Below are 230,686 nucleotides of genomic sequence, written 5' to 3'. Positions count from 1 at the left end.
TTCCTTCTGCCCGAAAGCATCTTTAAGATTTGCTTTAACAACCAGAACATCGTTTGAGCCAGTTTCTAGCATGTCAGTAACGACACCTAGATCGTAACCTTTAGTAGTTACAACTTGCATCCCAAACAATTCGCGCCAGTAGAACTCATCTTCTGACAATTCAGGAAGTACCGCAGGGTCAATAGCAATTTCAAAGTTCGTCATTAGATGCGCGTCTTCACGAACATCCATGCCTTCCAGCTTAGCCACCATACCTTTGTTATGGCGCTTCCAGCTTTCTACTTTGTACTCAACCCACTTGCCCTTTTGGTTAATGTACCAAGGGCTGTAATCGAAAATGCTTTCAGCATTGTCTGTGTAGGAAAAAACCTTAAGCCAACCACGAATGCCGTAAGTAGCACCAAACTTGCCTACAACAATCTTTTCGTTGCTCATTGTTTCTTTACCTTTCATCGACATAAACTAGTTTCTACTTTTCAAGTAAAAAATTAAGCCGCTTTTTGAGCGTCTTTAACTAGCTTAGCAACACGGTCAGATACTGACGCGCCTTGACCAACCCAGTGGTTAACGCGGTCTAGGTCTAGACGTAGACCTTCTTCTTGACCTTTAGCAGTTGGGTTGAAGAAACCAACTTTCTCGATGAAACGGCCAGTTGCAGCGTTGCGGCTGTCCGCTACTACGATTTGATAAAATGGACGCTTTTTAGCGCCGTGACGTGCCAAACGAATGGTTACCATGTCGTCCTCTTTGCTTTCTCAAAAATAAAATTAACCCCAAAAACCATTCAAGAAATTAAACAGTTTGGGGTCTCGTGCCAAAATAAAGCTCCGGAATTTTACTCTTCTCCCGGAGCAATGCAAGGAGTTTAGTTACTTTTTCACCAACATAAATTGAATTTAAAGTTTGTGACGTACCTAACACCCTGAATCTATGCGTGATCGATTAATTAACGACCAAATGGGTTGAAGCCACCGCCACCCCCCATGCCGCCCATCATGCCTTGCATATTGCGCATCATGCCTTTCATGCCACCTTTTTGCATCTTTTTCATCATTTTCTGCATTTGGGTGAACTGTTTTAGTAAGCGGTTTACATCTTGAACCTGCACACCAGAACCAGCCGCGATACGCTTCTTGCGCGAGCCCTTGATAATTTCTGGGCGTTGACGTTCTTTCATTGTCATGGAGCTGATGATCGCTTCCATCTGTTTGAACATCTTGTCATCGACTTTATCTTTCACATTGTCTGGTAGCTGGGACATTCCTGGAAGCTTATCCATCATCCCCATCATGCCGCCCATGTTTTGCATCTGGCCTAGCTGTTCACGGAAATCTTCAAGGTCGAAACCTTTCTTCTCTTTGAACTTCTTCGCTAACTTTTCTGCCTTTTCTTGGTCAACGTTGCGTTGTAGGTCTTCAATCAAAGACAGAACGTCACCCATGCCAAGAATACGTGAAGCAACACGATCTGGGTGGAACGGTTCTAGCGCGTCAGTTTTTTCACCGACACCCAAGAATTTGATTGGTTTGCCCGTGACATGGCGTACTGAAAGTGCCGCACCACCACGAGCATCACCATCAACCTTAGTTAGAACTACACCGGTAAGAGGTAGCGCATCGCCAAAGGCTTTTGCTGTATTTGCTGCGTCTTGACCCGTCATGGCGTCAACAACAAATAGCGTTTCTACTGGGTTGATAGCTGCGTGAAGATCTTTAATCTCCCCCATCATCTCTTCATCAATTGCCAAACGACCTGCGGTATCGACAATAAGTACGTCGTAGAACTTTTTCTTCGCATGGTCAATCGCTGCATTGGCGATATCAATAGGCTTTTGGTCTGGTGATGATGGGAAGAAGTCAACACCGATGTCTGATGCCAGTGTTTCAAGCTGCTTGATTGCCGCAGGACGGTAAACGTCGGCAGACACAACCAAGACTTTCTTCTTGTCACGTTCTTTTAGAAGCTTAGATAACTTACCTACCGATGTGGTTTTACCCGCACCTTGTAGACCAGCCATAAGAAGCACAGCAGGTGGTTGAGCAGCAAGGTTTAGCGCCTCATTCGACTCACCCATTACGGCTTCAAGTTCTGTTTGAACGATCTTGATAAATTCCTGACCTGGAGTCAGAGATTTAGAAACTTCTACGCCCACCGCTTTTTCTTTAACGCGGTTCACAAATTCACGAACGACCGGAAGCGCAACGTCAGCTTCAAGTAGAGCCATTCGGACTTCACGTAGGGTTTCTTTAATGTTGTCTTCGGTCAGACGACCTTTACCACTGATATTTTTCAGCGTTTTGGATAATCGATCCGTTAAATTCTCAAACATCTTTGTCTCTTCGCTAAAATGGCGATTAATTAGTGTGAGTATACATTAGCCAAGGTCTGAGTCATACCCGTACCGCTGTCCTATTCTTGTCTCTATTTATATATGGTGGGGTAACTTATTAATTTCAATATCTCATCTCTCACGATTGATGTCGGATATAACGTAGCCCCAAAGTGTAATGCAAGGTATAATTTCTCCATCGTGCACAATAATATTTAGGATTCATGGATAGCTTAATAGCCATCGCGGCCGCCATACTTTATGTCTTGGCGATTGCGACCATCATACCCGGACTCTCACAACAGTCAGGAATCAAAGCAAAAACAGTGTTTGCTAGTGCTGCCTGTGCGCTTGTTTTTCATGCGTGGATTTTGAGTGATCTGATTTTTGATGGTTCAGGTCAAAACCTGAGTATTCTCAACGTGGCTTCTTTGATCAGTTTTATTATTTCTCTGGTCATGAGCCTTGCTATGTTGAAAAACCGACTGTGGTTTTTATTGCCTGTCGTTTATAGCTTTGCTGCCATCAATTTATCTGCTGCCACATTTTTGCCAAGCACGTTTATAAAGCACCTAGAGAATGACCCTAAGCTACTCATTCATATTTCATTTGCGCTCTTCTCATACGCGACTTTAACTATCGGGGCACTCTATGCGCTTCAGTTGGCTTGGCTGGATCACAAACTGAAAGCAAAAAAATCTTTGGCGATTAACCCAAACCTGCCGCCTCTATTAATGGTGGAGCGTCAACTCTTCAAAATTATTTTGATCGGTAACTTATTGTTAACTGCCACGCTCATTACTGGCTTTGTCTTTGTGCAGGATATGTTTGCCCAAGGTAAGGCACATAAGGGCATTCTTTCTTTCATCGCTTGGGTGGTGTACTCAATACTGCTTTGGGGTCACTATCAAAAAGGCTGGCGTGGTAGAAAAGTCACATGGTTCGCTGTTGCAGGAGCAACACTGTTAACTCTGGCATATTTTGGCAGTCGCTTTGTAAAAGAAATCATCTTGAATTAAGGAGCTCTAGGGCTCCTATCCTTTATATTTTAGGCTAGATAAAATACAGTACGCCTTAACTCTTTGACTTAACGGACTTACTCAACCGTTATATAACCCAATACTTACAAGGAACAGCAACGTTTTGGACGACATCTCTACGGGTATCTTGTTTGCGCTACTCGCGTGTCTTATCGTCATATCAGGTTACTTTTCCGGTTCAGAAACAGGGATGATGTCTCTGAATCGTTATCGCTTAAAACACTTAGCCAAAAACGGGCATAAGGGTGCTAAGCGAGTCGAAAGACTATTAGACCGTCCAGATCGTTTGATTGGTCTTATTCTTATCGGCAACAACCTCGTTAATATTCTCGCGTCCGCGATCGCGACCATTATTGGTATGCGTTTGTATGGTGATTTAGGTGTCGCTATCGCAACCGGTGCACTAACTATGGTTGTATTGGTTTTTGCCGAGGTTACCCCTAAAACAATTGCAGCGCTTTACCCTGAACGTGTGTCCTACGCGAGCAGTATATTATTGACCATACTGATGAAGTTACTGTCGCCTTTAGTGATGCTTGTTAACTTTATTACGAATGGCTTTATCCGCTTACTTGGTGTAAGAGCGGATCACTCAGCAGAAGATCATCTTAGCTCCGATGAGCTGCGTACGGTGGTAAATGAAGCTGGCGGTTTGATCCCTCGCCGACACCAAGACATGCTAGTGTCTATTTTAGATCTTGAGCACGTCACCGTGAACGACATTATGGTCCCACGCAATGAAATTACCGGTATTGATATTAACGACGACTGGAAATCCATTGTTCGCCAGCTAACACACTCACCACATGGACGCATAGTTTTCTATCGTGACCAAATTGATGAAGTGGTTGGCATGCTGCGCTTGCGTGAAGCTTATCGTCTGATGTTGGAAAAGAACGAATTCAACAAAGAAACGCTATTACGTGCTGCTGATGAGGTCTATTACATCCCAGAAGGCACACCACTGAACGTGCAAATGTTGAAATTCCAACGCAACAAGCAACGTATCGGTCTGATCGTGGATGAGTACGGTGATATCATCGGTCTAATCACTCTTGAAGATATTCTGGAAGAGATCATTGGTGAGTTCACGACGTCAATTTCTCCAAGCCTCTCTGATGAAATCAGTCCTCAAGGTGACGGAAGCTTTCTTATTGAAGGCAGCACCAATATTCGAGATATTAACAAAGGCCTGAAATGGGATTTACCAACGGATGGCCCAAGAACGTTAAACGGTCTTATTTTGGAGCACCTGGAAGATATTCCAGAGAGCCATTTAAGCGTGAGAGTAGCGGGTCACCCAATGGAACTTGTTGAGATTGAAGAGAACCGAATCAAGCTCGTTCGTGTTTATCCGAAGAAGAAAAAATCGACATCCAAATAACCAAAAGAAAAGCCTGACTCATGTCAGGCTTTTTTACTTATTGGGGCAATATGCTTCTTAATGAGCACCTAGTCGATGCGCAACTCTTTTAACATCGACTCAGGCAAAGCAAGTTCATCATTTTTGTTCACCGAAACACCAGCATCCAAAATGTTCTTTGCGATCTGTTGTGCTTCTTTTAAAGAGTGCATTGCTGCCGTGCCGCATTGGTATTCGTTAAGTTCAGGGATCTTATTCTGACTTTCTACCTTCAGCACGTCTTCCATTGCTGCAATCCAAGCATCTGCGACTTGCTGCTCTGATGGTGTGCCAATCAGACTCATGTAAAAACCTGTGCGGCAACCCATAGGCGAAATATCGATGATCTCAACAGAATCACCGTTTAGGTGATTACGCATAAAGCCTGCATAAAGGTGCTCTAGGGTGTGAATACCTTTTTCAGAAAGAATGTCTTTGTTTGGCGCAGTAAAGCGTAAGTCGAAAACAGTAATCGTATCCCCTTTTGGGGTCTGCATGGTTTTCGCCACTCGCACTGCCGGTGCATTCATACGAGTGTGGTCCACGGTAAAACTATCGAGTAAAGGCATTACATCTCTCCTGATTGTAACTCCAGTACCTTTCGGTAATGGATAAATGTCATTCATCCCTACAGCACATGAACTGACTGTGGGCTAAAAGAACCAGCTGCTGTTGTCTTCTAATTCCTGACGACATTGCTTCAGCTGCCAGCCATAAGTTTTCGCTGTTTGTTCAACACGTCGAGCGACTTTGATTAAACTAGGCTTTCGATTATAAGTACCTCGCTTATACCCACCTCGCCCTTCATGATAAGCCAGATACTGGTTATAGGGATCCCATAATGAAATCCCTAGCTGACGCCGTGTTTCATGAGTATACCAACCGACAAACATCATAGAATCATCGAAGTTGGTACGAGAGCCACCCTGACCTGTGGCATCTTGGAAGTCTTCCCAAGCAGGGTCTTGAGCTTGAGCGTAACCATACGCACTGCTGACTCGTCCCCAAGGAATAAACCCTAGCAAATAATCTTTAGGTGGTTTTGCATCGTGCCGAAAGCTGCTTTCTTGTTTAATGATGGCCATAGCGACATGAATAGGGGTCCCCCATTCATCTTCCATATCTTTGGCATCATCGTACCAACCGGATTTCTCTCGGAATATCTCGCATAAGTTATTCTGCTGCTTTGGCGGTGCCGTAGCACAACCTGCAAGTAACACGCTTCCAAGTACCGCTACTACTGACGACTTAATGTTCAACCGCACCAATCCTTAGTTAGTCATTACTGCTTCAGGTAAGCAAAGTAATCTTCCAAAAAATCATCAAAAGAAAGCGTGTCACTCTGCTCTGCTTGCTTTTGTTTTTCCACGGACGACGCTACTTCCGTTTCCATCGTATCTTGTGAATAGTACTGATAACCGTGAGCTAGGTTTTCATCACGGTACTTCATACCAAGAGTACAACCAACTTTACCTAGCCCACCCAGCTCTTTCGTTAGCTCTAATAGTTGACCAGAGATCGTTAGTTCTGGGTTATCAATCCATGTCTCGAGTTGATTACACACATCTTGGTATGCACTGCCACCAGCGGTCATATCCATTTGCTGTGCTATTTGACGTAACTCGACGAAAACTCGGTGTGCCCAATCTTGTAGAGATAGACGCTCACCTTGGCAACCAATTTGCAGCATTAGACCTTTTTCACGGCCAGAAACAATGACTTTATTCCAGTTATCGCGCCAACACTCTAATTCACAGTTATCCATAGGGTCTGAGTCTGACAAGGCCGCCCAGGTAAGGAAGAGATCCAAGAATCGTACTTGCTCTTCATTTAAGCCCACTGCGCTGAATGGGTTAACATCTAGAGAACGAACTTCAATGTATTCGACACCACCGCGTCGTAACGCATCTGAAGGCTTCTCACCACTTTTCGATACACGTTTTGGACGAATCGGAGCGTACAGTTCATTCTCAATTTGTAAGATATTGGAATTAAGCTGGCGGTATTCACCATCCACTTTTACCCCAATTTTCGCAAACTCTTCTGATGGGTGGCGAATCGCATCACTCAAACCATCGAGGTATTGGTCAATGCTGTTAAAACCAATTTTCAGCACACTTTGAGCACTATTGGTATAGCCAAGATCGCTCAAACGCAAAGACGTCGACTTCGGCAAATATAATGTCCCGCCAATCTTCTCGAATGGCAGATCGGTTTCACGACCTTGAATAAAAGAGCCACATAACGCTGGTGATGCACCAAAGAAGTAGGGAATCATCCAGCCAAAGCGGTAGTAATTACGGATCAACGCAAAGTACGCATCAGACTTAGCATCTTGGCGGGCTTGTTCATCTTGCTCGCCATAGAGCGCATCCCAAAATGTTTCAGGAAACGAGAAGTTAAAATGGACACCTGAAATAATTTGCATCAGGCTGCCATAGCGACGCTTTAGGCCTTCTCGGTACAGCGTTTTCATTTTCGCTGCATTCGAAGAGCCATACTGGGCTAACTGAATATCATCCTCTGAGCCTACGTAGCAAGGCATTGATAGTGGCCACATTTTCTCTTCACCCATTTTGGTTTGAGTGAAATGATGGATATCTTTCAGCTGTGCCATCAGTTCTGGAATTTCATGTGACACAGGCGTAATGAACTCTAACAATGATTCCGAAAAATCCGTTGTGATCCATTGATTTGTGAACGCAGAGCCTAATCCTTCAGGATGAGGAGTTGTAGCTAGATGTCCATCCTGACGATAGCGCAAAGTTTCTCGCTCAACACCGCGTCCAAACTGCTTAAATACTTCGGGGTTTGATGCAACTTTTTTTAGTCGCGCAGCAAAATCAGTCAAAATGAGGTTCGCTTATATTGGGAGCAGGACACTTGTTACATAACACAAGTGTAAGCTAAGTTATTGATAGTTAATGCATCTAGATAAATAACCCACGAAAAGTTGCTTATCTAGATGAATAGCGGAGAAACGTTTCTCCGCTATTAAATGTGTACTCTATCGAATGATTTCAAGCTCTTCTACGTCTTTCCCCAACTTTTCTAATTGAGGACGCAACGATTTAGCATCACCAACGACGATAATTTGATAGTCATTTGGATCAAACCATTTCTGAGCCAGCGCATTCAACGTCTGCTTATCGACTTTTTCTACGATAGCGTTTCTTTGCTGCAAGTAATCATGATCGAGGTTGTACTTAAGAATATCACTGATGAGCTCCGCTTTTTGTGTTGGCGTTTCATATTTCAGTGCATCTTTTTGACCGACCGCTTGACGCATAAATTTCATCTCTTCATCAGTAATACCTGACTGCGAGTATTCATTTAGCTCATTTTCCATCTCAATGATCGAAGCAACCGTTGCATCCGCTCGTACTTGCGCGGTGAAAACCACCGAGCCTGTTTCTGGATTACCAGAGAAATAGCCGTAAGCACCGTATGTGTAACCCTTGTCTTCACGTAGATTTTGGTTAATGCGGCTATTGAAGTTCCCAGCTAAGTTGAAGTTTGCCAGTTGGCTTAGGTAAAAATCGCCCGTTGCGTCGTAAGGCATACCTTGACGAACCATCATGACCACACTTTGCGGCGCTCCTGGTTTATCAACAAGATGGATCTTTTGCTCACCTAATGCAGCAATGCTTTGCGGTGCATACAATGGCGCAGCTTCATCTTGCCAGTTTTTCCAGAACGTCAGTTGCTGCTCAATTTCCTGTTTATTGATGTCACCAACAACGACGATTTGCGCACTTTGTGGCGTGTAATGCTTCGAGTAGAATTCACGGACATCATCCAACGTTAATGCACTGACACCTGCTTGCGTGCCGTCTTTTGGTCGAGCAAAAACCGAATCCCCATAGAGCACCTGGCGACTCGCTTGTGACGCCATCCAACTTGGATTTTGGTGCTCATATACCAGGCCTTCTAGCGCTTGCATTTTTACACGCTCGAAATCATCTTGATTAAATGCAGGAGACAGCAACATCTCTTCGACAATTTTTAACGTCGGCTCTAAGTTCTTTTCTAGAGCAGAAACACTGATGTTTGTTGTATAACCTGTGGCATTAACAGAGATAACACTACCCAGTTTATCAAGCTCAGCTTGAATCTCTTCGACACTGCGTTTCGTTGTACCTTCTTGCAACATCGCAGCGGTCAATTGGGCAAGACCTTCTTTACCCTTTTCAACAAAACGTGTCCCTGCAGGTAGACTAAATTGCATCATCACCGTCGGCGTTTCATCGCTAACTGCACCAAGCAGCTCTGAGCCATTCTTGAAATGTAACTCGTACAGCTCTGGCATCGTCGCTTTCACTGGTTCTCCTACTGGCGGTTGCACTGAGCGATCGAAGTTATCGGTCGCACGACGATACGCCAATTGGTCATCGGAAATCTTCTCATATTCTGGCAACGTACGCTTTGGTGTCACAAAGGTCGCAGGTTTTACGACAAGGTCTGTTTTTCCTTTTGGGACCACGCTTAGGGTCACTTTGTTCTTACCTTGGATAAAGTCCGTATACGCTTTTTCTACCGAAGTCGGCGTAACTGCACGGATTTGTTCAAGCTGTTGCTCAAGACGATCAGGATCGCCGAAAAATGTCTCGTTGGAAGCCAACTGAGTCACTTTACCTTTAACGCTTTCTAGCGCAAAAATAGCATCCGCTTCCGCTTTACCCTTCAACTGCTCAAGGCGATCTTCTGTCACGCCTTTTTCCGCAAACTGATTCAGTGATTGTAAAAGCTCGTCGTACAGTTTTGATAGGTCGCCTTTGTCTCCAGAATCGCCCATTGCGTAAACGTAAAAGTTACACGCCAGTTCAGCACAGTCATGGAATGAACCAGCATCGACCGCTTTTTGAGTCTTCACTAGGTCTTGATAGAGCACGCTGTTGGTACCGCCACCCAATACTTCTGATAACGTGTCGAGAGACGCTTGGCTTTCTTCGCCGTTGTAGGTTGTTGGCCACGCGATCATCACCATAGGTTGTTGAATACGATCTTCTAGAGTGATGTATTTATCTTCTTGCAGTTTTGCAGGTTGTTTCGGCGCATTTTCAACCTCAGGACCACGAGGAATCGAACCGAAGTACTTATTTACCCACTCTAGAGTTTGTTCAACGTCTAAGTCACCACCGATCGTGATAGTCGCATTGTTTGGGCCATACCAACGCAAGAAAAACGCTTTGAGGTCGTTCACATCAACACGATCAAGATCTTCAACATAACCAATGGTTTGCCACGAATACGGATGACCTTCAGGATATAGCGCTTCGGACATGCGCTCCCAAATTAAGCCATAAGGACGATTATCGTAACGCTGAGCTCGCTCATTTTTTACAGTAGAACGTTGAATTTCAAATTTGCGTTGAGAAACCGCATCCAACAAAAAGCCCATACGGTCAGACTCTAACCACAGCATTTTCTCGAGCTGGTTAGCAGGGACAGTTTCAAAGTAGTTAGTACGATCGCGGTTTGTTGTACCATTTAACGTGCCGCCAGCCTCTGTGATGATTCTGAAGTGCTCTTGGTCACCAACGTTCTCTGAACCTTGGAACATCATGTGCTCAAAAAAATGCGCAAAACCAGACTTACCCACTTCTTCACGAGCTGAACCAACATGGTAAGTCACATCCACATGGACCAATGGGTCAGAATCTTCAGGAGCTAAGATCACCGTTAAACCATTATCGAGTTTATACTTTTGGTATGGAATCTTAACTTTGCCTTCTTCAGCTTTCGATGACTCAACGAAAGTTACCCCTTTCGGCAGTGATGAAACTGGCGTATTTGATGCACAGCCCGTGATCACCAACAGTGAACACGCGCCAACCCAAAACATCTTCATGTACTTTCCTTAAAATAATCCGAGATAGATGGCCGCAAGTAAGCTATACCTAGCAGCCTTTCCTAAAAATATTAAAATCACGCAAGGCAGAAACTTCATTCTTAGCCACCCTGCGGCTAAACACAGCGGGTCTCCTATTACAGGTAACCAGCTAAAAAATAATCCCCAATAGCCATACTTAGAGAGCCACTTTAATGCGGTATGACCGTGCTTTTCCTCTTGTGCTTTGTTGGGAATCCACAAGCCAAGCCAATAATTTGTTAAGCCACCAAGCGTATTACCGATAGTAGCGACCATAACAATTGAAGAAACGGAGTATTGATTTAATGAGAGAGTGGCAACTAAGCCCGCTTCAGAACCACCAGGCAACAACGTGGCACTGAGAAAACCGGTCATGAAAAGCACCCATAATGCTGAATCTGAAAACCAAAGCGCTAAACTTTCAAAACTCGTGTTAAATGCTTCTAGCATGTCATATCAAGCAACACCTTGCCTCTGGTTCTTCCTGATTCGACCTGCTGGTGAGCACCAATGACATCACTCATAGGATAAACCTGTTGAATTTCAGTCTTCAGTAAGCCAACGCCGACCATATACAACAAGGTATCTAACTGCGCAGGGTCTGGTTCAACCAACATGCCACTAGCCTCAAAGCCTAGGAGTTTGGCTTTTTCACAAATCAGCTCAGCTGTGATGGTTGGAACGGTGATGACTCTCGCATTGTCTTTCAAGCATTTAAGCGCATCTAACGCAGCATCTCCGCCTACTAAATCAATCAAAACATCAACATCTTCCACACGTTCTGACACTGGTGCAAATTGATAGTTCACTGCATGAGCACCGAGCGTCGCAAGGTAGTCTAGATTTCGTTCACTGCAGGTTGTAAAGACTTCCGCTTTCGTCGCGATCGCAATTTGTACCGCGAGGTGTCCAACACCACCGGCTCCAGCGAGGATAAGTACGCGATCGTTTTCCGTCACATTAGCCTTACTGAGAGCTTGTGCCGCAGTTTGTCCCGCCAACGGTAATGCAGCAGCTGCCTCTAAAGTGACAGAGCTAGGAACATGACTTAACTCAGTTTCTGGAACACATATGTATTGGCTGTAACCACCGCCTCGAACTGGGAAACCAATAAATCCAGCCACCTCATCACCTTCATTAAAACGTGATGCCCCCTCTCCACAAGACATCACTTTTCCTGAGATGTCGTAACCTGGCACCCAAGGTAAATTATCCTTATTCTGCGCTGCCGCCCAACCGAGCCCAGCTCGAGTTTTGACATCAATAGGATTTACGCCTGAAAAAGCGACTTTTACTAAGACTTCACCAGGCTGTGGTGATGGTGTAGAAGCATGTTGAATCGCGAGTACGTTGGCATCACCAAACTCAGTGATAACGATCTGTTTGTGTTCCATAAACCATTCCCTGCAAGAAAACAAAAAGGGATGCGAAAGCATCCCTTTGACTATAAACCATTTTGTTAACCTAAGTTAATCGTGATTTTGTAAATTGGTTGATCATTCCATTTTCAATAATGTCTAACCAACAAGTGCTAACAATATACCAGCCGCAACGGCTGAACCCAGCACACCAGCAACGTTTGGTCCCATCGCATGCATTAACAAAAAGTTTTGCGGGTTAGCTTGTAAACCAACTTTGTTTACGACTCGCGCGGCCATTGGTACCGCAGAAACGCCAGCCGCACCAATAAGTGGGTTGATGTCTTCTTTCGAGAACTTGTTAAGCAGTTTCGCCATCAGGACGCCCGCACCAGTACCGATACTAAATGCAACTGCGCCTAACCCCAAGATACCTAACGTTTCTAGGTTCAAGAACTGCTCAGCTTGCAGCTTAGAACCAACACCAAGACCTAAAAAGATAGTCACTATGTTGATCAATTCATTTTGAGCAGTTTTCGATAAACGATCGACCACACCAGCTTCACGCATCAAGTTACCCAAACAGAACATACCAACCAATGGCGTAGCTGAAGGTAAGAACAGAATCGTCATCAGTAATACAGCAAGCGGGAAGATGACTTTCTCCCATTTACCAACATGACGAAGCTGAGCCATCTTGATTTGACGCTCTTCCTTGGTTGTCAGTGCTTTCATGATTGGTGGCTGGATGATCGGCACCAATGCCATATAGCTGTATGCCGCGACTGCAATCGCACCTAGCAGATCTGGAGAGAGCTTACTCGCTAAGAAAATCGCTGTTGGCCCATCAGCACCACCGATGATCGCGATAGACGATGCATCCGCCATGGAAAACTCCATGCCAGGTACATAGTTGAGTAAAATAGCGCCAAACAGTGTTGCAAAAATACCAAACTGCGCAGCCGCACCTAACCACAACGTTTTTGGGTTTGCGATCAAAGCACCAAAGTCGGTCATCGCGCCCACACCCATGAAGATCAATAGCGGGAACACACCCGATTCAATCCCAATGTAGTAAACGTAGTAGAGCAAGCCACCAGGCTCAGTAAAGCCAGCATTTGGAATATTCGCCAAAATAGCACCGAAACCAATCGGCAATAACAGTAAAGGTTCAAATCCTTTTTTAATTGCCAAAAACAGCAAAGTACAACCAACCAGCATCATACAGATTTGGCCGAACTCGAAGTTAGCGATCCCTGTTTCTGCCCAAAGGGTTAACAATCCGTCCATGATACTCCCTTACGCTAGGCTCAACAGAGGCGCACCTACTGTGACAGCATCGCCTTCTTTAACGTTCAGCTCTTGAACCACACCACCACGCGCCGCTCGTACTTCAGTTTCCATTTTCATCGCTTCAAGGATGAGCAATACATCGCCTTCAGCTACCTCAGCACCAGGCTGAACATTCACTTTGAAGATGTTACCTGCAAGAGGAGCAGGCACCGCTTCAGCTGAAGCATTAGAAGGTGTGCTAGGTGTAGCCGATTTTGCCGGTGCATTAGAAGGAGCAACAGATGTCAGTTCACCTTGAGGGCCAACTTCCACCTCATACACCTGCCCGTCAACACGTACACTATAAGTTTCTACACCACCAGTTGCTGGTTGAGCTGCAGGTACAGCAGGCTTCGCAGCTTCTAGCGTTGGTGCTGGCTCAAATGCTTCTGGGTTTTCACGATTCTTAAGGAACTTAAGCCCAACTTGAGGGAAAAGTGCATAAGTGAGTACGTCATCAACACGCTCACTTGCTAGCTTAATGCCTTCTGATTTCGCTTTCTCCATCAGATCAACCGTAAGCGTCTCCATTTCAGGTTCAAGTAAATCGGCAGGACGACAGCTAATTGGCTCTTTACCATCAAGCACTTTCGCTTGCAGTTCTGCATTTAACTCGGCTGGCGCTTGACCGTACTCACCTTTCAATAGGCCAGCGGTTTCCTTGGTAATACTCTTATAGCGCTCGCCAGTAAGAACGTTAATCACCGCTTGCGTACCGACGATCTGTGAAGTTGGAGTCACCAATGGAATGAAACCAAGATCTTTACGTACACGAGGGATCTCTTCTAATACTTCATCAATGCGATCCGCAGCGCCCTGCTCTTTCAACTGGCCTTCCATATTGGTCAACATACCACCAGGCACTTGGGCAATCAGGATGCGTGAATCGACTCCTTTTAACTGGCCTTCCCACTTCGCATACTTCTTACGTACCTCACGGAAATATGCGGCGATAGGTTCCAGTTGCTCGAGTTTCAAATTGGTATCTCGCTCGGTGCCTTCTAGCATAGCGACTACCGTTTCAGTCGGTGTATGGCCGTAGGTACAACTCATTGAAGAAATCGCAGTATCAAGAATATCAATACCGGCTTCTACTGCTTTTACCGCTGTTGCTGTAGACAGCCCCGTTGTTGCATGACAATGAAGTGCCAATGGCACATCACAAGACGCTTTGATACGCGTGATAAGCTCTTCCGCTTCATAAGGCTTAAGTAAGCCAGACATATCTTTAATACACAGCGAATGACAACCTAAATCCTCTAGGCGTTTTGCCAAGTCAACCCAAGTGTCTGCGTTATGCACTGGGCTCGTTGTGTAAGACAACGTACCTTGAGCATGCGCACCAACATCAACCGTTGCTTTCACGGCTTTCTGGAAGTTTCGCACGTCATTCATTGCATCAAAAATACGGAATACATCCATGCCGTTAGCATGCGCGCGTTCAACAAACTTTTCTACTACGTCGTCGGCATAATGGCGGTATCCTAAAAGGTTTTGACCACGCAGTAGCATTTGCATTGGTGTATTAGGCATCGCTTTTTTTAGTTCACGTAAACGCTCCCAAGGGTCTTCCCCTAAGAATCGAATACAAGAATCAAATGTTGCACCACCCCAAGTCTCTAGAGACCAGTAACCAACCTTATCCAACTCAGCTGCGATAGGCAGCATATCCTCAATACGCATACGCGTAGCAAATAGTGATTGATGGGCATCACGAAGGACCACATCAGTAATAGCTAGTGGTTTAGACATGCTCTTAAACTCCTTTTTAATCCTAGTTCGGCTACTTCGCGAATGAGGCGCGATGTTTATGAATCGCAGCCGAGATCGCCGCCACTACTTGTGGACTAACAGCTGAAGAGGTTGATTGAATATTAGTGTTTGTTTTTGGTGCTGCGATCGGCTCTGGTACTTCTTCTGGTACCAATTTCGACATTAACCGAACGAGATAAACAAGAATAGTGAGGAAAATAAATACGACCGCCATCCCCGTTAGCATCAGGGTGGCCGCATCTACTAGCAGGCTTCCTATATTAGTCATGTTGCTTCCTTTCTTTGTCATCCTGACAACGTGCAGGACTTTAATAGTGTCAAATCCCGACCCATGGATTATCTCGATTGGTTAAATTTTGTCAATTTTGTTTAAGGAAGGTTTGTAGTAATCCTGATAAATGATTATTTATTCACTACCCAGATCACAGTTCATGACAAAATAATCACTTCAAATCGCTATCACCTTACGAACAGAGTAAAGGAGGACATAAATAAAAACTGCGATTTAGATTTCAAAATCAAATCGGGACTCACGCAGTAAAAACCAACAAAAACAAAAAGATGAACAAGATTAACAATAAATAAACAAATAACAAACAAAGTGACTACATGAGAGTGATTGAAATGAAAAATGGAAGTCAGTGTATAGGAGGGATAATCAGGATGATTTCACACGATGCGACAGAAGCTTGATAGCAAATTGCTTAGATACGCACATATTCGCTTTTAAAAAAGAGGAACATAGGCTCTAGTGATCCTACGCCATATTTCAGATGTCTAGATACAAAAAAGCCTCGCAATTGCGAGGCTTTTTCAATGAGTGGCGCGTCCTGGAGGATTCGAACCTCCGACCGCCTGGTTCGTAGCCAGGTACTCTATCCAGCTGAGCTAAGGACGCGCAAGTTTTCGATATCGACTTTCATCAATATCAGGGCATTACCCTTTAATAAGTGGCGCGTCCTGGAGGATTCGAACCTCCGACCGCCTGGTTCGTAGCCAGGTACTCTATCCAGCTGAGCTAAGGACGCGCAGTTTTCGATATCGGCTTTCGTCAACATCAGGGCATTACCCTTTAATAAGTGGCGCGTCCTGGAGGATTCGAACCTCCGACCGCCTGGTTCGTAGCCAGGTACTCTATCCAGCTGAGCTAAGGACGCGCAAGTTTTCGATATCGACTTTCGTCAACATCAGGGCATTACCCTTTAATAAGTGGCGCGTCCTGGAGGATTCGAACCTCCGACCGCCTGGTTCGTAGCCAGGTACTCTATCCAGCTGAGCTAAGGACGCGCAAGTTTTCGATATCGACTTTCGTCAACATCAGGGCATTACCCTTTAATAAGTGGCGCGTCCTGGAGGATTCGAACCTCCGACCGCCTGGTTCGTAGCCAGGTACTCTATCCAGCTGAGCTAAGGACGCGCAATTTTCGACATCGACTTTCGTCAACATCAGGGCATTACCCTTTAATAAGTGGCGCGTCCTGGAGGATTCGAACCTCCGACCGCCTGGTTCGTAGCCAGGTACTCTATCCAGCTGAGCTAAGGACGCGCAATAATCTTATTTTACTTTGTATAACCCGTTTATCAAACGAATTATTAAATAGTGGCGCGTCCTGGAGGATTCGAACCTCCGACCGCCTGGTTCGTAGCCAGGTACTCTATCCAGCTGAGCTAAGGACGCGCAGATCTTCTTGCTAAGAAGTTGTGAAGTAAATCACATTCATTTCTTACGAAACAAAAAAAAGGCCATCGGGCCAGTCAATGAATGGCGGTGAAGGAGGGATTCGAACCCTCGATACGGGATAAACCGTATACTCCCTTAGCAGGGGAGCGCCTTCAGCCTCTCGGCCACCTCACCGTTTTCATTGTTATATCTCAAAAGAGATATGGCGCGTCCTGGAGGATTCGAACCTCCGACCGCCTGGTTCGTAGCCAGGTACTCTATCCAGCTGAGCTAAGGACGCACTTTTTGTTGATAAATCAACGTTGCAAGAATGGCGGTGAAGGAGGGATTCGAACCCTCGATACGGGATAAACCGTATACTCCCTTAGCAGGGGAGCGCCTTCAGCCTCTCGGCCACCTCACCGTCTTGCGGAGGCACATATTACGTTTTACCGAAAATATGTCAAACACTTTCTTTGAAAAAATCTACGAAACTGGCTTAACCGTTGCTGATTTAATCAAAGTGACTATTAAACGAACTTTATCACTCTATTATGATGAAAAAAAGAGAGTCTTCTCTGAAAAAAAGACATTTATTTTCAAATAACTTTCTGAAGTTCGAATCAACATTATTGATGAATTCACAGCCATACTCAACACAATAGTTTCTGCAAATTTTCAAAAACAGTAAAAACTAAAAAGGCCAACCCTTCGGTTAGCCTTTTTCATTCAAACTAAGCTCTGTAAACAGGAGCGACTTAGTAGTTACCTGAAGCAACGTTGCCATTGCCTTTTTCAGCTTGAATGCGCATGTAGATTTCTTCACGGTGAACTGAAACCTCTTTCGGAGCGTTAACGCCGATACGCACTTGGTTACCTTTAACACCTAGTACAGTTACAGTCACTTCATCACCAATCATCAGTGTTTCGCCTACGCGGCGAGTCAAAATTAGCATTCTTTGCTCCTTGAGTAATCTCTAAATTTTCTTGCTACAAAGCTATTATCCAACAAAAGTTATATTTTCGTAAACTACCTTGTTAGCGAAAATCAGCCTAAAAAGGCATGTTTTTGTTGAATGTTTAATGCTTCACTAGACGTAATGTAAGCATCATGCAGAATGTTTGCTGCTGTATCCACACATTCGGGTGCTAAAACTAGCATCATAGTGAGTGCATTCGTTGCGCTGAAATTGATCTCAATATCTCGCTTTGCCAACAAATCGCATGCGTGCTCTACCATTCCATTGGCCTCAAGCCCCACTGCGGTCAACAGGCTTACCACTTCACTATTACGGATTTTGTCGCTGAACACCAGATCGAACTTGGCACATGCATCTTGTTTTATCATGATACCTGCCCGTTCTGTTTCCTCGATCACATTCCAAATGTCGATACCCAACATCTGACATTGTTTTGTAGCACTAGATAAATGTTCTTTATCGACTTCGATTATGGCAAGGTCACGTTGAATGGCTATACCAGAGACGGCTTGATTGCCTAACTCCCCCTTTACCAGACTGCCTTCATTAACATCAAATGTCGAAAGCACGCGCAGTGGCACATTATTCTTCCATGCAAATTGCACTGAAGGTAAATGTAATACTTTCGCGCCTCGGCTTGCCATCGCTTCCATGGAAGGAAAATCGATAACCGCCAATTTTCGCGCGTTTTTCACTACACGTGGGTCACAAGTATAAATACCATCAACGTCGGTAAAGATTTGACACTCATCAGCGCGCAATGCGCCTGCCAGTGCCACTGCGCTCGTATCTGAGCCACCTCGACCTAATGTGGTGATATCCCCGTTCTCATTCACACCTTGAAAGCCTGCAACAATCACGATTTGGTCTTGCTCAAGCAATCCCAGAATTGTCTTAGTATCAATGTGTTTAATCGTTGCGTCATTGTGTTGATTATCCGTCACAATATTCGCCTGTGCTCCGGTAAGCGAGCGTGCAGCATGACCCAATTTATTGAGTGTCATTGCTAACAGTGCCATTGACACTTGCTCACCAGCAGAGAGCAAAACATCAAGTTCTCGAGCTGTAGGCACGCTATCTATCTGTTTAGCGAGGTCCATCAGTCTGTTTGTTTCGCCTGACATTGCAGACACGACAACAACAACTTGATTGCCATCATTTTTCGCCTTAATGATGTGTTCAGCAACTTGGTGGATTCTTTCAATTGAACCCACTGAGGTTCCGCCAAACTTTTGCACGATAAGGGGCTTTTTCACCAGTCTTCACCTTCCCAAGACCGAAGTCTCTTTAGAACTGCTTACATCGTCAGTATTTCCTATTAGAAAAATTATATAAGCAGTAGTTACAACAAAAACCAAATAGCCTAAATGACTCGGTTAACTTTTGGTCAATTAAACCACTTGGCTGCTAAAAAAAATTACGCTCAATCAAAGAAACTTGATTGAGCGTAATTTTAGTAGTTAAAAGCTTATAAGCGCTCTTCTAACCAAGGCTGAACTGTTTTAATTGCCTCTGGTAGTGCGGCTACATCAGTACCACCAGCTTGAGCCATGTCAGGACGACCACCGCCCTTACCACCGACTTGCTCAGCAATCATCTTAACTAGATCACCAGCTTTTACTTTACCAGTTAGATCTTTAGTCACACCAGCAATCAGGCCAACCTTGTCACCTGTTACGTTGGCAAGCAGTACGACACCAGACCCCATTTGGTTCTTGATGTCATCAACCATAGTACGTAGGTTCTTGCTGTCAGCGCCTTCAAGAGCTGCGACTAGAACTTTTGTACCATTGACTTCAACCGCTTTGCCCATGATGTTAGCGCTTTCTGCTGCCGCCATCTTATCTTTTAGCTTCTGCACTTCTTTCTCTAGCGCTTTTGCTTTCTGTGCAGATTCTGCCAGTTTCTCTTCATACTTCGCGTTTTGAGCTTCAATCGCGTCTAATGCAGCCTCGCCTGTTACCGCCTCAATACGTCGAATACCTGCAGCAATGCCGCTTTCTGAAGTGATTTTGAATAGGCCAATATCACCTGTGCTTGATGCGTGAATACCACCGCAAAGCTCTGTCGAGAAGTCACCCATAGACAGTACGCGTACTTCGTCATCGTACTTCTCGCCGAATAGAGCCATTGCGCCTTTCTTCTTAGCTGACTCAATGTCCATCACGTTGGTTTCAATCGTGTGGTTGCGACGAATTTGCGCGTTAACTAGACGCTCAACTTCTTTCAGTTCTGCTGCAGTTACGGCTTCTAGATGCGAGAAGTCGAAACGTAGGTTGTCTGCCTTCACCAATGAGCCTTTCTGCGTTACGTGCTCACCTAAAACTTGGCGTAGTGCTGCGTGTAGCAAGTGCGTTGCTGAGTGGTTTAGAGAGATAGCTGCGCGACGCTCTGCGTCAACGATAGTTGCTACTTCATCACCTTTCGCTAGAACGCCTTCTGCCATTACACCGTGGTGCGCGATTGCGTTACCTAGTTTTTGAGTGTCCTCAACGTGGAATACACCAGACTCAGTACGGATTTCACCAGCGTCACCACACTGACCGCCTGACTCTGCGTAGAATGGCGTTTCACCAAGTACGATGATTGCTTTGTCGCCCGCAGATAGTGAATCTACTTCGTTGCCTTCAACGAACATCGCAGCTACAGAGCTAGAGCCTTTAGTACCTGTGTAACCACAGAATTCTGTTTGCGTATCAACTTTGATTGCTGCGTTGTAGTCAGTACCAAAGTTACCCGCTTCACGCGCACGTTGACGCTGCTCTTCCATCGCTTTCTCGAAACCTTCTTCGTCGATTGCGAATTCACGCTCACGTGCTACGTCGTTAGTTAAGTCAGCTGGGAAGCCGTAAGTATCGTAAAGTTTAAATACGGTTTCGCCGTCTAGTACTTTACCGTCTAGGTTATCTAGTGCTTCGTTTAGAATCGCCATACCGCGCTCAAGTGTACGACCGAAGTTTTCTTCTTCGATACGCAGTACTTTTTCAACCACAGCTTGTTGACGCTTCAGCTCTTCACCAGCCGTACCCATGATTTCCGCTAGTACACCAACCAGTTTGTGGAAGAATGCACCTTGTGCGCCCAGCTTGTTACCGTGACGAACTGCGCGACGGATAATACGACGTAGAACGTAACCGCGGCCTTCGTTTGAAGGCATAACGCCATCCACGATCAGGAATGAACATGAACGGATGTGGTCAGCGATAACACGTAGTGATTGGTTTGATAGGTCTTCGTAACCGATAACTTCTGCTGCTGCTTTGATAAGAGCTTGGAATACATCGATTTCGTAGTTTGAGTGAACGCCCTGCATGATTGCAGAGATACGCTCGATACCCATACCAGTATCTACCGATGGTTTTGGTAGCGGTTCCATAGTGCCGTCTGCGTGACGGTTGAACTGCATGAATACGTTGTTCCAGATCTCGATGAAACGGTCACCATCTTCTTCAGGCGTGCCAGGACGGCCACCCCAGATGTGCTCACCGTGATCGTAGAAGATTTCAGTACATGGACCACAAGGGCCAGTGTCGCCCATTTGCCAGAAGTTATCAGACTCATACGGCTTGCCGCCTTCTTTATCACCAATGCGAACAATACGATCAGCGGGCACGCCAACTTTCTTGTTCCAGATGTCAAACGCTTCGTCATCGGTTTCGTAAACAGTTACCAATAAACGATCCGCTGGCAGTTTAAGAACTTCGGTTAGGAATTCCCAAGCAAAGGAGATCGCATCTTCTTTGAAGTAATCGCCAAAGCTGAAGTTGCCTAACATTTCAAAGAATGTGTGGTGACGAGCAGTAAAGCCAACATTTTCTAGGTCGTTATGTTTACCACCAGCACGTACGCAACGCTGAGCCGTAGTCGCTCGAGTGTAGGCTCGTTTTTCTAAGCCTAAGAAACAATCTTTAAATTGGTTCATACCTGCGTTTGTGAACAGCAGGGTTGGGTCGTTATGTGGAACTAACGATGAACTTTCTACGATTTGGTGTCCTTTGCTCTCAAAGAACTTGAGGAACGCGTTACGAACCTCATCAGTGCTCATGTACATGCAGCTCTTCCTGAAAATAGTCGAGTTAGAATTTTGCCGTATTGTAGATCATGCAAACAGCTGAGACTAGTTTTCTTGAGGAAAAGAGGGAGTAGGAGAAAAAATTTGAAGCAAAACAAAAATCAGTGCGGACGACTGACCGTTAATCTTCGTCCTCAAAGTTCAGCGCGTAGCTGATTTGGTCAAAACTGTAGCCACGATATTGCAGAAATCGCACCTGTTTAGCGTACTCTTTCTGGTCTTTGGCTTTAATACCTTTGAATTTCTTTTCTGCCGCCTGTTTAGCCAGTTCAAACCAATCTTGCGGCTCTTCAGCCATAGCTTGCTCAATCACCGATTCCGCAACACGCTTCTGGTTTAACTCTTGACGAATTCGACGCTCTCCATGTCCTTTGTATACATGCTGTCTAATTTGACTCTTCGCGTAACGTAAATCATCTAGATAATTATGGTCTAGGCAAAAATTAATTGCGATGTCGATGTCTGATTCTTCATAGCCCTTCATCGATAATTTTTGGTAAAGCTCATACTGACCATGATCGCGACGGCTAAGCAATTGGATAGCTGCCTCTTTGCTCGATAATGTTGGCGCCTGGCGTTTTTGGTACATGATGATCCTAAAAGTATTTTTGCTGTACAGGCTCTCAATGGCCTTTGTGATAATTCGATTTTTGATTTCAATAGATACAACAAAGCCCCGCATTGCAGGGCTTTGTCATTTATTAATCTATGAGAGATTAAAACTCTTCAGCTTGCTCTGGCGCTTCACCAGCTTCAGGCGCTTCCGCAAGTGCTGACGCTAGCAACATTTCACGCAGTTTTGTATCGATAGTTTTAGCCACTTCAGGGTGCTCACGCAGGTAGTTACACGCATTCGCTTTACCTTGACCAATCTTATCGCCATTGTAGCTATACCAAGCACCGGCTTTTTCAACTAACTTGTGCTTCACACCTAGATCGACAAGTTCACCTTCGCGGTTAAAGCCTTGGCCGTACATGATTTGTGTGTTTGCTTCTTTAAATGGTGCTGCAATCTTATTCTTAACAACTTTGATGCGCGTTTCGTTACCTACGACTTCGTCACCTTCTTTGATTGCGCCAGTACGACGGATATCTAGACGAACAGAAGCGTAGAACTTAAGTGCGTTACCACCTGTTGTTGTTTCTGGGTTACCAAACATCACACCAATCTTCATACGGATTTGGTTGATGAAGATACACATACAGTTAGACTGCTTTAGGTTACCCGTTAGCTTACGCATTGCTTGAGAAAGCATACGTGCTTGCAGACCCATGTGGCTATCGCCCATTTCGCCTTCGATTTCTGCTTTCGGTGTTAGTGCTGCGACAGAGTCGACAACCATAACATCGATAGCACCAGAACGTGCAAGTGCGTCACAGATCTCTAGCGCTTGCTCACCTGTGTCTGGCTGAGAAACTAGCAATGCATCGATATCAACGCCAAGTTTCTTCGCGTATACAGGATCTAGAGCGTGCTCTGCATCGATAAACGCACACGTTTTGCCTTCACGTTGTGCAGCAGCAATAAGCTCAAGGGTTAGCGTTGTTTTACCTGAAGATTCTGGACCGTAGATTTCTACGATACGACCCATTGGTAGACCACCAGCACCCAAAGCGATATCAAGAGAAAGAGAACCCGTTGAGATGGTTTCTACGTCCATTGCGCGGTTATCACCAAGGCGCATGATAGAGCCTTTACCGAATTGCTTTTCAATTTGACCTAGCGCAGCGGCGAGCGCTTTCTGTTTGTTCTCGTCCATTACTTTCTCCGATTTATTCATCTTCTTTGGGCGACGAATAGTAATTCATTTTTCTTAAGCAGAAGAACTGCTCAGCAATGAAAGTTATTATACTGTTGATTCATACAGTGTCCATACCTGTATGAAAAAAATTTGGCTGACCTAAAGTCATGATTTGCTCTAGCCCTTATCAATGCTGGGCTAAAACAATTTAAGAAATTCTAGAGTAGATGTTGATACAATTGAGTCAGCGCATGCTCGACCGCTTTTTTGCGAACTTCTGCACGGTCACCAGTAAAATGCATGGTTTCGACTTGCTGCCAACTTTGGTTATCAGCAAAAGCAAAGCAGACCATGCCGACTGGTTTCTCTTCACTGCCACCACCCGGCCCTGCAATACCACTGATGGACACACCGATGGTCGCATTGGAGTTTTTAATTGCACCCTGTACCATTTCAATCACAACTGGCTCACTCACTGCACCATGCGCTTCTAACGTTGAAGCTTGCACACCAAGCATCTCCATTTTCGCTTCATTACTGTAGGTGACAAACGCACGGTCAAGCCACGCTGAACTACCAGCAATGTCAGTAATGGCGGTTGCAACACCACCACCTGTGCATGATTCTGCGGTCGTTAAAAGATGCCCGTGTTTAGCCAATAATGCGCCTAAATCGGCACTCAATTTTGTTGTTTTTTCCATAGCCAAAATGCCCTTTGTCTCTTTTTACTTGATAGGGATTCACGTATCCTAAGCCGCTACGGAAATAAACAAAAGAACTTACCTGTGAAAGCTGAACAAAAACACACTCCGATGATGCAGCAATACCTCAAGCTAAAAGCTGAGAACCCAGAGATTTTGCTGTTCTACCGCATGGGCGATTTCTACGAACTCTTTTACGATGATGCCAAGCGAGCTTCTCAGCTTCTTGATATTTCATTGACCAAACGTGGTGCGTCTGCAGGTGAACCTATCCCAATGGCGGGTGTGCCATTTCACGCCGTAGAGGGCTACCTGGCAAAACTTGTTCAGCTTGGTGAGTCTGTGGCGATCTGTGAACAGATTGGCGATCCGGCCACCAGCAAGGGCCCAGTAGAACGTAAAGTTGTGCGTATCGTGACACCAGGTACAGTGACGGATGAGGCGCTGCTTTCTGAGCGTGTCGATAACTTAATCGCAGCAATTTACCATCACAACGGTAAGTTCGGTTATGCGACGCTGGATGTCACCTCTGGTCGCTTCCAACTGACAGAACCAGAAACTGAAGAAGCGATGACAGCCGAGCTTCAACGTACCGCACCACGTGAGCTACTGTTCCCAGAAGATTTTGAACCTGTACATTTAATGGCGAGCCGCAATGGTAACCGTCGTCGCCCAGTCTGGGAGTTTGAGCTTGATACGGCTAAGCAACAACTCAATCAACAATTTGGCACAAAAGATCTGGTTGGTTTTGGTGTAGAACATGCGTCCTTAGGGCTGTGTGCTGCTGGTTGTTTGATCCAGTACGTAAAAGATACTCAACGTACGGCTTTACCTCATATTCGCTCTTTAACGTTTGATCATCAGGATCAATCCGTCATCCTTGATGCTGCTACCCGACGTAATCTGGAAATTACTCAAAATCTAGCAGGCGGAACCGATAACACGCTCGCTGCAGTACTCGACCATTGTGCAACACCGATGGGCAGCCGAATGCTGAAGCGTTGGTTGCATCAGCCTATGCGTTGCATTGAAACGTTAAACAATCGTCTTGATGCGATTGGTGAGATTAAAGAACAAGCTCTGTTTGCCGATCTTCAACCAACGTTAAAGCAAATTGGTGATATTGAACGTATCTTAGCGCGCCTTGCATTACGCTCTGCTCGCCCTCGCGATATGGCTAGACTTCGCAATGCCATGCAACAGCTACCAGAGCTAGAATCTGTCACCGCTTCTTTGACCCATCCGTACCTAACGAAATTGGCGAAGTATGCAGCTCCGATTGACGAAGTATGTGACCTGTTAGAACGCGCGATTAAAGAAAATCCGCCGGTTGTTATTCGTGATGGTGGCGTCATCGCTGAAGGCTACAATGCGGAGCTCGATGAATGGCGAAAATTGGCAGACGGTGCAACAGAATATCTTGAGCAGCTTGAGCGAGATGAGCGTGAACGACACGGTATCGATACGCTTAAAGTAGGCTATAACAACGTTCATGGCTTCTTTATCCAAGTGAGCCGTGGCCAGAGCCATTTGGTTCCACCGCATTATGTACGTCGCCAAACACTCAAAAACGCTGAACGCTACATCATCCCAGAGCTTAAGGAACACGAAGACAAAGTACTTAACTCGAAATCTAAAGCGTTAGCACTTGAGAAACAGTTGTGGGAAGAACTGTTTGATCTATTGATGCCAAACCTTGAGAAGCTGCAAAACCTAGCTTCTGCTCTGTCTCAACTGGATGTATTACAAAACCTAGCAGAGCGTGCAGATTCGTTAGATTACTGCCGCCCAACGCTTGTGAAAGACGCAGGAATTCACATTCAAGCTGGCCGTCATCCAGTCGTAGAACAAGTAACAACAGAGCCGTTCATCGCGAACCCAATTGAGCTTAACACAGCCCGTAAGATGTTGATCATCACCGGTCCAAACATGGGTGGTAAATCAACCTACATGCGTCAAACTGCGCTGATTGCATTGATGGCACATATCGGCTCTTATGTACCGGCAGAATCCGCACATATTGGTTCTTTAGATCGTATATTTACTCGTATTGGTGCATCAGATGATCTTGCATCTGGCCGCTCGACCTTCATGGTAGAAATGACCGAAACAGCCAATATTCTTCACAACGCAACTAAGAACAGTTTGGTGCTAATGGATGAAATCGGACGCGGTACTAGCACTTACGACGGTCTGTCTTTAGCTTGGGCAAGTGCGGAATGGCTCGCAACACAAATTGGTGCGATGACCCTATTTGCAACTCACTACTTCGAATTAACAGAGTTACCGAACCAACTGCCAAACTTAGCGAACGTTCACTTGGATGCCGTAGAGCATGGAGACAGCATTGCCTTTATGCACGCAGTTCAAGAAGGTGCGGCAAGTAAGTCTTACGGCTTGGCTGTTGCGGGCTTAGCAGGCGTACCAAAAACGGTCATCAAAAATGCGCGTAACAAGCTATCTCAGCTAGAGCAACTGGGGCAAAACAGTGACACACCACGTCCAAGTGCAGTAGATGTGGCCAACCAGTTGAGCCTGATTCCAGAGCCTAGCGAGGTCGAACAAGCTCTGTCAGGTATTGATCCTGACGACTTAACGCCACGCCAAGCTCTTGAAGAGCTGTATCGCTTGAAGAAGATGCTGTAAACAGACTCACACCGACGAGCAAAAAAGAAAAAAGGCTATGGGGAACCATAGCCTTTTGTGTATCTAGTGAAATACGGATTACTTAATCGTCTTCTACGTTAAACAAGTTTTCCATATTCAAACCTTGTTTGATTAGGACTTCACGAAGACGACGTAAACCTTCCACTTGTATTTGACGTACTCGCTCACGTGTCAGACCAATCTCTCGACCAACTTCTTCCAGCGTCGAAGGCTCGTAGCCTAGTAGGCCGAAGCGACGTGCAAGTACTTCTTTCTGTTTCGGATTCAACTCTTCTAACCAATGAATCAACGATGATTTGATGTCGTCATCTTGAGTCGAAACTTCTGGATCAGAGTTGTTTGCATCAGGAATAATATCCAGCAGCGCTTTCTCACCGTCACCACCGATTGGCGTGTCGACAGAGCTAATACGCTCATTAAGGCGTAGCATTTTGCTTACGTCTTCGACTGGAATATCTAATTGAGCAGCAATTTCTTCTGCGGTCGGTTCGTGATCGAGCTTTTGAGAAAGTTCACGCGCAGTACGCAGATAAATGTTCAGCTCTTTCACTACATGGATAGGTAGACGGATCGTGCGAGTTTGGTTCATCAACGCTCGCTCTATCGTTTGTCTGATCCACCATGTTGCGTAAGTAGAGAAACGGAAACCACGTTCTGGGTCGAATTTTTCGACCGCTCGGATCAAGCCGAGGTTACCTTCTTCAATCAGATCGAGTAGTGCTAGACCACGGTTACTGTATCGACGAGAAATCTTAACAACCAAACGTAGGTTACTTTCGATCATACGTTTGCGTGCCGCTTCGTCGCCACGTAGGGCGCGTCTTGCGTAAAGCACTTCTTCTTCGGCAGTAAGTAAAGGTGAGAAGCCAATTTCGCCCAAATACAACTGAGTTGCATCTAAGCTTTTACTGCTCGCGTCAAATTCTTCACGCGCAGTCGCTTTGCTTTCTGTGGATGATGATCTTTCGAGTTCGTTATCAATAGTCTTCACTGACGCATTATCAAATGCAAACTCTTCAACTTTGGTTACTGTGTTGCTGATACTCATAACGCCTCCCCCTGGCGAGTTAGCAAGACATGACAACTCAATATGTCGCTAAATGATGTCGCAAGTTGTTTTTCAAAGTTTTAAGGCAAATAGCGCTTTGGATTCACTGATTTACCTTGATAGCGAATTTCAAAGTGTAGTTTGACCGACTTTGCACCTGAACTACCCATGGTGGCGATTTTTTGTCCGCTTTTTACGCTTTGTCCTTCTGTGACCAGCAGTTTGTCATTGTGTGCGTATGCGCTTAAATAATTGTCGTTATGCTTTACTATAATTAAGTTGCCATAACCTCGTAGCGCATTGCCTGAATAAACGACTGTGCCGGCTGCGGTTGAAACGATAGGTTGACCACGCTGTCCTGCGATGTCGATACCTTTATTTCCCTGTTCTCCCGCCGAAAAGTTCTTGATTACTCTCCCTTTTGTTGGCCACAACCACTTTGAGACTTTATCACTCTTTGCTGTGGTAGTTGGCGCTTTTTGCTTCACTTTTTGGTTACCTTTTGAACCAACATACTCCTTTGTTTTCGATTGTTCAACCTTCTTTGGAGGCTGTTTTTGTACGACTTTAGGCTTAGTCTCTGTAGGTTTTTGACTAGAGTTTTTACTCGAAGGTTTAGGTTTAGAGGCTGTTGATGTTTTCGTCACTGGAGCTGGGGGTGTCGTAACAACAGGAGCCACAACGGGTTCAACTTTTTGACCATATTTAGGGGCGACATATTTCGGAGCCCAAAGTTTTAGCCTCTGTCCTGGGTAGATAGTGTAAGGCTGAGTTAACTCATTGTAACGAACAAGATCATTTACATCTTTATCTGTGACATAAGCTATGAAGTAAAGTGTATCGCCTTTTTTTACCTCATAATAACTCCCTCTGTAACTCCCTCTTTCAAGGCTTGAATAGTCTTTTTTTAGGCTAGAGACAGGTGCAGGGGAATGCGCTGCACAACCAACTAGTCCTGCAGCAAACACAAAGCTAATACCAATATGACGTAGTAACTTATTCACCTATCCCTAACCCTTAAGCTAAATCACCCGCAACCAGAGGTACGAACCGAACCATTTCTACAACGGTAGAGAGATATTCGTCTCCCTTACGCTCTATTTTTAATAACTGTTGTTCCGTATCTCCAACAGGAATGACCATTTTGCCGCCATCTCTTAATTGTGAGAGAAGAGCTTGGGGAATCACTTCAGCGGCAGCGGTAACAATGATAGCATCGAAAGGACCTCTCGCTTCCCAGCCCTGCCACCCATCAGCATGCTTAGTTGAAACATTGTAAATATCCAATTGCTTCAGGCGACGCTTTGCTTCCCATTGCAACGATTTAATTCGCTCAACGGAGTATACATGATCAACAATTTGCGCCAGTACCGCAGTTTGATAACCCGATCCCGTTCCGATTTCCAGAACACGACTCGCCGGTTCTAGCTCAAGCAACTCGGTCATACGAGCAACGATATAAGGCTGAGAAATAGTTTGTCCCTGACCAATTGGTAACGCATTGTTATCATAGGCTTGGTGCATCATCGCTTGAGAAACAAAGCTTTCTCGTGGCAAGCGTTGGATAGCATCCAGAACTCTTTGGTCTTTGATGCCACTGGAGATAAGAAACGCTATCAACCTGTCAGCATGTGGGTTACTCATTACTTCTCTTCCTTTAACCAACTATCCATAGCACGCAGCGACTCGTGAGCGGTGAGATCAACTTGCAGAGGCGTCATTGAAACTCGGCCATGCTCAATTGCATAAAAGTCCGTGCCCTCTCCTGCATCTTGCTCCTTTCCTGGTGGCCCTAACCAATAAATGTCATGGCCTCTCGGATCTTTCTGCTTGATCATATTCTCTGCGTGATGACGTGCACCTAAACGCGTAACTTCAATTTCACCTAAATTCTCTGATGGTAAGTCAGGCACGTTTACGTTCAGTAGACGATTCGTTGGAATCGGCGACGCTAAATGCTGTTGTACAATTTGACGTGCAATTTTAGCGGCGGATTCGAAATGTCGCTTACCCACTAGTGAAAAAGCCACCGACTGAACGCCAAGGAAATGACCTTCCATGGCGGCTGCTACTGTTCCAGAATAAAGAACATCATCACCCAAATTAGCGCCATGGTTGATTCCTGACAGAACAAGATCAGGCAAATCATCTTTCATTAGCTCATTCAGCGCGAAATGCACACAATCCGTGGGCGTGCCTTGCACTGAGTAGATATTTGGGGCAATTTCAGTCACGCGTAATGGTTGTTCTAATGTGAGTGAATTCGAAGCACCTGAACGATTTCGATCAGGTGCGACAATGGTCACTTCGGCGATATCTCTCAACTCATCAGCGAGGGCATGAATCCCTTGTGCATGAACACCATCATCATTGCTGACTAAGACTCTTAAGGGCTTCGGGTTTCGTGAATCCTGTTCCATTAGTATTCTCTTTCTACTTCAACCTCATTAACTAACTCACGAACAATAGAGGTCGCAAAAGATCCCGCATCCAGTGAGAAAGTCAGCGTAATGTTGTTACCTTCAACCGTCCAAGCTAAATCTTTTGGCTTCAGCGCAATATCGCGACGATCGTGGCGCATGCGATTACCACGAATCAGCGCCATGAGGTCAGGCTCTTCGTCTAAAAACGGTTGCTCTAATGCCAGAGCCTCGGCTTGAGTAGGCAGTGCATTATCGCCAGCAAGCGCAGCGGTAATTGCCGCTTCACCTTGTGCAAATTGCACTTGCAAATCAGTGATGTTGTTTGCATCAATCAACTGAGTGCCAGAATTCGTCTGTGCAATGTCACCATCAATGAACTTATCAAACACACAATTCTCTAGACGAGCTGAAACGATGCGGTTGAAAATCCACGAACGAGCCGCTGATAAATACATGCTTCGCTTGTTTTGATTGCGGGTACGAACGTTTTCGCGTCCCCATCGACGTGCTTCTTCAAGGTTGTTGCCATCGTTACCAAAACGCTGACTACCAAAGTAGTTTGGCACGCCAACTTGTTTCACTTTTTCAAGACGTTGCTCTACATCCGCTATATCTGTCACTTCAGACAAAGTAACCACGAACTCGTTCCCTACTAGGTCACCAGGACGCAGTTTTTTATTGTGACGATCTGTTGCAAGGATTTCGATACTTGGGTATTGAGCCAAAAACGCTGAAAAATCTGGCGTTTCACCTTTTGGTAAATGGACACTTAACCACTGTTCCGTCACCGCATGACGGTCTTTAAGACCCGCCCAGCTAACGTCTTTCGACTTAACACCACAGGCTTTTGCTAACTCGTTAGCAACGAAGCTGGTGTTCTCGCCCGTTTTACGGATACGAACCATTAAGTGCTCGCCTTCGCCCGTAAAGGCAAAACCTAAATCTTCGCGAACCTGAAAATGCTCTGGCTGCGCTTTAATTTTTGCCGATGCAACTGGCTTACCCGTTAGGTAAGCCAATGAAGATAAAATGTCTGACATGATGTGTTTCCGCTGATATCACAGCTTAGAGGAGCAAATTGCTAGTTATTGCTTAAACAGAAGTACAACGGCTTCCGTTGCAATGCCTTCTTTGCGTCCAGTAAAACCGAGACGTTCTGTCGTCGTCGCTTTTACGTTAATGTTACTAATGTCGGTTTCTAGGTCTTCGGCTATCGCCGCACACATTGCGTCAATGTGTGGTGCCATTTTAGGCGCTTGTGCCATGATGGTTACATCAGCATTGCCAAGGCGGTAGCCTTGCTCTTTAACTCGACGGTAAACGTCTTTCAGTAGTTCACGACTGTTTGCGCCTTTCCATTTATCATCCGTATCTGGGAAATGACGACCAATATCGCCGGCAGCAATCGCGCCCAGCAGAGCATCCGTTAACGCATGCAACGCTACATCGCCGTCTGAGTGTGCAATCAAACCTTGCTCATAAGGGATTGCTACACCACCAATAATGACAGGGCCTTCACCACCGAATTTATGTACATCGAAACCATGACCAATTCGAATCATTTTCTATCCTTTCTTTATTCGCCGCGCTCACGGCTTAGATAAAACTCGGCTAACGCAAGGTCTTCTGGCTGAGTGATTTTTATATTGTTCGCATTCCCTTGAACTAAGGCTGGCTTCTCGCCTAACCACTCCAAAGCCGAGGCTTCATCAGTAATAGTTACACCCTGTTCTAATGCGTCAGCCAGTGCTTGAGTAAGCTGCTGAGTTTTAAACATTTGTGGAGTCAGTGCATGCCACAATGCTTCTCTATCTACCGTATGATCGATATCTTGCACTGCGTTTGCTCGCTTCATTGTATCTCTCACAGGAGATGCGAGAATGCCACCCGTTGAGTGGGCGCAGCAAACATCAATCAAACGGTCAATGTCGGATGTTAATACACATGGCCTTGCAGCGTCGTGAACTAATACCCACTCGCTTTCCAGATGCTCATTGACATAGTTTAGCCCTGATAACACAGAGTCTGCTCTTTCTTTACCACCAGCTACACGAATCACATCTGGGTGCTTAGCAACGGACAATTCTGGGTAATATGGGTCGCCGTCAGTAACGGCAACGACAACCTTAGAAATATTTGGGTGAGAAAGCAGTTTCTCTACGGTATGTTCCAGTACCGCTTTACCTTCGATCAATAAATATTGCTTAGGGCGATCTGCCTTCATTCTGCTACCCACACCAGCAGCAGGCACAATTGCGATATGCGATGAGTTCATATCCAACATTTTAATGGTTTTCCTCACCTATAATGCGGTAAAAAGTCTCGCCATCTTTAACTAAACCGAGCTCATGACGCGCACGTTCTTCAATCGCATCAAGACCTTGCCTTAAGTCATCAATCTCAGCGAACATTTCATTGTTGCGAGCTTGTAGCTTGCTGTTCACTTGTTGCTGAACTTCAATTTCATCTTTTACTGTGTAGTAGTCAGACACTCCGTTTTTACCAAACCATAGAGTGTATTGAAGCAAGCCAAACAGTAGCGTAAGGGCTATAACAAAGATTCGCATATCACTGCTAACATTCTGTACCGGAAGGAATTAGATAAGGTGACATATATAGCATAAATGCGAGGTTGCCTCTAGGGGAGAAAGGGAGACTCACACGCTCCTTACAAGAAATAAGCAGCAAAATGAAACAAGCTCATAGGAAGCGCTCCTTACCCATGACCAAAGTAAGAGCCAAAAATACAAACTTATAAATACAAAAAAACCGCCGTAGCGATGGTTTCAAAAAGCTATTTAGCGAAACTTTACTCAATAAGAATTAAGCTTGACCTCTAACTTCTTTAAGACAGCTTCCTTGAAACATGGAGGAGCGCGCTCACCTAGAGCTTCCGTTATATAAAGAAACACCCCGCCAAGGCAGGGTGTTTTTAAAAGCTTTAAGATAAGCCGTTAACTCAGTTAAGAATTAAGCCTGACCTTTAACTTCTTTGAGACCGCTTCCTTGAAACATGGAGGAGCGCGCTCACTTAGAGCTTCCGTCATATAAAAAACGCCCCGCAAGTGCGAGGCGTTTTCAAAAGCTTTAAGTTAAGCGGTTAATTCAATTAAGAATTAAGCTTGACCTTTAACTTCTTTAAGACCGTTGAAAGGAGCGCGCTCACCTAGAGCTTCCTCGATACGGATTAGCTGGTTGTACTTAGCAACACGGTCAGAACGGCTCATAGAACCAGTTTTGATTTGACCTGCAGCTGTACCTACCGCTAGGTCAGCGATAGTTGCATCTTCAGTTTCGCCAGAACGGTGAGAGATTACTGCTGTGTAACCTGCGTCTTTAGCCATCTTGATTGCAGCTAGAGTCTCAGTTAGAGAACCGATTTGGTTGAACTTGATAAGGATAGAGTTAGCTACGCCTTTCTCGATACCTTCAGCAAGGATCTTAGTGTTAGTAACGAATAGATCGTCACCTACTAGTTGAAGCTTGTCACCTAGTAGTTCAGTTTGGTGCTTGAAGCCATCCCAGTCAGACTCGTCTAGACCGTCTTCGATAGAAACGATTGGGAATTGGTTAGCTAGCTCAGCTAGGTAGTGGTTGAACTCTTCAGAAGTGAAAGTTTTACCTTCGCCTTTCATGTTGTAGATGCCAGCTTCTTTGTCGAAGAACTCAGATGCAGCACAGTCCATAGCTAGAGTAACGTCTTTACCTAGTTCGTAACCAGCAGCTGCAACAGCTTCTGCGATAACTTCTAGAGCTTCAGCGTTAGATTTAAGGTTAGGAGCGAAACCACCTTCATCACCAACTGCAGTGCTGTAGCCTTTAGACTTAAGAACTTTAGCTAGGTTGTGGAATACTTCTGCACCGATACGTAGACCTTCTTTAAGAGTCTTAGCGCCAACTGGTTGGATCATGAACTCTTGGATGTCAACGTTGTTGTCTGCGTGCTCGCCACCGTTGATGATGTTCATCATTGGTAGAGGCATAGAGAACTGACCTGCAGTGCCGTTTAGCTCAGCGATGTGCTCGTATAGAGGCATGCCTTTCGCAGCAGCAGCAGCTTTAGCGTTTGCTAGAGAAACAGCTAGGATAGCGTTAGCACCGAATTTAGATTTGTTTTCAGTGCCGTCTAGTTCGATCATTACTGCGTCGATTGCAGCTTGGTCTTTAGCGTCTTTGCCAACTAGAGCTTCAGCGATTGGGCCGTTTACAGCTTCAACTGCTTTAAGAACACCTTTACCTAGGAAACGTGCTTTGTCACCGTCACGTAGCTCAAGAGCTTCGCGAGAACCAGTAGATGCGCCAGATGGAGCTGCCGCCATACCTACGAAACCGCCTTCTAGGTGTACTTCAGCTTCTACAGTTGGGTTACCACGTGAGTCGATGATTTCACGACCTAGAACTTTAACGATCTTAGACATTAATGTTTCCTCTCGTTTCAAATATAAATGTCAATCTTAAAGGGCAGCAGCACAACCTTCGCCGCCGCCCGTATCCTTTTACTTCTCGAATTCGCCGCGTGCGTTTTGGCCCGCAGCCTTAACAAAACCTGCAAACAATGGATGTCCATCGCGAGGAGTCGAGGTGAATTCTGGGTGGAACTGAGCCGCTACAAACCATGGGTGAGCTGGGTTCTCAATCATTTCCACTAACTTCTTGTCCGCAGATAGACCTGATACTTTTAGGCCTGCTTTTTCGATTTGCGGACGAAGCACGTTATTCACTTCGTAACGGTGACGGTGACGTTCATGGATCGTCGCGCTACCGTACAGTTCACGAGCTTTAGTCCCTTTCTCTAGGTGACACAGCTGTGAACCAAGACGCATCGTACCGCCTAGGTCAGACTTTTCAGTACGCTCTTCTACGCTACCTGATTCGTCTACCCACTCTGTGATCAAACCTACCACAGGGTACTTAGTCTCTTTGTTAAATTCTGTTGAATGTGCACCTTCCATACCCGCAACGTTACGCGCGTATTCGATTAGTGCAACTTGCATACCCAAACAAATACCTAGGTAAGGCACGTTATTTTCACGTGCATATTGAGCCGCACGGATCTTGCCTTCAATACCACGATCGCCGAAGCCACCTGGTACTAGGATTGCGTCCAAACCTTCTAGAAGTTCAACGCCTTTTGTTTCGATATCTTGTGAGTCTACATACTTAATTGTGACGCTTAGGCGGTTTTTCAAGCCAGCGTGTTTAAGCGCTTCGTTCACAGATTTGTATGCATCTGGTAATTCAATGTATTTACCAACCATACCGATGGTTACTTCACCAGTAGGATTTGCTTCTTCGTAGATAACCTGTTCCCATTCAGAAAGGTCTGCTTCAGGAGCTGTAATACCAAAGCGAGCACACACAAGGTCATCTAGACCTTGAGATTTAATCAACTGAGGGATCTTGTAGATAGAGTCTACATCCTTCATTGAAATTACTGCTTTTTCTGGAACATTACAGAACAGTGCGATTTTTTTACGCTCATTCGCAGGAATAACGCGATCGCTACGGCAAACTAGGATATCTGGCTGAATACCGATAGATAGAAGTTCTTTTACAGAGTGTTGCGTCGGCTTAGTTTTCACTTCGCCCGCTGCCGCTAGGTAAGGAACAAGTGTTAGGTGCATGAACATTGCGCGCTCACGGCCTAGCTCAACAGCTAGCTGACGAATCGCTTCCATAAATGGTAGTGATTCGATATCACCAACAGTACCGCCAACTTCAACGATAGCCACATCATGGCCTTCAGAACCTGCAATAACGCGATCTTTGATTGCGTTAGTGATATGAGGGATAACTTGAATAGTTGCGCCTAGGTAGTCACCACGACGTTCTTTACGAAGTACGTCGGCATAAACACGACCTGCAGTGAAGTTGTTACGCTTGGTCATCTTGGTACGGATGAAACGCTCGTAGTGACCAAGGTCAAGGTCAGTCTCTGCGCCATCTTCTGTAACGAACACTTCACCGTGCTGAGTAGGGCTCATTGTGCCCGGGTCAACGTTGATGTAAGGGTCAAGCTTCATCATAGTCACTTTAAGACCACGAGCTTCTAGAATAGCCGCAAGAGATGCTGCTGCAATACCTTTACCTAGAGAGGATACAACCCCGCCAGTAACAAAAATGTAATTTGTCGTCATGTTTAACCTGAAATTGGTTGAATGAGGGAAATGGAGTGCTTCTGGACGGGAGATAAATATACCAGAAGCTCCTTACCGCCACAACGTGAAATCTATCACACCGTAATTTTTTATTTTTTGCTTCAAATCAAAGTGAGCAAAGACAAACCAAAGTCCGTTTTCGTGTAACCAAACAAGCTGACCTTATATTATGTATTCTGCCAGTTTACCTCTGCCTCGATTCTTCTTGTTTTACTTCATCCCAAAAATGGTCAAGTTCTGATAAAGAACAATCTGTAAGTACTTTGCCTGACTGCTGGACCTTGCCTTCAACTTGTTTAAAACGTCGCGCAAACTTTACGTTTGCTTTTCCTAGCGCGACTTCTGGGTTTTTATCAAGGTGGCGAGCCAAATTGACAGTCGCAAATAGCAAATCACCGAGCTCCAATTCAACTTTCTCTTCATCGGGCTGAACTTGCAGTGCCTCTTCCATGACTTCGTCAATTTCTTCTCGTACTTTATCGACAACCGGGCCAAGTGAATCCCAATCAAACCCAAATTTTGCACATTTTTTCTGAATTTTTGTAGCACGAGAAAGTGCCGGTAAAGAGTTTGGTATTGAGTCTAGGATACTTTCTTCCGCTTTGCCTACTAGGGCTTTTTCTTTTGCTTTTTCCGCTTCCCAGTTCGCGTTAATTTCCTCGTCAGATTCAAACTCAACATCTGAAAAAACATGCGGGTGGCGACGAGTCAGTTTTTCGTTCACGGTTTCAACGACATCCGAAAAGTCAAACAGCTCTTGCTCTTTCGCTAGCTGACTGTAAAAAATCACCTGAAACAACAAATCCCCTAGCTCTTCTTTTAGATTGGGCCAATCTCGATTTTGAATCGCGTCCACCACTTCGTAGGTTTCTTCTATAGTATGCGGAACGATGGTGTCAAAGGTTTGTTTTAAGTCCCAAGGGCAACCGTTTTCTGGGTCACGCAGCTTCGCCATGATTTGTTCTAACTGTTCAATTGGATGACTCATTTTTTGTTCCTTTAAACCTTTCTATTAAAGAAAAAGGTGAGCAGCCAAAACCACTCACCTTCTACATTATATTTTCTCAGCAGCTTTCACTAAGTAATTGTTACTTTGACAAGGCAACAAATTTTCGCGACTCCTGAGCATAGCTCGCCTATGTGATGAGCCTGGGCCGGCACTCCGGAGTGAGCGCAGGCAACAACGCTACAACGATAACTATGACGAGAGTTTTAGCCGAGGCGTTTCACCGTCATGACATCCTTGATCTGTTCCACACGCTTCGAAACCCGCGAAAGCACCTCAATATTGGTGACTTCTAGGTCAAAGTCCATGATGGCAAGTTGACGTCTGTAGTCGACTCGGTTCTTCATACTGGTCACTTTGATCTTTTCGTTGGCGAACAGTGTCGTAATGTCTTTGAGTAGACCACCTCGCTCCATCGCTTCAACACGCACGGTGAGGATGTATGACCCCACAAAGCCGCTGCCCCAGACTGTATCGATGATGCGCTCTGGCGCATGATGGCGCAGTTCTTCTAGCTGTTCACAGTCACTACGGTGTACTGAAATCCCACGACCTTGCGTTATGTAACCAGAGATATCGTCACCTGGAATTGGCTGACAGCAACGTGCTAGATGTGTCATTAGGTTATCGACGCCTTCTACTACAACTGCGTCTTTTTTCGGTCGGCTTTGCGCGGGTGATTTATGCTCAGCTTCTTGCAGTTTTTCCAGTGCTTGCTGGTCTTCTTCCTCTGCCGTTGGCTTGTTAACTAACGCGTTGATATGGTTAATGATTTGGTTGATGCGCAAATCACCACTACCTACACCAACATACAATTCATCTGGTGTTTTGACGTTAAACCGCTTGAGGGCGTAATGCTCTGCATCTTTTAACGTTGCGCCAATTTTGGCTAACTCATGCTCAAGGATTTCACGACCTGCTTCGAGGTTCTTCTCACGGCTTTGTTTTCGGAACCAGGCGTTAATTTTGGCACGCGCACGACCAGAATGAACGAAGCCTAATGATGGGTTTAACCAGTCACGTGATGGGTTAGGTTCTTTCTGAGTGATAATCTCGACTTGGTCACCCATATGTAATTTATGCGTGAACGGCACAATACGACCTCCGACTTTGGCACCGATACAACGGTGTCCCACTTCGGAGTGAATGTGATAGGCAAAATCTAGCGGCGTTGCCCCCATTGGCAAATCGACAACATCACCACGTGGTGTAAAGGCATAAACACGGTCATCAAAGACTTGGCTACGCAGTTCATCGAGCATTTCGCCAGAGTCAGACATTTCTTCTTGCCAATCCAATAGCTTACGCAGCCACGTGATCTTCTCATCATAACCGCTTCGGCTGCTTGCCCCTTCTTTATATTTCCAGTGCGCTGCAACACCCAGCTCCGACTCTTCATGCATTTGCTTGGTACGAATCTGGATCTCGATGGTTTTGCCTTCTGGCCCTAGAATTACTGTATGGATCGATTGATAACCGTTTGGTTTAGGGTTAGCAACGTAGTCATCAAACTCGCTCGGCAGGTGCTTGTATTTGGTGTGAACTACGCCTAAAGCCGCGTAACAATCTTGCAGTTTGTCTGCGATGATACGCACTGCTCGCACATCAAACAGCTCATCAAAGGCCAAACTCTTTTTCTGCATTTTTCGCCAAATGCTGTAGATGTGCTTAGGTCGACCACTCACTTCGGCATTGATGCCCGATACTTCCATTTCGTGCGTGAGGTCTTCAACAAAGTCTTTGATGTACTGTTCACGAACGATGCGCCTCTCAGAAAGCTGCTTGGCAATTTGTTTGTAAGTTTCCGGCTGTTGGTAGCGGAAAGCGTAATCTTCAATTTCCCATTTCAGCTGACCGATGCCTAATCGGTTTGCTAGCGGCGCATAGATGTTGGCACACTCTTTTGCCGCCGCACGTCGAACTTCATCTGGCGCTTTTTTAACTTCAATAAGGTTACAAATTCGTTCCGCGAGCTTGATAACTACGCAGCGGAAGTCATCCACCATGGCAAGCAGCATGCGGCGTACGTTATCTACCTGAGATGACGCGGCACTGCCTTCCATGTTGACGTTGAGTTGCCCAATAGCAGCCATTTCTTCAACGCCGTCGATTAATTTTATGATTTCTTTGCTGTATTTCTCTTCCAGAATTTCTCTGTTAAAAGCACCACTTGAAACCAAAGGAAACAGTTGAGCAGCCACTAAAGTGGCTTGATCCATAGACAAGGTGATCAAAATTTCGATCATTTCTCGTCCACGCCACAACAACAGCTCCGCTTGCTCGTTATCAGCTAATACCGTCTGGCAATCTCGATATACTTCGATTAAGCGTGAGGCTGTGTTTTTCTCTTGTCCTAGGCTAGCCACCCAGTTTTCGAGTTCAAACTGTTCATCTTGGTTTAAATGCGCGCTTCTTACCGCAACCATCTCATCATCCTAATTATTATATTCGTGTGGTTTGACTAACACCGTCCAGGTTAGTTCTTTTTACCGCGCGTACACGCTGGCTTTATGACCACCCACCACAAATAAGGGGTCAAAGTCCTAAAGTTAGGACTTTTCAAACAATGCCATCGATTCTAGATGACTGGTATGAGGGAACATGTCCAGCATACCTAATTTAGTTAATTTATAGCCTTGCTCTATCAAGCTTTGACTATCCCTAGCAAGGGTAGCAGGATTACAAGAAACATAAACTACACGCTGTGCGCCAAGCTCAGAAACTTGATCGATGATCCCACTCGCTCCCGCGCGTGCCGGGTCTAATAATACTTTATCAAACCGCTCTGCGGCCCAGGCTTGGCCTTCAAAATCTTGCTCAAGGTTAGCGTGATAAAATTGCGCGTTATTGATTTGGTTCAAAGATGCATTGTTTGTGGCTTTTTCTACCATCTCTGCAACACCCTCTACTCCAACCACGTGCTTAGCTAATTTCGCAACTGGTAAACTAAAGTTGCCTAAACCACAGAACAAATCTAACACTCGGTCACTCTTTTGTGGGTCTAACCACTCAACCGCTTGCTTGACCATTTGTTGGTTTACACCTTGGTTTACTTGAATAAAGTTATTTGGTGCAAAAGGGATTTTCACTCCAACTTCTTGATAAAAAGGCATATCGCCTTCGATAAGGTCTAATTGTTCTGTCGATGGCATCAAGTACAACGATGCGCCATGACGTTTTGCCAACTCCGTTAGAGATTGAGTTTCACTCGTTGTCAGAGCGCTCAAGTGGCGCAGCGTAATACACGGTCCATTATCACCAAGTACCAGCTCTACATGACCCAATTGTTCCGGCTTTTTGAACGCTTTTAGGGCTGAGTAAATCTCTGGCAGCAAAACATTCAGTTCCGGTGCCAGCACTGGGCAATCGGTCACTTGCGCAATTTGCTTACTCTGCTTTTTACGGAAACCAAAATGTAGCTGACGTGTTTTTTTATCAACAAACAAGCTCACTCTCGCACGGCGACGGTAGGCCTGCGAATCTCCCAATAACGGGGCATCTAGTTCAATGTCACTGCCTGAGAATTTTCGCATTAGCTGACGCAACGTTTGCTGTTTGTACGTCAATTGTTGGCCATAATCTAGATGCTGCAAATCACAGCCACCGCACTCATGATAATGTGGGCAAAATGGCTCCACACGAGCTTCACTCGGCTTAAGGATTTTAATCAACTTACCGCGAGCGTATTTGCTCTTTTCTTCCACCAATTGAGTGACCACCTCCTCACCCGGCAGTGCTCCATCAATAAACAATGGCTTCTTTTTGAGGTAAGCAATGCCTGCGCCGTGGTGATCTAAACGCTCTACTTGCACTGCTTGGTGCCGAGTATTGAGTTGGGTTTTCTTTTTCGGTTGAAAGATGCGTGCCATGCTCTATGCCTGATTTATATGTAATTGCTCTTCGGCTTCACTATTCTTGATTGCAGCCGTTGTGTGATTCGAGTGACTTGATTATGCTTACCGTTTATTCGGTGACGTCACTTCTTTGCTCAAGGCTTTATCGTGCGCTTGAGAAATAATGCGTTATTTTCCCATATCCAGACTCCGATGTAATTAGATAACATGACCAGATATGGCTTACGAGCACGTGTAATTACACTAACTCTCGCTCCCACTCTCATTATTGGTTTATTACTGAGCGGCTTTTTCTCATTTAACCGCTACCAAGACCTTGAGAAACAAGTTATCACCACTGGTAACAGCATTATTGAGCCGCTGGCGATTGCCAGTGAAACTCATCTACTATCAGAAAGCCGTGAGGCGGTACGTCGCTTGATAAGCTACGCGCACCGCAAAAACTCCAAACTGGTTCGTAGTATCGCGGTATTTGATGAACATCATGAGCTCTTTGTGACCTCTAACTTTCATCCTAATTTTGAAGCCTTGATGTTTCCCAAAGATAAACCGATCCCGCAACTGGGTAATTCGGAAATCTACGAAAACTCACTGATATTGCGTGTCCCCATTTTGTCAGAAGGTCACTACTTAGCGGAGTTGTCGAACGAAAGCCAAGGAACCAAAGCGATTGGTTACATCGCCGTCGAGTTAGATCTCTCCTCCTTGAGGCTGCAACAGTATCAAGAAGTCTTCTCTGCGTTTTTAGTTCTGGTTCTCGGTCTTGGCTTAGCAAGTGTGTTTGCTTCACGTCTAATGCACGATGTGACCCAACCTATCACCCACATGAAGAATGTCGTTGACCGCATTCGCCGCGGTCATCTTGATGTGCGTATCGAAGGCAAAATGCACGGGGAGTTAGACCAGCTAAAAAATGGCATCAACGCCATGGCGGTATCGTTATCAGAATATCACGTGGAGATGCAGCACAGTATAGACCAAGCCACGTCCGACTTACGTGAAACGCTTGAGCAGCTAGAAATTCAGAACGTTGAGCTGGATATCGCGAAGAAACGCGCGCAAGAAGCGGCCAGGGTTAAGTCAGAGTTCTTGGCAAACATGTCGCACGAGCTGCGTACTCCGCTCAATGGGGTGATTGGCTTTACTCGTCAAATGCTTAAAACGCAGCTTTCTAACAGCCAAACGGATTACCTACAGACGATTGAGAAATCGGCGAACAACTTGCTGAATATCATCAATGACATTCTCGACTTCTCGAAACTTGAAGCGGGTAAGCTGGCGCTGGAAAACATTCCTTTTGATTTCCGAGAAAGTTTAGAAGAGGTAATTAACCTACAAGCCACAAGTGCACATGAGAAAGGGTTAGAAATCACCCTAAAAGTGGACCCTAAAATTCCACCAGGTTTAGTTGGGGATCCACTACGTATCCAGCAAATTTTGACGAACTTAGTAGGTAACTCAATCAAGTTTACCGAGCGAGGCAACATTGATGTTAGCGTAGAAATGCGCTCTCAATCAGGAGACTCCGTCGAACTGCAATTCATGGTGCGTGATACCGGTATTGGTATCTCTGAGCGTCAGCAAGCGCAGTTGTTCCAAGCCTTTAGCCAAGCAGATGCAAGTATTTCACGTCGTTACGGCGGTACTGGCCTTGGTCTGGTTATCACTCAGAAACTGGTGAGCCAGATGGGCGGCGAAATCAGTTTAACCAGCCGTCTACACCAAGGTTCAACCTTCTGGTTTACGGTGCGCTTGCACTCAACCGAGATGCCAATGAGCGAACTGATTGAAGTGGAACTTCTGACTGGGAAGCAGTTACTGCTGATTGAACCAAACATGCAAGCCGCATCCGTAACCCAACAGATTCTAAGTCAGGAGGGTATTTTAGTAACCTACCGCTCTTCGCTACCAAACAACGAAGAACAATATGATTATGTACTGTTGAATTTAGCGGCCAACCAGACTCACGATGCGGAAGTTATTACACCTTGGATAGAACAAGCGAAACGTATGGCTCCGAGTGTTCTCCTAGGGACACCGAGTACCGAATTGGCGCTTGCGGACCAAATAATGACAGAGCATCACGTCCAGTGCCTGACGAAGCCATTGTCTCGCCGTAAGTTGCTACAAAGCCTGATTAGCGAACATGTAGAATCGCCACCGGTATTAAGCGCTCCAATTACGCCAAGCGAAGGGGACCGTTTACCTCTCACTGTACTAGCAGTGGATGACAACCCTGCAAACTTGAAGCTGATCTCTGCACTGCTCCGCGAACGAGTAGAAACCGTCACCGCCTGTAGCAATGGCCAGCAAGCGGTGAACCTGGCGACAGAGAAAAAGTACGATTTAATCTTCATGGATATTCAAATGCCTCAAATGGATGGGGTGACCGCTTGTAAGCACATTAAAGAGTTGGAGCTAAATAAAGACACGCCAGTGATTGCGGTAACGGCGCATGCCATGGCAGGGGAACGAGACCGCTTGCTCTCGGCAGGAATGGATGACTACTTGACCAAACCTATTGAAGAGCATGTGCTACAACAGGTTTTGGTTCACTGGAACCCAAATGCTTGTACAGAGAGCATTGGCAAAGTCGCCCCTTCATACGTTGATGAACCTGAAGGAAGCGCACCACAACCCGTTTCTTCGCCTCAGCAGGATGTGATTATTGATTGGCAAGCAGCCTTAAAACAGAGCGCGAATAAAGAGGATCTCGCTAAAGACATGCTGCGCATGTTGATTGAGTTCATCCCTGAAGTAGAAGCAGTCGTTGACCAAGCTCTGGAGCAAGAAGATATCTCCCGTGATGACCTAATTCATGTCATCCATAAGCTGCACGGCAGTAGTTCATATTGTGGCGTTCCAAGACTGAAGTCACTCTGTGCGACGCTTGAGCAAGCACTGCGCTCAGGGGTCAGTCTTGAGGAAGTTGAGCCTGAAATGTTCGAGCTGCAAGATGAAATGATTAAAGTAACAACAACCGCAAAGTTATACCTTGAACAGTGATCTATTGAAGAGAAACAAAAGCCAGAGCAAATGCTCTGGCTTTTTAGTATTTTGTTTAAGACTTACAAGCTAGGATTCAAAAATGACCGTCGCCACAGCGTAATGACGCTCATCGGAAATGGACAGGTGAATGTGGTTAACGCCCATCGCATCCGCTATTTGCTTGGCTGTGCCCGTCAATGCGAGCACTGGTTTTCCAAGCTCATCGTTCGAGATGGAAAAGTCGTGAAACGTGACCCCTTTTGCGATCCCTGTTCCCAATGCTTTTGAGGCCGCTTCTTTAACTGCAAAGCGCTTAGCAAGATAACGACCTTGCAGCTTAAGCTGTGAGAATTTGGCCATTTCTTCTTCTGAAAGAATCCGCTGAGCAAAAGGTTCACCACTACGAGCTAACGCTTTTTCAATACGCTCAATTTCTGCAATGTCGGTCCCTAACCCTATAATCGCCATCTAGATAGCCCTATGACTGGCGAGCCTCAATCATCAGTGCTTTCATGTCAGCAACCGCTTTATTTAAACCATCAAATACTGCGCGACCAATGATTGAGTGACCAATGTTGAGTTCGTAAATTTCTGGTAATGCAGCAATTGGTGCGACATTGTGATAAGTCAGGCCATGCCCGGCATTAACAATAATACCTAGGTCATGTGCATAACTCGCACCAGCAGCAATCTTCTTCAGTTCAGCTTGCTGTTCGTCTTCTGTCGTCGCATCTGCATAGTGGCCAGTATGTAGCTCAATAAACGGAGCGCCACACTTTTTCGCAGCTTCAATCTGTTGACGGTCAGCATCAATAAAGAGCGAAACTTTAATGCCGGCATCTGTCAGCTTTTTCGTCGCAGCTTTAATTTTTTCAAGCTGCCCTACAACATCTAAGCCACCTTCCGTCGTCAGTTCTTCACGCTTTTCAGGCACTAGACACACAAACTCTGGTTTAGTTTGCAGCGCAATCTCAACCATTTCGTCCGTCACTGCCATCTCTAGATTCATACGCGTTTGAATGGTTTCACGCAGAATACGTACATCACGATCCAAAATATGGCGACGGTCTTCACGTAAGTGGATAGTGATACCGTCCGCGCCTGCACGCTCTGCAATTTCAGCAGCGTGAACAGGATCTGGGTATTTTGTACCACGTGCATTACGTAGAGTGGCAATATGGTCGATATTGACGCCTAAATAAATTGAGCTCATTTTCCGTTACTCCGTGCTCTGGGGGTCTGAATGAAAAATTCACGACTTTTTAAAGGTTTGCCGCCAAGATACGGCTTTAAGGCTATACGTGTAAAGCGTTTTGCCGCTTTTAGCTGCTCTTTAGTGACGAACCGCCGCTCACTGATAGCAATCAGTTCATTCCCTAAAAACGTGAGGTTATCGCGCCTAACCGAAGCAATAAACCCTTTCTGTTCCCGGTAACGATAGGTCATTTCTGGATCGACGGGCTCGCCGGTACCTGCACAATGCAAAAAATCCACGCCATACCCCATCGCAGACAGCAAGGCTAACTCAAAACGACGCAGTGCAGGCTCAGGGTTCTCGTTGTGCGCCAACTCGGTTAACGCATGCAAATAATCATGAAATAGTGCTGGCATCGGCACTTCAGCCATCAAAATACGGCCAATCAGTTCATTGACGTACATGGCTGAGTAGAGATTAATGCCCGTTAACGGCAAACCTAGACTTATCGGCTCGGCTTGACGCAAAGTTTTCATTGAGCCTTTCCCCGACCATTTAAGTAATAGCGGGGTAAAAGGTTGCAATGCGCCTTTTAAGTTCGAACGCTTACTGCGCGCGCCTTTGGCCATTAAAGTCATTCGGCCATATTCCTCACTAAATACATCAAGGATTAAGCTCGATTCACTGTAAGGGCGTCGGTGCAATACAAAACAGCGCTGTAAACCTTCGGAAGACAGATTACTCATCTAAGTCATTGTGCCTAAAAAGTGTGAAATAAAAAATAAGGAGCCGAGCGGCTCCTTATTTTAATCGATACTGATTTTTCATCGATGTTGGAGCGAAGCACCTTCGCAGCCAAGATTATAAATCGTCTATATAACCCAACGATCGCAACGCTCGTTCGTCGTCTGCCCAGCCAGATTTCACTTTTACCCAAGTTTCTAGGTAAACCTTACGACCGAACAATTCTTCCATATCTAAACGCGCTTCGCGACCAATGGTTTTAATCTTCTCGCCGCCTTTGCCAATCACCATTTTCTTCTGGCCATTACGCTCAACAAGAATCAATGCATTGATGTGGAAACCGTCGGTTTCTGGGTTGTAATCAAAACGTTCAATCTCAACCGTTACTGAGTATGGCAGCTCTTCACCAGTAAAGCGCATCAGCTTTTCACGCACAATCTCAGACGCCATAAAACGCTGAGAACGGTCAGTCACGTATTCTTCTGGGAAGTGATGCGTTGCTTTAGGTAAGTGATTACGCACGTGCTTACGCAGTACGTCAATGTTCTTACCTTGCTTGGCAGAGATTGGCACAACATCCACGAAGTCCATCTTCTTCGACATCTCCGCCATGTGTAGCATCACGTCGTTACGATCTTGTACGTTGTCGACCTTGTTTACACAAAGCACAACTGGGAAGTTCGATTTTTGAAGTTTGGTCAGCACCATCTCATCGTCTTTAGTCCAATGCGTACCATCGACTAAGAAGAACACAAGGTTTACATCACTCAATGACGAGTTAGCTGCACGGTTCATCAAACGGTTGATCGCACGCTTTTCTTCAATGTGAAGTCCAGGCGTGTCGACGTAAATCGCTTGGTAATCGCCGTCCGTATCCACACCCATAATACGGTGGCGTGTCGTTTGCGGCTTACGAGAGGTGATCGAAATCTTCTGACCCAAAATCTTGTTCAAAAGTGTCGACTTACCTACGTTTGGACGACCAACAATAGCAATAAAGCCACAGTGTTGGTTTTCTGGCGAGCTTGGCTCACCTTGTGATGCGAAAAACGCATCGATATCGAATTCGTTATCAGCCATTTGTTAATTGCTCAAGTGCTGTTTCAGCAGCCGCTTGTTCTGCCTTGCGGCGGCTGGTGCCTTTACCGATTACAGGCTTATCCACACCTGCTACTTCACACTCAACCGTAAACTCTTGGTTGTGCGCTTCACCTTTAATATTAGTCACTGTGTACACAGGCAGCGGTTTTCTTCTGCCTTGTAGGAACTCTTGTAGGCGAGTTTTCGGATCTTTTTGTGAGACGCCAGGTTTAATGGCTTCAAGGCGTGACTGATACCAACTCAGTACAATGCCTCGCACAACTTCAAGATCACTGTCTAGGTAAATTGCGCCAATAATGGCTTCAACCGCATCGGCTAAAATAGAGTCTCGGCGAAAACCGCCACTCTTCAATTCACCTGGACCTAATTTTAAATAATCTCCTAGATCGAATTCACGACCCAGTTCCGCCAATGTATGTCCGCGAACCAAAGTAGCACGCATGCGGCTCATGTCACCTTCGTTCACTTTTGGGAAACGATGGTACAGATCATCAGCGATGACAAAACTTAAAATTGAATCGCCCAGAAACTCAAGACGTTCATTGTGCTTACTGTTGGCGCTGCGGTGCGTCAGCGCCAAATTGATAAGCCCGGCATCTTGAAACTGGTAGCCGAGCTTTCTCTCTAGTTTATCAATTGGAGAATTCATACTCTCTCGATATTTGAATGGTTAGTGAATGCCACCGATGCGGTTAAAACGCACACCAGTTGGAATCCATGAAGGTAGAACACTATCTGCGCCACGATCAAACTCGAAGCTGATCCAGATCGCGACAGCTTTACCGACTAAGTTTGCTTCTGGAACAAAGCCCCAGTAACGGCTGTCAGCACTGTTGTCACGGTTATCACCCATCACAAAATACTGACCTTGTGGTACAACCCACTCTGTCGTTCCGCTGCGTGGGAAATATTGCTCCACGCGGTTACGCACAAGAGGGTTAACCAAAATATTGTGCTCAGCGTTACCCAATTTTTCATCCAGTTGGATCATTGGAATACCGTTCGAGCTAAACTGACTTTCTTCAACATTGCTCAGTTTAACTGGCTTACATGCCGATTCGCCTTGGCTTTGCACGCAAAGCTGCTTATCACTTGAATAACGCACGATATCACCAGGTAAACCAACTACACGCTTAATGTAGTCCACACTTGGTTGTGGTGGGTATTTGAAGACCACGATATCACCACGCTCAGGCTTACCAGTTTCCACTAGCTGAGTACGCCATACTGGGTCTTTTAGACCGTACGCGTACTTCTCAACTAAAATGAAATCGCCAACCAGCAAGGTAGGCATCATTGAGCCTGATGGGATTTGAAATGGTTCGTAGATAAAAGAACGTAATACTAAAACGAACGCGATCACAGGAAAAATAGAGACGCTATTTTCAACCCACCAAGGCTGACGCTCAACTTTTTGCAAGGTCACTGCATCCAAACCATTAGACGTCTGAGCTTGAATCTCAGCCAGTTTTTCCTGACGCTTTTTCGCGAAAACCAGCTTTTCCAATAGCCAAACAACGCCAGTTACCAAAGTCGCAATAACCAACATCAGTGAGAATGTATTCGCCATTAAATTCCCTTATCTAAAAATACGAAAGTGAAAGAGCCGAAACCCTTTCACTTATTTTAATATCTAACGTCTTAAGACCGACAAGTGTGAGACAAAGTTCAACTTTAGTCTTTACCTACGTGAAGGATGGCTAGGAACGCTTCTTGAGGCAGCTCAACGTTACCGATCTGCTTCATGCGTTTCTTACCTTCTTTCTGTTTCTTCAGAAGTTTCTTCTTACGACTTACGTCACCACCGTAACATTTCGCGATAACGTTCTTACGCAACTGTTTTACCGTTGAACGAGCGATAATGTGGTTACCAATTGCCGCTTGGATTGCGATATCAAACATTTGGCGAGGGATGAATTCTTTCATCTTCTCTACCAACTGACGACCGCGAGTCTGAGACTGATCTTTGTGTGTGATCATCGCCAATGCATCAACAGTGTCACCGTTAAGAAGAACGTCTACACGTACCATGTTCGAAGCTTCAAAACGCTGGAAGTTGTAATCCAAAGATGCGTAACCGCGTGATGTTGATTTCAGACGATCGAAGAAATCCAGTACCACTTCGGCCATTGGAATATCGTAAGTCACAGCGACTTGGTTACCGTGGTAAACCATATCAACTTGACTGCCTCGCTTTTCAACACACAGAGTGATTACGTTACCTAGGTACTCTGAAGGCACAAGGATATTACAACGCGCAATCGGTTCACGAATTTCTTCAATGTCATTGATCGCTGGTAGTTTTGCTGGGCTATCAACATACAGCAGATCGCCATCCGTCTTCTCAACTTCGTAAACTACCGTTGGTGCTGTGGTGATAAGATCCAAGTCGTATTCACGCTCTAGACGCTCTTGGATGATTTCCATATGCAGCATGCCAAGGAAACCACAACGGAAACCAAAGCCAAGTGCCGCAGAGTTTTCTGGCTCGTAGAATAGCGATGCGTCGTTTAGGCTTAGTTTGCCTAGTGCGTCACGGAAGTTTTCGTAATCGTCAGAAGATACAGGGAACAGACCTGCGTAAACCTGAGGTTTAACTTTCTTAAAGCCAGGTAGCGGTTTATCACAACCATTCTTCGCTAGAGTCAGCGTATCACCAACAGGGGCACCAAGAATGTCTTTGATACCACAAACAACCCAACCTACTTCACCAGTACGAAGGATATCGGTATCCACTTGTTTTGGCGTAAAGATACCAAGACGATCTACACCCCAAACTTGGCCCGTACTCATCACTTTGATCTTATCGTTCTTCTTCAGTTCGCCGTTTTTAATACGCACTAAAGAAACAACGCCAAGGTAGTTATCAAACCATGAGTCAATGATCAGCGCTTGTAGTGGCGCATCTGGATCACCTTCCGGTGCTGGAATCGCTGACACAATGTTCTCTAGAACGTCATCAACACCGATGCCTGTCTTCGCAGAACAGCGGGTTGCTTCCATTGCATCGATACCAACGATTTCTTCAATTTCTTCCGCTACACGCTCAGGATCAGCTGCAGGTAGGTCAATCTTGTTTAAGATTGGCACAACCTCTAGATCCATTTCGATCGCGGTGTAACAGTTAGCCAGTGTTTGAGCCTCAACACCTTGACCCGCATCCACAACCAATAGCGCACCTTCACAAGCCGCTAGAGAACGTGATACTTCATATGCAAAGTCAACGTGCCCCGGAGTATCGATGAAGTTCAGCTGATACGTCTCACCGTCTTTAGCGGTGTAGTTTAGCGTCACACTCTGAGATTTGATGGTGATGCCACGCTCACGTTCAAGATCCATTGAATCCAGAACCTGTGCGGCCATTTCACGATCGGTTAACCCGCCACAAACTTGGATTAGACGGTCTGATAGGGTCGACTTACCATGGTCGATGTGGGCGATAATCGAAAAGTTACGAATGTGCTTCATAGATTTAGGGTGACTAACTCTTTACAAATAGGGACAGTAAGAAACGCCATCTACTGACGGCATTTCAATCAAGTTGGCAGATTCTACCGAATTTCGTTAACGGGCGCACGTAATTTAAAGTACATACCCAAATAACCTTTAGTGGAGGGGGACAGCACTTACTGGATTGGCTCTCCAAGTACCCGAACGAGGGTAACTTGGCGCTTAGATTCATCTTCTAACGGACGAGAAACACGTTTTGCGATCCACATTCCACCAGCGGCAAACAATACCGATGCCAATATGATGATGCCTTCCCCGCCGGCTGTCAGCGGCGCTAATAGGAAGTGACCAAACATCGCACCGATAATCAAACCAAACAATGGCAGTAAATAAACCGCCATTGCTGATTTTATTAGGCTCGACTCAGGAAAACCAATCTCGACGACTTGACCTATTTTCACCGATTTATCCGTGCGCAGGTGCCAAGATAAACTCTTGTTACCAATGGCTTTAGTAACAACGCCCGTTCCACAGCTTTTCTGTGAAGAGCAACTACTGCAACTGGTCTGCTGTTCGCAACTTAAATCAATTTCGTATTGCTTGCCGCGACGATGCACGTCTGTCACGGTAGCCAACGCGGTCATCATTGTTATTTACTCTTTGTTACATTAAATGTGACAGATTGGGCTATACGCTGTGCTGTGGTCGGTGGAATGTCTCCTACAACAGAGATTTCATGTTGACCGCTCACAAAACTGTGTAGCGTTCTTCTGCCTTGGCGAACCAACTGCCCTTTTAACGAATGCTCATCTTTGTTTGCTACGTAAACAGAGAAGCTAAACAGACCATCAGAATACAGCTGGCTCTCCACCATTTGATTAGTAACGGCCATTCGATAGCGGTTGAGCTCGTTCGGCTCGAAACCCTCAGGGATCCAACCAACCTGCCAATTACTGGTCCCAATATCGCCTTTTGGCATGGTGAGAACAGCAGGTAATTGAACATCTTGCAGGCCACTCATTAACTCTGCGATTTTTGGGTTTACCGTGTAAGAAATAGTGCGATATTGTTCAAGCATCTCACCATCGCGGTCCACAAGGTCGGCACGTAACGGCAATTTACTCTTCTCATCGATCCATAGTACGTATGAATAGCGCAGACCGTCTTTAGGAACAATACGCAGCACTTGTGTTGCCACACCAGCTTCACGAGCTCTACCCACTTTTACATAGTCGTAATACAAGTTTAGCTCATCGATATTGGTGTTGAGCATAGGCATAGTCGGAGCGACCATTTTACCTGACTCGATGGTGAATGGTTCTAAACCCGTTTCGATATAACTTACTTCAGTTCCGCGACGAATCACTTCACGCACAGGGCCACTTAAGTAGACAAGATGAGCATATTGATCGTCACCATGCGTGGCATGACGATACAGCAACGGCTCAATGCTGTTCTTTTTGATAAGGATATAAGAGAGTTCGTAACTTAAATTCTTACTCGCCTCGCTCATTTGATGCAATAAAGCCTCCGCTGGCTTATCACCAGCAAAGGCTTGAGAAGACATCATACTGAACAGAGCGCAAGCGCTGATCAGAAATTTTTTCATTCAATATCCGGATTCAGATTTGCATCTTGTTGAGATGCATCACTGTTAATTCGTAACTGCAATTCGTAGTCTCGCAGCATAGCATGAACACGCTTGCGCTGCTCTTGCATATTTGCCTCGCCTACAGAACGTTCTACAGACTCACGAGTCAAACTCACTGGTTCTGCGCTGCCAGCAAACGGAACCGTCTGCAATACAGGTAATTGATCTGTTTGCGGCGACATTGAATCGCTACCACCGTACTGCTGTACACCTAAAATAACAACAAGCGATACACATGCAGCAACAGCAACTTGACCAAACTGCGTCAACCAACCTGGCAACTGACGTTTTGCTTTTTGCGGTTCTGGTTGCGACTCTTTTGGCGTATCCGCAATTGAGATAACATTTGCACTGTGCGAATCAAACGCACGGTGTGCAGGTTCATCTTCTAACGCTAACGCCACGCTTTCAGCAATATTCCACTCAGGTTTTGCTGGCGCTTCGCCTCGCATCACATCACCAATCAGGTGATAGTTCTGCCAAGCATCACGGCTCTCTTGGTCTTGCTCTAACTCTTGAATTAAAGCCTTATCGACCAATTCTCCATCCATGAGAGCTGAAAGTTTTTCTTTGTCAGCCATTATTTTCACCATAGTTATTACTTGTACTAGCGTTGCAAAAGAGGTCTGATTTTCTTTTCCACCGCCTCACGAGCACGGAAGATACGCGATCGTACCGTTCCTACCGGGCAATCCATCACTTCTGCAATTTCTTCATAACTCAAGCCATCGAGCTCTCGTAATGTCATTGCGGTTTTTAAATCTTCAGGTAAAGCTTCGATTGCACTGAACACCACCCGTTGCAATTCTTTGGACAACGTTAAGTTCTCAGGGTTCGATATTTCTTTAAGTGCACTACCTGTTTCGTAAAATTCAGCATCTTCAGCATCGACATCTGTCGCTGGAGGTCTACGCCCTTGAGCAACAATGTGATTTTTCGCAGTATTCACTGCAATGCGATACAGCCACGTATAAAACGCACTTTCCCCACGAAAGCTAGGGATAGCTCGGTAAGCTTTAATAAACGCTTCTTGTGCTACATCTGGTACATCGCCAGGATTACTAACGTATCTGGAAATAAGATTACATACCTTATTCTGGTACTTTGTTACCAACAGGTTGAATGCTTGCTTATCGCCATTCTGAACTCGCTCAATCAATACTTGATCGGTCAGCTGCTCGTTCATTCGAGCGGATACTCCTATTTGTTATGCCCCTACTCTTCTCAGATATGGGTACTAATTATGCAAAACGTAGTATTGACACCACTGCTTACTTGAGCACTATTGTGACCCTAACGTGAATGAGAAAGTTCCATGGTTTCTCAAGTTTTTTGTCATTGTTTTTTCACAGTGTGATGTCTGTACCCAAATGACCACCGCTGCCTGACTTTAGTCTAAGTTTGACAAGCGAGCATCTTGGAGGGAAATGGGTATAATGAATGATCTCTGTCCCAGATTGTGCTGGGTCGAGCATGGAAAAGCAATGGCATTGACAAACTATTACTTTTCATTTGCATGGCTAATGGCTATCTGAACACCGCGTTACAAATTATAACTTAGGAAGCATGCTCATGCTCTGCATGAAAAAGAAGAGTGGCTCAGTCACCGCCGTAACACGGACGTCGATAGGTCTCCCAACTTAGCCCTTAGCGACAGATGTCGCGATAATGGAATGCACATGGTGTGCAAATAATACACAAGGTAACTTTGTTACCTTAGCTTGGGATTATAAAAGTTATATGAACACAAATCGTGAACATGAGTGTGATGTATTAGTGGTAGGGAGTGGCGCGGCAGGTTTGTCGTTGGCTTTGCGCGTTGCTAACCACTGTAAGGTGATGGTGCTGAGTAAAGGACCACGCAGCGAAGGGGCGACCTACTATGCTCAAGGCGGTATCGCTGCCGTATTTGATGAGTCAGACACCATTGATTCACACGTTGAAGACACGCAAATCGCCGGGGATGGTATTTGCGATGAGGAGACCGTAAGGTTCATTGCTGAGCATTCAAAAGAGTGTGTACAGTGGTTGATTGACGGTGGTGTCCCATTTGATCGTGAAGAAGATGACTCTGACGATGAACCTCGCTACCACTTAACTCGTGAAGGTGGTCATAGCCGTCGTCGTATTCTTCACGCGGCAGATGCGACAGGTATGGCGATGCAAACCTCCCTGCAAGATAACGCTCACAACCATCCAAACATTCATGTTCTCGAACGTCACAACGCTCTGGACTTAATCACCGAAGACAAAATTGGCGGTGATAAAAACAAAGTTATCGGTGCTTATATTTGGAACCGCAACGAAGAGCATGTCGAAACCGTGCGAGCCAAATTTGTGGTTCTCGCTACAGGTGGTGCTTCAAAGGTTTATCAATACACCTCTAACCCAGATGTGTCGTCTGGTGATGGTATTGCGATTGCTTGGCGTGCAGGGTGTCGTGTGGCGAATATGGAATTTAACCAGTTCCATCCGACGTGTTTATATCACCCAGAAGCACGTAACTTCTTGCTGACTGAAGCGTTGCGTGGCGAAGGTGCTTACCTGCGTCGTCCAGATGGCTCTCGCTTTATGCCAGATTTCGATGAACGTAAAGAGCTTGCTCCGCGTGACGTCGTGGCTCGTGCTATCGACTTCGAAATGAAGCGTTTAGGCGCCGACTGTATGTATCTCGACATCAGTCATAAGCCTGCTGACTTTATTACGAAACACTTCCCAACCATTTATTCACGTTTGATGGACTTGGGCATTGACATGACTAAAGAGCCAATCCCAATCGTACCTGCTGCACACTACACTTGTGGCGGTGTCATGGTGGATAGAAATGGCTGCACCGATCTGAAAAATTTGTATGCGATTGGTGAAGTTAGCTACACCGGGCTGCATGGTGCTAACCGCATGGCATCAAACTCACTTCTCGAATGCGTGGTTTATGCTTGGTCTGCGGCAAAAGATATTCTAAAACATCACACTAACGTTGAGCTACCTTCACAGGTGCCATGTTGGGATGAAAGCAAAGTAACCAATAGTGATGAAGAAGTGATCATTCAGCACAACTGGCACGAGCTTCGTCTGTTTATGTGGGACTACATGGGCATTGTGCGAACTGATAAGCGTTTAGAGCGCGCCTTACGCCGTATCCAACTGTTGCAACAAGAAACACACGAGTACTACAGCAATTTCCGAGTGTCGAACAACTTATTAGAACTGCGTAACCTTTTACAAGTAGCAGAGTTGATGGTTCGTTGTGCGATGCAGCGTAAAGAGAGTCGAGGTTTGCACTACACGCTTGATTATCCGAACCAACTGGAAAACAGCGGACCAACAATTTTGGTTCCAGCTAAACAGCTTTAACTTTACCAATTAAACTATTACATCAACAGGGAGCATCAGCTCCCTGTTTCATTTCCCATTGGCGTAATACCAAAGATAGTTGACGATACTGCTCATCGTCACAGCTATCACGCCAAATCGTAACACTACGGCCAGATTGCAATTGGAATGTTATCTTGAATGGTGATGCCGATCTATCAACTCGCTGTAAATGACCCTTTTCGGACTCAATATCTTCCGAGTATTCGCCACACTCAAGGGCATCAAACCTAACCGAGCCATCGCAGTGCACATACCAATGCCCATGACTTGTAGGTTGAACAAGACTTTGGTTTGAGAAAGCCTTCACAATCAGTAATAACAAATAAGTCGATAATACGAGCGGAATGCTAGAGAGGATAACAGCCCAAGTCATCAATAAGAAAAGTACAACATTGAAGACTCGGGCAGTCAGAGAGGGAGAAGCAGTAAAATTAACGAACTTTGCTGAGGTTATGGGCGACAATTTTATCAACCATTGCTGCATGACCTAAATTTTCGCTACGGCCATGCCCCATTACCCAAGTAAACAGATCAGGATCATCGCATTCAAGTAAAGAAACAAAGTCACGCTGCTCTTGTTCACTCAGAGTATCAAAGCACTCTTCAAAAAACGGCATAATTACTACGTCAAGCTCAAGCATGCCTCGACGACAAGCCCATTTAATACGCGCTTTTTCTTCCGGAGTGTACATTCACTATTCCTTCATAGATGTCTTGTTGTTAGTGCGGAGTGTAACAAGGGATGTGCTACGTCACTAGTGTGCGGGTCACAATACGATAGTGAAAGCAGACAAATGTTGATTCGTAAATCGCTCCCCTAGTATCTCAAGGTTATTTGGGTATAACATAGCGGAAAAATATCTTCAAAAGGCATTGTAATTATGGAATGGCAAACTCGTTTTTCAGCATTACCTCTCTCAACTCAAGACGCGCTTCCAGAGTTATCTATCTCACTGCTGGATAACTTCGGCATGATCACCATGATCGGTGATGATAAAAAATCATACTTACAAGGTCAGGTTACCTGCGATGTTGTTTCTTTAGAACAAGACCAATCAACACTGGGCGCACATTGTGATGCGAAAGGCAAAGTGTGGAGCGTGTTCCGCCTTTTCCATCATCATGATGGCTACGGCATGATCCAACCAAAATCGGCGATTGACGTAGAACTTAGTGAAATAAAGAAATACGCCATTTTCTCTAAAGTAACGATTGAAGCTTCTGATGACGTTATCTTAGGTGTTGCTGGCGTCAAAGCCGACGAATTCATTTCAACAATGAGCGAGACAACTGGCAGCGTTCGCCCAGTTGACGGTGGCACAGCAGTGCAAGTTGCACAAGATCGCTGGTTACTGATATTAAGTGCGCCAGAAGCACAGCAAATCGTTGAAACTACCGACGCTGTCTTTACGACAAATGAGCTTTGGAATCGTTTCGATATTGAAGCAGGTTTACCATTTGTCTCTGCATCCGCGCAGAATGCTCACATTCCACAAGCACTTAACGTGCAAGCTTTAGGAGGCATAAGCTTCACAAAGGGCTGCTACACGGGACAAGAAACGGTAGCACGAGCGAAGTATCGCGGTACCAATAAACGTGCGATGTATATCGTAAAAGGTGCAACTTCTGCTCCATTCAGTGACGAACCAATTGAGCTCGAACGCAGCGTAGGTGAAAACTGGCGTTCAGTAGGTGCTTTATTAAATCACTACCAGTTCAGTGACAATCACGCGATTGGCCTGATCGTGCTGCCTAATAATCTCGATGAGGACACTCGTCTTCGTTTGGTTGCGCAACCAGAATGTGAATGGACAATCGAATCACTGCCTTACAGTCTTGATGATGAGTAATACAATCAATACTCCTTTGATGCAATTTCTCACAGACCAACACATTCCGTTTCGTCTGCTACCGCATCAAAGACCAGCAACGACCATTGAGGATGCCGCGCACCAACGCGGCATTCGCCCCTCTCAAATGGTGAAAGCAATCTTGCTACGAGACATGGGTAATCAATATGCACTCGCCTGTGCACCAGGTGATCGTAGCGTTGATCCCAAAAAAGTGCGCTCGTTACTGAAATGTCGCCGGATGACTTGTGTTGATCAAGCCGATGTTGAGTCCATCACTGGTTACAAAATTGGTACTGTCACTCCTCTGCTACTCAAACGTCATATGCCAATCGTGTTCGACCCCAGCTTACTAGAAGAACAGGAAGTCACGATCAGCAGTGGCGATCGCATGGCTGGACTGGCGCTTTCTATTCAAGATCTTATCCAATTGTGCCAGCCGACCGTAGCTGAGATCTGTCGTTAATCGTCTAAAAACAATGTAATGACATGTAGTGTTTCTATCACTGCGTGATCTCGCTCATATCTACAAAAATAGATATGAGAATTTTTAATCACATATAAAACATAAATAGTCACAAAGATAAAACTCGTATATGCTGAATTTGTTGGTTAAGTTTCAAACAAGCACTTAACCGATATAAAGTGAGTCAGCTAGCTGAGTGACAGCATTCATGCAGTTAGTTATCCACTTTTGTGTAATGCATCTGTGACTATTCGCCCGCTGAAGCGGGCTTTTTTTTACGTGGAACTTTTTCTCTTTCATTTCCTCTAATCGTTAGAACGTAAAGTGTGTTGCGCGAGGCACGACCTTAATAGAAACAACTAGCAAACAACCGTTTTCGTTCTATTCTTAATTCTGTAACAAAACTATTGCTTAATGCGTCACGTAAAAAGGAGTGTATTGGCGTAAGGGTTCCTTTAGAGAGGTTATTTTTGGGGTAATCCTCACGCTATTTAAGAGATGACACTGTCAAATTGTCTAAGACAACACAATTCTCTGACGCAACACCCTACATCTGTATTTAATACTATTGCTGTCACAATAATTTTCGCGTCCAGAACGTAGAATACCTAGGCTAGGTTAGATAAAAGGAAAGTAAATATGAGACTGTTTAAGCGCTATACACCAAGTATGATTGCTAAACATATAAGTCGTCTTTTTAAAGGAAGAATTTATATTTACGGGGTCGGTAGATTCGAGTTTGATAACGGTAAGTTAATACTGCCGGAGAAAGCAGAGCAACGCCATTTCCGAGCGGTCAAAGAGATCAATCAAGAAATAATGAAACTCCGATGCGCATATGCTTAGCAAAATGTTGATAAAACAAAGGCTGGATTAACCAGCCTTTTGTGTATTTGAAGTTTGCTTTGCACTTACTGACGCGCCAGATCCGGCAAGTGTCCCTTTAAACCAAGCGCGCGCTTCATGATCTCATCTTTCGCTCCCGGCAGTTGCCCCGCTAAACTCAAGCCAATGCCACGAACAAGCTTTTTAGCAGGGTTCTCGCCAGAGAACAAATCTCGAAACCCTTGCATAGTAGCGATCATCTTTGCCGCTTCCGCTTTTCGCCAACGCTCGTAGCTTCTTAGGTTGCGTTTACTGCCGATATCTTGCCCCTGCTTCCAAAGTGCTAATACTTCTTGAGCAAGACTGGCCGCATCTAATAAACCTAAATTCACACCCTGCCCCGCTAATGGGTGAATGGTATGGGCCGCATCACCAACCAGCGCGACTCGCTCGACAACAAAATCTCGCGCATAGCGCATTTTCAAAGGAAACGCAGCACGCTCTCCCACTACTTCACATAGACCAAGTCGAGCATCAAACTCACTCGTCAACGCTTTATTGAAATCATGTTCACTCATCGCCACTAACTGCTCTGCTCGATTTGGCTCCGTGGACCAAACAATAGAGCACATATCTGGTTGCGACATTGGCAAAAATGCCAACGGTCCGTGAGGAGTAAATATCTGGCGCGCAATGCTGTTGTGTGGCATAGCAGTTTTGACATTCGCGACCAAAGCATGATGACCATAGTCCCAATGCGTTAATGGAATATCCATTTGATGGCGAAGCCACGAATTCGCCCCATCGGCTCCGACCACTAATTTAGCGGTCATGGCTTGGCCATTATCGAGCGTCAGCCAGCTTTCTTGCTCACCGACCGCGAGAGTCGCGCAACGTGCAGGCATAAACATAGTGACGTTATCGAGCTTTTGGACTTGTTCAAGCAGCGCAAGTTGAATCACACGATTCTCAACAATATGCCCTAAATCAGGTTGTGCCATACTTTGTGCATTAAATTCAATGCTGGCAAAGCTATCTTGTTCCCATACTTCCATGCCATGGTAAGGTGAAGCTCGGCGCTGTTCTATGCCCTGCCAAGCACCAAGTTTACGCAAAATCGTCTCACTAGAGCGGCTCAGCGCAGACACACGAACATCGGGTAATTCTTTCAACGAATCATCTGGCACTTTACCTTCAATAACGGCGACACGCAGATCACTGTCTTTGAACGCGGCAGCAAGTGCCAACCCAACCATCCCTCCGCCGATGATGGCGATATCTACACTTTGCATCATTGCTTTTTATTACCTAATTCAGTGCGGCCGTTCATCGTTTTACCAAGCCAAGTGTATGGCGTAGTAGCGGCTGCTTAAAAATAGAAAGGTTATCCATCGCTGCTAAGGCAGTATTTCGGCCAATTCGCATCGCGGGTAAATCATTTGAAAAAACATGCACTAAGGCACTGGTTAGCCAAATAGTTTCGCTTCGATCTGCTTCTCTACGTTGACTAAAGCGCATCAGGCCTTGATAAAGACCCACATCCTCACTTTGCTGCACAATTTCTTCTGCTAGTGAGACTACATCGCGAATACCGAGATTAAAACCTTGTCCAGCTATCGGGTGCAGCGTTTGCGCCGCATTTCCAACAATCGCAAAGCGATGTGAAATATTTTGCTTTCGATGGCGAAGAAGCAATGGGTAACTTGCACGACGCCCCACTTTTTTCATCGCGCCTAAACGCCAACCAAAATCGTTCTGTAAACGCTGGAGAAATGCTTGATCAGATAACTCAAGAACGGCTTGGGCTTCTTCAGGGTGCAAACACCAAACTAAGGACATTCGATTGTCACTCATTGGCAATAAAGCAACAGGGCCATTTTCAGTAAAACGTTCAAAGGCTCTACCTTGATGAGGTTCTTGAGTCACAATATTGGCAATGACAGCCACTTGTTCAAAATCTTGCTCAGAAAGTTCTAGACCAATTTTCTGACAACAGGTCGAAACAGCACCATCTGCAGCCACCAGCAGTTTTGCTTCAAGTTGCTCACCACTTTTCAACGTCACATGGGTACAGTTTTGCTCGCGCTCGATATCGGTAACGGAGTCAGGACAAAACAGCGTAATTGACTCGCTACTGTCTAATAATTCTTGATATACACGCCCAACATCGGCTAATTCTACAACATACCCTAGAGCTTCAACCCCAACCTCTTGCTTGGTAATCTCCGTCATCCCAGCATGAGAGCGGTCAGAAACGTGGATATGTTCAATAGGTGTGACAAACGGTTCTAACGAAGTCCAGAGCTGTAGTTGACGCAACAGATTGACAGTACCGTAAGACAATGCGATTGAGCGAGAGTCAAAACCAGGGTGCATATCTGATTGTGCTTTAAAAGGCTCAACAACGGCAATGCGGAGCTTTCCCTGAGACAAATGGTCAATCGCCAATGCTAACGTTGCACCAGCCATGGCACCACCAGCAATGACTACATCATATTGCTTCATACTAACCTCTGGACAGTCTACGATTAGTGAATAGTAGGTTTTTTGTCGCTGCTTTCAGGGCGAACACCAAATTCAGCATGAATCGTTAGTACACAAGCTTTGATGTGCTCAATCACTTGCTCTAGCAATTGCGCTTGTTCACCAAGATCGTCATCTTCATCGATGCCTAATTTGGCAATCTCTTCTAGGTCAGCCAGTGCTTCTTTAGCGTCATCAGATGCTTTATTAAGCGCAACGCCTGCTAGACCTAACCCAGAAATAAAGTGGTTTACAAAGTCGGACACACTGTCGGCTAATGCGAATAAGCCTTCTTCGCCCGGCTCATCTGGCAATAGTAAAGACAGCTCCATTGATGTGCCAGTAAGCTCATTAACAGTAACGTTGAATATGCTCTGAGCAAAAGTGAGTGCTGTCGAGGGCCACCCCATCCCATCATTGGTGTAGTCAAAAAGAATCGGCTGCCAAGTTTGATCATTGATCGCCAATCCACCACTTAACATGCCAACAAATAAGCCATGTAACTCCGCCGGTGTCACTGCTAGGCTTGCCGATTGCAGTTCAGCAGCAATAGATTGGTATTCAGGAAGGGTGATTTCACTCATAACTTGGCTCATTCTTACGTAATAATGTATTGGTATATCCTACCATCAAGGTTAGTGGTCTGAAACGGCTATCAAATTCAATTTTGGACAGCATTTGTTCAATTTGCCCAATTCCTGTGTGATCTCGTCATCATTTCTCTTTCTGTGATGGGAAATGCTTGAATCTTAATAGCGGTTTTCCTATAGTTTGCTCCTCGGTAGTTGTATGAAGCAACACCTTAGATAGCGCGAATATAGAGTTTATTCATCATGAGCAATCAAGCGATCGACGTTGAAATATTAGGCAAACTTACACGAGTGAATTGTCCGACAGGACAAGAAGAGTCTCTTGTTGCAGCGGCAAAAGATCTGGATCGCCGATTGAAAGAAATGAGCGAACGTACTAAGGTAACCAATGAAATCCAACTGCTGACCTTTGCTGCATTGAATATTTGCTATGAGTTGCACACCAAGTCATACGAATCCAATGGTCAACAGCAAGAAATTACTGAGCGAATGGAAAAGCTCACCGCGTCTTTAGAGAACGCACTAAGCAAAGTTACGCAAGGACAGCAGTAAATACAAAATTTACCCTGGGGTGTGCGTCAGCAGGATTTAAGTCCCTGAGCCGATAAGCAATACCTAAGGGTTAGTATTTGGTAACTATTGAGCAAGCTCGGCATGCACCGAGAAGCCTACGGTTGTCATTGCTGATCCGCCTTGAACCAGCTGGTTCAAGGGCCACAATCCTCAACGGCACCCTGGGGTATTCTCTCTATGTCAGACCTCTCTCGACAAGACTTCCGCAAACTGATTCGTGAAAAGCGCAACGCTCTGTGCAGTGATACACAATACCAAGCGGGAATCGACCTTATTACTCAATTTTCCCAACTTCCTGAAATCGATCAGGCGCAACATATTGCCATCTACCTTTCTGCAGACGGTGAGCTTGATACTAAACCGCTCATTGAATGGTTATGGCAACAGGGAAAATCGGTTTATCTGCCCGTCATCCACCCCTTTTCTAAAGGTCAGTTACTGTTTCTTCAGTATATAAGTGATGAACAGCTCGTCTACAACAAGTACGGCATCTTAGAGCCCAAGCTCGATATCAGACACCTCAAACCCGTTCGCCAGCTTGATTTAATCTGCACGCCTTTAGTTGGGTTCGACAGTATCGGACACCGCTTAGGCATGGGCGGAGGGTACTACGATCGTACTCTGTCACGTTGGTTTATAACTGGAGAGGGAGCTAAACCTGTTGGTATCGCTCATGACTGCCAACATGTAGAACGCTTACCAATTGAAAGCTGGGACATTCCATTACCTAAGATCGTGACCCCAAGCCAAATATGGCAATGGGAAAGTGACAAGTAAGCCGCTATAATCACGCCCGCAAACGTTAACGAACATCTATTCAGGAGATTGGCATGACTCAAGATGAAATGAAAAAAGCGGCTGGTTGGGCAGCACTAAAATATGTTGAGAAAGGCAGCATTGTCGGTGTTGGTACTGGCTCTACCGTGAATCACTTCATCGATGCACTAGGCACTATCAAAGATGATATTAAAGGTGCAGTGTCTAGCTCTGTCGCTTCAACTGAGCGCCTTAAAGAGCTTGGTATTGAAGTATACGAGTGTAACGATGTAATGAAGCTGGATGTGTATGTTGATGGCGCAGATGAGATCAACCCAGCACGTGAAATGATCAAAGGCGGCGGCGCGGCTCTGACTCGTGAGAAAATTGTCGCAGCAATCTCTGATAAGTTCGTATGTATCGTTGACGGCACTAAAGCAGTTGACGTACTTGGCCAGTTCCCATTGCCTGTTGAAGTAATCCCAATGGCACGCTCTTACGTGGCTCGTGAATTGGTAAAACTAGGTGGTGATCCAGCTTACCGTGAAGGCGTTGTGACTGACAACGGCAACGTGATTCTGGATGTGCACAATATGCAAATTACCAACCCGAAAGAAATGGAAGACAAAATAAACGGCATCGCTGGTGTGGTGACTGTGGGTCTTTTCGCTCATCGTGGTGCAGACGTAGTGATCACTGGCACACCAGAAGGTGCAAAAATTGAAGAATAAGTAACAGCCCAAAATGAACCTATCTGGTTCACTTTTCTGTTATTTCATTACATACGGTGCTGCAAGGCACCGTTTTTTATTCCTTTCTATAAGAAAATTATCTCTTATTCCGTAATTTTCTTACCCAAAGCAATTTTTTTTTGTTACTTTATTGAACAGAAGACGCACAGGGAAACGTTTGTCTTCCTACAAAACTGTTAATTATCCCCTTTTTAATAGTTTTGTCCAATGTGCGCCACATTAGCCCACCTTTCCATTTTAAGGACGAGAAAAAATGGCCAAAGTTTCACTGGAAAAAGAAAAGATTAAGATCCTCTTGTTAGAGGGACTCCACCCTTCTTCAGTTGAAGTTCTTCAAGCAGCTGGTTATACCAACATTGAATACCATAAAGGTTCCCTTCCGGAAGAAGAACTAATTGAAGCGGTAAAAGACGTACACTTCATTGGTATCCGCTCCCGTACGAACCTATCCGAAGAGGTAATCAATGCGGCGAACAAGCTGGTTGCAATTGGCTGTTTTTGTATTGGTACTAACCAAGTAAACCTAGACGCAGCAGCAAAACGCGGTATTCCTGTCTTTAATGCACCATTCTCTAACACTCGAAGCGTGGCAGAGCTTGTACTTGGGCAAATCCTTTTACTAGTGCGTGGTATTCCTGAAAAGAATGCACTTGCACATCGCGGTATTTGGAAGAAAAGTGCAGACAACTCTTACGAAGCTCGTGGTAAGTACCTTGGCATTATCGGATACGGTCACATTGGTACTCAGCTTGGTATTATTGCCGAAAACTTAGGTATGCGCGTTTACTACTACGATATTGAGAACAAACTGTCCCTTGGTAATGCGACGCAAGTACATACCATGAGTGAACTACTGAACAAATGTGATGTGATTTCTTTGCACGTTCCCGAAACACCGGAAACGAAAAACATGATGGGTGAAGCTGAATTTGCTCGAATGAAACCAGGTTCCATCTTTATCAACGCGGCACGTGGCACCGTTGTGGATATTCCTGCACTTTGCCATAGCTTAGAAGCTGGTCACCTTGCCGGCGCTGCAATTGATGTATTCCCAACTGAACCAAAAACGAATGCTGACCCGTTCGAGTCTCCTTTACAAAAATTCGATAACGTCATCCTCACTCCACACGTTGGTGGTTCAACGCAAGAAGCGCAAGAGAATATCGGCTTAGAAGTGGCGGGTAAACTGGCTAAGTACTCTGATAACGGCTCGACACTTTCAAGCGTAAACTTCCCTGAAGTGTCATTACCAGAACACAGTGGTGAGTGTTCTCGTCTGCTTCATATCCACAAGAACCGTCCTGGTATCCTAACTCAGATCAACACCATCTTTGCTGAAGAAGGCATTAACATTGCCGCGCAGTACCTACAAACAGCCGCTGAAATAGGCTACGTAGTGATCGACGTTGAAACTGAGCGCTCAGAAGAAGCTCTAACAAAGCTCAAAAACATTGAAGGCACAATCCGTGCCCGTATCCTTCACTAAACAGTGAAACAGAAACGACAAAGGCAGGGGTTATGACTCCCTGCCTTTTGCTTTTTACTGTTTGCTAAGCCTTACTTTAGCTTATAAATGACATCGACTTGATCGCGAATGATCATAGTTGAATCTTGGTAGCTATTCGCTCCTTCTTTACTATCCATCGCCATTGAACGCATTAACACAGGCTGAACGTGCATCTGTCTGTAATTGATCTGCCATACATCGCCCAACTTTTTCTCAAAACCAGTCGCTAATGACCCTGCTTTTTCTCTTGCGTCCTTAATCGCAGCCATTCGTGCCTTTTGCTGATACTCGGCTTGGTTGCTTACCTTAAGTTGAATATTATCAACCTGATTAATTCCCGCTTCTAACGCCATATCTAGGTATTGGTTAAGGTTTTTCAGATCCGTCACCGTGACATCAATACTGCGAGATGCTCGATACCCAACAAGTTCTGCTTTCCCTGATTTAGGGTAATGGTACTGAGGAGCAAGGTATAAATTCGAGCTAGTAATATTGTCTTTTGACAAGCCGGCATCCGATAAGCTTTTTAGAAACTCTTCAACGGTTTTATCTACGGACAATTTCGCTTGTTCAGCCGTCATTGTCGTATCGACTACTTTTACAGAAAACGTAGCCATATCAGGTGTGGCCGTCACTTCGCCATACCCCGTTGTCGTAACATGAGCAAACTCTGGCGTATTCGCCAAAACTGAAGCACTGGTAAGGCTGAGTGCTGAAGCCAGCAAAAATGAATACAATTTCATTCAATAAATCCATCCATACAAAATTAAGTACTTAATCTCAGATTCCAACATCACTATCATGGCTGAGAAAGCGTGTGGTTTCATAATAGAAACTTCCGCCGATTATCCAAGCACCCATAGTGACTTCTAACACAACTTTGACTATGTAACATTGGCGTAATCTTTAAATAAAACACACTTAAGTTAACGATATGCAGCTCTGACAAACTTATTGAGGTAGATGCTGCTGCGCATACCCCACTATCGCATGTGAGATTTCTTGTAGTACCCCAGTTTCTAACTGCCAGTGGTGCCAATAAATCCGATGGGACATTAAAAAACCTGGAGTCACATCAACCAACACACCTCTGTCTAATTCGTCGGTAATTTGCAAGCGAGGGATCAAGCAATAAGCAACACCAGCTAACGCCACTTTTAGAAACGCTTCAGAACTACTGATGTTGTGATGAATAACGCTGTCAGGATTGACGTTAAAATGCTCGGTAAGAAATGTTTTATGTAGATCATCATATTGGTCATATGAAACGGCCGGTGCTTTTGTCAATGTCTGATTATTTACACCTTTAGAAAAATAACGCTGATAGAACTCTGGGCTCGCGACACAAACATAATCGATGCGACCTAAATAGTCTGCTCTGCATCCGGGGATTGGCTGGGACTCCAAGCTGATCGCTCCTGTCACTTCGCCACTTTTGAGTTTTTCAATAGAGCGGTATTCACCATAGATAGTCAGTTTTAGTTCAACTTGACGCTGCTTCATAACATTTTGCAGCGCTGGCAGTAGCCATGTTGCAAGGCTATCTGCATTAGTCGCTAAAGAGAGTTGCACAGGTCGCGTACTGGTATCATTCTTTAGTTCGGGGAGAATTTCATGCTCTAGCAAGCGTACTCGCCGATAAAGACCCAACAATTTTTTACCAATTGGCGTTGGCTTAGGTGGCTGGCTTCGAATTAAAACAGGCTGCGCGAGAAACTTCTCTAACTGCTTGATACGTTGAGAAATGGCGGATTGAGAAACAAATAAATGCTCAGCAGCACGCTCAAAGCTACCCTGATAAACTATAGCGTCTAATGCCTCAATCCATTTGTAATCTAACCCTCGCATACCTTCCCTCTCACTCCAGATCAAACGCCTCCCGTTAAATTAGTCTATCTAATGTAAGATTAAAATCATTAATTATACTTATTTAGATAAACGCTTTATCTTTCCCCTCTATGTAAATGTATTTGTTATTTTGAAGTGAGGTGAAGTGTGAGCTTGTGGGTTCTATTGCAAGGTTTTGGTTTAGGAGCATCAATGATCATTCCGATCGGCGCGCAAAATGCGTATGTTTTGAATCAAGGCATAAAGCGTAACCACCACCTAACAACCGCCACTATTTGTAGCGTGCTAGATATGATTTTCATCTCTCTAGGTATCTTTGGTGGTGGTGCAATTCTGTCTCAAAATGAAATCTTACTGACGTCGGTGACACTTGGTGGTATTGCTTTCTTGAGCTTCTATGGACTGCTCTCGCTAAAAAGTGCTTTTAAGCCAGAGAGTGAATCGGAATCAAAAGGGGAGATCGTAGCTCGAGGTCGTCGAACAGTTATTCTAGGTGCGTTAGCTGTCACTGTGCTTAATCCGCACTTATATTTAGATACAGTCGTTATTCTAGGTTCGATCGGTGGACAATTTGAAGGCCATGATCGCATTGCTTTTGCACTAGGTACGATTATGGCTTCCTTTGTTTGGTTCTACACTTTATCGATAGGAGCAGCCAAACTAGGTCCAACACTCTCTCAACCAAAAGTGAAAAAAACCATCGACATTGCAATCGCAATGATGATGTTCACAATAGCGTATATCTTAGCGAGTGAGCTTATTGATAAGTATTGGTAATCGCCAGGTAGTAAGGCAGCAAAGACATGGAGTCACTAAAACGTATTTATAACAACAATAGAAAGCGATTCAACGCGCTCTCTATTCCTTTTCGGGAATGGCAGCACGAAGCCATCTTAGACTTTGAGACAGATATACGCATTGCGAGAGAGCTTGGTTGGACGGGTACGCATACCAAAAGCCTCTTTTTAACACTCAAAGGACAAGGTTACGCGGTTTATCTGACAGATAAGGACTCGCGCCTCGATGCCAAGCAGATTAAAGCGATTACAGGTAAACGTCCCTCTATTTGTAATGACGATGAAATGGTCGAAGTGTTAGGTTGCGTACCCGGCGCGGTTTGCCCAATAGGCTTACCGGAATACATCACTATCATTGTTGATACCAATCTCTATCAACATCAAGAGTTGCTCTATACGCCTGGCTTACCTGAGTTCACATTTGGATTTGCAGGTAAACATCTAAAACGCCTCTTACTTGCTGGTCATCACACCCTTTACGAAGTATAAAAAAGCGAGGCCTATTGGCCTCGCTTTTGAATATCGACTGCTTTTGATTAAGCGTCGACTTTGTTCAGGTGAACATCCATTTGTGGGAATGGAATCTCGATACCATTTTCATCCAATGCTTCTTTAATACCTTGCATTGCATCAAAGTATACGCCCCAGTAATCTGCAGTTTTCACCCATGGACGAACCACAAAGTTAACTGAAGAGTCTGCTAACGTAAGTACACCAATTGTGATATCTGGGTCTTTCAAGATACGTGGATCTTTCTCTAGCGTCTCACGAATCACTTTCTTCGTTAGTTTAAGGTCTGCTTTGTATGAAACACCAATCACTAGGTCGACACGTCGTGTCGCATGGCGAGAGTAGTTAGTAATGGCACCGCCGATAACTGAAGAGTTAGGCACAACAACCATTTTGTTGTCTGGTGTTTTTAGAACGGTTTGGAAGATTTGAATTGCTTCAACACTACCCGCTACACCACCGATTTCTACGTAGTCGCCTGATTTGAATGGACGGAACGCAACAATAAGTACGCCTGCTGCAAAGTTTGATAGTGAACCTTGTAGTGCAAGACCAACAGCAAGACCTGCCGCACCAATCACAGCAACAACAGAAGCGGTTTGAACTCCTAATCGACCAAGAGCCGCGATTAGCACGATTACAAATAGCAAGTAACGAACAAGACCGTGAATAAATTCAACGACGGCCTTATCCATGTTTTTCTTTTCTAGTACTTTAGAAACACTACCAGCGACTGCCTTAACGATAAGATTACCGATAAACAGAATAAGCAGCGCAGAGATAATGTTCACACCGTACTGAACCAGTAGATCTGAATTGTTTGTCAGCCAAGTTTCAGCCTGAGTTAGACCATCCGTTAAAGTGGTATCGATACCCACCGATTCACCTGCCATAATTCTTATCCTCAAAAATAAAGAGATATAAATCCAATTGCCGTTAATTTATGAACCTTGTTTTTTAAAGGCTCTTTTCTAAAACAACATCCCTATTGCTCCACTGAACAGTGTCAGATTTTTGGCACAATATCCCAACTCTGACTTTTTTCAAAGTCAGAGTTTCGCAAAGATATGCAAAACAAGACTTTATCAGAGCTTTCTGACACTGACTTGTTACAGGTTACGCAATGCACTCTGATTTCGCCACTCTTAAGACTGATATTCCCATGTTTTCTTTAAAAAAACGTTAAAGGTGAGATATCTCACTAGCAAATACAACCTAACGCATAAAAATATCGGGAGAAAGCAGCGGGGAAGAAAGTGATAGACATAAAAAAACCCGCTCAAAGAGCGGGTTTTTAAGTAACTTAATCAGTAACGATTATAGTACGTCAACTGCGTTAAGGTCAGCAAATGCTTGCTCTAGACGAGTAACCATTGAAGCTTGGCCTGCACGTAGCCATACGCGTGGATCGTAGTACTTCTTGTTTGGTGCATCTTCACCAGTTGGGTTACCGATCTGGCCTTGTAGGTAATCGTGGTTTTCAGCTTCGAACTTACGGATACCATCCCAAGTAGCCCACTGTGTATCAGTATCGATGTTCATTTTGATTACACCGTAGCCGATAGATTCACGGATTTCTTCTAGAGAAGAACCTGAACCGCCGTGGAATACGAAGTTTAGAGAGTTCGCTGGAAGACCGAATTTCTCAGAAACGTGCGCTTGAGAATCACGTAGGATAGTTGGAGTTAGTACAACGTTACCTGGCTTGTATACGCCGTGTACGTTACCGAAAGATGCTGCGATAGTGAAACGGTGGCTGATTGCGCTTAGTTTCTCGTATGCGTATGCAACGTCTTCTGGAGAAGTGTATAGCTCAGACGCATCCATATCAGAGTTGTCAACGCCGTCTTCTTCACCACCAGTACAACCTAGTTCGATTTCTAGAGTCATGTTCATTTTAGCCATGCGCTCTAGGTACTTAGCAGAAATTTCGATGTTCTCTTCTAGAGACTCTTCAGAAAGGTCGATCATGTGAGAAGAGAACAGTGGCTTACCAGTTTGCGCGAAGTACTCTTCACCAGCGTCTAGTAGACCGTCGATCCAAGGAAGTAGTTTCTTAGCTGCATGGTCAGTGTGTAGGATTACTGGAACACCGTAAGCTTCAGCTACAGCGTGAACGTATTTCGCACCAGCAACAGCACCTAGGATTTGAGCTTCTTGACCTTCAAGTTTTAGACCTTTACCAGCAAAGAAAGCAGCGCCACCGTTAGAGAACTGAACGATAACCGGAGCTTTAACTTTTGCAGCTGCTTCAAGTACTGCGTTTACAGAGTCAGTACCCACACAGTTTACTGCTGGAAGTGCAAAGCTGTTTTCTTTTGCAACTTCAAATACTTTCTGAACGTCATCGCCAGAGATAACACCTGGTTTTACGAAGTCGAAGATCTTAGACATGGATGTAATCCTATTTATCTGTCGTTTTTAAACAAAACTTGTTAAGTTGAAAATCTTGCAAACGTTTGCTCACAACTGAGGCTATTCTAGCAGAGTTCCTCACACGTTGCAGCAAACAAGAAAGCGGGAGAATCACTCCCCCGCTTTGCTTTAATTACTTAGCGCGTGCTTCTAGCATTTCTACTGCTGGAAGAACTTTACCTTCTACGAACTCAAGGAAAGCGCCACCGCCAGTAGAGATGTAAGATACATCCGCTTTGATACCGAACTTGTCGATAGCTGCTAGCGTGTCACCACCGCCTGCAACAGAGAAGCCTTCAGAAGCTGCGATAGCTTCAGAGATACCTTTAGTACCTGCTTCGAAGTTCTTGAATTCGAATACGCCTACTGGACCATTCCATAGGATAGTCTTAGCGTTTTTAAGGATTTCAGCTAGTTCAGCTGTTGAATCTGGACCAAGGTCGAAGATCATGTCGTCGTCTTGTACTTCAGAAACGTGCTTAATTTCAGCTTCTGCGTTCTCGTCGAATGCTTTCGCACATGCAACGTCAGTTGCTACTGGAATTGCACACTCGTCCATTAGCTTCTTAGCTGTTTCAACTAGGTCTGCTTCGTATAGAGACTTACCAACGTTGTGGCCAGCAGCTGCGATGAATGTGTTAGCAATACCACCACCAACAACGAGTTGGTCAGCGATTTTAGATAGAGACTCAAGAACCGTTAGCTTAGTAGAAACTTTTGAACCACCTACGATAGCAACCATTGGACGAGCTGGCTTGTCCATTGCTTTGCCTAGCGCTTCTAGTTCGTTCGCTAGTAGAGGACCAGCACATGCTACGTCTGCGTGCATACCAACGCCGTGAGTAGATGCTTGAGCACGGTGAGCCGTACCGAATGCGTCCATTACGAATACGTCACATAGTGCTGCGTATTTCTTAGATAGCTCTTCGTCGTTTTTCTTTTCGCCTTTGTTGAAGCGAACGTTTTCAAGAACAACAAGTTCACCCGCATTTAGCTCTAGGCCATCTAGGTAGTCTTTTGCTAGCTTCACTTCGCAATCTAGTGCGTCGTTTAGGTAGTTAACAACTGGTTGTAGAGAGAACTCTTCAGCGTATTCACCTTCAGTTGGGCGACCTAGGTGAGACGTAACCATTACTTTAGCGCCTGCTTCTAGGCAGTGCTTAATAGTTGGAAGAGATGCGATGATACGTGCATCCGAAGTTACTTTACCGTCTTTTACTGGCACGTTTAGGTCAGCACGGATAAATACACGTTTACCTGCAAGATCCAGGTCAGTCATCTTGATTACAGACATGATGTGTCCTCTCAAATATTTAATAATTAAAGTTTTTGAAAACTCGGCAACCCTGCCAAGCCTGTTAATTCTTCAAACTGGTTATAGATATGGAGATATTATGGATTTATTTCAAGGCTTGAAATAAAAATTCTCCATCACTTCTTCGTCATTACTGTTCCACTTGCGAAGAAGCTTGCATTGCTAAGGCAGTATCCAGCATCCGGTTAGCAAAGCCCCATTCGTTGTCGCACCAAACGAGCATTTTTACGAGTTGCCCGTTACTCACTCTAGTCTGGCTTCCATCCACAATCGCACTATGGGGGTCGTGGTTAAAGTCGATGGAAACGAGTGGCGATTCAGTATAGTCAACAATGTTACGTAATGTACACTGAGATGCGTTAACAATGGTTTGATTTACGTCATTAACTTTCACATTTGTACTAATTGTGACACTTAAATCCATTGCAGTGACGTTAACCGTTGGAACACGAACAGAAATTGCTTCGAATTTGTTGGAAAATTTCGGGAAGATTCTTTCAATCCCCTTATGCAACTTAGTGTCCACCGGAATAATAGATTGGCTTGCAGCGCGGGTACGGCGTAAGTCGTTATGATACGCATCAATTACTTGTTGATCGTTCATGGACGAATGAATTGTCGTAATGGTGCCAGACTCTATGCCGAAGGCTTCGTCTAATACTTTAATGATGGGAACAATACAGTTGGTGGTGCAAGAGCCATTGGAGACAACACGGTGCTCGTCTTTCAGAGTTTCGTGGTTCACGCCATAGATAATCGTATTATCTAGGTCGTTTGCGCCCGGGTGCGAAAACAGTACTTTCTTCGCGCCTGCTTCTATATGCGCTTGCCCATCCGCTTGCGAACCAAATACGCCAGTGCAATCCAAGACGATATCAACTTCTAAATCACGCCAAGGAAGTAATTCGATTTCGGAGAGGTGGAGAATGCGAATGGAATCATATTCACCGCTGTCATGATGAACATGCAAATGTTCTTGGTCATGGGAAATTTTTTTACCAAAGCGACCATGACTGGTGTCATATTGCAGTAGGTGTGCCATCGCCTCTGGCTGTGCTAGTTCGTTTACCGCCACAACCTTGATCTGCTGGTGTTTTCCGCTTTCATACACCGCTCGCAGAACATTACGACCTATACGTCCAAATCCATTGATCGCAACCTTTAGCATTTATCCTTCGCCCTACCAAAAATTTCGTGTCACAGATACTACCTGATCAGGCTGACAAACGCACCTGTTGAATCAAAGTAAAGCAGGATTAAAAAAGGTCGAGACTATGCTCGACCTTATTACAACGATAGATAATTAAAATGCGACGTCTAAACCTAACCAGTAGCGACGACCATCTTCAATATATCCATATTCTTCGTAACTGATTTCCTCGTCCAGCAAGTTATAGATAGCGCCTTTAATACGAGTATTGTCGGTTAACTGGTATGTCACACCGGCGTCCACAAAGGTATAAGCTGGTTCTACAATACTGTTTCTTGATGGGCCAGTAACCGGATCCATTTCTTTACCTCGGTACGTGACTTTCGCCCAGCTCTCTAGATCTGTTGTCGTTTGCCAAGTCACATCCACATTAAACAGATGCTTTGGTAACTGCTGCAGCGGCATGCCTTTGTATTCACCTGTTTTTTGCTCTGAGTCGGTAAATGTGTAGCTCGAGCTAAGGTAAATGGTTTCCGTTAACGGCGATGCTAAGGTCGCTTCAATACCTTGTGTGACGGCTTCATCCACGTTAATACGGTACGTTGGATCTGCGCCCCATTGGTTTGGACCATCAGTACAGATAGTGTCTGGACAAACAACACGTGTGATCTTGTCTTTGAATTCGTTATGGAACGCTGTCAAAGAGACATCTAAGCCAGAATCACCTTGATACAAGACGCTGATTTCTTTGTTTAGCGACGTTTCAGGGTCAAGATCTGGGTTACCGTAGATATTACCGCCACCACTGACTTGCGCCCAGCCAGGAGTAATTTCACGTAATTGTGGAGAACGGAAACCTGTTGCCACACCGCCTTTCACCGTCCAAGACGGATCAACTCGCCATACACCGTAAACACGCGGACTAAAATGCGCGCCATAGTTTTCGTCATGATCTAGACGGCCGCCAAGCGTAACGCTAAACGGATCAGCAATTCTCCATTCATCTTCAATGAAAACAGCCCACTGCGTATTCGATGTTTCAGTCTTCGATGACGCTTTGTTGGAGGTGAAATCCTCAAGCTCTGCATGAGTGGCGTCCACACCCGTCGTCAACGTATGGTTTCCGATACCAGTCACCAAGCTCGATTTGAACGTGGTGTTGGTGATCGTCATCTCACGAGATTTGTTCTCGCTCTCTTCTCGCTGTAAGTAAGTATCTGAAATGCCAATCGAATCCCAATCACCGTTGTGGCTTACCGTTACGTAATTACGACGATATTCATTCAGTGAATCTTCACACCCTCCACGACACCCAGTGGTCGGCACTGAAAGGCCCACATTTCCACGACGACTTTGTGCCGACGTGCCACCTTCTAATTGTACCGAGTGGCGCTCATTAATCTGGTAAGTCAGTTTTGAAGAGATACTCTGCATATCTTTATCTTCATAACCGTATTCGATGTCATCTTCTTCTCTGGTTGTGTACTGACCATATACTTGGAGAGATAAATTTTCAGCCAACGGACCATTAACGAAAAAGTTCGCGCTCTGCTCTCCACCTGAGCGGCTATTCTCTTGTAGTACCGTGCCCAGTTGAACATTACCCGTCCACTCTAGCGCATCTTTTCGTGTGATGACGTTAATCACACCACCAATCGCATCAGAACCGTAAAGCGTCGACATTGGGCCACGAATAACTTCTATTCGCTCAATCGCTTGAAGAGGAGGTAACCAACCTTGTTCGATACCAGGACCGTCACTATTTGGACGAGTTTCACGCGTGCTTTGACGCTTACCATCGACCAGTATCAAAGTGTATTTAGAACCCATACCACGGATACTAATGTCGGTGGTATCACCACCACCTGTCACGACAACACCTGGTACACTTTTTAGTGCATCAGTCACATCGCGGTAATAACGAGAGTCCAACTCCTCACGTGAAATCACACTAATACTTGCAGGCGCGTCCGCTTGAGATTGCTCGTAGCTTGATGCAGTTACAACCACTGTTTCCATTTTAGAAACTGCATCATTGGCAAAAACATGAGGGACACTGACGAAGGCTAAAATACCAGTTGCGGTAATAACTGGCAGTCTAAGAGTAGACATCTACATCTCCATAATTGATAATGATTATTATTTTCGAAAGTGAATTATTCACAAATAGAATGAGATGCATAGTGAGAGTTATGGAACGGTTCTTTCCATTTATGGAACTCGTACATAACGCAGTAAGGAGTAAAAGAAATATGCACGACTTAGCATCAATTAGAGCCTTTGATGCGCTCAATCATCATAAAAGTTTGACAGCAGCTGCTAAAGCCCTTAATCAGCCAAAATCAACGCTAAGTCGTCGCTTGGCACAATTAGAAGAAGACTTCGGTCAGGCTCTAACCGCCAGACAAGGTAATAGATTAGTTCTGACAAGAGCTGGAGAAATCTTTGCCCACTACAGCCGCCAGATTCTTGAGTTAAGTGAAGAGAGTTATGATGCACTCCAAGGTTTAACGAACCAAGTTTCAGGGCCACTGCATATTGTTTGTCACACTGCCTTAGTTAGAAGCTGGCTCGGCGGCGTACTCAATCGTTTTCTTGCTGATAATCCCGATGTTAGAGTTCAACTTACCAGTGACTTTTCTGAAGCGCACCATGACCCAGATTTGTTCATCTGGCTCGGTGAACGTAAAGAGCTAGACTGGCGAAAAGAAGTGCTGGGGGTATTTCGCTATACGCCTTTTGCCTCTCCAAATTATCTAAAACAACATGGGCCTATACCGCACCCCAAAGAACTTGAAGCACATCCATGGATCGATTTTGGTTCAGTGCAAGAAAATGGATTGATGCTAGCACACCCTCAACACGGTGAGTTCTTTTTAGAACCCTTTGTTAGTCGGTTATACAGCGACAACATAGCAATGCAAATAGACAGTATCGCGAATGGTCATGGTATTGGACTGCTGCCGACTTGGACAGCATGCGGCTATGAGAAACATCACCCAGGGCGAATCACACCTTGCTTAGAAGGTTGGCTTTCTGAGCCTATTTCCATTAACTGCTATACACCAGCAGGACGACCACCACTGCGCTTATCCGTACTTTTAGACTGCATTCACCAAAGCATTCCACAAGGTTGGAAAACCTGACAAAAATAAAAAGGCCATCATAATGATGGCCTTTCTAACTTTAGCATCTAACAGTTGTCGTTTACGTTCGACTGTTTAGATGGTCCTGCAATTACGCTAGCAATTCTTTAGCTGTGTTCACTACGTTTTCAGTCGTGAAGCCAAACATCTCGAATAGCTGACCAGCAGGTGCTGATTCACCGAATGTTGTCATACCGATGATGCGACCGTCGAAGCCTACGTACTTGTACCAGAAATCCGCAATGCCCGCTTCAATAGCGATACGTGCCGTTACGTCTGATGGCAGTACAGATTCACGGTAAGCAGCGTCTTGTTTGTCGAATGCGTCTGTTGATGGCATTGAAACAACGCGTACTTTCTTGCCTTCTGAAGTTAGTTGCTCAGCGGCTTTCACTGCAAGCTCAACCTCAGAACCTGTTGCGATAAGGATTAGCTCAGGCTTACCTTCGCTATCTTTCAGGATGTAAGCACCTTTCGCGATGTCTGCGACTTGTTCAGCAGTACGCTCTTGTTGCGCTAGGTTTTGACGAGAGAAGATAAGTGCAGTTGGTGCGTCTTTACGTTCAATCGCTAGTTTCCATGCAACTGCAGACTCAACTTGGTCACATGGGCGCCATGTGCTCATGTTTGGAGTCACACGTAGAGACGCCATTTGCTCAACAGGTTGGTGAGTTGGGCCATCTTCGCCAAGACCGATCGAATCATGCGTGTAAACTTGGATGTTCTGAATTTTCATCAGCGCAGCCATACGCATTGCGTTACGAGCGTATTCCATGAACATTAGGAATGTTGCGCCGTAAGGAACGAAACCACCGTGCAATGCGATACCGTTGATGATAGCAGTCATACCGAATTCGCGTACACCGTAGTGGATGTAGTTGCCAGAGAAGTCCTCCGTTTCTAGAGACTTAGAACCAGACCACATGGTCAGGTTAGAAGGCGCTAGGTCAGCAGAACCACCCATAAACTCAGGAAGCATTTGACCAAACGCTTCTAGTGCATTTTGCGATGCTTTACGTGATGCAATGTTCGCTGGGTTTGCTTGAAGATCAGCAATGATTTGGTTCGCTTTTTCTTCCCACTGTGCAGGAAGTTCGCCGTTTAGACGACGTTTAAGCTCTGCCGCTTCAGCAGGGTAAGCTGCAGCGTATGCTTCGAATTTTTCATTCCAAGCTGCTTCTTTCGCGGCGCCCGCTTCTTTTGCATCCCACTCAGCGTAAACATCTGCCGGGATCTCAAATGGGCCGTACTCCCAACCTAGGTATTCGCGAGCCGCTTGGATTTCATCGTGACCTAGTGGTGCACCGTGACAGTCGTGTGAGCCAGACTTGTTAGGAGAACCGAAACCGATAATTGTTTTGGTACAGATAAGCGTAGGACGTGGGTCCGCTTTTGCTGCTTCAATTGCTGCGTTGATCGCGTCTGAGTCGTGACCATCGACCGCTGGGATTACATGCCAGCCGTACGCTTCAAAACGCTTAGGTGTATCGTCAGAGAACCAGCCTTCAACATGACCGTCGATAGAAATGCCGTTGTCATCCCAGAACGCGATCAGTTTGCCTAGACCTAACGTCCCAGCAAGAGAGCATGCTTCATGCGAGATGCCTTCCATTAGACAGCCGTCACCCATGAACACATACGTAAAGTGGTCAACGATATCGTGACCTTCTTTGTTGAACTGTGCCGCTAGTGCTTTCTCTGCGATCGCCATACCAACAGCGTTAGTGATGCCTTGACCTAGAGGACCCGTTGTTGTCTCGATACCAGGCGCGTAGCCGTACTCTGGGTGACCTGGGGTTTTTGAGTGCAATTGACGGAAGTTTTTCAGATCGTCAATAGATAGCTCGTAACCGCTTAAGTGCAGTAGAGAGTAAATAAGCATTGACCCATGACCGTTTGACAGCACAAAGCGATCGCGGTCGGCCCACTCTGGGTTTGAAGGGTTATGGTTTAGGTGAGAGCGCCAAAGAACTTCAGCGATATCAGCCATACCCATTGGTGCGCCTGGGTGGCCTGAGTTAGCTTGTTGAACACCATCCATGCTTAGAGCACGAATTGCATTGGCAAGATGTTTACGAGACGACATGTCTGCTCCTGAGTACATTAAGCGAAACGAAAAGTAGGTCATAATTCTCTCAAAGCCCTGTTGGGTGTGCAAACGTTTTCCAGTCCAAAACCTCACAAATATTGCACCTTTCGCGCCAAATCGTTCGAAGTTCTTAAAATTATCAATAAATCAGGCAAACGTTTGGTTATAACAAAAACCAAAAAAGAGCTTGTAATTCGAGCAATCAAATTTAGAATAGACGTCTAGATGTAGATACACCTACAAAAATTAGTATTAATTTGCGCTGGAGAGTTTATCATTCCCCAGTTTTAAACCAGATATAGTGGAGCTAACATGGCTAAGCACCTGTTTACTTCTGAGTCAGTATCAGAAGGTCATCCAGATAAAATTGCAGACCAGATTTCTGATGCGGTTCTTGACGCGATTCTAGAGCAAGATCCAAAGGCTCGTGTTGCATGTGAGACTTACGTTAAAACCGGTATGGTAATGGTGGGTGGTGAAATCACGACTTCAGCATGGGTAGACATCGAAGAGTTAACTCGTGAAACCGTTCGTGAAATCGGCTACGTACATTCAGATATGGGCTTTGACGCAGATTCTTGTGCGGTACTAAACACAATCGGTAAACAGTCGCCAGATATCAACCAAGGTGTTGATAAAGCTGACCCTAAAGAACAAGGTGCAGGCGACCAAGGCATCATGTTTGGTTACGCTTGTAACGAAACTGAAGTACTAATGCCAGCGCCAATTACTTACTCTCACCGTCTTGTTCAAAAGCAAGCAGAAGTTCGTAAAAACGGCACACTACCTTGGTTGCGTCCTGATGCAAAATCTCAGGTAACATTCCAATACGATCAAGGTAACATCGTTGGTATCGACGCGGTTGTTCTTTCAACTCAACACTGTGATTCAATCTCAACTTCAGACCTGCGTGAAGCGGTAATGGAAGAGATCATTAAGCCAGTGCTACCTTCTGAGTGGATCAACAAAGAAACAAACTTCTTCATTAATCCAACCGGTCGCTTCGTAATCGGTGGTCCTATGGGTGACTGTGGTCTAACTGGTCGTAAGATCATCGTAGATACCTACGGCGGCGCAGCTCGTCACGGTGGCGGTGCGTTTTCTGGTAAAGATCCATCAAAAGTTGACCGTAGTGCAGCATACGCAGCACGCTACGTAGCGAAAAACATCGTAGCGGCAGGCATGGCTGACCGTTGTGAGATCCAACTTTCTTACGCAATCGGTGTTGCTGATCCAACGTCTATCATGGTGGAAACGTTCGGTACTGAGAAAGTACCTCACGACATCATCATTGAAGCGGTTCGTCAATTCTTCGACCTACGTCCATACGGTCTACAAGAAATGCTTAACCTTCTTCAACCTATCTACAAGAAGACAGCGGCATACGGTCACTTCGGTCGTGAAGAATTCCCGTGGGAAGCGACAGACAAAGCTGCACTTCTACGCGATTTCGCTGGCATCAAATAATCAAGCCAAGCAAGAATCAATCAAGCCCTCGCCTATGGCGGGGGCTTTTTATTTTCAGCAACTTTTATCCAGCTATTTCGGCTCATACCGCCCTGACCCACAAAGCAGTCCTGTTTCTCCCTCATTTTTTATACCGAATAAATTTTAAGCAATTATTTGTAAATTATCCCATCTCCGCCAATAGTTAAAATATTGTTAACTCCAATTTAAATAGAGACGTCGGATGCTGGCGACTGTGGAAGCACACTTAAGTAAAGACATGAGTCAGGCATCTTTATGGCCGATACCAAACTAAGCCAATGCTCAGATGTAAACTTGAAAAAGTCGCTTCAAGTTTGACTGAACAAAAACCGCTGTCAGTTGGTATAAGCGGATAATGTGGGAATAAATCAAGGAGGAGTTATGCCTCGAACTGTTAATCCATCGGACTTCCACAACAAGCGAAAGGAAGTGCCAGACAACGAATACGCCAGAACCATACCGTGCAATACGGTCAATCTTTCTGCACCTTTTCATTGGCTCGCATTAGGTCTGCATGATTTCGTGCGAATGCCGCTTATTAGTGCTTTCTATGGCATCTGTTTTATGGCTGCTGCGATAGGCATTGTTTTGCTCGTACAGTGGCAAGGCACACACTTAGTCGTCATGCCCAGTTTGATTGTTTACATGTTAATCGGTCCGTTTCTCGCGCTGGGCTTGTATGATGCCAGTTGGGAGAGAGAGCGCGGACACAAAGCAAGCTTGTTCCATTCAATGAAAGCGATCGGTCGTAACTCAACATCTCAATGGGCGTTCGCCGTGTTACTCGCAGTGTGTATGATATTTTGGATGCGCATTGCCGCTCTACTTCATGCACTCTACCCTTCTGTTCAAGGGGCACCTTTAAGTGAGTTCCTACCCTTCCTTGTCATCGGCTCTTTAGTTGGCTTTGTTTTGGCTTGTGTGGTGTTTAGCATTTCAGCCTTTTCTATTCCTCTCATGATGGAGCGTCGCGTAGACATGATGACCGCTGTATTTACCAGCTTTAATGCAGTGAAATCCAACATTCCAGCAATGATTGTTTGGGCAGCGATCATCTGTGGCGGTATTCTTATCGGCTTTGCGACCTACGGGATCGGAATGTTGTTTACCATGCCAATTCTAGGCTACGGTACATGGCACGCTTACCATGCCACCATCAAGAAAAAACACACACCATAATTAACTGATGCTATGATCTGGCCCTCGCAAATGCGGGGGCTTTTTTATTTGATTTATCGAGGTGAATTGTGGATATAGAACTCAGCTATAAAGCCAAGCAAGTGATGGCGGGCTGTATCGCGATGGCAGAACAAGCTTTCAAACGTTCTTTCCCGATTCCAACAATCACCTTCGACGTCCGTGGGAAAGCGGCAGGAAAGGCCTACCTTCAATTAAATCAAGTACGCCTAAACCCTGTTTTATTTCGCGAAAACACCCAAGCATTCTTAGATGAAGTCATTCCTCATGAAGTAGCACACCTGATTACTTATCAGGTTTACGGGCGAGTTAGGCCTCACGGCAAAGAATGGAAAGGCGTCATGGAAGCCGTATTTAACGTACCAGCCAAAACCACTCACAACTTTGAAGTAAAATCCGTTCAAGGTAAAACCTTTGAGTATCGTTGTGGTTGTATGACCTACCCTCTATCGATTCGCCGTCATAATAAAGTACTGCGCAAAGAGGCGACGTACTCTTGTCAAAAATGCCGCCAACCACTTAACTTCACCGGCATTCAGTTATCGTAGCCCTTACCTCATAGTGTTACTTGCGTTCCCAAAATAAAGATCGAGTTGATCAAAACCTTCCCTTCGCCACTTATTGTTAACTTACTCATCACTAAAGCTATTTTATGCGTGTTATCATGAATAAAGTCATACTTTATAAAGACTTTTATCATGAAATACTTATTCTCTCTGTTGCTTATCGCGCTTTCTAGCACTGCGATTGCCGCGCCACCGAGCTCATTCTCTGCAGCCAAACGTGAGGCGGTCAAAATTTATCAAGACCACCCAACAAGCTTCTACTGTGGCTGTAACATTCAATGGCAAGGCAAGAAAGGCTTACCCGATTTAGCCTCTTGCGGTTACCAAGTCCGTAAACAAGAAAAACGGGCTGCACGAATCGAATGGGAGCACGTTGTTCCTGCGTGGCAATTTGGCCACCAGCGTCAATGCTGGCAAGATGGCGGACGTAAAAACTGTAAGAAAAAAGACAAAACTTTTCGTTTGATGGAAGCAGACTTACACAACCTAACTCCTGCTATTGGTGAAGTAAACGGTGACCGTTCGAACTACAACTTCAGCCAATGGAACGGTATGGATGGCGTGAGTTATGGTCGCTGTGAGATGCAAGTGAACTTTAAGCAGCGTAAAGTCATGCCACCAGACCGTGCGCGTGGCTCAATTGCTCGCACCTATCTATACATGAGCAAAGAGTACGGTTTCAAACTGTCGAAGCAGCAAACGCAATTAATGAGTGCTTGGAACAAAACCTATCCTGTCGATAAATGGGAATGTGAGCGTGACGAGCGCATTGCAAAAGTACAGGGCAATCACAACCCATTTGTTCAAGAAGCCTGCCGCGCACTGTAACCTCCGACCTCGAAGCGTTTCAATTACTGATATTGAAACGCTTCTTGCCCCTTGTTTTTTCGGTGCAAAGCATCCATGTTAGGGTTTAAGTTTATTCTCTTGCTGGAAATCTCATGCGTACCCCTCGAATTTATCATCCAGAAACCATTCATCAACTTGGCTCACTTGCTTTAAGTGACGACGCAGCAGGCCATATCGGTCGTGTTTTGCGCATGAAAGAAGGCCAAGACGTTCTCCTTTTTGACGGCAGTGGCGCAGAGTTCCCAGCGGTTATCAGTGAAGTCAGCAAGAAATCAGTTTTGGTTAACATCACCGAGCGTGTAGAAAGCAGTATTGAATCCCCTTTAGATCTGCACCTTGGTCAAGTCATTTCACGTGGCGATAAGATGGAGTTCACCATCCAAAAGTCTGTTGAACTTGGCGTCAATACCATCACTCCTCTGATTTCTGAACGTTGTGGCGTCAAGCTTGACCAAAAGCGTTTTGAGAAAAAACTCGCGCAATGGCAGAAAATCGCCATCAGTGCCTGTGAGCAATGTGGGCGTAATGTCGTGCCCGAAATTCGTCCAATTATGAGCTTGGAAGAGTGGTGTCAAGAAGAGTACGATGGTTTAAAGCTTAACCTTCACCCTCGTGCTAAATACTCAATCAACACTTTGCCAACCCCGGTTGAAAAAGTGCGCCTACTGATCGGTCCTGAAGGCGGTTTATCGTCTGAAGAGATCGAGATGACTCGAGAATACCAATTTGAAGAAACGCTACTCGGCCCTCGCGTTCTGCGCACCGAAACAGCGGCTCTGACAGCAATTACAGCCTTACAAGTTCGTTTCGGCGATCTTGGTTAAACGGAGAAAAATAATGATCAAACTCGGTATCGTAATGGACCCAATCTCGTCCATTAACATCAAAAAAGACTCTAGCTTTGCCATGATGCTTGAAGCGCAACGACGCGGCTATGAAATCCACTACATGGAAATGAATGATCTGCATCTCGATCAAGGCGTTGCCATTGCAGATACTAAAGTGGTGGAACTAAAAGAAGATCCAAACGGTTGGTACGAGTTCAAATCAGAGCAAACTATCGAACTGTCTGAGCTAGACGCGGTGCTAATGCGTAAAGATCCTCCGTTTGATACTGAATACATCTACGCGACTTACATCCTTGAGCGTGCAGAAGAACAAGGTGCACTGATCGTTAACAAGCCTCAAAGCTTACGTGATTGTAACGAAAAGCTGTTTACAGCATGGTTCCCAGAGCTGACACCTACAACGATCGTGACGCGAAAAGCAGAAAAAATTAAAGAATTTCGTGAAAAACATGGTGATGTCATCCTGAAACCGCTTGATGGTATGGGTGGCGCGTCCATCTTCCGTGTGAAAGAAAACGATCCAAACGTCTCTGTGATCATCGAGACATTGACTAACCACGGTCAAAACTACGCAATGGCGCAAACCTTCGTGCCAGATATCAGCAACGGTGACAAACGTATCTTAGTGGTAGATGGCGAACCTATGCCTTACTGTCTAGCACGCATTCCTGCTAAAGGCGAAACGCGCGGCAACCTAGCCGCTGGTGGTACTGGTGAAGCTCGTCCGCTAAGCGAAACCGACCTCAAAATTGCGCAAACCGTTGCTCCGACATTGAAAGAAAAAGGCCTTATCTTTGTTGGCCTTGACGTAATTGGCGACAAGCTAACAGAAATCAACGTCACCAGCCCAACCTGTATTCGCGAAATTGAAGCAGCTTTTGATATCTCAATCACAGGCAAGCTGATGGATGCGATTGAGCGTCGAGTAAAAGGCGAATAACTCAAACTGTATTACAGTTAATAGAGAGCGTAGTACATTAACTTAAGCAAACTCATGCACATACCTAGATGGTAAACTGTATGATGTTTGCTTAAGGGCATTTACGAGAGTTAAGGGTCAGTATGAGTATGAATCTCACAAATCACTTTTTGGTTGCCATGCCTGGGATGAAAGATCCGTACTTTCAAAACAGCGTGATCTACGTTTGTGAGCACAACGAAGACGGCGCTATGGGGCTGATGATCAATGCTCCTGTTGATATCACCGTCGGCAACATGCTCAAGCAGGTGGAAGTTCAGCCAGTACACCCGCGCCTATTTGAAGCCAGTCTAGATAGACCAGTCTACAATGGCGGCCCAATCTCGGAAGATCGTGGTTTTATTTTGCATAAACCCAAAGATTACTACGAGTCCAGCGTCCAAATGACCGACGACCTCGCGGTAACCACTTCGCGAGATATTCTTTCGGTGTTAGGAACAGAAGCAGAACCAAGTGATTACCTAGTGGCACTTGGCTACTCCGGTTGGAGTGCAGGCCAATTAGAAAGTGAGCTGGTCGAAAACTCTTGGCTCACCATTGAAGCGACGCCTGAAATTATCTTTAATACACCAATCAACGAGCGTTGGAAGAAAGCGGTCGAAAAGCTGGGCATCGACCCAAGTCACCTTTCAGCAGACTCTGGACATGCTTAGTCCAAATATACAGTTACATTAGATAGAGACACCTTATGTCACGCACAATTATGGCTTTTGACTTTGGAACCAAAAGCATTGGTAGCGCTATTGGCCAAGAAATTACTGGTACAGCTTCCCCATTAAAAGCCTTTAAAGCCAATGACGGTATTCCAAACTGGGACGATATAGAAAAGCAAATCAAAGAGTGGCAACCAGATTTGCTAGTGGTCGGTTTACCGACCGATCTGCATGGTAAAGACCTTGAGACCATAACCCCTCGTGCACGAAAATTTGCTAAGCGTCTGCAAGGCCGATACGGATTGCCTGTTGAACTGCATGATGAGCGTTTATCTACAGCAGAAGCTCGTGCGGAGTTGTTCAGCATGGGCGGCTATAAAGCCCTATCGAAAGGTAATGTTGACTGCCAGTCAGCAGTGGTGATTCTAGAAAGCTGGTTTGAAGCCCTTTGGGATGAGTAAACACTTCAAGCACAATGAAAAAAGGTTGGCTCCTGCCAACCTTTTTTGTTTCTGGATTGGATTAATCCATATCGATCTTAACGTTCGCCAAACTGCCCGTAGAGAATGCTTCACCACGCTGCGTTTTCAACATCAAGCGCAGATCATTTGCCGAGTCGGCACTATGTAGTGCATCCTCTTCGCTGATCTTACCTTGCATCACTAACTTATAGAGAGATTGATCGAACGTCAGCATACCAAACTCATTTGAGCGAGCCATGGTTGACTTCAACTCATGTAAATCTCCGCGACGAATCAAATCCGACACACGTGGGCTATTTAGCAAGATCTCAAATACACCATGACGTCCCTGCCCATTTTTATCTCGGATCAACTGCTGACCAACCACGCCTTTTAGGTTCATCGACAAATCGAACAAGAATTGTTCTTTTTGATCTTTCGGTACCAAGTGAAGAATGCGCTCTAAAGCTTGGTTGGCATTATTGGCGTGCAACGTTGCCATACACAGGTGACCCGTTTCGGCGAAGGTCATCGCGTATTCCATTGTTTCACGGCTACGGATCTCACCAATCAAAATCATATCTGGTGCTTGGCGCAGCGAGTTTTTAAGCGCAACTTCATAGCTTTCCGTATCTAACCCAACTTCGCGTTGAGTCACGATACAGCGCTTGTGTTCATGCACGAATTCGATCGGATCTTCGACCGTCAAAATGTGCCCGGTTTTATTGCTGTTTCGATAGCCTGTCATCGCCGCCATGGTGGTCGATTTACCCGATCCAGTAGCACCGACCACCAGCACCAAACCACGCTTAGCTATCGCCAAATCTTGCAACACTAACGGTAACTTTAACTGCTCAAAAGTAGGAATATTGGTTTCAATACGACGAATCACTGCGCCTGGTAACTCGCGTTGAAAAAAGGCACTCACACGGAAGCGACCACAATCTCTCACAATGGCAAAATTCGACTCGCGACTTTTACGAAAGTCCTGACGCCGATCTGGTTCCATAGCGCTATCGAGTAATGCAGCCACATCACTCTCGGTGAGTTTTTCCCCTTGCGGACGCAATTCGCCATCCACACGAAATAGAATTGGCGCTCCAACCGTGATGTAAAGATCCGACGCTTTCAGCGCCAGCATGCCTTCGAGAAATTTATCTAGATCCATCTTCCGTATTCACCATTATCTGTATGAACGTTACGAGAATTGCTGCACTTCTAATCCGATCTTGCTATCGACCTCTTCACGAGCAACCATGCCTTGCGCCATTAACTGACGAGCATTTTGCTCCATGGTTTGCATGCCGTGAGCCGCACCTGTTTGAATGATCGAATACATCTGCGCGACTTTGTCTTCGCGGATCAAGTTGCGAATCGCAGGCGTTGCCATCATAATTTCATGGCATGCAATACGGCCACCACCATTACGCTTCAGAAGCTTTTGCGCGATAACCGAACGAAGGGACTCAGATAGCATCGAGCGAACCATATCTTTATCACTACCAGGAAACACATCGATAATACGGTCAATGGTTTTTGCCGCCGAGCTGGTGTGCAACGTCCCGAAAACTAAGTGACCCGTTTCTGCCGCCGTTAAGGCAAGGCTGATGGTTTCTTTGTCACGCATCTCACCAACCAGAATAACGTCTGGGTCTTCGCGCAATGCACTACGCAAAGCATTTTGGAAACTATGGGTGTCACGGTGAACTTCACGCTGGTTGATCAAACATTTATTGTTGTTGTGAACAAATTCAATCGGATCTTCAATTGTGAGTACGTGCTTGTTGTGATTACGGTTAATGTAGTCAACAATGGCTGCTAAGGTCGTCGATTTACCTGAACCTGTTGGGCCAGTGACCAGAACTAAGCCTTTTTCAGCGTTCGCAATTTTTTTGAAGATCTCTGGCGCTTCTAGCTCTTCCAGAGTTGGAATGCTACTTGGAATGGTACGGAATACTGCCGCACAACCGCGAGATTGGTTGAAAGCGTTGACACGGAAACGGCCAACGTTATGCAACTCAAAAGAGAAATCGACTTCGAGTTTTTCTTCGAACTCACTGCGTTGGGCATCGTTCATGATTTCGAAAACCAAACGATGCACTTCTTGGTGTGTAAACGCTGGAATGCCTAGTTTTCTCACATCCCCATCAATACGAACCATTGGTGGGACACCTGCAGAAAGATGTAGATCCGAGGCATTATGTTTTACACTAAAATCCAGTAACTCAGTGATATCCATTTAAAATCCTTAAGTCTAAAGTACAGCTATGAGTAGTATTCAACAAAATATTGAACATATCACCTCTCAAATTCGATATGACGAGCAAAAATGTGGTCGAACTCCAGAGTCAGTGCAACTTCTAGCGGTAAGCAAAACTAAACCTGTCGAGGCAATTCTCGAAGCCTACCAAGCGGGACAAACCGCCTTTGGTGAAAACTACGTTCAAGAGGGCGTCAGTAAAGTTCAGCACTTTGCCGAGCATTATCCAGATAATCGAATCGAATGGCACTTCATTGGCCCGATTCAATCCAATAAATCGCGACTTGTTGCTGAACATTTCGATTGGGTTCACACCATCGATCGAACCAAGATTGCTCAACGCCTGAATGATCAGCGGCCAAGCGAACTTAAACCGCTACAAGTTCTGATTCAGGTTAACACCAGTGGTGAGGCATCTAAGTCTGGTGTCACTGAAGCGGAAGTATTCGAGCTGGCGGAGTTGATTTCTCGCCTACCCAACCTCACTTTAAGAGGGTTGATGTCGATTCCTGCCAACGTGTCTGACTACGAATCACAACTCCGTGAATTTCAGAAGTTGGCTACGTTGAAGCAAACACTCGAAGCACAGTTCCCAGAAATCGATACATTATCAATGGGAATGAGTGGTGATATGACCGCTGCAATCGAAGCTGGTAGTACAATGGTTCGTATTGGAACCGCTATTTTCGGCGCACGAGACTACAGCTAAATCAACAAAACGCTCACTCGCGACATAAGTTATGTCGTCAATCGTTAGAGCGTAAATGCGCAATCATCTTACTCGCCAATAGGAGCAGTAAGTAACAGCGGCGCCATTATACACCTGAGCGCACAACAAATTCTAAATATCATGATGGAAATCAGACAAATGGAACATAAAAAAATCGCCTTCATTGGTGCTGGCAACATGGTGAGAGCCATTGTTTCCGGCTTGGTTGCTAACGGATACCCAGCGCAAAACATTACCGCAACGGCTCCTTCAGAGGCTCGTCGCCTTCTGCTAGAACAAGATTTTGGCATCCGTACCACCAGCGATAACATCCAAGCTGCGACCGAGGCGGATGTGGTGGTATTGTCTGTAAAACCGCAAATGATGGCGGATGTCTGTAAACCACTGCAATCGATCGATTTCACTAATAAACTGGTGATTTCTATTGCCGCAGGCATCAACTGTTCACGATTGGATGATATGCTAGCCACCAAATTGAACTTGGTTCGTGTTATGCCAAATACGCCATCACAGCTTGGGTTGGGTATGAGTGGGTTGTTCGCACCAACTCATGTAACCGAGCACGACAAAGCTTTTGCCGCAGAGTTAATGGAAGCGGTCGGTAAAGTATGCTGGGTTGAGCAAGAGTCTGGCATCAATAATGTGATTGCCGCAGCGGGCAGTGCTCCAGCATACTTCTTCCTGTTTATGGAAGCGATGCAAGCAGAAGCGATTGCGCAAGGCTTTGATAAAGAGACCGCTCGACTATTGGTTCAGCAAGCGGCACTGGGCGCGGCCAGTATGGTGGTTAGCAACCCAGAAACTGAGCTATCGACCCTGCGTGAGAACGTAACATCGAAAGGTGGGACAACGGCAGAAGCACTGCGTACATTCAACGAACATCAACTTTCAGATATTGTCGCTAAAGCCATGCAAGCTGCTGTGGCTCGCGCGGAAGAAATGGAAAAACTGTTTTAATTATTTGGATGAACTCCGTTTAGTATCATCCATCACTTGTTAAGGGTACCTTATGAATTCAATGAGTTTTCTCATCTCAACCCTATTTGACCTGTACATCATGGTCGTAATTTTGCGAATTTGGTTGCAAGCTGCGCGCGCAGACTTCTACAACCCATTCTCGCAATTCATAGTAAAAGCGACTCAGCCGGTCATTGGTCCATTGCGCCGCGTTATCCCTTCCGTGGGGAATATTGACCTAGCAACCGTGTTGTTTGCCTACGTGTTGTGTGTGCTTAAATTTGTCGTGCTTATCCTAATAGCTTCGAACGGTTCCGTCTCTTTCAGCGCTGACTTCTTATTCTTGGGCTTATTATCATTAATCAAAGCCGCAGGTGGCCTATTGTTCTGGGTACTATTGATCCGTGCAATTTTGAGCTGGGTAAGCCAAGGCCGCAGCCCTATCGAGTACGTATTCCATCAACTGACCGAGCCAATGTGCGCTCCAATCCGTCGTATTCTTCCGGCTATTGGTGGTCTTGATTTAAGCGTACTGGTGTTATTTATCGGCTTGCAGTTCGCGAACTTCTTAATGGGCGATATCATTGGTCCAATTTGGTTCCAGCTATAATGTCAGCTGCAGTTTGGCAAGATGGTGAGGACATCATCCTGAAGCTCTATATTCAACCTAAAGCTAGCCGCGATAAAATCGTTGGCTTGCATGGTGAAGAGCTAAAAATCGCCATTACTGCTCCACCTGTCGATGGCAAAGCTAATGCACACCTAACTAAGTTCTTAGCCAAGCAGTTTAAAATCGCTAAGGGCTTGGTTCACATAGAAAAAGGTGAATTAGGACGGCACAAACAAATTCGGATAGAATCGCCTACCCAGATACCGATAGAAATTAAAGCCATCATATGATGGCTTTTTATTTACGATTTTGTACCACACTTACTAATACCAACGACTGAGTACGCATTTTTTACCCCCTGACCAAGGTAAAATTGCAGCTATGGTTGTTTTATAACAAGTGCTTTGAGGAAGTAACAATGAGCAAATGGATTACCGCATTACTGATTAGCCTGTTGTCGTTACCAAGCTTCGCCGATCAGTTTAAAAATATGAAAGATATCGAAGTACACTATGTAGCGTTTAACTCAACATTCCTAACACCCAAAGTCGCACGTAGCTACGATATCAAACGTAATGGATACCTCGCAGTGGTTAATATTAGCGTGTTAGATAGAGCTTCATTGGGTAAGCCAGCATTAGAAGCAAAAATTGCTGGACGCGCGAAGAACCTTATCGGCCAAACTCAGACCTTGACCTTTCGTGAAGTCAAAGAAGGCAATGCGATATACTATTTAGCCGAACTACCAATTACCCACGAAGAAACTTTTACTTTCGATATTGACGTAAAAGCTGGAAACAAAGGCTCAGGTAAGCTTAAATTCACCCAGAAGTTTTATGTTGAAGAGTAATTGGGTTGTGATGTTCCAAAAGCTTTTGGATCTAAGCAGGCTAAAAACCATTTATTAGTTAAAGAATATCTAGAGGAGAACGATTTGTTCTCCTCTATCACTATTAAAAGAGATTCCCATGAAAAAAATTGTGCTAGCAACTGGTAACCAAGGCAAAGTTCGTGAAATGGCAGATTTATTGTCTGACTTCGGCTTTGAAGTATTAGCGCAAAGTGAATTCAATGTATCGGAAGTAGCTGAAACGGGTACAACTTTCATTGAAAACGCAATCATTAAAGCTCGCCATGCCGCACAAGAAACAGGGCTTCCTGCCATTGCAGACGACTCTGGATTAGAAGTCGATTTCTTAAAAGGCGCTCCGGGCATTTACTCTGCACGTTACGCAGGCGAGAGCGCATCTGATCAAGAGAATCTAGAAAAATTGCTAGCGGCAATGGAAGGCGTACCAGAAGCAGAGCGTACAGCACGTTTCCACTGCGTATTAGTCCTCATGCGTCACGAGAACGACCCAACGCCTATCGTCTGTCACGGTAAATGGGAAGGCCGAATTCTAACTGAAGCACACGGTGAAAATGGCTTTGGCTACGACCCAATCTTCTTTGTTCCTGAAGATAACTGTGCGTCAGCCGAACTTGAACCTGCACGTAAGAAACAACTGTCTCACCGCGGTAAAGCGCTCAAGTCGTTGTTTGCTCAACTGTCTGAGCAAGTGTCTCAGTAATCACGAGCGAATTAGACCATGTTAACGCCCCCAGCACTCAGCTTGTATGTACACATCCCGTGGTGTGTGCAAAAGTGCCCGTATTGCGACTTTAACTCTCACGCGCTCAAAACCGAGATTCCAGAAGAAGAGTACATCAGTGCCCTTTTAGAAGATTTGGATACCGACATTGAGAAATACCGCCTTAACGAAGCGCCACGCCCACTGCATTCAATCTTCATTGGTGGTGGTACGCCGAGTTTGATTTCGGCAGAAGGCATCGAGCGTCTACTTAAGGGCATTGAAGCGCGTATTCCGTTCAAGCCTGAAATCGAAATCACCATGGAAGCGAATCCAGGCACCATCGAAGCAGAGCGTTTTGTTGGCTACCGCAAAGCTGGTGTAACGCGTATCTCTATCGGCGTACAAAGCTTTGAGCAGCAGAAGCTTGAGCGTTTGGGGCGCATTCACGGCCAAGACGAAGCCGTCAATGCTGCTAAGCTGGCGCACCAAATCGGTTTGAACAGCTTTAACCTCGATCTCATGCACGGCTTACCTGATCAAAGCATCGAACAAGCCTTGGCAGATTTGGACAAAGCGATTGAGTTGGCACCGCCGCACTTGTCTTGGTATCAGTTGACCATCGAACCAAACACCATGTTTTACTACAAGCCACCAACGCTACCTGACGATGATGACTTGTGGGATATTTTCGAGCTCGGACACCAAAAACTTGCAGCCGCGGGTTATGTGCAATATGAAATCTCCGGTTACAGCAAGCCGGGCTATCAGTGTCAGCACAACCTCAACTACTGGCGCTTTGGTGATTACCTTGGTATCGGTTGTGGCTCTCATGGCAAACTCAGTTTTACCGACGGACGTATTATTCGAACGACAAAGGTAAAACACCCGCGAGGCTATTTAGCGGCTTATCAAAATATGGTCAAACCTTATCTGCATACAGAACATGTCGTCGCGGATGAAGATCGTCCATTCGAGTTCTTTATGAACCGATTCCGCTTAATCGAAGCCTGTCCGAAGCAAGATTACGTGGACACCACGGGCTTACCGCTTAGTACGATTCAAGAAACCATCAGCTGGGCGATAGAAATGGGCTACCTGAGTGAAACGCCTACCCACTGGCAAATTACTGAAAAAGGGAAGCTCTTCCTTAATGATTTGCTCGAAGCCTTTATGGCCGAAGAAAGCGAAGAGTAACGCAACCCCAAAACAAAAAAAGCCTCTCAATTGAGAGGCTTTTTATTTAGAAACTGTGCCGTCCTAAATAAGGTTGACACATTTCCAACATTAGAAAATTGAACGGCCAATTCGCTCTGAGAGCAGCTCAAGCGCCTTAGTACCAGCAAGCGAGTTACCTGAAGGATCAAGCTCTGGAGACCATACTGAAATGGTCATTTCACCAGGTACTACCGCGATAATGCCACCACCAACACCAGACTTACCAGGCATTCCAACGCGATAAGCAAACTCGCCCGCGCCATCATACAAGCCACACGTTGCTAACAGTGCATTAAGTTGTTTGGTTTGCACAGGAGAAACTACAGGCTTACCCGTTTGTACCGATGTGCCCTTGTTTGCTAAATAGCTAAACGTTTTAGCCAAATCGACGCAACTCATCTTCAGCGCACAAGCGTGGAAGTAGTTTTGTAGTACTGGAATCACTTCATTTTCGAAGTTGCCAAACGAACGCATGAGATATGCAATCGCCGCATTACGATCACCATGCATCATTTCGGATGCCGCAACGACTTTGTCATACACAATATGGGTATCACCAGAAAGCTGACGCACAAATTCCAACAGGCGCTGACGAGGTGCAGATAAGCGAGTTTGTAACAAATCTGCCACTACTATCGCTCCAGCATTTATAAATGGATTACGAGGAATACCTTGCTCCATTTCTAGCTGGATTAGCGAATTAAATGCCTGCCCCGAAGGCTCTTTTCCCACTCGAGACCAAATTTCTTCTTGCTTGTACAAGCACATCGCTAACGTCAAGCTCAATGCTTTTGAAATAGATTGGATAGAGAAAGGTTCATCGGCATCACCCGCCTTAATAACCTCACCTTCGTTGGTGTATACCGCAATACCTAACTTGTTGCTGGGTACTTTTGCCAGAGCAGGAATGTAATCAGCCACTTTACCTTGGCCGATTAAAGGGCGTACTTCCGCCAAAATATCTGTCAAAATTTCCACTGTCGGTTTCATTCTCTACCTTCTATTTACAAGAGAACTCGTTGAGCTCAGAGGTAAAAAAAGCCAACGTGTCGTTGGCTTTTCCATAGGGTTCGTTCGACTCAAGTCGATTATGGTTTTACTGCCACAATAATATTGCGGTTGATAGATTGATCAACACGGTGAAGATAACCGATGTAAGGCTCTTCTGAAAGTACCTTCCAACCTTGCTCTTCAAATAATGCCGCGACATCTTTCCATTTCAATGTGAATTCATTGAAAGACAACACCACTGAACCTTGCTTTTTCAATACCACTTTCCATGCAGGCAGAGCCTCTTTTAAAAGCTCTAGTGGACTACGGTTCAGTTTGCTGTCCTTGGCATTTTTGCTGCCGTGCTGCACGCCATAAGGCAAGTCAGACACCATCACATCAACTGAGTTCTTTTTCACGACTTGATCAGCGATACGAGTATCAGCCGAATACAGCTTCATAAACTGAAGATTGCCTTGGTTGTAATCTTCTTTATTTGCTGCAGCTTCAACCACGAAACCATCCGCCACTTTCTTGCCACCCGCAGTGCGCTTTTCTTTGCTCACTTTGTGCTTAAAGCGGCCATTCTTCATGAACTTAACAATAAAGGTCTGGATCTCTTGCACCCACTTGGCGTTGATCTCAACCCCTACCACGTTCAAACCGTGGATCAAGCCTTCAAATAAGGTTGTACCTTTACCACACATTGGATCCATTAAGGTCAGTTGTTCACTTCCCGTATTGGACGCACTAATGCCGATATTCACCATCAAACGGGTAAACTGCTCATTTGTTTTCCCGGTGTAGCGCAAAATCTGACTCATACTTTCCGGGAAAGTGTTAAATACGGGCGATTGAACTGGTCGAAGTAAACCATCTTCGCGCACTTCAAATAGCGCATAGTAAATCGAAGAGGCTGCGATTCTTCGCGCCTGCTCATCGGTTAGCGCTTCCTGACAAGAAAACACCAACGCAGCAGGTAAGCCAACGTCTTTACTACCAATTTCTGTCACATCCACACCTTGTGAAGCTAAAATTGCTTTTAGCTCAGAACAGGCAATGGTCATTGCGCTATCAAAGTAAATTCGGTTATGACCCGGATTCGCTAATATCGCGTAATGGTACATCCCATGAACTCCTCTGGTTACGCAATACGCTTATATTTGATATCCCAAACACCGTGACCAAGACGGTGACCACGAGCTTCAAACTTCGTTAGCGGGCGATCGTCTGGACGAGGAACGAAATCACCATCTTTAGCAATGTTTTCGAAACCTGGCGCTTGGTTCATCACTTCAATCATGTGCTCTGCGTAGTTTTCCCAGTCGGTCGCCATGTGGAAAATACCTTCATTAGGGATAAGCTTCTCACGCACCATTTCCGCAAAACCTAATTGAACAATACGACGCTTGTGGTGACGCTTCTTATGCCAAGGGTCTGGGAAGAACAATTGTAGTGTCGATAAGCTGCCATTTGGGATCATGTGTTCGAATACTTCTACCGCATCGTGACACATTACACGCAGGTTAGTAATTCCCGCCTCGCGAGCATCGGCAAGACAAGCACCAACGCCTGGGCTATGAACTTCGATACCGATGAAGTTTTTCTCTGGCGCGTTCTTTGCCATTTCAACCAATGAAGCACCCATACCAAAACCGATCTCAAGCACTACTGGGTTATCGTTGCCAAACACCTCTTTCCAATCGAGAAGTTCAGCTTTGAAGTCAATACCCATCGTAGGCCAGCATTCATTCATCGCGCTCTCTTGACCTTTAGTCAAACGCCCTTCACGGCGTACAAAGCTGCGGATTTTGCGGATCAGCTTTCCGTCTTCGTTGTATTCGTTAGTGGTTACTTCACTCATTGATTTTGCCTGCACATTGATTAATCAAAGCGGGGATTATCCAAAGAATTTACTTAGGTGCAAGTATTTGTTGAGCTCTTGGTCTATGGCAACCCAAAAGCAACGACACACCTCTTTATATCCCTACTGTTTATCCGTTGTACTTCTTGTCCATTATGTGGTGCAATTTTGCACCTAACCAATAATAGAATACAGAGCAAGTCGTGACACCTTTCGCCAGTGCCATCCTAGAATGGTATGACGCATATGGAAGAAAAGATCTTCCGTGGCAACAAAATAAGACCGCATACAGTGTCTGGTTGTCTGAAATTATGCTTCAGCAAACTCAGGTCACTACGGTTATTCCGTATTACCAACGTTTCTTGGAGCGCTTTCCAACCGTGATCGATCTTGCCAATGCTGAGCAAGATGAAGTCCTACACCTTTGGACTGGCTTAGGGTATTACGCCCGAGCCCGTAACCTTCACAAAGCAGCACAAGAGGTCGCCTCTACATACAATGGTGAGTTTCCTCTTGATATAGAGAAAATGAACGCCCTACCGGGGATTGGTCGCTCTACTGCTGCCGCCATTTTATCGTCTGTGTATAAACAACCACACGCGATTCTTGATGGTAACGTGAAGCGCACCCTATCCCGCTGTTTCGCAGTTGCAGGATGGCCAGGACAAAAAAAGGTTGAAAACCAGCTGTGGGAAATTGCCGAAACGCATACCCCACAAACGGATGTAGATAAGTATAACCAGGCAATGATGGACATGGGCGCAATGGTCTGCACTCGCAGCAAACCCAAATGTAGCCTCTGCCCTGTTGCTGACCTGTGTGTGGCAAAACAACAAGGTAATGTGCTCGACTACCCGGGCAAAAAACCGAAGAAAGATAAACCAATCAAGCAAACTCGTTTCGTGATGCTTCACCACAACACCGAAAATGGTCATGAGGTGTGGTTGGAGCAAAGACCACAAACAGGCATTTGGGGTGGCTTATTCTGCTTCCCACAAACCGAACATGTGGATGCAGAAAGCGACATTGAATTGCTACTGGATCAACGCGGCATTCAAGCCAGCAATATCAAACAGAAGCAAACACTGATTACCTTTCGTCATACATTCAGCCATTACCACCTAGATATCACGCCAATTTTGATTGATTTATCAAAGCAACCGGACGTGATAATGGAAGGCAACAAAGGTCTTTGGTATAACTTATCTAAACCTGAAGAAGTCGGTTTAGCCGCGCCAGTAAAACTATTGCTGGAAACGCTACCCCACGAACTTCGTTAATTGAATACAAGGAGTCATTATGAGCCGCACTGTATTTTGTGCTCGACTAAAGAAAGAAGGCGAAGGTCTAGACTTTCAACTTTACCCTGGTGAACTAGGTAAACGCATTTTCGACAACATCTCGAAAGAAGCGTGGGCTCAGTGGCAACACAAACAAACCATGTTGATCAACGAGAAGAAACTCAACATGATGGATCCAGAACACCGCAAACTGATCGAAACAGAAATGGTAAATTTCCTCTTTGAAGGAAAAGACGTTCATATCGAAGGTTACACACCGCCGAGCGAATAAAGTCGCTTGAGTTAAACAATGACATCACAACCATTTGTGGTGTCATTTTTCTATTACCTTCAATAACTCTGATACTTATGAAAAAAATTGTCTTTATTGCTGCCGCACTTTTAATGGCAGGCTGTAGCCGTGAATTCGTCGAAAAGATTTATGACGTCAACTACGAGCCAACAAACCGTTTTGCCAATAACTTAGCTGAGCTACCAGGACAATTTGAAAAAGATACTGCGGCGCTAGATGCCTTAATCAATAGCTTTTCAGGCAATATTCAAAAGCGCTGGGGTAAAAAAGAAATCAAGTACGCAGGCAAGAGTAATTACGTTAAGTACATCGATAACTACCTTAGCCGCGCCGAGGTCGACTTTCGCAAAGGCGTGATCACGATAGAGACCGTATCACCGACAGAGCCCCAAAAACACCTAAAAGACGCGATTGTCACCACCTTATTAACACCAGACGATCCCGCTCACGTCGACTTATTCTCCTCTAAAGGTATCACGTTAGAGGGGCAACCATTCCTGTATAAACAAGTTGTCGACCAAGACAATAAGCCAATTCAATGGTCTTGGCGGGCAAACCGATTTGCGGAATACCTCATCGCAAATAAAATAAAAACCAAAAATGTAGATTTCAAGAAAGCGTATTACGTCGAAATTCCCATGGTTGAAGACCACTTTTCAACTCGCAGCTACCAATACGCCGATATCGTGCGTCGAGCTTCCAAGAAATACGACATTCCAGAAGACTTGATATACGCCATTATTAAAACCGAGAGCAGTTTCAACCCATACGCGGTAAGTTGGGCAAATGCATATGGCCTAATGCAAGTTGTACCTAAAACAGCGGGACGAGATGTGTTCAAACTCGTGAAAAAGCGCTCGGGCCAACCAAGCCCTGAATATTTGTTTAATCCAGAAAACAACATAGATACTGGTACTGCGTATTTCTATATCTTAAAAAATCGTTATTTAAGAGAAGTCCGCCACCCTACCTCTCTCGAGTACAGCATGATTTCAGCTTACAATGGCGGTACTGGAGGAGTTTTAAACACATTTCATCGCAGTGATCGCAAACGCGCAATGCAAGATCTTAATTCATTGCAACCCAACCAAGTTTATTGGGCGTTAACCAAGAAACACCCGAACGCAGAAGCGCGTCGCTACCTAGAAAAAGTTACAAATTTCAAAAAGGAATTTAACTCGAAGCAAACTTTGTAGTGACAGTTGAATAAAAAGCGTTCGAACAACCACTTTTTTGAAATTATTTAAAAAAAGTGGTTGACGCAACGCGGGAAAATCCGTTTAATAGCGCTCCGTTGCCCGGATAGCTCAGTCGGTAGAGCAGAGGATTGAAAATCCTCGTGTCGGTGGTTCGATTCCGCCTCCGGGCACCACAATTTGATTTGTTGGTGTCTTAACGAAATGTTACAACACGGACAAAAGCACAAAGAATAAAGTGTGCCGACTTAGCTCAGTAGGTAGAGCAACTGACTTGTAATCAGTAGGTCACCAGTTCGATTCCGGTAGTCGGCACCATTCTTTTGCCTCGATAGCTCAGTCGGTAGAGCAGAGGATTGAAAATCCTCGTGTCGGTGGTTCGATTCCGCCTCGAGGCACCATATTTGGTGCACTTGCTTCATAAGCAAGACACAAAAAAGAATAGTTCCTCCTTAGCTCAGTTGGTAGAGCGACGGACTGTTAATCCGCAGGTCGCTGGTTCGAGCCCAGCAGGAGGAGCCAATTTCTAGAATCTTACTTAAGTGAGATTTTAAAAACTGAAGAGATAATCTCTTCTAGAAAGAATACAGTGTGCCGACTTAGCTCAGTAGGTAGAGCAACTGACTTGTAATCAGTAGGTCACCAGTTCGATTCCGGTAGTCGGCACCATTCTTTTGCCTCGATAGCTCAGTCGGTAGAGCAGAGGATTGAAAATCCTCGTGTCGGTGGTTCGATTCCGCCTCGAGGCACCATATTTGGTGCACTTGCTTCATAAGCAAGACACAAAAAAGAATAATTCCTCCTTAGCTCAGTTGGTAGAGCGACGGACTGTTAATCCGCAGGTCGCTGGTTCGAGCCCAGCAGGAGGAGCCACTTTTAAAGCCGCATCACTTGATGCGGCTTTTTTGTATCTGCTTTATACGTCATTTCTCGTTTTCCCATTTATCTGCACTTCATTTCTAAACATCAGCGAACATTAAATCCTTTCTTCAAAAATACTTATTTCACGATAAAAATTTAATCCTCATCGTAATTTCAATACGCATTAGTATCCGAGCATATTCATCTTCACTAAGATGCCCGAGTTATTACATTTCTTCTTTTAGCTATGCCTTGCATAGTGATAACACTTTATTTGTGAGCTAAATATGAAACTAAAAACTCAAGCCTATTTATTATCTGCGATCATATTGCTAGCTCTCCTAGCTCTGACCGCAACGGGCTTATGGACACTTCGCGTCGCAAGTAACCTTGATAACAAAGCTCGAGTTACTGAGCTATTTAAAAGTGCGTACAGCATACTTACCGAAGTAGAAAAGATGGCTATCGAAGGCAAAATGCCGGATGACGAAGCGAAAGCATTAGCCACTCGCCTACTTCGTAACAATATCTACAAAGACAACGAATACGTTTATGTCGCAGATGAAAATATGATGTTCATCGCCGCACCACTAGACCCTCAACTGCACGGTACCAGCTTCCATGACTTTAAAGATGGCAGTGGTAATAGCGTAGGCCAACTCATTCTAGATGTATTGGGGCACAAAACAGGTCAGATCGTTGAATATACCTGGAGCCAAAAACAAGCAGATGGCAGCATTGAAGAAAAACACTCGATAGCAGAAAAAACACCACACTGGGGCTGGGTTGTCGGTACAGGTATTGGCTTTAATGAAGTTAACGCACGTTTTTGGTCGACAGCACAATGGCAGCTTGTGCTATGTCTGATTATCGCGGGAAGCATTCTAAGTGGCCTGATCATTTCGATTCGCAAAATGCTTCATCTACTTGGTGGAGAGCCTAACGATGTGCGCAAAGCAGTTCAAGCTGTCGCTCAAGGAGACATTCAGACCAGTTTTGATACTGTGGCACCGAGAGGAAGTATCTATCGTGCCGTGCAAGATATGAGTCAATCACTAGCTACTATGGTGACAAACCTAGAGAAGTCTATGCATGCACTGCGCGCAGAGTTGTTTGCCGTAGAAGCTCGATCAAATACGATTGCCGATCTTACCGTATCTCAGCAGCAATCAACGGCGATGATTGCCACTGCGATGACTGAAATGGCATCTTCAGCCAACCATGTTGCCAATTCAGCAAGCGACACCGCAAACAATACGGACGAGGCTGACAAACAAAGCCAACATACTCAGAAACTCATTCATAACACGGTTGAAAACATTCAAGGTTTAGCTTCTCAATTAAATACTGCGAGTAAAGCGGTCGCCGATCTAGATCAGGATGTAAATAATATTGTAAAAGTGCTCGATGTGATTGGTGATATCGCAGAGCAAACAAACCTATTGGCACTCAATGCAGCCATTGAAGCAGCACGTGCTGGAGAACAAGGCCGAGGCTTCGCAGTCGTTGCTGATGAGGTACGCAACCTAGCAGGACGCACACAAGACAGCACAAAAGAGATTCAGTATATGATCTCCAATCTGCAAGAAGGCTCTCGCAATGCCATTCACACAATGGAAATATGTGCAGAAACTAGTGAAAGCACTGTTACAGAGTCTAAGAATGCCTCTGAAGCTCTACAGCAAATTGTAACGGCGTTAGAATCTATCACCACAATGAGCCAGCAGATCGCTACTGCTGCCGCTGAGCAGACGCAGGTTAGCGATGATATTGCGCTACGCATAAACCTTATCGAGGAAAGCGGAGGCCAACTCAACTCTGTCGTAACCGAGAGCCAATCAAGTACTCAAAGTTTAGCTTCACTAGCGAATGAGCTAGAAGGTTGGGTAAACAAGTTCTCAGTAAAGCACTAGTTTAAAGTCAATTGTTCAATAAAAAGCACGTTTTCAGACGTGCTTTTTTGTTTTTATCGCCTTTATTTTGCAAGTGAACACACTATCAATGTTAAAACATCGCTTAAAGCATGGCGCATTGCTGCTAAAAACGCATAAAAACAGCCCACTCCGAGCACAAATTCATCAAACGATATTTTATTTTAATTTTATTGTTGACCTGAAAGCCGAAAAGCCTTTTAATACACCTCGTCGCCCGGATAGCTCAGTCGGTAGAGCAGAGGATTGAAAATCCTCGTGTCGGTGGTTCGATTCCGCCTCCGGGCACCACAATTTATTAATTGTTGGTGCTTAGCACGAACAATGTTAAAGAATAAAATGTGCCGACTTAGCTCAGTAGGTAGAGCAACTGACTTGTAATCAGTAGGTCACCAGTTCGATTCCGGTAGTCGGCACCATTTATTCTCTTAAAAAGACAATTCCTCCTTAGCTCAGTTGGTAGAGCGACGGACTGTTAATCCGCAGGTCGCTGGTTCGAGCCCAGCAGGAGGAGCCAATTTTCATTATTAAGTTAATAACTTATTAATGACATTGTGCCGACTTAGCTCAGTAGGTAGAGCAACTGACTTGTAATCAGTAGGTCACCAGTTCGATTCCGGTAGTCGGCACCACTTATTAAAATTTGTTCCTCCTTAGCTCAGTTGGTAGAGCGACGGACTGTTAATCCGCAGGTCGCTGGTTCGAGCCCAGCAGGAGGAGCCATATTAGAAGAAGCCGCATCACTTGATGCGGCTTTTTTGTATTAGTTTAAAGCTAAGCTCTCTCCTACCCCATAACGAAATAACATAAGCGCTTTGATTATTAAAAACCGCTTACCGCAAGCTAACTATCGACTCACTAAGTAACCAGAAAATATTAACCACAAACGCGCGTGGCAAATGGTATGCCTTTCAACTAAAAAAAAGCTAGGTAAAAACCTAGCTTTTTAATTCAATCGGTGTGCCGTCCTAAATAAGGTTGACACTTTCCACCCCCAAAATTGGAGAGTGTTATGAAATCAACAACTAAAAGAACTCAGCGCGATTACTCCCTCGCTTTTAAACTCACTGTAGTTGATGAGGTTGAAAAAGGAAGCCTCACTTACAAACAAGCCCAAGAGAAGTATGGCATCCAAGGTTGCTCTACGGTTTTGGTTTGGCTTCGTAAGCATGGTCGACTAGATTGGTCTAAAGGGACACCTAACTTTATGTCCAAAGGAGACTCTATGGCCGAGTTCAATTCACCTCCTACACCAGAGCAACGTATTAAAGAGCTTGAGAAGCAGCTCGAAGATGCTCAACTCAAAGCCGACTTCTTTGAAGCTGTCGTGAACGTTATGGAACGTGACTATGGTGTTAGAGTGACAAAAAAGCACAAAGAAGCGTTGTCCAAGAGAAAACCATAGTAGGTTTGAGCGTTACGAAGTTTTGTCAGTTAGTACAAATCTCTCGCCAAGCTTATTATAAGCAATGTCAAACTCAATCTCGTTGTGAACATCATGAGCATGCTGTCATTGGCTTTGTCCGTGAAGTCAGGCTGAAGCAGCCACGCATTGGCACGCGTAAACTGAAGTTCTTAGCAGCAACAAAGGGCATTCAAATAGGTCGCGATAAGCTCTTTGAACTTCTCAGAAAGCATCGGCTGTTAGTGAGAGCAAGACGAGCCTATCACCGAACGACTGACAGCCGTCATCGATTTTTCTGTCACCCAAACAAAGTGAAAGATGGGCTGACACCAACGAAGCCAGAACAACTGTGGGTTGCTGATATTACTTACTTGCCAACTCAAAATGGAGAGAGTTATCTCAGCTTGGTTACAGACGCTTATTCAAGGAAGATTGTTGGTTTTTATGTGGATGACAACATGAAAACTCAATCAGTTAAGCGGGCATTTATCTCAGCTCTCAGGCAACGGCAGAGTGAAGAAAAGCTAATACACCACTCAGATAGAGGCTCACAATACTGTTCGAAGGAATATCAAGATATCCATAAGAAACATAGAGTGACTTGCTCAATGACTGACGGGTATGACTGTTATCAGAATGCTTTAGCTGAGCGTGTAAATGGGATACTCAAAATGGAGCTCTTGCTGAAGAAACCGAAAGATCTGAAAGAAGCAAGGACGATGGTAGCAGAGTCCGTAGATATCTATAATCAAATGAGGCCTCATACGGCTTTAAAATACAAAACGCCCGATGAAGTACATCGAGCGTTTTAGTTAAAAAGTGTCAACCCATATCAGGACGGGTCACGGCCATCTCTGAAATCAGCTTAAACCACCAAGACAAATATACTTTGTCTCCAGATATTCATCGAGGCCTTGCTTAGCACCTTCCCGTCCAACACCCGACTCTTTAACTCCACCAAATGGAGCCACTTCAGTAGAGATGATCCCTTCATTCACTCCAACCATGCCATACTCTAAACCTTCACTAAAAGTCACAATACGCTTCAAGCTATTCGTATAGAAATAACAAGCCAAACCATATTCTGTATCGTTCGCCATTTCGAGAACTTGATCATCATTTTCAAAGGTAACAATAGGCAACACAGGCCCGAATAGCTCTTGCTGAACAATCGACATATTCTGCGTCACACTATCCAAAAGAACGGGCTCCATAAAGCGACCAGGCCGTCTCTGTGGAGAGTTAGCAATAGAGGCACCTTCTTGTACAGCTTGATCGATCACCGCCTCTAGTCGATGCTTAGAGGCCATCGTAATAACAGGGCCTAATGTGACACCTTTCTCTAAACCATTGCCAAGCTTTAATTTGCTTAACTTCGACAATACTTTATCAATAAAAGCTTGTTTTACATTTTTATGAACATATAACCGATTGGTACAAACACATGTTTGCCCTGCATTACGGAACTTCGACGCGACAAGCCCTTCCGCAGCCGCATCTAAGTCTGCATCTTCAAACACGATGAAAGGCGCATTACCACCCAACTCCATCGACACCGCCTTGACTGAATCACTGGCTTGCTTCATCAAAATTTTCCCGACTCGCGTAGACCCCGTAAAAGAGATCTTCTGAATCCTAGGATCAGTACTTAGTACTTGACCAAACTCAGCAGCCTGCTCCGACACCACGACAGAAAGCAGTTCTTTAGGGATACCAGCCTGATAAGCTAATTCAACAACAGCAATTGCAGTGAGAGGGGTAAGCTCTGATGGCTTGATCAACATGCCACAACCTGCCGCTAGGGCTGGTGCTGCTTTTCTTGTAATCATCGCAATAGGGAAGTTCCAAGGTGTAATTGCAGCGCATACTCCCACAGGCTGGCGAATTGCAGATAGACGTCTATCTGTCGTGGGGGCAGGAATAACTTCGCCATAAGCACGTTTTGCTTCTTCTGAGAACCACTCGACAAAAGAGGCACCATACATCACTTCCCCTTTGCTCTCAGCTAAAGGTTTACCCTGCTCTAAGGTAATAATCGTGGCTATGTCTTCTGCATTATCAAGAAGTAGTTGATACCACCCCCTCAAACGACGAGAGCGCTCTTTGGCACTTAATTTAGCCCAACGGACTTGCTCCGTTTTGCACTGACCAATGAGATCATCTAACTCATCAAGAGTACTAGGCTTTAACCGAATTAACTCTTGCTCAGTTGCAGGGTTGATGACCACAATTCCCTCTTCGGAAGACCATTGCTTAAATACAGATTTCAGCGTTTCATTTTTTATTTGTTGCATCATCAAACATACTCCTCAAGAACTCCTCTTAGGTTAATCGCTACTAGCAAGTTCAGCAAAGAAAACAAAGTTTTCTAAAAGGCATTAATTTTCGGAAGACTTAGCTCTCTTCCTCATTATATTTCGGGAAATTGCGTAATCCACGCAACGACGGTCCCGCTCTAAACATGGAAGCAATGAATGTTTGAGAAATAAGATGTAGAAAATTATTGTTTAAGAGAGACGCTAACAAAACACGCAGTACGGAAGACTATTCATTCTATTACGGTTGAGGGCGAGTGTTATAAAGACTCATTGTTCAAATGACCAATCTTTCAACGAGGACAGGATACAAACTCGGAGTAATTGGAAGTGCAGGCAGCAGGCTCATCTTCCTGAGAAACTCATGTGCCAAAAGGGTAAAGAAAGTCGTATTGTCTCGCCTTCAATGTGTAAATGCATTTCTAGGGGACACGACCAAACGAAAAAGCCCCAGTCTTTCGACTAGGGCTTAATATAAGTGGCGGAGTGGACGGGACTCGAACCCGCGACCCCCGGCGTGACAGGCCGGTATTCTAACCAACTGAACTACCACTCCGCAGTGGTATCACTCGCTTGTAATCAGCAAGTGTCCGCTTTTGTCTTCACTTTTCGAAAAAGTGAAAATAAAACTAAAGCCTGGCGATGTCCTACTCTCACATGGGGAAGCCCCACACTACCATCGGCGCTATTTCGTTTCACTTCTGAGTTCGGCATGGAAATCAGGTGGGTCCAAAATGCTATGGTCGCCAAGCAAAATTCTTTACATTTTGTTTTAGGCTTTAATTTGAAACATAAAACAAACAATAAATGGTGCTGATACCCAGAATCGAACTGGGGACCTCATCCTTACCAAGGATGCGCTCTACCGACTGAGCCATATCAGCACATTATTTGTGTCCGTGAGGACTAAAAAAGCCCGCTTTTACAAACGGGCTCTCTTAACTTTTGTCTTCGCCTTTTTAAAAAGGAAAAAACTAAATTTAAAGCCTGGCGATGTCCTACTCTCACATGGGGAAACCCCACACTACCATCGGCGCTATTTCGTTTCACTTCTGAGTTCGGCATGGAAATCAGGTGGGTCCAAAACGCTATGGTCGCCAAGCAAATTCTTTAATCTGGAAAGCTGTTTTTTTAATTCTCGTTCTTACACATTCAACGTTCTTTCATTGAGTCCATCAAAACCCCTTGGGTGTTGTATGGTTAAGCCTCACGGGCAATTAGTACAGGTTAGCTCAACGCCTCACAACGCTTACACACCCTGCCTATCAACGTCGTAGTCTACGACAACCCTTTAGGATACTTAAAGTATCAGGGAGAACTCATCTCAAGGCTCGCTTCCCGCTTAGATGCTTTCAGCGGTTATCGATCCCGAACTTAGCTACCGGGCAATGCGTCTGGCGACACAACCCGAACACCAGAGGTTCGTCCACTCCGGTCCTCTCGTACTAGGAGCAGCCCCTTTCAATTCTCCAACGCCCACGGCAGATAGGGACCGAACTGTCTCACGACGTTCTAAACCCAGCTCGCGTACCACTTTAAATGGCGAACAGCCATACCCTTGGGACCGACTTCAGCCCCAGGATGTGATGAGCCGACATCGAGGTGCCAAACACCGCCGTCGATATGAACTCTTGGGCGGTATCAGCCTGTTATCCCCGGAGTACCTTTTATCCGTTGAGCGATGGCCCTTCCATTCAGAACCACCGGATCACTATGACCTGCTTTCGCACCTGCTCGAATTGTCATTCTCGCAGTCAAGCGGGCTTATGCCATTGCACTAACCTCACGATGTCCAACCGTGATTAGCCCACCTTCGTGCTCCTCCGTTACGCTTTGGGAGGAGACCGCCCCAGTCAAACTACCCACCAGGCACTGTCCGCAACCCCGATAAGGGGTCGACGTTAGAACATCAACACTACAAGGGTGGTATTTCAAGGACGGCTCCACGCAATCTAGCGACTGCGCTTCAAAGCCTCCCACCTATCCTACACATGTAGGGTCAATGTTCAGTGCCAAGCTGTAGTAAAGGTTCACGGGGTCTTTCCGTCTAGCCGCGGGTACACTGCATCTTCACAGCGATTTCAATTTCACTGAGTCTCGGGTGGAGACAGCGTGGCCATCATTACGCCATTCGTGCAGGTCGGAACTTACCCGACAAGGAATTTCGCTACCTTAGGACCGTTATAGTTACGGCCGCCGTTTACCGGGGCTTCGATCAAGAGCTTCGACCGAAGTCTAACCCCATCAATTAACCTTCCGGCACCGGGCAGGCGTCACACCGTATACGTCATCTTGCGATTTTGCACAGTGCTGTGTTTTTAATAAACAGTTGCAGCCACCTGGTATCTGCGACTCTCAATAGCTCCATCCGCGAGGGACTTCACCGTCGAGAGCGTACCTTCTCCCGAAGTTACGGTACCATTTTGCCTAGTTCCTTCACCCGAGTTCTCTCAAGCGCCTTGGTATTCTCTACCCGACCACCTGTGTCGGTTTGGGGTACGATTCCTTACAATCTGAAGCTTAGAGGCTTTTCCTGGAAGCATGGCATCAATGACTTCACATCCGTAGATGCTCGACGTCGTGTCTCAGCTTTAAGAAGAGCCGGATTTACCTAACTCTTCAGCCTACGCACTTGAACCTGGACAACCGTCGCCAGGCCCACCTAGCCTTCTCCGTCCCCCCATCGCAATTGTAAGAAGTACGGGAATATTAACCCGTTTCCCATCGACTACGCCTTTCGGCCTCGCCTTAGGGGTCGACTTACCCTGCCCCGATTAACGTTGGACAGGAACCCTTGGTCTTCCGGCGAGGAGGTTTTTCACCCCCTTTATCGTTACTCATGTCAGCATTCGCACTTCTGATACGTCCAGCATGCGTTACCACACACCTTCAACCGCTTACAGAACGCTCCCCTACCCAATGCACTAAAGTGCATTGCCGCAGCTTCGGTTTACTACTTAGCCCCGTTACATCTTCCGCGCAGGCCGACTCGACCAGTGAGCTATTACGCTTTCTTTAAATGATGGCTGCTTCTAAGCCAACATCCTGGCTGTCTGAGCCTTCCCACATCGTTTCCCACTTAGTAGTAATTTGGGACCTTAGCTGGCGGTCTGGGTTGTTTCCCTCTCCACGACGGACGTTAGCACCCGCCGTGTGTCTCCCGGATAGTACTTACTGGTATTCGGAGTTTGCAAAGGGTTGGTAAGTCGGGATGACCCCCTAGCCTTAACAGTGCTCTACCCCCAGTAGTATTCGTCCGAGGCGCTACCTAAATAGCTTTCGGGGAGAACCAGCTATCTCCAGGTTTGATTGGCCTTTCACCCCTAGCCACAAGTCATCCGCTAATTTTTCAACATTAGTCGGTTCGGTCCTCCAGTTGATGTTACTCAACCTTCAACCTGCCCATGGCTAGATCACCTGGTTTCGGGTCTATATCCAGAGACTGAACGCCCAGTTAAGACTCGGTTTCCCTACGGCTCCCCTAGATGGTTAACCTTGCCACTGAATATAAGTCGCTGACCCATTATACAAAAGGTACGCAGTCACAGGACAAAGCCTGCTCCTACTGCTTGTACGTACACGGTTTCAGGTTCTATTTCACTCCCCTCACAGGGGTTCTTTTCGCCTTTCCCTCACGGTACTGGTTCACTATCGGTCAGTCAGTAGTATTTAGCCTTGGAGGATGGTCCCCCCATATTCAGACAGGATATCACGTGTCCCGCCCTACTCGATTTCACTGAACACACGTCGTCAACTACGGGACTATCACCCTGTATCGTCGGCCTTTCCAGGCTGTTCGTCTAACGCGTGTAAAGCTTAAGGGCTAGTCCAATTTCGCTCGCCGCTACTTTCGGAATCTCGGTTGATTTCTTTTCCTCGGGGTACTTAGATGTTTCAGTTCCCCCGGTTCGCCCTGTTGAGCTATGTATTCACTCAACAGTAATACCTTATGGTATTGGGTTTCCCCATTCGGAAATCCCAGACTCAAATGGTTTTTACTACCTAATCTGGGCTTATCGCAAGTTAATACGTCCTTCATCGCCTCTGACTGCCAAGGCATCCACCGTGTACGCTTAGTCACTTAACCATACAACCCGAAGGAGTTTCGAGTTGATAATCAAATCACCAAAGTTGTCTCTCATTATTTGAATGAGCGAGAGACATTCGATTTTGCCGGACTCATCTCTTTACCTTCATTTTTAGAAAAAATGAAAACAAAAAGCCAAGAACACTTGAATGTGTTTTTTGGTGTTTATCTTTCGATAAACATTGAGAACTTTACAAACAACAATAAACTGTTGTTTTGTCAGCTTTCCAAATTGTTAAAGAGCTAGATTTTCTGATGAAAACCATTTTTAAAGATTCTTTTTCAAGAACACTTAAAGATGGTGGAGCTATGCGGGATCGAACCGCAGACCTCCTGCGTGCAAGGCAGGCGCTCTCCCAGCTGAGCTATAGCCCCATCAAGGTGTCGATACTGTCGCCAATTCCTTGGGAAAGAAATTGGTGGGTCTGAGTGGACTCGAACCACCGACCTCTCGCTTATCAGGCGAACGCTCTAACCACCTGAGCTACAGACCCAGTATCGTCTCTTTACTTTATAAACCGTATCAATCTGTGTGAACACTCATCGCAATAATCATCGTATAAGGAGGTGATCCAGCGCCAGGTTCCCCTAGCGCTACCTTGTTACGACTTCACCCCAGTCATGAACCACAAAGTGGTAAGCGTCCCCCCGAAGGTTAAACTACCTACTTCTTTTGCAGCCCACTCCCATGGTGTGACGGGCGGTGTGTACAAGGCCCGGGAACGTATTCACCGTGGCATTCTGATCCACGATTACTAGCGATTCCGACTTCATGGAGTCGAGTTGCAGACTCCAATCCGGACTACGACGCACTTTTTGGGATTCGCTCACTTTCGCAAGTTGGCCGCCCTCTGTATGCGCCATTGTAGCACGTGTGTAGCCCTACTCGTAAGGGCCATGATGACTTGACGTCGTCCCCACCTTCCTCCGGTTTATCACCGGCAGTCTCCCTGGAGTTCCCGACATTACTCGCTGGCAAACAAGGATAAGGGTTGCGCTCGTTGCGGGACTTAACCCAACATTTCACAACACGAGCTGACGACAGCCATGCAGCACCTGTCTCAGAGTTCCCGAAGGCACCAATCCATCTCTGGAAAGTTCTCTGGATGTCAAGAGTAGGTAAGGTTCTTCGCGTTGCATCGAATTAAACCACATGCTCCACCGCTTGTGCGGGCCCCCGTCAATTCATTTGAGTTTTAATCTTGCGACCGTACTCCCCAGGCGGTCTACTTAACGCGTTAGCTCCGAAAGCCACGGCTCAAGGCCACAACCTCCAAGTAGACATCGTTTACGGCGTGGACTACCAGGGTATCTAATCCTGTTTGCTCCCCACGCTTTCGCATCTGAGTGTCAGTATCTGTCCAGGGGGCCGCCTTCGCCACCGGTATTCCTTCAGATCTCTACGCATTTCACCGCTACACCTGAAATTCTACCCCCCTCTACAGTACTCTAGTCTGCCAGTTTCAAATGCTATTCCGAGGTTGAGCCCCGGGCTTTCACATCTGACTTAACAAACCACCTGCATGCGCTTTACGCCCAGTAATTCCGATTAACGCTCGCACCCTCCGTATTACCGCGGCTGCTGGCACGGAGTTAGCCGGTGCTTCTTCTGTCGCTAACGTCAAATGATAGTGCTATTAACACTACCACCTTCCTCACGACTGAAAGTGCTTTACAACCCGAAGGCCTTCTTCACACACGCGGCATGGCTGCATCAGGCTTGCGCCCATTGTGCAATATTCCCCACTGCTGCCTCCCGTAGGAGTCTGGACCGTGTCTCAGTTCCAGTGTGGCTGATCATCCTCTCAGACCAGCTAGGGATCGTCGCCTTGGTGAGCCCTTACCTCACCAACTAGCTAATCCCACCTAGGCATATCCTGACGCGAGAGGCCCGAAGGTCCCCCTCTTTGGCCCGTAGGCATCATGCGGTATTAGCCATCGTTTCCAATGGTTATCCCCCACATCAGGGCAATTTCCTAGGCATTACTCACCCGTCCGCCGCTCGACGCCGTTATCGTTCCCCGAAGGTTCAGATAACTCGTTTCCGCTCGACTTGCATGTGTTAGGCCTGCCGCCAGCGTTCAATCTGAGCCATGATCAAACTCTTCAATTTAAGATTTTGTCGGCTCAATGAATACTGAACATTACATAAAGTAATGTTTGAATTGACTGTGCTCTTATTGGTTTTTACTTTTGAAAAAGTAAAACAAAACAGCTCAAGGCTGCTTCCCAATTCGAATGGTCACTTCGTTTCATTGAAACCTAATTTGATACCGAGGTATCGAATTGGATTATCATCAACGAGTGCCCACACAGATTGATAGGTCTATATTGTTAAAGAGCTTGCTTTGCGAGAAGTTTTTCTCTCAAAGCGGAGGTGCATTCTAGCGATTTAGTTGTTAGTGTCAAACACTTTTTTAAACTAATTTTTTGTAGAAGCTTTTTACCTCTTCGACCCTGCTGAAGCCTTGTGACGTCTGCCGTGTCGATGGATGCGCATTATAGGGAGAAGATTTTCTTTGGCAATACTAAAAATGCATTTTTTCTAAAAAAACATGCCAAATGGATACTTTCCATCCAACCCCAAAATTACCCAGAAATAACACTCAGGATTTATACAATTTACCCACAAAAAGCTGTGGATAACTACTCATCGCTATCAAAGAAATAAGAAATACGCGAACGCGGATTTAGATACTCTTTTACTTTATCCGGTAATTTTGACGGATGAATCGCGTTAACTATCTTTATATCTTTTGACGCAAGATCAATGATTGGCGCTTGCGTCCTTGGTACTGATGGATCGTAAACCAAGACATTCGGGAATAATAAATGCGATGCATTCACTGAGATAACCAGGCCGACCATATTATTAGAAAGCTGAACTACGGTACCCGGAGGAAATACGCCCATAAACTTAATTAGGATGTTCAGGTTCTCTTCTTTATATAGGTGTTTACAGTTCTTATATAAATGAGAGAGTGCGGTATAAGGAATCTTTTGGTCTGAGACTATCGGGGTATGACACAAGTTATCAAACGCATTGGCTACAGCAATAATTTGAGCAAACTCGTTGATCTCATCTCCTTTCAGGCCTTTAGGATAACCAGACCCATCTCTTAGCTCATGGTGCTGCGCGATCACAATTCTCGCGACTTCGGGAAAAGCCTCGATTTGACTCGCAAGATCGACGCCATATTTAGTGTGCAACTTTAAGTAGTTGGTTTCTGGCTCTGTTAGAGGTAGTTGCTTTCTTAATATTGCAGTCGGGATTTTTATTTTCCCGATATCATGGAATAGTGCGGAGAAGGAAAGCTCTTTCAACTGTGCAGCTGAGTACCCTTTAGCACGGCCAATCATCATCGAGATAACAGCCACGTTCAATGAGTGGAAATAAATATCTTCAAACTCATTTTTTCCGTTCATCAGATGTAACGTAACATTATCATCGCACATTAACTTCTCGACGATATCTTCAATAAGAAGCTTTGCTTCATCAACTGCTGCTGTCGGACGGTTACGGATTTTAGTCATGACTGAACGCATACGTGCCAGAGAGCGCTCAAACTCTTTTTCACACTGAATCACGCGTCGACGGTATGCACTTAACTTCTCTATGCGGTTCTGTTTTTCTTGCCACATTTTTTGAGTTTCATGATCTAACGACGCTTCATTTGTTACTCTGTCAGCTTGTCTTTGATCAACAGGGAGTGGAACGGCATCGCTTTGCTCTGGATTAAAGTAAACGAACTTTACGCCGAGGTGGCGGATCATCTCGACTTGCTCTTGGTCTTTAATCTTAAAGCTATTGAGTAGAAAGGGGTGATCGTTCCACTTTAGCGGAAGACGGATATGTAGTCCGGGTTGAATACGATCGACCGTTAGTTTAATGGCTGCCACTTATTCACTACTGATTTATATTTCTTAAGAGAGTTAGAATACTAGTAAATTTTGTGAATAAATTCATCAGTAACTATCAAAACATCAAACCGTTATTTCTAAGCGACTCACTTAATTAGATAGAAGTAAGCTACTTTAAGGAGCGATCTGCTTTGCGTATTTTAAGCTTGGCCTCGAACACTGGCTTGTCTATTACTTCTTGATCTTTGACTAGTCCCATTAACGTTTGTACCGCTACACGGGCCATGTCACTGATAGGAAAGTGCACTGCTGATACTGTAGGGTAAAGACTTTCACAAAGATCAACACTGTCAAAGCTAGTTAATGAGATTTGCTCTGGTACAGAAATACTGTGCTCGTGTAAGTACTGCATTGCGCCAACCGTCATTTCTTCACTGCACGAAAAGACAGCCGTCACATCAGGGTGTCGTTGTAAAATTGCAGCCATTGCATCATAACCACTTTGCCGGCCATAATTCCCTTCTTCACACCAGCTTTCATCAATATCTATACCAGCATCCTTCATTGCATCAATATACCCAAGCTTTCTCAATACACTGTTATGACGTTGGGATGGACCGGCAATACAAGCAATCTTTCGATGACCACCAGCTAAAAGGTGCTCAACGGCAATACGGCTTGCATGATGATGGTTAAAGGTAACACAACGCTCTTCTATTCCTTCCACGTAGCGATCCAGAAGAACGAAAGGTGTTGGCTGTTTAGCTAATTCACGTAAGTCATCATCTGACAAATAACGACTATGAAGTACATAGCCGTCACAACGTAAATCATTAAAACGCTGAATTGCCTCTTTTTCACCTTGTGCAGAATGATGGCCTTGAGCTGTAATCAAAAACTTCTTATGAATATCCAGCTCGGTCTGAACCTGCTCCATCATCTCGCCAAAGAAGCCCCCCGTATAGTAAGTCACCAATAACCCAACCATATTACTGGATGAGGTTGCGAGTGAACGAGCAATTGCACTAGGACGATAATTCAATTGCGCCATAGCTTGCTCTACTTTTTTTCGAGTTTCCTCGCGAAATTTCCCCTCTCCATTAATAATTCGAGAAACGGTAGAGCGATTTACACCGGCGAGTTCGGCTACATCTTTAATCCTTGCCATAATGCTATTGGGTCCAACTGCAATTGTTATTAAATATTCGTTTGTGTAGAACGGCTGCCAGCAATTCGTAAGGTGCTATAGGGGGCGAAGCTGGCAGCCTTTAATCATACACCGACTATTTGATTGGTAGAAACAAGCTCAGAGTAATCCGTGACAGTTATGCCATGATGAGCTAACTGTTCTTTTAAAATGGGAGAGGTAAGAACTTGTAACTCTAGCTCTCGCTGAAGCGCATAGCCACTCTTTAAGATAAGCGCCTGATCGGCCTCTGCCGGGTGGCACATCACCTCAACCAAGTCATAGTCAGCTTTTAAGCTCAATAGATGTGCCATTAAGCCATCCAAGCTCACTTTTTGATCATAAAACTCATCAGTAAAGATATACCTGATTGTCATCGATTCTTGACACAAGCCAGTGCCCCGCAGTGGCACTCTGTATTCATTCGCTACTTCTTTAATAACGGGCAAAATTTGAGAGTGAGTATGCGCGTGATGATGGCTATCTAAGTGGCTTAGCTCTAACCCAAGCGATAAAAAATGTTCCACCTGAGCTTTTGCTTCATCATAAATGACCTGAGTTTCGAAGTCCTGCTTACTCCAAAGTTCGTCATAGTTGATAAAGTGCGCTCGGCCGTTGGTCAAGTTAGGATGCTTCGTTATAGGCACACCTGCTGTAAACCTAAGATGAACGCCAATTTTCAAGTCTGGATTATGGCGAGCTAGTTCTAAGGCATGTTGCTCAGCATCCATACCCACCATCATGGTGGTTGAATGAACCACACCTTGCTGATGAGCTTTAACGATGCCGCTATTTACACCTCTCGTTAAACCAAAATCATCAGCATTAAAAATGACTTTCATCGGCGCCCTTCCTTAGTCTTACAACGTCGTTAGTTTAAATTGAGGTAAATACGGAGCGTTCACCGCTAGGATATCATCCAGGATTGACTTGGCGCGGCCAATGTCAGGCACCAATGGGTTATTGGTTAATGCCATAAGCGCCTTGTCATAATTACCTTCGACAGCAGCTTCTATTGTTAGCTGCTCATACGCTTTAACTTGATGGAGTAATCCTTTGATATTGTTTGACAACTCGCCAACCGCAAGAGGTTTCGCCCCCCAGCTACCAATCACGGCACTACATTCAATCACAGCATCGTCAGGTAGGCCGTTGATCGCTCCATTATTTAAAACGTTAACAACATGAATACTATTACGATTGTTATAAATTGAATCAACTAGGTTCAGTGATGCATCAGAATAATAAGCACCACCCCGCTCCTCTAACTCTTTCGGCTTATGATCGAGGGTAGGATCTTGATAGAGCTTAAATAGCGCATTTTCTGTTTCCATTACCTGCTCAGCACGAGTGCCTTTTTCATCGGCACTTTGTTTCTCTTCAGCAAGCATGGCATCAGTTTGGTAGAAGTAACGATGATAAGGACATGGTATCGCCCCCAGTGCTTTTAGAAATGCCGGATCCCACGGCTCTTCCCAGATATTCTTCATACTGAAGTTGGCACCATCACCGACTTTCTCTAATACCGTTGGAGTAATATCTTCCCCATTGAGCCATGCTTTGTGTACCCACACGAGATGGTTTAACCCAGCAAACTCAAGTTGCAGCTCTTTTGGCTCGCACTCCATCATTTCTGCAATCATCATTTCCATTGAAACGGGCACATTGCATAAACCAATACTCTTTACTTTGGTGTACTTACTGACCGCTTCGGAAACTAAACCCGCTGGGTTGGTGAAATTGAGCATCCATGCGTTTGGAGCCAACTCTTCAATGTCTTTACAGATATCAAGAATGACCGGAATGGTTCGCAGTGCTTTAGCAAAACCACCAGGGCCCGTTGTTTCTTGGCCGATGACGTCGTACTTGATTGGGATTCGCTCATCGTTAGCGCGTGCAGCAAGGCCACCAACACGAAACTGCGTCATCACAAAATCCGCATCTTTTATCGCAGCACGGCGATCGAAACCGGCTTTTATCTCAATTTTTGCTCCGGCTTTATCGACCATTCGCTGAGCCAATCCTTTGATGATCTCAAGCTTCTCAGCTCCTGACTCAATGTCCACAAAATGGATTTTCTTAACGGGTAAATATTCTAAGCGCTTAATAACCCCTTCAACCAATTCCGGGGTATAGCTACTACCACCGCCAATAATGGCAAGCTTGATCGCCTCTCTAGACATTTTCATCCCCCTTTATTTGTTCGAGATTTTTTTGTTCAGTGCGACGATTTCTACAGCCATCTCTTGAGCCAAAATCGTAGTCATTAGGTGATCTTGAGCATGCACCATCACTAACGTCATCGGGACTTTCCCTTCTCCCTGATCTTCTTCAATAAGCTGAGTCTGTATTAAGTGGGCTTTATTAATGCACTCTCTTGCTTGAGAGAGCTTCTCATCAGCCGCTTCAAAATCTTGTTCTCGAGATAAACGCAATGCCTCGTAGCTTAAACTTCTGGCTTCACCAGCATTGCAAATGATCTCCATTACAACCAATTCTTGTTCCATCATTTTCTCTCCGAAAATCGGGCCGCGGTAATTGCGGCCCATTAAGCACAGTTAAGCAGTAACGCCTTCGCCTGACGGCTGCGTATCACCTTTAGTTTCCTTCGTCGTTGGTAGTTCTTGCTCCAACATTTGCTTCTCAAACATTTTGAAGAATGGGAAGTAGATGATTAGATCAAGAATTAATAAACCAATGACGAGCAATACTGGCGCAAAGGTCCAACCGCTACCCCACGAAGCACCTATCAGTGCCGGTGTTGTCCAAGGTGTTGTAGCGACCCCCATACCCACAAAGCCGACATGCACAGCAAAATACGCAATCGTAGCGTTGATGACTGGAGCGAAGACGAACGGGATAAACAAGGTCGGGTTCATCACAACTGGGCTACCGAAGATCACAGGTTCGTTGATTTGGAAAAAGCCAGGCACCGCACTCATTCGACCAATGCTCTTAAGGTGAACAGAACGGCTAAACGACATCAGCATAACAAGAGCAAGTGTTGCACCAGAGCCGCCAATAAAGATGTAAAAATCCCAGAACGGTTGAGTAAATACGTTTGGAATCGGTTCACCTGCAACAAAGGCTTCAATGTTGGCACCAATGTTGGTCAAAAAGATTGGAGAAAGCAGTCCAACAACAATTGCAGCACCATGAATACCCGCAAACCAAAGTAGCTGGCAAAGCAATAAAGCGCCAATAATGGCAGGCAATGAGTTAGACGCACTAATTAGCGGTTTAAAGATAGCCATAACAGCATCTGGAATCAGCATGTCGTACTGGGTTTGTACGAAAAGGCTAAGTGGATATAAGGTAATGAATATCGCTAAGACTGGTAGCAATACTTCAAATGATCGCGCAATCGCCGGTGGCACCTGCTCTGGCATGCGAATCGTAATATTGTGCTTTTTCATAAAACGGTAGAGCTCCACCGAGAAAAATGCACACATCACTGCGGTGAAGATCCCGGTTCCGCCCATGTGAGACATAGACAACGCGCCATCTTTAGCTGGGGCCGCAATGAGTAAAAAAGACATTAGTGACAATACAGCACTCGTGATCCCATCCATCTTGTAAGCCTTCGCTAAACTATAAGCAACGCCCAGCGAAACAAAAATGGTCATGATCCCCATCGACATGTTGTAGGGCATCATTATGGTATCAAAATGTGTAGTGGCGAAATCGAGCCAAATTCGACCAAAAGTAAAGGTTGTATCTTCGGCAAATGGGGGGAATGCAAAAATCAAAATGAAACTACCAACAATAATAAACGGCATTGCGACAATAAAACCGTCTCTCATTGCGCGAACATGGGGCTGATTCCCCACTTTAGCTGCTATAGGGGCTATATGCTTTTCGACTGCGCCTATAATTGCGTCATAAAGCTTCATAGAATCCATCCTTATTTTAGGCAAAAGAATCCCGCATCAAATATTTATATTTGATGTACAGTTATCTTTTTTAATTTAAAACTATGGTTTAGTTAATTAATTCTAATGCTTGCTCTAGTACTTCCTCTCCCTTCATCATTCCATAATGCTGAGGAGAAATCGCGTCAATGTTTTTACCATGCTCTTGCGCCGTTTTTCTTAGCTCTTCTAGCTGAAAACGTACTTGAGGCCCGAGAAGACAAACATCGTACTCTTTAATTGCATCTTCAAATGCATTCACTGACATCGCATCAATTTTGCATTCAATTCCTTTATTTTCAGCAGCTTGCTCCATTTTCTTAACAAGCATACTGGTTGACATCCCTGCGCTACAGCATAAAAGGATCTTTTTCATAGCCTTACTCCCGTTGTGTAAATTTCAACCTGCAAAAACTGTAGCAAAAATAACCAAGACAAAAAAGCGCAACCGGTTGCATTATTCGTGAACACAATCCCAATTTAGAAAATACCACCTATTTTTTTGTAATTATTTAGGTCTAGGATAAAAGTCATAAAATAATTTAAGACATCACATTAAGTTTCAAATTATCAATATTTTACTACTGACAACGTCGTTATTAATTTCTTAAAAGGAATAGAGAATGAAATTTAATAAATTGGCTATTGCAACGCTTGTAAGTGCCGCACTATCACAACACTCATTTGCTCAAACCGACTCTAAAGGCACAATTTATCTAACGTTTGATGATGGACCAATCAATGCATCTATTGACGTTATTCAAGTACTTAACCAGGAAGATATCAAAGCGACGTTTTACTTTAATGCTTGGCATTTAGATGGAATTGGTGATGAGAATGAAGACCGTTCCCTAGAAGCCTTAAAGCTCGCATTAGACACTGGTCATATTGTTGCGAACCACAGTTACGATCACATGGTGCACAACTGCGTGGATGAGTTTGGACCGAACAGTGCTGCGGAGTGTAATGCGACCGGGGACCACCAGCTTAACTCGTATCAAGACCCTGTTTACGATGCCTCAATGTTTACGGAAAACTTATCTGTGTTAGCAAAGTATTTGCCGAACATTACAAGCTACCCGAACTACAAGGCAACAGAGTTTGCTAGACTGCCCTATACCAACGGTTGGCGCGTGACGAAAGACTTCAAAGCAGATGGGTTATGTGCCACGTCTGATGACCTGAAACCTTGGGAACCAGGATATGTATGCGATACATCCAACCCATCCAACAGTGTAAAAGCAGCTATCGAGGTTCAAAATATCCTAGCGAATAACGGCTATCAAACTCACGGTTGGGATGTGGACTGGGCACCTGAAAATTGGGGCATTGAAATGCCAGCAAACAGCCTTACAGAAGCAGAAGCATTTCTTGGATATGTGGATTCCGCGTTAAACACTTGTGCACCAACAACGATTAACCCGATCAACTCCAAAGCTCAAGAGTTCCCATGTGGTACATCTTTACACGCCGATAAAGTTATCGTTTTAACTCACGAGTTCCTATTTGAAGATGGTAAGCGTGGCATGGGGGCAACGCAAAACCTACCTAAGCTCGCTAAGTTTATACAGTTAGCAAAACAAGCGGGTTATGACTTCGACACAATGGATAACTACACACCGAACTGGCAAGTTGGTCATAACTACGACGCTGGCGATTACGTCTTACACCTAGGTACTGTATACCAGGCTGTAACAAACCATACTGCACAACAAGATTGGGCACCGTCTCCAACCTCTAGCCTCTGGACAAATGCGGACCCAGCCACTAACTGGACTCAGAATGTTTCCTATAAACAAGGTGATGTGGTGACTTATCAAGGTTTGCGTTATCTAGTTGATGTACCGCACGTGTCCCAAGCAGACTGGACTCCGAACACTCAAAATACCTTGTTCACAGCTCTATAGGCTGTTCCTACTATCACCATGTAGTAGTTTACGCGAGGCATACCCCTCGCGCTTTTTTGTTTTGAAAATCCAGATACAACAAAGCCCCGACTTTCATCGAGGCTCTGTCTTAAAATATGGTACCGGTGGACGGAGTTGATTGGACTGGGCATTCCTGCCGCCACCGCGAAGGCAACGCTACCTTTCTTTTGATATTTACAAACACCTAAAACGACGAAAGGCCGCTATAAAAGCGACCTTTCTAATATGGTACCGGTGGGCGGACTTGAACCGCCACGCCCGAAGGCAACGGATTTTGAATCCGTCGTGTATACCAATTTCACCACACCGGCATCTCTGGGCTATTGCCCTTTGATGGTTGGCATTATACGGAAGCTTTTGACCTGCGCAAGCAGAAAAACCTTAAATAACTATCGTTTGCTGATAATTTCGCCACAAAGTGTGACAAAACTAAGCTCGGAGGAGAAAATCAAATTCATCTTCACAAAAAACCGCGCAAAAACTCTCTCATTCAGAAAAGATTTACTGTCGATTCACTGTAATATCAGAAACGTAGCCGTTGCCAATGCTCGACAACGCATTATGGAGCATCTCTGCGGTATCTTCTGCTTGCATGAAGTGACTCGTGTCCATCGTATTGCCGCTTGTTTTCCAGAATTCCGTATCCATTCCACCAGGATAAACCGCGATAATTTTCATAGGTTTTCCTTTTAGCTCCAAACGAACCGACTCAATTAATCCTTTGATGGCCCATTTCACTGCACAATACGTAGACTCTTGCGCTTTAGGTTGTTGCGCGGCTGTGGACATGATCATGACCACTTTTATTGGATGATCTTTGTAACGCTTTACTAACTCTCTTAACACATGAATCGCAGAATTCAGGTTGTTATCAATCAACTTTTGAATCTCTTCCGGCTCCTGCTCTTCCAGTAAGCCAAAATAACCACTTCCCGCACTATGAATGACCATTTCAGGGGACTGTTTCACCCCATCAAAGAGCTGTTTCACATTTTGGTGCGATGAGAGGTTGCAAGCTTGATAACCAACGTTATGAGAGAGTTGTTTTGCTAGTGCGGATAGTTTTTCTGTATTTCTTCCTATTACATACGTCTCTTTGCCTTCCGCATCATAACGCTTTGCTAGTTCCGCCCCTAAGCCGCTACTTGCACCTGTAATTACAATCATGCGCTACCTCTTTTCAATCACATACTTTTAATTCATCTATCAATTAAGGTAACAGAATCGTGGTAATTCACACCTCAAGAGCACCATTCTTTGAAGCAAGCAGCTTTCTTACTTTCGTGATGCATGAAATATCAAGCAGAACGACGGGCATTTAACCTATGCTTAAGCAAGAATAACTTTCTGAATTTTCTATCGACTTTCTAGTGAGAACTGAATAGGAGCAAAGAATGACTGGGTCAAAATGGCAGTGGTTACTGAAACAGATGACACGAAAACTGTGGGTCCGGACGTCACTCTACGCATTACTAGCTGTTGCTACCGCCTTAATGTCGATTGTTTTAAACCAGTTCATTACTCTGCCCCCTGCCATCAACGTCAGCAAGGATTTGTTGAACAACATATTAAATATCCTCGCAACCTCCATGCTTGCAGTGACTACATTCTCTCTCAATATTATGGTCTCAGCGTACAGTGCCGCTAGTGCAGGGGTAACGCCGCGAGCGACAAAACTGTTGATGGAAGACAGCACAACACAAAATGCCTTAGCAACCTTTCTTGGCTCTTTTCTATTTAGTTTGGTAGGAATTATCGCGCTAGGTATTGGGGCCTATCATCAACAAGCACAAATTTATCTATTCATCGTGACTATCGCCGTAATCGTGATGATCATACTCACTCTGCTACGTTGGATTCAGCACCTTTCCGTACTAGGAAGGGTCAGTGAAACCACTTCATACGTAGAGCAAGCCTTGTTAGATGCGATAAGAAAACGGGGCAAAGAGCGCTGGCTAGGTGCTCACCCATGGAGCCACCCAGAGCATAAGCCCAGAGGAAGTAAACCTATTTTGAGCCAAGAAATTGGCTACTTACAGCATGTTGATATGCATCACCTCGATAGTATTGCTGAAGCAAACCAATGCACCATCTACCTTGAGCGACAACCGGGAAGTTTTGTGTACGTAGGTCAACCATTGGCTTGGGTTTGTGGAGAATTGCCAGACGAAAGCGAAGTAACGGCAGCCTTCACGATTCGAACGGAGCGTTCATATGATCAGGACCCTCGCTTTGGTTTAGTCGTTATGGCGGAAATCGCCTCACGAGCACTATCTCCGGCTGTAAATGATAATGGCACCGCGATTGACGTTCTTGGGCGTTCTGTACGAGCACTTTCATTATGGGGAGACCTACTCAGTGAGCCGCCTACCAAAACTCGATATCCTAGACTATTTGTGCCCGCATTGAGCTGCCAGGATTTGTTTGATGATGTCTTTTTGCCGATAGCACACGATGGTGCAGCGCAACTCCAAATACAGATTCGCCTACAAAAGGCCTTGCTAGCTCTCTCTAGTATGCACCCTAAGTTATTTTTGTCACCAGCAATCAAGCTGTCAGAAAAAGCTTTAGAGCTTTCATTAAGCCAACATTATACCGAAGATGAGAAACACCAACTCTCTCAGCTATCTAATCTGGTCACAGACCAAAAAGCCAATGGTTAAGAGAGTCGAATTCAGTTGAAACATATTGCTGCACGGCCTCGTGTATCATGACATGTGCTGATAACGTAGGGCAGAAAAGTCTCTTCGTTTATACACAATTAAAGACTCTGTGCGTTAGGTCTCTTTTCTCTTGGTGAGGGAATCTATATTCTGACGCACAATTTTTAAGGTAAGTGATGGAATAATGACAACGTCTACAACTCTTCCACCTGCTGGTCTCTTTCGCCGACTTGCAGCGTTGATTTACGACACATTGATTATTATCGCAATTGAAATGATGGCCGCTGGTATTGTTATGGCCGTTGTGTTTGCACTAAATGCAGCAGGATTGTTGAGCTATGGCGAGTACGCTGATGCCGCAGATATGCTCGGAAAGCACCCTGTATTGAGCCCTCTATTTACACTTTATCTTGCGGGTGTGTGGATATATTTCTTTGTGTTCTTCTGGACGCGAGCAGGACAAACTCTTGGGATGCGCGCTTGGAAACTTCGAGTTCGCAATGCCAAAGACGGAGCACCAATTACGGTAACTCAAGCTCTGATTCGTATTTCGACATCTGGCTTTGGCTTGGCAAATTTGACTGTACCGATTGATCCGAAGAAACGTGGTTTCCACGACATTTGGGCCAAAACAGAGGTTGTTGTATTACCCAAGGCAAACTAACTTGTCTAGGAACACAAAAAAGGAAGGCGTAATGCCTTCCTTTTACATTTGGTTCGGTAAAACTTGGTTTATTCGATGATGCTTCAGTTATAGCTTTCTTCGTAGTAGTGCAATCGCAATAGCTAAGAACACCAAACTCGGGGCCAAAGCACCAAACACTGGGGATATGCCATACACCAAGCTTAATGGGCCAAAGAACTCACTGGATATGTAAAAAGTAAACCCGGCAACCACGCCCGACAATACCCTTGCCCCCATGGTCACGCTTCTGAGTGGACCGAAAACAAAAGATAGCGCCATTAACATCATCACAGCAATTGAAAGCGGCTGAGTCAACTTACGCCAAAACGCCAACTCATAGCGAGATGCATCTTGTTCCGATGCTTTTAGGTAAGTCACATAATCATACAAACCGCTCAGTGACAGTTCTTCTGGCTTCACGGTCACCACAGCTAGCTTATCCGGTGCCAAAGAGGTGTGCCACTCCATCTGTTCGATGTCTTGCTTTGAAATTACGTTTTCATTTTCCATGTCCGTAATTTGTACGTAGCGCATCAGCCAGTTGTTATCTTGTTGGTAGTCGACTTCTTCGGCGAAAATAACTTTTTGTAGATTCTTATCATCATCAAAACGCCACATATTTAAAGCATAAAGTTTGTCGTCTTCGACTTTACCTATAAAGATAAAGTCGTTTGCGTCACGAGCCCACACACCTGAGCGCACAGACACAATGCTACCACCTGATATCGCAAACGCACGTAAGTCACGGGCCATCTTCTGGGCCTCAGGAGCGCCCCATTGACCTAACGCCATAACGACAATCATGAGCGGGACGGCCGTTTTTAGTACCGATAACCCGATATCCAGCTTAGAGAAACCAGCAGCTTGCATCACCACCAGCTCAGAGCTTGAAGCCAACATACCTAAGCCGATCAGGGCACCGAGTAATGCCGCCATTGGAAAGAACATTTCGATATCACGCGGCACACTGAGTAACACAAAGTACAACGCATGAGTGAGGTCGTACACACCTCGCCCTACTTTACGTAGCTGTTCTACATATTTGATGATGCCCGATAAGCCAACAAACGTCGCTAAAACCAAGGCAGTGGTAGAGATGATGGTTCTACCGATGTAAAGGTCTAAGATTTTGAACACAGCTTACGCGAGCCTCTTCTTGCGGAATTTGTCTTTTATTCGTCTAGCAGCAACGCTGTCCATCATATTCGCCATGATAGCAACAATCAGCAACATCGCATTGATTGGCCACATACCAATAGCAGCCGGGATGTCACCATCTTCTAATGCAGATTTGGTTGCACTGATCGCCAAGAAATACGCTAGATAGATCAGAATCGCAGGCCCCATTTTGGCAAACCGTCCCTGACGCGGATTCACCGCAGACAAAGGAATAACGAGCATTGTTAAGAGTGGAATACACACAAATAACGAAATTCGCCATTGTAGCTCCGCTTGCGCCTCTGGATCTGGGTGACCTATCAAGTCAACCGTTGGGTATGCTTCCCAGTCTCGCCCTTTCTTTTTGACCTCACGTTGGCCGATAACACCTTCGTATTCATCGAATTTCGTGATCATATATTCAACGCGAGTAGGCACACCTTCATAACGCGTACCTTCTTTCATAGTGATGATCTGACGACCGTCCGAAAGCTCTTTTACTTCACCAGAAGATGAGAACATCACACTCGGTAACACTGAATCTCGAGGGCGCATCTGCGCAACAAAAACGTTGCTCAAGGTATTGTCTTTAATGTCATCGATGAACACAACCGATGAACCGTCTGGTGTACCTTGGAACTGACCTTTTTTAAGTAGGTCAACGCTGTTTTCTGACGCTACCTGCTCATAAAGCTGCTCAACGCGGTCTTGAGACCACGGCGATAGCCACAACGCATTGAAAGCCGCCACCGCTGAAGTAATCAACGCTAGGTATAAGGCTGCTTGAACCAAGAATTTATTACCAATACCTGTCGCGTTCATTACGACAATTTCGCTCTCTGCATACAGACGACCAAATGTGATCAATATGCCGATATACAGACTTAAAGGCAGCATTAACAGACCCATTGCTGGCATGTTCAAACCAACAATAGAGAAAATCAATCCAGCAGGAATATCCCCATCAGAAGCATCAGCAAGAACACTTATGAATTTCTGGCTTACAAACACCAAAAAAAGTACGAAAAAAATCGCAAATTGGCTCTTGAGTGTTTCGCGGATCAAATATCTAACAATAATCACGCTGAAATTACCTATACAAAACTTGTTTTTTTGGTCGAATCACTATAGTTTCCCGTTGAACCATTTATTTTTTTAAAAATTATAAACTAGATGTTAGTCGCTTAATCAGCTCTGCATGTAAGCCTGGAGCTAAAATTCAACAAGTAAGCGATCATTATCTAACATTTAGAGCAATTTGTCTTCAGGATGTAGGAGTACGCATGGAGTTCAGTGTAAAAAGTGGCAGTCCAGAGAAACAACGTAGCGCATGTATCGTTGTTGGTGTGTTTGAACCACGTCGCCTTTCTCCAGTAGCCGAACAACTTGATAAAATCAGTGACGGTTACATCAGTTCACTACTTCGCCGTGGTGATCTAGAGGGTAAACCTGGTCAGATGCTGCTACTGCATCAAGTACCAGGTGTTTTGTCAGAGCGCGTTTTACTTGTCGGTTGCGGCAAAGAGCGTGAACTTGGCGAGCGCCAGTACAAGGAAATCATTCAAAAGACGATCAGCACACTTAACGAGACAGGCTCAATGGAAGCGGTATGTTTCCTAACTGAACTGCATGTTAAGGGTCGTGATACATACTGGAAAGTGCGCCAGGCTGTAGAAGCGACTAAAGATGGTCTATACACATTTAATCAATTCAAGAGCGTGAAACCTGAGACTCGCCGCCCACTGCGCAAGCTTGTTTTCAACGTACCAACGCGTCGTGAATTGAACTTGGGTGAAAAAGCAATCACTCATGGTCTTGCTATTGCATCAGGTGTCAAAGCCTCAAAAGACCTTGGCAACATGCCGCCAAACGTAGCTAATCCAGCTTACCTTGCTTCTCAAGCTCGTCGTCTAGCGGACGATTACGAAACCGTAACCACCAAAATCATTGGTGAGCAAGAGATGGAAAAACTGGGTATGACCTCTTACCTAGCAGTAGGCCGTGGTTCTAAAAACGAATCTATGATGTCTATCATCGAGTACAAAGGTAACCCTGACTCAGATGCAAAACCGATTGTGCTCGTAGGTAAAGGTCTAACCTTCGACTCAGGCGGTATCTCTCTAAAGCCGGGCGAAGGTATGGATGAGATGAAGTACGACATGTGTGGTGCGGCATCGGTATTCGGTACAATGAAAGCGCTAGCGAAGCTGAACCTACCAATCAACGTTATTGGTGTTCTAGCTGGCTGTGAAAACATGCCTGGCAGCAACGCGTACCGTCCAGGTGACATCCTAACGACCATGTCTGGTCAAACTGTAGAAGTTCTGAACACGGATGCGGAAGGTCGTCTTGTTCTTTGTGACGCACTGACTTATGTAGAGCGTTTCGAACCAGACTGTGTTGTTGATGTTGCAACGCTAACCGGCGCTTGTGTTATCGCACTAGGTCACCACATCAGTGGCGTTATCTCTAACCACAACCCTCTTTCTCATGAGCTAGTAAATGCTTCTGAGCAAGCGAGTGACCGTGCATGGCGTCTACCAATGGCAGACGAGTACCACGAACAGTTGAAGAGCCCGTTTGCGGATATGGCAAACATTGGTGGTCGCCCTGGTGGCACAATTACTGCGGGTTGCTTCTTATCTAAGTTCGCGAAGAAGTACAACTGGGCACACGTCGATATCGCAGGTACCGCGTGGAAATCAGGCGCAGCGAAAGGCTCAACGGGCCGTCCTGTCTCAATGCTTGTCCAATTCCTTTTGAACCGCAGCGGCCAAGAGACAGAAGAGTAATTTCTGAACAGAATCTAAAAGGGCCGCAAGGCCCTTTTTTATTACCTCGATTTTCTTGATTGAAAATCGGATTTAATATGGTTTCAGGAAGAGACCATCGGCAAGTGAGAGAATGATGCAAACAGCAACCTTCTACATCATTAATGAAGAGAGCCCGCAAGCAACGGTGACTGGCTTTGAAGAATACATCGTGTTTTTGGCTCAGCACTTTGCTCGTCAAGGCGCAAAAGTGTATCTGAACTGCCAAGACAAACCGCATGCCGAGCAGCTCGCTGAAGCCTTTTGGCAAATTGATGCAGACAAGTTCATGGCACATAATCTTGTAGGCGAAGGACCGAAATACGCCACCAATATTGAAATCGGCCATGAAGGTGTAAAACCTAATTGGAACCGCCAGCTGGTAATTAATTTGGCGGAAAATGAGACAACCTTTGCGAACAAGTTTGCTCAAGTGGTAGACTTCGTGCCCTGCGAAGAAAAAGCTAAACAACTCGCAAGAGAAAGATATAAAATTTACCGTCAAGCAGGTTACCAGCTGCAAACGATCGAAATTCAATATCCTTAACGGTCAATCCTTATAGTTAAGGCGATCTTGTTAAGATCCCTCACTTATAAAGATTGACTAAGATTCAACCATCAACGTATCCATTAAAAGAGCGCTATGGAAAAGACATACAACCCAACTTCAATCGAACAAGCTCTGTATCAGACTTGGGAAGAGAAAGGCTACTTTAAGCCACACGGTGACACTACTAAAGAATCATACAGCATCATGATCCCGCCACCGAACGTCACTGGTAGCCTACACATGGGCCACGCGTTCCAAGATACGATCATGGATACGCTTATCCGTTGTGAACGTATGAAGGGTAAAAACACCCTTTGGCAAGTAGGTACTGACCACGCTGGTATCGCAACTCAGATGGTTGTTGAGCGTAAGATCGCTGCAGAAGAAGGCAAAACAAAACACGATTACGGTCGTGAAGCTTTCATCGACAAAATCTGGGAATGGAAAGGCGAATCTGGCGGCACTATCACTAAGCAGCTTCGTCGTCTTGGCGCATCTGTAGACTGGGATCGTGAACGCTTCACGATGGACGATGGTCTATCTAACGCCGTCCAAGAAGTGTTCGTACGTCTGTACGAAGACGATCTAATCTACCGCGGTAAGCGTCTAGTTAACTGGGATCCAAAGCTACACACAGCGATTTCAGATCTAGAAGTAGAGAACAAAGACACTAAAGGCCACATGTGGCACTTCCGCTACCCACTAGCAGATGGCGCTAAAACAGCGGATGGCAAAGACTACATCGTTGTTGCAACGACTCGTCCAGAGACCGTGCTAGGCGATACGGGTGTTGCAGTTAACCCAGAAGATCCACGTTACAAAGATCTTATCGGTAAAGAAATCATCCTTCCTATCGTTGATCGTCGCATCCCAATCGTGGGCGATGAGCACGCAGATATGGAAAAAGGTACTGGCTGTGTGAAAATCACACCTGCGCACGACTTCAACGACTACGAAGTAGGTAAGCGCCACCAGCTACCAATGATCAACATTCTGACTTTCGACGCGAACATCCGCGACTCAGCAGAAGTATTCAACACTAACGGCGAAGCAAGCGACGCTTACAGCACTGAGCTACCAGCTAAATACCACGGTATGGAGCGTTTTGCCGCTCGTAAAGCTATCGTTGCTGAATTCGACGAGCTAGGCCTACTTGAAGAAGTGAAAGATCACGATCTACAAGTTCCTTACGGCGACCGTGGTGGCGTGGTTATCGAACCAATGCTAACTGACCAATGGTACGTACGTACTGCGCCTCTAGCGAAAACCGCAGTTGAAGCAGTAGAAAACGGCGACATCCAATTCGTTCCTAAGCAATACGAAAACATGTACTTCTCTTGGATGCGTGACGTTCAAGACTGGTGTATCTCTCGTCAGCTATGGTGGGGTCACCGCATCCCAGCTTGGTACGACAACCAAGGTAATGTTTACGTAGGTCGCACTGAAGAAGAAGTTCGTAAGAACAACAACCTAGAGTCTGTCATTGAACTTCACCAAGACGAAGACGTACTGGATACGTGGTTCTCTTCTGCACTATGGACGTTCGGTACTCAAGGTTGGCCAGAGCAAACTGACGATCTGAAAGTATTCCACCCTTCAGACGTTCTAGTAACTGGTTTCGACATCATCTTCTTCTGGGTTGCGCGCATGATCATGATGACCATGCACTTCGTGAAAGACGAAAACGGCAAGCCGCAAGTACCATTTAAAACGGTTTACGTTACTGGTCTAATCCGTGACGAAAACGGCGACAAGATGTCTAAGTCGAAAGGTAACGTACTTGACCCAATCGACATGATCGATGGTATCGACCTAGAGTCTCTCGTAGAGAAGCGTTGTGGCAACATGATGCAGCCTCAACTAGCGAAGAAGATCGAGAAGAACACTCGTAAGACGTTTGAAAACGGTATCGAAGCATACGGTACAGACGCACTGCGTTTCACTCTTGCAGCAATGGCATCAACAGGTCGTGATATCAACTGGGATATGAAGCGTCTTGAGGGTTACCGTAACTTCTGTAACAAACTATGGAACGCAAGCCGTTACGTAATGATGAACACAGAAGAGCAAGATTGTGGCTTCAACGGTGGTGAGATTGAATACTCACTAGCAGACAAATGGATCGAGTCTCAGTTTGAACTTGCAGCGAAAGCGTTCAACAACCATATCGACAACTTCCGTCTAGATATGGCTGCGAACACGCTTTACGAATTCATCTGGAACCAATTCTGTGACTGGTACCTAGAGCTAACTAAACCCGTTCTATGGAAAGGTACTGAAGCGCAACAGCGTGGTACTCGCCGTACACTAATCACGGTACTTGAGAAGACTCTACGTCTGGCTCATCCTGTGATTCCTTACATCACTGAAACTATCTGGCAAAGCATCAAGCCACTAGTTGAAGGTGTAGAAGGTGAGACAATCATGCTTCAAGCACTGCCTCAATTCGACGAAGCAAACTTCAACCAAGAAGCGCTAGATGATATCGAATGGGTGAAGGCGTTCATTACCAGCATCCGTAACCTACGTGCTGAATACGACATCAACCCTGGTAAGCCGCTTGACGTTATGCTGAAAGCAGCAAATGCAGAAGATGCCTCTCGTCTAGAAGCAAGCAAGCAAGTACTGATGTCACTAGCAAAGCTAGAAGCAGTACGCGTGCTTGAAGCTGGCGAACAAACTCCAGCGTGTGCAACGGCACTGGTTGGCAAGTCTGAGCTGATGATCCCAATGGCGGGTTTGATCGACAAAGATGCAGAGCTTGCTCGTCTAGATGGCGAAATCAAGAAGACGCACGGCGAAATCAAGCGTATCGAAGGCAAACTTGGCAACGAAGGCTTTGTAGCGAAAGCACCTGAAGCTGTTGTTGCTAAAGAGCGTGAGAAGCTTGAAGGCTACAAAGAGACACTAGCTAAGCTAGAAGAGCAGAAGACAACGATCGCTGCACTTTAAGCCTCAGTGAAAGAGAAGAACTAACACTTCTCACTTTGAATCCAAAGGTTGGCCATCATGGTCAACCTTTTTTGTATATCTTTCACCAAAAACCATCATCAATAGCTTTCCCCTATCGCAACAATACTCATCATTCATTAGCATTAATGAGAATTATTATCGATAATGAACTCATCGAAACAAACACGATTGAGTAATTATCATGAAAAAGACACTAACTTTCGCAGCACTGCATTTTACTATCGCATTTAGTGTCGCTTACGTACTCACAGGCGACATTCTAATTGGTAGTTTAATTGCCATGATTGAGCCTTCAGTGAACACCGTAGCCTTCTACTTTCATGAAAAGGCATGGGCAAAAGTCCCAGCACTTAAAGCTCGTCAGTGGATGACCAAATTAAAAACCGCAAGCTTTGCGACCGTGCACTTCAGCGTCGCTTTTACCGTGGTTTACTTACTAACAGGTGATGCATTTGTCGGCGGCGTAATGGCGATGCTAGAGCCGAGTTTGAACACGGTGGCTTACTACTTCCACGAGAAAGTATGGATGCGTAAATCATCAGAAAAAGCTCCAGCACCGCAGTTTTGTTTACATCACCATGCTTAAACATGGAGGCTCACTACGTCTCCTAACGAGAAAAATGACATTTACCATTGACAAGGTTGCGCACCGCAATTAATTTAATTGCGGTGCGCAACTTTATTTTTAGAGGTAAGTGATAATGAACGCTCGTCAACTTCGACACTACTCCCGTCAAGCCGTCCGATTGCTTGGTATGCTTGATAAACAATGCGGCGATGTCGCTCTCACTCCAGTGCAAGCGCACGCATTGGGTGAAATCCAATTGCAGCCATTGACCATCAATCAGCTGGCACAGCAGCTTAATGTCGACAAGTCCAACGCGAGCCGAACCGTTACTGGTTTGATTAAATTAGGTTTGGTCGAGAGCATCGAAAACCCAAAAGACAAACGTAGTCAACTCGTAGCGATTACAGAGCAAGGCCAACAGGCGTTATCGCAACTGGACCAACAGCAAAACCACTTCTTTGAACAGCTGCTTACCCAACTCGATGACAGCGAGCAAGAGCAACTCAAACTTGGTCTAGAGACTTACCTAAAAGGGCTAACAAAAGTGTGTCAGGCTGAGGAATACGTTCTTCGACCTCTTACTAAAGCAGACAACCCGCAAGTCGCAGATGTGATTCGTAAAGTCTCTGCAGAATACGGCTTAACCGCAGACAAAGGCTATGGTGTGGCCGATCCAACGCTTGATGATATGTATTCGGTTTACAATCAAAACAGGGCCGCCTACTGGGTCATTGAACATCGCGGAGAGATCGTTGGTGGCGGTGGCTTTGCCCCTTTAGCTGGCGAGCCAAATGTGTGTGAACTACAAAAGATGTACTTCTTACCTCAAATACGAGGGCACGGTTTAGCCAAACGCATCGTCGCATTGAGCTTACAATTGGCGAAACAATTTGGGTATCAGCAGTGCTATTTAGAGACAACTGAATGTCTGAGAGAAGCGGTAAGCTTGTATGAAAAGCTAGGCTTTGAGCATCTCGATACCCCGCTTGGACAAACAGGGCATGATGCATGTGAAGTAGTGATGCTTAAAACACTGTAATAAAGAGCATTACTAAGAGTTAAAGCACAACATGGGTAACACAAAGCTCCTGGCTCAAGGCAACAGTGAAGTTTTGGTGCTGCCCATCCAACTCAACAGACAACTGGTAGAGATCACTTGGATCAGGATCAGTAAGATCGGCATACTTTGGCGCTTCGATCTGGAATAAAGCGCTCGCATGCTCCGCTCGGACATCAATAGGAATATGGTAAGTCATGCCATTGAACTTAACCGATGCCGATACTAAACCCGGCGCAAAAGTTTGGTAGTACAAATCCACCTTAAACTCACAACCACCACCGTGGTGCCAAATCTGTTCAGTAGCCACGCGGTCTAAACGCACATTGCGAATAAACTGCAGATACGGCTCTTGCCATACCCCTAAGCGCTCGTCACTCTTTTGGTATTCATGATCTGCAAGTGAACACAACTCCGGTTTATCCTCATCCAACAGAAGATCTTCTTCTTCCTCAAGGAATAGGATCTCAAAACGGTTGCGCCCCATCTGCATGAACGGGCGAATGTCTTTCTTGTAGACATTTTGAGAACCGTCACAGTCAAACAATGCTACTCCGTTCAAACGCACTTCTGCATGGTAATCCACACCACCCAACACCATTTCTACCGCTGGGAATGCCATCATGGATTCATCCACTTCAATGTCATGCATCAGGTGCCACTCTTGCTGACGAATTGCTTCTTCTGTCATTTCAACTGGCAATACCTGACTCAAAGGAGCAGGGAAAGTAATGTCATCCTGTGGGATAGAAAGGTCCGTCAGTGGAGAGACTTGCCATAAACCGGCGAGTGAGAGTTGCATATACACCTTGAGCTAGATCAATTTTCACGCATTATAGGGAGAAATCCCCTATAAACTCAATGTGAATTATTTATCGCCTCCACATTCGTCAGTTTTTCAAGGTATAAAAAAACCAGCGTTAAACGCTGGTTTTTCCAAAAGTAGTGAGCTTTGATTACTCGTCGTCTTCATCTTCTTCAGGGTAAAGCGCATCTTCGCCTTCGTAGTACGTACCCCAACCGTCATAGATGATGTCGTATTTTTCTGCCAAGTGAATCAATTTTTCAACTTGCGCATCAATCGCTTCTGCATCTAGTGCGGACTCCATAGTCGCATCACAGCAAAGCAACTTGTTACCATCTTCATCTTCAGTTTCTTCTGCTTCAAGAACTTCAAAGCCCATCTTGAATGCTTCAACTACCGCTTTTTCTAGCGTGTCAAAATCTTCTGCAAACAGGTGGTGCTCAATTTCGTATAGCGAATCTGGATCGCTGCCATCTTCTAGCAATGCTGCAATGATATCGCGAGTCTCTTCCTTTTGAATCTCAATTAATTCTTCTACTGATAGATATTCATCTTCGTGAGACATGTTTTGGCTCCAGATTAGTTACTTGATGGAAACACAATACCCGATACTGAGTATGCTGATCCGGTGAAATATGGCATGGATTGCGATGAAAAGCCACAAACAAACATCATACCACTGCGATTCTTATCGGTTATTTGAATCTAAATATTAAACCGACCACACAAAGAAACAAAAAATTAACAAAGAATGGCGTTTTTTAATATTCAGAACATCCTAATTGACACTTAATGTGGTTATTTTCTCTTTCTATGCGTGTTTATGATGCTTTCTTGAATACACTCACGTGTAAAACGAAGATGCATAACGAATAAATTCACTTTAATAATGCATAATTTAGAATAAAAATGCACGTTTTATGCACTGTGCATGTATTCTTTCTCAACGGGAAAATTAGAATAAAAACGCACGCACTCTAATTTTAGTAAAATAGCATTTATATCTAATAATAAATTTCATAAGAATAAAAATAAAAATAAAAAACTCACAAAACCAGAAATACCAGAATATAAACAAAGCTTGATAACTTGCATCTTTCTAGGAAGCTTGTCATAACTAATGGCTGGAAAATTTGTAAGGATACAAAATGAGCAAGCTGTACGTTGGATCAGAAGTTGGTCAACTTCGACGAGTTCTATTAAATCGCCCTGAACGCGCCCTAACCCACTTAACTCCGTCAAACTGTCATGAGTTGCTATTTGATGACGTTCTTGCTGTAGAAGCGGCAGGTGAAGAGCACGATGCATTCGCACGTACGCTGCGCGAGCAAGACGTTGAAGTGCTTCTCCTCCACGATTTACTGGTCGAAACCCTCGCTGTTCCAGAAGCAAAACAATGGCTGCTGAACACTCAGATTTCTGACTTTCGTTACGGGCCAACCTTTGCGCGAGACCTACGCCAATACTTTTCAGAAATGGATGATGAACACCTTGCCTGCATCTTTTTAGGTGGCTTAGCTTACTCAGAGCTACCGATCTCCTCATCTTCTATGCTGCCAAAAATGAAGCGTCCTCTCGACTTTGTTATTGAGCCACTGCCTAATCACCTCTTTACTCGTGATACCTCATGCTGGGTTTATGGCGGCGTTTCTCTTAACCCGATGATGATGCCTGCACGCCAACGTGAAACAAACCACTTACGTGCGATTTATCGTTGGCACCCAATTTTTGCTGGCCAAGATTTTATCAAATACTTCGGTGACGATGATCTGCATTATGATAATGCGAATGTCGAAGGCGGTGATGTGTTGGTTATTGGTAAAGGTGCAGTTCTTATCGGTATGTCTGAGCGTACGACTGCACAAGGTGTAGAGAACCTTGCAGCAAGCCTATTTAAAGCAGGCCAAGCTACCGAGGTGATTGCAATTGATCTGCCTAAACACCGCTCATGTATGCATTTAGACACCGTGATGACCCATATGGATGTAGATACTTTCTCTGTTTACCCAGAGATCATGCGCAAAGATCTCGACACATGGCGCTTAACACCAAAAGGCAACGGTGAAATGCATGTTGAAGCCTCACATAACTATCTGCACGCGATTGAGTCCGCTCTTGGCTTAGATCAGCTGAAAATCATCACCACTGGTGGCGACAGCTATGAAGCGGAACGCGAACAATGGAATGATGCCAATAACGTTCTAACTGTAAAACCGGGCGTAGTAATTGGTTACGAACGCAACGTATACACCAACGAAAAATACGATAAAGCTGGCATCAAAGTACTGACAGTACCTGGTAACGAGCTTGGTCGTGGTCGCGGTGGCGCTCGCTGTATGAGCTGTCCAATAGAACGAGACGATATATAACTTACTCGTCCCTTTACATTAGGTGAATCAAAACTAAGGTTGATGTGAATACATCAACCTTTTTTAGCTTTAATTAAAAATAATCATTCACAATAAAAGCATTTATATGTTTTAATAAATTCTATTAATCTAATCACATGTACTAAGGGACGAGCTATGGCTTTCAATTTACGTAACCGCAACTTTTTGAAGCTATTGGACTTCTCAACCAAAGAAATCCAGTTTTTGCTCGAACTGTCTGCAGAGCTGAAAAAAGCTAAATATGCAGGAATAGAGCAGAAGAAACTTCAAGGTAAAAACATCGCACTAATCTTTGAGAAATCTTCGACTCGTACCCGATGTGCGTTTGAAGTCGCTGCCTTTGACCAAGGTGCTCAAGTCTCTTACATCGGCCCTTCTGGCTCGCAGATCGGTCATAAGGAATCGATGAAAGACACAGCTCGTGTTCTTGGTCGTATGTACGACGGGATTGAATACCGAGGCTTTGGCCAATCCATTGTTGAAGAGCTTGGTACTTATGCTGGTGTTCCAGTGTGGAATGGTTTAACGGATGAGTTCCACCCAACCCAGATCCTTGCTGACTTCCTGACCATGCAAGAGCACGGCCGTGGTAAACAGCTGCATGAAATAACCTTCGCTTACCTAGGTGATGCGCGCAACAACATGGGTAACTCACTTATGGTGGGCGCAGCGAAAATGGGCATGGATATTCGCCTTGTCGCGCCAAAAGCGTTCTGGCCTGAAGAAGAGCTCGTGGCAACTTGTCAAACTATCGCGCAACAAACCGGTGCAAAAATCACGTTAACAGAAAGCGTTGAGGAAGGTGTGAAAGGTTGTGACTTCCTATACACCGACGTTTGGGTGTCTATGGGTGAGTCTGCCGAGGCATGGGATGAACGTGTAGCGTTAATGACACCTTATCAAATCAATATGGACGTGATTGAGCAAACGGGTAATCCACATGTGAAATTCATGCACTGCCTTCCAGCTTTCCACAATGATGAAACCACCGTCGGCAAAGAAGTCGCTGAAAAATACGGTATGAAAGGCCTTGAAGTAACAGAAGAGGTATTTGAATCGGAATACTCCATCGTATTCGACGAAGCTGAAAACCGTATGCATACCATCAAAGCCGTGATGGTTGCGACGCTAGGAAGCTAAACCAGTGCGCAAAAACAGCCGATAAAAACCATGATGTAATCGCTTGCGCTCACGAAAGTTAAGCGTATAATGCTCGGCAATTTGTCTGAGGATTAAGAAATGACCACGCTGATTGCTGACGTAAAAACGCGATTTGCTCTCGCTAAGCGACTACGCTTACGTGGTGTTATTTTCGTTAATTCTATTGAATTTTAAAACCTCCCCATTGGGGAGGTTTTTTTATGTCCAAAATTCCTTTCGGTTATTTGGATGTAGTCATCAATGTTATAGGGAAGAAGATCATGGCGAACTCGCTTTACCAGAAGCACATCATCTCTATTCCAGAGCTTTCACGCGAAGAACTGGAACTTATCGTAGAAACAGCAGGTAGCCTTAAAAAAGCACCTCGACCAGAACTGATTAAAAACAAAGTCGTTGCAAGTTGTTTCTTTGAACCATCAACACGTACACGTTTATCGTTTGAAACAGCGATTCAGCGCATTGGTGGTGACGTGATTGGCTTTGATAATGATGGTAATACCTCTCTGGCGAAGAAAGGCGAAACACTCGCAGATTCAGTACAAGTCATCTCTTCTTACGTCGATGCCTTTGTGATGCGTCATCCACAAGAAGGCGCCGCTCGCTTGGCATCTGAATTTTCAAATGGCGTGCCAGTGATCAACGTGGGCGACGGTGCAAACCAACACCCAACTCAAACGCTACTCGACCTATACACCATCGCGGAAACACAAGGGCGTCTAGACAACCTGAACGTCGCATTCGTAGGTGACCTAAAATATGGCCGCACAGTGCACTCACTGACTCAAGCCTTAGCAAAGTTTAACAACATCCGCTTCTTCTTTGTTGCACCAGATGCGCTGGCAATGCCAGATTACATCTGCGAAGAACTAGACGAAGCTGGCATTCAATATAGCCTACACACAGACATGGAAAGTGTGATTCCTGAACTGGATATTCTGTACATGACACGCGTACAGAAAGAACGCTTTGACGAATCGGAATACGCACATATTAAGTCGGCTTACATCCTAACGGCGGCACTACTAGAAGGCGCGCGTGAGAACTTGAAAGTACTGCACCCACTACCACGTGTGGATGAAATTACAACTGATGTTGATAAAACGCCTCATGCTTACTTCTTCCAGCAAGCTCAAAATGGCGTGTATGCTCGCCAAGCACTGCTGGCGCTTGTTCTAAACGAAACACTGTAATCGAGGGGAAAAATCATGGCTAAAGAAACTCAATTGCAGGTAGAAGCAATCAAAAATGGTACGGTCATCGACCACATCCCTGCGCAAATCGGCATCAAAGTATTAAGACTGTTCGATATGCACAATTCATCACAACGCGTAACGATTGGACTGAACTTGCCATCATCAGCACTCGGTCATAAAGATCTACTCAAAATCGAAAATGTGTTTATCAATGAAGAGCAAGCGAGCAAGCTAGCGTTGTATGCTCCTCACGCGACCGTGAATCAAATCGAGAATTATGAAGTGGTGAAAAAGCTCGCGTTAGAGCTTCCTGAGCGCATCAATGATGTATTTGAATGCCCGAATTCAAACTGTATTTCTCATAATGAACCAGTAGAAAGCAGCTTTAGCGTGTTCGAGAAGAAACAAGAAATCCGCCTAAAGTGTAAATACTGCGAGAAAGTGTTCTCACGCGAGATCGTAACCGAGCGATAAACACGCCGCACGACTAGGCTGTGATACGTTTAAAATACCCTGCAATGTCAGGGTATTTTGCTCTTTACCTACCGAGGGTTTAGAGGCAAACTGAGAATCTTTATTCCCTACAACTGATGGAAAAAATCAAATGACGAAAGTACTTCACACTGAGTCTGCACCAGCAGCAATCGGTCCTTACGTTCAAGGCGTAGATCTAGGTAACATGGTTCTTACTTCAGGCCAAATCCCAGTAAACCCAGCGACAGGTGAAGTGTCTGCTGATATCGCAGAACAAGCTCGTCAGTCTCTAGAAAACGTAAAGGCTGTAGTTGAATCTTCAGGTCTTAAAGTATCTGATATTGTAAAGCTAACGGTTTTTGTTAAAGACCTAAATGACTTTGGCACAGTGAACGAAGTTTACGGCAAGTTCTTTGATGAGCACGGCGTAGCAAACTACCCTGCACGCTCTTGTGTAGAAGTGGCTCGCCTACCAAAAGATGTTGGCATCGAGATTGAAGCAATTGCAGTTCGCAAATAATTGTACTTGCTGACAAACATAAAAAACGGGTAGCTCAGGCTACCCGTTTTTTATTGTCTTTTCGTGATGATATCGCAGTAAAACTTAAGCAGCATTACGCTGTTTGACTTCTTCATCTAACGATTCAAGCTTCTCTTTCATCTGTTCACGACAGATATTCGCTAACTCGCGAATGCCCTCTTTACCATAGCCTTCAGTGCTGATTGGAGGTAGCATTTCAACAATCACATGACCATTGTTCCAACGGTTCAGCTTAATTTTATTCGTCGAGCTACATACGATAGGAATGATTGGCACACCTGCACCAATTGCCGCATGAAAAGCACCTGTTTTGAATGGCAGCAAACCACGCCCACGAGAACGCGTGCCTTCAGGGAACATCCACACCGAAACATCACTTTCTTTCATGCTGCTCACGACCTGATCGATAGTACCTTTTGCTTTAGAGCGATTCGCTCGGTCAATCAGAATGTTACCCGTAAGCCAGTAAAGCTGACCAAACAGTGGCATCCAAGCCAAGCTCTTTTTACCTACTGTCACAACTTTCGGAGTCACAGCCGCAGAAACAGTAAACATGTCCCAGTTGTTCTGGTGGTTAGCAATGTAAACATGTTGGCCGCGTGAATACGCATCTTCAGGGATACGCAACTCTAACTTAATCCCAAACACACGAGACATCTTGGCAAACAAACGGCCAAAAGTGAAAACGTGCTTAGGGTTTCTAGGGCTTAATAGGCAGTAACCACAACCACCAATAAACATAACAATCGCAAAGATAGCGACAGCAAATACACGTAACAGTGCAATCATTCTTGTTCTCCAGGAACCGGCTTTTGCCAGATACAGCTATTAATATCTCTCTTTCCATAAAGGGAAAATATGGTCATGAGAGTGATATAAAAAAGCCGAAACTCAGGTTTCGGCTCTCTTGATATCCAAGTTACCTGCGGAGCAGTTTAACTTGCCTAGCTCACTCGCTCAATATTTGCGCCAAGTGCAGCCAGTTTATTTTCGATTTTGTCGTAACCACGGTCGATATGGTAAATACGATCAACGACGGTTTCGCCTTTAGCAATGCAACCTGCAATAACCAAACTAGCCGAAGCTCGTAGATCGGTTGCCATCACTTGCGCACCGCTGAGTGACTCAACATCACCACAGATAACCGTATTGCCTTCGATCTCAGCTTTAGCGCCCATACGCATGAGTTCTGGTACGTGCATAAAGCGGTTTTCAAAGATAGTCTCTGTGATCACGCCTCCACCTTTCGCCATCATGTTCAGTAGCGTAAATTGAGCTTGCATATCCGTCGGGAAACCAGGATGTGGCGCAGTACGTACACTTACCGCTTTTAGCTCGCGGTCGGTCATATCAACGGAGATCCAATCTTCACCCGTTTCGACAAGCGCGCCAGCTTCTTCCAACTTGGCGAGAACCGCTTCAAGCAAATGAGCATTAGTGTTGCGACATACCACTTTACCGCCAGATACTGCTGCTGCGACAAGGAATGTTCCCGTCTCAATACGGTCAGCAACCACGTTGTGTTTACAACCGCCTAGGCGCTCAACACCTTCAATCGTAATGGTATCTGTGCCAGCGCCAGAGATTTTTGCGCCAAGCTTATTTAGGAAATCAGCGGTATCGACGATTTCAGGCTCACGCGCAGCGTTATCTAGTGTTGTTGTGCCTTCCGCTAGCGCTGCAGCACACATGATGGTGATCGTCGCGCCTACGCTGACTTTATCCATCACGATGTGCGCGCCTTTTAGACGACCATCCACTTCTGCTTTCACATAACCATCTTCTAATGTAATGGTTGCGCCAAGCTGCTCTAAACCAGAAATATGCAGATCCACAGGACGGGCACCGATGGCACAACCGCCTGGTAAAGAAACCTGACCTTGACCAAAGCGCGCCACCAAAGGACCTAAAGCCCAAATAGAGGCACGCATGGTTTTCACTAAATCATAAGGCGCGCAGTATTCTGTAATACTGCTTGGATCAACATGAACAGAGCCATTGCGGCTTACTTTCGCGCCTAAACGCTTAAGCAATTCCATGGTTGTATCGATATCACGAAGGTGTGGTACGTTTGCCACTTCTACTGGCTCTTCCGCCAAGATAGACGCAAATAAAATCGGCAGTGCTGCGTTTTTTGCACCTGAAATGGTCACTTCACCAACTAGTGGTTTATCTGACCCAATAACTCGAAACTTTTCCATCAATAAACCTTAAAGCGACATCAATTTCTTATCACGAGCCCACTCTTCTGGTGTGAACGCTTTGATTGATAATGCGTGAATGTCGTTACGCTGGATGTATTCCATCAGAGGAGCATAAATTAGCTGCTGCTTCTTAACGCGGCTCATTCCATCGAAACAAGCATCAACAGCAACCACTTCATAGTGGCTACCTTCACCTTTCACATGCACTTCTTGAAGGTTTAGTGCTTCTTCTAATAACTGTTGTACTTTTGCGCTATCCACAATTTACCCCTGATAATTCTGTATGTGTTTGGCCACTAAAGATTCAACATTGCTCAGTTGAAACAAAGTGCGCAGTTGCGCCGGCACGAAACTGAGCATTATATGACAGTTTTGCTTTTTTGCATGCTCTAATAAGTGGATTAACATCACCATTCCTGCAGAGTCGACGCGCTCTATCTCTTTTAGCGAGCATTCCAGCTCCGATTGAGCAGGTTGCCATTGCTGTGCATACGCCCACAATGAAGGCACTGTATCTCTATCAAGTGCCCCTGTTAGCTTAAGAATGTTTTGATCCAATTGCCACTGAACGGGAGTCTGGGCCATTATTTCTTCGCCTCGAAACGGATCGGTTCTGCGGCCAATTTTTCTAAGTCTTTAGCAACAGATAGAATGCCTTCTTGACGAATTTTACTGTTCCATTCGGATTGTTTACTAGAAAGTAAACTAATGCCCTCTGCAATCATATCGAATGCTTCCCACTCTCCAGACTGGTTGTCTTTACGCAGTTTAAACTCAAGTTTGATGTTTGGACGCGGAGTATCGATGATATCAACTTTAATGCTTGTAATACGCTTAGAGTCATCAATGCTAGGCTCAGGACCAAACTCAATTTTTTGGTCAGAGTATTGCGTCAACACTTGTGCATAAGACGCAATCAGGTACGCACGAAATGCATCGATAAACTCAAGTACATCTTCACGCTTAGCACCTTTTAAGTTTGGACCAAGAAGTTTTAACCCTGCATAGCGGTAGTTGACGTAAGGCATTAGCTCTTCTTCAACGATCACTTTAAGTAAATTTGGATCTTGTTTGATTTTCGGCTGTTCGGCTTTCAATCTTTCAAACGTGACTTCAGCTACCTGCTTCATCATCTTATAAGGTTCAGTTTTATCCACCTCTGCTGCTGTTGCTCCAAAGACGCTAAACACAGCACAAACTGAAAGTAGTAATCTCGCTAACATAGTTATTCCTTACTTGAGTCGTCTGAACCACCTACGCTGTATAGTACTTGACCAATTAAGTCTTCAAGCACAAGCGCCGATTTGGTGTCTTCGATGGTATCACCATCCACCAGCATGACTTCTTCATCAAAAACGAAGCCAGGTACTAAACCAATGTATTGCTCACCAATCAGGCCAGATGTCAAAATTTGTACGCTCGACGTTTCTGGGAACTGATTGTATTTGCTATTGATAGATAGTGTTACAACTGGCAATAAGTTGTCTGGGTTAAGCGAAATACTACTTACTCGACCAATCACAACGCCCCCCACTTTTACGGGAGAACGAACTTTTAAACTGCCAATATTATCGAACTCGGCTTTGAGGGTATAAGTATCACCAGAGCCAATGCTTTTTACGTCAGCAACTTGAAAAATCATCACAAGAATCGCGCAAATTCCCGCTAATACAAAGCTGCCAACCCATAATTCAGTTTTACGTGTTTGTTGCATGATTAATTCCCAAACATCAATGCGGTCAGTACAAAGTCTAATCCTAGTACTGCTAAAGAAGAATGCACAACAGTGCGCGTAGTTGCTCGGCTGATCCCTTCCGATGTTGGAATAGCATCATAACCGTTAAATAGAGCGACCCAAGTAACCGTAATTGCAAACGCAAAACATTTGATCATACTGTTACCAATGTCTTGTCCTAGCTCAACAGAGGACTGCATCGCTGACCAAAAACTGCCGTGATCAACGCCTTTCCAGTCAACACCAACAAGCTGAGCTCCCCAAATTCCCACAGCCATGAAAATCATAGCCAGTAAAGGCATTGAGATAACCCCAGCCCAAAACCGTGGTGCAATCACTCGTTTCAATGGGTCTACCGCCATCATTTCAAGGCTAGACAGTTGTTCCGTTGCTTTCATTAGACCTATCTCTGCGGTTAACGCAGAACCGGCACGACCAGCAAACAAAAGTGCAGTAACAACGGGTCCTAATTCACGGAGTAACGAAAGCGCTACCATTTGCCCCAAACTGCCTTCTGCGCCGTAATCCACCAACACAACATAGCCTTGTAGACTCAAAACCATTCCAATGAACAGACCAGATACGACGATGATCGCCAGCGACTGAACACCAACAGAATAAAGTTGCTTAACAAGCAGAGGAAAGCTTCTGATCGGTTGTGGCTTAGAAAATAGCGCCCCAATCAACATGAAAGTCGCACGACCAAATGCTCCGCAAATAGAAAGCGTGCGTCGACCCTGCGAGGCGACAAAGTGAATGAAGTTATCGACCATCAAATAAGTCCTTTTCGATACTTTGAGAAGGGAAACGAAACGGCACAGGACCGTCGGCATCACCTTGTAAGAACTGCTGGACACGAGGATCAGAGTTTTGAGTCAGCTCTTCTGGCGTACCATAGGCGATGATTTTTCCATCGGCCATCAGGTATACCCAGTCAGCAATACTCATGACTTCAGGTACGTCGTGAGAAACCACAATAGAGGTCAAACCTAACGCTTGGTTTAGATTGCTAATTAGCTCAACCAAAACGCCCATAGTAATTGGGTCTTGCCCCACAAACGGCTCATCGTACATGATCAAGTCAGGGTCAAGTGCGATTGCACGAGCCAAAGCAGCGCGTCTTGCCATACCACCTGAAAGCTCACTCGGCATTAATTGCGCCGCGCCGCGCAGACCGACAGCTTCGAGCTTGAGTAACACCATGGTGCGAATCAAATCTTCCGATAAATCGGTATGCTCTCTCAATGGAAAGGCGACATTATCAAAAACATTCAAATCAGTGAATAAAGCCCCTGACTGGAACAACATGCTCATTTTCTTTCGAGCATGGTAGAGTTTTTTACGCGAGAGAGAGGGAATATTGTCGCCATCAAACCAGATCTCTCCTTGCTCGGGATACAACTGACCACCAATCAAACGCAGCAGTGTTGTTTTACCAATTCCCGATGGTCCCATAATGGCCGTCACTTTGCCTTCAGGAACATGCAGATCAATATCATCAAAGATCATGCGTTCTCCCCGTGAAAAAGTGAGGTTGTTCACGGTGACTAAATCGTTGTTCGACATATCATCTCTTCTACTGTAGGAGCGTTGCAACTCACGGAATCATCAAGCAGATACTCATCGGAGTTGAATTCTACGTTTAATAAAGTAACGTCGGTACATTTATTAGGCTGCAATCATAAGCACATTGGCGTTGAATTTAAAGCACTGTTCAATTAAATAAAGTCGACTATATCCCTGCAATTTCTCATGGTTTATGACCTAATTAGCACGAAGTGTTTAAATCCTAGACCAGAATTGCTCATTTAAATGAGTGAGATTTACATACATTTTCGTTACTAACCTTTAATTTATTCTTCGTTTATCTTCCATTTTAGGCCGCAAAAGGTCAAAATTAGCGGTTATTCATTTTACTTATTTAATACTTAGGAATTCTCATGCTCGAAGCCGTTGCGTTGCTTATAGTCGGTCTTGTTTTGCTTGTTTGGAGTGCAGATAAACTTGTTTTTGGCTCTGCAGCGATAGCCCGCAACGTCGGTATTTCCCCGCTTGTCATCGGCATGACAATCCTTGCGATGGGCTCATCTGCCCCTGAGATGATGGTATCTGCAACCGCTGCTTGGGATGGTAAAACAGATACAGCGGTGGGTAACGTATTAGGCTCAAACATAGCGAACATTGCGTTAATCCTAGGTATTACAGCGCTGATCAAGCCTTTGTCGATTAGCTCCGCCGTCATCCGCCGAGAACTTCCACTCATGATAGCCGTAACCGTACTCGCTGGTATTCTGCTTTGGAATAGCCATCTCGGTTTTTATGAGGGTGTCTTATTGTTTGTACTCTTTGGGGCATTTTTATTTGCTATGTTGCAAATCAGCCGCAAAGAGCAAAAATCAGGTGATGTTTTTCTTGATGACCAAGAGTCAGAGATCCCAGAAGGCGTCAGTAACCCTAAAGCAATCATGTGGGTGGTTATTGGCTTGATACTGCTTCCTTTGGCAGCCAGCATGCTGGTTGATAACGCGGTAATCATTGCTAAACACTTTGGTATGAGCGACCTTGTTATCGGCCTAACTATTATCGCCATTGGCACTAGCCTGCCTGAACTGGCCGCATCACTTGCGGGAGTTTTAAAGGGTGAAGACGACATGGCTGTCGGTAACATTATCGGTTCGAATGTGTTTAACATTCTGGCGGTCATGGGGATTCCTGGCATCATTAATCCATCGGTGCTCAGTGAGTACGCGATGGGACGTGACTTCTGGGTCATGTTAGGCGTTTCATTGTTACTTGTCGCGATGTGTTTGGGTAAATCACGTAGTATTAACCGTATTGAAGGTGCCATCTTGTTTGTGTGCTTCTTAGGTTACCAAGTGTACTTATTCGCAAACATGACCGCTTAATTACCACGATCAATAAGTAGAGATCTGATATGTCCAATCAATTTGATTTTCGCGCTGCTGCTAAACAAGTTCTTGATATCGAAGTTGCTGCTCTGCAAGAGCTAGATACCTACTTTGATGATCAATTTGAAAAAGCGTGTGAACTTATCCTTTCCAACAACGGCAAAGTTGTCGTTATGGGTATTGGCAAGTCAGGCCATATTGGTAACAAGATTGCCGCCACTCTGGCAAGCACAGGGACTTCGGCGTTTTTCGTTCATCCAGGCGAAGCCGCACATGGCGACTTGGGTATGATCAGCCCTGGTGACATTGTGCTGGCAATTTCTAACTCTGGTGAATCAAACGAAATTCTGTCTCTATTTCCAGTATTAAAGCGCCTGAATATTAAGATCATCAGCATGACAGGTAAGCCAGAATCAAATATGGCCAAGCTGTCTGACTTACACCTGCAAATTACGGTACCTCAAGAAGCTTGTCCGTTAGGCCTGGCGCCAACTAGCAGTACGACTGCCACATTAGTGATGGGAGATGCATTAGCCGTAGCTCTGCTTCAAGCTCGTGGTTTTTCTGCCGAAGATTTTGCCCTGTCTCACCCAGGTGGTGCACTGGGGAGAAAACTGCTACTTAAGTTGTCTGATATTATGCACTTTGGAGAAGCGTTACCTAAAGTTTCTCCTGACGCATTAATTCGCGATGCCTTGCTTGAAATTTCAGAAAAGGGGTTAGGCATGACAGCCATCGTCGATGAGCACGATGCTATGCTTGGTATATTCACCGATGGTGATTTACGTCGTACCTTAGACAAGCGTATCGATATTCATACGACGGCAATTGGCGAGGTCATGACGACAAACCCAACCACAGCACACCCTGATATGCTGGCGGTTGAAGGTTTGAACTTGATGCAGAATAAAAACATTAACGCTCTGATTTTATGTAAAGACGAAAAAATTGTGGGTGCACTGAACATGCACGATTTACTAAAAGCTGGCGTGATGTAATATCAGCACAAACATTTAAATCATTTATTAGACGAATAAAGGCAATGGTCAGGGAAGTACTGAGCTAAACGATAGGCCTTCATTATATGAGTTTTACTCGCCTTATTTATTTGCTCTTGATCTTCGTTGTAGCGTGGTGCGGTTATTACCTACTAACCCCTAAAGGCAACGACGCAATTCAAGTAGCACCAGATTCTGAACTGCCCATGTTCAGTGGTTCTGGATTAGAAAACATCACCTACGGTGAAGATGGTGTCCGCAGTTACATCATTCGCTCCACTAACTTAGACCATTATGCTAAGAGTGGAGATACTATTTTTAATAACCCGACTTTGATGGTTTACCGTGAAGGTAGCGTCATTGAATGGAAGGTGACTGCCACAAGAGCAGTGTTAGATGAAGACCAAGTTTTGACTTTATATGACAAAGTCTTAATGCAAAATCTTCTGCCTGGTGCGAGTTTTGATACCATGGCAACAGACAAATTGGTCATTAATCTAACCAATCGTGATTTTAAAGCTGACCAACAAGTGATGTTGGTTGGACCACAATTTGAAACTACTGGAGGCGCAATGCAAGGCAACTTAAAACAGCATACTGCGACTCTGACAGATGAAGTTCAAGGTCGATATGAAACCGTTACACCTTAGCCTACTGGCACTGGTATTGGCGGCGCCTCAAGCGCTGGCACTCAAGTCGGATACTCAACAGCCGGTTTACATAAACTCAGACACCCAACAGGTGGATATGAAGAGTAACCAGGTTGTTTTTGAAGGCGATGTATCTCTTAAGCAAGGGAGCATCAATATCGATGCTGATAGAATCGTGGTAACTCGCGATCCTAAAACCGAAGCAATTAAACAGATTCAAGCATTTGGTAAACCTGCGAAGTTTTCTCAGCTGATGGACGATGGTAAAACACTTAGTGGTCAAGCTACGGAATTGGATTACCGTATTTCTACAGACGAACTGACCATGAAAGGTCAAGCGCAGCTGGCGCAAGACAACAACACCATCAAAGGTTCTTCGATTCGTTACCAAATTGGTAAACAAAAGCTAGTCGCAGATAGCTCTAAGGAAGAGCGCGTTACGACCATTTTGCAACCCAATCAGATAGAGAACTAATATGGCAGTACTGAGTGCGAAAAACTTGGCGAAAAGCTACAAAAAACGCAAAGTCGTCACTGATGTTAGCTTAGAAGTTGAATCTGGTCAGATTGTTGGGCTGCTCGGTCCAAACGGTGCGGGTAAAACCACCTCGTTTTACATGATTGTCGGCTTAGTACCTCGAGATGAAGGCACCATTACCATTGACGACAATGACATCAGTATTTTGCCGATGCATAGCCGTTCACGACTTGGCATTGGCTATCTTCCGCAAGAAGCGTCGATTTTCCGTAAGCTTTCAGTAGAAGATAACATCATGGCCGTACTTGAAACTCGTCAAGAAATGACGAGGGAAGAGCGCCAAGATAAACTGGAAGATTTGTTGGAAGAATTCCACATCCAGCACATCAGAACCAGTGCTGGTATGGCACTATCAGGGGGTGAGCGACGCAGGGTGGAAATCGCTCGAGCTTTAGCGGCCAACCCTCAGTTCATTTTATTGGATGAACCTTTCGCTGGTGTTGACCCAATTTCGGTTAATGACATCAAGAAAATCATTGAACATCTGCGCGATCGTGGTCTCGGAGTGTTAATCACTGACCATAATGTACGTGAAACACTGGACGTATGTGAAAAAGCCTATATCGTGAGCCAAGGGCACCTAATTGCATCGGGAACTCCGGCAGAAGTTCTCAATAATGAACAGGTGAAACAAGTTTATCTCGGCGAACAATTCCGTCTATGATTATATTAGGAACGGTAAGATTCTGAGCATTACAAGGTAAGTAACACTGAATGAAACCTTCATTACAACTCAAGCTAGGTCAGCAGTTAGCCATGACGCCACAGTTGCAGCAAGCGATTCGCTTATTGCAATTGTCGACACTCGATCTTCAACAAGAAATCCAAGAAGCGTTGGACTCCAACCCATTATTGGAAGTTGAAGAAGGCCAAGACGAGCCTCTAGCAAACGGTGAAGATAAGTCAGCGGTCGAGGCTGCTGATAGCAACAGTGCTAGCGAACCAACAGAAATTGACGTTCCAGATAGCTCCGATGTGATAGAGAAATCAGAAATTAGCTCTGAACTTGAAATCGACACGACTTGGGATGACGTCTACAGCGCGAATACTGGTAGCACTGGCTTAGCTCTTGATGATGATATGCCCGTCTACCAGGGCGAAACCACTGAATCATTACATGATTACCTCATGTGGCAGCTTGACCTAACACCATTCAGTGAAACCGACCGCACGATTGCATTAGCGATTATTGACGCTGTTGACGACTACGGCTATTTAACTTTGTCGCCTGAAGAGATTCATGAGAGCTTCGATAATGAAGAGATAGAGTTAGACGAAGTAGAAGCTGTTCGTAAACGCATTCAACAATTCGATCCTCTTGGCGTTGCATCGCGTAACTTACAAGAATGTTTGTTACTGCAACTGACGACCTTCCCAGAAGACACGCCGTGGCTTGCTGAAGCTAAAATGATACTTGCGGATCACATTGATCACCTAGGCAACCGTGACTACAAGCTCGTCATCAAAGAGACTAAGCTGAAAGAAGCCGATCTTCGTGAAGTCTTAAAGCTTATCCAACAGTTAGATCCTCGTCCAGGTAGTCGCATCACTCCTGATGATACCGAGTACGTAATTCCAGACGTATCCGTTTTTAAAGACAATGGCAAATGGACCGTTTCTATAAACCCGGATAGCGTGCCAAAATTAAAAGTAAATCAACAATATGCTCAATTAGGCAAAGGTAATAGCGCGGATAGCCAGTACATCCGCAGCAATTTGCAAGAGGCAAAATGGTTAATTAAGAGCTTAGAGAGTAGAAACGAGACGCTACTCAAAGTTGCAAGATGTATTGTTGAACATCAACAAGATTTCTTCGAGTATGGTGAGGAAGCCATGAAGCCAATGGTACTCAATGATGTTGCTTTGGCTGTGGACATGCATGAATCCACGATTTCTCGTGTAACAACGCAAAAGTTTATGCATACACCACGTGGTATTTTTGAATTGAAGTACTTCTTCTCTAGCCATGTTAGTACTGACAACGGCGGAGAATGTTCGTCAACAGCAATTCGTGCACTCATTAAAAAACTGGTCGCAGCAGAGAATACTGCCAAACCACTGAGTGATAGCAAGATTGCTGCTCTTCTGGCTGACCAAGGGATTCAGGTCGCAAGACGTACGATAGCCAAATATCGCGAATCCTTGGGAATTGCCCCTTCAAGTCAGCGTAAACGCCTATTATAAGGCACTAACTGAAAAGGAAAGTCTATGCAAATCAATATTCAAGGCCATCACGTTGATCTTACCGATTCAATGCAAGACTATGTAAATTCTAAGTTTCAGAAGCTCGAAAGGTTCTTCGACCATATCAATCAAGTGCATGTTGTACTAAAAGTTGAAAAAATTACTCAAATCGCGGAAGCTACGCTTCACATAAATCAAGGCGAAATCCACGCATCAGCCGATGACGAAAATATGTATGCCGCGATCGATTCGCTGGTAGATAAATTGGTTCGCCAACTTAATAAGCACAAAGAAAAACTAAACAGTCATTAATCATGCAACTGAGCGAAATACTGTCATTGGACTGCACCAAAAGTGCGGTCCACTGCACGAGTAAAAAACGCGCCCTTGAAATGATCAGCCGTATCGTGGCTGATCAAACGGGCCAAGATTCTACCGAGCTGTTCGAATGCATGCTCAATAGAGAAAAAATGGGCAGTACCGGTATCGGAAACGGTATTGCGATCCCTCACGCGAGAATGCAATCAAGCGACAAGGCCATTGCTGTCTTACTGCAATGTGATGAAGCAATCGAATTTGATGCGATTGACAATCGACCTGTCGATCTTCTTTTTGCGCTCCTTGTACCAGAAGAACAGTGCAAAGAGCACCTCAAGACTCTATCCTCTATGGCAGAACGTCTGAGCGATAAGCAAGTATTAAAACTACTGCGTAATGCTCAGAGTGATGAAGAACTTTACGACATCATGATTCACCAATAAGCAGGACTAACTCCATGCGACTAATCGTTGTTAGTGGGCATTCAGGTGCCGGTAAAAGTATTGCGCTTCGTGTACTGGAAGACTTAGGTTACTACTGTGTTGATAACCTGCCAGTTAACTTGCTAGACGCATTTGTTCATTCTGTTGCTGACAGCAAACAGAATGTTGCAGTCAGCATTGATATTCGCAATATTCCTAAAAAGCTAAAAGAACTGACGAGTACACTAGAACAGTTAAAAACTGAGCTTGATGTGACCGTGCTTTTCTTGGACGCTAATAAAGAAACGCTACTCAAACGCTACAGCGAAACACGCCGAATTCACCCGTTATCTTTAGGTGGCACCTCCCTCTCGCTCGATCAAGCCATCGAGCGTGAGAAGCAAATTTTGACGCCACTCAAAGCGCATGCAGATCTGGTCCTGAATAGTAGTGGGCAGTCTTTGCATGAATTGAGTGAAACCGTGCGTATGCGCGTTGAAGGCAGAGATCGCAAAGGGCTCGTTATGGTATTTGAGTCTTTTGGTTTTAAATACGGCCTGCCTTCCGATGCCGATTACGTATTCGACGTTCGCTTCTTACCTAACCCACATTGGGAACCAGCACTACGCCCGCTTACAGGTCTGGATGCTCCTATCGCCGCATTTTTAGAGCAACACCAATCGGTGTTAAGTTTGAAATATCAAATTGAAAGCTTTATAGAGAATTGGTTACCTCTGCTTGAGAAAAACAACCGCAGCTACCTGACAGTTGCAATCGGTTGTACTGGTGGTAAGCACCGCTCGGTGTACTTAACTCAGCAAATCGGTGAATACTTCGCCAACAAAGGACACCAAGTACAAATTCGCCATACCTCACTAGAGAAAAACGCTAAGGAGTAGCCGTGGAGTTAAGTCGTAAAGTATTGATTCAAAACCGCCTTGGCTTACATGCTCGTGCAGCAGTCAAACTGGTCGAACTGGCACAGAGCTTTGAAGCGGTCATCACCATCGACAATGAAGAAGACAAAACCGCCACAGCAGACAGCGTAATGGGCCTGTTAATGCTAGAGTCCGCTCAAGGACAATACGTTACGATCCACGCAACGGGTGGGCAAGCGGAAGAAGCACTGGATGCCGTTTGCCACTTGATCGAAGATAAATTTGATGAAGGCGAGTAGTTTACTCGCTTTTTTCTTACCTCCCATTATCTTTCTCTTCCCTGACCTAATAAATAAATTTGCTTAGTATCATAAGTTGTTATTAAAAGGCGCCTAGAATTAAGTTATTATTCAACGCATTGTAAATATCAGGAATTGGGAGGAATGAATGGCAGAGCAAATTGAATTCGACCAAGCTCACCAAGCCCTCCAAGAAGTCACAGAAGCGCTAGAAAATGGCCGCTTCGTCCATGTTCGTCGTCAATTACAGGACATGGAACCTGAGGATATCGCTCACCTTTTAGAAGCCTCCCCACGGAAGAGCCGTGAAGTTCTTTGGCAACTCACCGACCCTGAAGATTATGGTGAAATCCTTGACGAGCTGAATGAAGACGTCAAAGACAGCCTCGTATCCAAAATGGCACCAGAAGCGCTTGCAGAAGCGACAGAAGGCATGGATACCGATGACGTAGCTTACGTACTGCGTAGCTTGCCTGACAACCTGTCACGCGAAGTTCTGTCGCAAATGGACTCCTCTGACCGTCTACGGGTCGAAACCGCCCTATCCTACCCAGAAGACACCGCGGGTGGACTGATGAACACCGACGTCATCACAATTCGTGGTGACGTAGATGTGGACGTAGTTTTGCGTTATCTACGTATGAAAGGCGAGCTTCCAGAAGCTACGGATGCCCTGTATGTGATCGATGAAGAGAGTAAGCTCATCGGTGAACTGCCGATCACGACGCTTATTACCACTCAGCCAGACGTAAAAATCATTGATGTAATGGAAGACGCGGACGAGGCCATCACCGTCGATACTAGCGACTCAGATGTTGCGAGTCTGTTCGAACGCCGTAATTGGGTATCTGCACCTGTTGTTGATGAAAACTTGCATTTGGTCGGTCGTATCACCATCGATGACGTGGTTGACGTTATTCGTGAAGACGCGGAACACTCGATGATGAGTATGGCGGGTATGGACGATGACGAAGATACTTTCGCGCCTGTTGTAAAATCAGCTCGCAAACGCAGTATCTGGCTTGGCGCTAACGTATTAGCCGCCCTTGCTGCTGCTTCCGTTTCTAACATGTTTGAGGCCACATTAGACCAAATGGCCGCCATTGCGGTATTGATGACGATTGTTCCGTCCATGGGTGGTGTCGCTGGTAACCAAACCGTCGCACTAGTGATTCGTGGTCTTGCTCTTGGTCATATCGGAGACTCAAACAAACGCGAACTGTTAATGAAAGAAGCCTCGATCGGCTTACTTAACGGCATCATGTGGGCGCTAATTATTGGTGGTATTGTTGTTGCTTGGAAAGGTAACTGGATGCTCGGAGGAATCATTTCCGCCGCCATGCTGACCAACTTATTGGTCGCAGGTATTGCCGGAGTAACGATTCCAATCCTATTGAAAAAAATGAACATCGATCCCGCTTTAGCTGGTGGTATGGCATTAACAACAGTGACGGATGTGATTGGTTTATCTGTCTTCTTAGGGCTTGCCACAATACTGATTACCTAACAGCAAAAACGAAAAAGCCTGATGAACACATCAGGCTTTTTTGATTCTGAATTGCTAGAAAAGCTTATTCACCCGCCACTTTCATGGTATCCAGTAGGATAGAGCCCGTTTGGATTTGTGAGCGCGTTTCAATATCACTACCAACCGCTACAATCTTGGTGAACATGTCTTTTAGATTACCTGCGATGGTAATTTCTGATACTGGGTATTGGATCTCGCCGTTCTCAACCCAGAAGCCTGCGGCACCGCGAGAGTAATCACCCGTTACCACGTTCACACCTTGTCCCATAACCTCTGTCACTAGAAGACCAGTACCGAGCTCTTTAAGCATTTGCTCGAAGTTTTGGCCTGTCGACTTCACGTACCAGTTATGAATCCCACCAGCGTGACCTGTCGGCGTCATCTTCATTTTACGTGCGGCATAACTGGTTAACAGATAAGTTGCTAGCACACCGTCGGTAATGATCTCACGGTCTTGAGTGTACACACCTTCACTATCGAATGGACTTGATGCCAAACCACGCAATACATGCGGACGTTCTGAGATATTGAACCATTCAGGAAGCACTTGTTTGCCTAGATGGTCAAGTAAGAAAGAAGATTTTCGGTACAGGTTACCACCGCTGATCGCCATAACGAGATGGCCAATCAAGCCTGTCGCAACATCAGCCGCAAACATGATTGGGTATTGACCTGTTTTTAGACGCTGCGCATCTAGGCGGTTAACCGTATTCTCTGCCGCCTTACGACCCACCGTTTCTGGGGTCCATAAGTCATCACGATGACGTGCCACGGTGTAGCTGTAATCACGTTCCATCTCGCCGTTTTGACCAACGCCAATTACACAACAGCTAGTACTATGTCGGCTAGACGCATAACTAGCTAATAAGCCATGGCTATTGCCATACACTTTCACGCCGTAATGACTATCATAACTCGCGCCATCACTTTGTTTGATTGCACTATTATAATTTAGCGCCTCTTTTTCTGCTGCAATCGCCACATTGGCAGCATAGTCTGGATCGGGTGCGTCAGGGTGGAAAAGATCAAGCTCAGGGATCTCTTGCACCATGTATTCTTTCGGTGCAGGGCCTGCAAATGGGTCTTCAGATGTGTAATGTGCAATATCTAGCGCCGCTATAACGGTTTGCTCGATTGCAGCTTCACTTAAATCAGACGTGGAAGCACTGCCTTTGCGTTGACCTCGGTAAACGGTAATGCCCAGCGCACCATCGCTGTTGAACTCGACATTTTCTACTTCACCCATACGAGTTGAAACACTTAAACCAGTGCTTTTAGTAATTGCGACTTCGGCGGCGTCAGATTTTGCCGATGCAAGTTTTAAAGCTCTTGCGACGGCTTGCTCTAGCTCGGTACGTTGCTCAGCAACCTGCTGTTTAATATCCATTGTCTTTCACATCTTGTCTTTGATGAACAATAGGATAACAAGAATTTCGCTTTCTCCCCATGATTCTTGTTAAAATAGTCATAATATTAATCAAAACACAGGCAACTGAAATGGCACGTAAGAATCAAAAAGCGCCATGGGAACCAGAAGAAGAGATCATCTGGGTAAGTAAATCCGAGATGAAGCGAGACATGGAAGAACTGCAAAAGCTAGGTGAGGAGCTTGTCGGCCTCAAACCTTCAGTTCTAGAAAAGTTTCCATTGAGCGAAGATTTGCGAGAAGCAATTGCTGACGCGCAACGCTTTAAAAATGAAGCGCGTCGTCGCCAATTACAACGTATCGGTAAATTGATGCGTTACGAAGATCCAGAGCCAATCCAAGCCGCACTGGATAAAATTCGTAATAAGCACTCTCAATTAACGGCGGTATTCCACAAACTTGAAGCGTTGCGTGATCGCGTAGTGGAAGAAGGTGACAAAGCCATTGATGACGTAATGGAAATGTACCCAGAAGCGGATCGTCAGCGTCTACGCCAACTTGCTCGCCAAGCAGCGAAAGAGAAAAAAGCTGGGAAACCAGCAAAAGCGTACCGCGAAATCTTTCAGATCCTTAAAGGTCTAAACGAAGAAGAGTTTTAATTCGAGGGCTCACGCAATGAGCATTCGATTTAAATGCAAAAAGCAGACGTCAAAGTCTGCTTTTTTTATCTTTGGTTTTACAGTCAGCGTTACACTAAGCGATTAACGCGGTCTCCGCGCTCGAAAGCGTTAAGGTTCTCAATCAGGATTTCCGCTAAACGTTGGATAGATGAGTCGCTGCCCCATGCAACATGCGGTGTCAGTAACAAATTAGGTAAACTCATATTGGCAATCAGCGGATTGCTCTCATCAGCCGGTTCTTGTGTAAAAACATCAAAACCAGCCGCTGCAATTTCTTGCTGTTTTAAGGCATCCACCAGTGCGCTCTCATCCACCAAACCTCCACGCCCTGTATTAATCAAAATGGCGTTGGACTTCATTTGTTGCAACTCTGCTTGACCAATTAAATTCTGAGTATGATCGTTGAGCGGGCAATGCAAAGTCAGCGCATCGGAGCGTTTTAATACTTCCTCAAACGACACATAACCTGGTCTACATTCTGCCGCCCCTTTACGCTCAGAAAACAAGACGGTCATTCCTAACGCTTGAGCCAGATTCGCCGTCGCTTGCCCTAGTACTCCACTACCAACAACACCTAACGTGCTACCACCAATATCACCGATTGGGTGCGTAAAAAAACAAAACTGCTGGTTACGCTGCCACTCACCTGCGGCAATATCTTGGTGGTACCCAAATAAATTTCGTCTTAAAGCGAATAACATTGACATCACATGCTCGGGCACCGAACGCGTCGCGTAACCACGTACATTAGCAACCGCAATATCATGATTAGCACAGTAGTTCACATCGACGTTGTTAAAACCAGTTGCGGCAACCGCGATCATCCGTAATTTTGGTAGTTGCTCTAATACATGTTGGTCAAGCAGGACTTTATTGCTAATCACGATATCGGCATCTGCTAACCTTTCTATTACCTGCTCAGGCGCAGTTAGGTCGTACTCACGCCAGTGGTGCGGAAAGCCAGGTCGTGGGACCTCAATATGTTCTGGGATGGTCGCTCGGTCTAAAAATACGATGCTTGGCAAAGACATAACAACTCCTTGTTCACGGCTGAAAGACAGGATACATCAACCACAGTAACGAAATAGCCAAAAATAGCGAACTAGAAAGAACCGCTGTTGAGTGCAATTGGCATTAAGGGTGTGGCAACGTTTTATAATCAGGCAATGTACGCTCTGGCGAAAAATAGTTAAAGATCATCGCCTCGGCTTCAGAATAAAAGTCACAGGGTACAAAAATACTGCTCAGCTGATCCGTAGCTGGATGATAAAAACTTAGCTCCGCAGCGTGCAACTCTAAACGTTCTGAAAACTGATACGCCTCTTCGCTTGCATAAAACTCATCACCCACAATCGCATGACCAATCGCCATCAAATGCACGCGTAACTGATGCGATCGACCAGTAATGGGGAGTAACCGCACAAAGGTCGTATGGGCGCCATCAGGGTGCACTTCACGCTTCACCACTTGGAATAAAGTTTGAGATGGCTTGCCGTCGTCGAAGCATACTTTTTGTCGTGGACGATTTGGCCAATCACAAATTAATGGAAGATCAATATTCCCTTCTTGCGGCTCAACATGCCCCCAAACACGTGCGTAATACACCTTGTGAGTGAGGCGATATTGGAACTGCTTTTTTAATGCTCGCTCCGCGGGTTTGTTTTTCGCCAGCAGCATCAACCCTGATGTCGACATATCCAAGCGATGCACAACTTGAATTTCTGGATGCAACTCTTTGAGGCGGCTCCACATGCTGTCGTAATGCTCTGCAAGGCGACCAGGGACAGACAGCAGCCCTGATGGCTTATTCACTGCCAGAATGTCGTCATCCTCAAAAACGATATCAACCCAAGGGTCGGTGGGAGGGGTATATTCAAGCATTGCCATGGGAGATCTCTACAAAATAAAAACGCCGCGATTATATACCCAAATAGCATCCAGATGCAGGGTTCGGAAGAAAAGTTAAAACCAATAAAGTAAAGTCAATCCTTTAGCATAAAAACTAAAAATAGCACGTTGTAAATTTAGTTTGACAACAAGACGCATAACTGAATAGAGTGCTAGATGCACACAGCATGATATTCGCAAAGAATACTTAAAATAAATACATCAAATACAGCATTTAAAAGACATTACTGTTGCGCAGTATAGGGCGAGCGCTCAGCCTGTCATGTACTGCGGTATGTATCTCTTTAGAAAGATACATAAGATAAAAAGGACAATAAGCAATGGACTCCGCCGTTATAGATAAACCCCAATCCAAACTTTCCTTATTTTTTCGTTCGCTAGGCCCCGGCATATTAATGGCATCTGCTGCGGTCGGTGGCTCTCACCTCGTGGCATCAACCAAGGCTGGTGCGATTTATGGTTGGCAATTGGCTGCACTGGTTCTGCTCGTAAACCTGTTTAAATACCCTTTTTTTCGAGCGGGCGTACAGTACACCATGGGGACAGGGCTCACCTTGGTTGAGGGCTACGCGAAATTAGGTCGGCCTTATCTATGGCTATTTCTATTTCTTAGCGTGGTATCGGCCGTCATCAATACCGCCGCTTTGTTGATGTTTAGCGCTAGCTTGCTGGGCTACTTCATTCCGTTTTCACTATCAATGGCATCACTCAGCATCATTGTGATTGTCACCTGCCTGATCATATTATTTGCTGGCCATTACAAAGCGCTCGATACGCTATCTAAGGTGATCATGTCGGTGTTAACCATCGCGACTTTACTCGCTGTTTCTATCGCCTTTGGTAACCCTGTTGAGCAAGTAGCCAACTTCGAGCCGCCGTCACCTTGGTCTATTGCGGCTATTGGTTTTATCGTCGTGACAATGGGGTGGATGCCTGCACCGATAGAGATCTCCTGTTTAACCTCAGCGTGGCTAAAACGCCAATCAAGCCAGCAAGAAGTAACATACCGCTCTGCTCTATTTGACTTTAATGTCGGTTATATTGGCACGGCGTTTCTTGCCATTATCTTTGTATCGCTAGGCTCTTTGATGCTTTATGGTTCTGGCGTTGCGCTTGAAAGCTCTGGCGTTGGCTTCTCCCACCAATTGGTTGGCTTATATGCGGCAACGATTGGCGAATGGTCTCGTTACTTGATCGCGGTAATTGCGTTTTTCTGTATCTTTGGCAGCACGATTACCGTTATTGATGGCTATTCGCGCGTTATTTCGGATTCTCAACGCTTACTGCGCTCGCAACCAGACACTAACCCTAAAACCACTTCAGCGATCATGCTGGTAGTCTCCTTACTTGCATTGGGTATTGTGGTTTTCTGGGCTTCTGCGTTATTGCCTATGCTGAACTTTGCGATGATCCTCGCCTTTATGACCACGCCATTCTTTGCTCTGCTAAATTACACATTAGTGAGCAAAACTGAGTTACCTGAGCCTTTGGCTGTTGGACCTAAACTAAAGTGGTTGTCGATTGCAGGCCTGATTTACTTGTTTGGCTTCTTGGCTGTATTTATCTGGTGGAAGTGGTTGATGTAAATGAGATAGCTATCAGTGATTAATGCATTCCGCTTAAAGAAACTAAACCGTAAATAAAGAAAAAGGTCTTCAACTGAAGACCTTTTTTAATGAGCAATAAATACTTACTTAGTTGTGGCTCACCACAATCAAACGCAGCGAGTCGAGCTGAACCTGAGCTTGGTTGATGTAACCAGTGAGCTCTTTAATTTGTGCGTCGATAGCTTCAATTTCTTCGTCACGAATATTTGGGTTCACCGCTTTCAGTGCTTGCAAACGCTCAAGCTCTGCATTCAAACTGTGCTGCATATCTTGATGAGCTTGTTTGCGTACTTCTTCGACCTTCTCTTCAATAAGAACATCACCGGCTTCAATTAAGCGGTGTACGTCTTTCTGTACCGACGTAACCAACTTGCTACCTAAGTGACGGTTTACAGGGCTGAGCTGGCGGTTAAAGCTTTCAAACTCCACTTGAGCAGACAAATCATTACCACGCGAGTCCATCATTAAACGGATTGGCGTTTTCGGTAAGAAGCGCGCGATACCACTGCGTTTTGGCGCTTGCGCATCTACCGCGTAAATCAACTCAAGAAGAATAGTCCCGACTGGTAACGCTTTGTTTTTCAATAGAGATACCGCAGACGTCCCCACCCCTTCACTCATAAGAAGATCGATACCACCCTGGATCATTGGGTGTTCCCAACTGATAAAGTGCATATCTTCACGAGATAAAGCCGTATCACGATCAAACGTGATCGTCGCTCCTTCGTATGGCAGACCTGGGTAGCTTGGCACCATCATGTGCTCAGATGGGGTCACAATCAGGGCGTTTTCACCTTTATCGTCTTGATTCAAGCCAATCGTGTCAAAAAGAGAAAGTGCGAAGGTGACCAGATTGGTATCGCCGTCAGTTGATTCAATTTTCTCAACGATTTGTTGTGCTTTTTCCCCGCCATTTGAATGCATTTCTAATAGGCGATCACGGCCTTGCTCCAATTGGGATTTCAGCTCTTTATTCATTTTTGCTGACGCTTCAATGATCTCATCTAGCGTGCTGGTATCACCAGAGGCAAGAATTTCAATCAGATCATCGGAGTACTTATCGTAAACAGCACGGCCTGTTGGGCAGGTTTCCGCAAAAGCGTTCAGGCCTTCATCGAACCAACGTGCTAGGATCGCTTGCGATGTGCCTTTCAGGTAAGGAACATGAATGTCGATATCGCGATTTTGACCGATACGGTCCAAACGACCAATACGTTGCTCAAGCAAGTCTGGGTTAAATGGCAAGTCGAACATGACAAGTTGGTTGGCAAACTGGAAGTTACGACCTTCAGAGCCGATTTCGCTACAGATAAGAACTTGTGCTCCACCTTCTTCTTGCGCAAAGTAAGCCGCCGCTTTGTCACGTTCAAGAATCGACATACCTTCGTGGAAAACGGTGGCGCGGATACCTTCACGCTCACGCAGTGCTTGCTCCAATTGCAGTGCGGTACTCGCACGAGAAGCAATCACGAGGATTTTCTCGCTGCGCTTCTCTTTTACTTTTTCAAGCAACCAATTCACACGCGAGTCAAACTGCCACCAGCTCGCGTCATCGCCTTCAAATTCTTGGAAAATTTCTTCCGGGTAAAGGTTCTTCATCGCACGTGCTTCAGAACTCATCTTACCGCCAATCATTCCAGCAACACGCATTGATGTAGTGTATTGCGGTGGAATATCCATTGGCATCAGATGCACGTTACGCGTAGGGAAGCCTTTGATGGCCGCGCGCGTGTTACGGAACAAAACACGCCCTGTACCATGACGATCCATCAAGTTATCGATCAGCTCTTGGCGTGCCGACGCTTTAGCTTCTTCGTCCGCTTCACTTTCAATAATACGGAAAAGTGGTTCTACGTCTTGTTCAGACAACAACTCAGTGATCTGGTTTTTTGCTTCATTAGGTAGCTTTTCACCGGAAAAGAGTGAAGTAATCGCATCTGCTACGGGCGCGTATTGCTCTTCTTCCTCAACGAATGCTTCGTAATCATAGAAGCGGTCTGGATCCAACAAACGCAGACGAGCAAAGTGACTCTCACGACCAAGCTGCTCTGGCGTTGCAGTCAGTAGCAACACACCTGGAGTACGTTCAGCCAAGCCTTCTACCACTTGGTATTCACGGCTCGGTTTATCTTGGCTCCATTCAAGGTGATGCGCTTCATCGACAACCAGTAGGTCCCATTCACCTTCCAGTGCTTGTTCAAAACGCTTGCGGCTCTTGCGTAGGAAATCCAAAGAACACAGCACATATTGCTGAGTATCAAATGGGTTTTCTGCATCCGCAAAAGCTTCGATACAGCGCTCTTCGTCAAAGATAGAGAAATGCAGATTGAAACGACGCATCATCTCAACCAGCCATTGATGCTGCAGTGTTTCAGGCACCACAATCAAAATGCGTTCGGCACGACCAGACAGAACTTGTTGGTGGATGATCATACCCGCTTCAATGGTTTTACCCAAACCTACCTCATCCGCCAACAAGACGCGTGGCGCGTGACGACGGCCAACTTCGTGCGCGATGTAAAGCTGATGAGGGATCAAACCTGCACGCATACCACATAGGCCACGCATTGGGCTCTTATGCTGCTCAAACTGGTTGGTTAGCGCACGGTAACGCAGAACAAAGTTGTCCATACGGTCGATTTGACCGGCGTACAACTTATCTTGAGGTTTGTTAAAACGAATTTGGTTGCTAAGGAAAATCTCACGCAGAACAACAGCGGTTTCTTGCGTGTCTTCACGAGTACCGAAATAGGTGTAAAGACCTTCATCTTCCAGTACTTCTTCTACTTTTAGAGACCAACCTTCTTGGCAATCGATGACATCCCCAACATTAAAGGTGACTCGGGTAACAGGTGCATCGTTACGTGCGTAAACTCGGTTTTCCTCTGACGCTGCAAACATCAATGTCACAGTACGAGCATCCATTGCTACAACGGTACCTAAACCTAAATCGCTTTCCGTATCGCTAATCCAGCGCTGCCCCAAAGCAAATGTCATGAATTGACTACCTCGTTATTAGTTCTTGATTCGTATTTCTTGTTGGTCTACTCATGCCCGTGGGCATGGATAATAGTTTAGATCTGATTCTGGCTTCTGCTATGCCGATAGCATTCGTCATTTCAGTATGAACTGAGTATTTTTTAAGCCAGCTCAACATGATAAATCGGACGTAGCCTATACGCAGAAAAAGGTCGCTAATCTTACTTGAAGCTGTGATTTAGGTCACGCCGAAACCGCACCAAGCAGAAACTTTTTTTCCCAAACTCTAAATGCAATCAAATTGTAAAATACTCATGCCAATTATTAAGTTGTAGAACGTAAATATTACGTATACTTCTAATGAGGGGCGTTTAAAACCATTGCATATGATTTAAGCGCGTTAGTACACGATTAGGATCAACACGGGTTTGCAGTAAGTTGTCTTGCTACTCGGTTGCACACTAGCCGACATCAGCCCGACAACCTCTATTGCAAGCAATCAGAGTTAGGTCACTTCACACCTATTTGGAAACGACCTAACAACTCGCATGCAGAGCCGTACTACGGCAAGGAGACGCTATGGGCGATACCGATCGGAAACTGTTTGTACTCGATACCAACATTCTTCTTCATGAACCCTTTGCCATCTTCTCTTTCCAAGAACACGATGTCGTTATCCCCATGACCGTGTTGGAAGAACTCGACCGAATCAAAGACAGTAAGCGCGACGTTGCAAGAGATGCGCGCGTGGCTATTCGCACCTTGGAAGATTTGTTTAAAGAAGCAACGCCAGATGAAATCTCTGAAGGCATTCCTGTTTCTAAAGACAACCCCGACCAAGGTACCATTTCCATTTTGGCGGATTTTGAACTGCAGGAAACCGTCAAAGCCTTCGCCGACAAAGCCGGTGACAACCGTATTCTCAACGCGGTGCTTTATCTGCAAAATAAACGTGCACCACGTGAAGTGGTACTGATCACGAAAGACATCAACATGCGTCTGCGAGCCAAAGGGGCTGGTGTACGCTTTGTTGAGGACTATAGAACCGACCAACTGATTGACGACATTCAATACCTAACCAAAGGCTTTCAATTGCGTGAAGGTGATTTCTGGAGCGGTATTGAGGAAGTAGAAAGCTATGCACTGGGCGGAAAAACTTACCACAAACTCAGTCGCGAACCCTTCGACCCAACCTTTATCAACCAATACGTTATTGATGAAGACAGTGACTTTGCTGGTCGCGTAGAAACCATCAATGAAGACAAGCTAACGCTTCTCGACCTGAGCCGCGAACGTCTAATGCATCGTAAGGCTTGGGACATCACACCTAAAAATATCTACCAGGGAATGGCGTTAGATGCCTTACTCGATCCAGAAATTGACTTGGTGATTCTAACGGGTGCGGCGGGTAGTGGTAAGACATTACTGGCAATGGCAGCAGCATTGGAGCAAACCATTGAAAAAAGCATGTTCGATAAAATTATCGTAACACGTAACACGCCAGATATCGGTGAATCCATCGGCTTCTTACCCGGCTCCGAAGAGGAGAAAATGATGCCGTGGTTAGCGGCGGTGACCGATACCTTGGAAGCGCTACATAAACACGATCACTGCACTGAAGGCTCATTGAAGTACATCTGCGATAAAGCCAACATTCAATTTAAATCGATCAACTTTATGCGTGGCCGTTCGATTCAAAATGCGTTTGTACTGCTTGATGAGTGTCAAAACCTCACTGCATCACAAATCAAAACCATCATCACCCGCTGTGGTGAAGGAACCAAAATCGTCTGCTCCGGTAACTTGGCGCAGATTGACTCCCATTACCTCACCCCAGTGACCTCTGGTTTGACCTACATGGTTGAACGCTTCAAGAACTTTGAAGGCAGCGCGAATATTCACCTCAACGGCGTGGTTCGTAGCCGCTTGGCGGAATTTGCTGAAGAAAACCTGTAATTGACACCGACTCACAAAGTAAAAGAGCGCTCTAATGAGCGCTCTTTTTATAACGATTCAACTGAGTTACTCAGTGCCACCTACTGTCAGTGAGTCCAGTTTCAAGGTCGGCTGACCAACCCCAACTGGCACACTTTGACCTGCTTTACCACATACGCCAACGCCCTTGTCGATACTTAGGTCGTTACCGACCATAGAGACTTGCTGCATTGCTTCGATACCTGATCCAATCAACGTCGCACCTTTAACAGGGCGCGTAATTTTACCGTTTTCAATCAAGTATGCTTCGGATGCAGAGAACACAAACTTACCCGAAGTAATGTCCACCTGACCGCCACCAAAGTTTGGCGCATACAACCCTTTCTCGACCGTCGAGATTATTTCTTCTGGCGTATGTTCACCTGGTAGCATGTAGGTGTTGGTCATACGCGGCATTGGTAAATGTGCATAAGACTCACGACGACCGTTACCTGTTGGGTTCACACCCATTAACCGCGCGTTTAGCTTGTCTTGCATGTAACCTTTCAGCACACCATTTTCGATAAGCGTGTTGTACTGGCCGTTTACCCCTTCATCATCCACATTCAGTGAACCACGAAGGTCTTTTAACGTGCCATCATCGACGATGGTACACAGCGAAGACGTCACTTGTTGACCCATTTTGCCAGAGAAAACCGAAGATTCCTTCCGGTTAAAATCACCTTCTAGGCCATGACCTACCGCTTCGTGTAGCAACACGCCAGGCCAGCCAGAACCCAATACCACTGGCATCATGCCAGCTGGTGCTGCTTCTGCTTCAAGGTTGATTAACGCCATGCGAATCGCTTCGTCTGCGTAATGAAAAGCTTGTTTCACACCATTGCTTTCCGTTAAAAAGAAATCGTAACCGAAACGGCCGCCGCCACCAGCGCTACCGCGTTCACGTCGTTCACCTTTTTGTGCGAGCACGCTAATAGACAAACGCACCAAAGGACGAATATCGCCTGCATAAGTACCGTCTGTTGCCGCAACAAGCATCTGCTCATGCACACCGCTGATGCTGATCGAGACCTCTTTAATCAATGGTTCTTTAGTGCGGATGTAAGCATCTAGAGATTTGAGCAATTCTGTTTTTTGCTGCTTTTCCCATTCAGCTAGTGGATTCACAGCGGCGTAGTACGCTTGGTTTTCGGTGCGTTTAAACGCTTGGACTTTACCATTCTGCCCTTGCTGAGCAATACCGCGCGCCGCCATTGCACTCTGCTTCAGGCCTTCAGGCTGGATTTGATCAGAGTAGGCAAAGCCGGTTTTCTCGCCAGTTACTGCACGGACACCAACACCACAATCAATGTTAAAAGAGCCATCTTTGATGATGCTGTCTTCTAGAACCAGAGACTCATGCCAGCTGGACTGAAAGTAAATGTCCGCATAATCGATCTGGCGCGTCGCAATGCTGGCAAGCGTGTCAGCAATGTCTTGTTCTGTCAGACCATTTGGGGCAAGGAGTGCCTGTTCTATTTGGTTTGTGCTCATAGTTAGCTCTTTTATTTCCGTCTCAATTCATTTTGAAAGCGACTGTGTTGAGTCAGCGGCATATTCTGCCTTACTTGTTGGCTTTGTGACAAATCTATCTCAGTCACCAATAAACCTACTTCATCCTGAAGCTGTTTATGGATACGTCCCCAAGGGTCAACGACCATTGAGTGTCCCCATGTTTTTCGTCCACATGGATGCGTTCCAGTTTGTCCGCTTGCCAAAATCCAACATTGTGTCTCAATCGCTCTAGCTCGCAATAATACTTCCCAGTGAGCTTGCCCCGTCACAGCGGTAAACGCAGCGGGCACCACAATGATATCCGCCCCTTTTTGACGTAATACTTTATAAAGTTCTGGGAAACGTAAATCATAACAAATGCTCAATCCAACACTGCCGATATCAGTTTCCGCAACGACTATTTGATTACCCGCCATAAACGTATCCGACTCACGATAACTACCATAACCATCGGCTACGTCGACATCAAACATGTGCAGTTTGTCATAGTGAGCAATGCATTTACCGTGCGGCGGTAATACCAGTGTTGTGGTCGTGACACCTTTTGCGGTTTGAATGGGCATGCTTCCGACAATCAGTGTTAACTGGTTCTTTTTTGCGATTTCACAGAGCCGCTGTTGAATCATGCCACTACCAAGTGGCTCTGCATGTTGATGATAAGCTTCGCGACTGGCAAATAGCACTGTATTTTCAGGAGTAAGAACAAGTTTGGCACCTTGCTTGCTCGCTAAAGCACACTGTTTTTCAATGAAGTCCAAATTCACGTTAATATCCGGACCCGAAGTCATTTGAATAATGCCAACACGTTCCATGTGTTTCCTCCCTATTCCATTATATTCGGTGAGTTATTTGGCCTGTTCACGCAGTTTTTCTGGTAGCTTATATTCACCTTTACTTCGCGAAATTTCTTTCACCGTTGGTGAATCTAGTGGGCCTTTCACTTCATAATTGACTTGAGTGAAGACCTCTACCACCGGAGATATCACCGTAGAGATGGCCAAGACATACAAAGCAGTTTGAGGCGCAACGGCAAACGCGGTCAGCATTGGTAAGCCTGATGTGATGTCTGGTGTGAATTTCACTTCCGCATCAACCATTCTGCTGTTCATATTAGCGATGCCGCGGATTTGCATTTCCCCTGCTAACGCATCCATTACGATATCATTGGTGATAAACACACCGTCTTGGATTTTGCCCGTTCCCGTGATCGAGTTGAATGCCATGCCTTTATCGAATACGTCGGTAAAGTCGAGCTGCATCTTACGGATGATAGAATCCAAGCTAAACAAGCCTAACAAGCGTGCCGCACCACTAACTTCACTGATCACGCCTTTACCAAATTCCGTTGAGACGTTTCCTTGCAAGGTTTGTGTCTTCATTGACCAAGGTGCGCCGTCCCATTCCATGTTGGCATTGATCTCAAATGGTGCTTGTTGAATGCCTGATGTAATACCAAAGCGCTCCATAAGATCGGTGTTGTTATCACCTTTCATTTTCATGGTTAAGTTGGAATGACTACTCTCTTTCGTCAGGTCCCACCAACCACTCATATCAATGCGGTTTTTGCCGCTACTAAAGGTGATATTTTTCCACTCCAAGCGGTTCTCGCGACGCTGCAAATCAACATTAACTTTGCCCACTTTGTAACCTTGCAGCCAAAAATCATCGATGTTCAAAGTTAAGTTTGGCATCTCTGCGTGAAACTTGCGGTCAAAATTGGTAATCAAAGGTGCGTTTTGATCTTCACTCGCAAAGATTGAACTGCGCTCTTTGGTCATCTCTTCAAACCCTGGGATGTACAGATGCAAGTGCTCTAGAGAGACCGATAGATCATAGGGTTTCAGATAGTTAGCTTTCCCTTTAACCTCTTGACTGTCCACCTCGAGTTGCCAACTCAAATTTTTCTTGCTTGCTGAAAAATCCACATCATGAAACTCAATCCCACCGAGCTGTAAGTTTGGCGTTTCAACTTCAATGCGTGTCGGCAATGGAATGGTCGGCGTTTTCATGCTTGCCAAAACAGACGATGAAGGCTTGCTCTCAGAGACCTGCGCAAGCTCCGCCCATTGGTCTAAATTCAGTTCTTCGACACGCACCGAAGCATCGTGCCCGACAATAGGACTAATCCGGAAGCTACCTTTGCCAACCATTAAATGAGTCGCAGTCAGAACCGGGACATCGCCAGCGATATCTATCTCAGTTTGATACTTCACATTTGGGATCTGTAGTCGTGCTGAAATACTCTCTTGGTTGCCGGATGCTTGCAGTTTCGCTTGCCCAGACTCACCAATTTTTTTCGCTAAAGGATAAGGATATTGACTAGCCAGACGATTTAGCTGCGCCAGCACTTCAAGCTGATAAGTGAAACCAACATCATTGAGTTGCAAGTCAATATCCATTTGCCACGGCGCATGGCCAGAAACAAGGTTTAACCAACGCTCACCGACATAGGGTTTGAGCGGCTCGACATCCCAATCTCCTAGTGTATTAATTGTCACGTTGTAGCCTTGCTCCGCACTCTCTCCATGGAAATCAAGAGAGATAGGCTGTTGTAATAATTCGGCCGACAAACCCGATGTGGTAACCACATCATTGTCGAAGGTGATACGTCCTGTGGCGTTTTCAAGCGTCATTGGCGGCGCTTCAATATCAACACGATTTTCTGTTAAATCGGCATAACCCCAAGCGCGAGACTCTTTTTCAAAATCAAACGGTATGTTGAGTTGAAACTCAGAGTAAACGGGCCCACTCACTTGCAGCGCTGTCAATGCGGCACCGACTGAATCCACTAATGGCGTCGCCATCATGTAGTCACGGACTTCATTACCCGGCGCGCTTGCTTTCGCTTCAATCTCGATGTGTCCACCTTCTGCCAACTCAGGGATTCGCCCAGTGATACGCTTGGCATGAACGCCATTTAGTGTGGCTGATTTTGAATCCAAATACATGGCATCATTTTCAAACAGCAAGTCTAGCTGCAAATCCGTGATGGTTGGCCATGCCGTATCAAAGCTAAATTTCGCGTCTTTTAATCCAACCCAAGCTTGGAACATGCCATTATGTTCTTTGTAAGGAAAATCACCTAACTCGCCATACCACAACAATTTCGCTGTGTTCACTTTACCGCCCTGAATCGCGGTCGAAAGATAGTCGGTCAAGTCTTGTCCAAGTGCCAGAGTCGGTAGATAGCGCCATGTCTCACCCGCGTTGTAGAGATCCGCTTCGGCATAGAACGATAAAAATGGGCTTTGTTCTTTTGGAAAATCAAGACGGAATGCCCCCAGGACTTGAAGATCAGGCGTTGCTGCCGTCACTTTGTCCGACCACAAGCGCCAGCCGCTCTCATCTTGCTGCCAGATAATATCGACTTCACCTTGTTTGATATTCAGCGGAGCTTGGAATACATCGCCGTACGGAAATACATCATCAATGACGGTGACTTTTGCTTTAGCTTGATTCACATCCCCCGATACGCTGCCCTGTACGTGATGAAACCCGGGTAGGAGCTCCCATTGTGTCATCGCGAGTTCATCCAGTTCAGCCGAGTAGCGTAAGGTGTCTAAACCGCCGTTCATTGACAATCGGACATCTTCGACCCGACCTTTCGGTGCTAGTTTGTTAATAAGGTCACTGGTCGACTCTGACTCTGGAGCCAACTTGATGAGCGGAATGAGTGCTTCGATGTCGATTTGAGAGAGATTGAGCATCCAGCCGTTTGGTTGCCAATCAAACGCGACGTCTAGCTCTGGCCAAGGGGTGTTGTCGGTTCTGATCTGAAGTGAGTGGCCATTTACTTTCCAGCCTTGTCTATCTGGTCGAAGATTGAAAATTCCAGACTCAATAAACAGCTCATGATGTCCATCTTCATTCCACACCAACTCGGAAGGCAGTAATTCAACATAAGCATCATGCGGTTGGCTATGTTTGAGCGTTAGCCAAGTATTTAAGCTGACTTTACCCGACTCTGCTCCTGACTCTTCTTGCATGTAAGTGGTCAGCCAAGGTGTAACCGAGACATCTTGAGCACTCACGTAAAACTCACCAGATACATCGCGCAACGAGCCATGATCTTTAAAGTTAGCGCTTACTAACAATGAGTTCAGGCGAACATCGGCAATGCTAACCGTGCCCTCGGCTACGTGACGCTTCCCTTGATTACTCCAACGAAGCTGCTCAATATCTAAACGGCGAGTTTCACCTGACACAGACTTATACCAAATCCGTGAATCGCTAATAGTGAAGTCTTCGAACTGACGTAAAAGAAGTGAGTCGAGTTGGTCAATGAGTTTCACTTCGCTCTTATCCACTTCAGGCTTCGGATCTTGACGATGAGAAGTCGGCAGAATGTCTACCGTGTGAATGTCTAAAGCGAGGTTATGAATGGTAAGGTCTGCAACTACAGGTTTAAGTTGAAAAAGAGATTGAATAAGGTCGAACTCAATTTGGACTTCTTCAACAGCGAAGCGTGCATCTTGCACGTTTGGTAGATTTGCCTCTAAACCCAGTAACGCGATTGAGGGATGATTATTGCGCCACGTCCCTGCGACATTGGCAATAGAAACGTCAAAACCTGTGCCTTGCTTGACCCAGGTTTTGATCTCATCTTGGAAATGGTTAAGTTGCGGCAATGTGACGCGCAGCGTGGTCACTAATATGGCTAATAACACCAATACAGTAACTAAACTCCACGCACAAAAACGCCCAAAACGATTAACACCAGAATTCACAAATGTTCCAAATTACATCATTACGACGTCAAACTGTTCCTGAATGTACAGGGGTTCAGCCTGAACTCGCACTTGCTTGCCAATAAATACTTCGAGCTCAGCCAACGCATGAGACTCATCGCCCAATAGCGCTTCAGCAACAAACGGCGATGCGTACACGACAAAATTATCGGCGTCGTAAGCACGGTTCACACGAGTAATCTCGCGTAATATCTCAAAGCATACGGTTTCGACCGTTTTCACGCTGCCACGGCCTTCACAAGTAGGACAGCCAGAACACAAGATATGTTCAATACTTTCTCGCGTGCGCTTACGCGTCATTTCAACTAAGCCAAGCTGGGTAAAGCCGTTGATGTTGGTTTTTACTCGGTCTTTCGCCAGCGCCGTTTCCAGTGAGGTAAGTACTCGCTGACGATGCTCTTCGGATGCCATATCGATAAAATCAATAATGATGATACCGCCGAGGTTACGTAAACGTAGCTGACGCGCAATAGCTTGCGTTGCCTCTATATTGGTATTGAAGATAGTCTCTTCGAGATTACGACGACCAACAAATGCACCCGTGTTGATATCGATGGTGGTCATGGCTTCGGTTTGATCGATGATCAAATAGCCGCCCGATTTTAGCTCGACCTTGCGCTCTAAAGAACGCTGAATTTCGTTTTCGGTGTCGTACATGTCAAAGATTGGCTTGTCACCTTCGTAAAGCTCAAGCTTATCTGTTAACTCCGGTACATACTCAGAAGTGAATTCTTTCAGGTTTTCATATTCAAGGCGGGAGTCGACCATGATCTTATCGAGCTCTGTGCCAACAAAGTCACGCAGAATGCGTTGAGCTAAGCCGAGTTCACCGTAAAGTGTTGAACGCGTTTTGTATTTTGAGCGACGCTCCATGACTTTTAGCCACAAACGCTTTAGAAATGCCGCATCTTGAGAGAGCTCTTTTTCATCAGCGCCTTCTGCCGCGGTACGAATGATAAAACCACCGTGCTCATCGCAGTAATGGTTCACCACCTTTTTCAAACGCTCGCGCTCTTTTTCACTTTCAATACGCTGCGAAACACCGACATGGCTGGCCCCCGGCATAAAAACAAGATAACGCGAAGGTAAGGTGATATCCGTCGTTAAACGCGCACCTTTTGTGCCGAGCGGGTCTTTGACCACTTGCACAACAATGTCTTGTCCCTGGCGTACCAGCTCAGAGATATCACGGACTTGAAACTGCTGTTTTTCGTTTTCTGCCACACATTCGGTATGAGGAACAATATCTGACGCATGTAAAAACGCCGCTTTATCTAAACCAATGTCGACGAAAGCCGCCTGCATGCCTGGTAACACTCGGCTTACTTTGCCTTTGTATATATTGCCCACAATACCGCGACGCGATTCGCGCTCGATATGTATTTCTTGTAGTACTCCACCTTCAATCATGGCCACACGAGTTTCACTCGGGGTCACGTTAAGCAGCAATTCTGCACTCATGTGCACACCTCAAAACAATTATAAAAATTCTTGAATTAGCTGATCGGTTTCGAACAAAGGTAAGCCTACTACAGCGTGATAACTGCCTTCGATTCGGGTGACAAATCGCCCTCCGAGTCCCTGAATACCATAACTTCCAGCTTTATCGCATGGCTCTCCTGACTGCCAATATTGTTCGATTTCTTCGTGAGTCAGTGGTTTGAACCACACGTCAGTGGTAACGACCACTGAATGTTGTTGTTCCGATGATACAACGCTCACCGCAGTCATCACTTGATGACGACGACCCGATAAGTCAGTAAGCATACGCTTTGAATCTTCAAAACTTTTTGGTTTTTCTAGCACACGGTCATCGCATACTACGACCGTATCAGAGCCCAATACAACGGAATCAGGCTTAGCCAACGCTAAGCCTGCCTGAGCTTTTTCCAAAGAAAGACGCAACACGTAATCTCGTGCTTGCTCATGAGCCTGTTTGGCTTCCTCAATATCAGGCAATACGATCTCAAAATCATAACCCAGTTGAGCAAGCAGCTCTTTTCTTCTCGGAGAACCCGATGCGAGAACGAGAGATAAGCTTTTCTTCACCGCTTTACCTTACGTGCCATGCACGACGAACTCGTCGCATTAATAAAAACATCCATGGCCAAAGTATACAGTTTATTGCCGCCGTCCACAGAGATAATGGATTAAATACTACGTCCTGGTTCAAATATTCCCCACAGAATATCAAAACTTCCAATAACGCAGTAAAAAAGGCAATTAAAATCGACTGTTGCCACAAAGCCATGTTGCGAATCAACAGGAAATTCAGCGCCACGAGGTAGATAACGATCGACATCATCATGCCACGAATTCCAAGCGTTGAGCCGATCAAGATATCCCATAATAAGCCCAACACTAGCGCAGTTCCGACGTTCACTCGGTGCGGTAGTGCCAACACCCAATAACACGTAACAAGGAACAACCATGAAGGGCGTAACACATCTAACACACCTGGCCATGGAATGGTTTGCAGTACCAGCGCAACGAAGAAACTGACGCCAATCACCATTCGGCTACTCAATACATTATTGGCCATCGGTTACCTCTTGTTCTTGCTCTAACCCTTCATCTACATTGGACCGCAGTACTTTGTGTTGACGGTCTTCATTCGGCCAAATCAGCAGTAGGTAGCGTAAGCGATCAAACTCCACAACCGGCTCAGCCTTGATTGAAGCGAACTCTTGACGCGTATCGTGATCCACATTGGTAACCGTCGCGACTGGGTATCCCTCAGGGTAAATGCCACCTAAACCGGATGTCACCAATAAATCACCAACCTGAATATCTGTGCTGGTTGGAATGTGCTCCAGTTGGATTTCATCCATTTCACCATTGCCCGATGCGATCACTCGGATATCATTGCGGATCACCTGGACAGGAATTGCATTTTTCGCGTCCGTTAGCAGCAGAACACGTGCGTTGTGCGCTGCGACAAACGTGACCTGACCAACGATGCCTTTCTCATTGATAACAGGCTGACCAACGTAAACACCATCAATACGGCCTTTATCGATCACCACTTGATGACGATAAGGTGAAGTATCAACCGCCATTACTTCTGTCACGACTTTCTTTTCATCACGGACAAATGAAGATCCTAACAACTTACGTAAGCGTTGGTTTTCTTCTTTATATTGGTCGAGCAAGATAAGCTCGCTTTTCAGGCGTAGCACTTCTCGCTTTAAGCTGCGATTGCCTTCAACCAATGCCTGATGAGAATTAAAACGTTCAAATACTCCATCGAACATACTACGAGGTAAATTCGCTGCGTACTGAATCGGTGCAACCATACTGTTTAGTAGGTATCGAACGTTGGAAAACGTATCTAGACGACTATCGGCCAGCATTAAGCTCGCCGACACGATGACAGCAAAAAACAGACGTAATTGCAGAGACGGACCTCTGCCGAAAATCGGTTTCATCTTGTTTTTGACCTGATTGCTTCCATGATTATTGAGCCTTACTTGGCAACCTAAAAATACTTAACTAAATACTTTTAGGTATGGAGCATGTTTGAATTACAGAGAGAGCAGAAATGAAGGTGAAGCCCGACATGAGCTTCACCTAAACCTTTATTCTTCAGAGAACAGATCGCCACCGTGCATGTCGATCATTTCTAGAGCTTTACCGCCACCACGAGCCACACACGTTAGTGGATCTTCCGCGATAACCACAGGAATACCAGTTTCTTCCATTAGCAGACGGTCTAGGTCTTTAAGTAGTGCACCACCACCGGTTAGTACCATACCGTTTTCAGAAATGTCTGAAGCAAGCTCTGGTGGGCACTGTTCTAGTGCAACCATGACTGCTGATACGATGCCAGATAGCGGCTCTTGAAGCGCTTCTAGGATCTCGTTTGAGTTCAAGCTAAAGCTTCGTGGCACACCCTCTGCAAGGTTACGACCGCGAACTTCAATCTCTTGAACTTCATCACCTGGGTAAGCAGAACCGATTTCGTGTTTGATCTTTTCAGCCGTTGCTTCACCAATCAAGCTGCCGTAGTTACGACGTACGTAGTTGATCACAGCTTCATCAAAGCGGTCACCACCGATACGTACAGACGATGAGTAAACCACACCGTTTAGAGAGATAACGGCAACTTCAGTTGTACCACCACCGATATCGACCACCATTGAACCTGTCGGCTCAGATACGCGTAAACCAGCACCAATTGCCGCCGCCATTGGCTCGTCGATTAGGTAAACTTCACGGGCACCAGCACCAAGTGCTGATTCACGAATTGCGCGACGCTCAACTTGGGTAGAACCACAAGGAACACAAACAAGAACACGTGGGCTTGGCTTTAGGATGCTGTTATCGTGCACTTGCTTGATAAAGTGCTGAAGCATTTTTTCGGTTACGTAGAAGTCAGCGATTACGCCGTCTTTCATTGGGCGGATAGCGGAAATGTTGCCAGGTGTACGACCAAGCATCTGTTTTGCTGCGTGACCGACTGCAGCAACGCTTTTTGCAGAACCTACACGATCTTGACGAATAGCAACTACAGAAGGTTCATCAAGGACAATTCCTTGCCCTTTTACGTAAATTAGAGTGTTGGCTGTACCTAAATCGATAGATAGATCGTTAGAAAACATGCCACGAAGTTTCTTAAACATACTCTTCGCTCATCCTGCAAAAATATAGAAGACAAAAATTGCTCTAAATGTACCAATGCCTCGCTGTCACAGCAAGGTATTGGTACACAAACATGAGCAGAAAGCCTCAATTTCTTGCAGTTTCCTAACTTAAGGGCAAAAACCTAAGTTGTTACTGTCCGGTTAACCCTGGCTCACCACGGTAAATCACACGGTCATTACCACGGTGAATACCGAAGGTGACGACGGAGGATGGGTTTTCTTCGGAGCCATCATTGTCCCAGTCGTATTTGAGCCAAGGGAGGTTGTTACCACTAGGGTCGAGATTAAGCCAAACTTCAGCTTGTTGACGTCCACAGTCTGCGCGCTCTTGCTTAGCAATAAGTTCACGCATGGCACCATCGTTAACCGTCGTTCTGACGCCTTCAAGTAAAATGTCGCAGTCGGAGCCATCATCAGGCCAAACTGGCTCCTGGCTTTTTAGAGTTGGGGACACTGTTGTCCCGTTATCCTTACTGTTTAAAACGAATCGGGTATCTCTCCAATACTCCACTCTAAGGGGGATATTAACAGATTTACCCTGATTCACTCCCACATCATCCAGAGCTATGCGACCAAACCTGACATCAGGTTGCGATAGTAGCTGTTGCGAAACCATTCTATCTTCAGTGCTATTTTGCCCTTCTTTTAAGAACATCGTAGGATCAACATAGCCAGATACTTTAGTTCCATTATTATTAAGTGAAAGCGAAATAGACGTTTCGATGGAACTATCCTTGTCTGCCGGTAGTTTTGAATTAAATGGACCATCGGGACTCGGCAAAGATAAATCTTTACGCCAATAAACTGAGTTATCCCAAGTTTTGCTCCACACAGCTCCCGACCAGTTATCACTAGTCAAATCGGAATCCAAAATGCTAAGTCTATCTGAGTAACCACCAGCCAAATACAAATCTGCTTTTAAAGAATTGGCAAAACCACCATAATTTTGAGTTGTGTAACCGTTAGCGTTATATGCTGTGACTTCAAACTTAACCGATTCAAAATTCTGTCCCATATATACAGATTGATTCTGATTATCAGGGTAGGTCCACTCTGTCCCGGTGACTTTAAAGTAATCCGGATAGAAGCGCCCAATGGTTGACTTACCATCGGCTATTTTAAATGCATTACTACCAAGATATAGAGATGTGCCAATATCATCGCCATTTTCATCTTTAGCAACTGGTGCCTCAGCAATAAGCTCGAAAACACCGACTTCTGAAACCGATTGATCAAACGTCACACTGCCACGAGACCATTTACTTGATTCTGGTAGCTTCTCATTTAGAAGTTTGGCTAATGAACCATTAGACGGGTACTTCACTTTATTACTAACCGTAATAGTCTTCTCTTGATAGTTCTCAGCAACCGTATCATCATCTTGCAATGCCGAGATGGTTAACTCAAAAACTTCACCAGCAGCAACAAACCCCGAAGAGCAGCCATTTTTACTGTTGGTGCACTCTCCGCTCTTATCACCACTCTTTGCAGTAACTTTCAGTTTTGAAGGAAAACTAACGAAGCTGCCGAATCCATCCGAGTCATCAACACCTTCAACACTGGCTTTAAGTTTGACCTTTCCAGCTTCAGAGTATCTCAACTTAAAGAATGCCTTGCCTTCATCATCAAAATAAACATTAGGCAGGTATTTATTAGCTCTGGTTAGCTCGACATTTGAACTCCATTCCACAGCCTGATCTTTCACTTTTTTCTTGTAAGAAATCACGACAGGTTGAGAGCTATCGATCGGTGCCACTTCATAATCAATCGACATATTAACACCGCGAGATTCACCGCCGTCTTCAGTTCGAGTTGAACAAAACGATAGGTAGTCCTCCCCCGTAGTTTCGCGACTAGCAACTACATCATTAACATTCACCGCAAGCACATTTGAAGCGAAGGTTACATTACAGTTGTTAGCAGATAGTGGCCCGCCATTAATTCGACATCGTGCCCCTTCAAAGCCAAACTGTGGTACGGAACTTTGATCGATACCCAAAGTAATATCGCCAGCTCTTGAACCTTGCAGCTCAAGCTGAGTTTCATTCTCAAACTGTACATTTGTACCACCAACCCAGTTGGCAACATTATTGCCAGTAGATGGAAGTAAAGTGACAGAGAGAGGCGTTAAGCTGCCATCATCGTATGCATCTCTAGGATATTGCTCAGAACAACTTTCATTCATACAAGCTCTAAGTGTCACATCAGAAGCCTGACACGTACTGCCTGAGCCTGAGTAGTCAAACTCGAAATGATGAATACCATCTGTTAATCGCGAGTACTTGTCCGCACAGACTCGGAAGTTATCAATATCATGCGTATTGGTAAGCATACCTGTGGATGCCGTTACCGACAGACGGAAGTTATCTGGAATATAGTTAAAACCACCTTTTTTCAAAACGTTAAACTCTTCGATAACAGGATCCCATCCGCCATTTTTTCCGACTTTTCGAAATACAGCCAGCGTTATCGTATCGGTGTTACGCGAATTTAAAACTACTTTATAACGATGCAGTTTCTCTTTACCTTTTCGATTATCCAACGAGCTGCTGTATTTTTTGCCAGTGATATACGGATAACCTTTCAACCACTTACCATTCGCATCTTGGACGCCCTGTCCACGCACCCCAACATTATCAGCAACACTATTTGAAACGATTTTCTCGCTCCCTTCACGAATGTAGTTACCAAACTCATCAATACCAATACCTAGCCAGCCACCAGCAAAGCCTTCTACATCTTTGGAGACTTCAGGGTAGTGATTCTTTAGAAGCTTCATCCCGTAACCAAGCGGACCACCAAATGCCCCGGTTTGAGGAGGGACACTCGCATCAGAAATCACCAGCGCAACACCGTCAGCACCATTCCCACCATATGCATTGTGATCAAACTCAATCTCTAAATAGTTCTGATCTGACGGAAAAATATAGTTATATGCAGAGGCTGTTGCCTGCTCTGGTTTATTTGAGTTTAAGATGAAACGTCCATCAGAGATATGGGGCTCGTCACTGGTACCAAAGCCCATCACCGACCAGTTTGACAATGAACCTGAATTGAAGTTTTCTTCTGGTAATAGTGAACATTGCTGTGTTGGAGGAATAACAGGAACTAATTCAGGACAAAGTGAGGCTACAGCCTCTATTGGGCACTCTCCGGTCTGGGGGGGCTGACAGTTGGGATCATCTACACCACAATAAATGTCACTATCATTGTACTCGTAAGAATGTGATTTTGAGTTAACAGAACCACAGACGGTCGAGCTTTTTACTGTGGCTTTCCCGTGGGACTGAATCGCTTCACTAAGAGTATAAACACCTCGATTTTGATCGAGTTTAGAGTTAGTCAACGATACTTCGCTACCTGTTGATTCTACCCGGCCACAAACCAATGAGTTTTTAATATCGACTTTATGTAGAGCGAGAATATTTCCGTGTACTTGGTTATGGCTCTCTAGGATCACCTCGTGACCTTCACTAGTTACATCCCCAGTAACTTTCGTTTGTTTTAAAGTAACTTTGCTTCGTGCCCAAACATCACCTTGAATTTCATTTTCATTTGATTCTGTCTTTACTTCACCGCCTTGACTTGTAACTTTCCCCTCGACAACCGTCTTCTTCAACGTTATATCACCATGCGCTATAACATCACCATGAATCCTGTTACCATTGCTCTCCGTTTTAATTTGTCCACCCGTACTCGTAACATTGCCATTCACTGTTACTTTCGAGAGAGTTACGTCTTTAGCCCCCTCAACACTGCCATTAATGACATTCCTTTTACCTTTTATCTCAATACCATCAGAGTAACTGGTAACATTGCCTTGTACTTCTGCATCTTCAAGAAGCACCTTTCCGTGGGATACGTAGATTAAACCGTGAACCTTAATATCGTTCTTGAGTTCAACTGCACCGAAAGACTCCACACGCCCAAAAATTTCAATGTCATTTTTACCTTTGAAATCGCTGTTCTTGGATAGGATATTGATCGAATGTTCACTGCTTCCTAAAGTATTTTTTCCTTTAAGTTCAACACCACCATAAACATGAATGTTGATATCACGGTAAGCGTTGACTGACTGGCCTACATTCATTGTAAGACCATTGGGACAAATATAGTTGCCAAAATCATAATAATACCCACCACAGAAGCTCCCTCTGGCTTTCATTTTCCCCTGACTAATCGACCAATATGGAGTCATATCATTTGGAACAGCAGAAAAACTTTCAGAAGAAAACAAACTGACGAATAAAGCAGTAATTATTATTCTTTTCATTATCCTAATCCCTAACCCAAACTTCTTGCTGACGCTGTACCTGTATAACCCCAGAACCACACGTTGCCGTGGCCTGCACCTTAAAAAGAGATTCAGCGTCAGGGGTACCCTCATTGAAAGTACCTATATTTGTACATGCCATCGCATTAACCTTGCACCCACTTCCCACAGCTACCGGCGGAACGGCACCGCTAACCTCCCCACTGCATACGGTCTCGATATCTGTTGTACTTGTATCTAACGGATACATCTTGGTCAGTGCCCACTCATTGGCGGACTGAGCAACAAACCAAGCTTTTGTTCCCAAAAACTCTCTTGTTAATCCGCTTTGATTCGACCATGTAACTTTCATTAAAGAGGAAGCCAAATATCCCATTACAATAATGACGAACAACACGATGATTAGTACATTTCCGCTGGAGTTTCTTCTATGGGACATTGAGCACCTGCACATCTTGTTGATACACACTACGTTCACCATCCTGCTCAAACTCTAAATTGATATGAACTAAACCACCTCGTTGCAGAGTTGGCTCTAGATAACGCATACCACTTACGGACGTATCGACACTATCCGCAACCGTAATACCATTTCGCGTAACTCGCTTGGTATCAAAACAGTAGCGAATCTCCGACTTCTCTTGATAAATATAAAGACGGCTAGAAACAGAGGATCCCGTAATCGTACTTGCCCCCCCACTAACAACAAAAACCTTACCTGTTTTAGCTAAACCACCAATGGCTATATTTCGCGAAGAAGTTGATTGTAAATCTTCATATCGGCTCGGATTTATCACCATCCTGCGATTCGCAGGAATAGGATTAAGCGTTGAGTCATTACCTAGCAAAAACTCTAAGTCGTTATTCTTAAACATGTAAAAACCAGAATATTCAATCGGCACAAACTCTAGACAATTAGTTGTTCCTTTTGGCACATGAAAACTATTAGGTACAGCATGGCGGATTTCACGCGTCATCTTTTCTAAAACAAACTGAGCCTGTGTTTGTATTCGTTGGCGATCGATAGTATCAGCGTAACCTTTCATTCCTAACTGGACATACCCAGCTATCCCCAACATGATGAAGCTGCCGACCACAATCGTAACTATCATTTCCATTAAGGTGAAACCACGATCTTTCATCAGTAGTTCCCCTTAATAGCTGTTAAAGTAAGGGGCTGCGTGTTCCCCGCAAAAATCCTTAATGTTACTTTTTTGTATTCGGTTATTTCATCGGGAGCTTTATCCGTCAGATCATCATAGGCAACGCTAATTTCTAATCTAAAGTTTTTGTACTGCTCAGTACTGTCCGCACCAAGTACATCACTAATATTCCCTCTAGGGATACCATCACACTGAGAAACCGTTGTAGATGTGCTCCAACACCCGATATAGTCATCGACATCATTGAAATCACTAGGCGTTGTTTCCAAGGAACCGTCTAGTTTTTTATCCGCACCTAATTTATTTACGTCAGTGCAGCTCACTCCATTCTCACCACACCGAACGGTGCCACCATCAAAGTCGCTGTTTTCATCGAAGCCTCGCGCCAATATCTGAGACATGAAACCTTGGCCTAATGCGGCCGCGCGGGTTTGATAATGAGGTATAGCTGAGTCTCGAATTTGAGGGACAAGAAAAGAAGTAAACGCCACCATCGCAATGCCCATTAAAACAATCGCGATGATCATTTCTATTAAAGTCATGCCACTAGATTTCTTCATGAGCATGTACCTTTAGAAACATAACCTTGAGAATTAATTTCAACTTGGCAGCGGCTTCGACCATGTTTATCTTCAATTAAGATGTTTACAGCACCGCTTACAGGATTGCCGAGAAGGTTAAAATTAACTGTATTTGCGGCACCGCTGATAACAGAAAAATTTGCGGACTTATCGATAACCACATCACTACGAGCATCTTGTACACTGCCTGTTAGTGCGCAGGCAGCAACTGAACCAACACATGAGCTAGAAACTAGCAAACGAAAGTTGTTATCCGGACTTGCAACATTCGACTGCATACGATTCACCTGCACTTGGCGAATTACAGAAATCACGCGTTCTTGTAATGCATATGCAGAGAAACTGCCAGAGCCCATAAAACGGCTGGCTGCAAAAAGTGAAAGGATAGAGAGGAGAACAATCATGAGGATTAACTCCATTAACGTGAACCCTAATGCAGAGCTGCGAATTTTCATAACCCAACCTTAGGCTTAGAACAGGCGAGATAAGTATACGATGATATTATGAGATTAATGATAGGTTTATAATTTTTCGATTCGAAATGTGAACAGACGAACAAATGACCAATATCTAGTTATTTTGCCCTTTTGAACGGCCAATCTCTTCTTCTATTCGATTCTTAAGTTTCTTTATTGCTCAGCGTCTCAGAAACATGCTCTGCGGTCTGCTTAGTTTTCTCCCACTTCGCTTCGTAAGTTTCTGGCTCAAAGCTGATAAATCTTGGTAATACCACATAACCGACACACCTAAGATCATCAGCACAACTACAAACTCTATTGCACTAAGACCCGATGATTTACGCATATGAACTATTCCGAAATTCACCAAAGTAGAGAGATAAAGGCCAGACTAGCTGGCCTTTTATCAATGTATTACTTAGTACATACTGCAGAACTAGCAACAATCTCAGTTTTCGCTGGAGTGTTATCACCTGTAGCAGCAGTGTATCTAACACAGCTCTTACTGTAGCCTTTAATGCCGTATACCATGTTTGCAGGATCTTTATCGCTATTGTCTGCAATAAGCTCCCAGTCTCCAGAATCAATACCATCGACCGCTAGCTTAAGAGCCTCTGTAGTTGCTTCAGGGTAACCATAATCCAGCTGTAAAGTTGAGCCAGCAACACTAATCGCTCCATTTTCACCAGTTTCTTGGCTCTTGATTGCTGCCTTACCATATACAATGCCTGAAGCCCCATCAATCGCGCCTTTCAGACCTTGAAGTGCAGAAGCTCGAGCATCATCTTGTAGGTTAAGGAAACGTGGTGCTGCAGTTACCGCTAGAATACCTAGGATTACAATTACCACTACCAATTCGATAAGGGTGAAACCACCTTGTCTTTTCATTGTTTACTCTCTCTATGTAAGCATGCAGTACAACTGCAAAGTTTCGTTTAGGTCACGCGACCATTTTGGATATTGTCAAAACGGTTTGGGGCAGCAACGTTCACTAAAACTGACCGTGAAGTGGATACTGTATCTACCGCTTGAGCAGAATGACGATTCGCCATTATTCAGTTCATGCTGCAATGAGAAAAACACATTATTGTTTACCCACTATTACAGCCTGTTACTTATGGTAATGATTGCATTATACCGACTTTCATTACCAATTATAGTGCTTAGGTGTCAAAAAATTCACTCCGCCGACATTTCGACGTCTATTTTCAGTTGATTAGCAGTTGAGATAACTACAATCGACTGACCATTTTCATAAGTGTAGTGACAGACATAACGATCAGTTTTGATGGCTCCACTGATATCTATTAACTTGTTGGTCATTATTTTACGTTGGGGGTAATGCACCGCTAGCCAATAACCACAATCTAATACACCTTGCTGAGTAAAGGGAGACACTAACCCGTCCTCAGTCATAGTAAGGTTAAAACCATCCATCAGCATATGTTCTGGCTCGCCTTGTACTAGCCAAGCTTGACGATAACGCTGAACACTGTCTTGCATCCAAACTCTCGCTAACTTCGCTCCAGTTACTTGTGCTTGCTCGGTAACAGGACGTAATTTGACCGCCAAACCCACCGCCATAATCGTAGCAATAACCCCAAACACAATAAGCGTTGCTCGGCTTTGATTTTCAACCACCTATTAGCCGCCTTTGATGATGTCGAGCATTCCCCACATTGGTAAGAAGATACCCAATGCCAGCACCATGACCATGCCTGCGACAATCACCAAAAGTAATGGTTCTATTCTTGCGGTCAGCGTTTTTAGATCGTAATCGACTTCTCGATCGTAAAAGTCCGACACCTCCAGCAGCAACTCATCAATACGACCAGTTTCTTCACCTACTGCAATCATCTGAATCACCAATGGGGTGAATATTTTACTGTTGATGGCCGTCACTGAAATGGTGCTACCCGCTTCAATTGCGGACTTCATCTCAAGAATTCGGTTTTCTAAAAAACGGTTCCCTAAGGCTTCCCCGGCCAAAGCCAAAGACTGGTTAAGTGGCACACCTGATTTCAGCATCAACGAAAAGGTTCTGGCAAAACGAGAAAGCTGCGCACGATTAACGATATCGCCTACAATTGGCAGCCGAAGCCGAAACTTATCGAACTTCTCCCGACCATCAGCCGTCGCCACCCACGCTCTGAACACCGTAAACGCGCCAATCATTGCCACAACCAGCAACACCCAATAATTAACAAAGAAATTAGAAGTCGCGATCAAAATACGCGTCGGCAATGGTAGCTCAACACCAAAGCGCGTGAACATCGATGCAAACTCAGGGATCACCAAGATATTCAATACAAACATGGCGATGGTGATAAAGATAATGACAAACGTTGGATAACGCATCGCCGCTTTAATGCGTTTGCGAGTCTCAAGTTCCTGTTCGTAGTAATTCGCCAGTTGCAATAGCGCTTGGTCAAGCCGACCCGTATTCTCACCGACGTTGATCATAGAAACGAACAGTGGGCTGAATACTTTACTGTGTTGCTGCATCGCAGAAGACAAACCTCGGCCATTACTCAGTTCAGAAACGACATCTTCTAGCGCCTCTTTGAGCTGTTTGTTTTCGCAATTTTGCAACAAGCCACGCATAGAGCGCAGCAAAGGTACGCCAGCTTTAGTCAAACTAAACAACTGACGAGAGAAAAGAATAATTACTTCCAACGGAATAGCAGGCACAAACAGCTTAGACAAGCTCACTTGGCTTTTTGCCGACTCTTTCTCTAAACGTACATTGAGCGGGATGACCCCTTTGTTCATCAATGCTTCCGCCGCAGCTTCTGAGTTCACTGCTTCGATTTTGCCGTTAGTGGATGAGCCGTCTAGCGTGCGGCCTTGATAACGAAAAGTTGGCATTCACTTACCTATATGAAAATGGGATCAGTCTTACCAGAAGCATCACCCTCACCTAGGGTCATCACTTCGTCCAAACTGACGGTGCCTTGTAGCGCCAGTTCCATTGCAGAAGCAAGCAGTGGCTTATAGTTTTCTGAGCGGCGCGCGGCTTGCGCAAAGCCAACCGCATCATTAGCGCGCAATTTATCCATCATCTCTTGCTCAAGTTCGAGCATTTCAAACACACCGATTCGGCCTCGATAACCAGTCAAGTTACAGTTTTGGCAACCTGCGCCTTTATAAAAAATGGTGCTAACTTGATTTGGGAAACGCCCAGCTAACCACTGCTGGCGAGACTCATCTAAGTGATCTTCTGTTTTACAATCTGGGCAAACTCGGCGCACAAGACGCTGCGCCACCACGGCTCTGACCGCACTAGCAACCAAGTAACCCGGCGCCCCCATATCGATCATACGTAACGCACTGTCGACAGCATCGTTGGTATGAAGAGTGCTCAATACTAAGTGACCCGTTAGTGCAGCTCGCAGACCAATTTCTACCGTCTCTTGATCACGCATCTCACCAACAAGAATGATGTCTGGGTCTTGACGTAAAAAGGTTCTAAGAACACGCGAGAAAGTTAGATCGATCTTACTGTTAACCTGTACCTGAGTGATGCGAGGCAGACGATATTCAACCGGGTCCTCTGCTGTAATGATCTTTTTCCCAGGTTCGTTGAGCTCACTCAATGCGCCGTAAAGCGTGGTGGTTTTACCTGAACCTGTCGGCCCGGTAACCAAAATCATGCCGTGCGGACGCGCCAACTGTCGACGTAAGCGAGCAAGCAAGTCTGGCGGCAAGCCCGACTCTTCTAACGGACGCAAACCTGCGGACTGGTTAAGCAGACGCATTACCACAGATTCTCCGTACTGCGTTGGTAACGTCGACATACGAATATCAATTGATTGGCCACGAACTTTGATATTGAATCGGCCATCTTGTGGCAAGCGCTTTTCAGAAATATCTAGGTGTGCCATCAACTTCAGTCGAAGAACCAAAGCCGATGCAATGTTCACTTCATTTAAGAGCGTTTCATGCAATACGCCATCAATACGCTGGCGCAAACGCAACACTTGATCGTCTGGCTCAATATGAATATCCGAAGCTCCAACCTGTACCGCATCTTCAAACATGGAATTAACCAGCTTTACAACGGTAACCTCTTCACTGTCGGCCTCATCAATACCGTAATCAAAGCTTTGTACATCTTTATGCTCTTCATGCAGCTGTTCAGCAAAGGAGGCGATTTCTTTAGTACGGCGGTAATAACGGTCAAAGCTTGAAATAAGCTGACGCTCTGAAGCCACAATGAACTCAAGGTTGTATTGACCTAACAAGTTCATCAATGATTCTTGGATGAACAAGTCCGCAGGGTCACTCATAGCAACGCGCAGTGTGTCCCCATTTCGAGCAACGACCATCGCACGTAAGCGACGTGCGTGTACCTCAGGTAAAATCTGCACGGCTTCGGCATCCACAGGTGCACGACCAAGATCGATCAGTGGCAAACCAAGCTGCTGAGACAAGAAGTCCAACATTTGCTTTTCAGTAATAAAGCCAAGGTCAATTAACGCATCCCCTAACTTCTGCCCGGTACTGCGTTGTGCGTTTAGTGCTTGCTGGATTTGTTCTTCAGAGACGATACCTTCCTCAACCAGAAGATCGCCCAAGCGTTTTCTCAACTGAATTTTCATTGTGCGCTCTCCAACTCTTTCAAGATGCTCAAACGGTCACGGATAAATGCTTGCGATTGATTCGAAATGCCAACTTTACCCAGAGCTTGGTTGTAAGAGTTAATCGCGGCAGTAAAAGCCAGGGCGCGCTCTTGTTGAATAGCCAAACCTAACCACCAGCGCGCGTTTTCCGGCTCACGCTGAGTGAGGAGTTGATAGCTCTCAAGCGCAATGTCATTTTGCTTGTGTTTTTGTGCCAATGCCGCACGCATCGCCAAGTAATCTCGACTTGGTACTGGAGGCAAATGAACAAGCGGGCTCAGCGCCGCTTCAGGTTGATTAGCTTTCACTAACAACTTAGACAAGGCCAAGCGGAGTACTTGGTTGTTCGTATCTAGGTTGATGCCTTCTTGAATAATCTCATATGCTTTACGCGTGTCACCTTTACCAAAGTACAACGCTGATAACTTTTGACGCGTGTCTGCATTCATTGGCTCATAACGCAACGCCTCGGCATAAGCCGATAACGCCGTTTGCATATCGTTAGCATCGAGTGCCTTTTCCGCTCGGCTAACCGCTTTAAGAGATAATTGGCGGTGAGTAAGCTCAACCTGCTCAATGCGCATTGAACTGTTTTCTGATGTTGTGTGGGTTACGTGATCGTATTGCTCCTCGCTCGGCATCGTTGCTAACTGCGCGAGTAAAACTGCCTCTTCAGAGGCGGTATTTATCTCAGATCTTGGCGTGAACCTATCAGTCTCTTGCATGTGAGGCTGTTGCGCTACCGGCTGTGTGGCTGGTTTGGTGTAAACCACTTGAGTTGTATCGGGCGTCATTTTACTCGTTGGCGAGTGAGTGCGCTCCGATGAAACAATTGGTGAGACATTCACAGACGACAATGGCATAGCGTCGGTTTGAAATTGTGATAGCTCGCCTGAAGGGGCAGGACCGCGAGAAACCGCCCAGCTTCCGACCGCAAGGCTTAACGAAAAACCGGCCACAAGCCAAAGCCAAGGTTTACTGCGTGAGACACTTGGAATCTCCGCACGAGTAAGCTCTGACGGCGATGTTTTTTCAGCAAGTTCTGATAATGCTTTATTGATGGCACTCAAGGTTGACTCCATCCCCAAAATACGGGTGTTTTAAACTTAGGTTTACGGGCATCAAACGTATCGTGCATAGCGGCGTAAACGTGATGATTTTTCAATAGTGTGCAACGCTCATTAAATGCAGCAAGCAACGACTTGTGGCTAATTTGGTTTATCAAGCGCGGAATCCCCATGGATGAACGCCAAATCGCTTTTTTCTGTTCAATAGAAAAAATGTGCGCCCCATTGCCTGCTTTATCTAAACGATTATTGATGTAAGCCACGCCTTCATCGATAGAGAGAGGACGTAACTGGCAGCTAAACGTAATGCGTTGACGAAACTGCCTTAGCTCATGGTTAGCCAATCTTTCATCCAACTCAGGTTGTCCGAATAACACCAATTGAATGAGCTTATCTTGTCCCGTTTCTAGGTTGCCAAATAGACGCAATGTTTCTAAAGCTTGTGGGGAAAGAGCTTGCGCTTCATCAACGATCAAGACGGTTTTCTTTCCCAAGGCATGTACTTGAATCAAGTGCTCTTGAATGAGGGAAACGATGCGCAGCGGATCATCGTTCTCGATACCTAACTCTCTGGCGACAACAAACTGCAACTGTTCCCCATTCAACACTGGATTGGGTAAGTAAATAAGCTCAACTTCAGATTCAATCTGCTCGATCAGCTTACGGCATACCATGGTTTTTCCAGTGCCGACTTCTCCCGTCACCTTAATCACCCCTTCTCCCATTTGCACGGCAGCTAGGATGGTTTGGATCGCCTCATAGTGAGGGACTAACCCCAAGAACATTTCGGTATTTGGGGTTAACGAAAAAGGCTGAACTCGGAACCCAAAGTGTGACAAGTACATACTCGAATCACAAACCTATTGAAAAACAGAACCTTTCCCAGCGCTTATTGCGCATCTGGGAACCACTCTTGCAGCAGATCACGAGAGCGCTCTAGCTCTTTCTGCCAAGAGTTCACGCCAACTACGGTCGGTTTTAGCAAGATGACCAATTCTGTTTTCTCAGTTACGTTATTCACGTTGCGGAACAAATGCCCCAGTGCTGGTACATCGCCCAAAAATGGGACTTTAGAAACAAGCTCACGATTTTGCTGTTTCATCAACCCGCCGATAACCACAACATCGCCATCTTTAGCACGAATAACCGAGTCTGATTCACGAATAGAGCTTTTCGCTAATGGCAGTTGGATGTTTTGGAAATCTCCGCCCAAGTTCAATTGCTTCACTTCTTCCGTGACTTCAATAACTGCGGGGTGAACATGCAGGAACACATTGCCTTTGTTATCAATTTGCGGAGTTACATCGAGGGAAATACCCGAGAAGAATGGCGTCAGTTCCACTTCAGGAACTGCATTTGAGTTTTCACCGTTGCCTGCATTGCTCGATAGCTCGGTAACAAAGTACTCATCGGTACCCACTTTGATGACAGATTTTTGGTTGTTGGCAGCGGTAATACGAGGGCTCGAAAGGACGTTCAAGTCACCTTGCGTAGACATGAAGCTCAATACAGCATTGAAGTTACCATCCGAAATAGTCACGTTAGTTTGACCGCCTAATAGCGTGCCAATCGCATCCAATGGTGGTAATGCCGATGCAGGGCGGTTGACTACGATACTACCCGAGTTACCAATTGACGCCGATAAGTTTGACCAGTTGATGCCTTGTTGGTAGCCATCATTCAACGTCACTTCTAGGATTTTAGCTTCAAGAATGACCTGGCGCTGCATGCGCTCCTGCGATACACCTAAGAACTCGCGTACTTCGCGAATATCATCTGGAAATGCTCGAACCGTAATAACTCCCGCTTGTGGCGTTACAACCACACTTTGCCCTTTGCCTGAACCAATTAGATTCGCAACAGCTTGCTGCAGCATCGGCCAGAAATCACTTTCAGTGATGGTTTCAATGCGTGTACCACCCGTAGATGTGGTCGAGCTATCGTTGTTGTTTCCATTGTTAGAGTCTGACGAGTCAGAACTGTCTGAGCTACCACCAGAATTAGACGTACCAGCCGAGGTTACAGAGCCCGTAACAATGCTGGTTAATGAGCGACCAGAACGCTTGAACTGCAGGTAATCGACTGGAATGGTCACCGTACGCATACCTGCTGGGTAGATTTGAATAACTTTGCCAGACTTCACCACGTCATAGCCATACATATTCTGTACGACATTCAGAACTTCATCCAATGTCACATCTGACAAGTTGACGGTGATATTACCTTGTACCGATGGGTGAATCGCCACACTGTACTCTGTGCCTTTAACCAACGAGGCGAAAAAGCTTCTTGCATCAACCGCATTCGCTTGAATACGAAAACGCTTCGAGGTGCCTTGCTCTGATGCAACGTTCGAGTCTAAATTTGGCATCAAGTCTGCCTCAACAGAAGAAGGGATTTCTTCCAATGTGCGGCTGTTCGCTTGATTGATCGATTCATTGAGCGCTTCTTTAACTTCCACTGGATTCCGATGACCCATTGAACATCCCATTAAAGAAGCAATCGCTATTCCTACAACTAATTTGCGCATATCTGATCGGGCTCTGGTTATTATTGTTTTACGTTTAAATCAAAAAGCTCTAGGTCCCACTGACGGTTACCACGCTTTAAAGTTACAAATTCACTATTAATGCTCGCGACGCGATAACCCTTAAATAGCTCGCCTTTTTCGACAAGTTTGTTATCCATAATCGCGATACAATCAGTACTTGGCTTACACACAATACTGTTGAGCTTAGGCAGTCGGTACCGTTTAACTTTTGGTTTCGCTGACATTTCAACCGCTGGCTTTTCCCAACCAAGTGGGGCCGTTGGGTCTTGGTTTGCCCAAGCGGTTTCTGCCGCTGCCATAACAAGCAATGAGATGATGAGTTTGTTAACCACCAATAAACTCCTCTCTAGATCCTAGTGTGTAGACTTCTAACACAAGCTTCGCTTTCGGGTACTCTTCGACTTTATAACTAAAGCTGCGCCAGTAATAACTCGCAGGAAGGCTCTCCAATTTATTCAGATAATTAGCAATAGAAAAATAGTCACCAGTCAGTTCCATACGAACAGGATGCACGTAGTAACCAGAGTATTGCGATGCTTCTTTATCTTCCGTTATTGGCTCAGATGGCAAGGTTTGCAGAGACAAAAGGTGAATGCCACTTTGCTGCTCCAACACATTTTCAAGCAGCTCAGCCATTTGCGAAGGTGTAATAAGATGCTCGATGATCTCCGCTAATTGCATCGAAAGATGCTGACTCTCAGCTAACAGATTAGATATCGCGCGATCAATCTCAGCATTTGGATCTTTCTTAAGTTGCGCCTGAATACGTAGCGTATCGATTTCAATCTTTTGATTTGCTTGCTTTAAATTACTTAGTTGCCTCTCATTACTGATGATCTCGTTAAGCTTTGGCTCCAATACCAGCGTAAAGAGCAACATGATTACGACAACTAAACCGCACAATGCAGTGAGCACTTTTTCACGCGTACTCATTTCGCCAAAGCGCCCTTCTAATGAGAGCCAGAATTCGTTCATTTCTCTTTATCCTCGCGCGTTTTTAGTTCAAACGTCACAATATCCTTATCATTTCGACCTATTTTGACGTCGTCAAACGTTCGGCCAACCAAGCTAATTTCGTTTTTAAATTGGCTAACCCAATTTGGCACTGAGCTCGGTTTTTTCGCTAGTCCCTTCAGGTCTAAGGTATGGGTATTGATTCGAATTTCGGACAAAGAAATTTCTTGGTTTCCTAGCTTCGCTAATGATTGCATCACGCCAGAGTAACCCGTGCGTTGCGAGTCATCGTATTTCCCGACAGCTTTAAGCGAGTCTCGCTTCGCCTTGACTTCACGCTCTAAGCGGGCTTTAGCTGCCAGCTTATTATTGTCAGGTTGATGTTTACGTAGCTTGACTTGATAACGTTCAAGCTCTGACTTCATGATATCGCCTTTACTTTTTACAATAGCAATCTCATCTTCCAAACCGCTGCTCTGCCAGGTGACATAACCGTAAGAAAATAGAATTGCAGCCGCCGCAACGCCCCAAGATAACGCGATATTTTTTAGCGTCAGGAGCTCTTTTTTCGGTTTTAAGTAATCGGGATATAAGTTGACGCGTCGAGTATTTGAAGTAGCCGCAGTGTCAGCCAAAACATGTCCTGATAGCTCATGTTCTGGTGGTAATAACGGTGAAACCTTAGTACTTAAACGGTAGTTCAGAGCCTGAACAAGCTCGCTCTCATCCTCTTCATCACAGCACACTTTCAATTGATGTAATTGCACGTGGCGTAACTGAGATGAAAGATAGTCAATCGAACGTTGCAGTTCTAACGACAGACTGTCCATCTGTAAATCGCTAGACGGAACCCCCGTTAACGGTGGCGTCACACTGCGAATAGAGCGGTGGAACGCAATAGTATTTTCGACAAAAGCGCTTATACGGAAATGACCACGCACACTGCGTTGTAATAATAGGAAGTTTCCTAGTTCACCCGCAGTCTCTCCCCAAATATCGTCTTCAGGAAGAATGGCTTCTAATGGTAACTGGGCTCGACTGGCCAGTAACACAATCTTATCCAATATTTTTCGCGATAAGACGTATGCTTGCACTTTGGTTGAATTCGGTAACTCGACCGCATCGGCAATAATGTCGATAGCACGCTCAGAGATCAGTTCTTTCAACAAAAACGGTAATGCGGCTGGCCATTCTTGACGCGGCATGACCGGTTTGTCGATTTGGTACATCTGGTAATAGTTATGAGAAAGAACAACCGTTAATGAATCATACGCACTCGCTGCAACGCTCAATGCTTGCTCAACGGCTTTTTCCCAATTGGACTCAGAAATATCAAATTGGTATGGACGACTACTTTTGATTGAAGATGATAAATAAACGGCGTCTGGCTGAATAACCAAAAAGCAGGAGCGACCACCACTAGATGATCGCTTAAGCTTGTCGAATAGTGCTTTGAAATCCATGATTATTATCTTTATTTTTTCCGCCAGCGATTTCGTCTTCCCAATTTAACTTGGGATTCTGATTGAGAATTCGGCAACGCTTGGGGACGAGGAAGAAACTGCTGCTCCGCAGAAAAGTAACGCCCTTGCCCACCATAAACCCCGAGCTCAACTAATGTGTTGAGCTCGTTCTGATTCTCAATACCCACTGCTATAATTTTAGTTTTACTGTTTGCCGCCGCACCTAGCATACTGCGGACAAATAGCTGGTTTTCATGTCGTTGGTCGATTTTTGCTACTAAACTACGATGAAGTTTTAGGTAACGAATGTCCACTTCTTTTAAATAGTGAGTGCTGACGATGGTACGCCCAGCCTGCCCAACCATTAAGTGGCACCCCAAACCGGCCAGCATTTTAGCGACTGGTCGCATAAAGTCTAAGTGTCTTACAAATTGTGCTTCAACAAACTCAAAACTGAGACACTTTCTCTGCTCACGTGACAACTGTAAGAGTTCATCACGAAACCATTTAAAGTACTCTCGGTTAGAAAATGGCGTTACATTCAAATTGAGCGCATACGATCTTGAGTTATCAAAATTATCCTTAAACTCTCTTAAGAATTTATTAATAACTGACTTATCCATTTGCGCTTCATAACCAACCTGTCTGATCGCAGAAATGAACCGAGACGCTTTAACAATCCCATTCTCAGGATCGCGAATCCGACATGTTAACTCTTCATATAATGATTTTTTATGCGTCGCGTCACTTATTGGGTGCACAGATTGTGCGTAGAGTATCACACTTTCAGGTGTAAGTGCTGTGTCAAATAACGTTCTCCACCTCACACTTCCGCGAGCTTCTTCATCGTGGTTCCATTTTTTGAAGCGACTCCAATTATTGTTATTTTGTAGTTGCGCACTACGCAAAGCAGTCTCGGCTTCATCAATGATTTGGCTGTGTCGCTCACCTTCTTTATAAGTGGTGATGCCAATATGGCACCAGTTGTCTGGATCAAGTGGCTCTGGCGGCATTAACTTTTCTAACTGGCGAATGCATTGCGAGGCGAGGTTAGCCACATCTTTCGCACTTTGGTGCGGTAGAAAAAGCGCAAAATCAGCATCGTAATAACGGGAAAATACAACATCTGGGTATCGTTGAACTAAATTGGACAATAAACTCCCAACTTCAACAATAAACTCATCCGTAATTTGCTTATCTTGCTCTTCTTCAACCAGTTTCCAGTCTTGAATACGCACTAGCAACACGGCGCCGCGAGCCCCACTTTCTAGTAACGCCGATTCCAACTTGCTATCAAATAACACTCGGTTAGCGGTACCGGTTAGCTTATCAAGGAAGGTTTGAGTTCGAATAAAGGTATCAAATCGGCTTCGCTCTTGACGCGCATCTTGTAACTCTTCGATTAATACATCGAGCGCTTCACTGGCGGTGTAAGGCCATTCTTTTTTGTCACCTTTGGCATACTGCTCTACCCTACCAGCCAGGATCATTCTGCCTCGCTCTTCGAGCATTTCGGAGCCTTCTAATTGTTCCTTAAGCCATGCCACGCCGCGCATTAAGCAGAAGATGATCAATATAACGGCAAGCGTGATCGACCAAAGCGCCTGCATTGAGTAGCTGTAACCTAAGTAAGGGGGAATTGCTTTAAAGTGAATCGTGTAATCTTGATTGTGAGTCAGCTGGTACTCAGCCTCAAACAAGACTGACGCTTCCATTTGATGAGAAGTATCTTTGAAGCGATAAACAACGGCGTTGTTGGTCGACAACGTCATTTCGACAATATTGGAAGCCTGCAGCATTTTCGGCATCCAGCGCTGCATAGAATAAGCGGCGTCAGGATCTTCCATCTCCTTGTCGACCACCTCTACGATCCCTTCTAAATAATGGGTGAGATATTCCTGCCCAAGACGTTTAAAAGAGAGGGTGCCACCGACAAACAAGATAAACATGGCGCAGATAACGATCATGGTGACAAAGGCCACCAGCCGTGTGCTTAACTTAAGAGTTGGGGTATACCTCATGAATACCAAATTCCTTTTTTATTCATCATATACCTTATTGAAATATTTATACTTGATAAGAGTTCATCAAACAATCGGATTAGTCTGATAGTGAGAGGCTGGAGCATAAAGAAAATCACACTCATTGATAAGTTTTATTGTTACGCCTAACCTTGCCAAGAGAAGCCTGTGAAATCATTAGATTGCGACAATAAAAAAGGCCGCGATATTCGCGGCCTTTTCGATTCAAGCATAAGCAGAATTTAAAAGTGTAAAAATAAAAAAAACCCAGCACTTCTGCTGGGTTATAGTAGCTTTCGCTGTAAATTTGCCGCTTTTCTTTACGATTTTAATTTATACGTAATCTAAAACGGTTAACTAAGACAAAAAAACCAAAACAGGGTCAGTAAAATTAAAATATTCATATTAATCATAAACATAGCAGCAATGACCCCGATTGAAAAATCAACCTTTCACGAGCTAAATGTGTAAAAGTATCCGCGTTTTTTACTTAACTCAGCTCGATTTAAGCATTTTTCAACATTTCTGACAAAGCTGTTTTGCGTGTATCCAAAGCACTGCGCTTGTTTATCCCATACTGAAAGTCATACTCCTTACCAAGGATATGTACCTTACTTTCGGCTCGTGTTATGGCTGTATAAAGCCAACTTCGATCAAGCAACAAGCTTCGCTCCAGCAGCACGATTACATTCTCAGCTTGCGAGCCTTGCAACTTATGTAGCGTTAGTGCGTAAGCCAGCTCTATGTATTCGAATAGCTGCCAATCGACCTTTAAAGACCTTTTGCTTCCATCCTCGCCAATATCCTCTAGCTCAATGACACAAGCATACTCTTCGGTTGCTTCAGCGTTTGTTATCACGCCCAAAGTGCCATTTTGAACATCGTATTTATAGTTTGTCAGGGTTATAACTATTGGGTCGCCTTCTCTGAACTCATAGTTTCCTTTAGTGATCGGCATATTTGTTAGATCAAGTAACCGACCATTAGGGTTCACCTCTGCTTGTAACTTGAGGTTAGCATTTCTTACGGTGGCATTCGTCGATGCTACAATCATCGCCCTGTCGTATTGCAAATACACCGACACAGCGTCCTGAAGCAGGTCATCACTTGATTCATGGAACGTAATATCAGACGTCGTTAAAGAAGATGGCTTATTGCCATTGCGTATGTCATTCGAATAAGCAGGAATAGAACTAATAGCGCCTTGTCGCTTAACCACATCTAGTTCGACATGATTGATTACCCCACTCTTAATAACATCATGCAAAATTAACCCTGCATTGATCGGAGGTAACTGATTAGGATCTCCCACGAGTACGATCCTTGACTTGTCGGAGAACAAAGTAACCAAACGCCACATAGTGTAGGCATCTAGCATCGACGCTTCGTCAATCAGTAAAGCACTGTTATCTGGAATACTATCTTTACGTAATAATCGCGCTATCGTCATACAATTAATGCCAATAGACTGCTGAAGGCGTCTAGCTGCTTTTCCGGAAAGCGCTACTGGATAAATACTAAAACCTAATTTTTGATAGGCATCAACGATAAGCTTCGTGGTTGTCGTTTTACCTGTTCCAGCACCTCCAGTGAGAGCAAAAATATGGCTGACTAATGCTGTCCTTACAGCTCTTGCTTGAGCTTCCTCAAGTTTCCAACCTTCAGGGATAGAAGTAGCGAACGCAACCTCTAATTCACTTCGCCAAAGGCTTCCCATCTTGCTGAGTTTGCTGAATCGTTTGGCTATTGTTTTTTCAAAAATATAGTTGCCTGATGCGTAGTATTTGTCATCGTGTTTTACAAAACCGATGATGTCACCTGTTAACTGTTTAGCCCTTTCAATAAGTAACTTGTCGTTATTTAAGTAGGTGCGAATCGTATGTTCTATATCACGCCAAAGTGCAACCGTATGCCCTTTGTCACTCCATAGACGCAAAGATTGTTCAATTATAGCTGCAAGCCTTATTTCATCACTTGGTTCAACTTTGAAGTGCTTTTGTGCGATCTCATCAACCTTGCTAAATCTCATACCCAAAGAGAACAAGCGGTACGGATTCGTTTTCAAAAATCCAATTGCATCCTTACCTGACAATCTAAAAAGTTGACGTTGAATAGGTTCTTCTACCTCCCTCTCAACTAACTGGCTCGCATACTTGAGATTGGCATATTTTCTAAAACCTTGATAAAGCGCATTTACCGTCCCATCACTCCTCAAAACATCCTTGATCGCTTGAAAGTTACTTATTGATTTATCATGTTTATATGGTTCATCTTTTTCGCATTCGAGCATGGTGAAAATGTCACTACGGAATTCAGCCCAGAGTAATTGTGCTTTCACCCTGCCAATACCGACAAACTCTTTCTCAGAGCTTAAAAAGTTAACGAAACCAATACCATTGTCAGGCATCACACACTTAAGTTTGGGTTGCATGAAGCGCCACACGTCCACATAACCACCCACACTAACTGGCTGTTGTCGCACACTATAGTTATTCTCTTTTAATATCTCCCATTGCTGCCCTACTTGCGGCTTCATATTTAGCTGGTTTTGAGTAGTTAGCAATACGATTCGGTGTGCTCCAGCGTTTTGGTTAACAAACACAGCACCTAACTGAACATTATCAGGATGATATTGATATATCTGGGTAATCCGAACCAAGAAAGTACCGTTACTCATTTCCAAAGCCCCATTTCAATGAGAACTTCTTTAAATTCAGATAGCCTAGCGACTTCGGCGGTAAGTTTTGCATTCTCAGCTTGTAACCGAGCATTGAACCGCTTTAAGTCACGAACCTTGATGCTATCTGTTATACCCTCGTCCATATTGTCCTGGAACACTTCCCTGACTTCAGCGCTCTGTTCTTCCAGTGGCAGATTCTCTTTCCGTTTTTGATACACCCCCTCTGTTGCAAGCTCTTTCTTAAGCTCATCGAATAGTTCGAAGAGTTTTTTGTTTCTAGATGCTTTGAATGCAGACGAATCAAAACCAAGCTCATCTGCTATCTTTTTGGGACTTAAAGTATCACCATGCCAGTAATCCAGCCAATTCGGAGGGTTCTTGGCCTTCATTTCATCAACCCACGCAATGAAGAGATTTCTATTTCTTTGTCCTTTCTCTTTGCTCAACTGGTCTTCTCCTAGATTCTATTTGCACCAATTCCCAAATCCCGATATTTCAAATTAAAGACGCTATTTAAACAGACTCTCTTGTTCCAAATCTGGTGCCGCATCTAGATATCTGTTGAGCGTTGGCCTAGAAATATTGAAGTGCTTAGCCACATCAGATTTTTGTACTGAGGGATCTTGTAGCATCAATTTCGCGAGCTTAATTTGCTTATCTGTGAGTTTTTGCTTCCTGCCACCTTTTCTGCCTCGCGCTCTTGCAGCTTTAAGTCCAGCCTTGGTTCTTTCCACGATAATATCTCGCTCAAACTCAGCTATAGCTCCAATCACGTTAAACACTAGCTTCCCTGTAGATGTTGTTGTATCAATGTTTTCGGACAATGATTTAAACTGAACTCCGTTGCTCTTAAACATCTCAAGCAAAGTAATAAGATCTTTAAGACTGCGTCCAAGCCTATCGAGTTTATAAACTACAACTATGTCATCCTGGCGAAGGGAGTCTAGTAATCTAGTAAGTTCAGGGCGATCTTTGGTCTTAGCTGAAGCCTTTTCTATAAAGATTTTTTCACAGCCAGATTTGGTTAGTTCATCAATCTGATAATCACAGTTTTGATCTGTAGTGCTTACTCTCGCATATCCAATTATCATGAAACATTCGCATACGTTTATGTTACATAGTTTAGTTTACGAGTTTTGTTACGGAAAATGGAAGGTTATTCATTAAAATATGATGAGAAAGGAGATGTAACACAAACCTTCGTTTTATTTACATCAAAAAAACGGAAAGAACTACACGGTACTTGAAGCACTTTTCAAAGGGTAAAATTGTTGCCCATGACGATCTCGAACTTCGTAAACAACGCTATTGGTCGAGATTCCATTCCCCTCACATCCAGGCAAGCAAAGCCCTTAGATGAAAGAGCTTCGAAAGCATCAGTAACATCCTTGATACTGCGCCCACTCATTTCAGCAAGTTCATCAAGACTGTTTGGCTTCTCGCGAGCAATCAAATTCAACAGTTCAACATTTTCGTTAGACAACAGTTGTGAAAGCGCAGCCAGTGACTCAAACAAAAATTGAGGATAAGGTTCTTCAGACGTCACTTTTCCTTCTGCAATACGAATCATACTCTTACGAGCAAGCTCTTCTGATAGAATGCCGATTTTTGCTTCCATACCATCCTCACTCCTAATAGTCGCATCTAATTCTTTTTTCATTTCTTGGGAAGGAGCAATCAACAGAAGTGGTTCTCACACGAAGTTTCTGTTAGTCCACTGATCTTTTCTTTTTCGCACTTCATTGCTGGATACTCCCATTTTTTATTGACGCAATCACTTTTAATAAATCGGCCGTGATTGCTGAACATTTGTCATTCATAAAAAACGTTACTTCATCTCCAAATTTCATCGTTACGATACCGCTTTTATCGACACTTAACAGCGCGAAAGACTGCTTCAAGTCGAGAGTCGTGTTACTTCCATTGGTCGTGGTTTCAGCCATATTTCCCCTCACTGCTAACGAGTATGCTTACAACACGGGCAACCATTGTTACCCCAGATGTTTACTTAATTGTTCTGTTTAACTTTTCAACGATTTCAGTGGCATGTTGAAATATTGCATCCTTTACCAACGCAAACTCCTGTCCAGGGAATCTTTTGTCTATAGAACTCAGTGCGCTACTAAATTGAGCGAGAAAGGTATAGACGATTTCATGGCATTCAGCATTACTGATACCGAACTGACTCGCTGTCTGCTCTATATGTCGTAAGCAAATCTTGCTGATATGGTATTTGTATCCTCGTGATGCTTGCAGTCCCATTGCTAGTTTTAGCTTGCGCTTATTTAACCCTGTAGCGCTGACAGCAGGGTAAGCTGATAGCAAATCGTAGAACGGTGCAAGTTTATAGTATCCGACAGGATCAATATGCACGGAAAAATTCTTGAGATGACCGTCAGTGGCACCAAGAAGGCACTGTAAAATCATGAATTTAAAAAAATCATGATTGTTCGCCTTGCTTTGCGCAGAGAGACTTAAAACATCAACAATTTTGGAGACACTTAGGTTGTTCTCCGATTGATATTTTTGATGTTCAGGTACACCCAAAATCTGGCAGAAATCTTCTTGGTGTCTACGAGTCACAACTCCATCACCAAAACATCGGTCGAACCGTTTTACTGCAAGGGCTTTAGCTCCTGATTCTACGGTTATTATGTCCATATCGGGGACTTTAAAACCAAGTTCCTTCGCTATTTGAGCACATATGAATTCATTCTCAATGCTGCTACTCATATCTAGCACGGAGTTACTTTGGGTAATAACATCCATCGGATACTTAACTATGTGACTACTGAACGCGGTTCCCTGTGGGACATACCACTTTCCATTTGTTTTCATCAGCGTGGTTTTTCTTTGTGTACCAGATACACATGGCCTGTATTCACCAAAACATGGGAGAAATGATTTACGCAGAGTAACGAGTTCATTTAAGTCACTTATTGATAGCTCTCGATATTCCCACCCTATATCTGGCAGGTTCTCACTACCCGTGAACGAAATACCGCCAGTACAATCATGACCAAGTTTGGAGAGTAAAGTGAATGCATCATTGGATTGTATTCCCATTGAGTGAGCAAGGCTTAATCGTTCTTCCATTAAATCAGGAAGAAGATTATTCATGAAATTCAATACATTAAATGATGAATTTTCTCCCGTTCTTAACGGTAGGCTCAACGAGATCGGAAAGGATGAATGATATGCTAACCATTGTTCAGAATATGAAAATGACAAGTTGTTCTTCGACCGTTGAACAAACTGCCCCACGAGCATGTTGTTATTTGTGGCATGTGCGTAAAGTATAGGATTGTACAAATTAGCTCCCACTTTCTTCTAGTTGGGCTGTGTTTTTGTAGAGGTTAATTGCATTTTCTACTGCCAGCATTTCAGCTTTGATATCCAATCTACGATTGTCATGTTCTGAGATGTATTGTTCTATGCATGGCCTCAGCTCGGAGTATTGCGCACACAACCGATTGAAATGCTTCCATGCCCTTTGATGAAGAGAATTGGACTCTGACAGCTCTGACTGTTTATCTTGCAAAATCGTCAAGAGACTTTCTTTTTTGAGAGAAAGATAGTTGGAGTCCTCACTGTAATTGTCGTAATCAACAACCTCCCAATCGGTATGGTTGAACATAAAACCTTTGGAAAACTTCTCATCGCCGCGTTTATCGAAGCCGCATGAGAGGACTGCACCGATAAGAGACATCTCCTTCAATTTTTTTTCGACGTATTCATCTGATAAGTATTCATTTTCCTCACTGTCTAATGAAATGGATTTTAGGTCGTTAGCAGAGAAATGTTCATTGTGATAAATAGCGAGAAATAACTCTTTTCTGATCTTTACCGTCATGTGTTCAAAAAGTGACCTTTACTGTTGATTTTGAGGATTATAATCCGTGGATCTATATGCCGCAAGTGTGTGATTGTTCAGCAAATTAATTTCATAAATAAAAAACATGAACAAGAACCTTGCAGAACTTGTGGGCAAACGCATTGCAAAAATGAGGAAATCTAAAGGGTTAACTCAAGATAAACTCGCGTTGTTCGCAGAGATAGATAGAAGTTATGTTGGACGCATTGAGCGCGGTGAAGTCAATATCACGATTGAGAAGTTGTATGAGATTGCGGATGCCTTAGGCTGTGATGCTAAGGAGCTTTTGCCTTGATCTGTATTGAATTATTCACAACATATGTAGAGCACTAGCAAACCCCATCACTGAAAAAGTTAGCACTCGATTTTTGCACTTTACCCACCTAACACACCCAACAGTGCTTAGGGTGTTAGTAGCTAAATAGTGGGACACAGCCTAAAAAAGTTAAATAATATCCTTAAGTAGATCATGTTGTGCTTGGTATAAGTATAAACACATAGACCAAATTGTAAGAATTGTTGCAACAAGGAGTACGAAATGGGCTATGTAAAGAAAAACACCTTCGGGCTGAAGTAAATACAGCCATATCGACAGCATTTGAAATGTCGTTTTGAATTTTCCAACTGATGAGACAGCGACTGAACTTATTCTGCCCACTTCAGCCATCCACTCACGCAAAGCAGAAATGATAATCTCTCTTGCAATCATTATGATGGCAGGTAAAGTTATGAATATTGAGTTGTAGCTCTCGGTTATCAATATAATTGCTATAGCTACTAAAACTTTATCAGCTACAAGGTCAATGAATGCCCCAAAAGTGGATGATTGTTGCAGCCTTCTCGCTAGATAACCATCAAGTAAATCTGTTAAGGCTGCAATAAAGAAAATGCTACTTGTTATTGCCGCCGCATGCTCTATTGGCAAATAGAAGAAGGCTATCATCACTGGTATTAGCAATAACCTGAGTAAAGAAAAAATGTTTGGTAGATTCATGAGCAAGTACAAAGCAAGATCACATCGTTCTAGTGTGTTTCACCGTATATCCTAGTATCCTTGCCACAAACAGCCTTGTGAAACAGCAACTTATAAAAAAATGAATTCTGGACTTTAAAATAAGTTGTAAGACATGGATAATCTGATGATTATTGTGATTTTTACTGTACAAAAAAACAGGCTTTGGAGTGGATATGAATGTAATTGACTTGTTCTGTGGCTGTGGGGGGCTATCCCTTGGTTTTGAGCAAGCTGGATATAATGTTCTTCTTGGCATTGATCATGATAAATCAGCATTAGAAACCTTTAAAGCCAACCATAAGAACTCTGAGGTTATTCATGGGGACATCCAAGAAATCTCGGCTAACGATATCAAACAAGTCATCAGCAATCAAACTGTTGATGTGATAATCGGAGGGCCTCCATGTCAAGGATTATCATTATCAGGCCCTCGTAAATTTGAAGATCCCAGAAATAAGCTTTTTTTGTCTTATGTTCGTTTGGTTAGAGATTTAAAACCAAAGTTCTTTGTTCTAGAAAATGTGCCAGGAATTATAAGTCTATTTAAAGGAAAAATAAAAGACCAGATCATCAAAGAGTTTAGTGAATTAGGCTACAGCGTTGAGTACGAAGTGCTAAATAGTGCTCACTATGGAGTACCGCAAATTCGTAAGAGAGCTATTTTTATTGGTTCACTTGATCGCACTGGTGCTAGTTATTTCCCAGAAAAAATAATTTCTGAAGAACAAGCCTTTATTAATTGTGAGCAGGCAGTTTCAGATCTTCATGCTTTAGATGATGACGACATGCCAGAGTCATTTTCATATGCAACTGAACCACAAAGTGCTTATCAAGTTGAAATGAGAAAATATGCTCCTAAGAGACTCCATAATCATCTTATTACAAAGCACCAAGATAAAGTTAAGTCAACTATCGCCCTAGTTCCTGAAGGTGGGAATTACAAGAATTTACCAGAAGACTTTGTTTCTACACGCAAATTTAATGTTGCTTGGACTCGATATCATAGTAAAAAGCCAGCAAGTACTATCGACACTGGTCATCGACACCATTTTCACTATAAACATAATCGAGTTCCAACAGTTAGAGAAAATGCTCGTTTTCAATCTTTTCCTGATTCATTTATATTTTTGGGAAATAAAACAGAGCAGTATCGTCAAGTTGGAAATGCAGTTCCTCCATTAATGGGGAAAGCAATAGCAGAGAAGATATTAAGGCAAACTGTAGACAAGGAATCGATAAGTTCAGTAGAGACAAAGGAATTGATTATATGACAGGTGAAAGTTTATATAAAACACCAGAGGAGCATTTGTTTCCTTTACATATGGTGCGCCCTCGATTTAAGAACAACCTAGAGAACGTTCTATTTTACATGTCTAAAGAGATTAGTGCATTCAACGGGTCTATTGATAAAGAATCTTTAAACAAAATTATTGCTGAATTCCCAGGTAATAGTCATGCCACCGTCAAAACTCTAGATAATTGGCGTACAGAGATTAGCGCCATTTTTGGTCTAATGCAGTACAGACACGGTTTAGGGCTTTATGCAAGTGCAATTTCAAAAAGGCTAGCTGAAACAGAAGATTTAATTGAATTTTTTAAGAATTTCTCAATGAAAATTCAATTCCCTAATGGCATGCTGAAGCCACATGTAAATAAGGATTTAATAGATCATAATGTAAATTTCGCACCACTTAAGTTTATTAAAGATCTACTTACACTTCTTGAAGGTCACGATAACGGTCAGGGTTTTATCACTAAAGATGAGTTGACCTACGTCGTTTTTGACGATCTCAGGTTTACTTCTGGTTCTCTATCAGTAAGTGATGCCAAAAATATCATTGTAGAAAATCGAAAACATAATGTTGTGTACAGAAGCCACAAATTTATTCGAGGTTTTACTTATGAAAGCAAAGGAGACCAAACTCGTACAGCTCTAGACTTTCTCGACTATATGCAGTTAGGTAACTTACTTGTAAAAAAATCTTCCAAGTACTTCCTAAACAATATTGAAAGTGAGTTTCTTACGTATGCTTACACTCAATCTGGGACGTTTGACCGCTTCTCTGAGTTTTATGGTAGAGAATTTGATGTAAGTGAACTGCATGATGTTAAAGAAGCTTGGTTTGATTATGTAAATGATTTAGATTTCTCTACCAGTGCGACTAGCTTGGATAAGTTTATCCGAACGAAATCAGAAAAAGATGAGTTCGTACTGAGTTTAGATAGTGGTCAAACAACTAAAATGACTACTAAAGATATTGGAGATATGGGTGAATATCTGGTTATAGCTCATGAAAAGAATAAACTAAAGATGCTTGGACTTGAACATAATCAGCACTTAGTTCAGTTCATCCCAACACATTTGGGGGCTGGTTATGATGTTAAATCTATGGATGAAATGGATAACCAAATATTTATAGAAGTTAAAACAACTTTAAGTAATCATCCGATAACCCAAAGCAGAATATCCCTCACGAAAAATGAGTGGAATGCTGCATATACTCATAAAGAAAATTACTACATATACCGACTTATTATCACGGATGAAAGCAGAAAGTTGCTGGTCATGAATAACCCTGTAAAGCTATTCCAAGAAGATCTAGTGAAACTTTCCGCCCCAAAGGGAGTAGAGTTAATATTTAAACCAACGATAATGGAAGAAGTAGAGATATTGGCATGAATAAGCTAAAAATTTGCTCAGTTTTTAGTGGCTGTGGTGGGATGGACTTGGGAGCTATTGGTGGATTCAGCTATCAAGGAAAGTACTACGATAGCAATAACTCTGAAATCGTTTTTTCATCTGACATTGACCCATATGCAGTTGAAATTTATAACGATAACTTTGATCATATATCTATGCTCGGTGACATTAGAGATCTAAAACCTTTTGTACCTAAGCATGACGTATTGATTGGAGGATTTCCATGCCAATCATTTTCCGTTGTTGCTCAAAACCCTCCTCGCTTGGGTTATAAGAATGATAATGGAAAGCTTTTTTTTGAAATGGTCGATATATTAAAGAAGCATAAACCCAAGGTTTTCATTGCTGAAAATGTTAAAGGGCTACTCTCTGCAAATAAAAAGCAAGCATTTCCTCTGGTAATACAATCATTTGAAGAGGCTGGTTACACTTGTAAGTACACCATACTAAACTCGTCTCATTTTGGGGTTCCTCAGAAAAGAGAAAGGGTTTTCATCGTTGGTTTCCTAAACCCTGAGTTGGCTAAGAGTTTTAGCTTCCCAACAGCTATCAAATCCGATATTACACTCCAGGATGTCTTAGAAAATGAAGATGAAGTTGATAGTAAGTTTTTCTTTTCACAAAAAGCTATAGACGGAATGCTAAAGAAAAGAGAGACGATGAATAAAGGTAGAGTTCAAGATCCTACTGGGTATTGCAATACTATTAGTGCGCACCTATCTAAAGCAAGTTTAAATAGTGTTGATCCTGTATTGTGTATAAATGGCCGATATAGAAGATTTACACCATTAGAGGCTGCTCGTATCCAGTCTTTTCCAGAAAACTTTAAGTTTAATGTATCGAACACAAGGGCATATAAAGCCATCGGAAATGCGGTTCCACCTGTAATGATGTGGCATGTAATGTCTAGTGTTGTTTCAACTTTGTCTTCTGCTGTGTCAATAAAAGCAGCTTGATGGCTTAAGAGTCCCCCCCAAGCATAATCAATTTAATTGTTTTGTGGCATTTTAAGGATGGGGGGGCTTCTTTCCAAGATAATTGCCTAGCTTAGGATTATTTACCGTAGAATATCATCTATTTTGACTTGGCAGGTAAACCATCATCAATTGTAGAAGCTAACTTATTGAGATCGACGCCATCCATCTTCTGAAGGTTGTATTGCCATCTCGCAAATCTTTCAAGCAATATATCGTTTTGAGAATTAAGCCTTTTATTTTCTGAACTGAGCCTTTTATTCTCTTTTTCAAGTTTTTCTACTTGCTTGATTAATTCAGCAATCGCTACGTCATCATTCCCTAGATTAGAGATAAGATCACTTAATTTGTCAGTACTTTCGAACAACGACTTGGCATCTTGGATAGCTGCTGATTTCTTTTGCCTTAGCTGCTCTTTCTTCAAATCAAAAGCATGCTTAATTTCATCATACTTGGTGAATGTGAAACGTGATGGCGGCTTTTTTAGGCCAAGTTCTAACTGTAATTTCTCAGCTAAAAGCTCATAACTAAGTTTACCAGTCCACCCATCGATGATAGCCAGTATCGTTTCTTTGTTATCTGGAACAAAAGCCATTATGCCTCCCTCATATCAGATAGTGCCAAAGCCATAAGATCAAACCCTTGGATAGCGCTTTGTTCATTTATGTTCAGTGAGCGCTTCACAGGAGATGGTGATAGCTCATCAGGTATTCTAACGTGTGCGCCATCCGCTTTTTTTGGATCTTCAAGAAGAAAAATGAGTGTTTTTATCTTAGACAAGCGAAAGCCCAGAGCTGTAACCCATCTATCCGATCCAAAAACCTGATCCTCTGCGGCGGCTTTCGCATGCCTCAATTGCTCTTCATATAGCGCTTCAAGAGTTTTTAACTCATCAAGAGAGTGAGGTATACCTTTAAGGCAAACATGTTCATTACAGACCTCACAGTCACCATTTTTAACACATGGACTTTCGGCATAGTTGGTGAACACAGAAGCCTAATCCTGTGAACTGAGCAACACCATCCCTATCAACCCCAAGAGCTTTTAGTGAGATGGGAAGTCCAAGGTCATGTAAAACCATTGGCGGTGGCGGCGCTTCGGCAGTGTAAGGTTCTAACAACTGGTTAGCTTGAGCAACAGTCATGACACCAGATCCAATCGTAACATGCCCAATACGCTGAGTTAGACGTGACTTTTGCTTTTCAGTTCGTCCGTCGTAAGCTTTGTTTTGCTTGATATCAGCTCGCCCTGACCATTTGGCGATAAGCCAATCAGCTTCACCTGCTAACTTTAATTTCGTGTTTAACCAGTGACGAAATTGGTGACTATTTAGCTTGAGAGGTGTCCCATCTTCATCTGTGATACCCAGCTCATCAAAAATTGATTCTAAGCCTCTGTCAGAGCCGATAGCATCACTCAGAGAGCCATGCCCAAGATGAACCCATGAGAAGGGCTTAGCCGCGAATTCCTTGTGAAATTCATAATCTCTGACTAATGTGATGCAATCCCATACTTTCATATCGCCATAATTAGGGAAATCCAGCGTCTTATATTGTTCATCAATAATAGAACGGAGATCCCTGTAACTAGGAAATCGAATGACGATTCCTGCTGACTTACCTGTGCGCTTATTGACGACCTCATTGTTTGGGAGAATGGTGTATCCTTGACACAAATCCTTTTTCCAGTTGTTCACATTATTCAAGTCACTAATTAAACGATTTAACCATTTGACGTTGCTTCCATATGTAGTCCAAGTAATGTGACTCCTCTTCCTGATTTACCTGTTTTAAATCCCATTGCTTTCGCGAACTGATTATATGTCAAAGGCTTGTCTTGGGAGCTTTCTGAGTCACTAGCCAACATGAACAGATCAGGATTGTCGTACGCAAATTTTGCAGCAGACCTGGCTGGAGCAGAAATCTCAACAAGTCTTTCAAATGCTTGTTTAACAACGTCTTCTAGCAAAGCTGGCACCCACTTTCGAACGGCCCCCCCCCCCTTTGGCAGGATGCCACATCAAGTACCAACGACCTTTATCACTTCGCTGTAATGAATTGACAGTCAAACCATTCAATTCTATATTTCTGCTGGGCTGGCACATCAACATAACGCAAACACTACTAAAATACTTCTGGCGTGGTGTCTTAGCTTTATGAAAAGCGTCTGCTACCTGCAACATCTGATAATCTGACGGACATTTATCTTCTATTTCCTTGCGACTTTTTTCGTCTAGTTTTATGCTCGCGTCAGATTGACGAGGAAACGGGTTCGACCAATCTTGTAGATCTAGTTTAAATCGTTTTTCTTTGATGAATTTCAATACCTTTTCGAACGAAAGGCCGATATTGCGTTTGCCGCCAGCACCTAAATCACTGCTCCGTATCTTCTGCTCTACGCGATCAATCACATTATTGTTGATGTTCATTATATCAACTGAAGATTTATCATTGTGAGCAGCGTGCTCTTCTAATGCTTGATAGAGGAATACAAGTGATGAAGCCCAAGTAGTTGAATCTTTCTTGTTAAGCGATTGCTGGTAGCGAACATATGCTTTCGCAAAGTCAGAAAAAGGAGGCTGGAAAGGTGTATATTTTGAATGATTCTGACTTGCCCCAAAAACAATCGTCAGCTTTTTTCCTTTTTCCGTCTTCCACGACCACTTATCACATTCCCAGCCATTCTGAATAATGCCTTCAGGGGTTTTGAACTGAATGTCTTCAAACAGACTCAGATCATTTTTTGCAAAAGCGATAAAATCATCATAATTCTTTTGAAAATCAATTTTATGCTTAGGAGTAAACAGCAAAACATTAGACATTTAAGGCTCCTTCATTTTCTAACTCTTGCTTTCTTGCGTTGCACTTTAGAATGACCGCCTTAATAGCATTGATACTGCGGTTATGTCCTTGCAAAACAAACTCACTGGCTCCCATATCAAGCTTTCGATCTCGTTTCAAAACGACGCTTTTCAGCATTTTTTCATGAGGAGCATTTAACCAAGGTTGAAATTTGTTACATGTGTAGCAATGTACAGAACCATTAGCGCAAAAGCCGAATGTTCCACAGTTTCCTAAAGGGTTGCCTTCGTCATTGTTAATTCTACTTCGAGGATCGTTAGCTCGAATTGCGTCTTTTTCACTGTCTATTAACGTGCCAGAAAAAGCTTGAGCTAATGGGGTAAGATCGGTAGCTAGCGCCTCGTCGATTCTATCCGCCATCTCTTCATTAAACTCGGTATACACGGTGACCTGTTGAGTATCTTCATGCCCCTAACTCCTCAGCTATCGTATGCTCGCTGGCTCCAAGCATAGACATGTTCGTCGCATGAGTGTAACGAAATCGACGTGGATTAATATGCAAATCTCCATAATCCCCACCCACTTTAATTCGGGTTGTTTTTAAGGGGCAAAGCCGAGCTAATCTTCGTGTTATTTCCCCTACTGATGGATTTGCACCTCTCGTCCGTAAGCACAATAAATCAGGCGTTTTCTGTTTTATTTCTTCGAATGCACTAAAGTCAGTGAGATTCGATATCTCTCGGTCATTAATAAAAATGGGGATATGCTTTTTCTGCTGACTAGTAAGGCTAACGTTGAAATGTTCTTCAACCATTTTTATTGATTGTTTTGCCTGTGCAGTCAGCACCAATATTAGGTCTTCACTCACATCTTTTTTGATTTGGTAAGACCCTCTAAACGTTTCATTACGTTTTTTGGCGTTAGGTATTCGTAAATCAAAGTGCTCAATGCCAGCCTCTGTTCTTGTGAGTAGATCCTCATAATACATATGGGTTAATTGGATAGGCCGAGCACCTGTGTATTGCAATGCCATGATAAATGCATAGTCATATAATGAAATGAGCTGCTCTGTAAATGCATCTACGTACCACGTAATGAATGCTGATTGCTCCTCCAGTGTATAAGCACCGCTAAACAGGCAACCAAGTGCAACCGCTTTCCCTTTTTCATTTCCTGAAATTTTGAGCGCTGAGAGCAAGCCAACAACTTTCTTATCAACACCGTAGATTTCCTTGTCATGCCAATCAAGCAAAAAAGCACGGATACTCCCTAGCTTGTATTCTGTGTTTTTAGTCAAGCTGCTCTTAAAATTGACGACGTGCTTCTCACTGATTTTATTTGTCACACCAAAAGCAAAGAGAGCACGACACTCTCGAAAAATATTGGACGTGTAAGAAGATGAAAACTCAGCAGCGTAGTCCGCTAAAGCAAGTCTGAAACACTCAGAAAACTTAGGAGTAAGACTTAATGGTTCTAAAAGAGTCAAATTCAAACGCACATTGGTATCCAACTGCCAATTATCAGAATAAACGTCAAACTCATAGTTAGCTTTACTTAGTCGCTTGTCTGTCTTTGACTTTATATCTCTATAATCACTGTTTTTTTTCGTATTAATAGCCATAAACACCTACTTCAGCCTTATGTTTTAAATTTTCATGCATCTTTCTCCGCATCTTATTGGCTTGTTCTATAACTGTTCGTTTCAAATAAGGTCTGCCAGAGTTTAGGTCGGAATGTCCATTCTTCTCAGCTCTAATCTCTAGCTCACGCGCTTCGGTGATTTTATTTTCATCTGCATATAGTTTGGCTGCTTGGGGCTTCCCTTCGGCTTCCAATCGCTTCACTTCTTCTTCAACCGCTTTTTTTTCTTGGTCAATACATTTGGATAGCAGATGGTTGAAATAATGCCTAAAGCTGTGTGGCGTGATCCCCCAAAAACGTTCAAAATTAACCTTGCGAATACGATTAAAAATATCGTTTATCGTTTGTTTTACCAGCGGTTGACCTGATTCATAGCTTCCACTTTTGGCTTTGTGAGAGACAAATATAAATGGATGTTTTTTGGCCGCCTTTGTCTGAAAACGATGTGTTCTAACGTAGGTATTTAGTAAATCTCTCAGTTCTTTCGAGATTGGGACGGCTCTACCAAGCGTCTTCGCTGTAGGCTCATCTAAACGAGGATCTTCTTTACTATTATGTCTGCGTACAACTGATAAGGTGGGGTTGTCAGTATCAGTACCGATGTCACCAATTCTTAGAGCTGCTAGTTCACTGCGTCTACATCCCGTTTCATACAAGATTTGAACGATGAGGTAATTTCGAAACCGAATGACAGAGTTACTAAAGGGATTGTGTTCAGAGTTGGGTTTAGCCACGGCAACAAAATCTTCAAATACATCATCTGGTATCCCAGATTTATCTAAAGCCATTTGTTTGCTTTTTAAACGATCCTTTGGCATGTCGCTTTTTAGCTGCGTCTTCATTAAATCAAGCGCATCAGATAACTGCGAAGCAGACGGTTTCTTCTTAACTCGCTCTTTACCACAAAAGTGGAGATATTCAGTAATGTGAGCCATGCGAGATATATACTGAGACTTTGTGACGGTGGGCTTATCTTTTGATTTAGAAAGGTGAAATTTGCCCATATCGGTAACATTTGTTTTAGTCTGATTTTTGAAGACGCTAGCTCGATAGCTACAATGCTCTTTCAGAGCATTGATATCATCAAGGGTTGGAATGGTCCCATTGTAAATTTCTTCAAGCAGATCTCTACCATTTATACTTTCCCAAAGTTTTAAGTGTTTGATGGACTTTAGATACTGTTGAATTGAAGATGTTGTTAAATTCTTCCTGAGTTTATTAGTGACAAAGTGCGTTACCCAAAAATCAGGCATGCCGTCATCGTCTAGTAAAAAGACATAACGCTCACCGCTCATAAACTTCTTTATCTCAATCTTCATACCTAACCAAAGAAATCAACATAAAAACTTGTAAGTTAATAATATAAACACCCAGCTTAAAAAATAAACACTTTTTTTTCAGCCAATAAAAGAAAAGGCCGCTATTAGCGGCCTTTAGTGTGTTTTTCAACATTTTTTATTTTGTCTTAGTTCAGAACGGGATATCGTCGTCAAAATCCATTGGTGGCTCATTGTACTGCTGCTGTGGTTGCTGCGGAGCCTGTTGTTGTGGTTGCTGTTGCTGAGGCGCATTGTACTGCTGCTGAGCTGGCTGTTGAGGCTGACCCCATCCACCTTGTTGCTGCTGTTGACCGCCCATAGGTGCACCGCCACCTTGAGCACGACCGCCAAGCATTTGCATCACACCATTGAAGCCTTGAACAACGACTTCAGTTGAGTAGCGATCTTGACCACTTTGATCTTGCCATTTGCGAGTTTGCAGTTGCCCTTCAATGTAAACTTGAGAGCCTTTACGCAAGTACTCACCTGCTACTTCCGCAAGTTTGCCGAACAACACAACACGGTGCCATTCCGTTTTTTCGCGCTGTTCGCCAGTCGCTTTATCACGCCATGAATCAGAAGTCGCAATAGTAATGTTTGCTACTGCACCGCCATTCGGCATGTAACGAATTTCAGGGTCGTTACCTAGATTCCCCACCAAAATAACTTTGTTAATTCCACGGCTGGCCATGATGTGCTCCGTTTCACTCTGGATATATAAAATTTTAGCGCATTAGAATAGCACGCTTTAATGTTTTGATTAAAGTCTAATACCATTGTGATCTATTGAGTCATGCTCTAGAACCCAAATCGTATTTCAACTTACGTGTGTAGCATTTTTGATTCGCGTTGCAGACATCGTTTCGTGAAGCTTTGAATTCGAACGCATTTATTCAGTAAAGCGATGGTTATGGCCTCTCTTTAGTGCCAGTTTATGGCTTCTATTGAACCCAGGGAGATTGGAACACGTGAGAAAGTCGGCTTACGCAAGAAAGCTATTTCTGATCAGTATGGAAGATAATGCGCAAAAAAAAGTGGCGGCACTCGAAAAGTACATTGATATGAGCATCCCGGTGATTTCAACCGAAGCACTCATGGAAGCCAAGCCACAACACCGTAATAAAATTCTACTGATCGACTTCAGTGAACATAAATCACTTGTTCAATCGATCAAAAACTTGCCTCTTGTATGGAAAAACTTTGAAACCGTTGTCTTCAACGTGCCTAAAAGACTAACCACGGATGAACTTCTTTCATTTGGTCAATTAAAAGGTGTGTTTTATTCTGAAGATACGCTAGAGCAAATTGGAGAAGGGTTAAAAGGCATTGTTAACGGTCAAAACTGGCTGCCGCGTAATGTAACCAGTCAACTTTTACACTATTACCGCAATGTCATTAATACTCATACTGCACCAGCTACGGTAGACCTAACCATTCGTGAGCTACAAGTACTGCGTTGCCTACAAGCTGGCGCCTCGAACAGTCAGATGGCCGAGGAGTTATTCGTCAGTGAATTCACCATCAAATCGCACTTGTATCAGATATTCAAAAAGCTATCCGTAAAGAACCGAGTACAGGCAATCGCGTGGGCAGACCAAAACTTAATGTCGTGATGCAATGTGAGCGGCTCTGATAACTGAAATGACGAGTCGCTCATCTTTTTTCCGCACCGAGTCTCACATTTTTTCCTACTTTATTCATGATTCATTGATACCTCTCGTGTTAAAGTTATGCGCAGATTCTTGATAAAAACGAGATAGGATATTCCCCCAATGATAAAAAAATGTCTGTTCCCTGCTGCAGGCTATGGCACACGCTTCCTACCGGCAACGAAATCTATGCCAAAGGAGATGATGCCAGTCGTTAACAAACCGCTTATTGAATACGGTGTCGAAGAAGCAATCCAAGCTGGTATGAACGGCATGTGTATTGTGACAGGTCGTGGCAAGCACTCGATCATGGACCACTTTGATAAGAACTACGAACTGGAACATCAGATTAGCGGTACCAACAAAGAAGAGCTGTTGGTAGATATCCGTGAAATCATTGAATCTGCAAACTTCACTTATATACGTCAACGCGAAATGAAAGGCTTGGGCCACGCGATTCTAACTGGACGAGAATTGGTAGGCGATGAGCCATTTGCTGTTGTTCTTGCTGATGACCTTTGTGTGAACGAGCAAGAGGGCGTACTGGCTCAGATGGTGGCACTATTTAAGCAGTTCCGCTGTTCTATCGTTGCAGTACAAGAAGTACCAGCCGAAGAAACGCACAAATACGGCGTTATCTCTGGTGAAATGATCAAAGACGACATCTATCGCGTAGACGACATGGTAGAAAAACCAGAGGAAGGCACGGCGCCTAGCAACCTTGCTATCATTGGCCGCTACATCCTGACTCCCGATATTTTTGAACTGATCGAAAACACCGAACCTGGTAAAGGTGGTGAAATTCAAATCACTGACGCGCTGCTGAAGCAAGCAAAAGCGGGCTGTGTGTTGGCTTACAAATTCAAGGGCAAACGCTTTGACTGTGGTAGCGTTGAAGGTTACATCGAAGCAACTAACTATTGTTTTGAAAACCTGTATCTAAAAGATGAAAAAACCTCTGAGCTAGGTAAGCACGCAACACAAAAAGCTGTATAAAGCATCGTCGTAGTACGAAATTACTGTATCGAAAGCCCAGCACAACGCTGGGCTTTTTACTTTACTGTTTTTTTATCCAGTAATTTTCTTTGCACATTTCTCACACTATGTAATACTTGCCCCACTTGGTTATACATAGAGCAAAAACGATGGATAAAATAGAAGTTCGCGGTGCCCGAACCCATAACCTTAAAGACATTAATCTTACAATCCCTCGCGATAAACTGATTGTCATTACTGGACTAAGTGGCTCCGGTAAATCCTCTCTCGCTTTCGATACATTGTATGCAGAAGGCCAACGACGCTACGTAGAGTCTCTCTCTGCCTACGCTCGTCAGTTTTTGTCTCTGATGGAAAAACCCGATGTCGACCACATTGAAGGGTTATCACCCGCGATTTCTATTGAACAGAAGTCTACTTCTCATAACCCGCGTTCAACCGTCGGTACAATTACCGAAGTCTACGACTACTTACGTCTATTGTATGCTCGTGTGGGCGAACCCCGCTGTCCAACGCATCATGCTCCTCTTGCTGCGCAAACCATCAGCCAAATGGTGGACAAAGTCCTAGAGATGCCGGAAGGCAGCAAAATGATGCTATTGGCACCTATTGTCAAAGAACGTAAAGGTGAGCATGTTAAAACGCTTGAGAACTTAGCGGCTCAAGGCTTTATTCGTGCGCGTATTGATGGAGAAACTTGCGATCTTTCCGATCCTCCAACCCTTGAACTACATAAAAAGCACACCATTGAAGTTGTGGTAGACCGCTTTAAAGTTCGTCCAGACTTACAACAGCGCTTGGCCGAATCTTTCGAGACAACACTCGAATTATCAGGCGGAATTGCAGTTGTCGCGCCAATGGATGGCGACGGTGAAGAGATTATTTTCTCCGCCAACTTCGCTTGTCCACAATGTGGTTACAGCATGCAAGAGTTAGAGCCGCGACTTTTCTCATTCAACAACCCTGCTGGAGCATGTGGCACTTGTGATGGCTTGGGTGTTCAACAATACTTCGATCCAAGCCGAGTCATTCAAGATGATTCATTAAGCTTGGCACAAGGTGCGATTCGCGGTTGGGATCAAAAGAACTACTACTACTTCCAAATGCTCACCTCATTGGCCGATCATTATGGTTTTGACCTCCATGCCCCTTTTAATTCTCTGCCAAAGAAAACGCAAGATGTCATTCTAAAGGGCTCTGGTCGTACTGAGATTGAGTTTAAATACATCAACGATCGTGGCGATATTCGCGTTAAGCGCCATCCATTCGAAGGTATTCTGAATACCCTAGAACGTCGCTATCGTGATACAGAATCCAACTCTGTCCGTGAAGAGCTCGCGAAATACATCTCCACTAAATCTTGTTCAAGCTGTGGCGGTACTCGTCTACGCCTTGAAGCACGTAACGTGTTTATTGCTGATACGACACTACCTGAGATTGTTGAACTCAGCATTGCTGATGCATTGGAATTCTTCCATTCCTTGAAACTGGAAGGTCAACGCGCCCAAATCGCTGAAAAAGTGATGAAGGAAATCAACGACCGCCTGCAATTCTTAGTTAACGTCGGTTTGAACTACCTAAACTTATCACGCAGTGCGGAAACCTTATCAGGCGGTGAAGCTCAACGTATTCGTTTAGCAAGCCAAATTGGTGCAGGTCTTGTTGGTGTGATGTATGTTCTGGACGAACCGTCGATTGGTCTCCACCAGCGTGATAATGAACGCTTATTAAAAACGCTCACTCACTTGCGCGATTTAGGTAATACCGTACTTGTGGTAGAACACGATGAAGATGCGATTCGCTGTGCAGATCATGTCATAGATATTGGTCCTGGTGCTGGCGTACATGGTGGTAATGTTGTTGCGGAAGGCACCATGGAAGAGATAGTCGCGAATCCGAATTCTCTGACAGGTCAGTACTTAAGTGGTGTTAAAGAAATCGCAGTACCGAAAGATCGCACGCCGCGAGATCCGAAAAAAACGGTTGAGCTATTAGGCGCAACAGGTAATAACCTTAAAAACGTTAACCTTTCAATTCCTGTTGGGTTATTCAGCTGTATTACAGGGGTATCTGGCTCAGGTAAATCAACGCTGATTAATGATACTTTCTTTAAAATTGCGCATACCCAACTTAACGGAGCGACAACGGCTCAGCCTTCACCTTATAAATCGATTAAAGGTCTAGAGCACTTCGATAAAGTCATCGATATCGATCAAAGCCCAATAGGCCGTACACCTCGCTCTAACCCTGCAACCTATACGGGGATCTTTACACCAATCCGTGAACTGTTTGCAGGCACACAGGAGTCGCGTTCTCGCGGTTACAAGCCGGGCCGTTTTAGTTTTAACGTACGCGGTGGTCGTTGTGAGGCCTGTCAGGGTGACGGTGTTATCAAAGTAGAAATGCATTTCCTACCAGATGTTTATGTGCCATGTGATGTGTGTAAAGGTAAACGCTACAACCGTGAAACGCTCGAAGTACGTTACAAAGGTAAAACTATTGATGAAGTGCTAGAAATGACGGTCGAAGATGCACGCACCTTCTTCGATCCAGTTCCTGCCATCGCTCGCAAACTACAAACACTGATGGATGTGGGTTTGTCGTACATACGATTGGGTCAAGCGGCAACAACACTCTCCGGTGGTGAAGCACAGCGTGTGAAACTGGCGCGAGAGCTATCCAAACGTGATACAGGAAAAACCTTGTACATTTTGGATGAACCAACAACCGGCCTTCACTTCCATGATATCCAGCAGTTGCTCACTGTACTGCACAGACTTCGCGACCACGGAAATACTGTCGTGGTGATCGAGCATAACCTGGACGTCATTAAGACTGCGGACTGGATTATCGATCTTGGTCCTGAAGGGGGTCAGGGTGGCGGCGAGATAATCGCTCAAGGCACTCCGGAAGATGTGTCGCAAATCGAGGGTTCGCACACAGCTCACTTCCTCAAGCCTATGTTGAAGTAGAAAAAACAGGTAAAGTATCGAGACCAGCAAGTGCTGGTCTTTTTTCATTCAAAACAACGCAATAACTATGGCTACTATACATGTAAGTGGAACAAAGCTTTCTCCCGAAAAAGTACAGGTTCCCCTCAATCGCAAGTTTCTCATTGCCTTGGCAACACTATTTGTGTTGGCAATGCACTTTTTCATGCCCAACCCCGGCGGTTCGGGGCTTTCGCTTTCGTTCAATGCGACAACTTGGATTGCTTTTAGCTTTGCATTAGGCATTGGGTGTTACCAACTTGCGAATAATCGAGTACTACGTTACTCAAAACTAACCATCGGCTTGTTCATTAGTGCTCTTATCATGACGGTGCCCATTCTGTACCCAAATGCGAATAGCAGTTTGGCAGCCAATAAGCTCATTGGCCTGTGGTGTGGTGTCCTGTTCTTTATTGTCTTACAACAATTTCATTTCAGTAATAAACATCGCCAACGCCTATTATGGTTCATTGTCCTTGCGGTTGTTATCGAAGCCATTTTTGGTTTGACACAATATCTGTATCTCAAACCAGGCAATCCGTTTGGTTACGACACGGTGGCCAATCGTCCTTATGGTATTTTCCAACAGCCCAATGTAATGGCCAGCTTTCTTGCGACAGGGTTGGTGATTGCCAGCTATTTACTTGCACGTCAGCCCTACAAATACGATCGTAAGTTAAGCGATGTTTACCTTCTCTATGCCGTACCAGTTTTAACTTTACCACTAATTGTGGCGTTGGCTTCACGCACTGGTTGGTTAGCCTCGGTCATCGCCGTGTTGTTGGTCATTCCATACATGTACCGCTTTGCAACCAAAGGGCGCTTTATCCGCTGGGTTGTGTCACTTGTAAGTGGGCTCTTACTCTCAGTCGTTGTCATGCATCTTGCCTTTCCTGATGGAGGTGGGTTAGCCGCAGAAAAAGTAAATATGGAGTCTCCTCGAGCGTATACTTTTCCGCAAACATTAGACATGGTGATTGAAAAGCCTTTTACTGGTTATGGATATGGCAAGTTTGAATCTGAGTACATGCTGTATACGGCTCGTCAACATGCCCTAAATGAGAATTACCCAGCTGGTTTGCCAGCCATGGATCATCCGCATAACGAGCTACTTTACTGGGGAGTAGAAGGTGGCTTACTGCCAATACTCGGCATCTTCTTAGCGATGGCACTGGTACTGTATCGAATCTATCAAGCCAAACGCGGAACTCGTCTTGCGTTGCTGGCCTTGTTTATACCTATCGTATTGCACTCACAACTGGAATACCCTTTCTACCACTCTCTCGTGCATTGGTTGATCTTCGTTATCCTACTGTACTGGGTCGATCAGCGCGTCTCTCGTTATCGACAAGTCGGCTTTAGTAATGTGACCAAAAGCTTGCTGCGTGTTTTTAGTTTGGTACTTCCCGTTGCGTTTACGTTTTACATGGTAAGCGCATTACATACGAACTATGTATTGACGAAGTTTGAGACCACTAGACCAACTAACCCTGATATTCTGAATCAAGTCAGTAACCCTGTGGTTTGGAAAGACAGGTTTGATTGGGATGTCTATAGCACGTTTTTAAACCTTGGGCTGTACCAACAAGACGCAACCTTGATTCAGCCTTATATCGATTGGTCGCTAAAAATCATCAAAGATAAACCTCGTCCTGCATTTTATAATAATTTGATTTTGGCCTACCAAGGCTTAGATGACTCAAGTAAAGCGGAGCAAATTAGAGCTGAAGCGCAGTTTTTGTTCCCGAAGATTGATTTCAGTGACGTCAATTACCAACCACCTTCTCAAGCAATCTCTGCCTCACCAGTCCCCACTTCAGGAGCTGAGTAATAAATACAAAAAAAGCGAAGGGATGACCTTCGCTTTTCTTTATCTCATTGCTGTATGATTTTATTCAGTGAGTGACTCTTCTAACGCTTTTAAGCACAGCGCAACGTTTTCAGATCGAGCGCCGTAACCCATTAAGCCAATACGCCACGCTTTACCAGCTAATGCCCCAAGGCCTGCACCAATTTCTAGGTTATAGGTTTCTAGCAAGTGAGCACGAACTTTTGCTTCATCAATTCCTTCAGGCACGTAAATCGCATTTAATTGTGGCAACCGATGGGCTTCGTCCACAACAAATTCAAAGCCTAACTTTTGTAAGCCATTTTTGAGTTTTTCATGCATCAGTTGGTGACGAGCCCAAGCGTTTTCTAATCCTTCATTTTTCAGTATCAATAAAGCTTCATGAAGCGCATACAAGCTATTAACTGGCGCCGTATGATGGTAACTACGCTTGCCTTCTCCACTCCAATACCCCAAAACTAAACTCTGATCGAGGAACCAACTCTGTACTGGTGTTGTTCTTGCTTGAATCTTTTCAATCGCGGCAGTAGAAAACGTCACTGGTGAGAGCCCAGGTACACATGACAAACATTTTTGACTACCAGAGTAAACCGCATCCAGTTGCCATTCATCCACTTTTAACGGCACACCACCAAGTGACGTCACCGCATCAACAATAGATAATGCATTATGCTGTTTCGCCAGCTTCCCCAATGCTTGAGCATCACTGACTGCACCAGTTGAGGTTTCCGCATGCACAAAAGCAAGAATTTTTGTATCTGGGTGCTGTTCGAGTGCTTGCTCGACTTTATCAATGGAAACAGGCGTCCCCCATTCATCATCGACGATAACAACTTCGCCACCAGCACGGACGACATTTTCGCGCATGCGTTCACCAAATACACCATTACGACAGACGATCACTTTATCGCCTTTCTCGATCAAGTTTACAAAGCAGGTTTCCATCCCTGCACTACCTGGCGCTGAAACCGCAATAGTGAATTCATTGTCAGTTTGAAAGGCATACTTCAATAGCTGCTTGAGCTCATCCATCATACCGATAAACAGAGGATCAAGGTGACCTACAGTAGGACGGCTTAGTGCTTGTAACACTTGAGGATAAATATCAGAAGGACCAGGTCCCATTAAAATACGGTGAGGCGGAATAAAGCTTTGGATCGACATGTCAGCTCCTTGATTATCTTTTATCCTGAGCATTCTAAAAGTTCTATTCAATAACATGGCTCAGGTGTAGGGTTCTTCACCCTAATAGATTTTTCCTCTATCAGCAATTAGCCGTAAGTATGGAGGTCAAACCAGTGTCACAAAATCGTTAATAAAAAACACCATAAAGGTTGAAATATTGATTGACATTAAGGCCTCAAAACCGTTCAATGTTTGAGCTTTATGTAGAAGAGGAGCGCTACCCAGGTAGATGATTTGTGGAACCGCAATTCCAACACCAATCATTGAGGGGGAGTAGTGCCGAGGTAAGTCAAAGTTGCAGGATTTGACTTGTCGGTTGAATTGGGCTGAATCCCATCAACTGTCATCAGCGCAGTCTGATGAAGGGCTTCTGAGGGTAAATTTTTCAAATAGCATTCTAAATACCTCTCTTTTTGCTCTGTTCCTTTTCTCACTAAACATTGGATGTACAATTTTTTAGGAAGTCGTGGGAGAACGCAGTGAGCGCATTTAACGTAGCTAAATTCGGTGGAACCAGTGTTGCCAACTTTGAGGCAATGAGTCGTTGCGCCACCATTATCGAAAACAATCCAAATACTCGCCTGGTCGTGAGCAGCGCTTGCTCTGGCGTCACCAACCTATTGGTAGAACTCGCCAACGGCGTTCAGGATCAAACGCACCGTACTGAGCTGCTGCAAAATCTGGCCAACATTCATGACGCCATTTTAACTCAGCTCGAAGACAGCACGAAAACTGCTGCCGAGGTGTATGGCATATTAGATACCGTAACCAGCCTGGCCGAGGCTGCATCTATCCAAGCTAGTGCGAAGTTAACCGATCATTTAGTCGCATGTGGTGAACTCATGTCGACGCACATTCTAACTCAGTTAATGTGTGAGCGAGGCATTCAAGCAGTGCGCTTTGATATCCGCGATGTGCTGCGTACTGATGACAACTTTGGTCGCGCGGAGCCAAACATTGAAGCAATTTCGACGCTTGCGCAAGATAAACTCGTACCACTTTGCCAACAATCCGTTGTTGTTACTCAAGGCTTCATAGGATCTGACGAAGCCGGTAATACAACAACATTAGGTCGAGGGGGCAGCGATTACAGCGCCGCCTTAATTGCTGAGAGCGTTAAAGCGGCAGGGCTAGAAATCTGGACTGATGTTCCGGGTATCTACACAACAGACCCGCGAATTGCACCAAAAGCCTCACCAATTCCCGAGATCAGCTTTAGTGAAGCTTCAGAAATGGCTAACTTTGGCGCTAAAATCCTTCACCCTTCTACGCTAGTACCTGCATTGCGCCACGACATTCCGGTATTTGTGGGGTCATCGAAAGAGCCTGAAAAAGGGGGAACTTGGATTCGCCACCAAGTCGAAAGCTCACCGTTATTCCGTGCGCTAGCTTTGCGTTGTAACCAAACCATGGTAACGCTACGCAGCGCCAATATGTTCCACGCATACGGCTTCTTAGCAAAGGTCTTTGAGATCCTTGCAAAGCATAAGATATCTGTCGATTTGATCACAACATCTGAAATCAGTGTATCGTTAACACTTGATCAAACCGATACATCCGGCGGCGCGCCGCAGCTGCCGCAAGCTGTACGAGAAGAGTTAGAAGAGTTATGTAAGGTAGAAGTTGAACGTGACCTATGCCTCGTTGCCCTAATTGGTAACAACATGAGTGAGAGTAAAGGCTACGCGAAACAGGTTTTTGGCACGCTAGAAGATTTTAACCTACGCATGATTTGTTATGGCGCTAGCCCTCACAACTTATGCTTCTTGCTCCATGAATCAGTATCGAAACAAGCCATACAAAAACTCCACACTGAGTTGTTTGAGAAGTAAGTTCAACTCAATAAAACAAAGGGCTGCGTATCTGCAGCCCTTTGTCGTTTCATTAGTTGTTACATTTGGACGAGGTAAACATCAATTTAACCGTTAATGTTTGGCCCTAACCATTTTTCAGCCTCGATCCTATCCCACCCCTTACGATCGGCGTAACTCTCTAGCTGATCTTCTTGGATCTGTGCGATCGCAAAGTAACGTGAGTCAGGATGAGAGAAATACCAACCAGAGACTGACGCGCCCGGATACATTGCATAGCTGGAGGTTAGAGTCATGCCAATATTCTCTTCCACATTAAGTAGCTCCCAAAGCGGTCCTTTTTCAGTATGCTCAGGGCACGCTGGATAACCTGGTGCAGGGCGAATACCTTGGTATTTTTCACGAATGAGATCATCGTTAGATAAATCTTCATCCGCAGCATAACCCCAAATTTCTTTACGGACACGCTCATGCAAATACTCAGCAAACGCTTCGGCTAGGCGATCCGCCACCGCTTGAATCATAATTGCGTTGTAATCATCTCCCTGTGCTTTGTATTCATCAGCAAGCTCTCGTTCACCAATACCACCAGTGACAGCAAATGCCCCTATCCAATCATGTTTACCCGACTCTTTAGATGCGATGTAGTCGGATAAACAATAGTTGAATCCTTTTGGTTTCTCGGTCTGTTGTCGCAAGTTACGTAATACTTTCACAACGTCGGTACGAGTTTCATCAGCATAAACTTCAATGTCGTCCCCCACGCTCGCAGCAGGGAATAAGCCACACATTCCACGCGCTTTTAACAGGCCTTCTCGCTCAACTCGATCAAGTAACTCGTTGGCATCTTCGAATAAACGTTTTGCTTCTTCACCAACTTCTTCATGTTGGAAAATTGTTGGATACTTACCCACAAGTGACCAAGTCATAAAGAATGGTGTCCAATCGATGTATTGACGTAATATAGCCACATCAAAATCATCGAAGATATGAATGCCAGGCTTAACAGGCACTGGAGGGGTGTAAGCTTCCCAATCGATAGCAACTTTATTCGCTCGAGCAGCTTCTAATGTCACTGGTTTGGTTCTCGGTTTCTTTCGATTATGTTGATCACGTACTCGTTCGTAATCAGCTTCAAGTTTTTCAACAAATTCAGGGCGACGTTCATCTGACAATAGAGAAGTACATACGCCCACTGCACGTGAGGCGTTGTTCACGTAAACCACTGGATGCTTGTAATTTTGCTCAATCTTAACTGCTGTATGGGCTTTTGACGTTGTTGCGCCACCGATGAGAAGAGGTAAGTTAAAGTCGAGACGCTCCATCTCTTTTGCAACATGCACCATTTCGTCTAATGAAGGCGTGATCAACCCTGATAAACCAATAATATCGACGTTTTCTTCTTGCGCTACTTTTAAGATCTTTTCGCAAGGAACCATGACACCAAGATCGATAATTTCGTAGTTATTGCACTGCAATACAACGCCAACGATATTTTTCCCGATATCATGTACATCACCTTTGACCGTCGCTAGCAAAATCTTACCGTTTGTTTGTCCCACCTGCTTTTCTGCATTGATGTAGGGCTCGAGATGCGCGACTGCTTGCTTCATCACTCGGGCAGATTTTACGACCTGAGGAAGGAACATTTTACCTTCACCAAACAAGTCTCCGACGACGTTCATCCCATCCATTAGTGGGCCTTCTATCACCTCTAATGGCTTTGAAGCATTGACACGAGCTTCTTCGGTATCATCAACGATAAACTCGGTTATTCCTTTCACTAACGCGTGTTCTAAACGCTTTTCAACAGGCCAGGTTCTCCACTCAAGTGCAGAGGCATCCTCCTCTTTACCTACCCCTTTGCCTGCGTATTCCGCCGCGATATCTAACAATCTCTCAGTGGCGTCATCACGACGGTTAAGAACGACATCTTCCACAGCCTCACGCAATTTTTCAGGCACGTTATCGTAGATTTCTAACTGACCCGCATTCACAATCCCCATATCCATACCATTTTTAAAACAGTGGTAGAGGAACACCGCGTGAATCGCTTCACGTACATAGTTATTGCCACGGAAAGAGAATGAGACGTTAGAAACACCACCAGATATCATCGCATGTGGTAAATCACGTTTGATATCGCCAACGGCTTCAATGAAATCCACCGCGTAGTTATTATGCTCCTCGATCCCCGTAGCAATGGCAAAAATGTTTGGGTCAAAAATGATGTCTTCTGGTGGAAAGCCCACTTCATCAACAAGAATTCGGTAAGCGTTGGTACAAATTTCTACTTTGCGCTCACGTGTATCTGCTTGCCCAATCTCATCAAACGCCATCACAATCACAGCCGCACCGTAACGGCGGATCAACTTAGCTTGTTCAACGAATTTCTCTTTGCCTTCTTTGAGAGAGATCGAGTTAACAATGCCTTTGCCTTGGATGCACTTAAGACCGGCTTCAATAACCTCCCACTTGGAAGAGTCAACCATGATTGGTACTTTTGAGATTTCAGGTTCTGACGCACAAAGGTTTAAAAAGCGAACCATACAAGCTTGTGCATCCAACATGCCTTCATCCATGTTGATATCGATAATTTGAGCGCCATTTTCAACTTGTTGACGAGCCACATCGAGCGCTTCATCGTACAGCTCTTCTTTAATTAAGCGCTTAAAACGCGCAGAACCGGTTACATTCGTACGCTCACCGACATTGATAAATAAAGAGTCTTTATCAATAGCGAGTGGCTCCAGGCCAGACAAGCGACAAGCAACGGGAAGTTCAGGTAATTGACGAGGGGCGATATTTTCAACCGCGAGTGCCATTTGGCGAATGTGCTCAGGAGTTGTACCACAACACCCACCAATCAAGTTTAAAAAGCCACTTTGAGCCCACTCTTTAACATGCTTAGCCATATCTTCTGGCGACAAATCGTATTCGCCGAATGCATTCGGAAGCCCAGCATTTGGGTGAGCGGAAACAAAAGATTCTGATATACGAGAGAGCTCTTCAACATAAGGACGCAGCTCATCTGGACCAAGTGCACAGTTCAAACCAAACGAAATCGGTTTAACATGACGTAATGAGTTGTAAAACGCTTCTGTGGTTTGACCGGATAATGTCCGACCGGAAGCATCAGTAATAGTCCCCGAGATCATCACAGGTAACTCAATACCCATCTCTTCAAACACACTTTCAACAGCAAATGAACAAGCCTTAGCGTTAAGCGTATCGAAGATGGTCTCGATAAGAATAAGGTCAGAACCACCTTTAATTAGAGCACGAGTCGATTCAGAGTAAGCCTCAACTAACTCGTCGAAAGAAACATTTCGATATCCGGGGTCATTTACATCAGGAGAAATAGAACAAGTTCGGTTCGTCGGCCCTAAAACCCCTGCGACATAACGCGGCTTATCGGGTGTTTTTGCGGTCCATTCATCTGCAACTTCACGTGCAAGATTGGCTGCTGCAAAGTTAATTTCTTCACTCAGGCTTTCCATCTCGTAGTCAGCCATCGCAATGGTTGTTGCGTTAAACGTGTTGGTTTCGAGAATATCTGCACCCGCTTCTAAATATGCAGCGTGAATTTCCTTGATAAGTTGAGGCTGACTTAGAACCAACAGGTCGTTGTTACCTTTTAGATCACAATGCCAATCCGCAAAGCGCGTTCCTCGATAGTCTTGCTCTTCAAGTTTGTATCCCTGAATCATGGTCCCCATACCACCATCAATCAAAAGAATACGTTGCTTCAATTGAGCTTCAATCTGTTGTCTTACGTTACTTCCCACAGTACAGCCTCATTCCTTTAGTTATCTTTCCATCCTATCACACAAACTTCAGGAGTCTAGACGTCTAAACGTAGAATTAATGATTATTTTATCTCCTTTTTAACTTGCAAAATAATCACGAAAAAATGTTTGCTATTTAAGCAGCATCAGCCGAGAATTCCATTCATAAAATGTTACAAATAGAGAGCTCTATGTCGGTCTATCATACTTTATGTTTTCTATCCGCAGCTGCGATGCTAATTGCTTTTGTAAACAGCAAGATAGGAAAGATGCAAACCACCATTGCGATTACCGCAGGTTCAATGGTGCTTTCACTTCTAATCTTAATTGCGGGTCAAAACAACTGGTTCCATCTCACCGAAATTGCGACGGAGACGGTCACAAGGATTAACTTCGAAGATTTCTTGCTCAAAGGCATTCTTGGCTTCTTACTATTTGCTGGTGGACTAGGCATCAAACTCCCGAACCTTAAAGATCAAAAGTGGGAGATCACTGTTTTAGCCCTTGGAGCCACACTGTTTTCCACGTTCTTTATTGGATTTGCGCTGTATGGGTTTTGTCAGTTAATTGGCATCCAATTTGATTTGGTCTACTGCTTACTATTTGGTGCTCTAATATCGCCAACTGACCCAATCGCTGTATTGGCTATTGTTAAAAAACTCGATGCTCCCAAACGTATCTCCACTCAGATTGAAGGAGAATCGCTCTTCAATGATGGCTTCGGTTTGGTTATCTTCGTCACTCTATTTACGATTGCATTTGGCACTGAGGCACCAACTGTAGGTAGTGTCACCTTACTCTTCATCCAAGAAGCTATCGGTGGTATCACATATGGTTTCGTCCTCGGTTTGCTATTCCACTACTTGATCAGTGCCACCGATGATCACTCAATGGAATTGTTACTTACCATTGGTGTCCCAACAGCAGGTTACGCATTTGCTGAATACATCCATGTATCAGGCCCACTCGCGATGGTTGTATCCGGTATTATGATTGGCAACTGGACACGCTTTATTGGCTTTTCAAAAGAGAGTGAAGATCACCTTGACCATTTTTGGGAGCTTGTTGATGAGTTCTTGAATGGCGTGTTATTCCTACTGATCGGCATGTCGATGCTGCTATTTGAATTCCACAAAGAAGACTGGATTATGATGGCTATTTCAGTCCCTCTTGTACTAGCAGCTCGCTATTTAAGCGTATTTCTCTCGTACATTGGCTTTAAGCGTTACAGAAAATATAACCCGTGGTCAGTACGTATTTTGACGTGGGGCGGCTTACGCGGGGGCCTTGCATTGGCAATGGCACTTTCCATTCCATCTGGTATTTGGGTGATTCAAGATAAGTTAATCGATGTAAAAGAGATTATTCTTGTAATGACCTACTCCGTCGTTGTTTTCTCTATCCTCATTCAAGGCTCAACAATCACCCCAATGATTGAAAAAGCAAAAGCAGAAGAGAAGAAGATGGAAGAGAACAACCAAGCAATAACCACTCCGGAACATACGGAGCCAGTGGACTCTTAAAGACACGTAACTTAATAAATAAAAAGCAGCTACCTAGCTGCTTTTTTCATAACTAATTTTCAGACTCCCCTTCAAGGACGAATGCTCCTTATTCTTTGATATACCTTCAAATATACGAAGAATCGCTACGCTGCATTTTCATAGATACTAACTATTGCCGATAGATAGTATTCATAGACGTGCCTTTTAATTTACCCATTTATCACTTCTCTTCTCTTGGCAATATAGGCTCCTCGCAAATATCAAAGCTAAACTTCCACAATACTTAGCAATGAGCGAGTTTGTATTTTTATGAGAAAGAGACATTTAGGGTGATTGCGTTCAGAACCCAAACAGGTTAGCAATCTCACCAAGATAAAACTGAGCTAGCATTCAGGTAGATCAAAGCCTTAACAGAAATTTAGTCCCCCTCTCTCTTGATCTCAGTGAGACTAAACTTGTATTCAAAGTCGTCCTGTTTTCAAAATTGGAACAAGTGACACCTCAAACAATTAAACTCTGTCACATAACTAGATTTTCTAATATCGAATAAAAGGAGCTTTGGTGAATGAAGAGGCTCAAAACTAGCGCTCGAGACTGCAGAAACCACACAAAACTGCGTTCCACTTCACTCATACAGGGCTTAGAAAGCATAGCCAGAGGGAAGCCTGCCTCTCGATGCAAGGTTTCAATATGAAAGTGGGTTTAAGGTAAGTCGGGGAACCAAAACGAAAAAAGCCTCAGTCTTTCGACTGAGGCTTAATATAAATGGCGGAGTGGACGGGACTCGAACCCGCGACCCCCGGCGTGACAGGCCGGTATTCTAACCAACTGAACTACCACTCCGCAGTGGTATCACTCGCTTTAATAAGCAAGTGTCCGCTTTTGTCTTCACTTTTCGAAAAAGTGAAAATAAAACTAAAGCCTGGCGATGTTCTACTCTCACATGGGGAAGCCCCACACTACCATCGACGCTATTTCGTTTCACTTCTGAGTTCGGCATGGAAATCAGGTGGGTCCAAAACGCTATGGTCGCCAAGCAAATTCTTTAATCTGGAAAGCTGTTTTTTAATTCTCGTTCTTACACATTCAATGTTCTTTCATTGAGTCCATCAAAACCCCTTGGGTGTTGTATGGTTAAGCCTCACGGGCAATTAGTACAGGTTAGCTCAACGCCTCACAACGCTTACACACCCTGCCTATCAACGTCGTAGTCTACGACAACCCTTTAGGATACTTAAAGTATCAGGGAGAACTCATCTCAAGGCTCGCTTCCCGCTTAGATGCTTTCAGCGGTTATCGATCCCGAACTTAGCTACCGGGCAATGCGTCTGGCGACACAACCCGAACACCAGAGGTTCGTCCACTCCGGTCCTCTCGTACTAGGAGCAGCCCCTTTCAATTCTCCAACGCCCACGGCAGATAGGGACCGAACTGTCTCACGACGTTCTAAACCCAGCTCGCGTACCACTTTAAATGGCGAACAGCCATACCCTTGGGACCGACTTCAGCCCCAGGATGTGATGAGCCGACATCGAGGTGCCAAACACCGCCGTCGATATGAACTCTTGGGCGGTATCAGCCTGTTATCCCCGGAGTACCTTTTATCCGTTGAGCGATGGCCCTTCCATTCAGAACCACCGGATCACTATGACCTGCTTTCGCACCTGCTCGAATTGTCATTCTCGCAGTCAAGCGGGCTTATGCCATTGCACTAACCTCACGATGTCCAACCGTGATTAGCCCACCTTCGTGCTCCTCCGTTACGCTTTGGGAGGAGACCGCCCCAGTCAAACTACCCACCAGGCACTGTCCGCAACCCCGATAAGGGGTCGACGTTAGAACATCAACACTACAAGGGTGGTATTTCAAGGACGGCTCCACGCAATCTAGCGACTGCGTTTCAAAGCCTCCCACCTATCCTACACATGTAGGGTCAATGTTCAGTGCCAAGCTGTAGTAAAGGTTCACGGGGTCTTTCCGTCTAGCCGCGGGTACACTGCATCTTCACAGCGATTTCAATTTCACTGAGTCTCGGGTGGAGACAGCGTGGCCATCATTACGCCATTCGTGCAGGTCGGAACTTACCCGACAAGGAATTTCGCTACCTTAGGACCGTTATAGTTACGGCCGCCGTTTACCGGGGCTTCGATCAAGAGCTTCGACCGAAGTCTAACCCCATCAATTAACCTTCCGGCACCGGGCAGGCGTCACACCGTATACGTCATCTTGCGATTTTGCACAGTGCTGTGTTTTTAATAAACAGTTGCAGCCACCTGGTATCTGCGACTCTCAATAGCTCCATCCGCGAGGGACTTCACCGTCGAGAGCGTACCTTCTCCCGAAGTTACGGTACCATTTTGCCTAGTTCCTTCACCCGAGTTCTCTCAAGCGCCTTGGTATTCTCTACCCGACCACCTGTGTCGGTTTGGGGTACGATTCCTTACAATCTGAAGCTTAGAGGCTTTTCCTGGAAGCATGGCATCAATGACTTCACATCCGTAGATGCTCGACGTCGTGTCTCAGCTTTAAGAAGAGCCGGATTTACCTAACTCTTCAGCCTACGCACTTGAACCTGGACAACCGTCGCCAGGCCCACCTAGCCTTCTCCGTCCCCCCATCGCAATTGTAAGAAGTACGGGAATATTAACCCGTTTCCCATCGACTACGCCTTTCGGCCTCGCCTTAGGGGTCGACTTACCCTGCCCCGATTAACGTTGGACAGGAACCCTTGGTCTTCCGGCGAGGAGGTTTTTCACCCCCTTTATCGTTACTCATGTCAGCATTCGCACTTCTGATACGTCCAGCATGCGTTACCACACACCTTCAACCGCTTACAGAACGCTCCCCTACCCAATGCACTAAAGTGCATTGCCGCAGCTTCGGTTTACTACTTAGCCCCGTTACATCTTCCGCGCAGGCCGACTCGACCAGTGAGCTATTACGCTTTCTTTAAATGATGGCTGCTTCTAAGCCAACATCCTGGCTGTCTGAGCCTTCCCACATCGTTTCCCACTTAGTAGTAATTTGGGACCTTAGCTGGCGGTCTGGGTTGTTTCCCTCTCCACGACGGACGTTAGCACCCGCCGTGTGTCTCCC

Annotated in this window: 201 protein-coding genes, 28 tRNA genes, 6 rRNA genes, 1 other RNA gene, 1 pseudogene and 1 riboswitch (2 of these 238 running past the window's edge); of the genes and pseudogenes, 86 read left to right on the top strand and 151 right to left on the bottom strand. The window is 44.8% G+C overall.

Features of this window, described 5'->3' with window-relative positions; translation table 11 throughout:
• From rimM to ffh, 3 genes are all read right to left on the bottom strand, one after another.
• On the bottom strand, positions 1 to 459 hold the 5' portion of the coding sequence (gene rimM / locus UQW94_RS10465) for a ribosome maturation factor RimM (protein WP_005379964.1). 90 nt of this gene lie to the left of the window's left edge; 459 of the gene's 549 nt are visible here — the first part of the coding sequence; it begins with the start codon at positions 457 to 459; its stop codon lies off the left edge, out of view.
• A 29-nt stretch (positions 460 to 488) separates the two neighbouring features.
• Positions 489 to 737 carry a 30S ribosomal protein S16 gene (gene rpsP, locus UQW94_RS10460; protein WP_005379962.1) on the bottom strand — a complete coding sequence of 83 codons (249 nt, stop codon included), beginning with the start codon at positions 735 to 737 and terminating at the stop codon, positions 489 to 491.
• A 209-nt stretch (positions 738 to 946) separates the two neighbouring features.
• On the bottom strand, positions 947 to 2,329 hold the full coding sequence (gene ffh / locus UQW94_RS10455; RefSeq protein WP_005385423.1) for a signal recognition particle protein: 1,383 nt from the start codon (positions 2,327 to 2,329) through the stop codon (positions 947 to 949).
• 224 nt (positions 2,330 to 2,553) lie between these two features.
• Here ffh and UQW94_RS10450 point away from each other — a divergent pair, with 224 nt between their 5' ends.
• On the top strand, positions 2,554 to 3,348 hold the full coding sequence (locus tag UQW94_RS10450) for a cytochrome C assembly family protein (RefSeq protein WP_005379950.1): 795 nt from the start codon (positions 2,554 to 2,556) through the stop codon (positions 3,346 to 3,348).
• 124 nt (positions 3,349 to 3,472) lie between these two features.
• The gene (locus UQW94_RS10445; RefSeq protein ID WP_005379948.1) at positions 3,473 to 4,753 is read left to right on the top strand and encodes an HlyC/CorC family transporter; all 1,281 of its coding nucleotides are present in this window, start codon (positions 3,473 to 3,475) and stop codon (positions 4,751 to 4,753) included.
• 68 nt (positions 4,754 to 4,821) lie between these two features.
• Here UQW94_RS10445 and luxS read toward each other — a convergent pair whose 3' ends face one another.
• The 25 genes from luxS to pncC all read right to left on the bottom strand — a co-directional run bounded on the left by luxS (position 4,822) and on the right by pncC (position 24,261).
• On the bottom strand, positions 4,822 to 5,340 hold the full coding sequence (gene luxS, locus UQW94_RS10440; protein ID WP_017820391.1) for an S-ribosylhomocysteine lyase: 519 nt from the start codon (positions 5,338 to 5,340) through the stop codon (positions 4,822 to 4,824).
• An 84-nt stretch (positions 5,341 to 5,424) separates the two neighbouring features.
• The gene (locus UQW94_RS10435) at positions 5,425 to 6,030 is read right to left on the bottom strand and encodes a hypothetical protein (RefSeq protein ID WP_005379943.1); all 606 of its coding nucleotides are present in this window, start codon (positions 6,028 to 6,030) and stop codon (positions 5,425 to 5,427) included.
• A gap of 23 nt (positions 6,031 to 6,053) precedes the next feature.
• Complete coding sequence (gene gshA / locus UQW94_RS10430) at positions 6,054 to 7,622, bottom strand: glutamate--cysteine ligase (RefSeq protein WP_005385430.1); 1,569 nt, start codon at positions 7,620 to 7,622, stop codon at positions 6,054 to 6,056.
• Positions 7,623 to 7,778: 156 nt separating this feature from the next.
• Positions 7,779 to 10,622: a M16 family metallopeptidase gene (locus UQW94_RS10425; protein ID WP_017820389.1), complete on the bottom strand. Its 2,844-nt coding sequence runs from the start codon at positions 10,620 to 10,622 to the stop codon at positions 7,779 to 7,781.
• A gap of 9 nt (positions 10,623 to 10,631) precedes the next feature.
• Positions 10,632 to 11,093: a YqaA family protein gene (locus UQW94_RS10420; RefSeq protein WP_005379938.1), complete on the bottom strand. Its 462-nt coding sequence runs from the start codon at positions 11,091 to 11,093 to the stop codon at positions 10,632 to 10,634.
• Positions 11,087 to 12,037 carry an NADP-dependent oxidoreductase gene (locus UQW94_RS10415; RefSeq protein ID WP_005385434.1) on the bottom strand — a complete coding sequence of 317 codons (951 nt, stop codon included), beginning with the start codon at positions 12,035 to 12,037 and terminating at the stop codon, positions 11,087 to 11,089. The genes UQW94_RS10420 and UQW94_RS10415 overlap by 7 nt, the downstream gene beginning before the upstream one ends.
• Before the next feature lie 123 nt (positions 12,038 to 12,160).
• On the bottom strand, positions 12,161 to 13,291 hold the full coding sequence (locus tag UQW94_RS10410; RefSeq protein WP_005379935.1) for a sodium ion-translocating decarboxylase subunit beta: 1,131 nt from the start codon (positions 13,289 to 13,291) through the stop codon (positions 12,161 to 12,163).
• 9 nt (positions 13,292 to 13,300) lie between these two features.
• Positions 13,301 to 15,085 carry a sodium-extruding oxaloacetate decarboxylase subunit alpha gene (gene oadA / locus UQW94_RS10405; protein WP_104979686.1) on the bottom strand — a complete coding sequence of 595 codons (1,785 nt, stop codon included), beginning with the start codon at positions 15,083 to 15,085 and terminating at the stop codon, positions 13,301 to 13,303.
• A gap of 31 nt (positions 15,086 to 15,116) precedes the next feature.
• Positions 15,117 to 15,374 carry an oxaloacetate decarboxylase subunit gamma gene (locus UQW94_RS10400; RefSeq protein ID WP_005379932.1) on the bottom strand — a complete coding sequence of 86 codons (258 nt, stop codon included), beginning with the start codon at positions 15,372 to 15,374 and terminating at the stop codon, positions 15,117 to 15,119.
• A gap of 553 nt (positions 15,375 to 15,927) precedes the next feature.
• Positions 15,928 to 16,004: transfer RNA gene (locus UQW94_RS10395), tRNA-Arg, on the bottom strand.
• Between the two features lie 53 nt (positions 16,005 to 16,057).
• Positions 16,058 to 16,134: transfer RNA gene (locus tag UQW94_RS10390), tRNA-Arg, on the bottom strand.
• Between the two features lie 52 nt (positions 16,135 to 16,186).
• Positions 16,187 to 16,263: transfer RNA gene (locus UQW94_RS10385), tRNA-Arg, on the bottom strand.
• A 53-nt stretch (positions 16,264 to 16,316) separates the two neighbouring features.
• Positions 16,317 to 16,393, bottom strand: a tRNA-Arg gene (locus UQW94_RS10380).
• A gap of 53 nt (positions 16,394 to 16,446) precedes the next feature.
• Positions 16,447 to 16,523: transfer RNA gene (locus UQW94_RS10375), tRNA-Arg, on the bottom strand.
• A 52-nt stretch (positions 16,524 to 16,575) separates the two neighbouring features.
• Positions 16,576 to 16,652, bottom strand: a tRNA-Arg gene (locus tag UQW94_RS10370).
• Between the two features lie 55 nt (positions 16,653 to 16,707).
• A tRNA-Arg gene (locus UQW94_RS10365) sits at positions 16,708 to 16,784 on the bottom strand.
• An 85-nt stretch (positions 16,785 to 16,869) separates the two neighbouring features.
• Positions 16,870 to 16,961, bottom strand: a tRNA-Ser gene (locus UQW94_RS10360).
• Positions 16,962 to 16,990: 29 nt separating this feature from the next.
• Positions 16,991 to 17,067 (bottom strand) — tRNA-Arg (locus UQW94_RS10355).
• Positions 17,068 to 17,098: 31 nt separating this feature from the next.
• Positions 17,099 to 17,190, bottom strand: a tRNA-Ser gene (locus tag UQW94_RS10350).
• Positions 17,191 to 17,524: 334 nt separating this feature from the next.
• Positions 17,525 to 17,722: a carbon storage regulator CsrA gene (gene csrA, locus UQW94_RS10345; protein WP_004415691.1), complete on the bottom strand. Its 198-nt coding sequence runs from the start codon at positions 17,720 to 17,722 to the stop codon at positions 17,525 to 17,527.
• A 92-nt stretch (positions 17,723 to 17,814) separates the two neighbouring features.
• On the bottom strand, positions 17,815 to 19,002 hold the full coding sequence (locus UQW94_RS10340; RefSeq protein ID WP_005383803.1) for an aspartate kinase: 1,188 nt from the start codon (positions 19,000 to 19,002) through the stop codon (positions 17,815 to 17,817).
• Between the two features lie 212 nt (positions 19,003 to 19,214).
• Positions 19,215 to 21,797, bottom strand: a complete 2,583-nt coding sequence (gene alaS, locus UQW94_RS10335) for an alanine--tRNA ligase (RefSeq protein ID WP_171344530.1) — start codon at positions 21,795 to 21,797, stop codon at positions 19,215 to 19,217.
• A gap of 142 nt (positions 21,798 to 21,939) precedes the next feature.
• The gene (gene recX, locus UQW94_RS10330; protein ID WP_005383799.1) at positions 21,940 to 22,407 is read right to left on the bottom strand and encodes a recombination regulator RecX; all 468 of its coding nucleotides are present in this window, start codon (positions 22,405 to 22,407) and stop codon (positions 21,940 to 21,942) included.
• 127 nt (positions 22,408 to 22,534) lie between these two features.
• Positions 22,535 to 23,578, bottom strand: a complete 1,044-nt coding sequence (gene recA / locus UQW94_RS10325) for a recombinase RecA (RefSeq protein WP_322142225.1) — start codon at positions 23,576 to 23,578, stop codon at positions 22,535 to 22,537.
• A 200-nt stretch (positions 23,579 to 23,778) separates the two neighbouring features.
• Positions 23,779 to 24,261: a nicotinamide-nucleotide amidase gene (pncC, locus tag UQW94_RS10320; protein WP_017633544.1), complete on the bottom strand. Its 483-nt coding sequence runs from the start codon at positions 24,259 to 24,261 to the stop codon at positions 23,779 to 23,781.
• A gap of 84 nt (positions 24,262 to 24,345) precedes the next feature.
• Between pncC and mutS the strand changes: the two genes are divergently transcribed.
• A complete protein-coding gene (gene mutS / locus UQW94_RS10315) occupies positions 24,346 to 26,907 on the top strand; it encodes a DNA mismatch repair protein MutS (protein WP_322142224.1) in 2,562 nt (853 codons plus the stop codon).
• 82 nt (positions 26,908 to 26,989) lie between these two features.
• Here the strand turns inward: mutS and rpoS are convergent, their stop codons facing one another.
• The 13 genes from rpoS to rlmD all read right to left on the bottom strand — a co-directional run bounded on the left by rpoS (position 26,990) and on the right by rlmD (position 41,432).
• Positions 26,990 to 27,976 (bottom strand): RNA polymerase sigma factor RpoS, encoded by a 987-nt coding sequence (gene rpoS, locus UQW94_RS10310; RefSeq protein WP_005380887.1) that lies wholly within the window; start codon positions 27,974 to 27,976, stop codon positions 26,990 to 26,992.
• Between the two features lie 80 nt (positions 27,977 to 28,056).
• A complete protein-coding gene (locus tag UQW94_RS10305) occupies positions 28,057 to 28,980 on the bottom strand; it encodes a peptidoglycan DD-metalloendopeptidase family protein (protein WP_213874875.1) in 924 nt (307 codons plus the stop codon).
• A gap of 13 nt (positions 28,981 to 28,993) precedes the next feature.
• Positions 28,994 to 29,620: a protein-L-isoaspartate(D-aspartate) O-methyltransferase gene (locus tag UQW94_RS10300; protein ID WP_005380892.1), complete on the bottom strand. Its 627-nt coding sequence runs from the start codon at positions 29,618 to 29,620 to the stop codon at positions 28,994 to 28,996.
• Positions 29,620 to 30,396, bottom strand: a complete 777-nt coding sequence (gene surE / locus UQW94_RS10295) for a 5'/3'-nucleotidase SurE (protein WP_322142223.1) — start codon at positions 30,394 to 30,396, stop codon at positions 29,620 to 29,622. Before surE ends, UQW94_RS10300 begins: the two co-directional genes overlap by 1 nt.
• Complete coding sequence (truD, locus tag UQW94_RS10290) at positions 30,396 to 31,439, bottom strand: tRNA pseudouridine(13) synthase TruD (RefSeq protein ID WP_017821624.1); 1,044 nt, start codon at positions 31,437 to 31,439, stop codon at positions 30,396 to 30,398. Before truD ends, surE begins: the two co-directional genes overlap by 1 nt.
• A gap of 45 nt (positions 31,440 to 31,484) precedes the next feature.
• On the bottom strand, positions 31,485 to 31,961 hold the full coding sequence (gene ispF, locus UQW94_RS10285) for a 2-C-methyl-D-erythritol 2,4-cyclodiphosphate synthase (RefSeq protein WP_005380896.1): 477 nt from the start codon (positions 31,959 to 31,961) through the stop codon (positions 31,485 to 31,487).
• 14 nt (positions 31,962 to 31,975) lie between these two features.
• Positions 31,976 to 32,683, bottom strand: a complete 708-nt coding sequence (gene ispD, locus UQW94_RS10280) for a 2-C-methyl-D-erythritol 4-phosphate cytidylyltransferase (RefSeq protein ID WP_054701898.1) — start codon at positions 32,681 to 32,683, stop codon at positions 31,976 to 31,978.
• Between the two features lies 1 nt (position 32,684).
• Positions 32,685 to 32,966 carry a cell division protein FtsB gene (gene ftsB / locus UQW94_RS10275; RefSeq protein WP_005380907.1) on the bottom strand — a complete coding sequence of 94 codons (282 nt, stop codon included), beginning with the start codon at positions 32,964 to 32,966 and terminating at the stop codon, positions 32,685 to 32,687.
• A gap of 549 nt (positions 32,967 to 33,515) precedes the next feature.
• Entirely contained in the window at positions 33,516 to 34,817 is a 1,302-nt protein-coding gene (eno, locus tag UQW94_RS10270; RefSeq protein ID WP_005383785.1) for a phosphopyruvate hydratase, read from the bottom strand.
• 78 nt (positions 34,818 to 34,895) lie between these two features.
• Positions 34,896 to 36,536 carry a CTP synthase gene (locus UQW94_RS10265; protein WP_021034029.1) on the bottom strand — a complete coding sequence of 547 codons (1,641 nt, stop codon included), beginning with the start codon at positions 36,534 to 36,536 and terminating at the stop codon, positions 34,896 to 34,898.
• Positions 36,537 to 36,741: 205 nt separating this feature from the next.
• Positions 36,742 to 37,545, bottom strand: a complete 804-nt coding sequence (gene mazG / locus UQW94_RS10260; RefSeq protein ID WP_005383780.1) for a nucleoside triphosphate pyrophosphohydrolase — start codon at positions 37,543 to 37,545, stop codon at positions 36,742 to 36,744.
• A 224-nt stretch (positions 37,546 to 37,769) separates the two neighbouring features.
• The gene (gene relA, locus UQW94_RS10255) at positions 37,770 to 39,989 is read right to left on the bottom strand and encodes a GTP diphosphokinase (protein ID WP_005380915.1); all 2,220 of its coding nucleotides are present in this window, start codon (positions 39,987 to 39,989) and stop codon (positions 37,770 to 37,772) included.
• A gap of 123 nt (positions 39,990 to 40,112) precedes the next feature.
• Positions 40,113 to 41,432: a 23S rRNA (uracil(1939)-C(5))-methyltransferase RlmD gene (gene rlmD, locus UQW94_RS10250; RefSeq protein ID WP_213867355.1), complete on the bottom strand. Its 1,320-nt coding sequence runs from the start codon at positions 41,430 to 41,432 to the stop codon at positions 40,113 to 40,115.
• Between the two features lie 192 nt (positions 41,433 to 41,624).
• Between rlmD and barA the strand changes: the two genes are divergently transcribed.
• A complete protein-coding gene (barA, locus tag UQW94_RS10245; RefSeq protein ID WP_005383774.1) occupies positions 41,625 to 44,423 on the top strand; it encodes a two-component sensor histidine kinase BarA in 2,799 nt (932 codons plus the stop codon).
• A gap of 69 nt (positions 44,424 to 44,492) precedes the next feature.
• On the opposite strand, the gene acpS is transcribed toward barA, so the two are convergent.
• From acpS to rpoE, 11 genes are all read right to left on the bottom strand, one after another.
• Positions 44,493 to 44,873 (bottom strand): holo-ACP synthase, encoded by a 381-nt coding sequence (acpS, locus tag UQW94_RS10240; protein ID WP_005380927.1) that lies wholly within the window; start codon positions 44,871 to 44,873, stop codon positions 44,493 to 44,495.
• 10 nt (positions 44,874 to 44,883) lie between these two features.
• Positions 44,884 to 45,618, bottom strand: coding sequence for a pyridoxine 5'-phosphate synthase (gene pdxJ, locus UQW94_RS10235; RefSeq protein ID WP_005384579.1), 735 nt, complete (start codon positions 45,616 to 45,618; stop codon positions 44,884 to 44,886).
• Positions 45,615 to 46,346 (bottom strand): DNA repair protein RecO, encoded by a 732-nt coding sequence (gene recO / locus UQW94_RS10230; RefSeq protein ID WP_005384578.1) that lies wholly within the window; start codon positions 46,344 to 46,346, stop codon positions 45,615 to 45,617. Before recO ends, pdxJ begins: the two co-directional genes overlap by 4 nt.
• Before the next feature lie 115 nt (positions 46,347 to 46,461).
• Positions 46,462 to 47,424 (bottom strand): GTPase Era, encoded by a 963-nt coding sequence (era, locus tag UQW94_RS10225; RefSeq protein ID WP_005380931.1) that lies wholly within the window; start codon positions 47,422 to 47,424, stop codon positions 46,462 to 46,464.
• A complete protein-coding gene (gene rnc / locus UQW94_RS10220) occupies positions 47,417 to 48,094 on the bottom strand; it encodes a ribonuclease III (protein ID WP_005380932.1) in 678 nt (225 codons plus the stop codon). Before rnc ends, era begins: the two co-directional genes overlap by 8 nt.
• 21 nt (positions 48,095 to 48,115) lie before the next feature.
• On the bottom strand, positions 48,116 to 49,015 hold the full coding sequence (gene lepB, locus UQW94_RS10215) for a signal peptidase I (RefSeq protein ID WP_171343182.1): 900 nt from the start codon (positions 49,013 to 49,015) through the stop codon (positions 48,116 to 48,118).
• A 104-nt stretch (positions 49,016 to 49,119) separates the two neighbouring features.
• Positions 49,120 to 50,913, bottom strand: coding sequence for a translation elongation factor 4 (lepA, locus tag UQW94_RS10210; RefSeq protein ID WP_005384577.1), 1,794 nt, complete (start codon positions 50,911 to 50,913; stop codon positions 49,120 to 49,122).
• A gap of 158 nt (positions 50,914 to 51,071) precedes the next feature.
• Positions 51,072 to 51,542 (bottom strand): SoxR reducing system RseC family protein, encoded by a 471-nt coding sequence (locus UQW94_RS10205; protein ID WP_005384575.1) that lies wholly within the window; start codon positions 51,540 to 51,542, stop codon positions 51,072 to 51,074.
• Positions 51,543 to 51,544: 2 nt separating this feature from the next.
• Positions 51,545 to 52,504, bottom strand: a complete 960-nt coding sequence (gene rseB / locus UQW94_RS10200) for a sigma-E factor regulatory protein RseB (protein ID WP_005380941.1) — start codon at positions 52,502 to 52,504, stop codon at positions 51,545 to 51,547.
• Entirely contained in the window at positions 52,501 to 53,127 is a 627-nt protein-coding gene (locus UQW94_RS10195) for a sigma-E factor negative regulatory protein (RefSeq protein ID WP_005380944.1), read from the bottom strand. Before UQW94_RS10195 ends, rseB begins: the two co-directional genes overlap by 4 nt.
• Before the next feature lie 26 nt (positions 53,128 to 53,153).
• On the bottom strand, positions 53,154 to 53,732 hold the full coding sequence (rpoE, locus tag UQW94_RS10190; RefSeq protein WP_005380946.1) for an RNA polymerase sigma factor RpoE: 579 nt from the start codon (positions 53,730 to 53,732) through the stop codon (positions 53,154 to 53,156).
• 554 nt (positions 53,733 to 54,286) lie between these two features.
• On the opposite strand from rpoE, the gene nadB reads away from it, so the two are divergent.
• The gene (gene nadB / locus UQW94_RS10185; RefSeq protein WP_005380947.1) at positions 54,287 to 55,900 is read left to right on the top strand and encodes an L-aspartate oxidase; all 1,614 of its coding nucleotides are present in this window, start codon (positions 54,287 to 54,289) and stop codon (positions 55,898 to 55,900) included.
• Between the two features lie 22 nt (positions 55,901 to 55,922).
• On the opposite strand, the gene UQW94_RS10180 is transcribed toward nadB, so the two are convergent.
• Positions 55,923 to 56,405, bottom strand: coding sequence for a protein YgfX (locus UQW94_RS10180; RefSeq protein ID WP_309304495.1), 483 nt, complete (start codon positions 56,403 to 56,405; stop codon positions 55,923 to 55,925).
• On the bottom strand, positions 56,353 to 56,613 hold the full coding sequence (locus UQW94_RS10175) for a succinate dehydrogenase assembly factor 2 (protein ID WP_005380951.1): 261 nt from the start codon (positions 56,611 to 56,613) through the stop codon (positions 56,353 to 56,355). The genes UQW94_RS10180 and UQW94_RS10175 overlap by 53 nt, the downstream gene beginning before the upstream one ends.
• 189 nt (positions 56,614 to 56,802) lie before the next feature.
• On the opposite strand from UQW94_RS10175, the gene ygfZ reads away from it, so the two are divergent.
• The 3 genes from ygfZ to UQW94_RS10160 all read left to right on the top strand — a co-directional run bounded on the left by ygfZ (position 56,803) and on the right by UQW94_RS10160 (position 59,083).
• A complete protein-coding gene (gene ygfZ, locus UQW94_RS10170; RefSeq protein WP_238762462.1) occupies positions 56,803 to 57,771 on the top strand; it encodes a tRNA-modifying protein YgfZ in 969 nt (322 codons plus the stop codon).
• Positions 57,764 to 58,237, top strand: a complete 474-nt coding sequence (locus UQW94_RS10165) for an aminoacyl-tRNA deacylase (protein ID WP_005384562.1) — start codon at positions 57,764 to 57,766, stop codon at positions 58,235 to 58,237. Before ygfZ ends, UQW94_RS10165 begins: the two co-directional genes overlap by 8 nt.
• A 639-nt stretch (positions 58,238 to 58,876) precedes the next feature.
• Positions 58,877 to 59,083: a DUF1107 domain-containing protein gene (locus tag UQW94_RS10160; RefSeq protein WP_005380970.1), complete on the top strand. Its 207-nt coding sequence runs from the start codon at positions 58,877 to 58,879 to the stop codon at positions 59,081 to 59,083.
• A gap of 65 nt (positions 59,084 to 59,148) precedes the next feature.
• On the opposite strand, the gene UQW94_RS10155 is transcribed toward UQW94_RS10160, so the two are convergent.
• Genes UQW94_RS10155 through UQW94_RS10145 form a run of 3 tightly spaced genes read right to left on the bottom strand, consistent with a single transcriptional unit; the run spans position 59,149 to position 62,169 of the window.
• Positions 59,149 to 60,357 carry an FAD-dependent 2-octaprenylphenol hydroxylase gene (locus tag UQW94_RS10155; protein ID WP_033907445.1) on the bottom strand — a complete coding sequence of 403 codons (1,209 nt, stop codon included), beginning with the start codon at positions 60,355 to 60,357 and terminating at the stop codon, positions 59,149 to 59,151.
• Between the two features lie 31 nt (positions 60,358 to 60,388).
• The gene (ubiH, locus tag UQW94_RS10150) at positions 60,389 to 61,567 is read right to left on the bottom strand and encodes a 2-octaprenyl-6-methoxyphenyl hydroxylase (RefSeq protein ID WP_258586506.1); all 1,179 of its coding nucleotides are present in this window, start codon (positions 61,565 to 61,567) and stop codon (positions 60,389 to 60,391) included.
• 23 nt (positions 61,568 to 61,590) lie between these two features.
• Positions 61,591 to 62,169 carry a YecA family protein gene (locus UQW94_RS10145; RefSeq protein WP_005380976.1) on the bottom strand — a complete coding sequence of 193 codons (579 nt, stop codon included), beginning with the start codon at positions 62,167 to 62,169 and terminating at the stop codon, positions 61,591 to 61,593.
• 249 nt (positions 62,170 to 62,418) lie between these two features.
• Between UQW94_RS10145 and UQW94_RS10140 the strand changes: the two genes are divergently transcribed.
• From UQW94_RS10140 to serA, 5 genes are all read left to right on the top strand, one after another.
• Positions 62,419 to 62,727, top strand: a complete 309-nt coding sequence (locus UQW94_RS10140; protein WP_005384553.1) for a cell division protein ZapA — start codon at positions 62,419 to 62,421, stop codon at positions 62,725 to 62,727.
• 8 nt (positions 62,728 to 62,735) lie between these two features.
• Positions 62,736 to 62,920: non-coding RNA, 6S RNA (gene ssrS, locus UQW94_RS10135), on the top strand.
• 5 nt (positions 62,921 to 62,925) lie between these two features.
• On the top strand, positions 62,926 to 63,525 hold the full coding sequence (locus UQW94_RS10130; RefSeq protein WP_005384552.1) for a 5-formyltetrahydrofolate cyclo-ligase: 600 nt from the start codon (positions 62,926 to 62,928) through the stop codon (positions 63,523 to 63,525).
• Positions 63,526 to 63,578: 53 nt separating this feature from the next.
• Complete coding sequence (gene rpiA, locus UQW94_RS10125; RefSeq protein ID WP_005380982.1) at positions 63,579 to 64,235, top strand: ribose-5-phosphate isomerase RpiA; 657 nt, start codon at positions 63,579 to 63,581, stop codon at positions 64,233 to 64,235.
• A 274-nt stretch (positions 64,236 to 64,509) separates the two neighbouring features.
• Positions 64,510 to 65,742 carry a phosphoglycerate dehydrogenase gene (gene serA / locus UQW94_RS10120; RefSeq protein WP_322142222.1) on the top strand — a complete coding sequence of 411 codons (1,233 nt, stop codon included), beginning with the start codon at positions 64,510 to 64,512 and terminating at the stop codon, positions 65,740 to 65,742.
• Positions 65,743 to 65,813: 71 nt separating this feature from the next.
• Here the strand turns inward: serA and UQW94_RS10115 are convergent, their stop codons facing one another.
• Both UQW94_RS10115 and UQW94_RS10110 read right to left on the bottom strand, forming a co-directional pair.
• Complete coding sequence (locus UQW94_RS10115) at positions 65,814 to 66,506, bottom strand: oxidative stress defense protein (RefSeq protein WP_005384550.1); 693 nt, start codon at positions 66,504 to 66,506, stop codon at positions 65,814 to 65,816.
• 208 nt (positions 66,507 to 66,714) lie between these two features.
• Complete coding sequence (locus tag UQW94_RS10110; RefSeq protein ID WP_213872881.1) at positions 66,715 to 67,611, bottom strand: LysR family transcriptional regulator ArgP; 897 nt, start codon at positions 67,609 to 67,611, stop codon at positions 66,715 to 66,717.
• Positions 67,612 to 67,758: 147 nt separating this feature from the next.
• On the opposite strand from UQW94_RS10110, the gene UQW94_RS10105 reads away from it, so the two are divergent.
• Positions 67,759 to 68,388: a LysE/ArgO family amino acid transporter gene (locus UQW94_RS10105; RefSeq protein ID WP_031780897.1), complete on the top strand. Its 630-nt coding sequence runs from the start codon at positions 67,759 to 67,761 to the stop codon at positions 68,386 to 68,388.
• A 26-nt stretch (positions 68,389 to 68,414) separates the two neighbouring features.
• Positions 68,415 to 68,897 carry a YbaK/EbsC family protein gene (locus UQW94_RS10100; protein ID WP_322142221.1) on the top strand — a complete coding sequence of 161 codons (483 nt, stop codon included), beginning with the start codon at positions 68,415 to 68,417 and terminating at the stop codon, positions 68,895 to 68,897.
• Between the two features lie 47 nt (positions 68,898 to 68,944).
• On the opposite strand, the gene mscS is transcribed toward UQW94_RS10100, so the two are convergent.
• From mscS to UQW94_RS10075, 5 genes are all read right to left on the bottom strand, one after another.
• Positions 68,945 to 69,811, bottom strand: coding sequence for a small-conductance mechanosensitive channel MscS (mscS, locus tag UQW94_RS10095; RefSeq protein ID WP_005380995.1), 867 nt, complete (start codon positions 69,809 to 69,811; stop codon positions 68,945 to 68,947).
• 424 nt (positions 69,812 to 70,235) lie between these two features.
• On the bottom strand, positions 70,236 to 71,312 hold the full coding sequence (fbaA, locus tag UQW94_RS10090; protein WP_005380996.1) for a class II fructose-bisphosphate aldolase: 1,077 nt from the start codon (positions 71,310 to 71,312) through the stop codon (positions 70,236 to 70,238).
• Between the two features lie 154 nt (positions 71,313 to 71,466).
• On the bottom strand, positions 71,467 to 72,627 hold the full coding sequence (locus UQW94_RS10085) for a phosphoglycerate kinase (protein ID WP_005384547.1): 1,161 nt from the start codon (positions 72,625 to 72,627) through the stop codon (positions 71,467 to 71,469).
• Between the two features lie 151 nt (positions 72,628 to 72,778).
• The gene (gene epd, locus UQW94_RS10080; RefSeq protein ID WP_005384545.1) at positions 72,779 to 73,816 is read right to left on the bottom strand and encodes an erythrose-4-phosphate dehydrogenase; all 1,038 of its coding nucleotides are present in this window, start codon (positions 73,814 to 73,816) and stop codon (positions 72,779 to 72,781) included.
• Between the two features lie 135 nt (positions 73,817 to 73,951).
• The gene (locus tag UQW94_RS10075) at positions 73,952 to 75,910 is read right to left on the bottom strand and encodes a ligand-gated channel protein (RefSeq protein WP_005380999.1); all 1,959 of its coding nucleotides are present in this window, start codon (positions 75,908 to 75,910) and stop codon (positions 73,952 to 73,954) included.
• A gap of 140 nt (positions 75,911 to 76,050) precedes the next feature.
• On the opposite strand from UQW94_RS10075, the gene UQW94_RS10070 reads away from it, so the two are divergent.
• Entirely contained in the window at positions 76,051 to 76,944 is an 894-nt protein-coding gene (locus tag UQW94_RS10070; protein WP_322142220.1) for a LysR family transcriptional regulator, read from the top strand.
• A gap of 91 nt (positions 76,945 to 77,035) precedes the next feature.
• Here the strand turns inward: UQW94_RS10070 and tkt are convergent, their stop codons facing one another.
• Positions 77,036 to 79,030, bottom strand: coding sequence for a transketolase (gene tkt, locus UQW94_RS10065; protein ID WP_005381028.1), 1,995 nt, complete (start codon positions 79,028 to 79,030; stop codon positions 77,036 to 77,038).
• Positions 79,031 to 79,345: 315 nt separating this feature from the next.
• Between tkt and metK the strand changes: the two genes are divergently transcribed.
• The 8 genes from metK (at position 79,346) to ruvX (ending at position 86,074) form a co-directional block, all read left to right on the top strand.
• Positions 79,346 to 80,500 carry a methionine adenosyltransferase gene (gene metK, locus UQW94_RS10060; protein ID WP_005384541.1) on the top strand — a complete coding sequence of 385 codons (1,155 nt, stop codon included), beginning with the start codon at positions 79,346 to 79,348 and terminating at the stop codon, positions 80,498 to 80,500.
• 402 nt (positions 80,501 to 80,902) lie between these two features.
• A complete protein-coding gene (locus UQW94_RS10055; RefSeq protein WP_005381026.1) occupies positions 80,903 to 81,700 on the top strand; it encodes a DUF2189 domain-containing protein in 798 nt (265 codons plus the stop codon).
• 68 nt (positions 81,701 to 81,768) lie between these two features.
• Complete coding sequence (locus tag UQW94_RS10050; protein WP_054866486.1) at positions 81,769 to 82,266, top strand: SprT family zinc-dependent metalloprotease; 498 nt, start codon at positions 81,769 to 81,771, stop codon at positions 82,264 to 82,266.
• 150 nt (positions 82,267 to 82,416) lie between these two features.
• Positions 82,417 to 83,112: a deoxyribonuclease I gene (gene endA, locus UQW94_RS10045; RefSeq protein WP_025768831.1), complete on the top strand. Its 696-nt coding sequence runs from the start codon at positions 82,417 to 82,419 to the stop codon at positions 83,110 to 83,112.
• 113 nt (positions 83,113 to 83,225) lie between these two features.
• Positions 83,226 to 83,957 (top strand): 16S rRNA (uracil(1498)-N(3))-methyltransferase, encoded by a 732-nt coding sequence (rsmE, locus tag UQW94_RS10040; RefSeq protein ID WP_154205024.1) that lies wholly within the window; start codon positions 83,226 to 83,228, stop codon positions 83,955 to 83,957.
• Positions 83,958 to 83,970: 13 nt separating this feature from the next.
• Positions 83,971 to 84,921 carry a glutathione synthase gene (gene gshB / locus UQW94_RS10035; RefSeq protein ID WP_005381021.1) on the top strand — a complete coding sequence of 317 codons (951 nt, stop codon included), beginning with the start codon at positions 83,971 to 83,973 and terminating at the stop codon, positions 84,919 to 84,921.
• Between the two features lie 128 nt (positions 84,922 to 85,049).
• Complete coding sequence (locus tag UQW94_RS10030) at positions 85,050 to 85,613, top strand: YqgE/AlgH family protein (RefSeq protein ID WP_005381020.1); 564 nt, start codon at positions 85,050 to 85,052, stop codon at positions 85,611 to 85,613.
• Positions 85,614 to 85,648: 35 nt separating this feature from the next.
• A complete protein-coding gene (gene ruvX / locus UQW94_RS10025) occupies positions 85,649 to 86,074 on the top strand; it encodes a Holliday junction resolvase RuvX (protein ID WP_053304143.1) in 426 nt (141 codons plus the stop codon).
• A gap of 61 nt (positions 86,075 to 86,135) precedes the next feature.
• Here the strand turns inward: ruvX and UQW94_RS10020 are convergent, their stop codons facing one another.
• Positions 86,136 to 87,242, bottom strand: a complete 1,107-nt coding sequence (locus UQW94_RS10020; protein WP_149191715.1) for a PilT/PilU family type 4a pilus ATPase — start codon at positions 87,240 to 87,242, stop codon at positions 86,136 to 86,138.
• 30 nt (positions 87,243 to 87,272) lie between these two features.
• Positions 87,273 to 88,313 (bottom strand): type IV pilus twitching motility protein PilT, encoded by a 1,041-nt coding sequence (locus UQW94_RS10015; protein ID WP_005381015.1) that lies wholly within the window; start codon positions 88,311 to 88,313, stop codon positions 87,273 to 87,275.
• Between the two features lie 28 nt (positions 88,314 to 88,341).
• On the opposite strand from UQW94_RS10015, the gene UQW94_RS10010 reads away from it, so the two are divergent.
• From UQW94_RS10010 to hemW, 7 genes are all read left to right on the top strand, one after another.
• The gene (locus tag UQW94_RS10010; protein WP_005384521.1) at positions 88,342 to 89,043 is read left to right on the top strand and encodes a YggS family pyridoxal phosphate-dependent enzyme; all 702 of its coding nucleotides are present in this window, start codon (positions 88,342 to 88,344) and stop codon (positions 89,041 to 89,043) included.
• A 159-nt stretch (positions 89,044 to 89,202) separates the two neighbouring features.
• Entirely contained in the window at positions 89,203 to 90,021 is an 819-nt protein-coding gene (gene proC / locus UQW94_RS10005) for a pyrroline-5-carboxylate reductase (protein ID WP_005381013.1), read from the top strand.
• A gap of 52 nt (positions 90,022 to 90,073) precedes the next feature.
• Positions 90,074 to 90,631: a YggT family protein gene (locus UQW94_RS10000; RefSeq protein ID WP_005381012.1), complete on the top strand. Its 558-nt coding sequence runs from the start codon at positions 90,074 to 90,076 to the stop codon at positions 90,629 to 90,631.
• Entirely contained in the window at positions 90,631 to 90,921 is a 291-nt protein-coding gene (yggU, locus tag UQW94_RS09995; RefSeq protein WP_054577162.1) for a DUF167 family protein YggU, read from the top strand. Before UQW94_RS10000 ends, yggU begins: the two co-directional genes overlap by 1 nt.
• Before the next feature lie 128 nt (positions 90,922 to 91,049).
• Positions 91,050 to 91,481 carry a DUF4426 domain-containing protein gene (locus UQW94_RS09990; protein WP_005381010.1) on the top strand — a complete coding sequence of 144 codons (432 nt, stop codon included), beginning with the start codon at positions 91,050 to 91,052 and terminating at the stop codon, positions 91,479 to 91,481.
• Between the two features lie 118 nt (positions 91,482 to 91,599).
• A complete protein-coding gene (locus UQW94_RS09985; protein ID WP_005381009.1) occupies positions 91,600 to 92,202 on the top strand; it encodes an XTP/dITP diphosphatase in 603 nt (200 codons plus the stop codon).
• Positions 92,203 to 92,220: 18 nt separating this feature from the next.
• Positions 92,221 to 93,399, top strand: coding sequence for a radical SAM family heme chaperone HemW (hemW, locus tag UQW94_RS09980; RefSeq protein WP_017635577.1), 1,179 nt, complete (start codon positions 92,221 to 92,223; stop codon positions 93,397 to 93,399).
• A 90-nt stretch (positions 93,400 to 93,489) separates the two neighbouring features.
• On the opposite strand, the gene glsB is transcribed toward hemW, so the two are convergent.
• The 3 genes from glsB to trmB form a co-directional block, all read right to left on the bottom strand.
• Positions 93,490 to 94,410: a glutaminase B gene (gene glsB, locus UQW94_RS09975; RefSeq protein WP_005381007.1), complete on the bottom strand. Its 921-nt coding sequence runs from the start codon at positions 94,408 to 94,410 to the stop codon at positions 93,490 to 93,492.
• Positions 94,411 to 94,508: 98 nt separating this feature from the next.
• Positions 94,509 to 95,537, bottom strand: coding sequence for a TRM11 family SAM-dependent methyltransferase (locus UQW94_RS09970; protein WP_053304146.1), 1,029 nt, complete (start codon positions 95,535 to 95,537; stop codon positions 94,509 to 94,511).
• Positions 95,538 to 95,554: 17 nt separating this feature from the next.
• Positions 95,555 to 96,274 carry a tRNA (guanosine(46)-N7)-methyltransferase TrmB gene (trmB, locus tag UQW94_RS09965; RefSeq protein ID WP_005384506.1) on the bottom strand — a complete coding sequence of 240 codons (720 nt, stop codon included), beginning with the start codon at positions 96,272 to 96,274 and terminating at the stop codon, positions 95,555 to 95,557.
• A gap of 203 nt (positions 96,275 to 96,477) precedes the next feature.
• Here trmB and mutY point away from each other — a divergent pair, with 203 nt between their 5' ends.
• The 17 genes from mutY to UQW94_RS09880 all read left to right on the top strand — a co-directional run bounded on the left by mutY (position 96,478) and on the right by UQW94_RS09880 (position 104,072).
• The gene (gene mutY, locus UQW94_RS09960) at positions 96,478 to 97,554 is read left to right on the top strand and encodes an A/G-specific adenine glycosylase (protein WP_017635575.1); all 1,077 of its coding nucleotides are present in this window, start codon (positions 96,478 to 96,480) and stop codon (positions 97,552 to 97,554) included.
• A gap of 19 nt (positions 97,555 to 97,573) precedes the next feature.
• A complete protein-coding gene (locus UQW94_RS09955) occupies positions 97,574 to 97,846 on the top strand; it encodes an oxidative damage protection protein (protein ID WP_005381002.1) in 273 nt (90 codons plus the stop codon).
• A 77-nt stretch (positions 97,847 to 97,923) separates the two neighbouring features.
• Positions 97,924 to 99,063 (top strand): membrane-bound lytic murein transglycosylase MltC, encoded by a 1,140-nt coding sequence (gene mltC, locus UQW94_RS09950; RefSeq protein WP_005381001.1) that lies wholly within the window; start codon positions 97,924 to 97,926, stop codon positions 99,061 to 99,063.
• Between the two features lie 100 nt (positions 99,064 to 99,163).
• A tRNA-Phe gene (locus UQW94_RS09945) sits at positions 99,164 to 99,239 on the top strand.
• Between the two features lie 66 nt (positions 99,240 to 99,305).
• Positions 99,306 to 99,381 (top strand) — tRNA-Thr (locus tag UQW94_RS09940).
• 7 nt (positions 99,382 to 99,388) lie between these two features.
• A tRNA-Phe gene (locus UQW94_RS09935) sits at positions 99,389 to 99,464 on the top strand.
• A 45-nt stretch (positions 99,465 to 99,509) separates the two neighbouring features.
• Positions 99,510 to 99,585, top strand: a tRNA-Asn gene (locus tag UQW94_RS09930).
• 71 nt (positions 99,586 to 99,656) lie between these two features.
• Positions 99,657 to 99,732: transfer RNA gene (locus UQW94_RS09925), tRNA-Thr, on the top strand.
• 7 nt (positions 99,733 to 99,739) lie between these two features.
• Positions 99,740 to 99,815, top strand: a tRNA-Phe gene (locus UQW94_RS09920).
• 45 nt (positions 99,816 to 99,860) lie between these two features.
• Positions 99,861 to 99,936 (top strand) — tRNA-Asn (locus tag UQW94_RS09915).
• A 275-nt stretch (positions 99,937 to 100,211) separates the two neighbouring features.
• Positions 100,212 to 101,837 (top strand): methyl-accepting chemotaxis protein, encoded by a 1,626-nt coding sequence (locus tag UQW94_RS09910; RefSeq protein ID WP_262654068.1) that lies wholly within the window; start codon positions 100,212 to 100,214, stop codon positions 101,835 to 101,837.
• Between the two features lie 233 nt (positions 101,838 to 102,070).
• Positions 102,071 to 102,146: transfer RNA gene (locus UQW94_RS09905), tRNA-Phe, on the top strand.
• Between the two features lie 52 nt (positions 102,147 to 102,198).
• Positions 102,199 to 102,274, top strand: a tRNA-Thr gene (locus UQW94_RS09900).
• Between the two features lie 22 nt (positions 102,275 to 102,296).
• Positions 102,297 to 102,372: transfer RNA gene (locus tag UQW94_RS09895), tRNA-Asn, on the top strand.
• A 39-nt stretch (positions 102,373 to 102,411) separates the two neighbouring features.
• Positions 102,412 to 102,487: transfer RNA gene (locus UQW94_RS09890), tRNA-Thr, on the top strand.
• Between the two features lie 15 nt (positions 102,488 to 102,502).
• A tRNA-Asn gene (locus UQW94_RS09885) sits at positions 102,503 to 102,578 on the top strand.
• 289 nt (positions 102,579 to 102,867) lie between these two features.
• Positions 102,868 to 104,072 (top strand): IS3 family transposase gene (locus UQW94_RS09880; protein WP_151514398.1). Its coding sequence is split into 2 segments (ribosomal slippage): positions 102,868 to 103,219 and positions 103,219 to 104,072, totalling 1,206 coding nucleotides; the frame shifts between segments, so codons are not numbered across the junction.
• A 48-nt stretch (positions 104,073 to 104,120) separates the two neighbouring features.
• Here the strand turns inward: UQW94_RS09880 and UQW94_RS09875 are convergent.
• The 16 genes from UQW94_RS09875 to UQW94_RS09800 all read right to left on the bottom strand — a co-directional run bounded on the left by UQW94_RS09875 (position 104,121) and on the right by UQW94_RS09800 (position 118,996).
• Positions 104,121 to 105,557: an NAD-dependent succinate-semialdehyde dehydrogenase gene (locus tag UQW94_RS09875; RefSeq protein ID WP_170897428.1), complete on the bottom strand. Its 1,437-nt coding sequence runs from the start codon at positions 105,555 to 105,557 to the stop codon at positions 104,121 to 104,123.
• A 497-nt stretch (positions 105,558 to 106,054) separates the two neighbouring features.
• Positions 106,055 to 106,131, bottom strand: a tRNA-Asp gene (locus UQW94_RS09870).
• 78 nt (positions 106,132 to 106,209) lie between these two features.
• Positions 106,210 to 106,326: ribosomal RNA gene (gene rrf, locus UQW94_RS09865) — 5S ribosomal RNA — on the bottom strand.
• Between the two features lie 57 nt (positions 106,327 to 106,383).
• Positions 106,384 to 106,459, bottom strand: a tRNA-Thr gene (locus UQW94_RS09860).
• Positions 106,460 to 106,560: 101 nt separating this feature from the next.
• Positions 106,561 to 106,677, bottom strand: a 5S ribosomal RNA gene (rrf, locus tag UQW94_RS09855).
• A gap of 94 nt (positions 106,678 to 106,771) precedes the next feature.
• Positions 106,772 to 109,662 (bottom strand): 23S ribosomal RNA (locus UQW94_RS09850).
• 299 nt (positions 109,663 to 109,961) lie between these two features.
• Positions 109,962 to 110,037, bottom strand: a tRNA-Ala gene (locus UQW94_RS09845).
• Positions 110,038 to 110,079: 42 nt separating this feature from the next.
• Positions 110,080 to 110,156 (bottom strand) — tRNA-Ile (locus UQW94_RS09840).
• A gap of 66 nt (positions 110,157 to 110,222) precedes the next feature.
• Positions 110,223 to 111,775 (bottom strand): 16S ribosomal RNA (locus tag UQW94_RS09835).
• Together the 16S, 23S and 5S rRNA genes with 4 tRNA genes alongside form the textbook arrangement of a ribosomal RNA operon.
• Before the next feature lie 533 nt (positions 111,776 to 112,308).
• Positions 112,309 to 113,562 carry an HD-GYP domain-containing protein gene (locus UQW94_RS09830; protein ID WP_005381029.1) on the bottom strand — a complete coding sequence of 418 codons (1,254 nt, stop codon included), beginning with the start codon at positions 113,560 to 113,562 and terminating at the stop codon, positions 112,309 to 112,311.
• A gap of 130 nt (positions 113,563 to 113,692) precedes the next feature.
• Positions 113,693 to 114,691 (bottom strand): LacI family DNA-binding transcriptional regulator, encoded by a 999-nt coding sequence (locus UQW94_RS09825; protein WP_005381031.1) that lies wholly within the window; start codon positions 114,689 to 114,691, stop codon positions 113,693 to 113,695.
• Between the two features lie 104 nt (positions 114,692 to 114,795).
• Positions 114,796 to 115,551 carry a chitin disaccharide deacetylase gene (chbG, locus tag UQW94_RS09820; protein ID WP_154205018.1) on the bottom strand — a complete coding sequence of 252 codons (756 nt, stop codon included), beginning with the start codon at positions 115,549 to 115,551 and terminating at the stop codon, positions 114,796 to 114,798.
• 18 nt (positions 115,552 to 115,569) lie between these two features.
• Positions 115,570 to 116,892: a 6-phospho-beta-glucosidase gene (locus UQW94_RS09815; protein WP_154205017.1), complete on the bottom strand. Its 1,323-nt coding sequence runs from the start codon at positions 116,890 to 116,892 to the stop codon at positions 115,570 to 115,572.
• A 12-nt stretch (positions 116,893 to 116,904) separates the two neighbouring features.
• Positions 116,905 to 117,216, bottom strand: a complete 312-nt coding sequence (locus tag UQW94_RS09810; RefSeq protein WP_031777269.1) for a PTS lactose/cellobiose transporter subunit IIA — start codon at positions 117,214 to 117,216, stop codon at positions 116,905 to 116,907.
• A 51-nt stretch (positions 117,217 to 117,267) separates the two neighbouring features.
• On the bottom strand, positions 117,268 to 118,602 hold the full coding sequence (locus UQW94_RS09805) for a PTS sugar transporter subunit IIC (protein WP_005381064.1): 1,335 nt from the start codon (positions 118,600 to 118,602) through the stop codon (positions 117,268 to 117,270).
• An 88-nt stretch (positions 118,603 to 118,690) separates the two neighbouring features.
• Positions 118,691 to 118,996 (bottom strand): PTS sugar transporter subunit IIB, encoded by a 306-nt coding sequence (locus tag UQW94_RS09800; protein WP_025767645.1) that lies wholly within the window; start codon positions 118,994 to 118,996, stop codon positions 118,691 to 118,693.
• Positions 118,997 to 119,243: 247 nt separating this feature from the next.
• Here UQW94_RS09800 and UQW94_RS09795 point away from each other — a divergent pair, with 247 nt between their 5' ends.
• On the top strand, positions 119,244 to 120,527 hold the full coding sequence (locus UQW94_RS09795; protein WP_322142219.1) for a carbohydrate-binding protein: 1,284 nt from the start codon (positions 119,244 to 119,246) through the stop codon (positions 120,525 to 120,527).
• Between the two features lie 247 nt (positions 120,528 to 120,774).
• Here the strand turns inward: UQW94_RS09795 and UQW94_RS09790 are convergent.
• Together UQW94_RS09790 and UQW94_RS09785 are read right to left on the bottom strand one after the other, a co-directional pair.
• Positions 120,775 to 120,859: transfer RNA gene (locus UQW94_RS09790), tRNA-Leu, on the bottom strand.
• A 190-nt stretch (positions 120,860 to 121,049) separates the two neighbouring features.
• Positions 121,050 to 121,715: an SDR family NAD(P)-dependent oxidoreductase gene (locus tag UQW94_RS09785; RefSeq protein ID WP_322142218.1), complete on the bottom strand. Its 666-nt coding sequence runs from the start codon at positions 121,713 to 121,715 to the stop codon at positions 121,050 to 121,052.
• Between the two features lie 227 nt (positions 121,716 to 121,942).
• On the opposite strand from UQW94_RS09785, the gene UQW94_RS09780 reads away from it, so the two are divergent.
• Both UQW94_RS09780 and UQW94_RS09775 read left to right on the top strand, forming a co-directional pair.
• Positions 121,943 to 123,211 (top strand): DUF2254 domain-containing protein, encoded by a 1,269-nt coding sequence (locus UQW94_RS09780; protein WP_005385537.1) that lies wholly within the window; start codon positions 121,943 to 121,945, stop codon positions 123,209 to 123,211.
• A gap of 184 nt (positions 123,212 to 123,395) precedes the next feature.
• The gene (locus tag UQW94_RS09775) at positions 123,396 to 123,875 is read left to right on the top strand and encodes an RDD family protein (RefSeq protein ID WP_005381070.1); all 480 of its coding nucleotides are present in this window, start codon (positions 123,396 to 123,398) and stop codon (positions 123,873 to 123,875) included.
• Between the two features lie 87 nt (positions 123,876 to 123,962).
• On the opposite strand, the gene lptG is transcribed toward UQW94_RS09775, so the two are convergent.
• Both lptG and lptF read right to left on the bottom strand, forming a co-directional pair.
• Positions 123,963 to 125,033: an LPS export ABC transporter permease LptG gene (lptG, locus tag UQW94_RS09770; RefSeq protein WP_005381071.1), complete on the bottom strand. Its 1,071-nt coding sequence runs from the start codon at positions 125,031 to 125,033 to the stop codon at positions 123,963 to 123,965.
• Between the two features lie 3 nt (positions 125,034 to 125,036).
• On the bottom strand, positions 125,037 to 126,137 hold the full coding sequence (gene lptF, locus UQW94_RS09765; RefSeq protein WP_005381072.1) for an LPS export ABC transporter permease LptF: 1,101 nt from the start codon (positions 126,135 to 126,137) through the stop codon (positions 125,037 to 125,039).
• Positions 126,138 to 126,337: 200 nt separating this feature from the next.
• On the opposite strand from lptF, the gene pepA reads away from it, so the two are divergent.
• The 5 genes from pepA (at position 126,338) to UQW94_RS09740 (ending at position 132,994) form a co-directional block, all read left to right on the top strand.
• A complete protein-coding gene (pepA, locus tag UQW94_RS09760; RefSeq protein WP_005381073.1) occupies positions 126,338 to 127,846 on the top strand; it encodes a leucyl aminopeptidase in 1,509 nt (502 codons plus the stop codon).
• Between the two features lie 115 nt (positions 127,847 to 127,961).
• Entirely contained in the window at positions 127,962 to 128,411 is a 450-nt protein-coding gene (locus UQW94_RS09755) for a DNA polymerase III subunit chi (protein WP_009703970.1), read from the top strand.
• A gap of 96 nt (positions 128,412 to 128,507) precedes the next feature.
• On the top strand, positions 128,508 to 131,366 hold the full coding sequence (locus tag UQW94_RS09750) for a valine--tRNA ligase (RefSeq protein ID WP_025767623.1): 2,859 nt from the start codon (positions 128,508 to 128,510) through the stop codon (positions 131,364 to 131,366).
• A 202-nt stretch (positions 131,367 to 131,568) separates the two neighbouring features.
• Positions 131,569 to 131,973 (top strand): DUF2061 domain-containing protein, encoded by a 405-nt coding sequence (locus UQW94_RS09745; RefSeq protein ID WP_005381078.1) that lies wholly within the window; start codon positions 131,569 to 131,571, stop codon positions 131,971 to 131,973.
• 115 nt (positions 131,974 to 132,088) lie between these two features.
• Positions 132,089 to 132,994, top strand: coding sequence for a bifunctional helix-turn-helix transcriptional regulator/GNAT family N-acetyltransferase (locus tag UQW94_RS09740; protein ID WP_318071109.1), 906 nt, complete (start codon positions 132,089 to 132,091; stop codon positions 132,992 to 132,994).
• 19 nt (positions 132,995 to 133,013) lie between these two features.
• On the opposite strand, the gene UQW94_RS09735 is transcribed toward UQW94_RS09740, so the two are convergent.
• Both UQW94_RS09735 and rraB read right to left on the bottom strand, forming a co-directional pair.
• Positions 133,014 to 133,814 (bottom strand): glycosyl hydrolase 2 galactose-binding domain-containing protein, encoded by an 801-nt coding sequence (locus UQW94_RS09735; RefSeq protein WP_017821847.1) that lies wholly within the window; start codon positions 133,812 to 133,814, stop codon positions 133,014 to 133,016.
• Positions 133,815 to 133,968: 154 nt separating this feature from the next.
• Positions 133,969 to 134,382, bottom strand: a complete 414-nt coding sequence (gene rraB, locus UQW94_RS09730; RefSeq protein ID WP_005381081.1) for a ribonuclease E inhibitor RraB — start codon at positions 134,380 to 134,382, stop codon at positions 133,969 to 133,971.
• 583 nt (positions 134,383 to 134,965) lie between these two features.
• On the opposite strand from rraB, the gene arcA reads away from it, so the two are divergent.
• The 6 genes from arcA (at position 134,966) to UQW94_RS09700 (ending at position 139,555) form a co-directional block, all read left to right on the top strand.
• A complete protein-coding gene (arcA, locus tag UQW94_RS09725) occupies positions 134,966 to 136,186 on the top strand; it encodes an arginine deiminase (protein WP_005381082.1) in 1,221 nt (406 codons plus the stop codon).
• A 156-nt stretch (positions 136,187 to 136,342) separates the two neighbouring features.
• A complete protein-coding gene (locus UQW94_RS09720; RefSeq protein WP_322142217.1) occupies positions 136,343 to 137,347 on the top strand; it encodes an ornithine carbamoyltransferase in 1,005 nt (334 codons plus the stop codon).
• A gap of 99 nt (positions 137,348 to 137,446) precedes the next feature.
• The gene (locus tag UQW94_RS09715; protein WP_005381084.1) at positions 137,447 to 137,542 is read left to right on the top strand and encodes a hypothetical protein; all 96 of its coding nucleotides are present in this window, start codon (positions 137,447 to 137,449) and stop codon (positions 137,540 to 137,542) included.
• Positions 137,543 to 137,628: 86 nt separating this feature from the next.
• Entirely contained in the window at positions 137,629 to 138,558 is a 930-nt protein-coding gene (gene pyrB, locus UQW94_RS09710) for an aspartate carbamoyltransferase (protein WP_322142588.1), read from the top strand.
• 15 nt (positions 138,559 to 138,573) lie between these two features.
• Positions 138,574 to 139,035, top strand: a complete 462-nt coding sequence (gene pyrI / locus UQW94_RS09705) for an aspartate carbamoyltransferase regulatory subunit (RefSeq protein WP_005381086.1) — start codon at positions 138,574 to 138,576, stop codon at positions 139,033 to 139,035.
• Between the two features lie 130 nt (positions 139,036 to 139,165).
• On the top strand, positions 139,166 to 139,555 hold the full coding sequence (locus tag UQW94_RS09700) for a RidA family protein (protein WP_005381087.1): 390 nt from the start codon (positions 139,166 to 139,168) through the stop codon (positions 139,553 to 139,555).
• Between the two features lie 84 nt (positions 139,556 to 139,639).
• Here the strand turns inward: UQW94_RS09700 and UQW94_RS09695 are convergent, their stop codons facing one another.
• The 8 genes from UQW94_RS09695 to mlaF all read right to left on the bottom strand — a co-directional run bounded on the left by UQW94_RS09695 (position 139,640) and on the right by mlaF (position 145,081).
• Positions 139,640 to 140,365 (bottom strand): 1-acylglycerol-3-phosphate O-acyltransferase, encoded by a 726-nt coding sequence (locus UQW94_RS09695; protein WP_005381088.1) that lies wholly within the window; start codon positions 140,363 to 140,365, stop codon positions 139,640 to 139,642.
• Between the two features lie 155 nt (positions 140,366 to 140,520).
• Positions 140,521 to 141,777 carry a UDP-N-acetylglucosamine 1-carboxyvinyltransferase gene (gene murA, locus UQW94_RS09690; RefSeq protein ID WP_005388419.1) on the bottom strand — a complete coding sequence of 419 codons (1,257 nt, stop codon included), beginning with the start codon at positions 141,775 to 141,777 and terminating at the stop codon, positions 140,521 to 140,523.
• A 9-nt stretch (positions 141,778 to 141,786) separates the two neighbouring features.
• On the bottom strand, positions 141,787 to 142,041 hold the full coding sequence (gene ibaG / locus UQW94_RS09685; protein ID WP_005381092.1) for a BolA family iron metabolism protein IbaG: 255 nt from the start codon (positions 142,039 to 142,041) through the stop codon (positions 141,787 to 141,789).
• A 3-nt stretch (positions 142,042 to 142,044) separates the two neighbouring features.
• Positions 142,045 to 142,365: an STAS domain-containing protein gene (locus UQW94_RS09680; RefSeq protein WP_054728869.1), complete on the bottom strand. Its 321-nt coding sequence runs from the start codon at positions 142,363 to 142,365 to the stop codon at positions 142,045 to 142,047.
• Positions 142,365 to 143,003 (bottom strand): phospholipid-binding protein MlaC, encoded by a 639-nt coding sequence (gene mlaC, locus UQW94_RS09675; protein ID WP_005381098.1) that lies wholly within the window; start codon positions 143,001 to 143,003, stop codon positions 142,365 to 142,367. The genes UQW94_RS09680 and mlaC overlap by 1 nt, the downstream gene beginning before the upstream one ends.
• Positions 143,004 to 143,005: 2 nt before the next feature.
• Positions 143,006 to 143,494 carry an outer membrane lipid asymmetry maintenance protein MlaD gene (gene mlaD, locus UQW94_RS09670; protein ID WP_115386306.1) on the bottom strand — a complete coding sequence of 163 codons (489 nt, stop codon included), beginning with the start codon at positions 143,492 to 143,494 and terminating at the stop codon, positions 143,006 to 143,008.
• A gap of 2 nt (positions 143,495 to 143,496) precedes the next feature.
• Positions 143,497 to 144,288 (bottom strand): lipid asymmetry maintenance ABC transporter permease subunit MlaE, encoded by a 792-nt coding sequence (gene mlaE / locus UQW94_RS09665; protein ID WP_322142216.1) that lies wholly within the window; start codon positions 144,286 to 144,288, stop codon positions 143,497 to 143,499.
• Positions 144,278 to 145,081, bottom strand: coding sequence for a phospholipid ABC transporter ATP-binding protein MlaF (gene mlaF, locus UQW94_RS09660; protein ID WP_005388422.1), 804 nt, complete (start codon positions 145,079 to 145,081; stop codon positions 144,278 to 144,280). Before mlaF ends, mlaE begins: the two co-directional genes overlap by 11 nt.
• Before the next feature lie 374 nt (positions 145,082 to 145,455).
• Between mlaF and UQW94_RS09655 the strand changes: the two genes are divergently transcribed.
• From UQW94_RS09655 to mgtE, 11 genes are all read left to right on the top strand, one after another.
• Entirely contained in the window at positions 145,456 to 146,421 is a 966-nt protein-coding gene (locus tag UQW94_RS09655; protein WP_005381102.1) for a calcium/sodium antiporter, read from the top strand.
• A 29-nt stretch (positions 146,422 to 146,450) separates the two neighbouring features.
• Positions 146,451 to 147,422 carry an arabinose-5-phosphate isomerase KdsD gene (kdsD, locus tag UQW94_RS09650; protein WP_005381104.1) on the top strand — a complete coding sequence of 324 codons (972 nt, stop codon included), beginning with the start codon at positions 146,451 to 146,453 and terminating at the stop codon, positions 147,420 to 147,422.
• Positions 147,423 to 147,508: 86 nt separating this feature from the next.
• Positions 147,509 to 148,072 carry an LPS export ABC transporter periplasmic protein LptC gene (gene lptC / locus UQW94_RS09645; RefSeq protein ID WP_005381106.1) on the top strand — a complete coding sequence of 188 codons (564 nt, stop codon included), beginning with the start codon at positions 147,509 to 147,511 and terminating at the stop codon, positions 148,070 to 148,072.
• Entirely contained in the window at positions 148,053 to 148,547 is a 495-nt protein-coding gene (lptA, locus tag UQW94_RS09640) for a lipopolysaccharide transport periplasmic protein LptA (RefSeq protein WP_005381109.1), read from the top strand. The genes lptC and lptA overlap by 20 nt, the downstream gene beginning before the upstream one ends.
• A 1-nt stretch (position 148,548) precedes the next feature.
• Positions 148,549 to 149,274, top strand: a complete 726-nt coding sequence (gene lptB / locus UQW94_RS09635; RefSeq protein ID WP_005381111.1) for an LPS export ABC transporter ATP-binding protein — start codon at positions 148,549 to 148,551, stop codon at positions 149,272 to 149,274.
• 50 nt (positions 149,275 to 149,324) lie between these two features.
• The gene (locus tag UQW94_RS09630; RefSeq protein ID WP_005381112.1) at positions 149,325 to 150,794 is read left to right on the top strand and encodes an RNA polymerase factor sigma-54; all 1,470 of its coding nucleotides are present in this window, start codon (positions 149,325 to 149,327) and stop codon (positions 150,792 to 150,794) included.
• 24 nt (positions 150,795 to 150,818) lie between these two features.
• Entirely contained in the window at positions 150,819 to 151,106 is a 288-nt protein-coding gene (gene hpf, locus UQW94_RS09625; RefSeq protein ID WP_005381114.1) for a ribosome hibernation promoting factor, read from the top strand.
• Positions 151,107 to 151,108: 2 nt separating this feature from the next.
• Positions 151,109 to 151,555 (top strand): PTS IIA-like nitrogen regulatory protein PtsN, encoded by a 447-nt coding sequence (gene ptsN, locus UQW94_RS09620; RefSeq protein WP_005381116.1) that lies wholly within the window; start codon positions 151,109 to 151,111, stop codon positions 151,553 to 151,555.
• A gap of 14 nt (positions 151,556 to 151,569) precedes the next feature.
• A complete protein-coding gene (rapZ, locus tag UQW94_RS09615) occupies positions 151,570 to 152,433 on the top strand; it encodes an RNase adapter RapZ (RefSeq protein WP_005381118.1) in 864 nt (287 codons plus the stop codon).
• A gap of 2 nt (positions 152,434 to 152,435) precedes the next feature.
• Complete coding sequence (locus UQW94_RS09610; protein WP_005381120.1) at positions 152,436 to 152,711, top strand: HPr family phosphocarrier protein; 276 nt, start codon at positions 152,436 to 152,438, stop codon at positions 152,709 to 152,711.
• A gap of 148 nt (positions 152,712 to 152,859) precedes the next feature.
• Positions 152,860 to 154,218: a magnesium transporter gene (mgtE, locus tag UQW94_RS09605; protein WP_005381121.1), complete on the top strand. Its 1,359-nt coding sequence runs from the start codon at positions 152,860 to 152,862 to the stop codon at positions 154,216 to 154,218.
• Positions 154,219 to 154,282: 64 nt separating this feature from the next.
• Here the strand turns inward: mgtE and pmbA are convergent, their stop codons facing one another.
• Positions 154,283 to 155,626 carry a metalloprotease PmbA gene (gene pmbA / locus UQW94_RS09600; protein ID WP_025767615.1) on the bottom strand — a complete coding sequence of 448 codons (1,344 nt, stop codon included), beginning with the start codon at positions 155,624 to 155,626 and terminating at the stop codon, positions 154,283 to 154,285.
• Positions 155,627 to 155,736: 110 nt separating this feature from the next.
• On the opposite strand from pmbA, the gene yjgA reads away from it, so the two are divergent.
• Positions 155,737 to 156,264, top strand: coding sequence for a ribosome biogenesis factor YjgA (gene yjgA / locus UQW94_RS09595; protein ID WP_005381124.1), 528 nt, complete (start codon positions 155,737 to 155,739; stop codon positions 156,262 to 156,264).
• A gap of 89 nt (positions 156,265 to 156,353) precedes the next feature.
• Here yjgA and UQW94_RS09590 read toward each other — a convergent pair whose 3' ends face one another.
• Both UQW94_RS09590 and UQW94_RS09585 read right to left on the bottom strand, forming a co-directional pair.
• Positions 156,354 to 157,316, bottom strand: coding sequence for a D-2-hydroxyacid dehydrogenase (locus UQW94_RS09590; RefSeq protein WP_322142215.1), 963 nt, complete (start codon positions 157,314 to 157,316; stop codon positions 156,354 to 156,356).
• Between the two features lie 103 nt (positions 157,317 to 157,419).
• Positions 157,420 to 158,172 carry a pseudouridine synthase gene (locus tag UQW94_RS09585; protein ID WP_158156917.1) on the bottom strand — a complete coding sequence of 251 codons (753 nt, stop codon included), beginning with the start codon at positions 158,170 to 158,172 and terminating at the stop codon, positions 157,420 to 157,422.
• Between the two features lie 341 nt (positions 158,173 to 158,513).
• On the opposite strand from UQW94_RS09585, the gene UQW94_RS09580 reads away from it, so the two are divergent.
• Positions 158,514 to 159,779, top strand: coding sequence for a divalent metal cation transporter (locus UQW94_RS09580; protein ID WP_308386885.1), 1,266 nt, complete (start codon positions 158,514 to 158,516; stop codon positions 159,777 to 159,779).
• 108 nt (positions 159,780 to 159,887) lie between these two features.
• On the opposite strand, the gene rapA is transcribed toward UQW94_RS09580, so the two are convergent.
• Positions 159,888 to 162,797: an RNA polymerase-associated protein RapA gene (gene rapA, locus UQW94_RS09575; RefSeq protein ID WP_005388434.1), complete on the bottom strand. Its 2,910-nt coding sequence runs from the start codon at positions 162,795 to 162,797 to the stop codon at positions 159,888 to 159,890.
• A 561-nt stretch (positions 162,798 to 163,358) separates the two neighbouring features.
• Between rapA and UQW94_RS09570 the strand changes: the two genes are divergently transcribed.
• Positions 163,359 to 164,735: a PhoH family protein gene (locus tag UQW94_RS09570; protein ID WP_005381133.1), complete on the top strand. Its 1,377-nt coding sequence runs from the start codon at positions 163,359 to 163,361 to the stop codon at positions 164,733 to 164,735.
• A gap of 66 nt (positions 164,736 to 164,801) precedes the next feature.
• On the opposite strand, the gene tldD is transcribed toward UQW94_RS09570, so the two are convergent.
• The 32 genes and pseudogenes from tldD to UQW94_RS09410 form a co-directional block, all read right to left on the bottom strand.
• The gene (gene tldD / locus UQW94_RS09565) at positions 164,802 to 166,247 is read right to left on the bottom strand and encodes a metalloprotease TldD (protein WP_005381134.1); all 1,446 of its coding nucleotides are present in this window, start codon (positions 166,245 to 166,247) and stop codon (positions 164,802 to 164,804) included.
• 11 nt (positions 166,248 to 166,258) lie between these two features.
• Positions 166,259 to 167,080, bottom strand: coding sequence for a carbon-nitrogen hydrolase family protein (locus tag UQW94_RS09560; RefSeq protein ID WP_322142214.1), 822 nt, complete (start codon positions 167,078 to 167,080; stop codon positions 166,259 to 166,261).
• 33 nt (positions 167,081 to 167,113) lie between these two features.
• Positions 167,114 to 170,995 carry a YhdP family protein gene (locus UQW94_RS09555; RefSeq protein ID WP_322142213.1) on the bottom strand — a complete coding sequence of 1,294 codons (3,882 nt, stop codon included), beginning with the start codon at positions 170,993 to 170,995 and terminating at the stop codon, positions 167,114 to 167,116.
• Between the two features lie 12 nt (positions 170,996 to 171,007).
• A complete protein-coding gene (gene rng, locus UQW94_RS09550; protein WP_005381138.1) occupies positions 171,008 to 172,477 on the bottom strand; it encodes a ribonuclease G in 1,470 nt (489 codons plus the stop codon).
• Between the two features lie 18 nt (positions 172,478 to 172,495).
• Positions 172,496 to 173,065, bottom strand: a complete 570-nt coding sequence (locus UQW94_RS09545) for a Maf family protein (RefSeq protein ID WP_005381139.1) — start codon at positions 173,063 to 173,065, stop codon at positions 172,496 to 172,498.
• Between the two features lie 4 nt (positions 173,066 to 173,069).
• Positions 173,070 to 173,558 (bottom strand): rod shape-determining protein MreD, encoded by a 489-nt coding sequence (gene mreD / locus UQW94_RS09540; RefSeq protein ID WP_005381141.1) that lies wholly within the window; start codon positions 173,556 to 173,558, stop codon positions 173,070 to 173,072.
• The gene (gene mreC / locus UQW94_RS09535) at positions 173,548 to 174,444 is read right to left on the bottom strand and encodes a rod shape-determining protein MreC (protein ID WP_005381142.1); all 897 of its coding nucleotides are present in this window, start codon (positions 174,442 to 174,444) and stop codon (positions 173,548 to 173,550) included. The genes mreD and mreC overlap by 11 nt, the downstream gene beginning before the upstream one ends.
• A gap of 150 nt (positions 174,445 to 174,594) precedes the next feature.
• Positions 174,595 to 175,638: a rod shape-determining protein gene (locus UQW94_RS09530; RefSeq protein WP_005381144.1), complete on the bottom strand. Its 1,044-nt coding sequence runs from the start codon at positions 175,636 to 175,638 to the stop codon at positions 174,595 to 174,597.
• 151 nt (positions 175,639 to 175,789) lie between these two features.
• Positions 175,790 to 180,046, bottom strand: coding sequence for a DUF6701 domain-containing protein (locus UQW94_RS09525; protein WP_322142212.1), 4,257 nt, complete (start codon positions 180,044 to 180,046; stop codon positions 175,790 to 175,792).
• The gene (locus UQW94_RS09520) at positions 179,937 to 180,371 is read right to left on the bottom strand and encodes an MSHA biogenesis protein MshP (RefSeq protein WP_322142211.1); all 435 of its coding nucleotides are present in this window, start codon (positions 180,369 to 180,371) and stop codon (positions 179,937 to 179,939) included. The genes UQW94_RS09525 and UQW94_RS09520 overlap by 110 nt, the downstream gene beginning before the upstream one ends.
• On the bottom strand, positions 180,361 to 181,074 hold the full coding sequence (locus UQW94_RS09515) for a PilW family protein (RefSeq protein WP_318132421.1): 714 nt from the start codon (positions 181,072 to 181,074) through the stop codon (positions 180,361 to 180,363). Before UQW94_RS09515 ends, UQW94_RS09520 begins: the two co-directional genes overlap by 11 nt.
• Positions 181,074 to 181,655 carry a type II secretion system protein gene (locus UQW94_RS09510; protein ID WP_318132420.1) on the bottom strand — a complete coding sequence of 194 codons (582 nt, stop codon included), beginning with the start codon at positions 181,653 to 181,655 and terminating at the stop codon, positions 181,074 to 181,076. Before UQW94_RS09510 ends, UQW94_RS09515 begins: the two co-directional genes overlap by 1 nt.
• Positions 181,652 to 182,131 carry a type II secretion system protein gene (locus UQW94_RS09505; RefSeq protein ID WP_318132419.1) on the bottom strand — a complete coding sequence of 160 codons (480 nt, stop codon included), beginning with the start codon at positions 182,129 to 182,131 and terminating at the stop codon, positions 181,652 to 181,654. The genes UQW94_RS09510 and UQW94_RS09505 overlap by 4 nt, the downstream gene beginning before the upstream one ends.
• 115 nt (positions 182,132 to 182,246) lie before the next feature.
• Positions 182,247 to 182,480: pseudogene (locus UQW94_RS09500) on the bottom strand (pilus assembly FimT family protein).
• A gap of 68 nt (positions 182,481 to 182,548) precedes the next feature.
• Positions 182,549 to 183,022 carry a type II secretion system protein gene (locus tag UQW94_RS09495; RefSeq protein WP_115386317.1) on the bottom strand — a complete coding sequence of 158 codons (474 nt, stop codon included), beginning with the start codon at positions 183,020 to 183,022 and terminating at the stop codon, positions 182,549 to 182,551.
• 291 nt (positions 183,023 to 183,313) lie between these two features.
• A complete protein-coding gene (locus UQW94_RS09490) occupies positions 183,314 to 183,775 on the bottom strand; it encodes a hypothetical protein (RefSeq protein WP_031781206.1) in 462 nt (153 codons plus the stop codon).
• A gap of 3 nt (positions 183,776 to 183,778) precedes the next feature.
• A complete protein-coding gene (locus UQW94_RS09485) occupies positions 183,779 to 185,002 on the bottom strand; it encodes a type II secretion system F family protein (RefSeq protein ID WP_005381186.1) in 1,224 nt (407 codons plus the stop codon).
• 8 nt (positions 185,003 to 185,010) lie between these two features.
• A complete protein-coding gene (locus UQW94_RS09480) occupies positions 185,011 to 186,735 on the bottom strand; it encodes a GspE/PulE family protein (protein WP_005381188.1) in 1,725 nt (574 codons plus the stop codon).
• Positions 186,732 to 187,826 carry a tetratricopeptide repeat protein gene (locus UQW94_RS09475; protein WP_213874924.1) on the bottom strand — a complete coding sequence of 365 codons (1,095 nt, stop codon included), beginning with the start codon at positions 187,824 to 187,826 and terminating at the stop codon, positions 186,732 to 186,734. The genes UQW94_RS09480 and UQW94_RS09475 overlap by 4 nt, the downstream gene beginning before the upstream one ends.
• Complete coding sequence (locus UQW94_RS09470; protein ID WP_322142210.1) at positions 187,823 to 188,668, bottom strand: ExeA family protein; 846 nt, start codon at positions 188,666 to 188,668, stop codon at positions 187,823 to 187,825. Before UQW94_RS09470 ends, UQW94_RS09475 begins: the two co-directional genes overlap by 4 nt.
• Positions 188,669 to 188,712: 44 nt before the next feature.
• Complete coding sequence (gene mshL, locus UQW94_RS09465) at positions 188,713 to 190,353, bottom strand: pilus (MSHA type) biogenesis protein MshL (RefSeq protein ID WP_054575326.1); 1,641 nt, start codon at positions 190,351 to 190,353, stop codon at positions 188,713 to 188,715.
• A 20-nt stretch (positions 190,354 to 190,373) separates the two neighbouring features.
• Positions 190,374 to 190,706: an MSHA biogenesis protein MshK gene (locus UQW94_RS09460; protein WP_213874923.1), complete on the bottom strand. Its 333-nt coding sequence runs from the start codon at positions 190,704 to 190,706 to the stop codon at positions 190,374 to 190,376.
• Positions 190,699 to 191,349 (bottom strand): type II secretion system protein GspM, encoded by a 651-nt coding sequence (gspM, locus tag UQW94_RS09455; RefSeq protein WP_005381197.1) that lies wholly within the window; start codon positions 191,347 to 191,349, stop codon positions 190,699 to 190,701. The genes UQW94_RS09460 and gspM overlap by 8 nt, the downstream gene beginning before the upstream one ends.
• Complete coding sequence (locus UQW94_RS09450) at positions 191,346 to 192,791, bottom strand: MSHA biogenesis protein MshI (RefSeq protein ID WP_167415479.1); 1,446 nt, start codon at positions 192,789 to 192,791, stop codon at positions 191,346 to 191,348. The genes gspM and UQW94_RS09450 overlap by 4 nt, the downstream gene beginning before the upstream one ends.
• 11 nt (positions 192,792 to 192,802) lie before the next feature.
• Positions 192,803 to 194,812 carry an RNase E specificity factor CsrD gene (gene csrD / locus UQW94_RS09445; protein WP_171346111.1) on the bottom strand — a complete coding sequence of 670 codons (2,010 nt, stop codon included), beginning with the start codon at positions 194,810 to 194,812 and terminating at the stop codon, positions 192,803 to 192,805.
• 505 nt (positions 194,813 to 195,317) lie between these two features.
• The gene (locus UQW94_RS09440; protein ID WP_322142209.1) at positions 195,318 to 197,489 is read right to left on the bottom strand and encodes an ATP-dependent DNA helicase; all 2,172 of its coding nucleotides are present in this window, start codon (positions 197,487 to 197,489) and stop codon (positions 195,318 to 195,320) included.
• On the bottom strand, positions 197,486 to 197,938 hold the full coding sequence (locus tag UQW94_RS09435; RefSeq protein ID WP_042763352.1) for a hypothetical protein: 453 nt from the start codon (positions 197,936 to 197,938) through the stop codon (positions 197,486 to 197,488). Before UQW94_RS09435 ends, UQW94_RS09440 begins: the two co-directional genes overlap by 4 nt.
• A 63-nt stretch (positions 197,939 to 198,001) precedes the next feature.
• Positions 198,002 to 198,583, bottom strand: a complete 582-nt coding sequence (locus tag UQW94_RS09430; RefSeq protein WP_089518593.1) for a recombinase family protein — start codon at positions 198,581 to 198,583, stop codon at positions 198,002 to 198,004.
• A gap of 164 nt (positions 198,584 to 198,747) precedes the next feature.
• Positions 198,748 to 199,110 carry a transcriptional regulator gene (locus UQW94_RS09425; RefSeq protein ID WP_225474119.1) on the bottom strand — a complete coding sequence of 121 codons (363 nt, stop codon included), beginning with the start codon at positions 199,108 to 199,110 and terminating at the stop codon, positions 198,748 to 198,750.
• Positions 199,111 to 199,231: 121 nt separating this feature from the next.
• Positions 199,232 to 199,435 carry a hypothetical protein gene (locus UQW94_RS09420; protein WP_000852434.1) on the bottom strand — a complete coding sequence of 68 codons (204 nt, stop codon included), beginning with the start codon at positions 199,433 to 199,435 and terminating at the stop codon, positions 199,232 to 199,234.
• Positions 199,436 to 199,496: 61 nt separating this feature from the next.
• Positions 199,497 to 200,804, bottom strand: coding sequence for a HipA domain-containing protein (locus UQW94_RS09415; RefSeq protein WP_406707380.1), 1,308 nt, complete (start codon positions 200,802 to 200,804; stop codon positions 199,497 to 199,499).
• A 1-nt stretch (position 200,805) separates the two neighbouring features.
• A complete protein-coding gene (locus UQW94_RS09410; RefSeq protein WP_322142208.1) occupies positions 200,806 to 201,345 on the bottom strand; it encodes a hypothetical protein in 540 nt (179 codons plus the stop codon).
• 106 nt (positions 201,346 to 201,451) lie between these two features.
• Here UQW94_RS09410 and UQW94_RS09405 point away from each other — a divergent pair, with 106 nt between their 5' ends.
• Positions 201,452 to 201,661: a helix-turn-helix domain-containing protein gene (locus UQW94_RS09405; protein WP_069544313.1), complete on the top strand. Its 210-nt coding sequence runs from the start codon at positions 201,452 to 201,454 to the stop codon at positions 201,659 to 201,661.
• A gap of 150 nt (positions 201,662 to 201,811) precedes the next feature.
• Here UQW94_RS09405 and pgsA read toward each other — a convergent pair whose 3' ends face one another.
• Entirely contained in the window at positions 201,812 to 202,366 is a 555-nt protein-coding gene (pgsA, locus tag UQW94_RS09400) for a CDP-diacylglycerol--glycerol-3-phosphate 3-phosphatidyltransferase (protein WP_225474134.1), read from the bottom strand.
• A gap of 188 nt (positions 202,367 to 202,554) precedes the next feature.
• Between pgsA and UQW94_RS09395 the strand changes: the two genes are divergently transcribed.
• From UQW94_RS09395 to dcm, 3 genes are read left to right on the top strand one after another with little or no spacing between them, the layout of a single operon-like run.
• On the top strand, positions 202,555 to 203,652 hold the full coding sequence (locus UQW94_RS09395) for a DNA cytosine methyltransferase (protein WP_322142207.1): 1,098 nt from the start codon (positions 202,555 to 202,557) through the stop codon (positions 203,650 to 203,652).
• Positions 203,649 to 205,061: a protein NO VEIN domain-containing protein gene (locus tag UQW94_RS09390; RefSeq protein WP_069544310.1), complete on the top strand. Its 1,413-nt coding sequence runs from the start codon at positions 203,649 to 203,651 to the stop codon at positions 205,059 to 205,061. The genes UQW94_RS09395 and UQW94_RS09390 overlap by 4 nt, the downstream gene beginning before the upstream one ends.
• Positions 205,058 to 206,038 carry a DNA (cytosine-5-)-methyltransferase gene (dcm, locus tag UQW94_RS09385; RefSeq protein ID WP_069544309.1) on the top strand — a complete coding sequence of 327 codons (981 nt, stop codon included), beginning with the start codon at positions 205,058 to 205,060 and terminating at the stop codon, positions 206,036 to 206,038. The genes UQW94_RS09390 and dcm overlap by 4 nt, the downstream gene beginning before the upstream one ends.
• A gap of 118 nt (positions 206,039 to 206,156) precedes the next feature.
• Here the strand turns inward: dcm and UQW94_RS09380 are convergent, their stop codons facing one another.
• The 9 genes from UQW94_RS09380 to UQW94_RS09340 form a co-directional block, all read right to left on the bottom strand.
• Entirely contained in the window at positions 206,157 to 206,651 is a 495-nt protein-coding gene (locus tag UQW94_RS09380) for a hypothetical protein (protein ID WP_069544308.1), read from the bottom strand.
• Complete coding sequence (locus tag UQW94_RS09375; RefSeq protein WP_225474116.1) at positions 206,651 to 207,046, bottom strand: hypothetical protein; 396 nt, start codon at positions 207,044 to 207,046, stop codon at positions 206,651 to 206,653. Before UQW94_RS09375 ends, UQW94_RS09380 begins: the two co-directional genes overlap by 1 nt.
• Positions 207,012 to 207,731, bottom strand: coding sequence for a hypothetical protein (locus tag UQW94_RS09370; RefSeq protein WP_322142206.1), 720 nt, complete (start codon positions 207,729 to 207,731; stop codon positions 207,012 to 207,014). Before UQW94_RS09370 ends, UQW94_RS09375 begins: the two co-directional genes overlap by 35 nt.
• 47 nt (positions 207,732 to 207,778) lie before the next feature.
• The gene (locus tag UQW94_RS09365) at positions 207,779 to 208,024 is read right to left on the bottom strand and encodes a hypothetical protein (RefSeq protein ID WP_322142205.1); all 246 of its coding nucleotides are present in this window, start codon (positions 208,022 to 208,024) and stop codon (positions 207,779 to 207,781) included.
• A complete protein-coding gene (locus UQW94_RS09360; protein ID WP_262635753.1) occupies positions 208,005 to 208,877 on the bottom strand; it encodes a hypothetical protein in 873 nt (290 codons plus the stop codon). The genes UQW94_RS09365 and UQW94_RS09360 overlap by 20 nt, the downstream gene beginning before the upstream one ends.
• On the bottom strand, positions 208,870 to 209,277 hold the full coding sequence (locus UQW94_RS09355) for a hypothetical protein (protein ID WP_322142204.1): 408 nt from the start codon (positions 209,275 to 209,277) through the stop codon (positions 208,870 to 208,872). Before UQW94_RS09355 ends, UQW94_RS09360 begins: the two co-directional genes overlap by 8 nt.
• Before the next feature lie 43 nt (positions 209,278 to 209,320).
• Complete coding sequence (locus UQW94_RS09350) at positions 209,321 to 210,478, bottom strand: site-specific integrase (RefSeq protein ID WP_225474113.1); 1,158 nt, start codon at positions 210,476 to 210,478, stop codon at positions 209,321 to 209,323.
• Complete coding sequence (locus tag UQW94_RS09345) at positions 210,468 to 211,817, bottom strand: tyrosine-type recombinase/integrase (protein ID WP_225474112.1); 1,350 nt, start codon at positions 211,815 to 211,817, stop codon at positions 210,468 to 210,470. The genes UQW94_RS09350 and UQW94_RS09345 overlap by 11 nt, the downstream gene beginning before the upstream one ends.
• 151 nt (positions 211,818 to 211,968) lie before the next feature.
• Entirely contained in the window at positions 211,969 to 212,508 is a 540-nt protein-coding gene (locus tag UQW94_RS09340) for a single-stranded DNA-binding protein (RefSeq protein WP_005387798.1), read from the bottom strand.
• Between the two features lie 277 nt (positions 212,509 to 212,785).
• Between UQW94_RS09340 and UQW94_RS09335 the strand changes: the two genes are divergently transcribed.
• The 4 genes from UQW94_RS09335 to UQW94_RS09320 all read left to right on the top strand — a co-directional run bounded on the left by UQW94_RS09335 (position 212,786) and on the right by UQW94_RS09320 (position 219,283).
• Entirely contained in the window at positions 212,786 to 213,430 is a 645-nt protein-coding gene (locus tag UQW94_RS09335) for a LuxR C-terminal-related transcriptional regulator (protein ID WP_033907423.1), read from the top strand.
• A 159-nt stretch (positions 213,431 to 213,589) separates the two neighbouring features.
• Positions 213,590 to 214,462, top strand: a complete 873-nt coding sequence (gene galU, locus UQW94_RS09330) for a UTP--glucose-1-phosphate uridylyltransferase GalU (protein WP_256903346.1) — start codon at positions 213,590 to 213,592, stop codon at positions 214,460 to 214,462.
• A 149-nt stretch (positions 214,463 to 214,611) separates the two neighbouring features.
• A complete protein-coding gene (uvrA, locus tag UQW94_RS09325; RefSeq protein ID WP_005381241.1) occupies positions 214,612 to 217,434 on the top strand; it encodes an excinuclease ABC subunit UvrA in 2,823 nt (940 codons plus the stop codon).
• A 67-nt stretch (positions 217,435 to 217,501) separates the two neighbouring features.
• On the top strand, positions 217,502 to 219,283 hold the full coding sequence (locus tag UQW94_RS09320; protein ID WP_021707781.1) for a PglL family O-oligosaccharyltransferase: 1,782 nt from the start codon (positions 217,502 to 217,504) through the stop codon (positions 219,281 to 219,283).
• Between the two features lie 60 nt (positions 219,284 to 219,343).
• Here UQW94_RS09320 and UQW94_RS09315 read toward each other — a convergent pair whose 3' ends face one another.
• Positions 219,344 to 220,465, bottom strand: a complete 1,122-nt coding sequence (locus UQW94_RS09315) for a pyridoxal-phosphate-dependent aminotransferase family protein (protein ID WP_005381245.1) — start codon at positions 220,463 to 220,465, stop codon at positions 219,344 to 219,346.
• A gap of 220 nt (positions 220,466 to 220,685) precedes the next feature.
• Positions 220,686 to 220,864, top strand: a riboswitch (Lysine riboswitch).
• A 101-nt stretch (positions 220,865 to 220,965) separates the two neighbouring features.
• On the opposite strand from UQW94_RS09315, the gene lysC reads away from it, so the two are divergent.
• Positions 220,966 to 222,318, top strand: a complete 1,353-nt coding sequence (lysC, locus tag UQW94_RS09310) for a lysine-sensitive aspartokinase 3 (RefSeq protein WP_053350596.1) — start codon at positions 220,966 to 220,968, stop codon at positions 222,316 to 222,318.
• An 86-nt stretch (positions 222,319 to 222,404) separates the two neighbouring features.
• Here lysC and metH read toward each other — a convergent pair whose 3' ends face one another.
• Complete coding sequence (gene metH, locus UQW94_RS09305; RefSeq protein WP_322142203.1) at positions 222,405 to 226,085, bottom strand: methionine synthase; 3,681 nt, start codon at positions 226,083 to 226,085, stop codon at positions 222,405 to 222,407.
• A gap of 191 nt (positions 226,086 to 226,276) precedes the next feature.
• Between metH and UQW94_RS09300 the strand changes: the two genes are divergently transcribed.
• Positions 226,277 to 227,608: a cation:proton antiporter gene (locus UQW94_RS09300; RefSeq protein ID WP_053306797.1), complete on the top strand. Its 1,332-nt coding sequence runs from the start codon at positions 226,277 to 226,279 to the stop codon at positions 227,606 to 227,608.
• A 748-nt stretch (positions 227,609 to 228,356) separates the two neighbouring features.
• Here the strand turns inward: UQW94_RS09300 and UQW94_RS09295 are convergent.
• The 3 genes from UQW94_RS09295 to UQW94_RS09285 all read right to left on the bottom strand — a co-directional run.
• Positions 228,357 to 228,433, bottom strand: a tRNA-Asp gene (locus UQW94_RS09295).
• A gap of 77 nt (positions 228,434 to 228,510) precedes the next feature.
• Positions 228,511 to 228,627 (bottom strand): 5S ribosomal RNA (gene rrf / locus UQW94_RS09290).
• A 93-nt stretch (positions 228,628 to 228,720) separates the two neighbouring features.
• Positions 228,721 to 230,686 (bottom strand): 23S ribosomal RNA (locus UQW94_RS09285) (it continues 925 nt past the right edge of the window).

This window comes from Vibrio sp. PBL-C16 (assembly GCF_034321865.1).
GTDB lineage: Bacteria > Pseudomonadota > Gammaproteobacteria > Enterobacterales > Vibrionaceae > Vibrio > Vibrio alginolyticus.
The sequence above is the reverse complement of the archived record's forward strand: the minus strand, read 5'-3'. Positions and strand labels throughout refer to the sequence as shown.

Bases quoted from the DNA above. Each gene is read 5' to 3' on its own strand.
- rpsP (WP_005379962.1), bottom strand. From the start codon at position 737: ATGGTAACCATTCGTTTGGCACGTCACGGCGCTAAAAAGCGTCCATTT.
- ffh (WP_005385423.1), bottom strand. From the start codon at position 2,329: ATGTTTGAGAATTTAACGGATCGATTATCCAAAACGCTGAAAAATATC.
- UQW94_RS10450 (WP_005379950.1), top strand. From the start codon at position 2,554: ATGGATAGCTTAATAGCCATCGCGGCCGCCATACTTTATGTCTTGGCG.
- luxS (WP_017820391.1), bottom strand. From the start codon at position 5,340: ATGCCTTTACTCGATAGTTTTACCGTGGACCACACTCGTATGAATGCA.
- UQW94_RS10425 (WP_017820389.1), bottom strand. From the start codon at position 10,622: ATGAAGATGTTTTGGGTTGGCGCGTGTTCACTGTTGGTGATCACGGGC.
- UQW94_RS10420 (WP_005379938.1), bottom strand. From the start codon at position 11,093: ATGCTAGAAGCATTTAACACGAGTTTTGAAAGTTTAGCGCTTTGGTTT.
- UQW94_RS10415 (WP_005385434.1), bottom strand. From the start codon at position 12,037: ATGGAACACAAACAGATCGTTATCACTGAGTTTGGTGATGCCAACGTA.
- UQW94_RS10410 (WP_005379935.1), bottom strand. From the start codon at position 13,291: ATGGACGGATTGTTAACCCTTTGGGCAGAAACAGGGATCGCTAACTTC.
- oadA (WP_104979686.1), bottom strand. From the start codon at position 15,085: ATGTCTAAACCACTAGCTATTACTGATGTGGTCCTTCGTGATGCCCAT.
- UQW94_RS10400 (WP_005379932.1), bottom strand. From the start codon at position 15,374: ATGACTAATATAGGAAGCCTGCTAGTAGATGCGGCCACCCTGATGCTA.
- csrA (WP_004415691.1), bottom strand. From the start codon at position 17,722: ATGCTAATTTTGACTCGCCGCGTAGGCGAAACACTGATGATTGGTGAT.
- alaS (WP_171344530.1), bottom strand. From the start codon at position 21,797: ATGTACATGAGCACTGATGAGGTTCGTAACGCGTTCCTCAAGTTCTTT.
- recX (WP_005383799.1), bottom strand. From the start codon at position 22,407: ATGTACCAAAAACGCCAGGCGCCAACATTATCGAGCAAAGAGGCAGCT.
- recA (WP_322142225.1), bottom strand. From the start codon at position 23,578: ATGGACGAGAACAAACAGAAAGCGCTCGCCGCTGCGCTAGGTCAAATT.
- pncC (WP_017633544.1), bottom strand. From the start codon at position 24,261: ATGGAAAAAACAACAAAATTGAGTGCCGATTTAGGCGCATTATTGGCT.
- rpoS (WP_005380887.1), bottom strand. From the start codon at position 27,976: ATGAGTATCAGCAACACAGTAACCAAAGTTGAAGAGTTTGCATTTGAT.
- UQW94_RS10300 (WP_005380892.1), bottom strand. From the start codon at position 29,620: ATGAGTAACCCACATGCTGACAGGTTGATAGCGTTTCTTATCTCCAGT.
- surE (WP_322142223.1), bottom strand. From the start codon at position 30,396: ATGGAACAGGATTCACGAAACCCGAAGCCCTTAAGAGTCTTAGTCAGC.
- truD (WP_017821624.1), bottom strand. From the start codon at position 31,439: ATGTCAGACATTTTATCTTCATTGGCTTACCTAACGGGTAAGCCAGTT.
- ispF (WP_005380896.1), bottom strand. From the start codon at position 31,961: ATGATTCGAATTGGTCATGGTTTCGATGTACATAAATTCGGTGGTGAA.
- ispD (WP_054701898.1), bottom strand. From the start codon at position 32,683: ATGTTGGATATGAACTCATCGCATATCGCAATTGTGCCTGCTGCTGGT.
- ftsB (WP_005380907.1), bottom strand. From the start codon at position 32,966: ATGCGAATCTTTGTTATAGCCCTTACGCTACTGTTTGGCTTGCTTCAA.
- eno (WP_005383785.1), bottom strand. From the start codon at position 34,817: ATGTCTAAGATCGTTAAAGTTCTAGGTCGTGAAATCATCGACTCACGT.
- UQW94_RS10265 (WP_021034029.1), bottom strand. From the start codon at position 36,536: ATGACGACAAATTACATTTTTGTTACTGGCGGGGTTGTATCCTCTCTA.
- mazG (WP_005383780.1), bottom strand. From the start codon at position 37,545: ATGAGTCATCCAATTGAACAGTTAGAACAAATCATGGCGAAGCTGCGT.
- relA (WP_005380915.1), bottom strand. From the start codon at position 39,989: ATGGTTGCGGTAAGAAGCGCGCATTTAAACCAAGATGAACAGTTTGAA.
- rlmD (WP_213867355.1), bottom strand. From the start codon at position 41,432: ATGGCACGCATCTTTCAACCGAAAAAGAAAACCCAACTCAATACTCGG.
- barA (WP_005383774.1), top strand. From the start codon at position 41,625: ATGACCAGATATGGCTTACGAGCACGTGTAATTACACTAACTCTCGCT.
- acpS (WP_005380927.1), bottom strand. From the start codon at position 44,873: ATGGCGATTATAGGGTTAGGGACCGACATTGCAGAAATTGAGCGTATT.
- pdxJ (WP_005384579.1), bottom strand. From the start codon at position 45,618: ATGAGCTCAATTTATTTAGGCGTCAATATCGACCATATTGCCACTCTA.
- recO (WP_005384578.1), bottom strand. From the start codon at position 46,346: ATGAGTAATCTGTCTTCCGAAGGTTTACAGCGCTGTTTTGTATTGCAC.
- era (WP_005380931.1), bottom strand. From the start codon at position 47,424: ATGGCTGATAACGAATTCGATATCGATGCGTTTTTCGCATCACAAGGT.
- rnc (WP_005380932.1), bottom strand. From the start codon at position 48,094: ATGAATTCTCCAATTGATAAACTAGAGAGAAAGCTCGGCTACCAGTTT.
- lepB (WP_171343182.1), bottom strand. From the start codon at position 49,015: ATGGCGAATACATTCTCACTGATGTTGGTTATTGCGACTTTGGTAACT.
- lepA (WP_005384577.1), bottom strand. From the start codon at position 50,913: ATGAAGCACATTCGTAACTTTTCGATTATCGCCCACATCGACCATGGT.
- UQW94_RS10205 (WP_005384575.1), bottom strand. From the start codon at position 51,542: ATGATGACCGCGTTGGCTACCGTGACAGACGTGCATCGTCGCGGCAAG.
- rseB (WP_005380941.1), bottom strand. From the start codon at position 52,504: ATGAAAAAATTTCTGATCAGCGCTTGCGCTCTGTTCAGTATGATGTCT.
- UQW94_RS10195 (WP_005380944.1), bottom strand. From the start codon at position 53,127: ATGGCTGACAAAGAAAAACTTTCAGCTCTCATGGATGGAGAATTGGTC.
- rpoE (WP_005380946.1), bottom strand. From the start codon at position 53,732: ATGAACGAGCAGCTGACCGATCAAGTATTGATTGAGCGAGTTCAGAAT.
- nadB (WP_005380947.1), top strand. From the start codon at position 54,287: ATGAACACAAATCGTGAACATGAGTGTGATGTATTAGTGGTAGGGAGT.
- UQW94_RS10180 (WP_309304495.1), bottom strand. From the start codon at position 56,405: ATGCAGCAATGGTTGATAAAATTGTCGCCCATAACCTCAGCAAAGTTC.
- UQW94_RS10175 (WP_005380951.1), bottom strand. From the start codon at position 56,613: ATGTACACTCCGGAAGAAAAAGCGCGTATTAAATGGGCTTGTCGTCGA.
- ygfZ (WP_238762462.1), top strand. From the start codon at position 56,803: ATGGAATGGCAAACTCGTTTTTCAGCATTACCTCTCTCAACTCAAGAC.
- UQW94_RS10165 (WP_005384562.1), top strand. From the start codon at position 57,764: ATGAGTAATACAATCAATACTCCTTTGATGCAATTTCTCACAGACCAA.
- UQW94_RS10160 (WP_005380970.1), top strand. From the start codon at position 58,877: ATGAGACTGTTTAAGCGCTATACACCAAGTATGATTGCTAAACATATA.
- UQW94_RS10155 (WP_033907445.1), bottom strand. From the start codon at position 60,357: ATGATGCAAAGTGTAGATATCGCCATCATCGGCGGAGGGATGGTTGGG.
- ubiH (WP_258586506.1), bottom strand. From the start codon at position 61,567: ATGAAGCAATATGATGTAGTCATTGCTGGTGGTGCCATGGCTGGTGCA.
- UQW94_RS10145 (WP_005380976.1), bottom strand. From the start codon at position 62,169: ATGAGTGAAATCACCCTTCCTGAATACCAATCTATTGCTGCTGAACTG.
- UQW94_RS10140 (WP_005384553.1), top strand. From the start codon at position 62,419: ATGAGCAATCAAGCGATCGACGTTGAAATATTAGGCAAACTTACACGA.
- UQW94_RS10130 (WP_005384552.1), top strand. From the start codon at position 62,926: ATGTCAGACCTCTCTCGACAAGACTTCCGCAAACTGATTCGTGAAAAG.
- rpiA (WP_005380982.1), top strand. From the start codon at position 63,579: ATGACTCAAGATGAAATGAAAAAAGCGGCTGGTTGGGCAGCACTAAAA.
- serA (WP_322142222.1), top strand. From the start codon at position 64,510: ATGGCCAAAGTTTCACTGGAAAAAGAAAAGATTAAGATCCTCTTGTTA.
- UQW94_RS10115 (WP_005384550.1), bottom strand. From the start codon at position 66,506: ATGAAATTGTATTCATTTTTGCTGGCTTCAGCACTCAGCCTTACCAGT.
- UQW94_RS10110 (WP_213872881.1), bottom strand. From the start codon at position 67,611: ATGCGAGGGTTAGATTACAAATGGATTGAGGCATTAGACGCTATAGTT.
- UQW94_RS10100 (WP_322142221.1), top strand. From the start codon at position 68,415: ATGGAGTCACTAAAACGTATTTATAACAACAATAGAAAGCGATTCAAC.
- mscS (WP_005380995.1), bottom strand. From the start codon at position 69,811: ATGGCAGGTGAATCGGTGGGTATCGATACCACTTTAACGGATGGTCTA.
- fbaA (WP_005380996.1), bottom strand. From the start codon at position 71,312: ATGTCTAAGATCTTCGACTTCGTAAAACCAGGTGTTATCTCTGGCGAT.
- UQW94_RS10085 (WP_005384547.1), bottom strand. From the start codon at position 72,627: ATGTCTGTAATCAAGATGACTGACCTGGATCTTGCAGGTAAACGTGTA.
- epd (WP_005384545.1), bottom strand. From the start codon at position 73,816: ATGCTAAAGGTTGCGATCAATGGATTTGGACGTATAGGTCGTAATGTT.
- UQW94_RS10075 (WP_005380999.1), bottom strand. From the start codon at position 75,910: ATGTCTACTCTTAGACTGCCAGTTATTACCGCAACTGGTATTTTAGCC.
- UQW94_RS10070 (WP_322142220.1), top strand. From the start codon at position 76,051: ATGCACGACTTAGCATCAATTAGAGCCTTTGATGCGCTCAATCATCAT.
- tkt (WP_005381028.1), bottom strand. From the start codon at position 79,030: ATGTCGTCTCGTAAACATCTTGCCAATGCAATTCGTGCTCTAAGCATG.
- metK (WP_005384541.1), top strand. From the start codon at position 79,346: ATGGCTAAGCACCTGTTTACTTCTGAGTCAGTATCAGAAGGTCATCCA.
- UQW94_RS10055 (WP_005381026.1), top strand. From the start codon at position 80,903: ATGCCTCGAACTGTTAATCCATCGGACTTCCACAACAAGCGAAAGGAA.
- endA (WP_025768831.1), top strand. From the start codon at position 82,417: ATGAAATACTTATTCTCTCTGTTGCTTATCGCGCTTTCTAGCACTGCG.
- rsmE (WP_154205024.1), top strand. From the start codon at position 83,226: ATGCGTACCCCTCGAATTTATCATCCAGAAACCATTCATCAACTTGGC.
- gshB (WP_005381021.1), top strand. From the start codon at position 83,971: ATGATCAAACTCGGTATCGTAATGGACCCAATCTCGTCCATTAACATC.
- UQW94_RS10030 (WP_005381020.1), top strand. From the start codon at position 85,050: ATGAATCTCACAAATCACTTTTTGGTTGCCATGCCTGGGATGAAAGAT.
- ruvX (WP_053304143.1), top strand. From the start codon at position 85,649: ATGTCACGCACAATTATGGCTTTTGACTTTGGAACCAAAAGCATTGGT.
- UQW94_RS10020 (WP_149191715.1), bottom strand. From the start codon at position 87,242: ATGGATCTAGATAAATTTCTCGAAGGCATGCTGGCGCTGAAAGCGTCG.
- UQW94_RS10015 (WP_005381015.1), bottom strand. From the start codon at position 88,313: ATGGATATCACTGAGTTACTGGATTTTAGTGTAAAACATAATGCCTCG.
- UQW94_RS10010 (WP_005384521.1), top strand. From the start codon at position 88,342: ATGAGTAGTATTCAACAAAATATTGAACATATCACCTCTCAAATTCGA.
- proC (WP_005381013.1), top strand. From the start codon at position 89,203: ATGGAACATAAAAAAATCGCCTTCATTGGTGCTGGCAACATGGTGAGA.
- UQW94_RS10000 (WP_005381012.1), top strand. From the start codon at position 90,074: ATGAATTCAATGAGTTTTCTCATCTCAACCCTATTTGACCTGTACATC.
- yggU (WP_054577162.1), top strand. From the start codon at position 90,631: ATGTCAGCTGCAGTTTGGCAAGATGGTGAGGACATCATCCTGAAGCTC.
- UQW94_RS09990 (WP_005381010.1), top strand. From the start codon at position 91,050: ATGAGCAAATGGATTACCGCATTACTGATTAGCCTGTTGTCGTTACCA.
- UQW94_RS09985 (WP_005381009.1), top strand. From the start codon at position 91,600: ATGAAAAAAATTGTGCTAGCAACTGGTAACCAAGGCAAAGTTCGTGAA.
- hemW (WP_017635577.1), top strand. From the start codon at position 92,221: ATGTTAACGCCCCCAGCACTCAGCTTGTATGTACACATCCCGTGGTGT.
- glsB (WP_005381007.1), bottom strand. From the start codon at position 94,410: ATGAAACCGACAGTGGAAATTTTGACAGATATTTTGGCGGAAGTACGC.
- UQW94_RS09970 (WP_053304146.1), bottom strand. From the start codon at position 95,537: ATGTACCATTACGCGATATTAGCGAATCCGGGTCATAACCGAATTTAC.
- trmB (WP_005384506.1), bottom strand. From the start codon at position 96,274: ATGAGTGAAGTAACCACTAACGAATACAACGAAGACGGAAAGCTGATC.
- UQW94_RS09955 (WP_005381002.1), top strand. From the start codon at position 97,574: ATGAGCCGCACTGTATTTTGTGCTCGACTAAAGAAAGAAGGCGAAGGT.
- mltC (WP_005381001.1), top strand. From the start codon at position 97,924: ATGAAAAAAATTGTCTTTATTGCTGCCGCACTTTTAATGGCAGGCTGT.
- UQW94_RS09910 (WP_262654068.1), top strand. From the start codon at position 100,212: ATGAAACTAAAAACTCAAGCCTATTTATTATCTGCGATCATATTGCTA.
- UQW94_RS09875 (WP_170897428.1), bottom strand. From the start codon at position 105,557: ATGATGCAACAAATAAAAAATGAAACGCTGAAATCTGTATTTAAGCAA.
- UQW94_RS09825 (WP_005381031.1), bottom strand. From the start codon at position 114,691: ATGGCAAGGATTAAAGATGTAGCCGAACTCGCCGGTGTAAATCGCTCT.
- chbG (WP_154205018.1), bottom strand. From the start codon at position 115,551: ATGAAAGTCATTTTTAATGCTGATGATTTTGGTTTAACGAGAGGTGTA.
- UQW94_RS09815 (WP_154205017.1), bottom strand. From the start codon at position 116,892: ATGTCTAGAGAGGCGATCAAGCTTGCCATTATTGGCGGTGGTAGTAGC.
- UQW94_RS09810 (WP_031777269.1), bottom strand. From the start codon at position 117,216: ATGGAACAAGAATTGGTTGTAATGGAGATCATTTGCAATGCTGGTGAA.
- UQW94_RS09805 (WP_005381064.1), bottom strand. From the start codon at position 118,602: ATGAAGCTTTATGACGCAATTATAGGCGCAGTCGAAAAGCATATAGCC.
- UQW94_RS09800 (WP_025767645.1), bottom strand. From the start codon at position 118,996: ATGAAAAAGATCCTTTTATGCTGTAGCGCAGGGATGTCAACCAGTATG.
- UQW94_RS09795 (WP_322142219.1), top strand. From the start codon at position 119,244: ATGAAATTTAATAAATTGGCTATTGCAACGCTTGTAAGTGCCGCACTA.
- UQW94_RS09785 (WP_322142218.1), bottom strand. From the start codon at position 121,715: ATGATTGTAATTACAGGTGCAAGTAGCGGCTTAGGGGCGGAACTAGCA.
- UQW94_RS09780 (WP_005385537.1), top strand. From the start codon at position 121,943: ATGACTGGGTCAAAATGGCAGTGGTTACTGAAACAGATGACACGAAAA.
- UQW94_RS09775 (WP_005381070.1), top strand. From the start codon at position 123,396: ATGACAACGTCTACAACTCTTCCACCTGCTGGTCTCTTTCGCCGACTT.
- pepA (WP_005381073.1), top strand. From the start codon at position 126,338: ATGGAGTTCAGTGTAAAAAGTGGCAGTCCAGAGAAACAACGTAGCGCA.
- UQW94_RS09755 (WP_009703970.1), top strand. From the start codon at position 127,962: ATGCAAACAGCAACCTTCTACATCATTAATGAAGAGAGCCCGCAAGCA.
- UQW94_RS09750 (WP_025767623.1), top strand. From the start codon at position 128,508: ATGGAAAAGACATACAACCCAACTTCAATCGAACAAGCTCTGTATCAG.
- UQW94_RS09745 (WP_005381078.1), top strand. From the start codon at position 131,569: ATGAAAAAGACACTAACTTTCGCAGCACTGCATTTTACTATCGCATTT.
- UQW94_RS09740 (WP_318071109.1), top strand. From the start codon at position 132,089: ATGAACGCTCGTCAACTTCGACACTACTCCCGTCAAGCCGTCCGATTG.
- UQW94_RS09735 (WP_017821847.1), bottom strand. From the start codon at position 133,814: ATGCAACTCTCACTCGCCGGTTTATGGCAAGTCTCTCCACTGACGGAC.
- rraB (WP_005381081.1), bottom strand. From the start codon at position 134,382: ATGTCTCACGAAGATGAATATCTATCAGTAGAAGAATTAATTGAGATT.
- arcA (WP_005381082.1), top strand. From the start codon at position 134,966: ATGAGCAAGCTGTACGTTGGATCAGAAGTTGGTCAACTTCGACGAGTT.
- UQW94_RS09720 (WP_322142217.1), top strand. From the start codon at position 136,343: ATGGCTTTCAATTTACGTAACCGCAACTTTTTGAAGCTATTGGACTTC.
- UQW94_RS09715 (WP_005381084.1), top strand. From the start codon at position 137,447: ATGACCACGCTGATTGCTGACGTAAAAACGCGATTTGCTCTCGCTAAG.
- pyrB (WP_322142588.1), top strand. From the start codon at position 137,629: ATGGCGAACTCGCTTTACCAGAAGCACATCATCTCTATTCCAGAGCTT.
- pyrI (WP_005381086.1), top strand. From the start codon at position 138,574: ATGGCTAAAGAAACTCAATTGCAGGTAGAAGCAATCAAAAATGGTACG.
- UQW94_RS09700 (WP_005381087.1), top strand. From the start codon at position 139,166: ATGACGAAAGTACTTCACACTGAGTCTGCACCAGCAGCAATCGGTCCT.
- UQW94_RS09695 (WP_005381088.1), bottom strand. From the start codon at position 140,365: ATGATTGCACTGTTACGTGTATTTGCTGTCGCTATCTTTGCGATTGTT.
- murA (WP_005388419.1), bottom strand. From the start codon at position 141,777: ATGGAAAAGTTTCGAGTTATTGGGTCAGATAAACCACTAGTTGGTGAA.
- UQW94_RS09680 (WP_054728869.1), bottom strand. From the start codon at position 142,365: ATGGCCCAGACTCCCGTTCAGTGGCAATTGGATCAAAACATTCTTAAG.
- mlaC (WP_005381098.1), bottom strand. From the start codon at position 143,003: ATGTTAGCGAGATTACTACTTTCAGTTTGTGCTGTGTTTAGCGTCTTT.
- mlaD (WP_115386306.1), bottom strand. From the start codon at position 143,494: ATGCAACAAACACGTAAAACTGAATTATGGGTTGGCAGCTTTGTATTA.
- mlaE (WP_322142216.1), bottom strand. From the start codon at position 144,288: ATGGTCGATAACTTCATTCACTTTGTCGCCTCGCAGGGTCGACGCACG.
- mlaF (WP_005388422.1), bottom strand. From the start codon at position 145,081: ATGTCGAACAACGATTTAGTCACCGTGAACAACCTCACTTTTTCACGG.
- UQW94_RS09655 (WP_005381102.1), top strand. From the start codon at position 145,456: ATGCTCGAAGCCGTTGCGTTGCTTATAGTCGGTCTTGTTTTGCTTGTT.
- kdsD (WP_005381104.1), top strand. From the start codon at position 146,451: ATGTCCAATCAATTTGATTTTCGCGCTGCTGCTAAACAAGTTCTTGAT.
- lptC (WP_005381106.1), top strand. From the start codon at position 147,509: ATGAGTTTTACTCGCCTTATTTATTTGCTCTTGATCTTCGTTGTAGCG.
- lptA (WP_005381109.1), top strand. From the start codon at position 148,053: ATGAAACCGTTACACCTTAGCCTACTGGCACTGGTATTGGCGGCGCCT.
- lptB (WP_005381111.1), top strand. From the start codon at position 148,549: ATGGCAGTACTGAGTGCGAAAAACTTGGCGAAAAGCTACAAAAAACGC.
- UQW94_RS09630 (WP_005381112.1), top strand. From the start codon at position 149,325: ATGAAACCTTCATTACAACTCAAGCTAGGTCAGCAGTTAGCCATGACG.
- hpf (WP_005381114.1), top strand. From the start codon at position 150,819: ATGCAAATCAATATTCAAGGCCATCACGTTGATCTTACCGATTCAATG.
- ptsN (WP_005381116.1), top strand. From the start codon at position 151,109: ATGCAACTGAGCGAAATACTGTCATTGGACTGCACCAAAAGTGCGGTC.
- rapZ (WP_005381118.1), top strand. From the start codon at position 151,570: ATGCGACTAATCGTTGTTAGTGGGCATTCAGGTGCCGGTAAAAGTATT.
- mgtE (WP_005381121.1), top strand. From the start codon at position 152,860: ATGGCAGAGCAAATTGAATTCGACCAAGCTCACCAAGCCCTCCAAGAA.
- pmbA (WP_025767615.1), bottom strand. From the start codon at position 155,626: ATGGATATTAAACAGCAGGTTGCTGAGCAACGTACCGAGCTAGAGCAA.
- yjgA (WP_005381124.1), top strand. From the start codon at position 155,737: ATGGCACGTAAGAATCAAAAAGCGCCATGGGAACCAGAAGAAGAGATC.
- UQW94_RS09590 (WP_322142215.1), bottom strand. From the start codon at position 157,316: ATGTCTTTGCCAAGCATCGTATTTTTAGACCGAGCGACCATCCCAGAA.
- UQW94_RS09585 (WP_158156917.1), bottom strand. From the start codon at position 158,172: ATGGCAATGCTTGAATATACCCCTCCCACCGACCCTTGGGTTGATATC.
- UQW94_RS09580 (WP_308386885.1), top strand. From the start codon at position 158,514: ATGGACTCCGCCGTTATAGATAAACCCCAATCCAAACTTTCCTTATTT.
- rapA (WP_005388434.1), bottom strand. From the start codon at position 162,797: ATGACATTTGCTTTGGGGCAGCGCTGGATTAGCGATACGGAAAGCGAT.
- UQW94_RS09570 (WP_005381133.1), top strand. From the start codon at position 163,359: ATGGGCGATACCGATCGGAAACTGTTTGTACTCGATACCAACATTCTT.
- tldD (WP_005381134.1), bottom strand. From the start codon at position 166,247: ATGAGCACAAACCAAATAGAACAGGCACTCCTTGCCCCAAATGGTCTG.
- UQW94_RS09560 (WP_322142214.1), bottom strand. From the start codon at position 167,080: ATGGAACGTGTTGGCATTATTCAAATGACTTCGGGTCCGGATATTAAC.
- rng (WP_005381138.1), bottom strand. From the start codon at position 172,477: ATGAGTGCAGAATTGCTGCTTAACGTGACCCCGAGTGAAACTCGTGTG.
- mreD (WP_005381141.1), bottom strand. From the start codon at position 173,558: ATGGCCAATAATGTATTGAGTAGCCGAATGGTGATTGGCGTCAGTTTC.
- mreC (WP_005381142.1), bottom strand. From the start codon at position 174,444: ATGAAACCGATTTTCGGCAGAGGTCCGTCTCTGCAATTACGTCTGTTT.
- UQW94_RS09530 (WP_005381144.1), bottom strand. From the start codon at position 175,638: ATGTTTAAGAAACTTCGTGGCATGTTTTCTAACGATCTATCTATCGAT.
- UQW94_RS09525 (WP_322142212.1), bottom strand. From the start codon at position 180,046: ATGAGGGTACCCCTGACGCTGAATCTCTTTTTAAGGTGCAGGCCACGG.
- UQW94_RS09520 (WP_322142211.1), bottom strand. From the start codon at position 180,371: ATGTCCCATAGAAGAAACTCCAGCGGAAATGTACTAATCATCGTGTTG.
- UQW94_RS09515 (WP_318132421.1), bottom strand. From the start codon at position 181,074: ATGAAAGATCGTGGTTTCACCTTAATGGAAATGATAGTTACGATTGTG.
- UQW94_RS09510 (WP_318132420.1), bottom strand. From the start codon at position 181,655: ATGAAGAAATCTAGTGGCATGACTTTAATAGAAATGATCATCGCGATT.
- UQW94_RS09505 (WP_318132419.1), bottom strand. From the start codon at position 182,131: ATGAAAATTCGCAGCTCTGCATTAGGGTTCACGTTAATGGAGTTAATC.
- UQW94_RS09495 (WP_115386317.1), bottom strand. From the start codon at position 183,022: ATGAAAAGACAAGGTGGTTTCACCCTTATCGAATTGGTAGTGGTAATT.
- UQW94_RS09485 (WP_005381186.1), bottom strand. From the start codon at position 185,002: ATGCCAACTTTTCGTTATCAAGGCCGCACGCTAGACGGCTCATCCACT.
- UQW94_RS09480 (WP_005381188.1), bottom strand. From the start codon at position 186,735: ATGAAAATTCAGTTGAGAAAACGCTTGGGCGATCTTCTGGTTGAGGAA.
- UQW94_RS09470 (WP_322142210.1), bottom strand. From the start codon at position 188,668: ATGTACTTGTCACACTTTGGGTTCCGAGTTCAGCCTTTTTCGTTAACC.
- mshL (WP_054575326.1), bottom strand. From the start codon at position 190,353: ATGCGCAAATTAGTTGTAGGAATAGCGATTGCTTCTTTAATGGGATGT.
- gspM (WP_005381197.1), bottom strand. From the start codon at position 191,349: ATGAACGAATTCTGGCTCTCATTAGAAGGGCGCTTTGGCGAAATGAGT.
- UQW94_RS09450 (WP_167415479.1), bottom strand. From the start codon at position 192,791: ATGGATTTCAAAGCACTATTCGACAAGCTTAAGCGATCATCTAGTGGT.
- csrD (WP_171346111.1), bottom strand. From the start codon at position 194,812: ATGAGGTATACCCCAACTCTTAAGTTAAGCACACGGCTGGTGGCCTTT.
- UQW94_RS09440 (WP_322142209.1), bottom strand. From the start codon at position 197,489: ATGAGTAACGGTACTTTCTTGGTTCGGATTACCCAGATATATCAATAT.
- UQW94_RS09430 (WP_089518593.1), bottom strand. From the start codon at position 198,583: ATGATAATTGGATATGCGAGAGTAAGCACTACAGATCAAAACTGTGAT.
- UQW94_RS09425 (WP_225474119.1), bottom strand. From the start codon at position 199,110: ATGGAAGCAAAAATCGGCATTCTATCAGAAGAGCTTGCTCGTAAGAGT.
- UQW94_RS09420 (WP_000852434.1), bottom strand. From the start codon at position 199,435: ATGGCTGAAACCACGACCAATGGAAGTAACACGACTCTCGACTTGAAG.
- UQW94_RS09410 (WP_322142208.1), bottom strand. From the start codon at position 201,345: ATGACGGTAAAGATCAGAAAAGAGTTATTTCTCGCTATTTATCACAAT.
- UQW94_RS09405 (WP_069544313.1), top strand. From the start codon at position 201,452: ATGAACAAGAACCTTGCAGAACTTGTGGGCAAACGCATTGCAAAAATG.
- UQW94_RS09395 (WP_322142207.1), top strand. From the start codon at position 202,555: ATGAATGTAATTGACTTGTTCTGTGGCTGTGGGGGGCTATCCCTTGGT.
- UQW94_RS09390 (WP_069544310.1), top strand. From the start codon at position 203,649: ATGACAGGTGAAAGTTTATATAAAACACCAGAGGAGCATTTGTTTCCT.
- dcm (WP_069544309.1), top strand. From the start codon at position 205,058: ATGAATAAGCTAAAAATTTGCTCAGTTTTTAGTGGCTGTGGTGGGATG.
- UQW94_RS09380 (WP_069544308.1), bottom strand. From the start codon at position 206,651: ATGGCTTTTGTTCCAGATAACAAAGAAACGATACTGGCTATCATCGAT.
- UQW94_RS09360 (WP_262635753.1), bottom strand. From the start codon at position 208,877: ATGTCTAATGTTTTGCTGTTTACTCCTAAGCATAAAATTGATTTTCAA.
- UQW94_RS09355 (WP_322142204.1), bottom strand. From the start codon at position 209,277: ATGGCGGATAGAATCGACGAGGCGCTAGCTACCGATCTTACCCCATTA.
- UQW94_RS09350 (WP_225474113.1), bottom strand. From the start codon at position 210,478: ATGGCTATTAATACGAAAAAAAACAGTGATTATAGAGATATAAAGTCA.
- UQW94_RS09345 (WP_225474112.1), bottom strand. From the start codon at position 211,817: ATGAAGATTGAGATAAAGAAGTTTATGAGCGGTGAGCGTTATGTCTTT.
- UQW94_RS09340 (WP_005387798.1), bottom strand. From the start codon at position 212,508: ATGGCCAGCCGTGGAATTAACAAAGTTATTTTGGTGGGGAATCTAGGT.
- galU (WP_256903346.1), top strand. From the start codon at position 213,590: ATGATAAAAAAATGTCTGTTCCCTGCTGCAGGCTATGGCACACGCTTC.
- uvrA (WP_005381241.1), top strand. From the start codon at position 214,612: ATGGATAAAATAGAAGTTCGCGGTGCCCGAACCCATAACCTTAAAGAC.
- UQW94_RS09320 (WP_021707781.1), top strand. From the start codon at position 217,502: ATGGCTACTATACATGTAAGTGGAACAAAGCTTTCTCCCGAAAAAGTA.
- UQW94_RS09315 (WP_005381245.1), bottom strand. From the start codon at position 220,465: ATGTCGATCCAAAGCTTTATTCCGCCTCACCGTATTTTAATGGGACCT.
- UQW94_RS09300 (WP_053306797.1), top strand. From the start codon at position 226,277: ATGTCGGTCTATCATACTTTATGTTTTCTATCCGCAGCTGCGATGCTA.